At 74.6% G+C, this 225,890-nt stretch carries 214 protein-coding genes, 5 tRNA genes, 1 other RNA gene and 1 pseudogene (2 of these 221 only partly in view); 145 read left to right on the forward strand and 76 right to left on the reverse strand.

Annotation, left to right across the window (positions count from 1 at the left end):
• On the forward strand, positions 1 to 300 hold the end of the coding sequence (locus AAG589_RS07995) for a YeeE/YedE family protein (RefSeq protein WP_430566714.1). It extends 990 nt beyond the left edge of the window; 300 of the gene's 1,290 nt are visible here — the last part of the coding sequence; its start codon lies beyond the left edge, outside the window; its stop codon occupies positions 298 to 300.
• Between the two features lie 25 nt (positions 301 to 325).
• Here the strand turns inward: AAG589_RS07995 and AAG589_RS08000 are convergent, their stop codons facing one another.
• The gene (locus AAG589_RS08000) at positions 326 to 691 is read right to left on the reverse strand and encodes a DoxX family protein (protein ID WP_430566715.1); all 366 of its coding nucleotides are present in this window, start codon (positions 689 to 691) and stop codon (positions 326 to 328) included.
• A 171-nt stretch (positions 692 to 862) separates the two neighbouring features.
• Between AAG589_RS08000 and AAG589_RS08005 the strand changes: the two genes are divergently transcribed.
• On the forward strand, positions 863 to 1,855 hold the full coding sequence (locus tag AAG589_RS08005) for a hypothetical protein (RefSeq protein ID WP_430566716.1): 993 nt from the start codon (positions 863 to 865) through the stop codon (positions 1,853 to 1,855).
• Positions 1,856 to 1,857: 2 nt separating this feature from the next.
• On the opposite strand, the gene AAG589_RS08010 is transcribed toward AAG589_RS08005, so the two are convergent.
• On the reverse strand, positions 1,858 to 2,337 hold the full coding sequence (locus AAG589_RS08010) for an HNH endonuclease (protein WP_430566717.1): 480 nt from the start codon (positions 2,335 to 2,337) through the stop codon (positions 1,858 to 1,860).
• 145 nt (positions 2,338 to 2,482) lie between these two features.
• Between AAG589_RS08010 and AAG589_RS08015 the strand changes: the two genes are divergently transcribed.
• On the forward strand, positions 2,483 to 3,130 hold the full coding sequence (locus AAG589_RS08015) for a dihydrofolate reductase family protein (RefSeq protein ID WP_430566718.1): 648 nt from the start codon (positions 2,483 to 2,485) through the stop codon (positions 3,128 to 3,130).
• 2 nt (positions 3,131 to 3,132) lie between these two features.
• On the opposite strand, the gene AAG589_RS08020 is transcribed toward AAG589_RS08015, so the two are convergent.
• The 4 genes from AAG589_RS08020 to aceA form a co-directional block, all read right to left on the reverse strand.
• A complete protein-coding gene (locus AAG589_RS08020; protein ID WP_430566719.1) occupies positions 3,133 to 3,555 on the reverse strand; it encodes a hypothetical protein in 423 nt (140 codons plus the stop codon).
• Positions 3,556 to 3,619: 64 nt separating this feature from the next.
• Positions 3,620 to 4,546, reverse strand: a complete 927-nt coding sequence (locus AAG589_RS08025; protein ID WP_430566720.1) for a DinB family protein — start codon at positions 4,544 to 4,546, stop codon at positions 3,620 to 3,622.
• Between the two features lie 110 nt (positions 4,547 to 4,656).
• Entirely contained in the window at positions 4,657 to 6,384 is a 1,728-nt protein-coding gene (gene aceB / locus AAG589_RS08030; protein WP_430566721.1) for a malate synthase A, read from the reverse strand.
• A 64-nt stretch (positions 6,385 to 6,448) separates the two neighbouring features.
• Positions 6,449 to 7,756, reverse strand: coding sequence for an isocitrate lyase (aceA, locus tag AAG589_RS08035; protein ID WP_430566722.1), 1,308 nt, complete (start codon positions 7,754 to 7,756; stop codon positions 6,449 to 6,451).
• Positions 7,757 to 7,906: 150 nt separating this feature from the next.
• Between aceA and AAG589_RS08040 the strand changes: the two genes are divergently transcribed.
• On the forward strand, positions 7,907 to 9,421 hold the full coding sequence (locus AAG589_RS08040; RefSeq protein ID WP_430566723.1) for a helix-turn-helix domain-containing protein: 1,515 nt from the start codon (positions 7,907 to 7,909) through the stop codon (positions 9,419 to 9,421).
• 7 nt (positions 9,422 to 9,428) lie between these two features.
• On the opposite strand, the gene AAG589_RS08045 is transcribed toward AAG589_RS08040, so the two are convergent.
• On the reverse strand, positions 9,429 to 10,109 hold the full coding sequence (locus AAG589_RS08045; protein WP_430566724.1) for a TetR/AcrR family transcriptional regulator: 681 nt from the start codon (positions 10,107 to 10,109) through the stop codon (positions 9,429 to 9,431).
• A gap of 120 nt (positions 10,110 to 10,229) precedes the next feature.
• Here AAG589_RS08045 and AAG589_RS08050 point away from each other — a divergent pair, with 120 nt between their 5' ends.
• Positions 10,230 to 11,654: an MFS transporter gene (locus AAG589_RS08050; RefSeq protein ID WP_430566725.1), complete on the forward strand. Its 1,425-nt coding sequence runs from the start codon at positions 10,230 to 10,232 to the stop codon at positions 11,652 to 11,654.
• Between the two features lie 22 nt (positions 11,655 to 11,676).
• Here AAG589_RS08050 and AAG589_RS08055 read toward each other — a convergent pair whose 3' ends face one another.
• Positions 11,677 to 13,071 (reverse strand): short-chain fatty acid transporter, encoded by a 1,395-nt coding sequence (locus tag AAG589_RS08055; protein ID WP_446719688.1) that lies wholly within the window; start codon positions 13,069 to 13,071, stop codon positions 11,677 to 11,679.
• 212 nt (positions 13,072 to 13,283) lie between these two features.
• On the opposite strand from AAG589_RS08055, the gene AAG589_RS08060 reads away from it, so the two are divergent.
• Positions 13,284 to 14,045 (forward strand): DedA family protein, encoded by a 762-nt coding sequence (locus tag AAG589_RS08060; RefSeq protein WP_430566726.1) that lies wholly within the window; start codon positions 13,284 to 13,286, stop codon positions 14,043 to 14,045.
• On the opposite strand, the gene nhaA is transcribed toward AAG589_RS08060, so the two are convergent.
• Positions 14,011 to 15,354: a Na+/H+ antiporter NhaA gene (gene nhaA, locus AAG589_RS08065; RefSeq protein ID WP_430567170.1), complete on the reverse strand. Its 1,344-nt coding sequence runs from the start codon at positions 15,352 to 15,354 to the stop codon at positions 14,011 to 14,013. The two genes, AAG589_RS08060 and nhaA, sit on opposite strands and share 35 nt — an antisense overlap.
• A gap of 80 nt (positions 15,355 to 15,434) precedes the next feature.
• The gene (locus tag AAG589_RS08070) at positions 15,435 to 16,010 is read right to left on the reverse strand and encodes a DUF1697 domain-containing protein (RefSeq protein WP_430566727.1); all 576 of its coding nucleotides are present in this window, start codon (positions 16,008 to 16,010) and stop codon (positions 15,435 to 15,437) included.
• Positions 16,011 to 16,358: 348 nt separating this feature from the next.
• Between AAG589_RS08070 and AAG589_RS08075 the strand changes: the two genes are divergently transcribed.
• The gene (locus AAG589_RS08075; RefSeq protein ID WP_430567171.1) at positions 16,359 to 17,654 is read left to right on the forward strand and encodes a PhoH family protein; all 1,296 of its coding nucleotides are present in this window, start codon (positions 16,359 to 16,361) and stop codon (positions 17,652 to 17,654) included.
• A gap of 143 nt (positions 17,655 to 17,797) precedes the next feature.
• Here AAG589_RS08075 and AAG589_RS08080 read toward each other — a convergent pair whose 3' ends face one another.
• Positions 17,798 to 19,147 (reverse strand): FUSC family protein, encoded by a 1,350-nt coding sequence (locus tag AAG589_RS08080; RefSeq protein WP_430566728.1) that lies wholly within the window; start codon positions 19,145 to 19,147, stop codon positions 17,798 to 17,800.
• Positions 19,148 to 19,196: 49 nt separating this feature from the next.
• Here AAG589_RS08080 and AAG589_RS08085 point away from each other — a divergent pair, with 49 nt between their 5' ends.
• Entirely contained in the window at positions 19,197 to 19,706 is a 510-nt protein-coding gene (locus AAG589_RS08085; protein ID WP_430566729.1) for a MarR family winged helix-turn-helix transcriptional regulator, read from the forward strand.
• A gap of 206 nt (positions 19,707 to 19,912) precedes the next feature.
• Here the strand turns inward: AAG589_RS08085 and AAG589_RS08090 are convergent, their stop codons facing one another.
• Positions 19,913 to 21,340, reverse strand: coding sequence for a class II fumarate hydratase (locus AAG589_RS08090; protein WP_430566730.1), 1,428 nt, complete (start codon positions 21,338 to 21,340; stop codon positions 19,913 to 19,915).
• Between the two features lie 84 nt (positions 21,341 to 21,424).
• Between AAG589_RS08090 and AAG589_RS08095 the strand changes: the two genes are divergently transcribed.
• Complete coding sequence (locus AAG589_RS08095; RefSeq protein WP_430566731.1) at positions 21,425 to 21,979, forward strand: DUF1697 domain-containing protein; 555 nt, start codon at positions 21,425 to 21,427, stop codon at positions 21,977 to 21,979.
• 35 nt (positions 21,980 to 22,014) lie between these two features.
• Here AAG589_RS08095 and AAG589_RS08100 read toward each other — a convergent pair whose 3' ends face one another.
• Genes AAG589_RS08100 through AAG589_RS08110 form a run of 3 tightly spaced genes read right to left on the reverse strand, consistent with a single transcriptional unit; the run spans position 22,015 to position 23,863 of the window.
• Positions 22,015 to 22,656: a carbonic anhydrase gene (locus AAG589_RS08100; protein WP_430566732.1), complete on the reverse strand. Its 642-nt coding sequence runs from the start codon at positions 22,654 to 22,656 to the stop codon at positions 22,015 to 22,017.
• Positions 22,653 to 23,588 carry a PfkB family carbohydrate kinase gene (locus AAG589_RS08105; RefSeq protein WP_430566733.1) on the reverse strand — a complete coding sequence of 312 codons (936 nt, stop codon included), beginning with the start codon at positions 23,586 to 23,588 and terminating at the stop codon, positions 22,653 to 22,655. The genes AAG589_RS08100 and AAG589_RS08105 overlap by 4 nt, the downstream gene beginning before the upstream one ends.
• A complete protein-coding gene (locus AAG589_RS08110) occupies positions 23,585 to 23,863 on the reverse strand; it encodes an exodeoxyribonuclease VII small subunit (protein ID WP_430566734.1) in 279 nt (92 codons plus the stop codon). The genes AAG589_RS08105 and AAG589_RS08110 overlap by 4 nt, the downstream gene beginning before the upstream one ends.
• A gap of 102 nt (positions 23,864 to 23,965) precedes the next feature.
• Between AAG589_RS08110 and AAG589_RS08115 the strand changes: the two genes are divergently transcribed.
• Complete coding sequence (locus tag AAG589_RS08115) at positions 23,966 to 25,585, forward strand: ABC-F family ATP-binding cassette domain-containing protein (RefSeq protein ID WP_430566735.1); 1,620 nt, start codon at positions 23,966 to 23,968, stop codon at positions 25,583 to 25,585.
• Between the two features lie 75 nt (positions 25,586 to 25,660).
• Here the strand turns inward: AAG589_RS08115 and AAG589_RS08120 are convergent, their stop codons facing one another.
• The gene (locus AAG589_RS08120; RefSeq protein WP_430566736.1) at positions 25,661 to 26,812 is read right to left on the reverse strand and encodes an epoxide hydrolase family protein; all 1,152 of its coding nucleotides are present in this window, start codon (positions 26,810 to 26,812) and stop codon (positions 25,661 to 25,663) included.
• Between the two features lie 61 nt (positions 26,813 to 26,873).
• On the opposite strand from AAG589_RS08120, the gene AAG589_RS08125 reads away from it, so the two are divergent.
• A complete protein-coding gene (locus AAG589_RS08125) occupies positions 26,874 to 27,869 on the forward strand; it encodes a helix-turn-helix transcriptional regulator (RefSeq protein ID WP_430566737.1) in 996 nt (331 codons plus the stop codon).
• Here the strand turns inward: AAG589_RS08125 and xseA are convergent.
• A complete protein-coding gene (gene xseA / locus AAG589_RS08130) occupies positions 27,802 to 29,139 on the reverse strand; it encodes an exodeoxyribonuclease VII large subunit (RefSeq protein ID WP_446719689.1) in 1,338 nt (445 codons plus the stop codon). The genes AAG589_RS08125 and xseA overlap by 68 nt on opposite strands.
• 83 nt (positions 29,140 to 29,222) lie before the next feature.
• On the opposite strand from xseA, the gene AAG589_RS08135 reads away from it, so the two are divergent.
• On the forward strand, positions 29,223 to 30,227 hold the full coding sequence (locus AAG589_RS08135) for a 4-hydroxy-3-methylbut-2-enyl diphosphate reductase (RefSeq protein WP_430566739.1): 1,005 nt from the start codon (positions 29,223 to 29,225) through the stop codon (positions 30,225 to 30,227).
• 73 nt (positions 30,228 to 30,300) lie between these two features.
• On the opposite strand, the gene rmuC is transcribed toward AAG589_RS08135, so the two are convergent.
• The gene (gene rmuC / locus AAG589_RS08140) at positions 30,301 to 31,878 is read right to left on the reverse strand and encodes a DNA recombination protein RmuC (protein WP_430566740.1); all 1,578 of its coding nucleotides are present in this window, start codon (positions 31,876 to 31,878) and stop codon (positions 30,301 to 30,303) included.
• Between the two features lie 130 nt (positions 31,879 to 32,008).
• On the opposite strand from rmuC, the gene AAG589_RS08145 reads away from it, so the two are divergent.
• From AAG589_RS08145 to AAG589_RS08175, 7 genes are all read left to right on the forward strand, one after another.
• Positions 32,009 to 32,833 carry an ABC transporter ATP-binding protein gene (locus AAG589_RS08145; protein WP_446719690.1) on the forward strand — a complete coding sequence of 275 codons (825 nt, stop codon included), beginning with the start codon at positions 32,009 to 32,011 and terminating at the stop codon, positions 32,831 to 32,833.
• Positions 32,803 to 34,404 (forward strand): hypothetical protein, encoded by a 1,602-nt coding sequence (locus tag AAG589_RS08150; protein ID WP_430566741.1) that lies wholly within the window; start codon positions 32,803 to 32,805, stop codon positions 34,402 to 34,404. The genes AAG589_RS08145 and AAG589_RS08150 overlap by 31 nt, the downstream gene beginning before the upstream one ends.
• A gap of 69 nt (positions 34,405 to 34,473) precedes the next feature.
• The gene (locus tag AAG589_RS08155; RefSeq protein WP_446719691.1) at positions 34,474 to 35,523 is read left to right on the forward strand and encodes a GNAT family N-acetyltransferase; all 1,050 of its coding nucleotides are present in this window, start codon (positions 34,474 to 34,476) and stop codon (positions 35,521 to 35,523) included.
• Positions 35,524 to 35,557: 34 nt separating this feature from the next.
• On the forward strand, positions 35,558 to 36,358 hold the full coding sequence (locus tag AAG589_RS08160; protein WP_430566743.1) for a DinB family protein: 801 nt from the start codon (positions 35,558 to 35,560) through the stop codon (positions 36,356 to 36,358).
• Between the two features lie 25 nt (positions 36,359 to 36,383).
• Positions 36,384 to 37,469: a redox-regulated ATPase YchF gene (gene ychF, locus AAG589_RS08165; protein WP_430566744.1), complete on the forward strand. Its 1,086-nt coding sequence runs from the start codon at positions 36,384 to 36,386 to the stop codon at positions 37,467 to 37,469.
• A gap of 226 nt (positions 37,470 to 37,695) precedes the next feature.
• Entirely contained in the window at positions 37,696 to 38,025 is a 330-nt protein-coding gene (locus tag AAG589_RS08170; RefSeq protein WP_430566745.1) for a nucleotidyltransferase family protein, read from the forward strand.
• Positions 38,022 to 38,357 (forward strand): HepT-like ribonuclease domain-containing protein, encoded by a 336-nt coding sequence (locus tag AAG589_RS08175; protein WP_430566746.1) that lies wholly within the window; start codon positions 38,022 to 38,024, stop codon positions 38,355 to 38,357. The genes AAG589_RS08170 and AAG589_RS08175 overlap by 4 nt, the downstream gene beginning before the upstream one ends.
• 101 nt (positions 38,358 to 38,458) lie before the next feature.
• Here AAG589_RS08175 and AAG589_RS08180 read toward each other — a convergent pair whose 3' ends face one another.
• Together AAG589_RS08180 and AAG589_RS08185 are read right to left on the reverse strand one after the other, a co-directional pair.
• Positions 38,459 to 38,869, reverse strand: coding sequence for a hypothetical protein (locus tag AAG589_RS08180; RefSeq protein WP_430566747.1), 411 nt, complete (start codon positions 38,867 to 38,869; stop codon positions 38,459 to 38,461).
• Between the two features lie 391 nt (positions 38,870 to 39,260).
• Complete coding sequence (locus tag AAG589_RS08185; protein WP_430566748.1) at positions 39,261 to 40,076, reverse strand: helix-turn-helix domain-containing protein; 816 nt, start codon at positions 40,074 to 40,076, stop codon at positions 39,261 to 39,263.
• Positions 40,077 to 40,214: 138 nt separating this feature from the next.
• Here AAG589_RS08185 and AAG589_RS08190 point away from each other — a divergent pair, with 138 nt between their 5' ends.
• Entirely contained in the window at positions 40,215 to 40,946 is a 732-nt protein-coding gene (locus AAG589_RS08190) for an SDR family oxidoreductase (protein WP_430566749.1), read from the forward strand.
• A gap of 130 nt (positions 40,947 to 41,076) precedes the next feature.
• Here the strand turns inward: AAG589_RS08190 and AAG589_RS08195 are convergent, their stop codons facing one another.
• A complete protein-coding gene (locus AAG589_RS08195; RefSeq protein ID WP_430566750.1) occupies positions 41,077 to 41,316 on the reverse strand; it encodes a hypothetical protein in 240 nt (79 codons plus the stop codon).
• A 54-nt stretch (positions 41,317 to 41,370) separates the two neighbouring features.
• On the opposite strand from AAG589_RS08195, the gene AAG589_RS08200 reads away from it, so the two are divergent.
• Positions 41,371 to 41,583 carry a hypothetical protein gene (locus AAG589_RS08200; protein ID WP_430566751.1) on the forward strand — a complete coding sequence of 71 codons (213 nt, stop codon included), beginning with the start codon at positions 41,371 to 41,373 and terminating at the stop codon, positions 41,581 to 41,583.
• Positions 41,584 to 41,622: 39 nt separating this feature from the next.
• On the opposite strand, the gene AAG589_RS08205 is transcribed toward AAG589_RS08200, so the two are convergent.
• The 4 genes from AAG589_RS08205 to AAG589_RS08220 form a co-directional block, all read right to left on the reverse strand.
• A complete protein-coding gene (locus AAG589_RS08205) occupies positions 41,623 to 42,495 on the reverse strand; it encodes an SDR family oxidoreductase (RefSeq protein ID WP_430566752.1) in 873 nt (290 codons plus the stop codon).
• Positions 42,492 to 43,133: a TetR/AcrR family transcriptional regulator gene (locus tag AAG589_RS08210; protein WP_430566753.1), complete on the reverse strand. Its 642-nt coding sequence runs from the start codon at positions 43,131 to 43,133 to the stop codon at positions 42,492 to 42,494. Before AAG589_RS08210 ends, AAG589_RS08205 begins: the two co-directional genes overlap by 4 nt.
• A gap of 45 nt (positions 43,134 to 43,178) precedes the next feature.
• Positions 43,179 to 44,366 carry a N(5)-(carboxyethyl)ornithine synthase gene (locus AAG589_RS08215; RefSeq protein WP_430566754.1) on the reverse strand — a complete coding sequence of 396 codons (1,188 nt, stop codon included), beginning with the start codon at positions 44,364 to 44,366 and terminating at the stop codon, positions 43,179 to 43,181.
• Between the two features lie 79 nt (positions 44,367 to 44,445).
• The gene (locus AAG589_RS08220; protein ID WP_430566755.1) at positions 44,446 to 45,030 is read right to left on the reverse strand and encodes an ArsR/SmtB family transcription factor; all 585 of its coding nucleotides are present in this window, start codon (positions 45,028 to 45,030) and stop codon (positions 44,446 to 44,448) included.
• A 58-nt stretch (positions 45,031 to 45,088) separates the two neighbouring features.
• On the opposite strand from AAG589_RS08220, the gene AAG589_RS08225 reads away from it, so the two are divergent.
• The 5 genes from AAG589_RS08225 to AAG589_RS08245 all read left to right on the forward strand — a co-directional run bounded on the left by AAG589_RS08225 (position 45,089) and on the right by AAG589_RS08245 (position 48,442).
• On the forward strand, positions 45,089 to 45,676 hold the full coding sequence (locus AAG589_RS08225) for a dienelactone hydrolase family protein (RefSeq protein ID WP_430566756.1): 588 nt from the start codon (positions 45,089 to 45,091) through the stop codon (positions 45,674 to 45,676).
• Between the two features lie 485 nt (positions 45,677 to 46,161).
• Positions 46,162 to 46,581: a globin domain-containing protein gene (locus AAG589_RS08230; protein WP_430566757.1), complete on the forward strand. Its 420-nt coding sequence runs from the start codon at positions 46,162 to 46,164 to the stop codon at positions 46,579 to 46,581.
• Between the two features lie 34 nt (positions 46,582 to 46,615).
• Positions 46,616 to 47,071 (forward strand): SRPBCC family protein, encoded by a 456-nt coding sequence (locus AAG589_RS08235; RefSeq protein WP_430566758.1) that lies wholly within the window; start codon positions 46,616 to 46,618, stop codon positions 47,069 to 47,071.
• 191 nt (positions 47,072 to 47,262) lie between these two features.
• On the forward strand, positions 47,263 to 48,024 hold the full coding sequence (locus AAG589_RS08240) for a phosphatase PAP2 family protein (protein ID WP_430566759.1): 762 nt from the start codon (positions 47,263 to 47,265) through the stop codon (positions 48,022 to 48,024).
• A gap of 70 nt (positions 48,025 to 48,094) precedes the next feature.
• Positions 48,095 to 48,442, forward strand: a complete 348-nt coding sequence (locus AAG589_RS08245) for a hypothetical protein (RefSeq protein WP_430566760.1) — start codon at positions 48,095 to 48,097, stop codon at positions 48,440 to 48,442.
• Positions 48,443 to 48,481: 39 nt separating this feature from the next.
• Here the strand turns inward: AAG589_RS08245 and AAG589_RS08250 are convergent, their stop codons facing one another.
• Positions 48,482 to 49,171: a LysE family translocator gene (locus tag AAG589_RS08250; protein ID WP_430566761.1), complete on the reverse strand. Its 690-nt coding sequence runs from the start codon at positions 49,169 to 49,171 to the stop codon at positions 48,482 to 48,484.
• A gap of 89 nt (positions 49,172 to 49,260) precedes the next feature.
• Here AAG589_RS08250 and AAG589_RS08255 point away from each other — a divergent pair, with 89 nt between their 5' ends.
• From AAG589_RS08255 to AAG589_RS08345, 19 genes are all read left to right on the forward strand, one after another.
• Positions 49,261 to 49,692, forward strand: coding sequence for a GNAT family N-acetyltransferase (locus tag AAG589_RS08255; protein WP_430566762.1), 432 nt, complete (start codon positions 49,261 to 49,263; stop codon positions 49,690 to 49,692).
• Positions 49,693 to 49,795: 103 nt separating this feature from the next.
• A complete protein-coding gene (locus tag AAG589_RS08260; protein WP_430566763.1) occupies positions 49,796 to 50,605 on the forward strand; it encodes a GNAT family N-acetyltransferase in 810 nt (269 codons plus the stop codon).
• Positions 50,606 to 50,615: 10 nt separating this feature from the next.
• The gene (locus AAG589_RS08265) at positions 50,616 to 50,831 is read left to right on the forward strand and encodes a hypothetical protein (protein WP_430566764.1); all 216 of its coding nucleotides are present in this window, start codon (positions 50,616 to 50,618) and stop codon (positions 50,829 to 50,831) included.
• Positions 50,832 to 50,917: 86 nt separating this feature from the next.
• Entirely contained in the window at positions 50,918 to 53,794 is a 2,877-nt protein-coding gene (locus AAG589_RS08270; RefSeq protein WP_430566765.1) for an FtsX-like permease family protein, read from the forward strand.
• Positions 53,794 to 56,532 (forward strand): FtsX-like permease family protein, encoded by a 2,739-nt coding sequence (locus tag AAG589_RS08275; protein WP_430566766.1) that lies wholly within the window; start codon positions 53,794 to 53,796, stop codon positions 56,530 to 56,532. The genes AAG589_RS08270 and AAG589_RS08275 overlap by 1 nt, the downstream gene beginning before the upstream one ends.
• The gene (locus tag AAG589_RS08280; RefSeq protein ID WP_430566767.1) at positions 56,529 to 57,467 is read left to right on the forward strand and encodes an ABC transporter ATP-binding protein; all 939 of its coding nucleotides are present in this window, start codon (positions 56,529 to 56,531) and stop codon (positions 57,465 to 57,467) included. The genes AAG589_RS08275 and AAG589_RS08280 overlap by 4 nt, the downstream gene beginning before the upstream one ends.
• Positions 57,464 to 58,189 carry an ABC transporter ATP-binding protein gene (locus tag AAG589_RS08285; protein ID WP_430566768.1) on the forward strand — a complete coding sequence of 242 codons (726 nt, stop codon included), beginning with the start codon at positions 57,464 to 57,466 and terminating at the stop codon, positions 58,187 to 58,189. The genes AAG589_RS08280 and AAG589_RS08285 overlap by 4 nt, the downstream gene beginning before the upstream one ends.
• A 211-nt stretch (positions 58,190 to 58,400) precedes the next feature.
• On the forward strand, positions 58,401 to 60,080 hold the full coding sequence (locus tag AAG589_RS08290; RefSeq protein ID WP_430566769.1) for a peptide ABC transporter substrate-binding protein: 1,680 nt from the start codon (positions 58,401 to 58,403) through the stop codon (positions 60,078 to 60,080).
• Between the two features lie 200 nt (positions 60,081 to 60,280).
• A complete protein-coding gene (locus tag AAG589_RS08295) occupies positions 60,281 to 61,207 on the forward strand; it encodes an ABC transporter permease (RefSeq protein WP_430566770.1) in 927 nt (308 codons plus the stop codon).
• A complete protein-coding gene (locus AAG589_RS08300; RefSeq protein WP_430566771.1) occupies positions 61,200 to 62,177 on the forward strand; it encodes an ABC transporter permease in 978 nt (325 codons plus the stop codon). Before AAG589_RS08295 ends, AAG589_RS08300 begins: the two co-directional genes overlap by 8 nt.
• Positions 62,174 to 63,955, forward strand: a complete 1,782-nt coding sequence (locus AAG589_RS08305) for an ABC transporter ATP-binding protein (protein ID WP_430566772.1) — start codon at positions 62,174 to 62,176, stop codon at positions 63,953 to 63,955. Before AAG589_RS08300 ends, AAG589_RS08305 begins: the two co-directional genes overlap by 4 nt.
• A 106-nt stretch (positions 63,956 to 64,061) precedes the next feature.
• The gene (locus AAG589_RS08310) at positions 64,062 to 65,795 is read left to right on the forward strand and encodes a BCCT family transporter (protein WP_430566773.1); all 1,734 of its coding nucleotides are present in this window, start codon (positions 64,062 to 64,064) and stop codon (positions 65,793 to 65,795) included.
• 57 nt (positions 65,796 to 65,852) lie between these two features.
• On the forward strand, positions 65,853 to 67,763 hold the full coding sequence (gene typA, locus AAG589_RS08315) for a translational GTPase TypA (protein WP_430566774.1): 1,911 nt from the start codon (positions 65,853 to 65,855) through the stop codon (positions 67,761 to 67,763).
• Between the two features lie 10 nt (positions 67,764 to 67,773).
• A complete protein-coding gene (locus AAG589_RS08320) occupies positions 67,774 to 68,853 on the forward strand; it encodes a PIG-L family deacetylase (RefSeq protein WP_430566775.1) in 1,080 nt (359 codons plus the stop codon).
• Positions 68,850 to 69,266 (forward strand): DUF6113 family protein, encoded by a 417-nt coding sequence (locus tag AAG589_RS08325; RefSeq protein WP_430566776.1) that lies wholly within the window; start codon positions 68,850 to 68,852, stop codon positions 69,264 to 69,266. The genes AAG589_RS08320 and AAG589_RS08325 overlap by 4 nt, the downstream gene beginning before the upstream one ends.
• Before the next feature lie 210 nt (positions 69,267 to 69,476).
• Complete coding sequence (locus AAG589_RS08330) at positions 69,477 to 71,699, forward strand: VanW family protein (protein ID WP_430566777.1); 2,223 nt, start codon at positions 69,477 to 69,479, stop codon at positions 71,697 to 71,699.
• Positions 71,699 to 72,601: a hypothetical protein gene (locus AAG589_RS08335; RefSeq protein WP_430566778.1), complete on the forward strand. Its 903-nt coding sequence runs from the start codon at positions 71,699 to 71,701 to the stop codon at positions 72,599 to 72,601. The genes AAG589_RS08330 and AAG589_RS08335 overlap by 1 nt, the downstream gene beginning before the upstream one ends.
• Before the next feature lie 21 nt (positions 72,602 to 72,622).
• Complete coding sequence (locus AAG589_RS08340) at positions 72,623 to 73,600, forward strand: prephenate dehydratase (protein ID WP_430566779.1); 978 nt, start codon at positions 72,623 to 72,625, stop codon at positions 73,598 to 73,600.
• The gene (locus AAG589_RS08345) at positions 73,597 to 74,625 is read left to right on the forward strand and encodes a prephenate dehydrogenase (RefSeq protein ID WP_430566780.1); all 1,029 of its coding nucleotides are present in this window, start codon (positions 73,597 to 73,599) and stop codon (positions 74,623 to 74,625) included. Before AAG589_RS08340 ends, AAG589_RS08345 begins: the two co-directional genes overlap by 4 nt.
• Positions 74,626 to 74,653: 28 nt before the next feature.
• Here the strand turns inward: AAG589_RS08345 and AAG589_RS08350 are convergent, their stop codons facing one another.
• The gene (locus tag AAG589_RS08350) at positions 74,654 to 74,959 is read right to left on the reverse strand and encodes a putative acetyltransferase (protein ID WP_430566781.1); all 306 of its coding nucleotides are present in this window, start codon (positions 74,957 to 74,959) and stop codon (positions 74,654 to 74,656) included.
• A gap of 134 nt (positions 74,960 to 75,093) precedes the next feature.
• Here AAG589_RS08350 and fdxA point away from each other — a divergent pair, with 134 nt between their 5' ends.
• The 3 genes from fdxA to AAG589_RS08365 all read left to right on the forward strand — a co-directional run bounded on the left by fdxA (position 75,094) and on the right by AAG589_RS08365 (position 78,078).
• Entirely contained in the window at positions 75,094 to 75,411 is a 318-nt protein-coding gene (gene fdxA / locus AAG589_RS08355; RefSeq protein WP_079573027.1) for a ferredoxin, read from the forward strand.
• A complete protein-coding gene (dapC, locus tag AAG589_RS08360) occupies positions 75,411 to 76,562 on the forward strand; it encodes a succinyldiaminopimelate transaminase (RefSeq protein WP_430566782.1) in 1,152 nt (383 codons plus the stop codon). Before fdxA ends, dapC begins: the two co-directional genes overlap by 1 nt.
• Before the next feature lie 193 nt (positions 76,563 to 76,755).
• Positions 76,756 to 78,078: a citrate synthase gene (locus tag AAG589_RS08365; RefSeq protein WP_430566783.1), complete on the forward strand. Its 1,323-nt coding sequence runs from the start codon at positions 76,756 to 76,758 to the stop codon at positions 78,076 to 78,078.
• Positions 78,079 to 78,147: 69 nt separating this feature from the next.
• On the opposite strand, the gene AAG589_RS08370 is transcribed toward AAG589_RS08365, so the two are convergent.
• Positions 78,148 to 79,056 (reverse strand): hypothetical protein, encoded by a 909-nt coding sequence (locus tag AAG589_RS08370; RefSeq protein ID WP_430566784.1) that lies wholly within the window; start codon positions 79,054 to 79,056, stop codon positions 78,148 to 78,150.
• 2 nt (positions 79,057 to 79,058) lie between these two features.
• Positions 79,059 to 80,027, reverse strand: coding sequence for a 2,3,4,5-tetrahydropyridine-2,6-dicarboxylate N-succinyltransferase (gene dapD, locus AAG589_RS08375; RefSeq protein WP_430566785.1), 969 nt, complete (start codon positions 80,025 to 80,027; stop codon positions 79,059 to 79,061).
• 31 nt (positions 80,028 to 80,058) lie between these two features.
• Between dapD and dapE the strand changes: the two genes are divergently transcribed.
• The 4 genes from dapE to AAG589_RS08395 all read left to right on the forward strand — a co-directional run bounded on the left by dapE (position 80,059) and on the right by AAG589_RS08395 (position 83,470).
• Positions 80,059 to 81,297 carry a succinyl-diaminopimelate desuccinylase gene (dapE, locus tag AAG589_RS08380; protein WP_446719716.1) on the forward strand — a complete coding sequence of 413 codons (1,239 nt, stop codon included), beginning with the start codon at positions 80,059 to 80,061 and terminating at the stop codon, positions 81,295 to 81,297.
• Positions 81,294 to 82,154 carry an LOG family protein gene (locus AAG589_RS08385; RefSeq protein WP_430566786.1) on the forward strand — a complete coding sequence of 287 codons (861 nt, stop codon included), beginning with the start codon at positions 81,294 to 81,296 and terminating at the stop codon, positions 82,152 to 82,154. The genes dapE and AAG589_RS08385 overlap by 4 nt, the downstream gene beginning before the upstream one ends.
• The gene (gene folP, locus AAG589_RS08390; RefSeq protein WP_430566787.1) at positions 82,151 to 83,119 is read left to right on the forward strand and encodes a dihydropteroate synthase; all 969 of its coding nucleotides are present in this window, start codon (positions 82,151 to 82,153) and stop codon (positions 83,117 to 83,119) included. The genes AAG589_RS08385 and folP overlap by 4 nt, the downstream gene beginning before the upstream one ends.
• A 183-nt stretch (positions 83,120 to 83,302) precedes the next feature.
• Positions 83,303 to 83,470 (forward strand): DUF3117 domain-containing protein, encoded by a 168-nt coding sequence (locus AAG589_RS08395; protein WP_079573043.1) that lies wholly within the window; start codon positions 83,303 to 83,305, stop codon positions 83,468 to 83,470.
• A 112-nt stretch (positions 83,471 to 83,582) separates the two neighbouring features.
• Here AAG589_RS08395 and AAG589_RS08400 read toward each other — a convergent pair whose 3' ends face one another.
• The gene (locus tag AAG589_RS08400; protein ID WP_430567174.1) at positions 83,583 to 84,233 is read right to left on the reverse strand and encodes an O-methyltransferase; all 651 of its coding nucleotides are present in this window, start codon (positions 84,231 to 84,233) and stop codon (positions 83,583 to 83,585) included.
• A gap of 113 nt (positions 84,234 to 84,346) precedes the next feature.
• On the opposite strand from AAG589_RS08400, the gene sigE reads away from it, so the two are divergent.
• The 7 genes from sigE to AAG589_RS08435 all read left to right on the forward strand — a co-directional run bounded on the left by sigE (position 84,347) and on the right by AAG589_RS08435 (position 90,553).
• A complete protein-coding gene (gene sigE, locus AAG589_RS08405; RefSeq protein WP_430566788.1) occupies positions 84,347 to 84,973 on the forward strand; it encodes an RNA polymerase sigma factor SigE in 627 nt (208 codons plus the stop codon).
• Positions 84,970 to 86,010: an anti-sigma factor family protein gene (locus AAG589_RS08410; protein WP_430566789.1), complete on the forward strand. Its 1,041-nt coding sequence runs from the start codon at positions 84,970 to 84,972 to the stop codon at positions 86,008 to 86,010. Before sigE ends, AAG589_RS08410 begins: the two co-directional genes overlap by 4 nt.
• The gene (locus tag AAG589_RS08415) at positions 86,007 to 87,377 is read left to right on the forward strand and encodes a S1C family serine protease (protein WP_430566790.1); all 1,371 of its coding nucleotides are present in this window, start codon (positions 86,007 to 86,009) and stop codon (positions 87,375 to 87,377) included. The genes AAG589_RS08410 and AAG589_RS08415 overlap by 4 nt, the downstream gene beginning before the upstream one ends.
• A gap of 9 nt (positions 87,378 to 87,386) precedes the next feature.
• Positions 87,387 to 87,776: a Sec-independent protein translocase TatB gene (locus tag AAG589_RS08420; RefSeq protein WP_430566791.1), complete on the forward strand. Its 390-nt coding sequence runs from the start codon at positions 87,387 to 87,389 to the stop codon at positions 87,774 to 87,776.
• 74 nt (positions 87,777 to 87,850) lie between these two features.
• Positions 87,851 to 88,918, forward strand: a complete 1,068-nt coding sequence (gene trpS, locus AAG589_RS08425) for a tryptophan--tRNA ligase (RefSeq protein WP_430566792.1) — start codon at positions 87,851 to 87,853, stop codon at positions 88,916 to 88,918.
• A complete protein-coding gene (locus AAG589_RS08430; protein ID WP_430566793.1) occupies positions 88,915 to 89,469 on the forward strand; it encodes a 2'-5' RNA ligase family protein in 555 nt (184 codons plus the stop codon). Before trpS ends, AAG589_RS08430 begins: the two co-directional genes overlap by 4 nt.
• 10 nt (positions 89,470 to 89,479) lie before the next feature.
• Positions 89,480 to 90,553, forward strand: a complete 1,074-nt coding sequence (locus tag AAG589_RS08435; protein ID WP_430566794.1) for a YihY/virulence factor BrkB family protein — start codon at positions 89,480 to 89,482, stop codon at positions 90,551 to 90,553.
• On the opposite strand, the gene AAG589_RS08440 is transcribed toward AAG589_RS08435, so the two are convergent.
• From AAG589_RS08440 to sdhC, 4 genes are read right to left on the reverse strand one after another with little or no spacing between them, the layout of a single operon-like run.
• Complete coding sequence (locus AAG589_RS08440) at positions 90,537 to 91,313, reverse strand: succinate dehydrogenase iron-sulfur subunit (protein ID WP_430566795.1); 777 nt, start codon at positions 91,311 to 91,313, stop codon at positions 90,537 to 90,539. The genes AAG589_RS08435 and AAG589_RS08440 overlap by 17 nt on opposite strands.
• On the reverse strand, positions 91,313 to 93,148 hold the full coding sequence (gene sdhA / locus AAG589_RS08445) for a succinate dehydrogenase flavoprotein subunit (protein ID WP_430566796.1): 1,836 nt from the start codon (positions 93,146 to 93,148) through the stop codon (positions 91,313 to 91,315). Before sdhA ends, AAG589_RS08440 begins: the two co-directional genes overlap by 1 nt.
• Before the next feature lie 16 nt (positions 93,149 to 93,164).
• Entirely contained in the window at positions 93,165 to 93,641 is a 477-nt protein-coding gene (locus tag AAG589_RS08450) for a succinate dehydrogenase hydrophobic membrane anchor subunit (RefSeq protein WP_430566797.1), read from the reverse strand.
• Entirely contained in the window at positions 93,641 to 94,024 is a 384-nt protein-coding gene (sdhC, locus tag AAG589_RS08455; RefSeq protein WP_380317955.1) for a succinate dehydrogenase, cytochrome b556 subunit, read from the reverse strand. The genes AAG589_RS08450 and sdhC overlap by 1 nt, the downstream gene beginning before the upstream one ends.
• A gap of 179 nt (positions 94,025 to 94,203) precedes the next feature.
• Between sdhC and AAG589_RS08460 the strand changes: the two genes are divergently transcribed.
• The 15 genes from AAG589_RS08460 to AAG589_RS08530 all read left to right on the forward strand — a co-directional run bounded on the left by AAG589_RS08460 (position 94,204) and on the right by AAG589_RS08530 (position 110,142).
• Positions 94,204 to 95,349, forward strand: coding sequence for a mannose-1-phosphate guanylyltransferase (locus tag AAG589_RS08460; RefSeq protein ID WP_430566798.1), 1,146 nt, complete (start codon positions 94,204 to 94,206; stop codon positions 95,347 to 95,349).
• Complete coding sequence (locus AAG589_RS08465) at positions 95,346 to 96,548, forward strand: amidohydrolase (RefSeq protein WP_430566799.1); 1,203 nt, start codon at positions 95,346 to 95,348, stop codon at positions 96,546 to 96,548. The genes AAG589_RS08460 and AAG589_RS08465 overlap by 4 nt, the downstream gene beginning before the upstream one ends.
• Before the next feature lie 181 nt (positions 96,549 to 96,729).
• The gene (locus AAG589_RS08470; protein ID WP_430566800.1) at positions 96,730 to 97,800 is read left to right on the forward strand and encodes a BMP family lipoprotein; all 1,071 of its coding nucleotides are present in this window, start codon (positions 96,730 to 96,732) and stop codon (positions 97,798 to 97,800) included.
• A gap of 195 nt (positions 97,801 to 97,995) precedes the next feature.
• The gene (locus AAG589_RS08475) at positions 97,996 to 99,540 is read left to right on the forward strand and encodes an ABC transporter ATP-binding protein (protein ID WP_430566801.1); all 1,545 of its coding nucleotides are present in this window, start codon (positions 97,996 to 97,998) and stop codon (positions 99,538 to 99,540) included.
• The gene (locus AAG589_RS08480) at positions 99,537 to 100,931 is read left to right on the forward strand and encodes an ABC transporter permease (protein WP_430566802.1); all 1,395 of its coding nucleotides are present in this window, start codon (positions 99,537 to 99,539) and stop codon (positions 100,929 to 100,931) included. Before AAG589_RS08475 ends, AAG589_RS08480 begins: the two co-directional genes overlap by 4 nt.
• The gene (locus AAG589_RS08485; protein WP_430566803.1) at positions 100,928 to 102,226 is read left to right on the forward strand and encodes an ABC transporter permease; all 1,299 of its coding nucleotides are present in this window, start codon (positions 100,928 to 100,930) and stop codon (positions 102,224 to 102,226) included. Before AAG589_RS08480 ends, AAG589_RS08485 begins: the two co-directional genes overlap by 4 nt.
• Before the next feature lie 2 nt (positions 102,227 to 102,228).
• On the forward strand, positions 102,229 to 102,654 hold the full coding sequence (locus tag AAG589_RS08490) for a cytidine deaminase (protein WP_430566804.1): 426 nt from the start codon (positions 102,229 to 102,231) through the stop codon (positions 102,652 to 102,654).
• Complete coding sequence (locus AAG589_RS08495; RefSeq protein ID WP_430566805.1) at positions 102,651 to 103,955, forward strand: thymidine phosphorylase; 1,305 nt, start codon at positions 102,651 to 102,653, stop codon at positions 103,953 to 103,955. Before AAG589_RS08490 ends, AAG589_RS08495 begins: the two co-directional genes overlap by 4 nt.
• 43 nt (positions 103,956 to 103,998) lie before the next feature.
• On the forward strand, positions 103,999 to 104,835 hold the full coding sequence (locus AAG589_RS08500) for a hypothetical protein (RefSeq protein ID WP_430566806.1): 837 nt from the start codon (positions 103,999 to 104,001) through the stop codon (positions 104,833 to 104,835).
• 74 nt (positions 104,836 to 104,909) lie between these two features.
• On the forward strand, positions 104,910 to 105,164 hold the full coding sequence (locus AAG589_RS08505) for a hypothetical protein (protein ID WP_430566807.1): 255 nt from the start codon (positions 104,910 to 104,912) through the stop codon (positions 105,162 to 105,164).
• Between the two features lie 19 nt (positions 105,165 to 105,183).
• Positions 105,184 to 106,299, forward strand: a complete 1,116-nt coding sequence (locus tag AAG589_RS08510) for an adenosine deaminase (protein ID WP_430566808.1) — start codon at positions 105,184 to 105,186, stop codon at positions 106,297 to 106,299.
• Positions 106,296 to 107,009: a deoxyribose-phosphate aldolase gene (deoC, locus tag AAG589_RS08515; RefSeq protein WP_430566809.1), complete on the forward strand. Its 714-nt coding sequence runs from the start codon at positions 106,296 to 106,298 to the stop codon at positions 107,007 to 107,009. The genes AAG589_RS08510 and deoC overlap by 4 nt, the downstream gene beginning before the upstream one ends.
• Entirely contained in the window at positions 107,006 to 107,680 is a 675-nt protein-coding gene (locus AAG589_RS08520) for an ABC transporter ATP-binding protein (RefSeq protein ID WP_430566810.1), read from the forward strand. The genes deoC and AAG589_RS08520 overlap by 4 nt, the downstream gene beginning before the upstream one ends.
• Positions 107,677 to 109,248, forward strand: a complete 1,572-nt coding sequence (locus AAG589_RS08525) for a hypothetical protein (protein WP_430566811.1) — start codon at positions 107,677 to 107,679, stop codon at positions 109,246 to 109,248. The genes AAG589_RS08520 and AAG589_RS08525 overlap by 4 nt, the downstream gene beginning before the upstream one ends.
• Before the next feature lie 57 nt (positions 109,249 to 109,305).
• A complete protein-coding gene (locus tag AAG589_RS08530; RefSeq protein WP_430566812.1) occupies positions 109,306 to 110,142 on the forward strand; it encodes a siderophore-interacting protein in 837 nt (278 codons plus the stop codon).
• Here the strand turns inward: AAG589_RS08530 and AAG589_RS08535 are convergent.
• Both AAG589_RS08535 and AAG589_RS08540 read right to left on the reverse strand, forming a co-directional pair.
• On the reverse strand, positions 110,129 to 111,997 hold the full coding sequence (locus tag AAG589_RS08535; protein WP_430566813.1) for a phospho-sugar mutase: 1,869 nt from the start codon (positions 111,995 to 111,997) through the stop codon (positions 110,129 to 110,131). The two genes, AAG589_RS08530 and AAG589_RS08535, sit on opposite strands and share 14 nt — an antisense overlap.
• A gap of 28 nt (positions 111,998 to 112,025) precedes the next feature.
• Positions 112,026 to 112,877 (reverse strand): purine-nucleoside phosphorylase, encoded by an 852-nt coding sequence (locus AAG589_RS08540; RefSeq protein WP_430566814.1) that lies wholly within the window; start codon positions 112,875 to 112,877, stop codon positions 112,026 to 112,028.
• A gap of 65 nt (positions 112,878 to 112,942) precedes the next feature.
• Here AAG589_RS08540 and AAG589_RS08545 point away from each other — a divergent pair, with 65 nt between their 5' ends.
• Complete coding sequence (locus AAG589_RS08545) at positions 112,943 to 114,463, forward strand: NAD(P)H-quinone dehydrogenase (RefSeq protein ID WP_430566815.1); 1,521 nt, start codon at positions 112,943 to 112,945, stop codon at positions 114,461 to 114,463.
• Here the strand turns inward: AAG589_RS08545 and AAG589_RS08550 are convergent.
• On the reverse strand, positions 114,453 to 114,974 hold the full coding sequence (locus AAG589_RS08550; RefSeq protein ID WP_430566816.1) for an NUDIX domain-containing protein: 522 nt from the start codon (positions 114,972 to 114,974) through the stop codon (positions 114,453 to 114,455). The two genes, AAG589_RS08545 and AAG589_RS08550, sit on opposite strands and share 11 nt — an antisense overlap.
• A gap of 29 nt (positions 114,975 to 115,003) precedes the next feature.
• Here AAG589_RS08550 and AAG589_RS08555 point away from each other — a divergent pair, with 29 nt between their 5' ends.
• On the forward strand, positions 115,004 to 116,362 hold the full coding sequence (locus AAG589_RS08555; RefSeq protein ID WP_430566817.1) for an MFS transporter: 1,359 nt from the start codon (positions 115,004 to 115,006) through the stop codon (positions 116,360 to 116,362).
• Between the two features lie 153 nt (positions 116,363 to 116,515).
• Here the strand turns inward: AAG589_RS08555 and AAG589_RS08560 are convergent, their stop codons facing one another.
• The 4 genes from AAG589_RS08560 to AAG589_RS08575 form a co-directional block, all read right to left on the reverse strand.
• A complete protein-coding gene (locus tag AAG589_RS08560; protein WP_430566818.1) occupies positions 116,516 to 118,306 on the reverse strand; it encodes an acetyl/propionyl/methylcrotonyl-CoA carboxylase subunit alpha in 1,791 nt (596 codons plus the stop codon).
• A gap of 163 nt (positions 118,307 to 118,469) precedes the next feature.
• Positions 118,470 to 119,129, reverse strand: coding sequence for a Maf family protein (locus AAG589_RS08565; RefSeq protein WP_430567175.1), 660 nt, complete (start codon positions 119,127 to 119,129; stop codon positions 118,470 to 118,472).
• Positions 119,130 to 119,187: 58 nt separating this feature from the next.
• Positions 119,188 to 120,114: an AEC family transporter gene (locus AAG589_RS08570; RefSeq protein WP_430566819.1), complete on the reverse strand. Its 927-nt coding sequence runs from the start codon at positions 120,112 to 120,114 to the stop codon at positions 119,188 to 119,190.
• A 34-nt stretch (positions 120,115 to 120,148) separates the two neighbouring features.
• Positions 120,149 to 121,891: a DUF885 domain-containing protein gene (locus tag AAG589_RS08575; protein WP_430566820.1), complete on the reverse strand. Its 1,743-nt coding sequence runs from the start codon at positions 121,889 to 121,891 to the stop codon at positions 120,149 to 120,151.
• A gap of 71 nt (positions 121,892 to 121,962) precedes the next feature.
• On the opposite strand from AAG589_RS08575, the gene AAG589_RS08580 reads away from it, so the two are divergent.
• Both AAG589_RS08580 and AAG589_RS08585 read left to right on the forward strand, forming a co-directional pair.
• Positions 121,963 to 123,171 carry a glycerate kinase gene (locus AAG589_RS08580; protein WP_430566821.1) on the forward strand — a complete coding sequence of 403 codons (1,209 nt, stop codon included), beginning with the start codon at positions 121,963 to 121,965 and terminating at the stop codon, positions 123,169 to 123,171.
• A gap of 37 nt (positions 123,172 to 123,208) precedes the next feature.
• Entirely contained in the window at positions 123,209 to 124,381 is a 1,173-nt protein-coding gene (locus AAG589_RS08585; protein ID WP_430566822.1) for an epoxide hydrolase family protein, read from the forward strand.
• A gap of 25 nt (positions 124,382 to 124,406) precedes the next feature.
• Here the strand turns inward: AAG589_RS08585 and AAG589_RS08590 are convergent, their stop codons facing one another.
• The 4 genes from AAG589_RS08590 to AAG589_RS08605 all read right to left on the reverse strand — a co-directional run bounded on the left by AAG589_RS08590 (position 124,407) and on the right by AAG589_RS08605 (position 127,541).
• A complete protein-coding gene (locus AAG589_RS08590; RefSeq protein WP_430566823.1) occupies positions 124,407 to 124,979 on the reverse strand; it encodes a hypothetical protein in 573 nt (190 codons plus the stop codon).
• Positions 124,976 to 125,239 (reverse strand): acyl-CoA carboxylase epsilon subunit, encoded by a 264-nt coding sequence (locus tag AAG589_RS08595; protein WP_430566824.1) that lies wholly within the window; start codon positions 125,237 to 125,239, stop codon positions 124,976 to 124,978. The genes AAG589_RS08590 and AAG589_RS08595 overlap by 4 nt, the downstream gene beginning before the upstream one ends.
• Entirely contained in the window at positions 125,236 to 125,829 is a 594-nt protein-coding gene (locus AAG589_RS08600; RefSeq protein ID WP_430566825.1) for a hypothetical protein, read from the reverse strand. The genes AAG589_RS08595 and AAG589_RS08600 overlap by 4 nt, the downstream gene beginning before the upstream one ends.
• 80 nt (positions 125,830 to 125,909) lie before the next feature.
• Entirely contained in the window at positions 125,910 to 127,541 is a 1,632-nt protein-coding gene (locus AAG589_RS08605) for an acyl-CoA carboxylase subunit beta (protein WP_430566826.1), read from the reverse strand.
• 120 nt (positions 127,542 to 127,661) lie between these two features.
• On the opposite strand from AAG589_RS08605, the gene AAG589_RS08610 reads away from it, so the two are divergent.
• Entirely contained in the window at positions 127,662 to 128,507 is an 846-nt protein-coding gene (locus AAG589_RS08610; protein ID WP_430566827.1) for a biotin--[acetyl-CoA-carboxylase] ligase, read from the forward strand.
• Between the two features lie 23 nt (positions 128,508 to 128,530).
• On the opposite strand, the gene AAG589_RS08615 is transcribed toward AAG589_RS08610, so the two are convergent.
• Complete coding sequence (locus AAG589_RS08615) at positions 128,531 to 129,361, reverse strand: LLM class flavin-dependent oxidoreductase (RefSeq protein ID WP_430566828.1); 831 nt, start codon at positions 129,359 to 129,361, stop codon at positions 128,531 to 128,533.
• Positions 129,362 to 129,505: 144 nt separating this feature from the next.
• On the opposite strand from AAG589_RS08615, the gene AAG589_RS08620 reads away from it, so the two are divergent.
• Entirely contained in the window at positions 129,506 to 130,567 is a 1,062-nt protein-coding gene (locus AAG589_RS08620; protein WP_430566829.1) for an adenylate/guanylate cyclase domain-containing protein, read from the forward strand.
• Positions 130,568 to 130,573: 6 nt separating this feature from the next.
• Here AAG589_RS08620 and AAG589_RS08625 read toward each other — a convergent pair whose 3' ends face one another.
• Positions 130,574 to 131,362 (reverse strand): SOS response-associated peptidase, encoded by a 789-nt coding sequence (locus AAG589_RS08625; protein ID WP_430566830.1) that lies wholly within the window; start codon positions 131,360 to 131,362, stop codon positions 130,574 to 130,576.
• 92 nt (positions 131,363 to 131,454) lie between these two features.
• Here AAG589_RS08625 and AAG589_RS08630 point away from each other — a divergent pair, with 92 nt between their 5' ends.
• Positions 131,455 to 132,684: a multidrug effflux MFS transporter gene (locus AAG589_RS08630; RefSeq protein ID WP_430566831.1), complete on the forward strand. Its 1,230-nt coding sequence runs from the start codon at positions 131,455 to 131,457 to the stop codon at positions 132,682 to 132,684.
• An 89-nt stretch (positions 132,685 to 132,773) separates the two neighbouring features.
• Here AAG589_RS08630 and AAG589_RS08635 read toward each other — a convergent pair whose 3' ends face one another.
• Together AAG589_RS08635 and AAG589_RS08640 are read right to left on the reverse strand one after the other, a co-directional pair.
• A complete protein-coding gene (locus AAG589_RS08635; RefSeq protein ID WP_430566832.1) occupies positions 132,774 to 134,120 on the reverse strand; it encodes a permease prefix domain 1-containing protein in 1,347 nt (448 codons plus the stop codon).
• The gene (locus AAG589_RS08640; RefSeq protein ID WP_430566833.1) at positions 134,120 to 134,500 is read right to left on the reverse strand and encodes a PadR family transcriptional regulator; all 381 of its coding nucleotides are present in this window, start codon (positions 134,498 to 134,500) and stop codon (positions 134,120 to 134,122) included. Before AAG589_RS08640 ends, AAG589_RS08635 begins: the two co-directional genes overlap by 1 nt.
• Positions 134,501 to 134,650: 150 nt before the next feature.
• On the opposite strand from AAG589_RS08640, the gene AAG589_RS08645 reads away from it, so the two are divergent.
• Positions 134,651 to 136,945 (forward strand): esterase-like activity of phytase family protein, encoded by a 2,295-nt coding sequence (locus AAG589_RS08645; protein WP_430566834.1) that lies wholly within the window; start codon positions 134,651 to 134,653, stop codon positions 136,943 to 136,945.
• Positions 136,946 to 137,025: 80 nt separating this feature from the next.
• A complete protein-coding gene (locus tag AAG589_RS08650; RefSeq protein ID WP_430566835.1) occupies positions 137,026 to 138,339 on the forward strand; it encodes an LCP family protein in 1,314 nt (437 codons plus the stop codon).
• A 7-nt stretch (positions 138,340 to 138,346) separates the two neighbouring features.
• Here the strand turns inward: AAG589_RS08650 and AAG589_RS08655 are convergent, their stop codons facing one another.
• Positions 138,347 to 139,297, reverse strand: a complete 951-nt coding sequence (locus tag AAG589_RS08655) for a LysR family transcriptional regulator ArgP (protein WP_430566836.1) — start codon at positions 139,295 to 139,297, stop codon at positions 138,347 to 138,349.
• An 85-nt stretch (positions 139,298 to 139,382) separates the two neighbouring features.
• Between AAG589_RS08655 and AAG589_RS08660 the strand changes: the two genes are divergently transcribed.
• Positions 139,383 to 140,012 carry a LysE/ArgO family amino acid transporter gene (locus tag AAG589_RS08660; protein ID WP_430566837.1) on the forward strand — a complete coding sequence of 210 codons (630 nt, stop codon included), beginning with the start codon at positions 139,383 to 139,385 and terminating at the stop codon, positions 140,010 to 140,012.
• 1 nt (position 140,013) lies between these two features.
• Here the strand turns inward: AAG589_RS08660 and AAG589_RS08665 are convergent, their stop codons facing one another.
• The gene (locus AAG589_RS08665) at positions 140,014 to 141,237 is read right to left on the reverse strand and encodes a pyridoxal phosphate-dependent aminotransferase (protein WP_430566838.1); all 1,224 of its coding nucleotides are present in this window, start codon (positions 141,235 to 141,237) and stop codon (positions 140,014 to 140,016) included.
• Positions 141,238 to 141,542: 305 nt separating this feature from the next.
• Here AAG589_RS08665 and AAG589_RS08670 point away from each other — a divergent pair, with 305 nt between their 5' ends.
• Genes AAG589_RS08670 through AAG589_RS08705 form a run of 8 tightly spaced genes read left to right on the forward strand, consistent with a single transcriptional unit; the run spans position 141,543 to position 146,604 of the window.
• On the forward strand, positions 141,543 to 142,766 hold the full coding sequence (locus AAG589_RS08670) for a CpaF family protein (RefSeq protein WP_430567176.1): 1,224 nt from the start codon (positions 141,543 to 141,545) through the stop codon (positions 142,764 to 142,766).
• Positions 142,766 to 143,623, forward strand: a complete 858-nt coding sequence (locus tag AAG589_RS08675) for a type II secretion system F family protein (RefSeq protein ID WP_430566839.1) — start codon at positions 142,766 to 142,768, stop codon at positions 143,621 to 143,623. The genes AAG589_RS08670 and AAG589_RS08675 overlap by 1 nt, the downstream gene beginning before the upstream one ends.
• The gene (locus tag AAG589_RS08680) at positions 143,620 to 144,561 is read left to right on the forward strand and encodes a type II secretion system F family protein (RefSeq protein WP_430566840.1); all 942 of its coding nucleotides are present in this window, start codon (positions 143,620 to 143,622) and stop codon (positions 144,559 to 144,561) included. The genes AAG589_RS08675 and AAG589_RS08680 overlap by 4 nt, the downstream gene beginning before the upstream one ends.
• Before the next feature lie 59 nt (positions 144,562 to 144,620).
• On the forward strand, positions 144,621 to 144,818 hold the full coding sequence (locus AAG589_RS08685) for a hypothetical protein (RefSeq protein WP_430566841.1): 198 nt from the start codon (positions 144,621 to 144,623) through the stop codon (positions 144,816 to 144,818).
• A gap of 1 nt (position 144,819) precedes the next feature.
• Positions 144,820 to 145,224, forward strand: coding sequence for a VOC family protein (locus AAG589_RS08690; protein ID WP_430566842.1), 405 nt, complete (start codon positions 144,820 to 144,822; stop codon positions 145,222 to 145,224).
• On the forward strand, positions 145,221 to 145,628 hold the full coding sequence (locus AAG589_RS08695; protein WP_430566843.1) for a TadE/TadG family type IV pilus assembly protein: 408 nt from the start codon (positions 145,221 to 145,223) through the stop codon (positions 145,626 to 145,628). Before AAG589_RS08690 ends, AAG589_RS08695 begins: the two co-directional genes overlap by 4 nt.
• Positions 145,625 to 146,113: a pilus assembly protein gene (locus AAG589_RS08700; protein ID WP_430566844.1), complete on the forward strand. Its 489-nt coding sequence runs from the start codon at positions 145,625 to 145,627 to the stop codon at positions 146,111 to 146,113. The genes AAG589_RS08695 and AAG589_RS08700 overlap by 4 nt, the downstream gene beginning before the upstream one ends.
• Entirely contained in the window at positions 146,110 to 146,604 is a 495-nt protein-coding gene (locus tag AAG589_RS08705; protein ID WP_430566845.1) for a hypothetical protein, read from the forward strand. Before AAG589_RS08700 ends, AAG589_RS08705 begins: the two co-directional genes overlap by 4 nt.
• Before the next feature lie 16 nt (positions 146,605 to 146,620).
• Here the strand turns inward: AAG589_RS08705 and AAG589_RS08710 are convergent, their stop codons facing one another.
• Positions 146,621 to 147,157, reverse strand: a complete 537-nt coding sequence (locus AAG589_RS08710) for a putative glycolipid-binding domain-containing protein (protein WP_430566846.1) — start codon at positions 147,155 to 147,157, stop codon at positions 146,621 to 146,623.
• 91 nt (positions 147,158 to 147,248) lie between these two features.
• Here AAG589_RS08710 and AAG589_RS08715 point away from each other — a divergent pair, with 91 nt between their 5' ends.
• The 9 genes and pseudogenes from AAG589_RS08715 (at position 147,249) to AAG589_RS08755 (ending at position 156,494) form a co-directional block, all read left to right on the forward strand.
• Positions 147,249 to 147,617, forward strand: coding sequence for an ankyrin repeat domain-containing protein (locus AAG589_RS08715; protein WP_430566847.1), 369 nt, complete (start codon positions 147,249 to 147,251; stop codon positions 147,615 to 147,617).
• A gap of 59 nt (positions 147,618 to 147,676) precedes the next feature.
• Positions 147,677 to 148,792, forward strand: a complete 1,116-nt coding sequence (prfB, locus tag AAG589_RS08720) for a peptide chain release factor 2 (protein ID WP_430566848.1) — start codon at positions 147,677 to 147,679, stop codon at positions 148,790 to 148,792.
• Between the two features lie 192 nt (positions 148,793 to 148,984).
• Positions 148,985 to 149,662: pseudogene (ftsE, locus tag AAG589_RS08725) on the forward strand (cell division ATP-binding protein FtsE); the annotation flags it as partial.
• A 323-nt stretch (positions 149,663 to 149,985) separates the two neighbouring features.
• Positions 149,986 to 150,897, forward strand: coding sequence for a permease-like cell division protein FtsX (ftsX, locus tag AAG589_RS08730; RefSeq protein ID WP_430566850.1), 912 nt, complete (start codon positions 149,986 to 149,988; stop codon positions 150,895 to 150,897).
• A gap of 8 nt (positions 150,898 to 150,905) precedes the next feature.
• Complete coding sequence (locus tag AAG589_RS08735) at positions 150,906 to 152,387, forward strand: peptidoglycan DD-metalloendopeptidase family protein (protein WP_430566851.1); 1,482 nt, start codon at positions 150,906 to 150,908, stop codon at positions 152,385 to 152,387.
• A 102-nt stretch (positions 152,388 to 152,489) separates the two neighbouring features.
• Complete coding sequence (gene smpB / locus AAG589_RS08740) at positions 152,490 to 152,990, forward strand: SsrA-binding protein SmpB (protein WP_430566852.1); 501 nt, start codon at positions 152,490 to 152,492, stop codon at positions 152,988 to 152,990.
• Positions 152,991 to 153,136: 146 nt separating this feature from the next.
• Positions 153,137 to 153,504, forward strand: a transfer-messenger RNA (tmRNA) gene (gene ssrA, locus AAG589_RS08745).
• Between the two features lie 193 nt (positions 153,505 to 153,697).
• On the forward strand, positions 153,698 to 154,744 hold the full coding sequence (locus AAG589_RS08750) for an NAD(P)-dependent alcohol dehydrogenase (protein WP_430566853.1): 1,047 nt from the start codon (positions 153,698 to 153,700) through the stop codon (positions 154,742 to 154,744).
• A 31-nt stretch (positions 154,745 to 154,775) separates the two neighbouring features.
• Positions 154,776 to 156,494 (forward strand): beta-N-acetylhexosaminidase, encoded by a 1,719-nt coding sequence (locus AAG589_RS08755; protein ID WP_430566854.1) that lies wholly within the window; start codon positions 154,776 to 154,778, stop codon positions 156,492 to 156,494.
• 4 nt (positions 156,495 to 156,498) lie between these two features.
• Here the strand turns inward: AAG589_RS08755 and AAG589_RS08760 are convergent, their stop codons facing one another.
• Positions 156,499 to 157,500 (reverse strand): DUF4349 domain-containing protein, encoded by a 1,002-nt coding sequence (locus tag AAG589_RS08760; RefSeq protein ID WP_430566855.1) that lies wholly within the window; start codon positions 157,498 to 157,500, stop codon positions 156,499 to 156,501.
• A gap of 178 nt (positions 157,501 to 157,678) precedes the next feature.
• On the opposite strand from AAG589_RS08760, the gene AAG589_RS08765 reads away from it, so the two are divergent.
• From AAG589_RS08765 to AAG589_RS08805, 9 genes are all read left to right on the forward strand, one after another.
• Positions 157,679 to 158,830, forward strand: a complete 1,152-nt coding sequence (locus AAG589_RS08765; protein ID WP_430566856.1) for an ROK family transcriptional regulator — start codon at positions 157,679 to 157,681, stop codon at positions 158,828 to 158,830.
• Positions 158,831 to 158,915: 85 nt separating this feature from the next.
• The gene (locus AAG589_RS08770; RefSeq protein WP_430566857.1) at positions 158,916 to 160,265 is read left to right on the forward strand and encodes an extracellular solute-binding protein; all 1,350 of its coding nucleotides are present in this window, start codon (positions 158,916 to 158,918) and stop codon (positions 160,263 to 160,265) included.
• A gap of 110 nt (positions 160,266 to 160,375) precedes the next feature.
• Positions 160,376 to 161,305 carry a carbohydrate ABC transporter permease gene (locus AAG589_RS08775; RefSeq protein ID WP_430566858.1) on the forward strand — a complete coding sequence of 310 codons (930 nt, stop codon included), beginning with the start codon at positions 160,376 to 160,378 and terminating at the stop codon, positions 161,303 to 161,305.
• On the forward strand, positions 161,302 to 162,243 hold the full coding sequence (locus tag AAG589_RS08780; RefSeq protein ID WP_446719692.1) for a carbohydrate ABC transporter permease: 942 nt from the start codon (positions 161,302 to 161,304) through the stop codon (positions 162,241 to 162,243). The genes AAG589_RS08775 and AAG589_RS08780 overlap by 4 nt, the downstream gene beginning before the upstream one ends.
• Position 162,244: 1 nt before the next feature.
• Positions 162,245 to 163,252, forward strand: coding sequence for an ROK family protein (locus AAG589_RS08785; RefSeq protein WP_430566859.1), 1,008 nt, complete (start codon positions 162,245 to 162,247; stop codon positions 163,250 to 163,252).
• Positions 163,249 to 164,580 carry an extracellular solute-binding protein gene (locus tag AAG589_RS08790; RefSeq protein ID WP_430566860.1) on the forward strand — a complete coding sequence of 444 codons (1,332 nt, stop codon included), beginning with the start codon at positions 163,249 to 163,251 and terminating at the stop codon, positions 164,578 to 164,580. The genes AAG589_RS08785 and AAG589_RS08790 overlap by 4 nt, the downstream gene beginning before the upstream one ends.
• A 66-nt stretch (positions 164,581 to 164,646) precedes the next feature.
• Complete coding sequence (nagB, locus tag AAG589_RS08795) at positions 164,647 to 165,429, forward strand: glucosamine-6-phosphate deaminase (RefSeq protein ID WP_430566861.1); 783 nt, start codon at positions 164,647 to 164,649, stop codon at positions 165,427 to 165,429.
• Between the two features lie 74 nt (positions 165,430 to 165,503).
• Positions 165,504 to 165,821, forward strand: a complete 318-nt coding sequence (locus tag AAG589_RS08800) for a DUF3039 domain-containing protein (RefSeq protein ID WP_430566862.1) — start codon at positions 165,504 to 165,506, stop codon at positions 165,819 to 165,821.
• Between the two features lie 71 nt (positions 165,822 to 165,892).
• The gene (locus AAG589_RS08805; protein ID WP_446719717.1) at positions 165,893 to 167,674 is read left to right on the forward strand and encodes a DEAD/DEAH box helicase; all 1,782 of its coding nucleotides are present in this window, start codon (positions 165,893 to 165,895) and stop codon (positions 167,672 to 167,674) included.
• Positions 167,675 to 167,688: 14 nt separating this feature from the next.
• Here the strand turns inward: AAG589_RS08805 and AAG589_RS08810 are convergent, their stop codons facing one another.
• Together AAG589_RS08810 and AAG589_RS08815 are read right to left on the reverse strand one after the other, a co-directional pair.
• Positions 167,689 to 168,570 carry an alpha/beta fold hydrolase gene (locus AAG589_RS08810; RefSeq protein ID WP_430566864.1) on the reverse strand — a complete coding sequence of 294 codons (882 nt, stop codon included), beginning with the start codon at positions 168,568 to 168,570 and terminating at the stop codon, positions 167,689 to 167,691.
• A gap of 53 nt (positions 168,571 to 168,623) precedes the next feature.
• Positions 168,624 to 170,060, reverse strand: coding sequence for a nicotinate phosphoribosyltransferase (locus AAG589_RS08815; protein WP_430566865.1), 1,437 nt, complete (start codon positions 170,058 to 170,060; stop codon positions 168,624 to 168,626).
• A 146-nt stretch (positions 170,061 to 170,206) separates the two neighbouring features.
• Here AAG589_RS08815 and clpS point away from each other — a divergent pair, with 146 nt between their 5' ends.
• The 5 genes from clpS (at position 170,207) to AAG589_RS08840 (ending at position 173,322) form a co-directional block, all read left to right on the forward strand.
• Complete coding sequence (gene clpS / locus AAG589_RS08820; protein ID WP_430567178.1) at positions 170,207 to 170,500, forward strand: ATP-dependent Clp protease adapter ClpS; 294 nt, start codon at positions 170,207 to 170,209, stop codon at positions 170,498 to 170,500.
• Positions 170,497 to 171,183 (forward strand): DUF2017 family protein, encoded by a 687-nt coding sequence (locus AAG589_RS08825; protein WP_430566866.1) that lies wholly within the window; start codon positions 170,497 to 170,499, stop codon positions 171,181 to 171,183. The genes clpS and AAG589_RS08825 overlap by 4 nt, the downstream gene beginning before the upstream one ends.
• Positions 171,184 to 171,287: 104 nt before the next feature.
• A complete protein-coding gene (murI, locus tag AAG589_RS08830; protein WP_430566867.1) occupies positions 171,288 to 172,091 on the forward strand; it encodes a glutamate racemase in 804 nt (267 codons plus the stop codon).
• Positions 172,088 to 172,894, forward strand: coding sequence for an MBL fold metallo-hydrolase (locus tag AAG589_RS08835; RefSeq protein WP_430566868.1), 807 nt, complete (start codon positions 172,088 to 172,090; stop codon positions 172,892 to 172,894). The genes murI and AAG589_RS08835 overlap by 4 nt, the downstream gene beginning before the upstream one ends.
• A gap of 17 nt (positions 172,895 to 172,911) precedes the next feature.
• On the forward strand, positions 172,912 to 173,322 hold the full coding sequence (locus AAG589_RS08840; RefSeq protein WP_430566869.1) for a DUF3054 domain-containing protein: 411 nt from the start codon (positions 172,912 to 172,914) through the stop codon (positions 173,320 to 173,322).
• A gap of 67 nt (positions 173,323 to 173,389) precedes the next feature.
• Here the strand turns inward: AAG589_RS08840 and rdgB are convergent, their stop codons facing one another.
• Both rdgB and rph read right to left on the reverse strand, forming a co-directional pair.
• Entirely contained in the window at positions 173,390 to 174,055 is a 666-nt protein-coding gene (gene rdgB, locus AAG589_RS08845; RefSeq protein WP_430566870.1) for an RdgB/HAM1 family non-canonical purine NTP pyrophosphatase, read from the reverse strand.
• On the reverse strand, positions 174,052 to 174,810 hold the full coding sequence (gene rph / locus AAG589_RS08850; protein WP_430566871.1) for a ribonuclease PH: 759 nt from the start codon (positions 174,808 to 174,810) through the stop codon (positions 174,052 to 174,054). Before rph ends, rdgB begins: the two co-directional genes overlap by 4 nt.
• A gap of 54 nt (positions 174,811 to 174,864) precedes the next feature.
• Between rph and AAG589_RS08855 the strand changes: the two genes are divergently transcribed.
• Together AAG589_RS08855 and AAG589_RS08860 are read left to right on the forward strand one after the other, a co-directional pair.
• Positions 174,865 to 176,598 carry an ATP-binding cassette domain-containing protein gene (locus AAG589_RS08855; RefSeq protein WP_430566872.1) on the forward strand — a complete coding sequence of 578 codons (1,734 nt, stop codon included), beginning with the start codon at positions 174,865 to 174,867 and terminating at the stop codon, positions 176,596 to 176,598.
• Between the two features lie 70 nt (positions 176,599 to 176,668).
• Entirely contained in the window at positions 176,669 to 177,676 is a 1,008-nt protein-coding gene (locus AAG589_RS08860; protein WP_430566873.1) for a ketopantoate reductase family protein, read from the forward strand.
• Here the strand turns inward: AAG589_RS08860 and AAG589_RS08865 are convergent.
• Together AAG589_RS08865 and AAG589_RS08870 are read right to left on the reverse strand one after the other, a co-directional pair.
• Entirely contained in the window at positions 177,661 to 178,218 is a 558-nt protein-coding gene (locus tag AAG589_RS08865) for a dihydrofolate reductase family protein (RefSeq protein WP_430566874.1), read from the reverse strand. The two genes, AAG589_RS08860 and AAG589_RS08865, sit on opposite strands and share 16 nt — an antisense overlap.
• A 96-nt stretch (positions 178,219 to 178,314) precedes the next feature.
• Positions 178,315 to 178,887, reverse strand: a complete 573-nt coding sequence (locus AAG589_RS08870) for an NUDIX hydrolase family protein (protein ID WP_430566875.1) — start codon at positions 178,885 to 178,887, stop codon at positions 178,315 to 178,317.
• A gap of 111 nt (positions 178,888 to 178,998) precedes the next feature.
• On the opposite strand from AAG589_RS08870, the gene trxA reads away from it, so the two are divergent.
• Positions 178,999 to 179,376, forward strand: a complete 378-nt coding sequence (trxA, locus tag AAG589_RS08875) for a thioredoxin (protein WP_430566876.1) — start codon at positions 178,999 to 179,001, stop codon at positions 179,374 to 179,376.
• Between the two features lie 86 nt (positions 179,377 to 179,462).
• Positions 179,463 to 179,545, forward strand: a tRNA-Leu gene (locus tag AAG589_RS08880).
• An 18-nt stretch (positions 179,546 to 179,563) separates the two neighbouring features.
• Here the strand turns inward: AAG589_RS08880 and AAG589_RS08885 are convergent.
• A complete protein-coding gene (locus AAG589_RS08885; protein ID WP_430566877.1) occupies positions 179,564 to 180,304 on the reverse strand; it encodes a DUF402 domain-containing protein in 741 nt (246 codons plus the stop codon).
• 150 nt (positions 180,305 to 180,454) lie between these two features.
• Here AAG589_RS08885 and AAG589_RS08890 point away from each other — a divergent pair, with 150 nt between their 5' ends.
• Complete coding sequence (locus AAG589_RS08890; RefSeq protein WP_430566878.1) at positions 180,455 to 181,705, forward strand: ATP-binding protein; 1,251 nt, start codon at positions 180,455 to 180,457, stop codon at positions 181,703 to 181,705.
• A gap of 11 nt (positions 181,706 to 181,716) precedes the next feature.
• Here the strand turns inward: AAG589_RS08890 and AAG589_RS08895 are convergent, their stop codons facing one another.
• Positions 181,717 to 182,223: a peroxiredoxin gene (locus AAG589_RS08895; protein WP_430566879.1), complete on the reverse strand. Its 507-nt coding sequence runs from the start codon at positions 182,221 to 182,223 to the stop codon at positions 181,717 to 181,719.
• A gap of 166 nt (positions 182,224 to 182,389) precedes the next feature.
• On the opposite strand from AAG589_RS08895, the gene AAG589_RS08900 reads away from it, so the two are divergent.
• The 10 genes from AAG589_RS08900 (at position 182,390) to AAG589_RS08945 (ending at position 193,156) form a co-directional block, all read left to right on the forward strand.
• The gene (locus AAG589_RS08900) at positions 182,390 to 182,686 is read left to right on the forward strand and encodes a GroES family chaperonin (RefSeq protein WP_430567179.1); all 297 of its coding nucleotides are present in this window, start codon (positions 182,390 to 182,392) and stop codon (positions 182,684 to 182,686) included.
• 42 nt (positions 182,687 to 182,728) lie between these two features.
• Positions 182,729 to 183,931 (forward strand): acyl-CoA dehydrogenase family protein, encoded by a 1,203-nt coding sequence (locus AAG589_RS08905; protein WP_430566880.1) that lies wholly within the window; start codon positions 182,729 to 182,731, stop codon positions 183,929 to 183,931.
• Between the two features lie 81 nt (positions 183,932 to 184,012).
• Positions 184,013 to 184,088: transfer RNA gene (locus tag AAG589_RS08910), tRNA-Lys, on the forward strand.
• 97 nt (positions 184,089 to 184,185) lie between these two features.
• Positions 184,186 to 184,261 (forward strand) — tRNA-Lys (locus AAG589_RS08915).
• Positions 184,262 to 184,463: 202 nt separating this feature from the next.
• Positions 184,464 to 188,429 carry a metallophosphoesterase gene (locus tag AAG589_RS08920; RefSeq protein WP_430566881.1) on the forward strand — a complete coding sequence of 1,322 codons (3,966 nt, stop codon included), beginning with the start codon at positions 184,464 to 184,466 and terminating at the stop codon, positions 188,427 to 188,429.
• Positions 188,426 to 189,703 (forward strand): HupE/UreJ family protein, encoded by a 1,278-nt coding sequence (locus AAG589_RS08925; RefSeq protein ID WP_430566882.1) that lies wholly within the window; start codon positions 188,426 to 188,428, stop codon positions 189,701 to 189,703. The genes AAG589_RS08920 and AAG589_RS08925 overlap by 4 nt, the downstream gene beginning before the upstream one ends.
• Positions 189,704 to 189,720: 17 nt before the next feature.
• A complete protein-coding gene (locus tag AAG589_RS08930) occupies positions 189,721 to 190,149 on the forward strand; it encodes a pilus assembly protein CpaE (protein WP_430566883.1) in 429 nt (142 codons plus the stop codon).
• 34 nt (positions 190,150 to 190,183) lie between these two features.
• A complete protein-coding gene (trmB, locus tag AAG589_RS08935; protein WP_430566884.1) occupies positions 190,184 to 190,963 on the forward strand; it encodes a tRNA (guanosine(46)-N7)-methyltransferase TrmB in 780 nt (259 codons plus the stop codon).
• Between the two features lie 187 nt (positions 190,964 to 191,150).
• On the forward strand, positions 191,151 to 191,498 hold the full coding sequence (locus tag AAG589_RS08940; protein ID WP_430566885.1) for a DUF485 domain-containing protein: 348 nt from the start codon (positions 191,151 to 191,153) through the stop codon (positions 191,496 to 191,498).
• A 47-nt stretch (positions 191,499 to 191,545) separates the two neighbouring features.
• Positions 191,546 to 193,156 (forward strand): solute symporter family protein, encoded by a 1,611-nt coding sequence (locus AAG589_RS08945; protein ID WP_430567180.1) that lies wholly within the window; start codon positions 191,546 to 191,548, stop codon positions 193,154 to 193,156.
• 94 nt (positions 193,157 to 193,250) lie between these two features.
• Here AAG589_RS08945 and AAG589_RS08950 read toward each other — a convergent pair whose 3' ends face one another.
• The 3 genes from AAG589_RS08950 to AAG589_RS08960 form a co-directional block, all read right to left on the reverse strand.
• Positions 193,251 to 194,297 carry a glycine betaine ABC transporter substrate-binding protein gene (locus AAG589_RS08950; protein WP_430566886.1) on the reverse strand — a complete coding sequence of 349 codons (1,047 nt, stop codon included), beginning with the start codon at positions 194,295 to 194,297 and terminating at the stop codon, positions 193,251 to 193,253.
• Positions 194,298 to 194,442: 145 nt separating this feature from the next.
• Positions 194,443 to 195,141 carry an ABC transporter permease gene (locus AAG589_RS08955; protein WP_430566887.1) on the reverse strand — a complete coding sequence of 233 codons (699 nt, stop codon included), beginning with the start codon at positions 195,139 to 195,141 and terminating at the stop codon, positions 194,443 to 194,445.
• Positions 195,138 to 195,818 (reverse strand): ABC transporter permease, encoded by a 681-nt coding sequence (locus AAG589_RS08960; RefSeq protein ID WP_430566888.1) that lies wholly within the window; start codon positions 195,816 to 195,818, stop codon positions 195,138 to 195,140. The genes AAG589_RS08955 and AAG589_RS08960 overlap by 4 nt, the downstream gene beginning before the upstream one ends.
• Before the next feature lie 96 nt (positions 195,819 to 195,914).
• Here AAG589_RS08960 and AAG589_RS08965 point away from each other — a divergent pair, with 96 nt between their 5' ends.
• Together AAG589_RS08965 and AAG589_RS08970 are read left to right on the forward strand one after the other, a co-directional pair.
• Complete coding sequence (locus AAG589_RS08965; RefSeq protein WP_430566889.1) at positions 195,915 to 196,985, forward strand: ABC transporter ATP-binding protein; 1,071 nt, start codon at positions 195,915 to 195,917, stop codon at positions 196,983 to 196,985.
• Positions 196,986 to 196,994: 9 nt separating this feature from the next.
• On the forward strand, positions 196,995 to 197,900 hold the full coding sequence (locus AAG589_RS08970; RefSeq protein WP_430566890.1) for an ATP-grasp domain-containing protein: 906 nt from the start codon (positions 196,995 to 196,997) through the stop codon (positions 197,898 to 197,900).
• 21 nt (positions 197,901 to 197,921) lie between these two features.
• Here the strand turns inward: AAG589_RS08970 and AAG589_RS08975 are convergent, their stop codons facing one another.
• The 5 genes from AAG589_RS08975 to AAG589_RS08995 form a co-directional block, all read right to left on the reverse strand.
• The gene (locus AAG589_RS08975; protein ID WP_430566891.1) at positions 197,922 to 199,205 is read right to left on the reverse strand and encodes an MFS transporter; all 1,284 of its coding nucleotides are present in this window, start codon (positions 199,203 to 199,205) and stop codon (positions 197,922 to 197,924) included.
• Positions 199,206 to 199,447: 242 nt separating this feature from the next.
• A tRNA-His gene (locus AAG589_RS08980) sits at positions 199,448 to 199,523 on the reverse strand.
• Between the two features lie 70 nt (positions 199,524 to 199,593).
• On the reverse strand, positions 199,594 to 200,232 hold the full coding sequence (gene orn / locus AAG589_RS08985; protein ID WP_430566892.1) for an oligoribonuclease: 639 nt from the start codon (positions 200,230 to 200,232) through the stop codon (positions 199,594 to 199,596).
• A 156-nt stretch (positions 200,233 to 200,388) separates the two neighbouring features.
• Positions 200,389 to 200,568 (reverse strand): hypothetical protein, encoded by a 180-nt coding sequence (locus AAG589_RS08990; protein WP_430566893.1) that lies wholly within the window; start codon positions 200,566 to 200,568, stop codon positions 200,389 to 200,391.
• Positions 200,569 to 200,739: 171 nt separating this feature from the next.
• A tRNA-Arg gene (locus AAG589_RS08995) sits at positions 200,740 to 200,816 on the reverse strand.
• Between the two features lie 100 nt (positions 200,817 to 200,916).
• Between AAG589_RS08995 and AAG589_RS09000 the strand changes: the two genes are divergently transcribed.
• Complete coding sequence (locus AAG589_RS09000; protein ID WP_430566894.1) at positions 200,917 to 201,345, forward strand: group I intron-associated PD-(D/E)XK endonuclease; 429 nt, start codon at positions 200,917 to 200,919, stop codon at positions 201,343 to 201,345.
• 10 nt (positions 201,346 to 201,355) lie between these two features.
• Here the strand turns inward: AAG589_RS09000 and AAG589_RS09005 are convergent, their stop codons facing one another.
• Positions 201,356 to 201,511, reverse strand: a complete 156-nt coding sequence (locus AAG589_RS09005; protein ID WP_430566895.1) for a winged helix-turn-helix transcriptional regulator — start codon at positions 201,509 to 201,511, stop codon at positions 201,356 to 201,358.
• An 86-nt stretch (positions 201,512 to 201,597) separates the two neighbouring features.
• Between AAG589_RS09005 and AAG589_RS09010 the strand changes: the two genes are divergently transcribed.
• The 8 genes from AAG589_RS09010 to AAG589_RS09045 all read left to right on the forward strand — a co-directional run bounded on the left by AAG589_RS09010 (position 201,598) and on the right by AAG589_RS09045 (position 212,581).
• Positions 201,598 to 203,262 carry a GTPase gene (locus AAG589_RS09010; RefSeq protein ID WP_430566896.1) on the forward strand — a complete coding sequence of 555 codons (1,665 nt, stop codon included), beginning with the start codon at positions 201,598 to 201,600 and terminating at the stop codon, positions 203,260 to 203,262.
• Positions 203,259 to 204,848 carry a GTPase gene (locus AAG589_RS09015; RefSeq protein WP_430566897.1) on the forward strand — a complete coding sequence of 530 codons (1,590 nt, stop codon included), beginning with the start codon at positions 203,259 to 203,261 and terminating at the stop codon, positions 204,846 to 204,848. Before AAG589_RS09010 ends, AAG589_RS09015 begins: the two co-directional genes overlap by 4 nt.
• 49 nt (positions 204,849 to 204,897) lie before the next feature.
• A complete protein-coding gene (locus AAG589_RS09020) occupies positions 204,898 to 205,377 on the forward strand; it encodes a single-stranded DNA-binding protein (protein WP_430566898.1) in 480 nt (159 codons plus the stop codon).
• A gap of 127 nt (positions 205,378 to 205,504) precedes the next feature.
• Positions 205,505 to 207,187 (forward strand): energy-dependent translational throttle protein EttA, encoded by a 1,683-nt coding sequence (gene ettA, locus AAG589_RS09025; RefSeq protein WP_430566899.1) that lies wholly within the window; start codon positions 205,505 to 205,507, stop codon positions 207,185 to 207,187.
• A gap of 108 nt (positions 207,188 to 207,295) precedes the next feature.
• Positions 207,296 to 208,249, forward strand: coding sequence for an aminoglycoside phosphotransferase family protein (locus tag AAG589_RS09030; protein WP_430566900.1), 954 nt, complete (start codon positions 207,296 to 207,298; stop codon positions 208,247 to 208,249).
• A gap of 70 nt (positions 208,250 to 208,319) precedes the next feature.
• The gene (locus AAG589_RS09035; RefSeq protein ID WP_430566901.1) at positions 208,320 to 210,302 is read left to right on the forward strand and encodes a dynamin family protein; all 1,983 of its coding nucleotides are present in this window, start codon (positions 208,320 to 208,322) and stop codon (positions 210,300 to 210,302) included.
• The gene (locus AAG589_RS09040) at positions 210,299 to 212,035 is read left to right on the forward strand and encodes a GTPase (protein WP_430566902.1); all 1,737 of its coding nucleotides are present in this window, start codon (positions 210,299 to 210,301) and stop codon (positions 212,033 to 212,035) included. The genes AAG589_RS09035 and AAG589_RS09040 overlap by 4 nt, the downstream gene beginning before the upstream one ends.
• A gap of 42 nt (positions 212,036 to 212,077) precedes the next feature.
• Positions 212,078 to 212,581 carry an acyl-CoA thioesterase gene (locus AAG589_RS09045; RefSeq protein WP_430566903.1) on the forward strand — a complete coding sequence of 168 codons (504 nt, stop codon included), beginning with the start codon at positions 212,078 to 212,080 and terminating at the stop codon, positions 212,579 to 212,581.
• Positions 212,582 to 212,677: 96 nt separating this feature from the next.
• Here AAG589_RS09045 and AAG589_RS09050 read toward each other — a convergent pair whose 3' ends face one another.
• Both AAG589_RS09050 and AAG589_RS09055 read right to left on the reverse strand, forming a co-directional pair.
• Positions 212,678 to 214,096, reverse strand: coding sequence for a glycoside hydrolase family 6 protein (locus AAG589_RS09050; protein WP_430566904.1), 1,419 nt, complete (start codon positions 214,094 to 214,096; stop codon positions 212,678 to 212,680).
• Between the two features lie 134 nt (positions 214,097 to 214,230).
• On the reverse strand, positions 214,231 to 215,370 hold the full coding sequence (locus tag AAG589_RS09055; RefSeq protein WP_430566905.1) for a LacI family DNA-binding transcriptional regulator: 1,140 nt from the start codon (positions 215,368 to 215,370) through the stop codon (positions 214,231 to 214,233).
• 80 nt (positions 215,371 to 215,450) lie between these two features.
• On the opposite strand from AAG589_RS09055, the gene AAG589_RS09060 reads away from it, so the two are divergent.
• Both AAG589_RS09060 and AAG589_RS09065 read left to right on the forward strand, forming a co-directional pair.
• Positions 215,451 to 218,219, forward strand: coding sequence for a substrate-binding domain-containing protein (locus AAG589_RS09060; protein WP_430566906.1), 2,769 nt, complete (start codon positions 215,451 to 215,453; stop codon positions 218,217 to 218,219).
• Positions 218,220 to 218,353: 134 nt separating this feature from the next.
• Positions 218,354 to 220,528: a glycoside hydrolase family 48 protein gene (locus tag AAG589_RS09065; RefSeq protein WP_430566907.1), complete on the forward strand. Its 2,175-nt coding sequence runs from the start codon at positions 218,354 to 218,356 to the stop codon at positions 220,526 to 220,528.
• Between the two features lie 87 nt (positions 220,529 to 220,615).
• On the opposite strand, the gene AAG589_RS09070 is transcribed toward AAG589_RS09065, so the two are convergent.
• The 3 genes from AAG589_RS09070 to AAG589_RS09080 are packed head-to-tail and all read right to left on the reverse strand — an operon-like array spanning position 220,616 to position 223,019.
• Positions 220,616 to 221,593 (reverse strand): DNA topoisomerase IB, encoded by a 978-nt coding sequence (locus AAG589_RS09070; protein ID WP_430566908.1) that lies wholly within the window; start codon positions 221,591 to 221,593, stop codon positions 220,616 to 220,618.
• A 57-nt stretch (positions 221,594 to 221,650) separates the two neighbouring features.
• Positions 221,651 to 222,574: an acyl-CoA thioesterase gene (locus AAG589_RS09075; protein WP_430566909.1), complete on the reverse strand. Its 924-nt coding sequence runs from the start codon at positions 222,572 to 222,574 to the stop codon at positions 221,651 to 221,653.
• A 49-nt stretch (positions 222,575 to 222,623) separates the two neighbouring features.
• Positions 222,624 to 223,019 (reverse strand): globin, encoded by a 396-nt coding sequence (locus tag AAG589_RS09080; RefSeq protein ID WP_430566910.1) that lies wholly within the window; start codon positions 223,017 to 223,019, stop codon positions 222,624 to 222,626.
• Between the two features lie 104 nt (positions 223,020 to 223,123).
• Between AAG589_RS09080 and AAG589_RS09085 the strand changes: the two genes are divergently transcribed.
• On the forward strand, positions 223,124 to 223,372 hold the full coding sequence (locus tag AAG589_RS09085) for a glucose PTS transporter subunit EIIB (protein ID WP_380326463.1): 249 nt from the start codon (positions 223,124 to 223,126) through the stop codon (positions 223,370 to 223,372).
• Position 223,373: 1 nt separating this feature from the next.
• Here AAG589_RS09085 and AAG589_RS09090 read toward each other — a convergent pair whose 3' ends face one another.
• Positions 223,374 to 224,432 carry a mechanosensitive ion channel family protein gene (locus AAG589_RS09090; protein WP_430566911.1) on the reverse strand — a complete coding sequence of 353 codons (1,059 nt, stop codon included), beginning with the start codon at positions 224,430 to 224,432 and terminating at the stop codon, positions 223,374 to 223,376.
• Positions 224,433 to 224,653: 221 nt separating this feature from the next.
• Here AAG589_RS09090 and malQ point away from each other — a divergent pair, with 221 nt between their 5' ends.
• Positions 224,654 to 225,890, forward strand: partial view of a 4-alpha-glucanotransferase gene (gene malQ / locus AAG589_RS09095; protein ID WP_446719718.1) — the 5' portion only. It continues 956 nt past the right edge of the window; the window shows 1,237 of its 2,193 coding nt (coding positions 1-1,237); the start codon lies at positions 224,654 to 224,656; its stop codon lies beyond the right edge, outside the window.

A 225,890-nucleotide genomic window follows, 5' to 3' on the forward strand; every position in this document is an offset into this window, starting at 1 on the left:
ACGGACATCGGCATCATCGTGGGTGCGGCGCTCGCCGCGTCGGCCGCCGGCGTGTGGAAGCTGCACACCCGGGTGCCCGCCCGGCTGGCGCTCGGCGCGGTGCTGGGCGGCATCGCCATGGGCATCGGCGCACGCATCGCGGGCGGCTGCAACATCGGTGCCTACCTCGCCGGCATCGCCTCCGGCTCGGCGCACGGCTGGATCTGGGGCGCGGTCGCGCTCCTCGGCACCTGGGTGGGGCTCCGCCTGCGGCCCCTGTTCGGTCTCGGGGTCCCCGCGCCGCGCGACAGCGTCTGCTGAGAGCCGGGCACCACCGGGGTCCCGCCTACCAGCCGGCGAACCGCCCGACAGCCACGAACGCGGCCGCGAGCAGCAGGAGCACGTTGACCCACAGCTGCGCCAGCTCGCGCCGGCGGACGTGCACCGAGATCGCCAGCACCTGCAGCACCACCAGGCAGGTCGCGGCCGTCGGCGTGAGCCAGGGCTGGACGCCGGTAGCCAGCGGCAGCACCAGGCCGAGAGCGCCGGCGATCTCCGCCAGGCCGATGAGGCGCACCACGAGCACCGGGAAGTCCTCCACCCATCCCATGGCGGAGCGGAGCCGCTCGCGGCTGCGGGTCAGCTTGACGAAGCCCACCGCCAGGTAGAGCAGGGCCAGCAGCCCGGCGGCGACCCACAGTCCGATGTTCATCCGGTGCCTCCTCGCGGCAACACTCGTCGGCGGGGCGGCGGCGATGCCTGTGTCGTGCACGGTGCGGAGCGGCGACGCCGTCGTGCCTGCTGGGAACCTAGCGCGGGGACGACGCGACGGGAACGACCACGCCCGTGGTGTCGGAGGGTCGGCGCCCGATATGTTCTCCCGGTGACCCGAGAGACCCTCCCCTCCCTGTCGGCGCTGCCCGCGTGGCTCGTGCCGTCCGTGTACCTGCACTGGTCGGCCGACTGGCTGACCGAGTCCGTCGCCATCGCGACCCGCTCGCCGGAGCACCGGCTGCCGGGTGGCCCCGACGGCCCGCAGCGGGGGGACGTGGTCGTCACGGTGCTCGGCGACGCCGGCGTGGTCGCCGCCGTCGAGCTCATGGGCGCCAGCGACGGCGAGAGCTGGGTGAGCGACGACCTGTTCGGCCCGGACCGGCCCATCGTCTGGGCCGACCTGTTCGAGGGCGCGGACGCCTACACCGGCTCGTCCGGCTGGCTCCCGCCCGAGCACGCGCGGCTCGTGCTCGACGGCGTCGCCGAGCAGTTCAAGGGCGGCCCCGTGCACACGCTGGACCCGGGCGACTGCGGCGCCGGCGCCACCGCCCCCGACGTGCACGCGCTGCGCATCCTGGGGCACCGCGCCGTGACCGGCTGGGCGATGCGCCGCGAGGAGCGGTGCGCCACCTGCGAACGGTTCGTCGACGTGCACCGCATGCAGGCCCACGACGACGGCGCCGTCCGGCTCGGCACCACGACGGCCGGCGGGCGCACGCTCGAGCAGCTCGTCCGCGACGTGCACCTGCTGTGCGGGCAGTGCCATGACCTGCTGCACGCCCACACCGTGGCGTCGCAGCGCGCGAGGATGCGCCCGCAGTGCCCCGGCTGCGGCGCCCGCGGCAAGACGAAGCGGATCGTGTGGGGCATGACGTTCCAGGACGACGTGATGAACGCCGAGCCCGACGTCGTGTACGGCGGCTTCGAGGTGCCCGTGCCCACGCCCGAGTGGTACTGCACCGAGTGCCACGCGAACTTCGCGAGCAGCGTCATCGCGTCCCGCGCCCTCACCCCCGCCGACCCGGGCGGCGCGAACGCGCTGCCCGCCACCGGGTCGCTCACGGTGGTGCCGGACCTGCCGGAGGACGAGCCCGCGGCCTGACCTCAGGCCGCGGCCGTCGCGGCGGCGCGCCGTCTCCGGCGCACGAGCCCGTGCTCCGCGGGCGGGACGAACGGCGCGAGCAGCAGCGGCATGCCGGCCTCCAGCGGCGTGCGGTCGGCCTTGCGCCCGTTGCACGGCTCGCACGCCGCGACGAGGTTGAGCCACGACGAGTCGCCGCCGCGGGAGCGGGGGATCACGTGGTCGACCGTTTCCGCCGGCCCGCCGCAGTAGGCGCACGCGCCGTCGCGGCGCTTCACGCCGTCCTTGGTGACTGCGGGCCGGCCCGCGCTGCGGTAGCGCCAGCGCATCGCGACGTACCGCACCAGCCGCAGCACGCGGGGCATCGGGTACGGGCCGAAGCGGTGGCCCTCCACCGCCTCCTCGACCACCGCGACCTCGCGGACCAGCATCGTGATGGCGTGCTTGACCGACACACGGTGCAGGGGCTCGTAGCCCGCGTTGAGCACCAGGACGTCGGCCACGGCTCCGCTCCCTCCAGCCCGTCTGTCCAGCGGTCCGGTAGCGTGTGTGAATCCGGTCACAGCATGCTGCCGAGGTGAAAGTATGCCGCCGAGGCGCGGAAGTCCAGGGCAAAGGCCGACCGGACGGGCGATGACGGAGGATCCCATGCGGCTCAGCGTCAACATCTTCACCTCGCTCGACGGGGTCGTGCAGGGCCCGGGCGGGCCCGAGGAGGACACCCGCGGCGGCTTCACCGAAGGCGGCTGGTTCGTCCCGTTCACCACCGACCCGGTCTTCGGCCAGGTTGTGGACGGCTGGTTCGCCGAGGTCGACGCCTTCCTGCTCGGCCGCACCACCTACGACATGTTCTGGGCGTCCTGGGGGCAGGTCACCGACCCGGACGACGCGCTCGCCGCCCGCATCGACGCCGGCCCGCGCTACGTCGTGTCCTCGACCCTGACCGACCCCGAGTGGGCCGGGACCACCGTGATCGACCCCGCCGACCTCCCCGGCGCGGTGCGGGCGCTCAAGGACGGCCCGGACGGCGAGCTCCAGGTGCACGGCAGCGCACGCCTGGCCAGCACCCTGCACGACCTGGGGCTCGTCGACGTCTGGCGCCTCGTCGTCGCGCCCGTCGTGGTCGGCTCCGGAACACGCCTGTTCGACGACGGCGCCGCGCCCTCCGGCTTCGACGTCACGCGGTCGCGGGTCGGCGACAGCGGGCTGGTGTTCCTGGAGCTCGAGCCGCGGCCGCTGCAGCACGGCACGGCGGACGTCGTCGACGGCGCGCAGTCGGTCCGGACGGAGGACTGAGCTCACGCGTCGTCGAGCGCCAGCGGCCGTACCTGGCCGCCGGCGGCGACGAAGAACCCGCGCAGCCGCACGCCCTGGGCGTCGGCCTGCTCGCGCAGGTCGCAGTTCCAGGCGCGGTCGTCGGCCGTGAGCGTGGCGTCGCCGGGGCGCTCGAGGACGACGACGGCGCAGCCGCCGGGCGCCTCGTCGTCCACGACGCTGCGCAGCACGGTGCCCAGCCCGACGAGGGCGGCGGGGTCCGGTCGGCGGGGCACGTCGTCGATGGGCAGGGCGAGGCCGAGCAACCGGTCGTCGGCGTCGAGCCAGGTGACGGTGAGGGTGCGCCGTCGCGGGTGGGTGCCTCCGGCGAGGAAGTGGGCGAGCTCCAGCAGCTCGGCGTCGTCGGCGACCTGGTCGCCCGGGCGGAACGGGGTGATGGTGTCCATGCACCGTCACCCTGCCGCACCGGGGCGACCGCCCGTCGGGGTTATCCACAGGCCCGGCGGGCGGTCAGGTCGCCAGGAGCTCTGCCAGCTCGACTCGACCCAGGAAGTCCGCCCAGCCGGCCGGCGTCGTCCCGAAGCGCTCGTCGACGGCGGCGCGGTCCGCGCCGTGGTCGAGCAGCAGCCGCGCGTCGTCCAAGGAGCCGCCGGACGCCGCGAAGTGCAGCGCCGTCGCGCCGTCGTCGGCCGGGACCGTGACCGGGAAGCCGCGCGCCACGAGCGACCGTACCGCCTCCCAGCGGCCGAGGCCGGCCAGCTCGACGAGCAGCGTCGGGTGCCGGTCGGGCAGGTCGCCCAGTCCGCCGTCGAGCCGCAGCATCCGCTCGAGGTCGGCCGCGGTTCCCCCGAGGGCCACCGCGACGACAGGGTCGCGGCGCAGGCGCTGCGCGCCGTAGAGGTCGCGCAGCAGGCAGATCTCGGCCCCGTGCGCCATCGCCTCACGGTTGAGGTGCACCACGAGCGCGGCGAGCGAGTCCTGTGCGTACGGCCCGCCGCGCGGCCCGAGCGGCGCGGTGAGCGCGTCGTCGTCGAGCCGCGAGAGATTGTCGCGCCACAGCTCGTAGCCCTCGCGCAGCAGGTCGAGGCCGCCCGCGGCCGTGAGGGGCAACGGCTCCGGCCAGTGCCGGTCGTCGAACATGTCGGCGTCGGCGGGTGCGGGAGTGGGGCCGAAGAACGCCCGGCCTCGCTTGCCCCAGACGTCGCGCCCCAGGTGCGCGGCGCGCCAGGCGATGGTCGTCACCGGTGGCACGGGCGGGTCCACCGGCGTCTGCTCGAGCCGGACGGTGCCGTCGTCGTCGGGTCGCAGGCTCCACGCGCCGTCGACCGGCTCCCAGAGGTACTCGTCGTCGGCCAGCCCCTGCAGCCGTGGCCACAGGTGCGCGTCCCAGTAGAACTCGACCTGGCCCAGCAGCAGCTCGCGCACCGTCGTCGTCATCCCCCGATCGTGCCTGAGGCGACGCCGAACAGGCGGTTGACACCGTTATCGCGGCCGACGGGCCGCGATAACGGTGTCAACCGCCTGTTCGGCGATGGACCGGGGCGAGCTCAGCCGGCCAGGTAGCGGGCGTACGCGCCGGTGGTGAGGAACGGCGGGAACTCCTCGCCCAGCGCCACCTCGCGGAACAGGGCCGCGGCGTCGTCGAATCGGTCGCCGGCGGACCGCGGGAGGCCGCGCAGGACGTCGCGCAGCACGGCCTCGCAGCGCACGCGGGTGATGGGCAGGCCGTCGTCCGTCGTCGTGCCGGACGCGACCCACTGCCACACCTGCGACCGGGAGATCTCGGCCGTGGCCGCGTCCTCCATGAGGTGGTCGATCGCCGCCGCGCCGGTGCCGCGCAGCCACGACTCGATGTACCGCAGCCCCACGGACACGTTGGTCCGCAGCCCGGCCGCCGTGACGGTCGCGCCCCCGCGTCGCGCCGACGCGACGTCGAGCAGCTCCGCCTGGCCCACCTCGACGTCGTCGCGCCGGCGGTCGACCTGGTTCTCGCGCTCGCCGAGCACCTCGTCGAACGCGCCGCGCGCCACCTCGACCAGGTCGGGGTGCGCCACCCAGGTGCCGTCGAAGCCGTCGTGGGCCTCGCGCGTCTTGTCGGCCCACACCTGCTCGACGGCGCGCTCGGTCACCTCGGGGGAGCGCCGGTCGGGGATGAAGGCGCTCATGCCGCCGATGGCGTGCGCCCCGCGCTTGTGGCACGTGGCGACCAGCAGCTCCGTGTACGCCCGCATGAACGGCGCCGTCATCGTCACCTGCCCGCGGTCGGGCAGCACGTACGACGACCCCCTCTTCCGGAAGCACTTGATGACGCTGAACAGGTAGTCCCACCGCCCGGCGTTGAGCCCGGCGCAGTGGTCGCGCAGCTCGTAGAGGATCTCCTCCATCTCGAACGCGGCCGGCAGCGTCTCGATGAGGACGGTCGCGCGGATGGTGCCGTGGGGGAGACCCAGCGCCTCCTGCGCCGCCTCGAAGACCTCGTTCCACAGCCGCGCCTCGCGGTAGCCCTCCAGCTTGGGCAGGTAGAAGTACGGCCCGCGCCCCCGGGAGACCAGCTCGTGGGCGTTGTGGAACAGATACAGCCCGAAGTCGACCAGCGACCCCGACGCCGGCTGCGTCGACCCGTCCGGCCCGGTGTACGCCAGGTGCGACTCGAACAGGTGCCAGCCGCGCGGGCGGAAGACGATCGTCGGCAGCTCCGTCAGGTCGGTGGAGCGCAGCGCGTACTCCTTGCCCGCCGGGCCGGTGAACGTCAGCGTGCCGCGGATCGCGTCGTGCAGGGCAAGCTGACCCTCCACCACGTTGCGCCACGTCGGGGACTGCGCGTCCTCGGCGTCGGCCAGCCAGCACCGGGCGCCCGAGTTCAGCGCGTTGATCGTCATCTTCGGGTCCGTCGGGCCCGTGATCTCGACCCTCCGGTCGGCGAGGCCCGGCGCCCCGGCCGCGCCCGCCACCCGCCACGACGGGTCGTCGCGCACCGGCCGGGTGGCGGGGTGGAAGTCGGGGTCCTCGCCGTCCGCGACGCGCCGCATACGGCGCTGCCGCTCGAGCAGCAGGCCGGTGCGGTCGTCGGCGAACCGGTCGTGCAGCATCGCCAGGAATGCCAGCGCCTCCGGCGTGAGGATCTCCTCGTCGCGCGGCCCGAGCGGGGCGGTGACGGTGAGGTGGCCCTCCGCGAGCGACGTGCCGCCCCACACGAACGGGTCGGTCGCGGTGTCGGCGAGCGGCGTGTCGACGGCGGGCACGGGAGCGGTGGTCGGGGACGTGAGCGCGGTCATGGCGTGCCTCCGGTCTGTCGGGGCTGGTCAGGGCGAGCGGGGGAGGGTCAGAGCTGCAGCTCTCTCAGAACTGCGCCGTCTCGGTGGAGCCGGCGAGCGCGAGGGTGGCGGCGTCGGGGTTGAGCGCCGTCGACACGCGGTCGAAGTAGCCGGTGCCGACCTCGCGCTGGTGCTTGGTCGCGGTGTAGCCGCGCTCCTCGGCGGCGAACTCGGCCTCCTGCAGCCGCACGTAGGCGGACATCTGCTCGCGGGCGTAGCCGTGGGCCAGGTCGAACATCGAGTAGTTGAGAGCGTGGAAGCCGGCCAGGGTGATGAACTGGAAGCGGAAGCCCATGGCGCCCAGCTCGCGCTGGAACTTCGCGATCGTGGCGTCGTCGAGGTGCTTCTTCCAGTTGAACGACGGCGAGCAGTTGTACGCCAGCATCTGGTCCGGGAAGTCGGCCTTGACCGCCTCCGCGAACGTCCGGGCGAGCTCGAGGTCGGGCGTGCCGGTCTCCATCCAGATGAGGTCGGCGTACGGGGCGTAGGCCTTGGCCCGGGCGATGCAGGGCTCGACGCCGTTGCGGACCTCGTAGAACCCTTCGCCCGTGCGGCCGCCGGTGAGGAACTCCCGGTCGCGCTCGTCGACGTCGGACGTGATGAGCGTGGCGGCCTCGGCGTCCGTGCGGGCGATGACGACGCTCGGCACGTCGGAGACGTCGGCCGCGAGCCGCGCCGCGTTGAGGGTGCGCACGTGCTGCTGGGTGGGGACCAGCACCTTGCCGCCCAGGTGGCCGCACTTCTTCTCGCTCGCGAGCTGGTCCTCCCAGTGCACGCCCGCGGCGCCGGACGCGATCATCGACCGCATCAGCTCGTACGCGTTGAGGGGGCCGCCGAACCCGGCCTCGGCGTCCGCCACGATCGGGGCGAGCCAGTCGCGAGTCGGGGCGCCGTTCTCGGAGACGTCGATCTGGTCCGCGCGCAGCAGGGCGTTGTTGATGCGGCGCACGACGGCCGGCACGGAGTTGGCCGGGTAGAGCGACTGGTCGGGGTAGGTCTGGCCCGCGAGGTTCGCGTCGCCGGCCACCTGCCAGCCCGACAGGTAGATGGCCTGGAGCCCGGCCTTGACCTGCTGCACCGCCTGGTTGCCGGTCAGCGCGCCGAGCGCGTTGATGAAGTCCTCCTCGTGGAGCTGGCGCCACAGCCGCTCGGCGCCGCGCCGGGCCAGGGTGAACTCTTCGCCGACCGACCCGCGCAGCGCGACGACGTCCTCGGCGGTGTAGGTGCGCTCGACCCCCGCCCAACGGGGGTCGGACGCCCACCGCTCGGCCAGCTCGGCCGCGGTCTGCGTCTGGTCGCCGGTGGAGGTGCGGGGCTCGAGGGTGGCGGTCATGTCGTGCCTCTTTCGTCTCTCGGTGGTTCGGCGCGTGCTGCCGATGACGACGACCCTCGCGCGTCACGCCACCCCGCGGCCAGAGAATCTGAGGAGAAGATGCGACGTTCTTCTCCTGGACGAAAGGTGTGTCCCGTGTCACCCTCGAACATGGCCATCTCGACCGACACCGGGCCCGTTACCCGGGACGACGCGACCCTGACGACCGGCATCCCGATCGAGCGCGAGGCGGACGCCCTGACGATCGGGCGCCGCATCCGGCACCTGCGCACCCGCCGCGGCATGACCCTGGAACAGCTCGGAGCAGCCATCGGACGGGCGCCGTCGCAGGTCTCGATGCTGGAGAACGGCAAGCGCGAGCCCACCATCGCGCGCCTGCAGGCCGTGGCCCGCGCGCTCGGCGCGACCGTCGAGGACCTGCTCTCCGCCGAGCCGCCGTCGCACCGCGACGCCCTGGAGATCGAGCTGGAGCGCGTGCAAAGGGGCTCGCTCTTCTCCGCGCTCGGGGTGCACCCCGTGAAGGTGGGCAAGTCGCTGCCGACCGACGCGCTCGAGGCGATCGTCGGGCTGCAGCGCGAGCTGGAGCGCCTGCACTCCGAGCGTGCGCTCACCCCGGAGGAGGCGCGCCGCGCCAACACCGAGCTGCGCGCCGACATGCGGGCGCAGGACAACTACTTCCCCGACCTGGAGATCGTCGCGCGCGGCCTGCTCGACGACGTCGGGCACGGCCGCGGCCCCCTGCCGCAGCGGGCGGTGGGGGAGCTGGCCGCTCACCTCGGCTTCTCGATCCACTACGAGCCGGACCTGCCGCAGTCCACGCGCGCCGTCATCGACCAGCGGCACCGGCGCGTGTACCTGCCGAGCAACGGGATCCGGGGCCGGTCGGAGGCGCGCTCGGCGGTGCTCCAGGCCCTCGCCTCGCACGTGCTGGAGCATGCCGAGCCGCGCGACTACCGCGAGTTCCTGCGCCAGCGCGTCGAGGCCAACTACCTGTGCGCGGCGCTGCTGGTGCCCGAGCGCGAGGCGGTCAAGCAGCTGCGCGAGGCCAAGGAGCGGCGCTCGATCTCGCTGGAGGACCTCCGCGACGCGTTCGCCGTGTCCTACGAGACGGTGGCGCACCGCTTCACGAACCTCGCGACCCGGCACCTGGGCATCCCGGTGCACTTCATGAAGGTGCACGAGTCGGGGTCGATCCACAAGGCGTACGAGAACGACGGCGTGCGGTTCCCGGCCGACCCGCTGGGCACCGTCGAGGGGCAGCACGTGTGCCGGCACTGGACGGCGCGCGTGGTCTTCGGCATCGCCGACCGGCTCAGCCCGTACTACCAGTACACGGATACCCCGACCGGCACGTACTGGTGCACGTCGCGCGTTCAGGACACGCCCGACGGGCGGTTCTCCGTGAGCGTCGGCGTGCCGTACGCGCAGGTCAAATGGTTCCTGGGCCGGGAGACGACGGCGCGCAGCACGTCGCGCTGCCCCGACGAGGCCTGCTGCCGGCGGCCCGCGGCCCCGCTCGCCCGCCGCTGGGACGGGCACGCGTTCCCCAGCGCCCGCCCGCACGCGTCGATGCTGGCGGCGATGCCGTCCGGCGCGTTCCCCGGGGTCGACACGACCGAGGTCTACGAGTTCCTGGAGCGGCACGCGCCGAGCGCCGACGGCTGATACCGCGTCAGTCGTGCCAGGCGCCGACCCAGTCGTCCCAGCGGGGGCCGTCGCCGAGCCCGGCGTCGTCGCGCGCCCGGGCGCGGAGCCCGGCCAGGACGACGCCCAGGTAGCGCAGGTGCAGGGCGTCCGCCTCGGCGCGGGGGAACGGGAGCGCCGGGCGCAGGTGCAGCAGGAGCTGCATGACGTCGGCGGTCGTGAACCCGGCCGGCAGGAGGCCTGCGGCGCGGTCGTAGGCGACCAGCCGCTCGAGCCCGACCCGCAGGTCGCGCGTCGCGGCGGCCAGGTCGGCGGGCAGCGGCCCGCCCGTGCCCGGCGGGCGCAGCAGCGGGCCCGTGGCGCCGGTGATCTGGCGGGCGAGGAACGTCCCGACGGCGCCGTCGTCCGCGGTCGAGGCGTGGGACCCGTGCTCGTCCGCCACCTCGGCCGCCAGGCGCGCCGCCTCGCGGACGGCCTGCACGTGGAGCGCCTCGACCAGCGCCTCCTTGGTGGGGTAGCGGCGGTACACCGACCCGACGCCGACGCCGGCGTGCCGCGCGACGTCGGCCATGGACGCGCCGTGCCCCTGGGCGGAGAAGACCTCGCGGGCCGCGGCCAGCACGGCCGAGTCGTTGGCGCGTGCCTCCCGCTTCCGGCCGGGCAGCGGGCGGTCGACGCGCTGGTCGGCCGGGTCGGCGGGGGAGGGCATGGGCACACGGTAGCCCGCGCCGCGATGCTAGGGTGAATCGGAACGGCGATTCCGTTCCGATTCGATCCCGGCCGGCGCGACGAGGCGCAGCCACCCTCACCACAGAGAGCGAGCACGCCCGTGCCTCCGACCAGCCCGGCGCCCGACGGCGCCCCCGGCCGCCCGACCGACGCCACCGTCGTCCGACACCCGGGCCGCGTGATCTTCGCGCTGAGCGCCGCCGTGCTGGCGTTCTCGCTGATGCAGACGCTCGTGGTCCCGGCGCTGCCGACCCTCGGCCGGGAGCTCGGCGCCACCGCGCAGGGCACCGGCTGGATCCTCACCGCCTTCCTGCTCGCCGGCGCGGTCCTCGCGCCCGTCGTCGGCAACCTCGGGGACCGGTTCGGCCACCGCCGCGTGCTGCTCGGCACGATCGTCGTGTTCGCCGCGGCGACGCTCGCCGCCGCGGCAGCCCCCACCCTCGGCGTGCTGCTCGCGGCGCGCGTCGTGCAGGGCGTGAGCACCGCGACGTTCCCGCTCGCGCTCGCCCTCGCCCGGTCGGTCCTGAGCGGGCCGCGGCTCGCGGTCGCCTTCGGCTGGATCCCCGGCATGATCGGGCTCGGCGCGGGCGCCGCGCTCGTGGTGGGCGGCGTGGTCGTCGACGCCCTGGGCTGGCGCTGGCTCTTCGTGCTGGGCGCCGTGCTGATCCTCGGCTCGGGCGCGCTGGTGGCCGCGTGGGTGCCGCGCGGCGGCGCGCCGGCCGTCCAGCGCCGGACCGACTGGGCCGGCATCGCGCTGCTCGCGGGCGGGCTCGTGGGCGTGCTGCTCGCCGTCTCCCAGGGCGGCACGTGGGGGTGGGGCTCGGCGCGGACGGTCCTCGTCGGCGTGGCCGGCCTGGTGCTCCTCGCCGTGCTGGTGCTCGTCGAGCGGCGCACGGCCGCGCCGGTGGTCGACGTGCGCACGTTCCGGCACGGGCCGATCGTGCTCGTCAGCCTGCTCACCGTCGCCGTGGGCTTCGTGCCCTACGTCTGCTACGTCGCCTTGCCGCTGCTCATGCAGGCGCCCGCGGGCACCGGGTACGGCCACGGGATGAGCGTGACCGTCTCCGGCCTGGCGATGCTGCCCAGCGCCGTGCTGGTCTTCCTCGGTGGCCGCGCGACGCCCGCGCTCGTGCGGCGCGTCGGCCCCGGCGGCACCGGCGCCCTCGCGGCGGCGGTGATGGCGGTCGGCGGCGTCGGCCTGGCGCTGTGGCCCGCGACGCCGTGGGCGGTCGTGGTGGCGTTCTCCGTGCTGGGCCTCGGCAACGGCATCGGCTACGCCATCTGCGCCCAGCTCGTCGTCACCTGGTCCCCGCCCACGGAGACGGGCGCCGCCACCGGCCTCAACAGCGTGGTGCGCACCGTCGGCTCCGCGGCGGCCGCGCCGGTGGTCACCGCCCTCCTCGCGGCCGGCACCACCGACCCCGCCGGCGCCTACTCCGCCGCGTTCTGGGTGGCGACGGCGGTCAGCGTCCTCGGCGTGCTGGTCGCGCTCGTGCTGGTGGCGCGCTCCCGACGGGCGGCCTGAGCCCCAGCACGTCTCGACCGGCTCAGCCGGCGCCGACGATCAGGAGCGTGGCGGCGAAGACGATCCCCGACGCGACGAGCGTGACGGTCGTGTAGCCGAGGATGTCGCGGACCTTGAGGCCGGCGATGGCGAGCAGGGGCAAGGCCCAGAACGGTTGGATCATGTTGGTCCACTGGTCGCCGTAGGCGATGGCCATGATGGCGACGGCGGGGTTCACGCCCAGGTCGTTCGCGGCGTCGAGCAGGATGGGTGCCTGCACGGCGAACTGCCCGCCGCCGGAGGGCACGAAGAAGTTCACCACGCCGGCCGAGAGCAGCGACAGCACGCCGAAGGTGCCCGGCGTCGAGATGCTCACGAACCAGTCGGACAGCACGGCGACCAGCCCGGTGGTCGTCATCATGCCGAGGATGCCCGCGTACAGGGGGAACTGGAGCAGGATGTCGCCCACGTTCGTCGCAGCCGCCTTGACGAGCGCCATGATCTCGAAGGGGTTGCGCACCAGCAGCATGATCAGGGCGAGGAACGTCCAGTTGACGATGTCGAGGGTGGGCGTGCCGCCGCGGGAGAAGTACACGACCAGGTAGGCGACGACGGCCACGCCCACGAGCGTGGTGAGCCACCGCGAGGCGTCGAGCCGGTCGGCGGGGGTCTCGACGTCGTCGTCCACCTCGACGGGCTTCTCCCGCGCGTCCACCGACAGCTCCACGACCCGGTCGCCGCCGCGCGGGGCGACGAGCGCGAGCGCGCCGGCCACGACGACGATCGTGGCCACCGCGGCGATCATGTTCCAGGTCGAGAACGTCGTCTCGCCCACGGGGACGGTCGCGCCGAGCTGCGTCGCGATGAACGAGCCCTCGGTGGCGGCGGTGAGCGGCCCGGACCCCGTGTAGCCCATGTGCCAGACGACGAAGCCGGAGAATCCGGCGGCGACGAGCAGCGGGAAGTGGAGGCGCAGGCCCTTCGCGCGCGCCTGGGCCGCGACCTCGCGCGCGAGGATGCCGCCGACGACGAGGCCGAGGCCCCACTGCACCAGCGACGCGACGGCCGCCACCACGAAGACGAAGACGTACGCCTGCAGGGCGGTCCGCGGCACCGCGCCGAGCCGCGCGAGCAGCCGACGCACGGGGCGCGTGTTGGCGAGCATGTGTCCCAGCAGCAGGATGAGCGCCATCTGGGTCATGAACGCCAGCAGGCCCGCCAGGCCGTCGCCCCACGCGACGAGGACGTCGACGGGGCCGGCGTCCGTGAGCGCCAGCGTGAGGACCGCGACCACCGCCGTGAGGAGGATCGCGAACACGAGCGCGCTGGGGATGAACCGTTCGACCAGCGAGTTGAGCGGCCGCATGACTCGGGCGAACGGGTTCCGTGACGGCGGGGGCGTCCCCGGCGACGTCGTCGTGGCCTGGGAGTGGCTCATGAGAACCTCCGTGAAAGTCGTCGTCGACCTCGGGGCGCGCCGTCGCGCCCTGTCGCACCATGCCGCAGGGGCGGCGCGCGGTCCAGCCGCCGTCCCCGTCCGTCGAGGATCACCGTCGCCGGGCGGCCTGACGCGCCTCAGGGTTGCCCCAGGGTCGAACCGGGGGCACACCCCATGGTGGCGGGCGGGCCCGACGCCGGAGGGTGGGAGGCATGATCGACGCGATCGCCTCGCTCTGGGGGCAGCTGGAGAGCACGTTGTTCGCGCTCGTGTCCTCCGCCTGGGCGTTCCCCGCCCTGTTCGGGGCGACCGCGGCCGACGGCTTCTTCCCGCCCGTGCCCGGCGAGACCGTGATCATCATGCTGGCGGTGGGCGCCGAGACGGGGCAGGGCGTGAACCTCGCGCTCGTGGTGCTCGTCGCGGCCCTCGGCGCCTGGTGCGGCGACCAGCTGGCCTACGCCCTCGGCCGCGCGCTGGGCACATCCCGCGTCCCGTTCCTGCGCGGCCCGCGCGGGCAGCGCGCCGTCGCGTGGGCGGCCCGATCCTTCGAGCGGCGCGGGGCGTCCGTCGTGCTCGGGGCGCGCTTCGTGCCGGTGGGGCGGATGGCGGTCAACGTCACCGCGGGCGCGGTCGGGTTCTCCCGACGCCGCTTCATGGGCCTGTCGGCCGTCGCGTCCCTCGCCTGGGCCGGCTGGTCGGTGCTCATCGGCGTCGTGGCGGCGCAGTCGCTCGGCGACCGTCCGCTGCTCGCCGTCGCCGTCGGGATCGTCGTGGGCACGGTGCTCGGCGTCGTCGTCGACCGGGTGCTCACGGCCTGGGGCGCGCGGGGCGCCAGGGCCGTGCCGGCGCCGGTCGTGGGCGCGGCGATCACGCCGGAGCCCGCGCTCGCCTGCGCCGCGGTGGGCCCGGGCCTGCCGGCGCGCGGCCCGGGCCCCGGCCTCAGTGCTCCCGGCGGTCCTTCTCGTCCCCGATGAAGTCGGAGACGAGGTCGTCCTGACCGTCGAGGTTCATGTCCGCGGTGCGCGCCTTGCGGGCGTCCCACCGCAGGGTCAGCGCACCCAGCACGGCCGCGATCACCGAGCCCAGCAGGATGGCCGCCTTGGCCCCCTCCGTGTGCTCGGACGCGTGCCCGAACGACAGCTCGGACACCAGGAGCGCGACCGTGAAGCCGATGCCCGCGAGGAACGCGACCGGGAGCAGGTCGCGCACCCCGATGCCCTGCGCGAGGCGCAGGGGGGTCAGCTTGGTGACCAGCGCCGTCGTGCCGAGCACGCCGACGAGCTTGCCCACCACGAGCCCGATCGTGATCGCGGGCACCACCGGCTGGGTCATGATCTCGCCCACGCCGCCGCCGTCGACCAGGTCCACCCCGGCGGCGAAGAAGGCGAAGACCGGCAGCGCGACGCCCTGGGACCAGGGCTTGACGGCGTGCTCGTAGCGGTGGGTGCGGGGCTCCGCCTCGCCGTGCGTGGGGCGCGCCGCGACGGTGAAGCCCATGAGCACGCCCGCCACCGTGGCGTGCACGCCCGACGCGTGCATGAACGACCACGCGACGACGAACAGCGGCACCAGCAGCCACCACCGCGGGGTGCGGGAGCGGACGTGCCAGCCGAACAGGGCGATGGCGACGAGCGAGGCGCCGAGGTAGGCGAAGTTGAGGTTCTCCGTGTAGAAGACGGCGATCACGACGATCGCGAGGAGGTCGTCCACCACGGCGAGCGTGAGCAGGAACGTCCGCACGGCCGTGGGCAGCCCCTTGCCGAAGACGGCGAGCACGCCGAGCGCGAACGCGATGTCGGTGGCCGTGGGGATGGCCCACCCGTTCAGCGCGCCCGGCTCCCCGAGCGCCACGACGACGACCGAGTAGATGACGGCCGGGACGACCATGCCGCCGACCGCGGCCAGCATGGGCACCCCCGCCTCCTTCGGGCTGCGCAGGCTGCCGGCCACGAACTCGTGCTTGAGCTCGACGCCGACGACGAAGAAGAAGATCGCCAGGAGCCCGTCGGCCGCCCAGGAGGCGACGGACAGGTCCAGGTGGATGTGCAGCGGCCCGAGGTAGGCGAAGCCGAGGACCTTGTCGGACAGGGCGAAGTACCAGTCGCGCCACGGGGCGTTCGCGCAGATCAGGGCCAGGACGGCGGCGCCGATGAGGAGGGCGCCGCCGGTGGTCTCGCGGGAGGCCCAGCGGCGCAGGCGCTCGCCGGCGGACGGGGCGGTGGTCTCGGGAGTCAGGGTCGTGCTCCTGTCGGTCGTGGGGTCGTTCGTCGTCCGGCGTCGCAGCCGGTGCCACCGACCAGACTTCCCGGCTCACCCGCGGGCCAGCCTAACGTCCGGACGCCGGTGCCGGGCACCGGCGTCCGTCAGGTCGCCTCGCGGGCCATCGCGACCAGCCTGGTCAGGGTGTTCCAGTTCCGCGCGGTGGTCCAGGTGCCCGCGGCCCTGTCGACCAGCGCAGGGGTGAGCGTCGACCGGCCGATGCCCGCCACGTAGTCCACGTACAGCACGCCGTCGACGACGGCGCACCGCTCCGGCCGCCCCTCGGCGAGCCGCGCCAGGCCGTCGGCGTCGACGGGCACGGGGGAGACGTGCACCTGCACGTGGGAAGGGTGGTCGGCGACCGCCTCGGGGAACGGGTCGGCGGCGAGGATCGTGGCCGCCCGCTGGGCAGGCAGCGCCACGGCGCGCAGGTCGCCGCCGAGCTGCGCGGCCAGCGCCGCCGTGACGCGCTCCGCGACGTCGGCGTCGGCGGCCGTCCCCACGGCGACCAGGTTGCCGCTGTTGGCATAGGTGCGGGCGCCGGTGAGGCCCGCCGTCGCGGCGGCCTCGCGCAGGTCGGCGGAGCTCACGCGGCGGGAGCCGCCGACGTTCACGCCGCGCAGCAGCACGACCCAGGCGGCGCGGTCGTCGTCGGCGGGATGCGGAGGCGTCGGGGTCACGGCTCCATGGTGCTCGCCCTTCCCGCGCGCGTCGCGGCGGGGTCCACCGCGTGAACGCCGGGTGACAACTTCCCGACCCGCCGCCGCGGGGGTGGTGGCGTGAATCACAGCGTCGTAGTTTGTCGGCAGGGACGGTGTCCAGCCGTCCTCCGGGAGGCCAGCCGATGGGGTTCACGCTCCGTGCGGGAGGGCCGGCTCCGGCCCGGCGCCGCACGGCGCCCCCGGGACGGCCACCCGCCCACCAGGAGGGAGCTCGCCGTGGCCCGAACCGCACCCGTCCCTGAGCGCGACAGCGTCGACGCCGTCGACACCGCCGGCGCAGCCGGCACCACCCCGCGCACGTTCGTCGTGGACACGTCTGTGCTGTTGTCCGACCCGCGGGCGATCCAGCGCTTCGCCGAGCACGACGTCGTCCTGCCGGTCGTCGTCATCACCGAGCTGGAGGCCAAGCGGCACCACGCCGAGCTCGGCTACTTCGCCCGCAGCGCGCTGCGGATGCTCGACGAGCTGCGGCTGAAGCACGGCCGCCTCGACGCCCCGATCCCCGTGGGCGAGGCGGGCGGCACGCTGCGCGTCGAGCTCAATCACACCGACCCCCAGGTGCTGCCCGCCGGCTTCCGGCTCGGCGACAACGACACCCGGATCCTGTCGGTCGCGGCCAACCTCGCGGCCGAGGGCTGCGACGTCACCGTGGTCTCCAAGGACCTGCCGATGCGGGTCAAGGCGTCCGCCGTCGGCCTGCGCGCGGAGGAGTACCGCCACGAGCTTGCCGTCGACTCCGGGTGGACCGGGATGCGCGAGATCGACGTCGCCGACGAGCAGGTGGGCACCCTGTACGAGGGCGGTGAGGTGGAGCTGGCCGCCCTCGACCCCGCGGTCGTGGAGGCCGCGTCGCCGTTGCTGTGCCACACCGGGCTGGTGATCCACTCGCCCGGCGGCTCCGCGCTGGGGCGCGTCACCCCCGACAAGACGGTCCGCCTCGTGCGCGGCGACCAGGACGTCTTCGGCGTGCACGGCCGGTCCGCGGAGCAGCGCGTCGCCATCGACCTGCTGCTCGACCCGGACGTCGGGATCCTGTCGCTCGGCGGTCGGGCCGGCACCGGCAAGTCGGCGCTGGCGCTGTGCGCGGGGCTGGAGGCCGTGCTCGAGCGCCGGCAGCACCGCAAGGTGATCGTGTTCCGGCCCCTGTACGCCGTGGGCGGTCAGGAGCTGGGCTACCTGCCCGGGTCCGAGTCCGAGAAGATGAACCCCTGGGCCCAGGCCGTGTACGACACGCTCGGCGCGCTCGTCTCGCCCGACGTCGTCGACGAGGTGATCGACCGCGAGATGCTCGAGGTCCTGCCCCTCACGCACATCCGGGGGCGGTCGCTGCACGACGCGTTCGTCATCGTCGACGAGGCCCAGTCCCTGGAGCGCAACGTGCTCCTCACGGTGCTGTCGCGCATCGGGCAGGACTCGCGCGTCGTCCTCACCCACGACGTCGCGCAGCGCGACAACCTGCGGGTGGGCCGGCACGACGGCGTCGCGGCGGTGATCGAGGCGATGAAGGGCCACCCGCTGTTCGCGCACGTGACTCTCACGCGCTCGGAACGGTCGCCCGTCGCGGCGCTGGTCACCGAGATGCTGGAGTCGCTGGAGATCTGACGCCTCGCTGGTCGAGCCTGTCGAGACCCGGCTTTCGGGTTTCGACGGGCTCGACCAGCGGGGTGCCGGGTCTCGGCAGGCTCAACCAGCGGGGTGCCGGGTCTCGACGGGCTCAACCAGCGGGGTGCCGGGTCTCGACGGGCTCAACCAGCGGCGGTGCGGCGGCGCGGGTGCACCAGCACGACGGCGAGCACGCCGACCACGGCGCCGAGCACGGTGTCGAGGGCGCGCGACGCGGCGATCCCGGCGGGGTCGACCGCCCCGCCCAGGGACGTCATCAGCAGCGCCATCGGGGTGATGGTGAGCATCGCCAGCCCGTAGTGGCGCCCGACGACGACCTCGGTGACGACCTGCAGCACCACGACGACGGCGCAGGTCGCGGCGAAGGACAGGTGCGCCTCGAGCAGGGGCCAGGCGAGCAGGGCGCCGAGCACGGTGCCGCCCCCGCGCTGCAGGGCGCGGACCACGGCGTGCCGCGTGCTCGCGCCCTGCAGCGTGGCGGTGGCCCCGAGCTGTGCCCAGGCCGGGTGGCTGAGCCCCGCGGCGAGGGTGGCGCCGCCGGCGACGACGCTCGCCAGCACGACGCGCACCCCGGCGAGGCGCCAGCCGGGGACGCGCCAGCCGGAACGGACGTCGTCGCGCAGGCGGCGTCGCGGCGGCAGGGCGTCGGCGGGCGCCGTCGCGCCGCTCGGCTCGGCGGCAGGCGGTCCGTCCAGCGCGGCGGCGACCGCGGCCAGCTCGGCGGCCAGCACCCGGGCGGTGTCGCGGGTGCGCCGGTGCGACAGGTCGTCGGCCAGGGCGTCGCGGGCCCGGTCGATCGCCGCGCGGGCGGACGCCGCGGCGTCCGCGGCCTCGGGGCCGGCGTCGAGCGCCCTGCGCACCGCGTCGGCGGCCCGGCGCACGGCCAGGCGGGCGGGCGCGCTCGGGCGCACGAGGTAGCCGCTCATCCCGATGAGCCACGCGACGACGGCGCCGAGCGCGAACGCGACGCCGCGCTCCGCGACGTCGGACCAGGCCAGGGGCCCGACCATGCCGCCGGCCGCGGCGAAGACGACGATGCTCGCCCCCGGGGGCCCGGTGCGGACCAGGGTGCACAGCGCCGTCGCCAGGCCCGCGACCAGCGCCACCACGGCGAGGACGACGAGCACCGGGGCGCCCGCGGCGGTGAGGGAGGCCGTGAGCGCGAAGGCGACGACGAACACGGCGGCCACGGCGGCCAGCAGCGACGCGCGGCGCCGGTACGGCTCGTATCGGCCGTACAGGATGACCAGCGCCCCCAGGGAGGCGAAGGCCGCCAGGTCGGTGCGGCCGACGGCGGCGCTCAGCGCGAGGACGACGGCCGCCGCGGCGCCGACCCGCAGCGCCGCGGCGATCGTGGCGTCGGCGGGGTTGACCCGGAGCGCGGCCCGCAGGTGGGCGGGGTCGAGCACGTCGCGGGCGGTGGTCAGCACGGGGGAGGGCACGGGGGACGGCGCGGGAGAGGAGGGAGGCATTGCCGACCATGATAGTTCACGGGTAAATCATCATGGAAGAAACGCGGGTGTGACCTCTATCCTGTTCGCCGTGGACTACATCGAGCGCGTGCGCGCCCAGTGGGCCGAGCGGCTGCCGCACGTCGACACGTCGCCGGCGGACGTCGGCGCCCGGGTGCGGCGGATCGCGGCGCTCCTCGAGGCCGAGCTCGCCGACGACCTGGCCGCCCGCGACCTCACCCGCGCGGAGCTCGACGTCCTCACCGCCCTGCGCCGGACCGGGCGTCCGCTGCGGGCCGGCGAGATCACCACGATGACGGGGTCGCCCGGGGCGTCGATCACCAAGCGGCTCGACCGCCTCGAGCGGGCCGGGCTGGTCGAGCGCGCGGTGCACGAGCGCGACAAGCGCGGGGTGCTGGTGGCGCTGACCACCGAGGGGGAGGAGCTCGTCGACGAGCTGTTCCCGCGCCAGGTCGAGCACGAGCGGGCGGCGCTGGAGGACCTGTCCGAGGCGGAGCGTGCCGAGCTCGGCCGGCTGCTCGCCGTCGTCCTGCGCCGGCTGGACCCGCGGGACTACTGAGGCTCGCCCGGTCTGGTCGCGCAGTCGTCGTGCGCGGGGAGGCGCCGCAGTCTCAGGTGGAACCCCCCAGCCCCGCGCCCCGAGGAGCGCCTCCCCGCGTACGCCGACAGTAACAGGTGAGGTTAGCCTTACCAACCCCCGTCGAACGGTGGTTGAGCCTGTCGAAACCACGAACCGGGTTTCGACAGGCTCAACCAGCGAGAACGTCAGGCCTGCGGGGGCTTCGTCATCTTCAGCACGTCGAGGGCGGAGTCGAGCTGCTCCTCCGTGACCTCGCCGCGCTCCACGAAGCCGAGGTCGATCACGGCCTCGCGCACGGTGATGCCCTGCTTGACCGAGTGCTTCGCCACCTTCGCGGCGGCCTCATAGCCGATCACGCGGTTGAGCGGCGTGACGATCGACGGCGAGGACTCCGCGAACGCGCGGGCCCGGTCCACGTTGGCGGTGATGCCGGAGACCGTCTTGTCGGCGAGCACGCGCGACGCGTTGCCCAGCAGCCGGATCGACTCCAGCACGCCCTGCGCGATGACGGGGATCTGCACGTTGAGCTCGAACGAGCCGCTCGCGCCGGCCCACGCGACCGTGGCGTCGTTGCCGACCACGCGGGCGGCCACCATGAGCACGGCCTCGGGGATCACCGGGTTGACCTTGCCCGGCATGATCGAGGAGCCCGGCTGCAGGTCGGGGATCGCGATCTCGCCCAGCCCGGTGTTCGGGCCCGAGCCCATCCAGCGCAGGTCGTTGCAGATCTTCGTGAGCGACACGGCGATGGTGCGCAGCGCGCCGGACAGCTCGACGAGGCCGTCGCGCGCCGACTGCGCCTCGAAGTGGTCGCGCGCCTCGGTCAGCGGCAGGCCCGTGTCCTCGCGCAGCAGCTCGATGACGCGCTGCGGGAAGCCGGCGGGCGTGTTGATGCCGGTGCCGACGGCAGTGCCGCCCAGCGGCACCTCGGCCGCGCGGGGCAGCGCCGCCTCGACGCGCTCGATGCCGTACCGGATCGCCGCGGCGTAGCCGCCGAACTCCTGGCCGAGCGTCACCGGGGTGGCGTCCATGAGGTGCGTGCGGCCCGACTTCACGACCGAGGCGAACTCCTCGGCCTTCGCGCCCAGCGCGTCGGCCAGGTGCGTCAGGCCCGGGATCAGGTCGTGGATCGCGCCGGCCGTCGCGGCGACGTGCACGGAGGTGGGGAAGACGTCGTTGGACGACTGCGAGGCGTTGACGTGGTCGTTCGGGTGCACGTCCTTGCCCAGCGAGCGGGTGGCCAGCGTGGCCAGCACCTCGTTGGTGTTCATGTTCGACGACGTGCCCGAGCCGGTCTGGAAGACGTCGATCGGGAAGTGCGCGTCGTGGGTGCCGGACGCGACCTCGTCGGCCGCGGCGACGATCGCGTCGGCGACGTCCTGCTCGAGCACGCCGAGCTCGGCGTTCGCGCGCGCGGCGGCCTTCTTGATGCGGGCCAGGGCCTCGATGTGCCCGCGCTCGAGCGTGGTGCCGGAGATCGGGAAGTTCTCCACGGCCCGCTGCGTCTGCGCGCGGTACAGCGCGTGCGCGGGGACGCGCACCTCGCCCATCGTGTCGTGCTCGATGCGGAACTCGGGCTCGCCGGTGCCCGGGACGGCGGTGTCGGAAGTCATGCCCTCTATCGTGCCGCACCCGCGCGGGGGCTCCGTCGTGAGGCGGGTCACTCCGGTGTCGGTGCCGTGGGCGAGGATCGCGGGATGGCCTTCTCCCACGTGGTGCTCTACCGCGCGATGAACCTCGGGCACCGCGGCAGCCCCGTGCGCGCCGACCTCGAGCGCGCCCTGCTCGACGCCGGCGCCGCGGAGGTGCGGTCGTTCCAGACGAACGGCACGGTGCTGCTCGACGTCGGGCCGAGCGCCGGCGCGGCGGAGGTCGTGGCCCGGGCCGCGGCGCCGCTGCTCGCCGAGCGGTCCGGGTACGCCGGCGCGGCGCTGGTGCGCCCGCTCGGGGACCTCGCCGAGGCGGTCGACGGCGACCCGTTCGCGCTCACCCGCGACGAGCGGACGTACCGCGAGACCCTGACCTTCGTCGACGGCGGCGAGCCGCTCCCCGTCGCCCTGCCCTGGACCGACCCGCGCGACCTGCTCGACCTGGTGGCCGCACGACCGGGCGTGGTGCTCGCCGTGGTGCGCGGCGGGCCCGGGACGGGCGGGGACCCGGGCTCCGTCGTCGAACGGATGACCGGCGGCGTCACGACGACCCGCACCCTCGGCACCGTGCGGCGGCTGCTCACCGCAGCATCCGCGGGTTGAGCCTGTCGAAACCTCGGTCCCGGGATTCGACAGGATCAATCAGCGGTCGGCTGCTCGCCGACCTCGCCGTCGACCGCCACGAGGCGGGCGCTGCCGTCGTCGAGGTCGTAGACGACGCCGACGACGGCCAGCCGGCCCTCGTCGATGGCGGTGCCGATCGCGGCGGAGTAGCCGCGCAGCAGCGCGACGGTGTGCTTGACGTGCTCGGTGCGCAGCACGTCGGGGTCGATCGGCCCGGACACGCCCTGGCGGCTGGTGAGCTCCGCGACCGACGGGATGACCTTGTCGACCACGGCGCGCACGAAGCCGGGCGGCTGCTCGCCGGTGGCGAGCGTGTGCGCGGTGGCCGCGACGGCGCCGCAGGAGTCGTGGCCCAGCACCACGACCAGCGGCGTCTTGAGCACCTCCGTGCCGTACTCAATGGAGCCGAGCACGGTGGTGTCGACCACGTGGCCCGCCGTGCGCACGACGAAGACGTCGCCGAGGCCCTGGTCGAAGATGATCTCGGCGGCCACGCGGGAGTCCGAGCAGCCGAAGATCACGGTGTGCGGGTGCTGCACCGTGCGCAGCTCCCGGCGCCGCACGGCGTCCTGGTCGGGGTGCTCGGGCGCGTCCTGGACGAACCGGCCGTTGCCGGCACGCAGCCGGGACCAGGCCTCGGCGGGGGTGAGGGTCATGCCTGCTCCTTCGATCGGCGGTCGAGCTCGTGCGCCCACGGCGGGTTGGCCCCGGCGCGCGAGACGGTGACGGCGGCGACGGCGGCGCAGCCCGCCAGCAGGGACTGCGTCTCGGCGGTGGTGATCGCGCGCAGGGCGTCCCGCCGGTCCGCGCCCAGCAGCCCCGCCGACCACAGCCCGTCGAGCAGGGCGCCCATGAACGAGTCGCCCGCGCCGACGGTGTCGACGACGTCGACCCGCGGCGCGGTGACGGTCGCCTCGCCGGCGGCCGTGACGGCCGCCGCCCCGGAGCCGCCGAGGGTCACGACGACGAGCGCCGGCCCCGTGGCCTGCCAGGTCCGCGCCACGTCCAGCGGCTCGCGGCCGGGGTACAGCCACGCGAGGTCCTCGTCGCTCACCTTCACCACGTCGGACAGCGCCACGATCTCCTCGACGCGCGGGCGCACGACGTCGGCGTCGCCCATGATCGCGGGGCGCGCGTTGGGGTCGTAGGTGACGGTCGCGGTGTCGCGGGCCGCGGCCAGGAGGCGGCGCACGTCGGCGTCCCCGGGCGGCAGCATCGCGGCGATGGAACCGGTGTGCACGGCGAGCGTGTCGTCGGCGGCGCCCGCGCCGGCGGGCACCTGCCACTCGAGGTCGAACTCGTAGGTCGCGGCGCCGGTCCCGTCGAGGGTCGCCTGGGCGACGCTCGTGCGCGCCGCGCCGTCGCTGCCGGGGGCGAGCGCCACGCGGGACTCGGCGAGCCAGGACCGCACGTCGGCGCCGCGCGCGTCGGACCCGAGCCACGTGGCGAGCCGCACGTCGCGGCCGAGGCGGCCGAGCGTCAGCGCGACGTTGGCCAGGCTGCCGCCGGGGTGCTCCTCGCTGGACCCATCGGGCCGGTGCACGACGTCCACCAGCGCCTCGCCGACCGCGAGGACGTGGGCGCTCACGCGTCCGCCCCCTCGTCCTCGGGCGAGGCCCCGCCGGGCGTCCCGGCGGAGGCGGCCTGCGCGGCCGCGAGCCGCTCCCGCGCGCCGTCGAGCCACTGCTGGCAGCGGGCCGCCAGCGCCTCGCCGCGCTCCCAGAGGGCGAGGGAGGACTCGAGCGGCTCGCTGCCGGCCTCGAGGCGGGAGACGACCTGGACGAGCTCGTCGCGCGCCTCCTCGTAGGTCAGCGCGGAGACGTCGGCGGGCAGGTCGGGGGCACCGGAGTTCGCATCGGTCACGGGGGACAGTCAACAACACCCTGCCGACAGGTCGCCGACGGCGTCCGCGCTGCGGGCGGAAATGCCTTGCGGGCCGGCCGGCGGTCGGGCAGCGTGCCGGGCATGGGTCATCTGGAGGTGGCGCACGTCGAGCACGTGCTGCCGGACGGGCGCACGCTGCTCGACGACGTCTCGTTCCGCGTCCCCGAGGGCAGCGCCACCGCGCTCGTCGGGCCGAACGGCTCCGGGAAGACCACGCTGCTGCGCCTCCTGGCGGGCGACCTGACGCCGCAGGCCGGCGCCGTCACCGTGACGGGCGGGCTGGGCGTCATGCGGCAGTTCGTCGGGTCCGTGCGAGACGAGACGACCGTGCGCGACCTGCTGGTCGACGTCGCGCCGCCCCGGGTGCGGGACGCCGCGCGGGCCGTCGACGCCGCGGAGCTCGCGATCATGGAGGTCGACGACGAGCCGGCGCAGATGGCCTACGCGCAGGCGCTGGCCGACTGGGCCGAGGCGCAGGGCTACGAGGCCGAGACGCTCTGGGACGTGTGCACCGTCGCGGCGCTCGGCGTCCCGTACGAGCAGGCGCGGTGGCGCGAGGTGCGCACCCTGTCCGGCGGCGAGCAGAAGCGGCTGGTCCTGGAGGCGCTGCTGCGCGGGCCGGACGAGGTGCTGCTGCTCGACGAGCCGGACAACTACCTCGACGTGCCCGGCAAGCGCTGGCTCGAGGACCAGCTGCGCGCCACCCGCAAGACCGTGCTGTTCGTCTCGCACGACCGTGAGCTGCTCGCGCGCGTCGCCGACCGCATCGTCTCGCTCGAGCCCGCGCCGTCCGGCGCCGACGCGTGGGTGCACGGCGGCGGCTTCGCCACGTTCCACGAGGCCCGCCGCGAGCGGTTCGCGCGGTTCGAGGAGCTGCGCCGGCGCTGGGACGAGAAGCACGCCCAGCTCGTGCGGCTCGTGCGCGAGCTGCGGCAGGCGGCGGCCAACAGCGACGCGATGGCCTCGCGCTACCGGGCCGCGCAGACGCGGCTGCAGAAGTTCGAGGAGGCCGGCCCGCCGCCCGAGCCGCCGCGCGAGCAGGACATCCGGATGCGCCTGCGCGGCGGCCGGACCGGCGTGCGCGCGCTCACCTGCGAGGGTCTGGGCCTCACCGGGCTCATGCAGCCGTTCGACCTCGAGGTCTTCTACGGCGAGCGCGTGGCCGTGCTCGGGTCCAACGGGTCGGGCAAGTCGCACTTCCTGCGCCTCCTCGGCGGGGACGACGTCGCGCACACCGGCGAGTGGCGGCTCGGGGCGCGGGTCGTGCCGGGCGTCTTCGCGCAGACGCACGCCCACCCGGAGCTGTTCGGGCGCACGCTCACGCAGATCCTCTGGGACGACCACGCCCGCGACCGCGGGGCGGCGATGTCCGTGCTGCGCCGCTACGAGCTGACCATCGCGGCGGACCGCGCCTTCGACCGGCTGTCCGGCGGCCAGCAGGCGCGCTTCCAGATCCTGCTGCTCGAGCTCGCCGGCTGCACCGCGCTGCTGCTGGACGAGCCCACGGACAACCTCGACCTCGCCAGTGCCGAGGCGCTGCAGGAGGGCCTCGAGGCCTTCGACGGCACCGTCCTCGCCGTGACGCACGACCGCTGGTTCGCGCGCTCGTTCGACCGGTTCCTCGTGTTCGGCGAGGACGGCACCGTGCGTGAGACTCCCGAGCCCGTCTGGGACGAGGGGCGCGTCGTCCGCGCGCGCTGACGCCGATCGGGATCGCCGGTCGAGCGTGTCGGAACCCCGACCTCACCGGGTCTCGACAGGCTCGACCGGCGGAGGTCACGACCGGCCGTCGAAGAAGGCCCGCAGGTCGTCGGCCAGCAGCTGCGGCTCTTCCATCGCGGGGAAGTGGCCGCCCTCGGCGTGCTCCACCCACCGGTCGATCGAGCCCCAGCCGTTGAACACCTTCGCCATGAGCGGGTGCGTGTCGAACACCGACCACGCGGAGGGGACGTCGGAGGCCGAGAGCCAGTCGAGCCCGGAGTGCGACGCCTCGTAGTAGAGCTGGGCGCTGGACGCCCCGCTGCGCGTGAACCAGTACAGCGACACGTTCGTGAGCAGCTGGTCCCGGTCGACGGCCTCGTCCGGCGTGCGCGACGCGGGGTTGGTCCACGTCTGGAACTTCTCGGCGATCCACGCGAGCTGCCCGACGGGGGAGTCGGTCAGGGCGGCGCCGATCGTGTCGGGGCGGTGGTTCTGCATCTCGAAGTAGCCGTGCTCGGCGGCGTCGCGCGCGCGGACGGCCGCGATCTCGGCGAGCTCGTCGTCCGTGAGCGTGTCGGGCGCGGGGTACGCGTCGCCGACCATGCCGAGCGAGCGGCCGTCGCTCCCGACGTGGGTGCCGATCACGCGCTGCGGGTACAGCGCGGCCAGGCGGCCCGCCGTGCCCGCCCCGATGTCCGTGCCGTGCACCGCGAACCGCTCGTGCCCGAGCCGGGTCATGATCTCGGCGTACGCCTCCGTGGTGCGGGCGACCTCCCAGCCGGTGCCGGACAGCGGCGTCGAGAACCCGAACCCGGGCAGCGACGGGACGACGACGTGGAACGCGTCGGCGAGCAGCGGGATCAGGCGCTGGTACTCGACGAACGACCCGGGCCACCCGTGGCACAGGAGCAGCGGCGTCGCGTCCGGGTTCGCGGAGCGGGCGCGGACGACGTGGAACGTCTGGCCGTCGACGACGGTCGTGACCTGCTCGTACGTGTTCAGGGCGGCCTCCTGCGCGCGCCAGTCGAAGCCGTCGCGCCAGTACTCGGCGAGCTCGCGCAGGTAGGGCAGGGGGATGCCGCGGCTGAAGTCCGCGCGGTCGTCGCGGCCGGGCACGGCATGGGGCCAGCGGGTGCGCGCGAGCCGGTCGCGCAGGTCGTCGAGGTCGGCCTGGGGCACGTCGACGCGGAAGGGGGCGAGGGCGGTGTCTGCGGTCTGCGTGGTCATGGCTCCACGCTCGCAGCAATCGCGGAAGACTCACTTCCGCGATCGGTGAGATGCTCCGAGAATGCTCGAGACCTCGGCCCGGCTCCTCCAGCTCCTGTCCCTGCTGCAGCTGCGGCGCGACTGGACCAGCGGCGACCTCGCCGAGCGGCTCGGGGTGAGCACCCGCACCGTGCGCACCGACGTCGGCAAGCTGCGCTCCCTCGGATATCCGGTCGAGGCCCGGCCCGGCGTCGCCGGCGGGTACCGCCTCGCCGCCGGGACCGCGATGCCCCCGCTGGTGCTCGACGACGACGAGGCGGTCGCCGTCGCGATCGGGCTCGCTGCGGCGGCGCGCGGGGCGCTCGGCGCCGAGGAGACGGCCCTCACCGCGCTCGCGAAGCTCGAGCAGGTCATGCCCGCGCACCTGCGGCGTCGGGTCGAGGCCGTCCGGGAGGCGACGAGCGTCGTGCCGGGCGGGGACCCGGCGCCGGACCTCGAGGTGCTCGGCGGAGTCGCCGCCGCGATCCGCTCGGGCGAGCGGCTCCGGTTCCGGTACGCCGCCCACGACGGCGCCGAGTCCTCCCGGCACACGGAGCCGCACCGCCTGGTGCGCTGGGGCTCGCGCTGGTACCTGCTGGCCTGGGACCTCGACCGCGTGGACTGGCGCGTCTTCCGCGTCGACCGGATCGCCCTGCGCCCGCCCACCGGCGCCCGGTTCCGGCCCCGTGTCATCCCGGAGGACGCCGTGCTGCGGCACGTCGTGGCGCGCGTGGGCCGGGCGACCTGGCGGTACCGCGCGACGATCCTCGTGCACGCGGCGCCGGAGGACGTCGTGGCGAAGGTCGACTCCCCGCTGGAGGTCGAGGCCGGGGGCCCCGACGTGAGCCGTCTCGAGGTCGGCAGCGACGACCCCGACCGGCTGGCCCTCTGGATCGCGCAGCTCGGGTGGGACGTCGAGGTGCTCGAGGGGCCCGAGCTGGCCGCGGCGTTCGACCGGCTGGCGGCCCGGTTCAGGCGGGCGGCACGGGGGACGCCGGAGCAGGAGCCGGAGCCGGCGTCGGCGCCGACGTCGCGGTGACGGCGGCGTCCAGGGCGCCCGCGGCGACGCGGACGTGCACGGCGTCGCCGGGGGAGACGTCGTCGCTCGCGCGCACGACGTGCCCGTCGGTGCGCTGCACGACGGCGTACCCGCGCTCCAGGGTGGCCTGGGGGGAGAGCGCCCGGACCTGGGCCGCGAGGCGACCGACCTCGCCCGACGCGCGCAGCAGGGCGGCGTCCAGGCAGTGGCGGGCGTGCCGCACGTGCTGGGCGATCTCGCGCTCGCGGGCGTCGACCGTCGTCTGCGGGCGGGCCAGCACGGGGCGCGACCGCAGCGCGTCCAGGCCGTGCTGCTCCTGCTCGACGCGGCCCGCCACGGCCGCCCGCATCCGCCGGCGCGCCTGGTCGAGGCGCAGCCGCTCCTCGGCGACGTCGGGCACGACCTGCTTCGCGGCGTCGGTCGGGGTCGACGCACGGTGGTCGGCGACGAGGTCGAGCAGCGGGGCGTCCGTCTCGTGCCCGATGGCGCTGACCAGCGGCGTCGCGCAGGCGGACGCCGCCCGCACGAGGGCCTCGTTGCTGAACGGCAGCAGGTCCTCCACCGAGCCGCCGCCGCGGGCCACGACGATCACCTCGACCTCGGGCCGGGCGTCGAGGTCGGCGAGGGCGGCGCTCACCTCGCGCACGGCGTCGACGCCCTGCACCGCGACCTCGCGGATCTCGAACCGCACCTGCGGCCAGCGGGCGCGGGCATTCACCACGACGTCGTGCTCCGCCTTCGACTCGCGCCCGCACACCATACCGACGACGGCGGGCAGGAACGGCAGCGGGCGCTTGCGCTCGACGTCGAACAGGCCCTCGGCGGCGAGCACGCGCCGGAGCTGGTCGATGCGGGCGAGGAGCTCGCCGACGCCCACCTGGCGGATCGCCGTCGCGCGCATCGACAGGCGGCCCGTCTTGACCCAGAAGTCCGGCTTGGCCTGCACCACGACGTGGTCGCCCACCTCGGGCTTGTGGTGCAGGCCCTCGTAGATCCGCGACAGCAGGTGCACGGGCAGCGAGGCCTCGGCGTCGGTGTCGCGCAGCGTGACGAACTGCATGCCCGCGCGCGGGCGGTAGGTGTGCTCCACGACCTGGCCCTCGACCCAGACCGTCGACATCCGCGCGACGTAGTCCCGGATCTTCGCGGACAGCAGGCGCACCGGCCACGGGCGGTCCGCCGTCGTGTCGCGGGCGAGCTCGGGCAGGGGCTGCGGCTGGGCTGCTGGCTGGGATTCCTGCTGGGACGTGTCCGACACGCCGTCCAGCATGCCGCACGCCCCCGACGGGCCCCTCGACCGGTCGTCAGGAGCCCGTCACAGGACGTCCACACCGGCGCACCTAGACTGGCGGCGTGACTGCGACCGCCCCGGCTCCGACCAGCCCGACCACCACCAAGCGCGTGCTCCTGGCCGCACCGCGCGGCTACTGCGCGGGCGTGGACCGTGCGGTGGTGGCGGTGGAGAAGGCGCTCGAGACGTACGGCGCGCCCGTGTACGTGCGCAAGGAGATCGTGCACAACAAGCACGTCGTGGAGACGCTGCGCGACCGCGGCGCGATCTTCGTCAACGAGACCGACGAGGTGCCCGAGGGCGCCCGGCTCGTGTTCTCCGCGCACGGCGTCTCGCCGGCCGTCCGCGAGTCGGCCGCGGCCCGCGGCCTCGACACGATCGACGCGACCTGCCCCCTCGTGACCAAGGTGCACAAGGAGGCCGTGCGGTTCGCGAAGGCGGACCGGACGATCCTGCTCATCGGCCACGACGGCCACGAGGAGGTCGAGGGCACCGCGGGCGAGGCTCCGGAGCACACCATCGTCGTGAACTCGCCCGAGGAGGCGGACCGGGTCGAGGTGCCCGACCCCGACAACGTCGTGTGGCTGTCGCAGACCACGCTGTCGGTGGACGAGACCATGGAGACGGTCCGGCGTCTGCGCGAGCGGTTCCCGAAGCTGGCCGACCCGCCCAGCGACGACATCTGCTACGCCACCCAGAACCGCCAGGTCGCCGTCAAGAAGCTCGCCCCGGAGTGCGACCTCGTCATCGTGGTGGGTTCGGCCAACTCGTCGAACTCCGTGCGCCTGGTCGAGGTGGCCCTGGACGCCGGGGCGCGCAGCGCCTACCGCGTGGACCGGGCGGCCGAGCTCCAGGACTCCTGGTTCGACGGCGTCGGCACGGTCGGGGTGACCTCCGGAGCGTCGGTGCCCGAGGTGCTCGTGCAGGACGTGCTGCGTCAGCTGGCCGACCGCGGCTACGGCGAGGCCGAGGAGGTGCGCACGGCGACCGAGGACCTCGTGTTCTCGCTCCCGCGCGAGCTCCGTCCGCCGCGCGACGCCCGGCAGCTCCCGGTCCAGCCCGCCTGAGCGCGGCCCGGGGTTTCGACAGGCTCAACCAGCGGCGACAGGGTCTCGACAGGCTCAACCAGCGAAGGAGCGCTCAGCCGGCGGCGGACTCGTCGTTCTCGGCAAGCTCGGAGGCGCGCTCGAGGTCGCGCTGGGCGGCGTCCACGAGCGTCTCGACGGAGTCGTCCCGCTCGCCGTCGGCCGACAGGGTGCCCAGGTCGACGACGAACCCCTCCTCGACGGCCAGCAGCTCGGGCTTCGTCACGGCGCGCGTCGTGTCCTCGACGGCCTTGAGCGGCTCGATCGCCTGGCCGGCGTCCACGACCTTGAGCTCGACCATCCGCCGGGCCTGCGGCAGCACGCGCGTCTCCAGCGACCCGACGAACGCGTTGTAGTGCTTGGTCGCGGAGGTCATCGACTGCCCGAGCTTGGTGATGCTCTTCGTCATCGTGACGATGCGGGCGTACAGCTCCTTGCCGGTCTGCAGCACCTTCTGGGCGTCCTCGGCGATGGCGTCCTGCTGCCACGCGTACGCCACGGTGCGCAGCATCGCGACGAGCGTCATCGGGGTGGCGACGAGCACCCGCTTGCGGATCGCCGTCTCGAGCAGGTCGGGCTGGCGCTCGACGGCCGCGGCCAGGATGGGCTCGGCCGGGACGAACAGCACGACGAACTCGGGCGCGGCGTCGAACTGCGACCAGTAGGCCTTGCCCGCCAGCACGTCCACGTGCTTGGCGAGGTCCTTGGCGTGCGCGTCGAGCTCCTTGTCGCCCTCGGCGGAGCCCTCCGCCTGCTGGGCGCGCAGGTACGCGCTGAGCGGGACCTTGGCGTCGACCACGATGTTCTTGCCGCCCGCCAGGCTCACGACGAGGTCCGGGATCAGCGTCTCGCCCTCGGCCGTGGTGCGGTGCACCTGGGCCTCGAAGTCGACGTGGTCCATCATCCCGGCGGCCTCGACGACGCGCTTGAGCTGCAGCTCGCCCCACACCCCGCGGGTCTGGTTGGAGCGCAGGGCCGAGACGAGGTCGCTGGTGCCGACCCGCAGCTGGGCGTTCATCGTCTCGAGCTGGCGCAGCTGCTCGGTGAGGGCCGTGTGGCCCTGCAGGCGCGCCTGCTCGGCCGTGTCGACGCGGGCGTTCACCTTGTCGAGGGTCTTGCTCATCGGGTCGAGCAGGGCGCGGATCGCCTGCTCCCGCTGGGCGAGCGTCTCGTCGTTCTTCTGCGTGCTGCGGCGCAGCCGCTCGTCCGCGAGGTCCAGGAACTGCTTCTGGTTCGCCGCGAGGACGTCGTTCGCCAGGGTGCGGAACCGCTGCGACGCGGCCTCCTGGTCGCCCTTCGCCTCGGCGAGCTGCCGCTCGAGGTCCTCGCGCACCTGGGTGAGCAGGCGGTCGGCCTGCTGCCGCGCCTCCGTCACGCGGCGGTCGGCCTCCTCGCGGGCCTGCTCGCGCTGCTCGGCCAGCCGGCGGTCGCTCTCCTGCGCCGCCTGCCCGAGGCGGCTGCGCAGCTCCGCGGCGTCGCGACGCAGGACCTCGAGCTCGCCGTGCTCCTGGACCCGCTGCAGCTCGTCGGACCTGCCCGCCTTCGCGGCGCGGGTCGCGTGCCACAGCCAGCCCACCAGCACTCCCACGCCCAGGGCGCCGAGGATGAGGATCACTGCGAGGCTCGTCGTCATGCGCCACACGGTGTCACGGGGCACCGACACGGCGGAGCACCCGGGCGGCGCGTCGCTGACCAGGGCGACCACGGGCGCGACGGCGTCCGACGGCTGTTCGCCGACCTGCCGCGCGCACTACGGTGGGGCCGTGAGCGACCAGACCGGGCCGCCGCCCGCCACCCCCGCCCCCGTCCCGCCGCCCGACCTCGCCGCGGCGCTGAGCCTGCGCGGGCTGTGGAAGCGGTTCGGCCAGAAGATCGCCGTCGCCGGCGTGGACCTCGACGTCCCGACCGGCTCCTTCTTCGGCCTCGTCGGCCCCAACGGCGCGGGCAAGACGACGTCCCTGTCGATGGCGACCGGCCTGCTGCGCCCGGACTTCGGCACCGTGCACGTGCACGGCACCGACCTGTGGGCGCAGCCCGAGCGGGCCAAGGCCGAGCTCGGCGTCCTGCCCGACGGCGTCCGCCTCTTCGACCGGCTGACCGGAGCGCAGCTGCTCACGTACGCGGGCCTGCTGCGCGGGCTGGACCGGGACACCGTCGCGGAGCGCACCGAGGACCTGCTGCAGGCGATGGACCTGGTCGGCGACCGCGACACGTTCGTCGTCGACTACTCCGCGGGCATGACGAAGAAGATCGGCCTGGCGTCGGCGATGATCCACGCGCCGCGCGTGCTCGTGCTGGACGAGCCGTTCGAGGCGGTCGACCCCGTCAGCGCCGCCAACATCCGCGACATCCTGCACGGCTACGTGGACGACGGCGGCACGGTGGTCGTGTCGAGCCACGTGATGGACCTGGTGCAGCGGATGTGCTCGCACGTCGCGATCATCGCCGGCGGGCACGTGCTGGCGGCCGGGACGGTGTCGGACGTGCGGGGTGAGCAGAGCCTCGAGGACCGGTTCGTGGACCTCGTCGGCGGCCGTCGGGAGTCGGAGGGACTGGCGTGGTTGCGCAGCTCGTCCGCCTCAAGCTGACCCTCCTGGCCAACACGTTCCGCCGGAGCGTGTGGCAGACGATCGGCCTGGTGGTCGGGTCCCTGTACGGGCTCGGCGTGCTGGTCCTGGTGGTCGCGGCGGCGATCGTGGGCGGCACCGCCGACCCGGCCCTGACGGGGCACGTGGTCACCGTGGCCGGAGCGCTGGTGGTCCTCGCCTGGTGGGTGGTGCCCGTCTTCGCGTTCGGCGTCGACGCGACCCTCGACCCGCGGCGCTTCGTCACCTTCGCCATCCCGCGGCGCACGCTGCTGGCCGGGCTCGCGCTCGCGGGGCTCGTCTCGATCCCGGCGGCGGTGACGACGCTCGGCGCGCTGGGCGTCTCCCTCGCCTGGTGGCGGCAGCCTGCCGCGCTCCTGGCCGCGCTCGTCGGCGGCGTCCTCGCGACCGCGCTGTGCCTCGTGGGGTCGCGCGCGGCGACGACGGCGCTCGCGCCGCTCCTCGACTCTCGCCGGTACCGCGAGGTGGTGGCGATCGCGGCGGTGGTGCCCCTGGTGCTGGTCGGCCCGGCGTTCGGCTGGCTCGCGGACGGGGTCGAGGTCGCCGCGGGCGGCTCCGACGCGGACGCGCTGGGCGCCGCGGTCGCGACGCTGGCCCAGGTGGTCGGCTGGACGCCGCTGGGCGCGCCGTGGGCGCTCGCGTCGGCGGTGCACGACGGCGCGTGGGCGCTGCTCGTGGCCCGGCTCGCGATCAGCCTGGGCACGCTCGCGCTCGCCTGGGTGGTCTGGGACCGTGCGCTGGCCCGCGAGCTGGTCACGCCGCACGGCGGCGGCTCGTCGTCCGCGGCGGCGAAGGGCCTGGGCTGGTTCGGCCGGCTGCCGGCCACGCCGCTCGGGGCCGTGGCCGCTCGGACCGCGACCTACTGGGTGCGCGACCCCCGGTACGCGGCGTCGATCGCGATGGTGCCGCTGCTGCCGCTGGTGCTGCTCGCCGTGGGGATGACGAACGGCGCGGGCGGCGGGCTCCTGCTGGTCATGGCCCCGCTCGCGGCGTGGCTGCTCGGCTTCGGCATCTCGAACGACGTCGGCTATGACAACACGGCGTTCGCGCTGCACGTCGCGACCGGCACGCCCGGGCGCGTGGACCGGTGGGGGCGCGTGCTCCCGGTGCTGGCCGGCGGGGCGCCGCTGTGCGTGGCGTTCGCCCTCGTCGGGTGCGCCGTCGCCGGGCGGTGGGACGCGCTGCCCGCGCTGCTGGGCCTCACCGCCGGCACGCTGGGGGCGTCGCTGGGGATCTCGAGCGCGGTCTCCGCGCGGCTGGTCTATCCGGTGCCGAAGCCGGGGGAGAGCCCGTTCAAGTCCCCGCAGGGCGCCACGATGGCGACGATGGTCGCCCAGATGGCGACCATGGGGATCACCCTGGCCGTGAGCCTGCCCACCCTCGCGCTCGCGCTGACGGCGATCCTGCTGCCGCAGGCGGCGCTCGGCTGGGCGGCGCTCGGCGTCGGGCTGGTCACGGGTGTGCTCGTGCTGCTCCTGGGCGTGCGGTGGGGCGCCCGGACCTACGACCGGCGGCTGCCGGAGCTGCTGCAACAGGTCATGGCCTTCGGCTGACGCCCGCGCGGGGGCGCGTCGGCCTTCGTGACGGGGTGGTCATGGGCCTCCCAAGGACGCTTTGCGACAATGGGGCGCGTGACCTCCGCGAACCCCGAGCACCTGCCCCTGCCTGACGGCTGGACGGCGTCCACCCCCGACCTGTCCGACCTGCCGCGCCTCGGCGAGCTGCGGGGGGCGGCGGCCGCGCCGTTCACCGGGTCGTCGGTCGTGAACCAGGAGGCCCTGGCCGCCGAGGTGGCGGGCCCGGTGTCGTGGACGCGCCGGCAGCTCGTGGCGCGCGACCCCGACGGCGTCGTGCGCGCCTGGGCGTGGGCGCACGACCGCGCCGCGGGGCGCGTCGTCGTGGGCGTCGACGTCGACCGCGGGGCGCCGGCCGCGGACGAGCTGGCGGCCGCGGGGTACGCGTGGGCGGCGCGGCAGGGCCGGGAGCTCGCGGCCCAGCGCGGGGTGAGCCGCACCCAGCTCGACGCGGGCGCGTTCGCGGGCGACGCCACCCAGCAGGCCTGGCTCGCGGCGGCGGGGTACGTGAAGGCCCGCTCGTGGCTGCAGATGTCCCGGCCGGTCGTGGCGGAGGAGGCCCTGCGCGGCGTCCTGCCCGACCCGCGTCCCGGCGTGACGGTGCGGCGGGTCGCGACGCACGAGGACGGCCTGCCCGTCGCCGAGGACCTGCAGACCGTGCACCGCGTGCTCGAGAGCGCGTTCGAGGACCACTTCAACTCCTACCGCGAGAGCTTCGGTGAGTTCCTGGTGCGTCTGCGCTCCGACCCCGGCCACCGGTGGGACCACTGGTGGCTGGCGTTCGTCACCGACCCCGAGCACCCGGACGCGGCCCCCGAGCCGATGGGCGCGCTCGTCGGCGCCGTCCTGCCCTCGGGCCCGTCCGGCAAGGAGGGCAGCTACATCGAGTACCTGGGCGCCGACCGCCGGGCACGCGGGCGCGGCGTCGCGACGGCGCTGCTGTTCGCCGTCGTGCGCGACGCCGCGGCGCGGGGGCGGGACCGCGTGGGGCTCGAGGTCGACGCCGACAGCCCGACGGGCGCCGCGTCGCTCTACGAGAGCTGGGGCTGGCGCACCCGCTACGTCACCGAGTCGTGGCACCAGGACGTCGACGTCTGACGGTCGTGTCGGGGGCGCGCCCTACGGTCGACGGATGACAAGGGCTGAGGCACGGTTCGGGCCCGACGACGAGCTCCGGGGAGCACGGTTCGTCGAGGCCGACATGACGGGCGCCACGTTCCGCCTGGTGCAGCTCGACGGCGTGCGCGTGGAGCAGAGCTTCCTGCCCGGGGCGGTGATGCGCGGCGTCGACCTCACCGGCGCCGACATCGACGGCGAGATCACCGGTCTGCGGGTCAACGGGGTGGAGGTCGCGCCGCTCGTCGAAGCGGAGCTGGACCGTCGGTACCCGGGGCGCGCGCAGGCACGGTCGGCGGACCTCGCCGAGCAGCGCGCGTCGCTGGACGCGGCGCTGCGCGCCTGGGACGCGCACCTCGCGCGGGCCGCCGCCCTGGCGCCGGGCGCCGTCCACGAGTCCGTCGACGGCGAGTGGTCCACGGCGCAGACGCTGCGGCACCTGGTGTTCGCCATCGACGGCTGGATCCGGTACGGGCTGCGGGGGATCGACGACCCGTTCTGGTACGCCGGGCTGCCCTTCACGGAGTACGAGCCGGGGGTGGCCGCCCTCGGCGTGGACCTCGCCGCGACGCCGTCGCTGGAGGAGACCCTCGCGGCCCACGCGGACCGCATCGCCGAGGTGTACGCGACCTACGACGACCTCGAGGGAACCGACGTCGAGGCCGACGCCCCGCGGCTCCCGCCGTGGGCGCCGGAGGGGTTCACCCGCGCGGTGCACCAGAGCCTCGGCGTCGTCGCCCGCGAGCACTGGGCGCACCTCCAGTTTGTCGAGCGGGACCTGACGACGCTCGAGGAGCGTGCCCGGGCGGCCCGCTGATCCTCGCCACGTAGACTCTCCCGACGTGGCACTCACCATCGGCATCGTCGGCCTGCCCAACGTCGGCAAGTCCACGCTCTTCAACGCCCTGACCCGCAACCAGGTGCTCGCGGCGAACTACCCGTTCGCGACGATCGAGCCCAACGTCGGCGTGGTCCCGCTCCCGGACCCGCGCCTGGACACGCTGGCGGAGATCTTCTCCTCCGAGCGCACGCTGCCGGCGACGGTGTCGTTCGTCGACATCGCGGGCATCGTCAAGGGCGCGTCCGAGGGTGAGGGGCTGGGCAACAAGTTCCTCGCGAACATCCGCGAGGCGGACGCGATCTGCCAGGTCACGCGCGTGTTCGACGACGGCGACGTGGTCCGCGTCGAGGGCTCGGTGGACGCCGAGGGCGACATCGAGACCATCTCCACCGAGCTGATCCTCGCCGACCTCCAGACGCTGGAGAAGGCGCTGCCGCGGATGGAGAAGGAGGTCAAGATCAAGAAGGGCGACGCCGCCCTCTTCGAGGCCGCCACGACCGCGCAGAAGATCCTCGAGTCCGGCACGACGCTCTTCCAGGGCGCGAAGGGCGCGGGCCTCGACCTCGCCGACGTCGCGTCGCTGCAGCTGCTCACGGCCAAGCCGTTCATCTACGTCTTCAACACCGACGAGGCCGGTCTTGCGGACACGGGGATGCAGCAGCGCCTGCGCGACCTCGTCGCCCCCGCGGACGCCGTCTTCCTCGACGCGAAGTTCGAGTCCGAGCTCGTCGAGCTCGAGCCGGAGGACGCCAAGGAGATGCTCGCCGACTCCGGCCAGGAGGAGGCGGGCCTCGACCAGCTCGCCCGCGTCGGCTTCCACACCCTCGGCCTGCAGACGTACCTCACGGCCGGCCCCAAGGAGTCCCGCGCCTGGACGATCCGCAAGGGCTGGACCGCCCCGCAGGCCGCCGGCGTCATCCACACCGACTTCGAGCGCGGCTTCATCAAGGCCGAGGTCATCTCGTTCGACGACCTCGTCGAGGCCGGCTCCGTCCAGGCCGCCCGATCCGCCGGCAAGGCGCGCGTCGAGGGCAAGGACTACGTCATGCAGGACGGCGACGTCGTCGAGTTCCGGTTCAACGTCTGATCACGGGAGGCCTTGTGGATGGCCGACGCACCAGACGATGTCTTGCATTCTGTGCGACGCCGGCTGCAATGATCACCTTTCGTCACGACGGCGATGCTCGTCGCGCTCTCGACGAACTGACTGCCGACGGTGCGTCTGTGTCGCGCGCTGTTCGCGATGCTCTCGTCGAGGCGGCCGTGCGAGAAGCAGCCGTGCTTGTCCGCACCGTCGCCGGTATCCTGCATGCATGCCTGAGAACGCCATGACGCCTGAGACGCTCGCCCTGCGCGAGCTCCTGGAGGCGCACGGTGATGAGTTCCAGGTGCTCCTGGACCGGTACGGCGCGAGCAGACCCAAGCTTTTCGGCTCCGTCGCGCGCGGGACCGCTCGCGCCGGGTCGGATATCGACATTCTCGTCGAGATGGACCCGGCCGATGGGAACCTGCTCATGCGCGCCTCTGGGCTCATGGAAGAGACCAGGGCGCTCTTCGGTCGCGAGGACATCGACGTGTTCCCCGTGCAGCTGCTCAAGCGCCCGATCTCGGCGTCGGCCCTCGCAGATGCGGTCGCGCTTTGAGCCGTGACACGGACCAGCGGATCGCCGACATCCTAGAGGCCATCGCTCGCTGCCGACGGTATGTCGGTGCTCTTGACGACGACGGGGGACTCGTCGACATGGCCGAGGATGCCATCGAGCGGAATCTCCAGATCATCGGCGAAGCGGCGAACCATCTGCCCGCGGAGGTCACCGACTCCCACCCGGAGATCGCCTGGCCGCAGATCCGCGGTTTTCGCAACGTCCTCGTCCACCAGTACTTCGGAGTCGAGGTCGACGTAGTCCGTGAGGTCGTAGGGACCTACCTGCCGCCGCTGGCTGTGGCACTCCGTAGCCACATCACCGTCGACTGATCTCGCCTCGACCGGGTCGTCGGCGTACTCGCCGCTCCCGACTGAACTTCGCTTCTCCGCTCGACGCCCAGGCCGTCGGTGACGGCCTGGGCGGAGTCGGTCTACGCCGTGCGCCGGTAGTCGATGGTCAGCAGCATCTCGTCGCCGACATCGCGCAGCACGGCCTCGTCGACAGCTGCGATGCCGATGCCCAGGGTGCGGGCCGGTGTGCTGGTCACGTAGTCCGGACTCCATGCACGCAGGACGGCGATGCGGCTGAGGTGGGGAGCGTGGTCGGGCAGGTCACGGAGCCACCCGAGCCAGTCCTCGGCCGTCGCCTCGTCCTCGTGCTGCTCTTCGGCACCTCGGCCGATCAGGGAGTCGCAGTCGCACATCCGCCGGTGCAGGGTGAACACCTTCGACGTCGGCCGGATGTGACGGGACATGATCGCGACCCCGTGGACCGTCGGGGCGGCGCCGATCCGCTCGGCGGTGAACTGCTGGAATCCAACCGTGAAGGCGGCGGCGTTCACCGCCCAGAGGTTGATCGAGCACATGGGGTCACTCTGCCAGGGCGTGATGACACGGCGGGTTCGCGTCCTCGGCACGCAGAGCGTCGCGCGCGCCGAGAAGCGCGGCGACGACCGCTTCGGGCGAGTCTTCCATGATGATGTGGGTTGGGGAGGACCTGGTCCCGCAGTTCGTGAACACGGTCGACGATCCGGGGAAGACGCGTTCGGAAGACGGAGTGCCGGACTGGGCGACCCTGGTGCGGTGGGCCGAGGAGGCAGGGGCTCTGACGGCCGCGGAGACGGCGTCGCTCCAGCCACCGGAACACGAGCGTCGCCGCGGCCGTGTTCGTCGCCGCCTGCGCGACGTACGTGCGGCGTCGAAGGTGATCTCCCACCCGGTCACGTCATCCCGTCACCGCCCCGGCGCGGCGGCCGCGGACCCCAGGAGCGCGAGCCTCTGGGCGGAGTCGTCGTCGGCCGCGTAGTACACGACGAGGGTCAGGCCGTCGACGGGCAGCTTGTCGCGGTGCAGCGTGAGGTCGCCGACCGTCGGGTGACGCACCTCGGCGGTGCCGCCGGACAGCTCGCGCACGTCGTGGCGCGCCCACAGCTCACGGAACCGCGCGGAGGCGAGCGACAGCTCGCCGACGAGCTCGCGGATGCGCGGGTCGTCCTCCTGCCCGCGGACCGATCCGCGGAACGCGGCGACGAAGCCCCGAACCTGGCGCTCCCAGTCCGCGTGGAAGTCGCGCTCGGCCGGGTCGAGCAGCAGCGACCTCAGCCGGTTCTCACCCGGGCTGAGGCGCGGCGACAGCGCGCGGGCGAGGTCGTTCGACGCGAGCACGTCGTACGCCCGTCCCTCGACGAACGCCGGCACGCCGATCGAGGACAGCAGCATGCGCAGCCGCTGCGGCACGCGTTCTGCTCGGCGGGGCGCGCGGCGCGACGCCGTGGGCTGCGCGAGCTCCCGCAGGTACCGCGTCTCGACGTCGTCGAGCTGCAGCACGCGAGCGAGCGCCGAGACCACCTGCTCCGACGGGTGCGTGTCGCGGCCGCGCTCGAGCCGCAGGTAGTAGTCGGCGCTGATCCCGGCGAGCATGGCGAGCTCCTCGCGCCGCAGGCCCGGCACGCGGCGGCGGCCGTCCGCGGGGATCCCCGCCTGCTCCGGCGTGACGAGGTCGCGCCGCGCCCGCAGGTAGTCGCCGAGGCGGTTGTCGTCGGCACCCATGCCTTCACGGTACGGCGGGGGAGGGCGCGGAGGGGGTGCCCTGCGACTCCCCTGGATCCGCTCGGCACTCCCTCCGCGCCGGCTCCGGTCCCACGCTGGTTCCCGGCCCCGAAGGCCGGGGTACGGAAGGGATGCACCATGAACATCGACGGACGCACCGCGTTCATCGTCGGCGGCACCGCCGGCATCGGCGCCGCGCTCGCGGACAGGCTGCGCGACGCCGGCAGCACCGTCGTCGTCGGCGGCCGCAGCGCCGACGGACCGGGCCAGACCCGCATCGACGTCTCCGACCCGAGGTCGATCGTCCGGGCCCGCGACGAGGTCCTCGCCGCGCACCCCGACCTCGACCTCGTCGTGACGATGGCCGGCGTCATGCCGATCGAGGATCTGCGCGACCCCGCGCACTCGCCCGTGGCGGAGCGGGCTGTCGCCGTCAACCTGCTCGGCACCGTCCGGGTGATCGACGCGTTCACCCCGCACCTCCTCGAACGGGGATCGGGCGACATCGTCACGGTCTCGTCGGGCATCGGCTTCATGCCGTTCCCCGCGATGCCGACCTACGGCGCGACGAAGGCCGGCGTGCACGCCTACACCGAGGCGCTCCGCGCACAGCTCGCCGGGACGGGCATCGGGGTCACCGAGCTCGTCCCGCCGGCCGTCGCGAACGCCGGGCAGGAGAAGATCAACCCCGCCGCGCTCCCGATGGGCGCGTTCCTCGACGAGGTCATCGGGCTCCTCACGCAGGAGCCGACGCCGAACGAGGTCGTCGTCGAGGCCGCACAGCACCTGCGCTGGGCCGAACGCGACGGGAGCTACGCCGAGCAGCTCGAGCGCCGCTCCGCCACGTCAGCCGCGCTGCTCGGCCGCTGACCCGCACGCCCGCCGGCGTGAGCGGGCCGGGGATGGTGCCGACGAACCCAGCGGGAACCGGGGCCCGGCTTCGTCCTGACGGAGCGCGGTCGTCGCCGCACAGCGGAGCAGGTGCTCCGGGAGTGGCCCCCTAGCGTGGGTCCCACAGGTCCGCGCGACGCCGCCGCAGGTGTGCCTGCACCCCGACGATCGTCTGCGGATCGAAGAGCCCGGGGTCCTCGGCCAGGCGTTCGGCACCTGCGACGACGCCGTCCTCGTCGAGCTCTCGTCCGCGACCCGTGCGCACGGGGCCGGGAGCGTCGTCGAGCTGAGCCTCGATGTGGCCGAGGGACCCGCCGGCGCCGTCGTGAGCGATCCCGTCCTGCGGCACGTGAGCTCCTCGCTACCCGCGTACGCCCGGTGCCACCTTGCGTGGCTGAGGGCGGTGACCGAGAGCTGGGAGACCCACCTCGCCCCCTGGCCGGACCCGCAGGCGGCTCGCGAGGGCGTCGCCGCGCGCTTCGCGGCGACGGTGGACGACCTCGACGCGGCGTCGCCGTTCTGGGACGACCTGGCGTTCCAGATCGAGGAGCTGGGGGTGCCGACGTCGGCGACCTACGAGCAGCTGGTCGGTCGCGAGGGCCTGCCTCTGGCCTGAGCGCCGCGCGCGTCCGTCACGACGATGTCGCCCGGCGTCTCACCGGCTGAGGGTGGCGTAGTAGTCGCGCAGGGTGTGCGTGCCGTGCGGTTCGCCGACGGAGTCCGTCTGCATGCCCTCCAGGAAGAAGCGCGTCAGCGACCCCGCTCGCGGACTGACCCGGTCGGACGCCCAGACGGCCGCCGACGCCGCGCGCCGAGGGACGGAGACGTACCGCGGCGTCTTGCCGAGCGCGTCGAAGGCGATCCGCACGACGTCCCGGTACGTGAGCACCTCGGGGCCGCCGACGTCCCACGACCCCGGCCCGTCGGCGAGCCGGGAGACGCAGAACTCCGCGAGGTCGGCGCCGTGGATGGGGGAGAGGCGGACGTCGCCGTCGCCCAGCCCGAACGCCATGCCCCGTCGCGCGAGGTCGTAGATCTCGGTGAGGTCCGAGAAGTAGCCGGAGGGGTTGACGATCTGGGGCGCGACGTGCGACCTCGCCAGGGCCTCCATGAAGGCGTGCTTGGCCCGGCTCACCCCCGACGTGCCGGACGCGGCGTTCATGACGCCGACGTAGAGGAACGAGTCCACGCCCACCTGTTCCGCCAGCTCGAGGTAGCGGAGGTTCTGGCGGAAGTCGACGTCCCAGGGGTCCGCCTTCTGCCGGGTCACGCCGAGGGCGGAGACCACGCGGTCCACGCCCGCCATGACGTCCGCGCCGAGGTCCGCCGCGCCCTTCGGGGCGACCACCCACTCGTCCACGAGCGCGCCGAGTCCCGGAGCGCCGTGGGCCCCGGGCGCCGCCGCACGACCCCGGTCGCGGACGACGGCGCGGACGACGTAGCCGTCGCCGTGCAGGCGCTCGGCGAGGTGCCTGCCGACGTAGCCGGTCGCTCCGACGAGGAGGGCGCGCTCGGGGGAGTCGTTCATGGTGTGCCCTTTCGGTGAGGGTGGGTGGACGCGTGCGGGTCGGGGGGCGCGACAGCGTCGGTGAGGTCGCGGAAGGCGGTGAGAGCCTCGGTCAGCGGGGCGTTCTCGTCGAGCCCTCGGTGCAGGAGCAGGCCGTCGATCAGTGCGGCGACCAGCGCGGCGAACCCGAGGCGCCGGTCCTCCGGCCAGTCGGGCCTGCGCGCGCCGAACCAGTCGGCGATGGCGGCGCGCGCCCCGGCGAGGCTGTCGCGGAACGCGGCTCCCAGCTCGGGGTCCTGGCCCGCCCCGGCGACCAGCTGGACCGCCAGGCGGACGAGCCGGTCGTCCGCGGCCAGCCGCTCAATACCGGTGCGGATCGCGTCGAGCCCCTCGTCGAGGTCGGACGAACGGAGGAACAGGTCGACGAGCGGTCCGACGGCGGCCTCGCTCGCCCGCTGGGCGACCGCGGTCCGCAGGCCGGGCAGGCCCCCGAAGTGGTAGTGGATGAGCCCGGCGTTGGTCTCGCTGCGCGCGGCCACGGCGCGCGTGGTGACAGCGGCCCAGCCACCCTCGGCGAGGAGCGAGAGCCCGGCGTCGACGAGGCGCGCGCGCGTCTGCTGGCCTCGAGGCGATCTTGCTCGGGCGACTAAATTAGGCACTTGGCTAAGTTAGCAGACGCCCGGCGTCGACCGCCGCGCCGGTGTCTAGGCGATCAGCGCGTGAGGGTAGGCCGGCCCGCGCCCCTGGAAGCTCAGGATGCTCGGGTTGACGACCTCGCCGTCGCGGATCTCGATCGCGCGGGACACGGTGAGGCTCGCGTCCCACGCCGCCGGGCCCTCCATGACCGTGCGCAGGAACGGCAGGACCGCCTCGCTGATCTCCCACGTGGCCGAGTTCCACAGGTACGACGGGCTGTGGTCGACGGCGTAGTAGTTCACCCCGCGGCCCACCGTGAACATCGGCTCGTCGAACGTGGTCGGCTTCGCCCACTCGAAGCCCATCCCCGCGTCGCACGACACGTCGACGATCAGGCTGCCCGGCGCGAACCCGGCGAGGTCGTCGGCCCGCAGGTAGGTCAGCGGCGCGGCGACGTCCTGCAGCGTGCAGTTGACGACGATGTCGTGCGACGCCAGGAACTCCGGCAGCAGCACGTCGCCGTCGTCGGTGGGGACGGTGCTGAGGTGGGTGGGGCCGTCGTCGGTGTGCAGCTGGGTGATGTGGGCCGTGTGGATCGGTGAGCCGACGGCCGCGGCGCCGCGCTGCGTGAGGACCTGGATGTCGTGGATCCCGTGTGCCTTGAGCGCCGTGACGGCGCCCCGCGCGGTCGCGCCGAAGCCGATGACCACCGCGCTGCGCCGCGGCCCGTAGTCGCCGGTGGAGCCGACGAGGCTCATGGCGTGCAGCACCGAGCAGTAACCGGCGAGCTCGTTGTTCTTGTGGAACACGTGGAGGCTGAAGTCGCCCCGGCGGGTCCAGTGGTTCATCGACTCGAAGGCGATGAGCGTGAGTCGACGGTCGATCGCCGTCTGCGTCATCGCGGCGTCCTGCACGCAGTGCGGCCACCCCCACAGGACGCGGCCGGCGGGGATCGCGGCGACGTCCGCCGCCTGCGGCTTGGGCAGGAGCAGGACGTCCGCGGACGCGATCACGTCGGACCGTTCCGCGACCCTGCCGACGCGCGACTCGACGTACCCGGGCGCCAGCTGGAAGTCGGCGCCATAGCCTCGCTCGACGATCATCCGGGCGCGCACGTCCGCGTCGACCCGGTCCAGGTGGTGAGGGTGGAGCGGCAGCCGTCGCTCGTTCTCCATCGAGGAGCCGGCGAGCAGCCCGAGGGTGAGCAGGCCCGTCGTGGTGGGGACGGCAGGTGTGGGTGAGGTGGCGCCGGGCATCCGGACTCCCATCATCGGGGAACCGGGGTCAGCTCCTGATTCGACTGTACGCTGCGCCGGGCCGGCGACGGACGACGGGTCAGCGGACGTCCTCCGACGGCGGGAGGCGCGGGTAGTCCGCCACCGGGTAGACGCCAACGGCGAACCCGTGCACGACGTCGCCACGGCGGGGGAGGGCGTCGAACTCCTCCACGAGGGCCGCCATGCGCTCCCAGAACTCCCGCTTCTGCGCCTCGTCGATCCGCGCGTGCCGCAGGAAGCCCCACAGCTCTCCGTCGAGGAACGCGGGCCGGGACTCGCGGGCCGCCACCTCGAAGTCGTTGAAGTCCAGCGGCCTGCCGCCGTCGTCGGCCCCGTCGGCAGAGCCTTCGAGGGAGACGTGGAACAGCCGCGCGGTGCGCCCGTAGAAGGCCTCCTCGACGGCGCGGACCCGGCGCGTCCTGACGACGCGCAGGAGGCCGGCGTCGGCGAGCACCTTGACGTGGTGGGCGACCGTGCTCTTGGGGCGACCCACCGCGCCGGCGAGCTCGGTGACGCTCGCCGCACGCTCGTGGAGCAGGCCGAGGATCGTGGTGCGGAGCGGGTTGCCCAGGGCGCGGACCTGGTCGGGACTGGTCAGCGCGATCCGGTCCGCGAGCTCGTAGTCGGGGGTCTTGCCGTCCATGGTCGACGATACTAACGTTCTGGAACGTTCGAAGTTTCTGGTTCATTGTGGAGACGTCATGGCCGAGATCATCCTGTTCCACCATTCCCAGGGCCTGACGCCGGGGATCCGGGCCTTCGCCGACGAGCTCGCCGCGTCGGGGCACGTCGTGCACGTGCCCGACCTGTTCGACGGCCGGACCTTCGACGACGTCGAGACCGGTGTCGCCCACGCCCAGGAGCTCGGGTTCGACACGGTGCTGGCCCGGGGCGCCGCCGCCGCGGACGACCTCCCCGCGGATCTCGTCTACGCGGGCTTCTCGATGGGCGTCATGCCGGCGCAGAGGCTCGCCCAGACGCGGCCGGGCGCCGTCGGCGCGCTCTTCCTCGATGCGTGCCTCCCCGTCGAGGAGTTCGGCGCCTGGCCGGAGGGGCTGCCGGTCCAGATCCACGGCGGCCTGGACGACGAGTGGTTCGCGGAGGACCTGGAGTCCGCTCGTGCGCTGGCGGACTCGACCCCGACGGCGGAGCTCTTCCTCTACTCGGGCACGGCGCACCTGTTCGCCGACTCCTCGCTCTCTGGCCACGACGCGCAGGCCGCCGGCCTCGTCCTGCAGCGCGCCCTGGCGTTCCTCGGCGCGCTCGGCCGAGAGGCGGATCGGGCGTGATGAGCGGGTGTGATCGTCATGCCGCGACCGTGGCGAAGCCCCGACCGCCGTCGCCACCGAGGTCGGGCCGGGTCGCCACCTGGTGCGACCACAGCCACCCCGCGCGACGATCAAGGTCGATGCGTAGCTCGCACTCCACCACCGAAGGAGAGACGTCGTGAGCGGCCCAGAGAAATCCCCTCCCACCGAACCGGCGAGCCCCGGCAATCCCGCCCGTCCGGGCGCACGTCGCTCCGACGATCCCCTCGAGGAGCCCAAGAGTCCCGGCCCGCCGGCTCATGAAGAGACGTCGACGCCGTCGCCCGACTCGCTCGAGGAGCCCAAGAGCCCCGGCCCGCCTGCTCATGAAGAGACGTCGACGCCGTCGCCCGATCCCCTCGACGAGCCCAAGAGCCCCGGCCCGCCGCCGGGCTCGATCCCCGGAGACCCGGACTAGAGGTACTCGGCCCGAGGCCTGCGCGTGAAATCGTTCGATACTGGACGGCATGACCCTCTACGACGACGTCGGGGGCTTCGACGTCCTGCTCGCGGTGTGCCGCCGGTGGAACGCGCTGTGCCTGGCGGACCCTGTCGCGGCGCACCCGTTCTCGCACGGCACACTGCACCCGCAGCACGACGAACGCCTCGCCGCCTACCTGACGGAGGCGCTCGGCGGCCCGCGGCTGTACACGGGCGGCTACGGGGACGAGACGAAGGTGCAGCGGATGCACGCAGGCAACGGGGAGCACGCGGACCTCGACGAGGCGTGCGTCCGGCTCTTCCGTCAGGCGCTGGACGACGTCGGCGTGCCCGCGGCGGCGGGCGCGCGCGTCGGTGACTACTTCGAGCGGCGGACCGTCGCCATGCGCGCCTACGGCGGCAGCCGCGACGGCGTGCCCCCCGGGCTGCCCCTCCCACGCGTGTGACGGCGACCGGGCGCGCCGGGCCTACGATCGCCCGGTGCCGACGATCGTGCTGACCACCGAGATCCCGGCGTCCGCCCAGGCGTGCTTCGACGCCAGCCTGTCGGTGGACGCGCACACGGCGTCGATGCGCCGGTCGGGGGAGCGAGCGGTGGCGGGTGTGACGTCGGGCGTCATGGGCCCGGGTGACACGGTGACGTGGCGCGCGCGACACTTCGGCGTCCCGTTCCGCATGACGTCACGCATCAGCGCCCACGACACGCCGCACCGTTTCGTCGACGAGCAGGTGGCCGGCCCGTTCCGCCGCTGGTGGCACGAGCACCGGTTCGAGGAGGTGCCCGGCGGCACCCGGATGACGGACACGGTCGAGTACACGTCGCCCGCGGGGGTGCTGGGTCGGCTGGTGGACCGGGTCGTGCTCACCGGGTACCTGACCCGGCTGCTGCGCACCCGCAACCGGTGGCTCACCGAGGCGCTCGCACCGCGCGACTGACCGCGACGCGCCCGGTGTCGGGAACGTGCGGGACGCCACACCCGTGCGCCGGGTGACCACCCCTACCGGGTATCGGTGCAGGTCAACCGGCTGGGGCGGCGCCCCTGAGGCGTGGGCCGGTCCCGCCGAGACGATCGTTCGGGGTGGACGCGACAGGCGATGCCCAGGTGGGCTGCTTACGCTGGTCCGCGATGTTGCTCCAGGCTCCCACCGCGCCCGCGCGCGCCCTCGACGGCTCGCGCCCGCGCACCCGGGCGGGGCGCGGCGGCCGGCCCGACGAACAGCTCGCGCGCCTCACGTCGGCGCCGGCGCTCCTGGCGGGACTGGTCGTCGTGACGCTGCTGGCGGCGGGTCCGCTGCAGGGGATGGACGAGGCCGCGCACGGGCACTGGGCGCAGAAGCTCACCCCCGGCCTGCAGCCCTTCATCCAGCACGTGCTCGACCCGATCGCCGGCCAGGCGGTCTGCCTGCCCGTCCTCCTGGCCGTGGCGGCCACCCTGTCGTGGCGGCACCGCACGTGGCGCCCGCTGTGGTGCGCGGCCATGGCCGAGCTCGCGTTCTACGGGGGAGTGGGCCTGCTCAAGGTGGTGCTGGCGCGGCCGGCGCCCACCACCGACGACGCCGACCTGTTCGGCGGCGGCCTGCGCCAGCTCGGCTGGAGCGGCATCAGCTTCCCGTCGGGGCACGCCGCCGAGGCGGTGCTGATCTACGGCACGGCGGTCTACCTCGTCGGGCGCTGGACCAACGCGTCCGCGCGCACGATGACGATCCTGCGGCTCGGCGTCGGGCTCGTCTCGCTCAACGCGGTGGCCGTCTCCTACTACCTCGGCTGGCACTGGATCAGCGACCTGGTGGGCGGGCTCCTCGTCGGCGGCCTGCTGCTGCGCCTCCTGGTCGAGGCGGACCGCCGCGGCTGGCGGTTCCGCCGCGCCGTCGTCGCCCGGCACCTCTGACCCCGAGCACTCAGCGCCCCCGCTGCCCGCCGCCTTGCGCGCCGCAGACCTCGCTGGGAACCTCGGCGAGATGACGATCCCACCCTCCGTGCCCCCGACGCGTGGCCGCCACGTCGCCGCGTTCGTCGGTGGCCTCCTCGTGGGCAACAGCGCCCCGCACCTGGCGTCGGCCGCGACGGGGCGGGAGCACCTCACCCCGCTGGCGGGCCGCGAGTCGTCCCCGCTGGTCAACCTGGCGTGGGGTGCGGCCAACCTCGCCGGCGGGCTCGCGCTCCTGCGGGCGGCGGCAGGCCCGGGCCGGCGCTGGGACCGGCGGCTCGTGGCGTTCGAGGCGGGCGTCGTGACGTTCGCGGTCTGGATGGCCGCGAGCGAGGGTCTGACGGGGCTGAACTCAGCGCCGCCGAGCCCACGTCCCTGAGCTCGTGTCTCGACCCGGCGTCGGTCGCAGCCACCGCGGTCATACGACGACCGCGGCGCCGGCGAGCGCCAGGTAGATCCCGCCGGCGGCGCGGCTCAGCCGCCGTCGGGCACGCTCGGACGCGCGCAGCCGCCACGACATCCGGTCGGCGAGCAGCGCGTACGAGGAGTCGACGAGCGCCGCGAGGCCGACGAAGGCGCCGCCGAGAAGGGCCAGCTGCGGCGCGACGGCGCCACGGGCCGGGTCGGCGAACTGGGGGAGGAAGGCCAGGAAGAACAGCGCCGTCTTGGGGTTGAGGACGTCGACCAGGACGCCGTCGGCGAAGAGCCGCCAGCGTCGCGGCGCCGTCGGGGCGGCGTCCTCGCCGGTGGCGTCGCCCGCGGACACGGCCCGCGCCCGAGCGGCGTGCAGCTCGCGCACGCCGAGCCACACCAGGTAGGCGGCGCCGCTCCACCGCACCGCGTCGAACAGCGCGGGCGACCGCGCCAGCAACGCGGCGAGCCCGGCCGCCGCGGCCACCACGTGCAGCGCGGCTCCCGTCTCCAGGCCGGCCATCGAGTACAGGCCGGCCCGCCGGCCGTGGGCGCTGGCGCGCGCGACGACGTACACGACCGAGGGGCCCGGGACGGCCAGCGTCGCGAGGGACGCACCCAGGAAGCCGAGCAGCGCGGGAGCGCTCGGCAGCAGCGCCGTGACGGCCTGCGCCGCCTGCATCGTCTGCGCGGTCATGGTGGGAAGGGAGGGGTCCCGACGGTTGTCCGTGACATCCGTCCGTCGTCCGCGTGGCTGCGAGCTCCGCCTCCGGCGAGGATGACGGGATGGCGGACTGGACGGTCACCCAGGTCACGGACCCGGCCGAGCTCGTCGCGGCCTCGCACCTCTTCGACCACCCGGTCTCGCCGGACGGCGCGGAGGACACGCTGGGACGCCCGGGCCACGTCGTGCTGCTGGCGCGCTCGGCCGACGGGCGCGACGTCGGGTTCGTGTCGGGGGTCGAGATGCGGCACCCGGACAAGGACGCGGAGCTGTTCCTGTACGAGCTGGCCGTGGACGACGGGTGGCGCCGGCAGGGGGTGGCGACGGCCCTGCTCGCCGCGCTGCGCGAGGTCGCCCTGGCGCGCGGGTGCCGCGGGATGTGGACCGGCACGGAGGCGGACAACGCCGCGGCGCTCGCCACCTACCGCGCGGCGGGCGCCGAGATCGACGACGGGTCCGTCTTCGTGGTCTGGGACGACCTGGCCGCCGGCTGACGACGCCCGCCCCCACGGGCGCACCGGAGCAAGGACGTGACGGGTCGGTACGCCACGGTGAAAACCGTTGCCCCGCGTGCCGCGCTCTGGAAGGGTGTCCGCCGTGAACTCACCTGCCGCCGACGTCGACGTCGCGGGCCTCCTCGCCGCCTACGACGACCAGCTCCGCACCGACGCCGAGACGCCGGGCGCCGTCGCCGTGACGCGCCTCGGGCCGCTGCGGCTCGTCGCCTTCGCCGGCGGGCGGGGCTTCGTCACCTACCGCGACCTCGGCGGCGCCGACGCCGCGACGGTCCGCGGGCTCGTCGCCGCGGCGCTCGCGCACTTCCGCGACGACGAGGCGATCTCGAGCGCCGAGTGGAAGACGCGCGGGCACGACGTCGCGCCGGGCCTGCACGAGGCCCTGGTCGACCACGGGTTCGTACCCCAGGAGCCCGAGTCGATCATGATCGGCGATGCGCGGCTCCTCGTCGCGGACGTCCCGCTGCCGGACGGCGTGTCCCTGCGCCGGATCACCGCGGAGGCGGACGTGCGCGCGATGTCCGCGATGGCCGACGAGGTCTTCGGGGACGACCCGGCCACGTCCGGGCACGCCGAGCAGATCTTGCGGCGCCAGGAGCGCGACCCCGACATGGAGCTGTGGGTCGCGGAGGCGGGCGGCGAGGTGATCAGCGCGGGCCGCCTCGAGCCCGTCGCCGGGACCGAGTTCGCCGGGCTGTGGGGCGGCTCGACCCGGCCCGAGTGGCGGGGCCGCGGGATCTACCGCGCGCTGACCGCGGCGCGCGCCCGGTCCGCCGTCGAGCGCGGCAAGGTCTACCTGCACAGCGACTCGACGGAGTTCTCGCGCCCCATCCTGGAGCGTTCCGGCCTGGTCAAGGTGTCCACCACGACGCCGTACGAGTGGCGGCGCTGAGGGCGGCGACGTGGGCCTCGAGGACGACCCGTTCGAGCACCGGGTCACGAAGGACGGCACGGTGCTGGTGACCCGCGGCGGGCGGCCGGTCGCCACCCTCGCCGGGGCGCGCGCCGCCCGGCTGGCCGCGCTGCTCGGCCACGACCCCGCCACCGACCAGGAGCTCCTGGCCCGCGCGACCGGGAACTACCGGCGCGGCAACGAGAAGCGGGGGCACCGCCCGTGACGACGCCGTGACGACGCCATGACGACGCTGACGACGCTGACGACGCTGACGACGCTGACGACGCTGACGACGCTCGGCCGGCGCCGATGAGCCGCGCCCGGCTGCTGGTGCGCCGCGCGGGCGCGCACCGCGGGCTGCTGGTGCTCGTGGCGCTGCTGGTCGCCACGCTCGCGGCGGCGCTGGGCACCGCCGTCGGGACGGTCCGCGTCGGCGAGACGCGCGTCGTCCAGGACGGGCTGACCCGCGGCGGGGCACCGGGCGTGGTCCAGGTGACCACCCGCCTCGCACCTCCCGAGGACGCCGCCGCGCAGGACGCGGCGCTGCGGCGCGACGTCGACGCGCTGTTCGCGGGCACGACCTACGACCTCGACCGCGAGGAGGTGCCCGACGCCGACTCGGACGACCCGTTCGTGCGCTGGACGCTGACGCCGGACGTCGCCGCCACCGACGTCGCGGACCTGAGCGTCCTCGCCGACGGCTCCGACGCGCTCCTGGAGGCCGTGCTCGCCGACGACGCCGTCGCGGTGCGCGGCGCGACGGTGACCGGGGACCTGGGGGAGCGGGCGGAGGCCGCCGACGCGGCGGCCGGGGCCGCGGCGGCCGTGGCCCTCGTCCCGATGCTGGTGCTGGCCCTGGCGGGCGTGGTCGCGGTGGCCCAGGTGGCCCGCCTGCTCGCCGCCACGCGCGCGGGCGAGGTGCGCCTGCTGGTCTCGCGCGGGACGTCGCCCGCCCAGCTCACGGCGGCCGGGGCGGCGGAGGCGGGGCTGGTCGTCGGGGCCGGCGCCCTGGCCGGCGCCGCCGCCGCGGGCGGGGTGCTCGTCGCGCAGGGCGCCGCCGGGCGCGTCCTGGCCGACGCCCTGGTGCCGTCGGCCGTCGCGACGGCGCTGGGCGCCCTGCTCGTGCTGGTCGCGGTCGGCGGCGCCCAGGCCCGGGCGGTCGCCGCGGCGCGGGTCGCGGACACGTCGGGCCGGGCGCGGCGGGCGGCCACGTGGGGGACCGTCGTGCTGGTGCTCGCGGCGGCCGGTGTCACGACGTGGCTGCTGCGCCGCTACGGCTCCCCCCTCGTCCCGACGCCCGACGGCGGGCAGACCGACCCGTCGGCCGCGGCGGCGCCCGCCCTCGTGCTCGCCGCCGCGGCGGCCGGCGCCGTCGCGCTGCTCGGTCCGGTGTCGCGTGCCTGGGCGGCGGTCGCGGCGCGCGGGCCGGGCACGCGCGTGCTCGCCGCGCGGCAGGTGGCGCGGCGGCTGGCGGTCGCCGCGGTGCCCGTGGTCCTGGTGGTGGTCGCCGCGGGGAGCGTGGTGCTCGCGTCGGCGTACGCCGGGACCGGGCAGCACCTGCGGGCGGCGGCCGCCGGCGTCGCGGCCGGCAGCGACGTGCGGGTCGTCGTCGACGGCGCGTCACCCGGGCCGGTCGCGGCGTACGAGGAGCTCCCGGGGGCGGCGGCCGCCGCCCCGGTGCGGGTGGTGGAGGGCGACGTGGACGGCGAGACCGTGACGACCACCGGGATCCCCACCGAGCGGATCGCCTCCGTGGCGCTCGTCCCGGGCGGCCAGGGGGAGGCCGAGGAGATCGCCGGGGCGCTGCGGGGTCCCGGACCGTACGCCGGCAGCCCGAGGCTGCCGGTCGGCACGAGCGGCCTCGTCCTGGACGTCTCCGGAGGCCTCGCCGACGCGGGCACCGAGGAGGGGGCCGGCGCCGACCTGGCGACCGTCCCGCTCACCGTCTGGCTCGCGGACGCCGACGGGCAGCTCGCCGCGGTCGCCACGACGCCGGTCGCCCCCGATGGGGACACCGCGCACGGCGTCGTCGAGCTCCGGGGCGACGTGCCGCCCGCGCCCCCCGCGGCCGAGGGCGCGCCGGGCGCCTGGACCGTCGCCGGGTTCGAGGCGCAGCCGCCGGGCGCAGACGGCGGAGCCATGACGCTGCGGCTCTCCGTGGACGAGGCCGTCGCGACGGCCGACGGCGGCGCCACCTCGGCGGTCGACCTCGGGAGCGTCGGCTGGTCGCCCGCGGGCGGCGACCCGGCCGCGAGCCCAAGCATCCCGAGCCCAGGCACCCCGAGCCCCGACACCCCGAGCCCCGACGCCCCGGGTGCCGGGCCGACCCTGGTCGCCACGGTCGACCAGGCCCGCCCGCCGGCGATCCGGGTCGTCCCGGCCGCCCGGCGCGACGACGTCCCGGCCGTGCTCTCCCGGGACCTGGCCGGGCGGCTGGACGTCACGACCGGCGGGGTCACGGAGCTCCCCCTCGACACCGGCCGCCTGCCCGTGCGCGTCGTCGGCGTGGTCGACGTCGTGCCCGGCTCCCTGTACCCCGCCGCGGCCATGGTCGGGCTCGGCGAGCTGCAGGCGGCCTCGCTGCGCACGGGTCGCCCCGTCCCCGCGGCCGAGGAGACCTGGGTGCGCGCCGTCCCGGGTGCGGACCGGGGCGACGTCGACCGGCTCGCCGCAGCTGCCCAGGGCCTGGCGGCGCGGGCGGGCGCCGAGTCGCAGGTCGCGACGTCGACCGGGGCCCAGGGCGCCGATGCCGCCGCGCCGGTACGGCGGGCGTTCGCCGTCGCGGCACTCGCGGCCGTGCTGCTCGCCCTGGTCGGGGTGGGCGCGGTGAGCCTCGCCTCCGTGCGGGAGCGGCGCGGCGAGGTCGCGGTGCTCCGCGCCGTCGGCGTGCCGCCCCGGGCACAGGGGGCGAGCCGGGCGGTGGAGCTGGTCGTCGTGACGGCCGCGGCGCTGGTCGTGGGGGTCCTGGCCGGGTGGGCGCTGGCGGCGGCGACGGTGCCCGGCCTCGCGGCGGCCACGCTCACCGGGTTCGCGGTGGTCCCGACGCCGACCACGGAGCTCGCGCCGTGGTCGGCGCTCGTGCCCGGCCTCCTGCTCGTCGCGGGGCTGGCGGCGGTCGCGCTCGCGGTGCGGGCCGTGGTCGCCGCCCAGGCCCGCGACGGCGGCTACCGGGAGGAGGTGCGCTGATGCTGTGGCTGCTGCTGCGCCGGCACCTGCGCACCGCGTGGGGGAGCGCGCTCGTCCTGGCGATCGTGACCGTTCTCGCGGCGGGCGTCGCCACGGCCGCCACCCGGGCGATCGGCGAGATGCGCTCGGAGCAGGTCACCTACGCCACCGAGCAGCTGTCGCCCCAGCGCCGGGACATCAGCTCCCGGGCGTCGCTGGTACCCGGCGGGGGCGTGTCGGACACCGACGTGCTCGGCACCGAGCCCGCGGCCGCCCCGGCGGTCCCGCCGGAGCCCGCGTGGGACGAGTACCTCGCCGGCCTGGAGCGCGTGCGCGCCGACCTGCCGGCGCCGCTGCGCGGCGTCGTCGGCGAGCCGTCGTTCGCCGTCTCCTCGCGGGAGACGACGACCGAGCAGGTGCCGGGCTCCGGGATCGAGCAGCCGAAGGTCGTGATGCGGGCGTCGGCGCGCATGACCCAGGACCTGCGGCTGGTGGAGGGCGAGTGGCCCGCGGCGACGCCGGTGCTCAGCACCTACAACGGCCCCGAGGGCAGCGAGCCGGTGCAGGTGGTCGTGTCCCGCTCGGCCGCCCGGACGCTCGGGTGGGAGCTCGGCGGCACCTACGACGTCGACGTGTGGAAGTTCCCGCCGCTGCGGGTCGTCGGCCTCACCGCACCGGTCGACCCCGACGCGACCACCTGGTACCACCAGCCGTTCGCCCGCGACGCCCAGGTGAGCACGACCCCAGGCGGCGCGACCGTCGCGACGGCGGCCGTGTACGTCGACCCGGCGATGATCTTCCCCCTCACCTTCCGGGAGGCGCAGACCGAGCTCTGGTACCCGGTGACCGTCGAGGGCATCGGGTCCGACGACGTCGCCGCCCTGGCCGACCAGGTCCGCGGGCTCACGCACGCCACGCTCGAGGTGCGGCCGGACGACCCGGTCACGCTCCAGGCGCGCACCGGCCTGTCGGACGTGCTCGACGCGCTGATGCGCGAGCGCGTGACGACCGACGCGCTCCTCGCCGTGCTGGTCGTGGGGCCGCTCGGGGCGCTCGGGGCGGTCATGGTGCTGGCGGCGCGGCTCGTCGTGGAGCGCCGTCGCTCGGCGCTCGCCGTGCTGCTCGCCCGCGGCGCGACCGGGGCCCGGCTGCGCCTGCTGACGGCGGCCGAGGGGCTCGCGGTCAGCGTGCCGGCGGCCGCTCTCGGCGTGCTGCTGGGCCTGCTGGTCCGGCCCGGTGCCGTGACCGGGACCCAGCTGCTGTGGGCCGCGGCGGCGGCGCTGGCCCCCGCCGTGGCGGCCGCCGCCGTGACGGTGCCGCGCTCCCTGCGCGCCGAGCGGCGCGACCTCGCCGCGGGCACGGGCGGGCGCTGGCGCCGGACGGCGGAGCTCGCGGTGGTCGGCGTCGCGGCGCTGGCGGCCTTCCTCCTCGCACGCCGGGGCGTCGTCGGGGGTGCAGGCGACGGTGGGGTCGACCCGCTGGTCGCGGCGACGCCGCTGCTGGTGGCCGTCGCGGCGGCGCTGGTCGCGGTGCGGGTGGTCCCGGTCCTGGCCCGCGGCCTCGAGCGGCTGCTGTCCCGGCGCCGCGACCTCGTGCCGTTCCTGGGCGCCGCGCGGGCGACCCGTGCCCCCGCCGGCGGGGTCGTGCCGGCGCTCGCCCTGGTGCTCGCGGTCTCCGTCGGCGCGACCTCCGCCGTGCTGCTGTCCACCGTGGACGCCGGCGTCGCGCGCCAGGCGCACGTCCGGCTCGGCGCCGACCTGCGGGTCTCGGGGCCCGCGCTGTCCGAGCAGGACGTGGCGGCCCTGCGCGCCGTGGACGGCGTCGCGGCCGTCGCGACCACGGCCCGGGTGACCGAGACGGGCCACCTGACCTGGCCCGACGGGCACACGCGCTCGGTGCAGGTGCTGGCCGTGGACGGCGCGGCGCTCGCCGCGGTGCAGGAGGACGTGCCCGACGCGCCGGCCGGCGTCGCGGCGCTGGACCGCCCGGCCGCCGACGGCGCCCTGCCGCTCCTGGCGCTGCGGGTCCCCGGCGTCGCGGCGGGAACCTCCGGGCTCGTCCTCGACCTGCAGGACGAGACCGTCGACGTCGCGGTGGCGGGGGCGGCGGACCAGGTGCCCGGGGTGAGTGACGCGCCGTCGACGATCGTGCTCGACTCCGGGGTCCTCGCGGGGCCGCTCGACATGCCGACCGAGCCGCACACGGCCCTGGTCGCGCTGGACGACGGCGCGGACCCGGCACGGGTCGCCGCGGCCGTGCGCGCCGCGGTGCCGGGCGCCGACGTCGACGACCGCACGTCGGCGGCCGCCGCGCTGCTCGAGTCTCCGGCCGCGGAGGGGATCGCGGCCGGCGCGCGGGTCTCGGTCGCGCTGGCGGGGGTGCTGGTGGCGCTCACCGTCGCGCTCACCCTGGTGCTGGCGGCCCCGGACCGCGACCGCCTGCTCGCCGTGCTGCGGTCGATGGGGCTGCGACGCTCCGAGTCGCGGGGCCTGGTGGCGTGGGAGGTGGCGCCGTGGGCGCTCGCCGCGCTGGTCGTCGGGGCGCTGGTGGGGACGGCTGTCCCCGCGCTGCTGCGGTCCCGGGTGGACCTCACCTCGCTGACCGGCGGCGGCCCGCAGCCGGCGCTCACGGTCGACCCCGTGCTCGTGGTCGTGGGGGTGCTCGGGTTCGGCGCGACGGTCGCGGCGGGCGCCGCCGTGGCCGTCGTCGCCGGGCGTCGCGGCAGGACAGCGGAACGACTGAGAGAGGCGGCGGAATGAACGAGGACGGCACAGGGGCGGCGGACGAGATCCGCTGCCGTGGGCTGGTGCGCATCTTCGCCACGGACGGCATCGAGGTGCAGGCGCTCCAGGGGCTCGACCTCACCGTGGACCGCGGCGAGCTGGTGGCGGTCGTGGGGGCGTCCGGCTCGGGCAAGTCGACGCTGCTCAACATCCTGTCCGGCATGGACCTGCCGACGGCGGGCTCGGCCGTGGTCGCGGGCACGGACCTGCTGGCGATGTCGCGGCGCGACCGCGTGCGCTACCAGCGCGCCACCGTCGGGTTCGTGTGGCAGCAGACCGGCCGGAACCTGCTGCCCTACCTGACGGCGGCCGAGAACGTCCGGGTGCCGCTCGAGATCGCGCGCTCGGGCTCGCGGGCGGGGCGGGCCGCCCGCGTGACGGAGCTGCTCGAGCTGCTCGAGGTCGGGCACGTGGCCGACCGCCTGCCGACGCAGATGTCGGGCGGGCAGCAGCAGCGGGTCGCGATCGCGGTCGCCGTGGCGGGCTCGCCGCGGGTGCTGCTGGCGGACGAGCCCACCGGCGAGCTCGACGAGGCGACCAGCGTGGAGGTGCTCGAGGCGCTCCGCGGCGTGAACGCCGCCACCGGCGTCACGACGCTGATCGTCACGCACGACCCGGCCGTGTCGGAGCACGTCGCGCGGACGGTGCAGATCCGCGACGGCCGCACGTCCACGGAGGTGCTGCGCCGCACGGAGGTCGACGAGCACGGCGCGCAGCGGCACGTCGCGGAGGAGTTCGCCGTGCTGGACCGCGTGGGGCGCCTGCAGCTGCCGCAGGACTTCGTCAGCGCCCTGGACCTGCGCGACCGCGTGCGGCTGGCGCTGGAGCCCGACCGCGTCGAGGTCCGGCCCGACGGGCGGCGCGCGCGGCCGGACGGACAGGCGCACGGACGACCGGGGGAGGGGCGATGAGCACCACGACGACGGCGGTGCTGCGCGCGGTGGGCGTCTCGCGCGTCTACGGCAGCGGCGCGGGGCAGGTGCGGGCGCTCGAGGACGTGTCCGTCGAGGTGGGCGCCGGCGAGCTCGTCGTGGTCGTCGGGCCGTCCGGCTCGGGCAAGTCCACGCTGCTGCACCTGCTCGGCGGTCTCGATCGGCCGACGACGGGCACGGTGCACCTCGGCGCCGACCCGGCCGTGGACGGCGGCCCGGGCGCCGTCGAGCGAGAGCTGGGCGGGCTCGGCGAGGACGAGCTGCACGCGGTGCGCCGCACGGAGATCGGGTTCGTGTTCCAGTCGTTCGGGCTGGTCCCGGTGCTGTCGGCGGCCGAGAACGTCGAGGTACCCCTGCGCCTGGCGCGGCTCGACGCCGCCGAGCGGGCGGCCCGGGTCGCCGAGGCCCTCGAGGCCGTCGGGCTCGCGGACCACGCCGAGCAGCGCCCGTACGAGCTGTCGGGGGGCCAGCAGCAGCGCGTGGGCGTGGCGCGCGCGCTGGTCGCCCGGCCGCGGGTGCTGCTCGCCGACGAGCCGACGGGCCAGCTCGACTCGGCCACCGCGGCGCGCGTCATGGCGCTGCTGCGCGACCTGGTGCACTCGCGGGGCGTGGCCGCCGTCGTCGCGACCCACGACCCGGAGCTGGTGGCCATGGCCGACCGCGTGCTGGTGGTGCGAGACGGCCGGTTGGTGACGGTATGACGGCCGGGGGGCCCGGGCGCCGGTGGTGTCCCGGAGGTTGCGCCCAGATACCGGATTGGTCACGGTTCCGGGTGCAAAGGGGGCGAAGGGTATGTCCGGGCCCTGAACGGTGACTAGGCTCACCCGCGCACAGTGCAGTGCGCGGGCACACGCGCCTGCACCTCACCGAGGGGTGATCCCCGCCGGTGAGCGACCCAACTCAGGAGGACACGTGACACCTCGACGACGACTTGCAGGCATCGGGGCCTTCACCCTCGCCTCGGCCCTGCTGCTGTCCGCGTGCGGTGGCGGCTCGGGCGACAACCCGGAGGCGTCGGGCGACGGCTCGAGCAGCGGGATCATCACCGTGCAGAACGGCGAGCCGCAGAACCCGCTCATCCCCACGATGACGAACGAGACCAACGGCTCGATCGCGATCTCGAACATCTTCGCCGGCCTGGTCTACTACGACGCCGACGGCAAGACGCACAACGACATGGCGGAGTCCATCGACTCCGACGACAACCAGACGTTCACGATCACCATCAAGGACGGCTGGAAGTTCACCGACGGCACGCCCGTGACGGCGCAGAGCTACGTCGACGCCTGGAACTACGGCGCGTACGGCCCCAACGCCCAGAACCTCAGCTACTTCTTCGAGCCCATCGAGGGCTTCGCGGACGTGAACCTCACCGAGGACCAGCTGGACAAGGACGGCAACCCGAAGAAGGGCGCGAAGCCCGCCTCGGAGACGATGAGCGGCCTCAAGGTCGTCAGCGACACCGAGTTCACGGTCAAGCTCAGCCAGCCCGAGTCGGACTTCCCGATCCGCCTGGGCTACTCGGCGTTCATGCCGCTCCCGGAGGCCTTCTTCGACGACCCGGACGCGTTCGCCGACAAGCCGATCGGCAACGGCCCGTACAAGGTCGAGAACTGGACGCACAACGAGGTCATCGAGCTGCGCCCGAACGAGGACTACCAGGGTGAGCGCAAGGCGCAGAACGGTGGCGCCGACCTGGTCGCCTACACCGAGGAGGACACGGCCTACAACGACCTCCTGGGCGGTCAGCTCGACATCGTGAAGAACGTGCCGTCGTCGGCCTTCGCGAACTTCGAGCAGGACCTGGGCGACCGCGCGATCAACCAGCCGGCGGCCGTCATCCAGGTCGTGAACATCCCGGAGTACGTCAAGGAGTTCCAGGGCGACGCCGGCGTGCTGCGCCGCAAGGCCATCTCCATGGCGATCGACCGCGACCAGATCACCGAGACGATCTACAACGGCACCCGCACGCCGGCGAAGGACTTCACGTCGCCGGTCATCGACGGCTGGTCCGACAAGGTCCCGGGCAACGAGGTGCTCGAGTACAACCCCGACGAGGCCAAGAAGCTCTGGGCCCAGGCCGAGTCCGAGGACCCGGTGGGCGCCGACTTCACGCTGCAGATCGCCTCGAACGCCGACTCCGACCACCAGACCTGGGTGGACGCCGTCTGCAACAACGTGCGCAGCACGCTCGGCATCGGGTGCGAGTTCGACCCGTACGCCACGTTCGACGAGTTCCTCGACGCGCGTGACAACGAGCAGATCAAGGGCCTCTTCCGCGGTGGCTGGCAGGCCGACTACCCGGCGCTGAGCAACTTCCTCGGGCCGATCTACGGCACGGGCGCGGGCTCGAACGACATGGGCTACTCGAACAAGGAGTTCGACGCCAAGCTGAAGGAGGGCAACGGCGCGACCGACCCCAAGGCGGCGATCAAGGCCTACCAGGAGGCGCAGACCATCCTCTTCGGTGACATGCCGGGCATCCCGCTGTGGTACCAGAACGCGACCGGTGGCTACGGCGAGGACGTCGACAACGTCACGTTCGGCTGGGACAGCGACCCGATCCTGTACCAGATCACGAAGCAGGGCTGACGCCCGATTCGGTGATAGCCGGCCGCGTCCGGTAGGTTCGCGGCCGGCTATCCATGTGCGGAGGGCGGGGTGCGCCACGGAGGCGCACCCTGCCCCCGTTCCTGTCCTGGCCGCCTATCGTGGCAACCGTCCTGGCAACGAGGCCCGTAACTTGAACCCGTGGCCCTGGGAACCCCGGGGCGAACGAGGAGACAACACACATGCTCTGGTATCTCGGACGCAGGCTCCTACAGGTGATCCCTGTGTTCCTGGGGGCGACGCTCCTGCTCTACGCACTCGTGTTCCTGCGCCCGGGTGACCCGGTCGCCGGCCTGGGCGGTGAGCGCGGCCTCCCCGAGGCCGTGCAGGCCCAGATCCGCGAGCAGTACAACCTGAACGAACCGTTCATCGTGCAGTACCTGCTCTTCCTCAAGGGCGTCTTCACCCTGGACTTCGGCATCGACTTCCGCGGCCAGGAGATCATCCACGTCATCGGCGCGGCGCTGCCGGTCACCTTCCAGCTCGCGATCATGGCGCTCGTCATCGAGGCCGTGTTCGGCGTCCTCTTCGGCCTCTTCGCCGGCATGCGCAAGGGCGGCTGGTTCGACGGCACCGTGCTGGTGCTCAGCCTGCTCGTCATCTCCGTGCCGACCTTCGTCATCGGCTTCGTGCTGCAGTTCGTCATGGGCGTCAAGCTCGGCTGGTTCCCCGTGACGGTCGGTCGAGACCCGAACTTCTACAGCCTGCTGCTACCGGCGATCGTGCTGGCGGCGACGTCGTTCGCGTACGTGATACGCCTGACCCGCACGTCGGTCGCGGAGAACCTCAGCGCCGACTACGTCCGCACGGCGCGGGCCAAGGGTCTGCGCCGCTCGCAGGTCACGGGCCGCCACGTGCTGCGCAACTCGCTCATCCCCGTCGTCACGTTCCTGGGCGCCGACCTCGGCAACCTCATGGGCGGCGCCATCGTGACGGAGGGCATCTTCAACATCAACGGCGTCGGGGGGACGCTCTACCAGGCGATCATCCGCGGCGAGAACGTCACCGTCGTCTCGCTCACGACCGTGCTGGTCATCGTCTACATCCTGGCGAACCTGCTCGTCGACCTCCTCTACGCCGCCCTCGACCCGAGGATCCGTTATGCCTGAGAACCGTTACGAGACCGTGCCCGGTGGGCGGCGACCGCGCCCCGGGCAGGAGCACTTCGCCGCCGAGGTCGACGAGGGCGGCCTGGGCGCCGTCGACGCGGTCAAGGTGGACGCGGCGCCGGCCAGCCTGTGGCGCGAGGCGTGGCGCCAGATGCGCCGCCGCCCGATGTTCTGGGTCGCGGCCGCGATCATCCTGCTCGTCGTCCTGGTGGCGGCGTTCCCCAGCTGGTTCACGTCCGTGCACCCGCGCTTCGACTGCGAGCTGGCCAAGTCGCTCGCCGGCCCGGAGCCCGGTCACCCGTTCGGGTACGACAAGCAGGGCTGCGACATCTACGCGCGCACCATCTACGGCGCCCGCGCGTCGGTCCTCGTCGGCGTGATGTCGACGGCGATGGTCGTGGTGATCGGCACCATCATGGGCGCCGTCGCCGGCTACTTCTCCGGCTGGTTCGACGTCATCCTGTCGCGCCTCACCGACATCTTCTTCGCGATCCCGCTGGTGCTGGCCGCCATCGTCATCATGTCGATCACCACCAACCGGACCAGCTTCACGGTCGCCCTCGTGCTCGCGTCCTTCGGCTGGACGTCGATCGCCCGCATCACCCGCGGCACCGTGATGTCCGTGAAGAACAACGAGTTCGTCACCGCCGCCCAGTCCCTCGGCATGGGGCGCGGCAAGATCCTGCTGCGGCACGTGCTGCCGAACTCGGCCGCACCGATCATCGTGTACGCCACGGTCGCGCTGGGCACGTTCATCGTCGCCGAGGCGACCCTGAGCTTCCTCGGCATCGGCCTGCCGCCCAGCACCGTGTCGTGGGGCGGGGACATCTCGCAGGCCCAGCGGGCGATCCGCCAGGCCCCGGAGATCCTCTTCTACCCGGCCGCGGGCCTGGCCGTCACGGTGCTGGGCTTCATCATGATGGGCGACGTCGTGCGCGACGCCCTCGACCCGAAGGCACGGAAGCGATGACGACACAGTTCCCAGTGACCAACGGCAACCAGCCCGTCGGTGAGGGCGCCGGACGCAGCTACGAGGCGGGCACCGACAAGCCGCTCCTCGAGATCAGCGACCTCCAGGTGTCGTTCTCGACCTCCGAGGGCGTGGTGCACGCCGTCCGCGGCGCCGACATCACCGTGTACCCCGGCCAGTCGGTCGCGATCGTCGGCGAGTCCGGCTCGGGCAAGTCGACCACCGCGCACGCCGTGATCGACCTGCTGCCCGGCACCGGCAAGGTGACCGGCGGCAGCATCAAGTTCGACGGCCGCGAGATCGTGGGCCTGCCCCGCACGGAGATCGAGGCGATGCGCGGCCGGGACATCGGCCTCGTGCCGCAGGACCCGATGTCCAACCTCAACCCGGTGTGGCGCATCGGCACCCAGATCGAGGAGGCCCTCAAGGCCAACGGCTTCGAGGGGGGCAAGCGCGAGCGCAAGGAGCGCGTCGCCGGCCTGCTCCAGGAGGCCGGCCTGCCGGACGCCGAGCGTCGCGCGCGCCAGTTCCCGCACGAGTTCTCCGGCGGCATGCGCCAGCGCTCGCTCATCGCGATCGGGCTCGCCTCGCGGCCGAAGCTGCTCATCGCGGACGAGCCGACGTCGGCCCTCGACGTCACGGTGCAGCGGCAGATCCTCGACCACCTCGAGGTGCTCACGCAGGAGCTCGGTACCGCCGTCCTGTTCATCACCCACGACCTGGGCCTGGCCGCCGAGCGCGCCGAGCACCTCGTGGTGATGTTCAAGGGCCGCGTCGTCGAGTCCGGCCCCGCCCGGCAGATCCTCGCGAACCCGCAGCACCCGTACACCAAGCGCCTCGTCGCCTCCGCGCCGTCGCTCGCCTCGCGCCGCATCCAGGTGGCGCACGAGCAGGGCCAGGAGTCCGACGAGCTGCTGGCGCCCGACCTCGAGGCGACGGTGCCCCTGCGCCCGGCGGGCAAGGCGGCGCAGGGCGACATCATCGTGGCGAAGAACCTCACGAAGGTCTTCACCATCCGCGGGGGTCGCCCGGGGTCGTCGACGGACTTCAAGGCCGTCGACGACGTGAGCTTCACGCTCAAGCGCGGGCACACGCTGGCGCTGGTGGGGGAGTCGGGCTCCGGCAAGTCCACGGCGGCCAACATGGTGCTCGGCCTGCTCGACCCGACGTCGGGCGTGGTGGAGTTCGACGGCGTGGACATCGCGAAGCAGTCGCCCAAGGAGGCCTTCGCGTTCCGCCGGCGCATCCAGCCGGTGTTCCAGAACCCGTACGGCTCGCTGGACCCGACGTTCTCCATCTTCCGGTCGATCGAGGAGCCGCTGGCGCTCCACAAGGTCGGCGGCAAGAAGGAGCGCGAGAAGCGGGTGCGCGAGCTCCTCGACATGGTGGCGCTGCCCCAGTCGGCGATGCGGCGCTTCCCGAACGAGCTGTCTGGCGGCCAGCGGCAGCGCATCGCCATCGCGCGGGCGCTCGCGCTGCGCCCCGAGGTCGTCGTGCTCGACGAGGCCGTGTCGGCCCTCGACGTGCTCGTCCAGGCCCAGATCCTGGAGCTCCTCGGGAACCTGCAGGACGAGCTGGGGCTGTCGTACCTGTTCATCACGCACGACCTCGCGGTGGTGCGGCAGATCGCCGACTCGGTGGTCGTGATGCAGACGGGCAAGGTCGTCGAGCAGGCCAGCACGGACGAGGTCTTCGACAACCCGCGCCAGCAGTACACGCGCGACCTGCTCGCCGCCATCCCCGGCGCCGGGCTGGAGGGCGCGGCGATCGCGGGCTGACGCCCGAGACGTCCCGACGAGGGGCCGGCGCACGACCTGGTCGTGCGCCGGCCCCTCGTCGTCCCACCGCTTGCCGACGGCCGGGCGCGGCGTCAGGGTGAGGGGCATGGCACGGGCATCGACGCTGGCCCGCGGGGTCTTCTATCCGGCAGCAGGCATCATCCTCGTCTTCGTCCTGCTCGCCGTGTTCTTCACGGACGCGACGGACGCCGTGATGAGCACGCTCCAGGGCGAGGTGATCGGCGCCTTCGGCTGGTACTACGTGCTCCTCGTCGCGGCCTTCGTCATCTTCGCGATCTGGATGGGGCTGAGCCGCTTCGGCGACATCGTGCTTGGCCCGGACGACGACCCGCCGGACTTCAAGCTGCCCGTGTGGTTCTCGATGCTGTTCGCCACCGGCATGGGCATCGGGCTCGTCTACTACGGCGTCTCGGAGCCGCTGTCCCACTTCGTCAGCCCCAAGCCGGGCGTGACCGGCGACGACGCCACCCTCGCGCAGGCGGCGATCTCCCAGACCTACGTGCACTGGGGCTTCCACGCCTGGGCGATCTACGTGGTGGCGGGGCTGGCGCTGGCGTACGCGATCCACCGCAAGGGCCGCCCCGTGTCGATCCGGTGGGCCCTGGAGCCGGTGCTCGGCGACCGGGTCAAGGGCTGGCTGGGCAACGCCATCGACGTGGTCGCGATCATCGGCACCGTCTTCGGCGTCGCGACGTCCCTCGGCCTGGGCGTGCTGCAGGTGGCGCACGGGCTGGGCTACCTCGACGTCGTGGAGCCGAGCACGGGCCTCGAGATCGGCCTCATCGCCGCCATCACGGCGCTGGCGGCGATGTCCGTCGCGTCGGGGCTGTCCAAGGGCATCAAGTGGCTGTCCAACGGGAACATGGTGCTCGCGGGCATCGTGCTCGCCGTCGTGCTGGTGCTCGGCCCCACGCTGTTCATCCTGCGCAGCTGGGTGCAGTCCTTCGGGTACTACTTCGCGAACGTGATCCAGATGACGTTCGACACCCTGGCGTTCCGGGGCGACGAGGGCCTGGCCTGGGAGTCGAGCTGGACGATCTTCTACTGGGGCTGGTGGATCTCCTGGGCGCCGTTCGTGGGCGTCTTCATCGCGCGCATCTCCCGCGGGCGGACGGTGCGGGAGTTCGTGCTCGGCACCTTGGCGGTGCCGATGGCCGTCGCGACGATCTGGTTCAGCGTCTTCGGGGGAGCGGGCCTGCACCAGGAGATGACGCAGCCCGGCAGCATGCTGGACCCGGCGACCGGCGAGGTGAACACCGACACCGCGATGTTCCAGCTCTTCGCGACCCTGCCGGGCAGCGGCACCTGGCTCGCCGTCGCGGGCATCGTGCTGGTGGTGATCTTCTTCGTCACGTCGTCCGACTCGGGCTCGTTCGTCGTCGACATGCTCGCGAACGGCGGCGACCCCAACCCGCCGCTGTGGAGCCGGCTGTTCTGGGCCATCCTCGAGGGCCTCGTCGCGGCGGCGCTGCTGCTGGCGGGCGGGCTCAGCGCGCTGCAGACGGCGGCGATCCTCATCGCCCTGCCCTTCTCCGTGGTGCTCATCGGCATGGCCGTGTCCATCGTCAAGGAGCTCAGCGTGGAGCACCGGCAGATCGTGCGCGCCGAGCGTCGCGCGGCCCGGGAGAAGCTCACGGAGCACGTCACCCAGGAGGTGGCGACCACCCTGGCCGGCCGGTGGGAGAACGTCCTGCCGCCGGCGCCGGGCGCGCTGCGGCTGCGCGTGCCGCGCCGCCGGGACCCCAAGGGGGCGCACGGTTCCGGGCCCGGGGCGGGGTCCGCGAGGGACGATGACGAGGGGCCTGGACCGGGCGGGTAAGATAGCGGCGGCCCGATTGACGGGTCGCCTCCCCACCCCAGGAAATGAGACCCGTAGATGTCTGTGCGCTCCGACCTGCGCAACGTGGCGATCGTCGCCCACGTCGACCACGGCAAGACGACCCTCGTGGACGCCATGCTGCGCCAGGCAGGCGCCTTCTCCGCCCATCAGCACGTGGACGACCGCGTGATGGACTCCGGTGACCTGGAGCGCGAGAAGGGCATCACCATCCTCGCGAAGAACACCGCGGTCCGGTACGCCGGCCCGTCGGCGGCGGCGGCGGGCGAGCCCGGCGGCATCACCATCAACGTGATCGACACCCCGGGCCACGCCGACTTCGGCGGCGAGGTGGAGCGCGGCCTGTCGATGGTGGACGGCGTCGTCCTGCTCGTCGACGCGTCCGAGGGCCCGCTGCCCCAGACCCGCTTCGTGCTGCGCAAGGCGCTCGCCGCGAAGCTGCCGGTGATCGTCGTCGTGAACAAGGTGGACCGCCCCGACGCCCGCATCACCGAGGTCGTGGGGGAGACCACCGACCTGCTGCTCGGCCTCGCGAGCGACCTGTCCGACGAGGTCCCCGACCTCGACCTGGACGCCATCCTCGACGTGCCCGTCGTGTACGCGTCGGCCAAGGCCGGCCGCGCGTCGATCGACCAGCCCGCCGACGGCGCGCTGCCCGCGAACGAGGACCTCGAGCCGCTGTTCGCCACCGTCCTCGAGAAGATCCCGGCGCCGACGTACGACGCCGACATGCCGCTGCAGGCGCACGTCACCAACCTCGACGCCTCGCCGTTCCTCGGCCGCCTCGCGCTGCTGCGCATCTTCAACGGCACCCTGCGCAAGGGCCAGACGGTCGCGTGGGCCCGCCACGACGGCACCCTGTCAAGCGTGCGGATCACCGAGCTCCTGGAGACCAAGGCGCTCGACCGCGTGCCCACCGAGTCCGCCGGGCCGGGCGAGATCGTCGCCGTGGCCGGCATCGCCGACATCATGATCGGCGAGACCCTCACCGACGTCGACGACCCGCGCCCGCTGCCGCTCATCACGGTGGACGACCCGGCGATCTCGATGACCATCGGCATCAACACCTCGCCGCTGGCGGGCAAGGGCGGCAAGGGCCACAAGGTCACGGCGCGCCAGGTCAAGGACCGCCTCGACGCCGAGCTCATCGGCAACGTGTCGCTCAAGGTGCTCCCGACCGAGCGCCCCGACGCGTGGGAGGTGCAGGGCCGCGGCGAGCTGGCCCTGGCGATCCTCGTCGAGCAGATGCGCCGCGAGGGCTTCGAGCTCACGGTCGGCAAGCCGCAGGTCGTCACCAAGCAGATCGACGGCAAGCGGCACGAGCCGATGGAGCGCATGACCATCGACGTGCCCGAGGAGTACCTCGGCGCCGTCACGCAGCTCCTCGCCCAGCGCAAGGGCCGCATGGAGACCATGAGCAACCACGGCACCGGCTGGGTCCGCATGGAGTTCATGGTCCCGGCGCGCGGGCTCATCGGCTTCCGCACGCAGTTCCTCACGGAGACGCGCGGCACCGGCATCGCCGCCTCGATCTCCGAGGGCTTCGAGCCCTGGCACGGGGCGATCGAGTCGCGCAACACCGGCTCCCTGGTGGCCGACCGCGCGGGCAAGGTGACGCCGTTCGCCATGATCAACCTGCAGGAGCGCGGCTCGTTCTTCGTCGACCCCACGCAGGAGGTCTACGAGGGCATGATCGTCGGCGAGAACTCCCGCAACGAGGACATGGACGTCAACATCACCAAGGAGAAGAAGCTGACGAACATGCGGTCCTCGACCGCCGACAACTTCGAGAACCTCATCCCGCCGCGCCACCTCACGCTCGAGGAGTCCCTCGAGTTCGCGCGCGAGGACGAGTGCGTCGAGGTGACCCCGGAGGTCGTGCGGATCCGCAAGGTCGAGCTCGACGCCACGGCGCGCGCCCGGGCGACGGCGCGGGCCAAGCGGGCCTGACCGCGTCCCGGTGACCGGCCCGGCCGCGCCCGGCCCCGCCGTGCACGTGCAGGTGCCCGCGGGCGACGGCGGGCTGCTCGCGGTGCACGCGCACCCCGACGACGAGACGCTCGCGACCGGCGCGCTGCTCGCGTCGTGGGCCGCCGCGGGGCGGCCGGTCGCCGTGGTCACCTGCACGCGCGGCGAGCGCGGCGAGGTCATCGACACGCCGTCGCACCCCACCGGGCTGGCGCGGCTCGAGGGCGCCGGCGGCGCGCTCGCGGCGCACCGCGAGACGGAGCTGGTGGCGGCGCTGGCCGCGCTCGGCGGCGGGCCGGGCGTCGTCGCGCACGCCTTCCTCGACGCCGTGGACGTGCCGGACACCCGGCCCACCGGGGTCCGCCCCGCGTCCGACACGCGATTCGAGGACTCCGGCATGACGTGGGTCGCGCCGGGGGTGGCCGGGCCGGCGGACGACGCGCCCGCGACGGCGTTCGCGCGCGTCGCGCTCGACGACGCCGCCGCGCGGCTGGCGGCCGTGCTGCGCGACCGCCGCCCGGCCGTCGTGGCGACGTACGAGGAGCGCGGCGGGTACGGGCACCCGGACCACGTGCGGGCGCACGACGTCGCGGTGCGCGCGCTCGCCCTCGCGGCGGACCCGGACGCCCCCGTGCCGGGCGAGCCCTGGGGCCGGGCCGCGCTGTGGCGGGCGGTGACGCCGTCCGCCGCGCTGCGGTCGGCGCGCCGGGAGCTGGCGGCCGCCCCGGCGGCCGCCGACCTCGCCGCTCGCACCGGGCTGACGTTCCCCGACCCGGACGAGGACCTTCCTCCCCTCGCGCACCACGACGGGGAGCTGGCCGACGGCGTCGCGCGGGCGGTCGACGTCGCGCCGGTGCTCGACCGCGTGCTCGGGGCCATGCGCGCGCACGCCACCCAGGTGCAGCACGCCACGCCGGCGTCGCAGGAAGGGGCCGGCGCGGGCCTGCTCGGCTGGTACGCGCTGAGCAACGGCGTGCTCGCCCCGGTCCTGGCGCACGAGCACTACCTGGTCTCCCGACCTGCACGTTCGGGCGTCGCGGCGCGCCGGGCGCCGGTAGGCTCGCCGCGATGAGCACGCCCGAGCACGCGACCCCCACCCCGCCCCCCGTCGCCGCGGGCGCCGGCCGGTGGTGGCGGTCCGCCGCCCGCGCGGTCCTCGCCCTGGCGCTGGGCGCCGTCATCGGGGTGCTGGGGACCGTCGCGCACCGCACGCAGTGGCACGACCTCCCGGTCGGCATCGTCCTGGCGCTCGCGATCACGCTGTCCACGGCCGTGCTGTGCCGCGCGTGGGCCGGGCTGGGCCCGCTGCTCGCCGCCGGCGCCGGATGGGTGGTGGCGGTGCAGGTGCTCGCCGTCGCCGGCCCGGGCGGCGACGTGCTGGTCCCCGCCCAGCCGGTCGGTCTGGTGTGGACCTACGGCGGCCTCGCGATGTTCCTCGTGGGGGCCTTCCTGCCACGGTCGTGGTTCTCCGACCGTCGGGCCTGACGGCGGGCTCGTGCGCGACTGTGAGCGTCCCGTGCGCGCCGTCCCGCCCGGCGTGACGAACCTGTGCGGACCGCCGTCCGATTTGGCACTTTCACCCGGACTTGCGCCGGGTCGGCGAGTGCCGCCCGAGTAGGATCCCCCAGGCGGGTCAGCCCCGCGTCACCTGTCCTCCCGGGGCGTCGCCCCGCACCCCACCCTGACGGAGCATGCATGGGTCACCCGACCGAGCGCGAGCCGGACCCCGCCGAGTCTGCCCCCGCCGAGCCTGCGCGCCCCGAGACCGAGCGCGAGCCGGAGACCGAGGCCGAGCCCCGGACCGAGACGCCGGCCGCCGCCCCGGCTGAGCCGGCGACCCCCGCGGAGGCTCCGGCTGCGGAGCCGGCCGCCACGGAGGCTCCCGCCGCCCAGCAGCCGGACGACGACGAGGACGACACGCCGTACGAGCCGCGGGTGCGGCTGTACGAGCAGCGCGTCATCGCCACGGTGCCCGCGCCGGCGTCGGGCCCGCCGACGCAGGCGGTGCCCGCGGTGGCGGCCCCGGTCCCCATGGCGACGCCCTCGGCCGGCCCGGTCGCCCCCGTGGTCCCGCCCGCTCCGGACGGCCCGGCCTCCCCGGGCGACGCCGTCCCGCCGCCCGCGGACCCGGGCTCGCCGCTCGACGGCCTGGCGGGCGACGGCGCCCCCAGCCGCGCGCCGAAGGTCGCGCTGTGGGCCGGCGTCGGGCTCGTCGTGGTCGCCGGGCTGTACGCGGGCGCGCAGTGGGCCGTCGCCGGGACCGTCCCGAAGGGGACGAGCGTCGCCGGCGTCGAGATCGGCGGCATGGACGCCGGACCCGCGGTCGCCGCCCTCGACGACGGCCTGGGCCCGCGCGCGGCCGAGCCGGTCGAGGTGCAGGCGGGCGAGGCCTCGAGCACGATCGACCCGGCCGAGGCCGGGCTGTCGTTCGACGCGCAGGCGACCGTCGACGGGCTGACCGGGTTCTCCCTGAACCCCGCCCACCTGTGGGAGCACCTGGTCGGCGGCGACGCGGTGGCGCCCGTCGTCGACGTCTCCCGGCCGACCCTCACCGAGTCGATCTCCGGCCTGGAGGACTCCCTCAAGGTCGAGCCCGTGGACGGGACGGTGGGCTTCAAGGGCGCGAAGGCCGTGGCCACGGACGCGGTCGAGGGGTCCAGCGTCGTCGTGGACCACGCGGTGGACGCGGTCGCCGACGCCTGGCTCGTCACCTCGGGGCCGGTGGACCTGCCCACCGAGGTCGTCGAGCCCGCGATCACGCAGGCGGAGACGGACACCGCCCTGGAGCAGGCGCAGCAGGTGGTGAGCGGCCCCGTCACGGTCGACGTCGGGAAGCAGACCGCGGAGCTCACGCCGAGGGCGCTCGCCAAGGCGACGTCGTTCAAGAACGCCGACGGCGAGCTGAAGCCCCGGTTCGACGGCGAGAAGCTGGTCTCGGACGTGGTGGACGACACCGACGACCTGCTCACCGAGCCGGACGACGCGCACTTCGTGTTCTCCGGCGGCAAGCCCGTCGTGGAGGGCGGCGAGCAGGGCACGACCCTGGACCCCGACGACACGGCGTCCGCCGTCGGGAAGGCCGCGCTGTCCGCGGACGACCGTTCGACCGAGCTGAAGCTCGTCGAGCGCGAGCCGGAGCACACCAAGGAGGCCCTCGAGGGGATGGGGGTCAAGGAGGTCGTCTCGTCGTTCTCGACCCCGCTGACCAGCGAGCCGATCCGCACCCGCAACCTCGAGCGCGGCGCCGAGATCGTCACCGGCACACTCGTGGCGCCGGGCGAGACCTTCTCGCTGCTCGACACCCTGTCGCCCATCGACGAGTCGAACGGGTTCGTCGCGGCGGGCGTCGTGAGCAACGGCGTGCACACCGACGCCGTGGGCGGGGGCCTGTCGCAGATGGCCACCACCACGTACAACGCCGGGTTCCTCGCGGGGTACGACGACGCCGGCCACCAGCCGCACAGCTACTGGTTCAGCCGGTACCCGGCGGGGCGCGAGGCGACCATCTACGTGGGCGCCATCGACATGAAGTTCACCAACGACACCCCGTACGGCGCGGTCATGCAGTCGTGGGTCTCGGGCGGCGAGCTGCACGTGCAGATCTGGTCGACCAAGTACTACAGGGTCGAGAAGCAGGCGGGCGACAAGCGGAACGTCGTGCCGGCCACGCCGGTGCACAAGTCCGGCGCGGGCTGCGTGCCCTACCCGGGCGGCAACGACGGGTTCACGATCACGAACTACCGCCAGGTCTTCCACGACGGCAAGCAGGTCAAGGACGAGTCGAAGACCTGGACCTACAAGCCGGACAACCCGGTGGTCTGCGACCAGCCGAAGGCCGACCGCGACGCCGACCGCGAGGCCAAGGACGACGGCGCGAAGGACGGCGCCGGCGACGACGGGAAGGCGAAGGACGACTGATGCTCGGACGCTCGGAACGCGAGTCCCCGGCGCACGCCGCGCTGGCGGCGCACGACGCGGGCTGGTCGGGGGTCGCCCCGGGCTCGCCGGTGGCCACGGCCGTGCCGGACGAGTCGGTGGAGCTGCTGGACCTCGGCACGACGTCGGACACGCTCGCCACGGTGGCGACGATCGACGACCTGGCCGCGGTGGTGCACCTGGGTCACCCGGAGCAGCCGTCGCCCGCGCTCGAGGAGGCGCTGCTCGCCGGCGACCCGTCGCTCATCCTCACGGCCGCGGTCGCGGTCGCGCCGCAGTGGGTGTGGGCGGCGCCGGCGGGCGCCTCGGGCGGCCAGGTGGTCATCGACGAGGCGGGGATGCGCGACTGCCAGGACCTGCTGCGCGGCATGGGCGTCAGCCCCCGGCTCGTGCCGACGCGGACGTCGGTCGACGAGCGGGTGGCGCTGGCCGGCCCGTCGGGCTCGGTCGTGGTGGAGCGCTCGCGCGTGCCCGCCGGCTGGGTCGAGGTGCCGGGCAGCGAGCGGCTCGCCGGCCGCCCGCCCGTCTGGTACGGGCTGCTGGAGGCGCGCGACGCGTGGCCGCGGTTCGAGGCCCCCGCGCAGGTCTGGCTCGCCGTCGGGCCGTCGGACGACCACCGGGGGTCGCTGCAGCACACCCTGGCCGTGCTGTCGGCGGCGGGGGTGGACCTGCAGCACCTGCGCAGCCACCTGTCGGCCCGCGGGCCGCACGTCTTCTTCACGTCGTTCGGGTGCGCGTCCGTCGACGTCCTGGACGGGCTGGTCGCCGAGCTCGACGGCCGCGGGGTGGCGCACCGCACGCTGGCGGTGCTGCCCGGCGAGGGCTTCGTGCCCGGCCCGGTGCCGCTGGCGCCGCGATGGGCCGAGAGCCCGGCCGGGGCGTGACGAGGGGGTAGGGGCGAAGGCATGAAGATCGCGTACCTCGGGCCCGAGGGCACGTTCACCGACGAGGCGGTCCGCCGCTGGGCCGGCGCGCGGACGGGCGGCCACGACGTCACCCAGCAGCCGCTGCCCGCGGTCCGGGACGTGCACGACGCCGTCGCGTCGGGCGCCGCGGAGCGCGGGGTGGTGGCGCTCGAGAGCTCCGTCGAGGGGTACGTCGTGCCGACGCTCGACGCGCTCCTGGGCAGCCCGGACGTGGTCGCCGTGGACGAGGTGGTGCTCGGCATCTCGTTCGACGCGTTCGTCCGTCCCGGGCACGCCGACCCCTCGGGGCTGCGCGAGGCGACGGCGCACCCGCACGGCCTCGCGCAGTGCACGCGGTTCGTCGCGGAGCGCGGCCTGCTGCCCGTGCCGGCGTCGTCGAACGCCGCGGCGTGCCGCGACCTCGCGGACCACCAGGTCGCGTTCGGGCCGCGGCTGTGCGGCGAGCTCTACGGGCTGGAGACCCTCGCGACCGGCGTGGAGGACTTCGCCGGCGCCCGCACGCGGTTCCTCGTGCTGTGCCGCCGGGACGCCGCGGCCGCCGCGTGGGCGCCGCTGCGCGCGGCGGGGGACGATTCCGGCCCCGATGCCGGCCCCGAGGCGTGGCGCACGATGCTCGCGGTGACCCCGGTCGTCACGGGGCCGGGCGTGCTGGCGCGCGTCACGGCGGAGTTCGCCGAGCGCGGCGTGAACATGTCGAGCCTCGTGGAGCGGCCGCTGAAGGTGCGCGAGAGCCAGTACGTGTTCGTCGTCACGCTCGACGGCGCCCCGTGGCAGCCGCAGGTCCGCGACCTGTTCGCCGCCCTGCTCGGCGCCGGGGACTCGCTCAAGGTGCTCGGCGCGTTCCCGGTGGCGCCCGGCGGGCCCGGGCTGGACGGCGTGCTGCCCGACCACGTGCCCACGGGCAGCGTGCTGGCCTCGGACGACGACGCCACGGTCGCGCAGGGCCTGCTGTGGTGACCCCCGCGCCCGGGGGCGGCGAGGGCCCGGTCGCCGTCGTCGGCCTGGGCCTCGTCGGCGGCTCGCTCGCGCGGCTGCTCGCCGCGCGGGGCGTGGACGTCGTCGCGACCGACACCGACGCCGGCACGCGCGCCGACGCCCGCGCCGTCGGGCTGCGCGTCGCCGACGACCTCACGGACCTGTGCGCCGCCGACCCCGCCCTGGTCGTCCTCGCCGTCCCGCTGCGCGCCGTGCGCACGACGCTCGCCGAGCTGGCGCCCCTGGTGGCCGGCGGCGACGCGACGCTGACCGACGTCGGCTCGGTCAAGGGTCCGGTCCGCGCGGCGGCCCTCGCCGCGGGGCTCGCCGACCGGTACGTCGGGGCGCACCCGATGGCCGGCACCGAGCACAGCGGCTTCGCCGCGTCGGACGCCGGGCTGCTCGACGGCGCGCCGTGGGCGGTCACCGTGGCGGAGCCCCGGGCGGCCGCCGCCGACGAGCCGCGCCGGCTCGCGCAGGTGCTGCGCCTGGTCACGGGCCCGCTGGCCGGCACGGCCGCGGTGGTCACCGACGACCGCCACGACGAGGCGGCGGCCCTGGTGAGCCACGTGCCGCACGTGCTGGCCACCCAGCTCCTCAACGCGGTGGCCGGCGCCCCGGTGCGCGACCTCGCGCTGGGGCTCGCCGCCGGCAGCTTCCGCGACGGCACCCGGGTCGCCCTCACCGACCCGGCCCGCACGGAGGCGATGGTCACCGAGAACGCCGCGTGGGTGGCCCCTGCGCTGCGCAAGGCGGTGCGCGACCTCGAGGTCGTCATCGGTGCGCTGGAGACGAACGGCTCGCTGCACGACGTCTTCCACGCCGCCGACGACGTCCGCGAGCTCCGCGCGGCGGGGGGGCGCCGCCACGCCGGGCCCCAGGAGGCGCTGCCCGTCGGCGACGGCTGGACGGCCCGCGTGGTCGACGAGCTCGTCGCGCGCTGCACGGCGGGCGCCGTCGTCGTGGGCGTCGACGACGCCGCGGTCCGGGTGCGCGCGCCGCGCTGAGCGTGCCCGCCGGACCGTCCGTCCGGGCTCAGGCGTCGTCGGGCCGCCCGCGCCGCGGGCGCCGTGGCGGGATCGGCTTCACGGCCTCGACGTCGGCGGCGGCGACGGCCACCTCCGGCAGGCCGGGGGAGCGGTCGGGCCGCACGCGCAGCCCGTCGGCCCCGACGGCCGTGAGAATCCCCACGACGTCCGTCCACCGGGCGCCGCTGTCGGCGGCCTCGTCGTCGGACAGGCGGCGGCGCACGACGACGCGCACGCCCGCCGGCACGCGGAGCCACGCCGGCCCTCCGGCGGGCGGGGGTACGGCAGGTGGGACGGCTGACGGCGAAGGCACCACGTCAGCGATACTAGAGTTGGCCGCGCGGGCCCAGCGCCCGCCGGTACCACCGCAGTAGCACCGTAGAAGCATCGAGACCCCGCAGCCCGGCCGCCGGGCCCGCGACCTCGTCACCTGGAAGGTAGCCCGCAGTGACCTACGTGATCGCTCAGCCGTGCGTCGACGTCAAGGACAAGGCGTGCATCGAGGAGTGTCCCGTGGACTGCATCTACGAGGGCTCGCGGTCGCTGTACATCCACCCGGACGAGTGCGTGGACTGCGGCGCCTGCGAGCCGGTGTGCCCGGTGGAGGCCATCTACTACGAGGACGACGTCCCCGAGCAGTGGAAGGACTACTACCGCGCCAACGTGGAGTTCTTCGACGACCTCGGCTCCCCGGGCGGCGCCGCGAAGATGGGGCTCATCGAGAAGGACGACCCCATGATCAGCGCGCTGCCGCCCCAGGCCTGATGGGGTTCGCCGACCTCAGCGCCCTGCCCTACCCCTGGGACACGCTCGAGGACGTGCGGGCCACCGCCCGCGCCCACCCCGGCGGCGTCGTCGACCTGTCGATCGGCACGCCGGTCGACCCGACGCCGCAGGTCGTGCGCGACGCGCTCGCGGGCGCCTCGGACGCCCACGGCTACCCGCTGACGCACGGGACGCCCGCGCTCCGGGAGGCCGTGGCGGGCTGGTTCGCGCGCCGCCGCGGCGTGCCCGGGCTCGACCCCGCCGGGGTGCTGCCCACGGTCGGCTCCAAGGAGCTCGTGGGGCTGCTGCCGTCGCTGCTGCACCTGGGCCCCGGCGACGTCGTGGTGCACCCGGCCGTCGCGTACCCGACCTACGACGTCGGGGCGCGCCTGGCCGGGGCCACGCCGCTGGCCACGGACGACGTCGAGGACTGGGCCGGCCGCCGCGACGTGCGCCTGGTGTGGGTGAACTCGCCCGGCAACCCGACCGGCGAGGTCGCGGACGTCGCGCACCTGCGCCGCGTGGTGGAGGCGGCGCGGGAGATCGGCGCCGTCGTCGTGGGCGACGAGTGCTACGCCGAGCTGCCCTGGGCCGACGCCTGGGTGGGCGACGACGGCGTCTCGCGGGTGCCGAGCCTGCTCGACCCGCGGGTCACCGGGGGCAGCCCCGAGGGCGTGCTCGTGGCCTACTCCCTGTCGAAGCAGTCGAACGTCGCCGGGTACCGCGCGGCGTTCGTGGCGGGCGACCCGGCTCTGGTCTCCGGCCTGCTGGCCACCCGCAAGCACCTCGGCATGATCGTGCCCGCGCCCGTCCAGGCCGCCATGACGGCCGCGCTGGGTGACGACGCCCACGTCGCGGCGCAGCGCGAGGTCTACCGCCGGCGCCGGGTCGCGCTCCTCGGCGCGCTCGAGGCGGCGGGTTTCGTCGTGGACGGCTCCGAGGCCGGCCTGTACCTGTGGGCGCGCCCGGCGGACGGGACGCCGCAGGCGGGAGCCACGTCGCGCGACCTCGCGGGGTGGTTCGCCCGCCGCGGCATCCTGGTCGGGCCGGGGGAGTTCTACGGCGACGCGGGCCGACGGCACGTGCGCGTCGCGCTCACGGCTCCCGACGATCTCGTGGCCGAGGGTGTGACACGCATCACCACTGCGTGACGAGCGGGATGGCTGCGGCTGGGCGAGGGATTGGATCACCTTGGTGTTCGGGGGTAGGTTCGACCGCAGGCCGAGGTAGCCCTGGAGGATGCCACGGCCGGCGTGCCCCGGGCCGCCCCCGTCCCAGAGTCACGAGTCACGCGCCCACCGGTCCCGTCGTCGGGAGTCGGCAGGCCCGTCACGGAAGGAAGACATGACGTCCACCACGCCTGCCGCAGGCACCACGGGCGACTCCGCCTCGGTCGAGCTCGTCGTCGACGGCACCGCCCGACAGCTGCCCGTCGTCCCGGCCACGGAGGGCAACGACGGCATCGTCGTGTCGTCCCTGCTGAAGGACACCGGGCTGGTCACGGTCGACCCCGGGTTCACCAACACCGCGTCGTGCCAGTCGGAGATCACCTACATCGACGGCGACCAGGGCATCCTGCGCTACCGCGGGTACCCGATCGAGCAGCTGGCCGACTCGTCCACCTTCCTCGAGGTGGCCTACCTGCTGATCCACGGCGAGCTGCCCTCGCCGGCCGAGCTGTCGGCGTTCGAGGAGCGGGTCAACCGCCACACGCTGGTGCCGGAGGGCTTCCGCGCCTTCCTGTCGTCGTTCCCGCGCGGCGGCCACCCGATGTCGATCCTGGCCTCGGCGGTCAACGCGCTCGCGACGTACTACCCCGAGTCGCTGGACCCGCACGACCCGGAGGCGGTCGAGCTCGCCACCGTGCTGATCCTCGCGAAGATCCGCACCATCACGTCGTACCTGCACCGCGCCACGCGCGACGAGCCGCTCATGTACCCGGACTACGCCCGCGGCTACGTGGACGACTTCCTGCGCATGACCTTCTCGCGGCCCTACGAGCAGTGGGAGTCCGACCCGGTGCTCGTGTCCGCCATGGACAAGCTGCTCATCCTGCACGCGGACCACGAGCAGAACTGCTCCACCTCCACCGTGCGCATCGTCGGATCGTCGAACGCGACGCTGTACGCGTCGGTCGCCGCCGGCATCAACGCGCTTTCCGGCCCGTCGCACGGCGGCGCCAACGAGGCCGTGCTCACGATGCTCGAGAGCATCCGCAGCGGCGACGACTCCGTCGAGACCTTCATGAAGAAGGTCAAGAACAAGGAGGCCGGCGTCCGGCTCATGGGCTTCGGGCACCGCGTGTACAAGAGCTACGACCCGCGGGCCGCGATCGTCAAGAAGCACGCGGACGCGGTGCTCGACAGCCTGGGCGCCAAGGACGAGCTGCTCGACATCGCCCGCGGGCTCGAGGAGATCGCGCTCAACGACGACTACTTCGTCGAGCGCAAGCTCTACCCGAACGTGGACTTCTACACCGGGCTCATCTACAAGGCCATGGGCTTCTCCCCGGCCATGTTCACGCCGCTGTTCGCGCTGGGTCGCATGCCCGGCTGGATCGCCCAGTGGCGCGAGATGATGAACGACCCGCAGACCAAGATCGGCCGCCCGCGCCAGGTCTACACCGGGCCGACCGAGCGTGACTACGTGCCGCTCGAGCAGCGCTGAGGCCTCCGGCCCTCACCGCGGCACCCCTCCGCAGCACCGACGCCGACCGTCGGCCCGCGGCCAGGACGATCACTGCAGGACGATCGTGACCTGGCCGTCGGGCCGGCGGTCGGCGTCGTCGTCCACGACCGACCACGTGCCGTCCTCGCGGGTCCACGCCCGGTCCCCGGCGCGAACCTCCTGCGCCCCCGTGACGGAGGCGGTCGCGACCGCCCAGTGGGCCACGGCCCAGGTGGCGAGGTCGCCGTCGAGGGGCACGGCGGACGCGTCCACGACGACGGCGTTCGCGTCCTCCTGAGACGTGTCGGGCCGCAGGGCGTCGGCGGGCAGGCCGAGGTCGCGGGCCGCGCGGTCGGCGAGCAGGTCCCTCGCGGCGGCGCCGGACGGGGCCTCGTCGTCCTCGGTGGGCGGCAGGTCGCAGGTGATGGCCCCCGGGGAGTGGCCGGTCAGCGCGGACGCCCAGGCCCGGGACCGCGTCTCGTGCTGGGCGTACGCCTCCGGGAACGCGGAGCGCTGCACCGCCTGCGCGGCGGCGGTGACCTCCAGGTCCTGGTAGCCGTCGACCTTCACGAGGTGGTCGTAGAACTTCCCCGTCGAGTAGACCGGGTCCATGATCTCGTCGACCGTGCCCCAGCCCTGGGACGGGCGCTGCTGGAACAGCCCCACGGAGTCCCGGTCGCCGTAGTCGATGTTGACCAGCCGCGACTCCTGCAGCGCGGTCGCGAGCCCGATGGTCGCCGCGCGCCCGGGCAGGCCGCGCTGCACGGACGTCCCGACGATCAGCGCGGCGTTGTCCGACTGGACCGGCGTGAGGTACCACGAGGTGCCGTCCAGCTCGGCCGCGCACCGCTGCACCGAGGGCGTGTCGACCCGGTCGAGGAACCACACGACGCCGGCCGTGGTGCCGGCGCCGACGACGAGGACCGCGGCGAGGGCCGCGCCGGTCGCCCGTCGCCGTCGGCGTCGACGTCCGGACATCGTCAGTTGGCGTGCAGCGCGGCGTTGAGCTCGACGCCCACGCCGCCCCGCTCCAGCACCTCGACCGCGCCGGTGCGCGAGTTGCGGCGGAACAGGAGGTTGTCGCGACCGGCGAGGTCGCGGGCCTTGGCCACCAGCGGGTCGCCGTCGGCGCCCATCTCGCCGAGCACGGTGACCTTGGTGCCTGCGGTGAGGTAGAGGCCGGCCTCGACGACGCAGTCGTCGCCGAGCGGGATGCCGAGGCCCGCGTTGGCGCCCAGCAGCGACCGCTCGCCCACGCTGATGACCTCCTTGCCGCCGCCCGACAGGGTGCCCATGATCGACGCGCCGCCGCCGACGTCGGACCCGTCGCCCACGACGACCCCGGCGGAGATGCGGCCCTCGACCATGGAGGCGCCGAGCGTGCCGGCGTTGAAGTTCACGAAGCCCTCGTGCATGACGGTGGTGCCGGACGCGAGGTGGGCGCCGAGGCGCACGCGGTCGGCGTCGGCGATCCGCACGCCCGCGGGCACGACGTAGTCGACCATGCGCGGGAACTTGTCGATCCCGTACACGGTGACGGCGCGGCCGGTGTCGGCGCGCAGGCGCAGGCGCGTGGCCTCGAAGCCCTCCACGGCGCACGGGCCGTGCGACGTCCACACCACGTTGGTCAGGACGCCGAAGAGGCCGTCCAGGTTGACGCCGTGGGGCTGGACCAGCCGGTGCGACAGCAGGTGCAGGCGCAGGTAGGCGTCGGCGGTGTCCTGCGGGGCGGCGTCGAGGTCGATCACGGTGCGCACGACCACGACGTCCACGCGGCGGGCGTCGTCCCGCTCGGTGAGGGCGTCGAGCTCGGCCGGGATGTCGACGTCGGCCTGGGGCGGCGCGCCCAGCACGGGCGCGGGGTACCAGACGTCGAGGGTGGTGCCGGCGTCGGCGACCGTGGCGAGACCGAGGCCCCAGGCGGGGCGGGAGGAGGCAGGCGTCGTCATGCGGACCAGCGTAGTCGGCGCGTCTGCCACGATGGTGCGCGTGACCACGGACCGCACAGCGCCTTCTCGCGACCCTCACCTCGACGATCGCCCCGCCGCGCGCCTCGACGCGTTGCTGGACACCCTGCTCGACCCGGGGACGGTCGCCTCGTCGGACCTCGTGGACCTGCTGGCCGCGATCTGCGACGTCCCGTCGGTCTCGGGGGACGAGGCCGCGCTCGCGGACGCCGTCGAGCGGGTGCTGCGCGCCCAGCCGCACCTCGACGTGCTGCGCGACGGCGACTCCCTGGTCGCCCGCACCCACCAGGGCCGCGACCGGCGCGTGGTGCTCGCCGGCCACCTGGACACGGTGCCGCTGACCGACCCGCCGAACCTGCCGACCCGCCTCGAGACGGCCGCGGACGGCACCGTCGAGATGTGGGGCCGCGGCACCGTGGACATGAAGGGCGGCGTGGCGATCATGCTCGCGCTGGCCGTCGAGCTGGGCCGCCCCGGCCGCGAGCCCGCCCACGACCTCACCTACGTCTTCTACGACCACGAGGAGGTCGAGGCGTCGCTGAGCGGCCTCGGCCGCCTGGTACGGCACCACCCCGAGTCGCTGACGGGGGACTTCGCGATCCTCGGCGAGTCGAGCAACAACGGCATCGAGGGCGGCTGCAACGGGACCCTGCGGGTCGAGGTCCGCACCCACGGCGTCGCGGCGCACTCGGCGCGCGCCTGGGCCGGCCAGAACGCGATCCACGCGGCCGCCCCCGTGCTCGCGCGCCTCGCGGCCTACGAGGCGCGGGAGGTCGAGGTGGACGGGCTCGTGTACCGCGAGAGTCTCGGCGCGGTCGGCATCCGGGGCGGCATCGCGGGCAACGTCGTGCCCGACGCCTGCACCGTGACCGTCAACTACCGCTTCGCGCCGTCGTGGGGCGTCGCCGAGGCCGAGGCGCACGTGCGCGACCTCTTCGAGGGCTTCGAGGTGGTCGTCACCGACGCCGCGCAGGGCGCGCGGCCCGGCCTGGACGACCCGCTGGTGGCGGACTTCGCGGCCGCGGTGCAGGCCGCGACGGGCACCGAGCCGACACCGAAGTACGGCTGGACCGACGTCGCGCGGTTCGCCGAGCTCGGCATCCCGGCCGTGAACTTCGGCCCGGGCGACCCGGTGCTGGCGCACAAGGACGACGAGCGCCTGCCCGTCGCCCGGCTCGCGGCCGGCCGCGACGCCCTGCGCGCCTGGCTGCTCGGCGCGCCGGCCGGTGGCGTGGATAGTCTCGAGGCATGACGCGAGCGACGACGACCCCCGGCGGCCACGGACCGGGCCGCGGCGACGACGGGGTGCCCGAGAAGGGCAGCGGGTACCGCAAGGGCCCGGTGCTGCTGCGGGGCAAGGAGATCCCGGCCCAGACCACCGACCAGCGGCTCCTCGCCGGCGGCGGCGACCCCGACTGGGTGCACTCCGACCCCTGGCGCGTGATGCGGATCCAGTCGGAGTTCGTCGAGGGCTTCGGCGCCCTCGCGGAGGTGGGGCCCGCGGTGTCGGTCTTCGGCTCCGCCCGGACGTCCCCCGACCACCCGGACTACGCGCTCGCCGTCGAGGTGGGCCGGCTGCTCGCCGAGGCCGGGTACGCGGTCATCACCGGCGGCGGCCCCGGCATCATGGAGGCGGCGAACGCCGGCGCGCACAAGGCGGGCGGCACCTCGATCGGGCTCGGCATCGAGCTGCCCTTCGAGCAGGGCATGAACGAGTTCGTGAACCTGGGCGTGAACTTCCGCTACTTCTTCGCCCGCAAGACCATGTTCGTCAAGTACGCGCAGGGCTTCGTCGTGCTGCCCGGCGGCTTCGGCACCTTCGACGAGCTGTTCGAGGCCCTCACGCTCGTGCAGACCCACAAGGTGACGGAGTTCCCGCTCGTCCTCGTCGGCACCGACTACTGGGGCGGGCTGCTGGACTGGGTGCGCACCGCGGTCGCCGACCGGGGGATGGTGGGCGCCGCCGACGTCGACCTCATGCACCTCACCGACTCGCCGGCGGAGGCCGTCGAGTACGTCGTCGAGCGCGGCCGCGCCCTCGCTGCGTCGGAGCGCGAGGCGCTGGACGAGCTCGTGGAGGGCCAGCAGGACGCGGCCGACGGCTCGTGACCGACCCCGCCCCGACCCCGTCCGGCGTGCCGGCGGCGGGGACGTCGCTGGTGCTGCGCGGGCGCGAGGTCGGACGCGGCCCGGACGGGGTGCTGCGCCCCGTCGTGATGGCGATCGTCAACCGCACCACCGACTCGTTCTACGCCCCGGCGCGCCGCCCCGACGACGCCGCGGCGCTGGACGCGGCGCACCGGGCGTGGGCCGACGGTGCGCAGATCCTCGACGTCGGCGGCGTGCGCGCCGGCGTCGGGCCGGAGGTCGACGAGGCGGAGGAGATCCGGCGGGTGGCGCCGTTCGTCGCGCGGGTGCGCGAGGAGCTGCCCGACCTGCTGGTGTCCGTGGACACGTGGCGGGCCGGCGTCGCCCGGGAGGTCGTCGCCGCGGGGGCGGACCTCGTCAACGACACGTGGGCGGGCCACGACCCCGCGCTCGTCGAGGTGGCCGGCGCGGCCGGCGTCGGGGTGGTGTGCTCGCACACGGGCGGGGCGGTGCCGCGCACCGACCCGTACCGGGTGGAGTACCCGCCCCTCGACCAGACCGGGCCCGGCGTCGGCGCCGACCCGCGGGACGGCGTCCTGGACGACGTGGTCGCGACGCTGCGCGCGGCTGCCGCGCGGGCCGTCGCGTGCGGGGTCCCGCCGCGGTCGGTGCTGGTGGACCCGACGCACGACTTCGGCAAGAACACCTGGCACTCGGTGCACCTGCTGCGCCGCACCGCCGCGCTCGCAGGGCTCGGGCACCCGCTGCTCATGGCGCTGAGCCGCAAGGACTTCGTCGGCGAGACGTTGGGCCTGCCCCCCGACGAACGGCTCGAGGGCACCCTCGCCGCGACCGCCCTCGCCGCGTGGCAGGGCGCGAGCGTGTTCCGCGCGCACGACGTCCTCGCCACCCGGCGCGTGCTCGACCTGGTCGCGGCGGTCCGCGACGAGGCCCCGCCGCGCGCGGCGCTGCGGGGCCTCGCCTGAGACCGCGTGACCTGGCCCGGCGGGGCGGGGTCTCGGCAGGCGACCGCTGACGTCCGGGGTGTGGAAGTCGGGGGTGGGTTCTGAACTAGAATGGGGGAGCGCGCCTCGGCCCGCTCCCGCCGACCGGCGGGCCGCGGGCAGGGGTCAGGCCGAGGAACCGGACAACGGAATGGAGAGCCACAGATGGCTGCGATGAAGCCGCGGACGGGCGACGGGCCGCTGGAGGTCACCAAGGAAGGACGCGGCATCGTCATGCGGGTCCCGCTCGAGGGTGGCGGCCGTCTGGTCGTGGAGCTGAACGCCACCGAGGCGACCGAGCTGGGCGAGGCACTCCAGGCCGTCGTCTCCTGACGACGGACGACGCAGGACATGCGACGAGCGCGGGGCAGGCGCCCCGCGCTCGACGCGTGTCCGGCCCGTGTCGAGCTCGGCTGAGGATCGGGCTCGGCTCAGGTCCTGCCGGTCAGCGCCGCACCGCCAGCAGCAGCCCGTCCCCGGACGGCGCCAGGGCGGACAGCACCCGGTCGTCGGAGCGCAGCGAGCGCCCGACGTCGCGCACCACCGTCGTCACCTCGTCGCGCCGCGCCGGGTCGGGCACGCGCCCGCCGTGCAGCGCGCCGTCCACGGCGAGGACGCCGCCGGGCCGCAGCAGCCGCAGCCCGGCCTCGACGTACTCCGGGTAGGAGTGCGGCTCCGCGCCGACGAGCACGAGGTCGTACGCGCCGTCGGTGAGCCGCGGCAGGACGTCGGCGGGCCGGCCGGGGATGGTCCGGGTGCGGGCGGGGGCGATGCCCGCCTCGGCGAAGCCGCGCTTCGCGGCACGCTGGTGCTCGAGCTCGGCGTCGATCGTCGTCAGAACACCGTCGGCGGGCATGCCGCGCAGCAGCCAGAGCGCCGCGACGCCGGTCCCCGTGCCGACCTCGACGACGGCCCGCGCGCCGAGCGCCGCGGCCACGACCTGCAGCAGCGCGCCCGTCCCGGGGGAGGCGGCGTGGCAGCCGAGCTCGGCCGCGCGCTCGCGGGCGCGCAGCAGCGCCTCGTCCTCGGGGACGAAGGACTCGCTGTAGGCCCAGGCTGCGGTGCGCCCGCTGCGGGCGTCGACGTCGGTGGTGATGGCGGTCCTCCACGGCGGGGTCGCCGGCGGACGGCCGGCGCGGGTGATGCTGCCGTGATCGTACGCGGGAACGCCGGGCGGTGCCCGGACGTTGCCGTGGGACGATGGGAATGATGACGACCGACCACGCACCCGTGCCGCACGCGCCCGAGGCCTCCGTCGAGGAGGCCGCGAGCACGCCCGCTGCTGCGTGGACGCCCCCGACGTGGGACGAGATCGTGCGCGAGCACTCGGCGCGCGTGTACCGCCTGGCCTACCGGCTCAGCGGCAACCGGCAGGACGCCGAGGACCTCACCCAGGAGACGTTCCTGCGGGTCTTCCGGTCGCTCTCCAGCTACACGCCGGGCACGTTCGAGGGGTGGCTGCACCGCATCACGACGAACCTGTTCCTCGACCAGGTCCGCCGCAAGAAGCGCATCCGCATGGAGGCGATGGGCGACGACGCCGCCCGCGTGGCGGCCCCCGAGGACCACGGCCGCCCGGAGCGCGGCTTCGAGCACGCCAACCTCGACCACGACGTCCAGGCCGCGCTCGACGCGCTGCGGCCCGAGTACCGTGCCGCCGTCGTGCTCTGCGACATCGAGGGCCTCAGCTACGAGGAGATCGCCGTCACGCTGGGCATCAAGCTCGGCACGGTGCGCTCCCGCATCCACCGCGCCCGTGCGCAGCTCCGCGACGCGCTGGAGCACCGGCGCGCGGAGGTGACCCCGCGGGCCGCGAGCGGTGGGGCGGCGTCGTGACGGGCTACGCCGGGTCCGGTCACCTCGGCGCCTGGGTGAGCGACCTCGCCGACGGCCAGCTCGACGCGGCGGCGACCGAGCGGGCGCTCGCGCACGTCGCGGGCTGCCCGCGCTGCGCGGCCGAGCTCGACGCCGCGCGGGACGCGCACCGCGCCCTCGCCGCCGCCTGCGACGTCGCCCCGGACCCCGAGCTCACCAACCGGCTGCTCGCGCTGTCGGCCTCCATCCCGTCGGCGACGGGCGACCCGCTGCGCGACCGCGGTCGCGCCGCCGGCTGGGAGCGCCCGCAGGCGTGGGAGCCGACGCTGTCGGGCGACCTGGGCGCCCGGCGCCGGCACCGGACCCGTCGGCTGGTCGCCGCCGGGGCGGGGGGCGTCGGGGTGCTCGGGGTCGCGCTGTTCGTCCTGGGGCAGGCGCCCGTGGTGAGCCCGGACCCGTCGCGCGTCGCGGCGCTCACCCTGCTGGCGGACGCCGAGCCTGGCGGTCACGACGCGGCCGCGGGGCGCGCGGCCACCGCCGACGCCCTCGCCTGGCTGGGCGAGCACGGCTGGTCCGCGCCCGCCGCGCTGCCCGACGGGTACGCGGTCACCGCGCTCCGTACCGACGGCTGCGCGGGCGTGGAGGGGACGGACGCCGCCGTGGAGCTGGACCTGTCCGGGCCGGACGGCACCGCCGTCGCGTGCCTGCGCCAGGGCCGGCTCGCCGACCTGGGTGCGACGGTCGCCGAGCCCGCCGGCGGGACGGGCGACGGGTCGACGGGCGGCTTCGCCGTCCGCGGCCACGACGTGCGCGTGCTCTCGGCCGACCCGTGGCACGTCGCCTGGCAGTCGGGCGACACGGTGGTCGACGTGGCCACCGACGTCGACGCGGAGTCGCTCGCCGAGCTCGTCGCGGCGTTCCCGGGGTCCGCCGAGGGCGACGACGCCGGGGTGCTGCACGAGATCACCCGCGGCTGGAGCATGATGACCGGGACGATGTCCGACGTGATGTCCGACGTGATGTCCGGATCGATGACAGGAGCCCTCTGGCGCCGATGACCGAACCGTCCGAGCCTGCCGACGACCTGTTCGCGCCGCCCGAGCCGCCTGCTCGCGTGCCCGAGCCCGACCCGTACGTGCCCCCGCCCGCGGCGGCGCTGTTCCCCGCGACCGTGTCCGCGCCCACGGAGCCGAGGGAGCCGGAGGCCGGCCCGGCCGCCGCGACGGACGGGCCGCCCGAGGCGGCGGCCGCGACGCCTGCGGCCACCGTGCCCGCCAGGACCGCGCGATCGCGCCGTCCGGCGACGGCGGCGGTCGTGGCGCTCGCGCTGGTCGCGGGCGCCGTGGGCGGCTTCGCGGGGGACCGTGTGTCGGACGCTCTCGACGGCGGGCGGCCCGCGGACGCGGCGCTGCCGACGTCCGACGGGCAGGGCGCGGACCGGGGCGCGGCCACGGGGGCGTCCGCCGGCGCGGACCGGCCGGACGGCTCGGTCGCCGCGCTCGCGGCCGACGTGCTGCCCAGCGTCGTCTCGATCCAGGTGCAGGGCGCGGACGGCGCGACGAGCGGCTCGGGCTTCGTGCTGCGCGAGGACGGCTACATCCTCACGAACAACCACGTGGTCGCCCCCGCCGCGGCCTCCGGGGGGTCGGCCGTGGTCGTCTTCTCCGACGGCCGCGAGCGGGACGCGGAGGTGGTGGGCCGGACGGCGGACTACGACCTGGCGGTCGTGAAGGTCGACGCCGACGGGCTCGAGCCGCTGGTCCTCGGCGACTCCGACGCGGTGGTGGTCGGCGACCCGGTGCTCGCGGTCGGCGCCCCGCTGGGCCTGGACTCCACCGTGACGACCGGCATCGTCAGCGCGCTGCACCGCCCGGTGCAGGCCGGCGACGAGACCGGGGGAGGGTCGGTGACGGCGTTCATCGACGCGATCCAGACCGACGCCGCGATCAACCCGGGCAACTCGGGCGGGCCGCTGATCGACTCCGACGGCGAGGTGGTCGGTATCAACTCGGCCATCGCGCAGCCGCCGGGCGCCATGTCCGCCACCGGCAGCATCGGCCTCGGCTTCGCGATCCCGGCGTCCCAGGCGCGGCACACCGCCGAGCAGCTCATCGAGTCGGGGCACGCGACCTACCCGGTCATCGGGGCGCTGCTCGACACGACGTACACGGGGGAGGGCGTGCAGGTCTCGACCGCTCCCCAGCAGGGTCAGCCCGCGGTGACCCCCGACGGGCCGGCCGACCGGGCCGGCATCCGCCCGGGCGACGTCATCCTGGAGATCGACGGGCGGCCGGTGACCGTGAGCGACGCCCTCATCGTGGCGATCCGCGCCCGCGAGCCCGGGGACGCGGTGACGCTGCGCGTGCGGACGGACGGCGAGGAACGGGACGTCCGGGTGGTGCTGCAGGAGCGCGCGAGCGAATAGGCTGTCCGCGTGTTCGACATCAACGGCGGTGAGCTCATCATCATCGTGGTGCTCGCCGTCCTGCTCATCGGGCCCGAGCGCCTCCCCGGGTATGCCGCCCAGCTGGCCTCGCTCGTGAAGCGCGGCAAGCGTCTGCTGCAGGACACCAAGGCGCGCGTGGACACCGAGCTCGGGCCGGAGTTCAAGGACGTCGACTGGTCGAAGCTCGACCCGCGCCAGTACGACCCGCGCCGCATCGTGCGCGAGGCGCTGATGGACGACGACGAGCCCGCGCCCGCCGGGCCGACCGCCGCTGCGGCGGGGAGCGCCGCGGGAGGCGCCACCGCGGCCGCGTCCACGCGCACGTCCGACGCCCCGCGCGCCGCGGTGCCCGCGCCGTTCGACGACGAGGCGACGTAGGCGAGGGGACGGGCCTTCTGCCCGGCGCCGGACCGGTTTCCGAGCGGCCGGGCCGACCTGCCACAATGGACGCCATGCCCGATGTCGCCACCTCACCGTCCCTCCAGCGCGGAGCGTCCGCGCCGGGACTGCCCCGCATCTTCTCCGGCATGCAGCCGACCGACGGGTCGCTGCACCTCGGGAACTACCTGGGAGCGCTCGCCCAGTGGGTGGCGCTCCAGGAGGGGCACGAGGCGCTGTACTGCGTCGTCGACCTGCACGCCCTGACGGTGAACCCGGACCCGGCGGCGCTGCGCGAGCGCACCCGCCGCACCGCCGCCCAGTACCTGGCCGGCGGCATCGACCCGGAGCGGTCGATCCTGTTCGTCCAGTCGCACGTGGCCGAGCACGCGGAGCTCGCGTGGCTGCTCAGCTGCCAGACCGGTTTCGGCGAGGCCGGGCGCATGACGCAGTTCAAGGACAAGTCCGCCAAGCAGGGCTCCGAGGGCACCACCGTGGGCCTCTTCACCTACCCGGTGCTCATGGCCGCCGACATCCTCCTGTACGACACGGCGCTCGTGCCGGTCGGCGAGGACCAGCGCCAGCACCTGGAGCTCACCCGCGACCTCGCCGAGCGGCTGAACTCGCGCTTCGGCGAGGGCACCGCCGTCGTCCCCGAGGCGCACATCGTCAAGGCCGTGGCGAAGATCCAGGACCTCCAGGAGCCGACGGCGAAGATGAGCAAGTCGAACGCCGGCGGCAAGGGCGTCGTCTGGCTGCTCGAGGACCCGAAGAAGGCCGTCAAGGCGATCAAGGCCGCCGTCACGGACGCGGACGAGAGCTACGGCGTCCGCTACGACCCCGCGGCCAAGCCGGGGATCTCCAACCTGCTGACGATCTTCTCCGCCGTCACGGGCCGCGGCGTCGACGAGATCGCCGCCGAGTACGACGGCCGCGGCTACGGCTACCTCAAGGTGGACCTGGCCGACGCCGTCGTCGCCTTCCTCGAGCCGTTCCAGGCGCGGGCGCAGACGTACCTGTCCGACCCGGCCCAGCTCGACAAGGTGCTCGCCGACGGCGCCCAGCGCGCGCGGGAGATCGCGCGACCCGTCCTCGACCGGGTCTACGACCGGTTCGGCCTGCTGCCCCGAGGCGCACGGTGAACCTCCCCGACCGCGGCCCGGCCCAGGTGCGGATCGGCGTCGCCATCGCCGTGCCCGAGCCGTTCGGCACCCAGCTCCAGGACGCCCGGGCCCGGCTGGGCGACCCGCTGGCGCACGCCATCCCCCCGCACATCACGGTGATCGGGCCCACCGTGGTGGACGAGTCCGTGCTGGACGCCGTGATCGAGCACCTGGAGAAGGTCGCGTCCGAGACCGCGCCGTTCCGGGTGCACCTGCGCGGGGCCGGCACCTTCCGCCCGATCTCGCCCGTGGTGTTCGTCGCACTCGCCGAGGGCATCGCCGAGTGCGAGCAGCTCGAGACCGCCGCCCGCTCGGGCGTGCTGGCCCAGGAGCTGCGGTTCAACTACCACCCGCACGTCACCGTCGCGCACGAGGTCTCCGAGGCCGACCTGGACCGCGCCTTCGTGGAGATGGCCGACTTCGACGGCGTCTTCGAGGTGGACCGGCTGTGGCAGTACGAGCACGGCGACGACGGCGTGTGGCGCCCGCAGCGGTCGTTCCGGCTCGCGGGGGAGCACCCCGCTCCCTAGGGTCACCGGTGTGAACGACCGACTCGAGCATGTCAGGGAGCGGTCCCTGACCGTCTACGAGTGGTTCAAGAGCCTGCGGCCCGTGCGGTCCTGGTACTGGTACGTCGACCGCCGCGGCGCCCTCCTGTGCGGCGGCATCGCCTACACGGCGATCTTCTCGCTCTTCGCCGCGCTCACGATCGGCTTCACGGTCTTCTCGCGCACGCTCTCCGGGCGGCCGGAGCTGCAGGACGAGGTCTTCAAGCAGATCAACACGTGGCTCCCGGGACTCGTGGGAGAGGGCGACAAGTACGTCATCCAGCCGTCCCAGCTGGTGCTGCCCAGCGTGATCACGTGGTACAGCGTGACGGCCACCGTGGTGTTCCTCTGGACCGCCATCGGGTTCATGCGCGCCCTGCGGATCTCAGTACGGTCGATGTTCGACCAGCCCGTCGTGGGTGTCAGCCCCGTGCTGTCGAGGATCTGGGAGCTGCTCGGCTTCGTCATCCTCGGCGGGATGATCGTGGCGTCCGCCGCGGCAAGCATCGTCTCGCAGGCCGTGAGCGGCAGGGTCGAGGCCCTGTTCGGCGGGTCCGTCGTGGTGGCCCAGATCACCGCGATCGGCACGGCTGTCGTCGGGATCCTGCTCGACGCGCTCCTGGTGTACCTGATCGTGCGCGTCGTCGCCCGGGTCCGACCACGCCGGACGCGGGACTTCGCGCTCGGTTGCCTCGCCGCCGGGGTGGTCGCGGGCGCGCTGCGCTGGCTGGGCACGTCGGTCGTGGCGGCGGGTGCCGAGCGCAACGCCCTGCTCGCGGCGTTCGCGGGCCTCGTGACCGTGCTGGTGCTGGTGAACTTCGTCGCCCGCGTGCTGCTGCTGGTGTGCGCGTGGGTCTACGACCCGCCGCGGCTGGACGAGATCGCGCACGCCGAGGCCGAGGTGGCTGCCATGCGGGACGCCGCGGAGATCGAGCGCGTGGTGCGCCGCGGCCAGGGGTCCGGAAAGCCGTGGAGCCCCGTCGTACGCGGGGTACGACGGGGCTCCTGGGCGCTGCGGGAGTCGAGCGTCCGCAGGGTGGGGCGAGGGGTCAGAACGCGCGCGTGATCATCGCGCGCTTGACCTCCTGGATCGCCTTGGTGACCTCGATGCCGCGCGGGCAGGCCTCGGTGCAGTTGAAGGTCGTGCGGCAGCGCCACACGCCCTCCTTGTCGTTGAGGATCTCCAGGCGCTGCGTGGCGCCCTCGTCGCGGCTGTCGAAGATGAACCGGTGCGCGTTGACGATCGCGGCCGGACCGAAGTACTGCCCGTCGGTCCAGAACACGGGGCAGGACGACGTGCACGCGGCGCACAGGATGCACTTGGTGGTGTCGTCGAAGCGCTCACGGTCCTCGGCGGACTGCAGGCGCTCGCGCGTCGGCTCGTTCCCCGAGGTGATGAGGAACGGCATGATCTCGCGGTAGGAGGCGAAGAACGGCTCCATGTCGACCACGAGGTCCTTGACGACGGGCAGGCCCTTGATCGGCTCGACCGTGATCGGCTTGTCCGGGTTGACGTCCTTGAGGAGCGTCTTGCAGGCGAGCCGGTTGCGGCCGTTGATCCGCATGGCGTCGGAGCCGCAGACTCCATGAGCACACGAGCGGCGGAAGGTCAGGCTCCCGTCCTGCTCCCACTTGATCATGTGCAGCGCGTCGAGCACGCGGTCGGTGCCGTGCACCTGGACGGTGAAGTCGTCCCAGGTCGACTCCTCGCCGTGCTCCGACTCGGGGTTGTACCGCCGGATGCGGAGCGTGACCTCGAAGCTGGGGACGGCGCCGGCCTTCGGCTCGGCCGCCGGGGTCGCGGGGTTCTCGAGAACAGCAGTCATCAGTACTTCCGCTCCATGGGCTCGTACCGGGTCTGGATGACGGGCTTGGACCCCAGGACGACCTTGTAGTCCCCGAAGTCCTCGACGTGGTCGAAGTAGCCCGGGACGTGGCCGTCGCCGGCGTCGGGGGCCGACGTCGGACGGCGGTACGCCATCGTGTGCAGCATGTAGTTCGCGTCGTCGCGGTCCGGGTAGTCCTCCCGGTAGTGACCGCCGCGCGACTCCTTGCGGTTGAGGGCGGCGACGACCGTCACCTCGGCGATGTCCAGCAGGAAGCCGAGCTCGATCGCCTCGAGCAGGTCCGTGTTGAACAGCTTGCCCTTGTCCTGGACGGAGACGTTCCGGTACCGCTTCTGCAGCTCCCGGATCTCGGCGAGCGCCTCGTTGAGGGAGTCGCCGGTGCGGAACACCTGGGCGTTCGCGTCCATCGTCTCCTGGAGCGCCTTGCGGACGTCCGCCACGCGCTCGCCGTCGGGGCGGTCGCGCATCTCGGCGAGCTGCGCCTCGACGCGGGCGGTCGGGTTCTCGGGCAGCTCCTTGTGCTGGGCGACCGTCTTGGCGTACGCCGCGGCCGCGCGGCCGGCACGCTTGCCGAAGACGTTGATGTCGAGCAGCGAGTTGGTGCCGAGGCGGTTGGAGCCGTGCACCGACACGCACGCGACCTCGCCGGCCGCGTAGAGGCCCTTGACGACGGTGTGGCTGTCGCGCAGCACCTCGCCCTGCACGTTGGTGGGCACGCCGCCCATCGCGTAGTGCGCCGTCGGGTAGACGGGGACGGGCTCGGTGTACGGCTCGACGCCCAGGTACGTGCGCGCGAACTCGGTGATGTCCGGGAGCTTCGCGTCGATGTGCGCGGGCTCCAGGTGCGTCAGATCGAGCAGCACGTAGTCCTTGTTCGGGCCGGCGCCGCGGCCCTCGCGCACCTCGTTGGCCATCGAGCGGGCGACGATGTCGCGCGGCGCGAGGTCCTTGATGGTGGGGGCGTAGCGCTCCATGAAGCGCTCGCCCTCGGAGTTGCGCAGGATGCCGCCCTCGCCGCGCGCCGCCTCCGACAGGAGGATGCCGAGGCCCGCGAGGCCCGTCGGGTGGAACTGGAAGAACTCCATGTCCTCGAGCGGCAGGCCGCGGCGGTACGCCAGCGCCATGCCGTCGCCCGTGAGGGTGTGGGCGTTCGACGTCGTCTTGAAGATCTTGCCCGCGCCGCCGGTGGCGAAGATGATCGCCTTCGCCTGGAACACGTGGATCTCGCCGCTGGCCAGGTCGTAGGCCACGACGCCGGTCGCGTTGACCTCGGCGCCGTCCTCGAGCTGCTCGGTGGTGAGGTCGTGGTCCGTGAGCAGGTCCAGCACGTAGAACTCGTTGTAGAACTCGACGTTCTGCTTCACGCAGTTCTGGTACAGCGTCTGCAGGATCATGTGGCCGGTGCGGTCCGCGGCGTAGCAGGCGCGGCGCACCGCGGCCTGGCCGTGCTCGCGGGTGTGGCCGCCGAACCGGCGCTGGTCGATCCGGCCCTCGGGCGTGCGGTTGAACGGCAGGCCCATCTTCTCCAGGTCGAGGACCGAGTCGATGGCCTCCTTCGCGAGGATCTCCGCCGCGTCCTGGTCGACCAGGTAGTCACCGCCCTTGACGGTGTCGAACGTGTGCCACTCCCAGTTGTCCTCCTCGACGTTCGCGAGGGCCGCCGCCATGCCGCCCTGGGCGGCGCCGGTGTGGGAGCGGGTGGGGTAGAGCTTCGAGATGACGGCGGTGCGGGCCTCGCCGGAGGCCTCGAGCGCCGCCCGCATGCCGGCGCCGCCTGCGCCGACGATGACGACGTCGTACTGATGTGTCTGCATCGGGGGGTGCCAGTCCTTAGTTCGGGAAGCAGATCGACGGCAGGAGCTCGGCCGGGGCGTCCGGCGGGCAGGGGTTGAACGTGAAGATCACGAGGGTGCCGAGCACGACCACGATCGTGAACGCCAGGTACAGCAGCGCCTTGAGCACGCCGCGGGTGGAGTCCTTCTGGGCGTAGTCGTTGATGATCGTGCGCACGCCGTTGGTCCCGTGGATCATCGCGAGCCACAGCATCAGCAGGTCCCAGACCTGCCAGAAGGGGCTGGACCACTTGCCGCCGACGAAGGCGAAGTCGATCGCGTGCACGCCGTCGCCCACCATGAGGTTGACGAACAGGTGCCCGAAGACGAGCACGAGCAGCACCACGCCGGACGCCCGCATGAACACCCAGCTGTACAGCTCGTAGTTGCCGCGGGTGGTCTTGCGACGCGCGTACGGGGACCGCGGGGCGGCGATCGCGGACGGGGTCTGGGACCCGGTCTGTGTCGTGGCCATCAGTGCCCACCTCCGAAGACGTTCATCAGGTGCCGCGGCAGGAACCCGGCCATGGTCACGACGAACAGGCCGACGACGATCCAGAGCATGGCCTTCTGGTACTTCGGGCCCTTGGCCCAGAAGTCGACCAGGATCACGCGGATGCCGTTGAACGCGTGGAAGACGATCGCGGCGACGAGGCCGGCCTCCCCGAGTCCCATGATCGGCGTCTGGTACGTCCCGATGACGGCGTTGTAGGCCTCGGGCGACACCCGGACGAGAGCCGTGTCCAGGATGTGCACGAGGAGGAAGAAGAAGATGAGCACGCCGGTCACGCGATGCGCGACCCAGGACCACATGCCTTCACGGCCGCGGTAGAGCGTGCCAGCAGGTGCTGTAGGCACGGGGGGAGCCTCCGTTGGCGGATTCTGTGTGGATTCCGTTCACGGTCACTGTAGTGACATCCGGTCGTCTCACGGCACACGAGGTCCGGCAAACCGGGACGCTCCGGTGTCTTTCGTGACCTATTCCACAGGGTTGACGTCGCGGACGGCCCGGCCGTCAGCACGCTTATGCTGACCGGATGAGCGCGGACACGAGCACGGGGGCGACCCCCACCCGTCCACCCGTCCCCGGGTTCTACGCCGTGGTCCCCGCCGGGGGTGCCGGCACCCGCCTGTGGCCGCTGTCGCGCGCGGGGGCGCCGAAGTTCCTCCACGACCTCACGGGCGCGGGCCGCACGCTGCTGCAGGGCACGGTCGACCGCCTGCGGCCGCTCGCCGGCGGCGGGGTCGTGCTCGTCACCGGCGAGGCGCACGTCGCGGCCGCGCGGGAGCAGCTGCCCGAGCTGGCCGAGGACGCCGTGCTCGCCGAGCCGTCCCCGCGCGACTCGATGGCCGCCATCGGGCTGGCCGCGGCCGTGCTGGAGCGGCGGCACGGGGACGTCGTCGTGGGCTCGTTCGCCGCGGACCAGGTGGTGTCCGGCGCGGCGTCGTTCGACGCCGCGGTGCGGGAGGCCGTCGCGGCGGCCCGCGCCGGCTACGTCGCGACCATCGGCATCGCGGCGTCCCGCCCGTCCGTGGCGTTCGGCTACGTGCGCAGCGGCGACCCGCTGGGCGTCGAGGGTGCGCCGAGCGCCCTGCACGCGCGCGGGTTCACGGAGAAGCCCGACGCCGCGACCGCCCGCGAGTACGTGGCGTCCGGCGAGTACCGCTGGAACGCCGGCATCTTCGTGGCCCGCAGCTCCGTCCTCCTGGGCCACCTGGCGACGCACCGCCCCGCCCTGCACGACGGGCTGCGGGAGATCGCGGCCGCGTGGGACACCCCGGACCGCGCCGCGGTCGTCGCCCGGGTGTGGCCGGGCCTGGAGAAGATCGCGATCGACCACGCCGTCGCGGAGCCCGTCGCGGCGACCGGCGGCGTCGCCGTCGTGCCCGGCACGTTCGGCTGGGACGACGTGGGCGACTTCAACTCGCTCGCCGCGCTCCTGCCCTCGGACGACGAGGGCGGGTCCAAGGTGCTGGGCGACCCGGCCGACGTGGTGCGGGTCCAGTCCGCGGGGTCGGTCGTCGTGCCCGGCGGCGACCGGGTGGTCGCGCTGCTCGGCATCGACGACGTCGTCGTGGTCGACACCCCCGACGCGCTGCTGGTCACCACCCGTGCCCGCGCGCAGCAGGTCAAGGACATGGTCGACGCGATGCGCACGCACGGCCGCGAGGACGTCCTGTGAGCGCCCCCGGCACCGGCGACGCCGCCGGCGCGCGGCTGGACGAGATCGTCGCGGGGCTCGAGGCCGAGCTGGTCGAGATCCGCCGCGACGTGCACGCGCACCCCGAGCTCGGCCGCGAGGAGGTGCGCACCACCGCGCTCGTGGCCGACCGGCTGCGCGCCGCCGGGCTGGAGCCGAGGCTGCTGGAGGGCACCGGCCTGGTCTGCGACGTCGGCCCGGACCGGTCGCCCGACGGGCTCGGCCGGGTGGCGCTGCGCGCGGACATCGACGCGCTGCCGCTCGACGACTCGTGCGGGCTGCCGTTCCGCTCCGTCGTGGCGGGCGTGGCCCACGCGTGCGGCCACGACGTCCACACCACTGTCGTGCTGGGCGCGGGCCTGGCGCTCGCGGCCCTGCACGACGAGGGGCTGCTCGAGCGCGGGGCCCGGCTGGTCTTCCAGCCCGCCGAGGAGGTGATGCCCGGTGGCGCGCACGACGTCATCGCCCAGGGCGTGCTCGACGGCGTCGACCGCATCGCCGCCGTGCACTGCGAGCCCAAGCTGGACGTGGGGCAGATCGGCACCCGCATCGGCCCGATCACCTCCGCGTCGGACACCGTGACGGTGACCCTGTCGTCGTCCGGCGGGCACACCTCGCGCCCGCACCTGACGGGCGACGTCGTGTACGCGCTGGGGCAGGTCATCACGCAGGTGCCCGCGGTGCTCGGCCGCCGGCTGGACCCGCGCTCCGGCGTCAACCTCACCTGGGGCGCGGTGCACGCGGGCAACGCGCACAACGCGATCCCCGCGACGGGCACGGTGGGCGGCACGCTGCGCTGCCTCGACGTGCGCGCGTGGGAGCGGGCCGGGCAGGTGCTGCACGACGCCGTGGAGCAGGTCGTCGCGCCCTACGAGGTGGACGTGACCGTGCGGCACGCGCGCGGCGTGCCGCCGGTGGACAACGACGCGGCCGTGACGGGCGCGCTCGAGGCGGCCGGCGCGGCCGTGCTGGGCCCCGACGGCGTGGTGCTCACCGAGCAGTCGCTCGGGGGCGAGGACTTCGCCTGGTACCTCACCAAGGTGCCGGGGGCGATGGCCCGCCTGGGCACCGGGACCCCGGGGGAGCGGCGCTACGACATCCACCAGGGCGACCTCGTCGTCGACGAGCGGGCGATCGCCGTGGGTGCCCGGTTGCTGGGACGTTTCGCGTTGCAGCCGTGAGACGCCGGAAAGTTGCCGGCATGTTCCGTCGTGTTCCGGCGAGGGACGCGTCGATACCGCTTCGGTAACGACTCCTGCGGGTTCGTCTCCTGCGGTTCTCGGTCGGGGCCCCGGTGGCTAGGCTTCCGTCGGTGACGGGCCGGACGACCCCGGCCCGACGAACGATCGACAGGAGCGACAGGTGAAGAGAGCGATCCAGCTCACCGCCCTCGCCGGCGTCGCCGCGCTCGCGCTGGCGGCCTGTGCGGAGGCCCCCGAGGAGTCCGGCGGCGACAGCAGCGCCGCCACCGCGGTGGAGGGCTTCAAGCCGTGCATCGTCTCGGACCAGGGTGGGTTCGACGACAAGAGCTTCAACCAGCTCAGCTTCGAGGGGGCGCAGAAGGCCGCGGACGAGTTCGGCGCGGAGCTGACCCCCGTCCAGTCGCAGACCGAGACCGACTACCAGCCGAACATGGAGTCGCTGGTCGGCCAGGACTGCTCGCCGATCATCGCGGTGGGCTTCAACCTGTCGGCAGCGACCGAGGAGGCGGCCACCGCCAACCCGGACACCGACTTCATCCTCGTCGACCAGTCGGCCAAGGCGGAGAACATCAAGCCGCTGCTCTACGACACGGCGCAGGCGGCCTTCCTGGCCGGCTACCTCTCCGCGGGCTACTCGGAGACGGGCAAGGTGGGGACGTTCGGCGGCCAGGCGATCGCGACCGTCACCATCTTCATGGACGGCTTCAAGCAGGGCGTCGAGTACTACAACGAGGTCAAGGGCAAGGACGTCCAGGTCATCGGCTACTCGGGCGGCGACAAGGGCTCGTTCACCGGCAAGTTCGAGGCCAACGAGACGGCGAAGACGACGGCGCAGAACATCCTCGACCAGGGCGTCGACGTGATCCTGCCGGTCGGCGGGCCGATCTACCAGTCCGCGATCGCCGCGATCCAGGACTCGGGCAAGGACGTCGCCCTCATCGGCGTCGACGCGGACCTCTACGAGTCCGACCCGTCCACGCAGCCGTACGTGCTGACGTCGATCCTCAAGAAGATGGACGTGTCCACGTACGAGGCCGTGGCGTCCGCCGCCAAGGGCGACTTCGACGCGTCCGACTACATCGGCACCCTCGAGAACGAGGGGGTGGGCATCGCGCCGCTGCACAACTTCGAGGACAAGGTCGACCCCGCCCTCATGGACGAGGTGACCGCGCTCCAGGACAAGATCATCTCGGGTGAGGTCACGGTCGAGTCGAAGATCGACGAGGAGTGACGCCGACCCGGTGACGGACCCCGTCCCAGGTCATCGACGGTGGCGCGGCCCCGGGCCGCGCCACCGTCTGCACTCTGCGGGGTGCGGCGGTCGGCGCCTCGCCGGCGGGCGGCGACGACGCCGTCCCGGTGAGAGGCTGGCCGCGGTGCGACCTCGACGACACCTCGACCACCCGCGACCGATGGAAGGCAGAGCATGAGGCTCGAGCTGCGCGGCATCACGAAACGCTTCGGCGCCCTCGTGGCGAACGACCACATCGACCTGGTCGTCGAGCCGGGCGAGATCCACTGCTTGCTGGGCGAGAACGGCGCCGGCAAGTCCACCCTGATGAACGTGCTCTACGGCCTGTACCAGGCCGACGAGGGGCAGATCCTGCTGGACGACGAGGTCCAGGCCTTCGACGGCCCCGGCGACGCGATGGCCGCCGGGATCGGCATGGTGCACCAGCACTTCATGCTCGTGCCGGTGTTCTCCGTCGCCGAGAACGTCATGCTCGGGCACGAGACCACGCGGGCCGCGGGCGTGCTCGACCTGGACAGCGCCCGGACCAAGGTCACCGAGATCGCGGACCGGTTCGGGTTCCAGGTCGACCCGGACGCCCTGGTCGAGGACCTTCCCGTGGGCGTGCAGCAGCGGGTCGAGATCATCAAGGCGCTCTCGCGCGACGCCGACGTGCTGGTCTTCGACGAGCCGACGGCCGTGCTGACCCCCCAGGAGACCGACGAGCTCATGGGGATCATGCGGCAGCTGCGCGACGAGGGCGCGGCGATCGTCTTCATCACCCACAAGCTGCGCGAGGTGCGCGCCGTCGCCGACCGCATCACCGTGGTGCGGCACGGCAAGGTCGTCGGCGAGGCGAGCCCGGGCGCGACCGACGCCGAGCTGGCGTCGCTCATGGTGGGCCGTGCCGTCGAGCTGACAGTGCGCAAGGACGCGCCGCGCACCACCGACAACGAGCTCGCCGTCACGGACCTGCGGGTCACGGGGGCCGACGGCCAGGTGCTGGTGGACGACGTGAGCTTCACGGTCCGCGGCGGCGAGGTGCTCGTCGTCGCCGGCGTGCAGGGCAACGGCCAGACCGAGCTGACCGAGGCGCTGGTGGGCCTCCAGGAGCAGGTGACGGGCAGCGTGCGGCTCGACGGCACGGAGCTGGTGGGCCGCTCGGTGCGCCGGATCCTGCAGGCGGGCGTCGGGTTCGTGCCCGAGGACCGCAACGAGGACGGCCTGGTCGGCGAGTTCACCATCGCGGAGAACCTGGTGCTCGACCGCACGGACGGGCCGCCGTTCGTGCGGCGCGGGGCCCTGCAGCTCGCCGCGCGCGACGAGTTCGCGCGGGAGAAGGTCGCGGAGTACGACGTCCGCACCCAGGGCATCGAGACGCGGGTGGGCCGGCTGTCGGGCGGCAACCAGCAGAAGGTCGTGCTGGCGCGGGAGCTCTCCCGCGAGCTGCGCCTGCTGGTCGCGGCGCAGCCGACCCGCGGCGTCGACGTCGGATCGATCGAGTTCATCCACAAGCGCGTCGTCGAGACGCGCGACTCCGGGATCCCGGTGGTCGTGGTGTCCACGGAGCTCGACGAGGCCGTGGCCCTGGCCGACCGGATCATGGTGATGTACCGCGGCCGCGTGGTCGGCATCGTGCCGGCGGACACCCCGCGCGACGTGCTCGGCCTGATGATGGCCGGCGTCGCCCCGGAGGGCGGCTCGCCGGCCGGACCCCAGAGCGAAGGAGACGCGGCGTGAGCGGCGACAAGCCCGAGCGCGAGCCCGACAGCCCGCTCGACGAGGCCCTCGAGACGGTCGACCCGACCGCGGAGCCGGGCCTCGCGGAGGAGCTGGAGCAGGAGGCGGCGCGCGAGCAGGCGGCCGTCGTGGAGGAGTCGGGCCAGCGGTGGCGCGACGCGGTGCGCCGCGCGACGTCGGGCGGCTGGGCCGTCGCCCTCGGCGCGATCGTGCTCGCCGTGCTGGCCGGTTCGATCCTCATCGTCGTCACGGACGAGGCCGTGCAGGCGGCGGCGCCGTACTTCTTCTCGCGCCCGTCGGACACGCTCGCAGCGATCGGGCAGGCGGTGGGCGGCGCCTACTCGGCGCTCTTCCAGGGCGCGGTGTACAACTTCGGCGCCGACTCGTTCGCGCAGGGGATCAAGCCGCTGACGCAGACGCTCGCCAACGCCACGCCGCTCATCGCGGCCGGCCTGGGCGTCGCCCTGGCCTTCCGGGCCGGGCTGTTCAACATCGGCGGCCAGGGGCAGATGCTCGTGGCAGCCACCGCGGCAGGCTGGATCGGCTTCGCCGTCACGGGCCTGCCGTTCCCGCTGCACCTCCTGGTGTGCCTGGTGGCGGGCGTCGCCGCCGGCGCGCTCTGGGCCGGCATCGCCGGCCTGCTCAAGGCCCGCACCGGCGCCCACGAGGTGATCGTCACGATCATGCTCAACTACGTGGCGCTCTACCTGCTGTCGTACCTGCTGTCCACGCCGGGCCTCATGCAGGCCCCCGGCTCCGCGTACCCGAAGACGCCGCCGATGCAGGACTCGGCCGTCCTGCCGCCGCTGCTGGGCAGCGAGTACAACCTCGACTGGGGCTTCGTGCTCGCGCTGCTCGCCGTCGTCGGCGTGTGGTGGCTGCTCAACCGGTCGAGCACGGGCTTCGCCTTCCGCGCCGTCGGGGAGAACCCCAAGGCCGCGCGGGTGGCCGGCATCGACGTGCCGCGCACCACGGTGCTGGTCATGCTCGTGGCGGGCGGTCTCGTGGGCCTCGCGGGCGCCCAGCAGGTGCTCGGCACGGTGACCTCCGGCTTCAGCACCGACATCGACGCCGGCATCGGCTTCGACGCCATCACCGTGGCCCTGCTGGGCGGCTCGTCGCCGTGGGGCGTGCTCGGCGCGGGCATCCTGTTCGGCGCCTTCAAGGCCGGCGGCTCGGCGATGCAGGCCGCCGAGGGCATCCCGATCGAGATCGTCCTGGTCGTGCAGTCGTTGATCGTGCTGTTCATCGCGGCGCCGCCGCTCGTGCGGGCGGTCTTCCGCCTGCCCCAGCCCGAGCGGACGCCGCGTCGTCGTGAGGGCCGTCGTGAGGGCCGACGTGACCGCCGACGTGCGGCAGGCGCGCAGGGCGCCGGGGAGGGACAGGCATGACCGCCACGACCGTCGACCAGCCCGGGGCCGCGGCCCCGGCCTCCGCGCCGCGCGCCGTCGCCCCGGTGACGTGGAAGGCCGTGATCGGCCTCGGCGTCGTCCTCGCCCTGTACGCGCTGATGCTGCTCCTGGCGCCGCACGAGGGGTCGGCCCGGTTCGCGCTCTCGACCAGCACGGACTTCGTGGTGCTGTCCACGCTCGTCGTGCCGGCCATGGCCACCGCCTGGGTGTGCGCCGTGATCGGGCTGGCCGTCGTGGCCCTCGCCGTCGTCCGCACCCGGTCGGGGCGGCGCGTGCCCGTCTGGGCGATCGCCGTCTTCGCGGCCGCGCTCCTCGTCGGGTTCCTCGCCTGGGCGGGGGCGGGCAGCCCGCGCGACATCTCGGTGGTCGGCCTGCTCGGCGGCGCCATCGGGCTGTCGGTGCCGCTCGTCTACGGCGCCCTCGGCGGGGTCATCGGCGAGCGGGCGGGCGTGGTCAACATCGCGATCGAGGGGCAGCTGCTGGCCGGCGCCTTCGTCGCCGCGATCGTCGCGTCCCTGACGAAGAACCCGTGGGCGGGCCTGGTCGCGGCCGTGCTGGCGAGCGCCCTCGTCGCCCTGGTGCTGGCGCTGTTCACCATCACCTACCACGTCAACCAGGTGATCGTCGGCGTGGTGCTCAACGTGCTGGTCATCGGCCTGACGAGCTTCTTCTACTCCGAGGTGCTGGTCCCGAACGCCGACACGCTCAACTCGACCGTCCGCTTCCCCCGCCTGCCGATCCCCGGGCTGGAGAGCATCCCGGTGATCGGGCCGGTCCTGTTCAACCAGACCATCGTCGTCTACCTCATGTACCTCGCGGTGCCCGCGGTCTCGTACGCGCTGTTCCGCACCAGGTGGGGCCTGCGGGTGCGCGCCGTGGGCGAGCACCCCAAGGCGGCGGACACGGTGGGCATCGACGTGCTGCGCACGCGCTACCGCGCCGTGCTGATCGGCGGCGCCGTGGTCGGGCTCGGGGGCGCGTTCTACACGGTCGTCTCCATCAACCAGTTCGGGCGCGAGATGACGGCCGGCGCGGGCTTCATCGCCCTGGCGGCGGTCATCTTCGGCAAGTGGGACCCGCTGCGCGCCGCGCTGGCCGGCCTGCTGTTCGGCTTCGCCACCAACCTGCAGAACGTGCTGTCGGTCGTGGGCTCGCCGGTGCCGAGCCAGTTCATGCTCATGCTCCCGTACGTGGTGACGCTGCTGGCCGTGGCCGGGCTGGTCGGCCGGTCGCGGGCGCCGGCCGCGTCCGGGACGCCCTACATCAAGGAGTAGCGATGGCGAGCACGGATGGGCCGACCGTCGACTGGGAGGCGCTGCGCGCCGCGGCGCGGGACGTCGTCGAGCGGGCGTACGTGCCGTACTCCGGCTTCCCGGTGGGGGCCGCCGCCCTCGTGGACGACGGGCGCGTCGTGGTGGGCTGCAACGTCGAGAACGCCGCCTACGGGGTGACGCTCTGCGCGGAGTGCTCGCTCGTGTCGGCCCTGGTCACGGGCGGCGGCGGGCGGCTGGTCGCGTTCACCTGCGTGGACGGGGCGGGGCGGACGCTCATGCCGTGCGGGCGGTGCCGGCAGCTGCTGTGGGAGCACGGCGGCCCGGACCTGCTGGTCGAGTCGGTGCGGGGCGTCGTGCCCATGACCGAGGTGCTGCCGGACGCGTTCGGCGCGCCGGACCTGGACCGCTACCGGGGGAGCGAGGCATGACCGTGCCGGGCAGCGAGCCGTTCGACGCCGTCGACGTCATCCGCACCAAGCGCGACGGGCTCCCGCTCGAGGCCGCGCAGATCGACTGGGTCGTGGACGCCTACACCCGGGGCGCCGTGGCCGAGGAGCAGATGTCGGCCCTCGCGATGGCGATCCTGCTGCGCGGCATGACGCGGCCCGAGGTGGCCCGCTGGACGGGCGCGATGATCGCGTCCGGCGAGCGGATGGACTTCTCCGGCCTGTCGCGCCCCACCGCGGACAAGCACTCCACGGGCGGGGTCGGCGACAAGATCACGCTGCCGCTCGCGCCGTTGGTGGCGTCGTTCGGGGTGGCCGTGCCGCAGCTCTCGGGCCGCGGCCTGGGCCACACGGGCGGCACCCTCGACAAGCTCGAGTCCGTCCCCGGCTGGCGCGCGTCGCTGAGCAACGCCGAGCTCATGGACCAGCTCGAGGACGTGGGCGCGGTGGTCTGCGCCGCCGGCGCCGGCCTGGCGCCGGCGGACAAGAAGCTCTACGCGCTGCGCGATGTCACCGGCACGGTCGAGTCGGTGCCGCTCATCGCGAGCTCGATCATGAGCAAGAAGATCGCGGAGGGCACCGGCGCGCTCGTGCTCGACGTCAAGGTGGGCTCCGGCGCGTTCATGAAGGACCTGGACGCCGCGCGGGAGCTCGCGCGCACGATGGTCGACCTCGGCACCGACGCGGGCGTGCGCACGGTCGCGCTGCTCACGGACATGCAGGTGCCGCTCGGGCGCACGGCGGGCAACGCGCTCGAGGTGCGCGAGTCGATGGAGGTGCTGGACGGCGGCGGCCCGGCGGACGTCGTCGACCTCACCGTGGCGCTGGCCGTGGAGATGCTCGCGGGCGCGGGCCGCCCGGTGCCCGAGTCCGAGGTGCGCGCGGCGCTGGCCGACGGGCGCGCCAAGGCGGTCTGGCGCCGGATGATCGCGGCCCAGGGCGGCGACCCGGACGCGCCACTGCCTCGGGCGCGCGAGCGGCAGGACGTGCTCGCGGACCGCTCCGGGGTGCTCACCGGGCTCGACGCGTACGCCGTGGGCATCGCGGCCTGGCGGCTCGGTGCGGGACGCTCGCGCCGGGAGGACCCGGTGCAGGCCGGGGCGGGCGTCGAGCTGCACGCGAGGCCCGGCGACGAGGTCGCCGCGGGCCAGCCGCTGCTCACCCTGCACACCGACACGCCGGAGCGCTTCGACCGCGCCCGGGCCGCGCTGGACGGGCAGTGGTCGGTCGACGACGCGGGGGCCCCCGGCGGGCGGCCGCTCGTGCTCGACCGGGTCAGCTGAGCGGGCCGGCCGGGTGGTGCGTGCGGCGCGGACGGGCGAGGCGGTGGCGCGGACGCTGCGCCTGACGGACGCGCTCGCTGCCGCGGGGGCGTTCGCCGGCCCGCCGCCGGTGCCGCCGCCCGCGGGGCGGTTCGCGCGGCCCGCGACGCCGGACGACCTGCTGCCCGCGCTCGACGCGCTCGACGGTTCGGTGCGGGCGCAGGTGCTCGACCCGCTCGGCCGGGACGTGCCGATGCCTGCCCTGGGACGTCCGCGCACCCTGACGCTCCCCGCCGCGGGCGGCGTGGTCGCCCCGGCCAGGCAGGCCGACGAGCGCACGTGCGGGGCGGCGGTGCTGGCCATGCTGGCGCTCGCGGGGGACCCACGGCGCGCGCTCGAGCTGAGCCGCCGCCCGCCCGGCGCCGCCGCGACGTTCGCCGCGTGGCAGCGCGCGCTGCACGACCGCGCCACCCGGGGGCCCGGAGGCGCGCGGCTGTGGCCCGCCGCCCTCGGCACGCCGCCGTGGGGCGCGGCGGCCGTGGCGCGGTACGGGCGGGTGCGCTACACCCACCGCGTGGTGGGCGGCCGCTCGGCCGCCCGGGTGCTGGTCGCCGCCGCGGAGTCGGCGGCCGCGGGCGTCCCCGTCCCCCTGTACACGGGCGGCGACCTCGCCCACGGCGCGTCGACGGCGGTGCCGCGGCACGTCGTCCTGCTGACGGCCGTCCGGGGCGGCGTCGCGACGATCTACGAGCCGTCGGCGGCGCGGCTGCACGCGGTGCAGCTCTCGGGGCTCGTGGCGGCGGGCGGGGCCGGTGACGGGGAGCCGCGCCTGGTCGCCCCCGCGCTCGGCGGCTGGCCGCACGTCGTGTGGGCGCTGCTGCCTCGCGACGCGCGGGGCTGACGGGCTCCCCTGGCGCGCCGTCGGGTCGGGGGCCACGATGGGAGCGCACCGCCGTCGAGCGAAGGGAGAGCCCCATGAGCACCGTCCCGGACGACGCCTGGCGAGACGCCGGGCTGGAGGACCCCGACGACACCACGAGCCTGGTCGAGGACGCCCTGACGGACGACGCGGCGGCCCCCGACGCCCAGGCGGGCGAGCGCCGGGCGGAGGAGTACCAGCCGCGGCACGCCCGTCCCGACCTGGACGGCGAGGCCGCGGAGGCGGACGTCGTCGAGCAGAGCCAGGAGGTGCCGGAGCCGGACGAGCCCGGCGCCGACGACGCGGGCTGACGGCCGGTAGGTTGGCCCCATGACGCAAGCCCTCGTCGACGTGATCCCTGCCCTGCCCAAGGTGCTCCTGCACGACCATCTCGACGGGGGCCTGCGACCGCAGACCGTGCTCGAGCTCGCCGCCGAGGTGGGACACGAGCTCCCGGCGTCGGACGCCGACGCGCTCGGCACCTGGTTCGTCGAGGCGGCCGACTCCGGCTCGCTGGTGCGGTACCTGGAGACCTTCGACCACACGATCGCCGTCATGCAGACGGCCGACGCGCTGGCCCGCGTCGCGCGCGAGGCGGTCCTGGACCTGGCCGCGGACGGCGTCGTGTACGCCGAGCAGCGCTGGGCGCCCGAGCAGCACCTCGGCCGTGGCCTGACCCTCCCCGAGACGGTCGAGGCCGTGCAGGCCGGCATCGACGAGGGCATCCGCGAGGCGGCGTCGCGCGGGCAGATCATCCGCGTCGGGCAGCTCGTCACCGCGATGCGCCACACGGACGGGTGGCAAGAGATCGCCGAGCTCGCGGTCGCGCACCGCGACCGCGGCGTGGTGGGCTTCGACATCGCCGGTCCCGAGGACGGCTTCCCGCCGTCGCGGCACGCGGAGATCTGGCGCTACCTGGCCGAGCAGGACTTCCCGACCACCATCCACGCGGGGGAGGCGGCCGGGCCGGCGTCGATCGCCGAGGCCGTGCACCTCGGGCAGGCCGACCGCCTCGGGCACGGCGTGCGGATCGTCGAGGACATCACGTTCCACGAGGGCTTCGACGACGACGGCGAGCGCCGCGCCGAGCTCGGCCGGCTGGCGCACTGGGTGCGCGACCACCAGATCGCGCTCGAGGTGGCGCCCGTCTCCAACCTGCAGACGGGGGCCACGACGGCGACGTCCGTCGCGGACCACCCGATCACCCGCCTCAAGGAGCTGGACTTCGCGGTCACGCTCAACACGGACAACCGGCTCATGTCCCGCACGTCCATGAGCAACGAGATGACGAGGCTCGTCACCGAGGCGGGCTGGACGATCGACGACCTGGCGGACGTCACGCTGACCGCCGCGTGGAGCGCGTTCATGCACCACGACGAGCGCCGCGCCCTCGTCGACGACGTCATCCTGCCGGGGTACCAGCAGGTCGAGGGAGCGCAGCGATGACCGACCGGAGCCTGCCTGCCGACCCGATCGCGCTCGCGGGGTACGTGGACCACACGCTGCTCAAGCCGGAGGCGACCACCGCCGACGTCACCGCCCTGGTCGAGGAGGGCGCCCGGCTCGGGGTGTTCTCGGTCTGCATCTCGCCGACGTTCGTCGCGCACGCGGCACGCGTCGCCGCCGGGCGCCTCGCCGTGGCGACGGTGTGCGGCTTCCCCTCGGGCAAGCACGTCAGCGCGGTCAAGGCGGCGGAGGCCGCCCGGTCCGTGGCCGACGGCGCCGACGAGGTGGACATGGTGATCGACGTCGGCGCGGCCAAGGAGGGCGCGTTCGACGCCGTCCGGGCCGACGTCGCGGCCGTGCGCGCCGCCGTCCCCGACGGGCACCTGCTCAAGGTGATCATCGAGTCCGCGACGCTGACCGACGACGAGATCGTCGCCGTCTGCCGGGCCGCGCAGGGCGCGGGCGCCGACTTCGTCAAGACGTCGACCGGGTTCCACCCCGCGGGCGGCGCGTCCGTGCACGCCGTGGAGCTCATGGCCGCCACCGTGGGCGACGCGCTGGGGGTCAAGGCCTCGGGCGGGATCCGCACGCTGGACGACGCGCTCGCGATGATCGGCGCCGGGGCCACGCGGCTGGGGCTCTCCGGGACCGCGGGCGTGCTCGCGGGCTTCTCCGGCGGGCGGGCGCCCGCCGGGGGCAGCGGCTATTGAGCGGCCGGGCGGCCGCTGAGCCGCTCGTCGACGTCCGCGAGGCGTCCCGCACGCACGGGACGGTGCAGGTCCTCGCGCCCACCTCGCTGAGGCTCGGGCCCGGCGAGGCGGCCGCCGTCGTCGGGGCCAACGGCAGCGGGAAGTCCACGCTGCTGCGGCTGGTCGCCGGCAAGGACGAGCCCACCTCGGGCGAGGTGCGCGTGCTCGGCCTCCCCGCGGGCAGGGCGCGGCTGCGGCGGCGCGAGGACGTGGCGCTGCTGCTCGGCGGCCTGTCCGCGTACCCGGACCTCACCGTGGCCGAGCACCTGCGGCTCGTCGCGTCCGCGTGGGCCGGGCGGCATCCCGGTCCGGACGTCGAGGCGGCGCTCGCGGCGGCCGAGCTCGACCGGGTGCGCGACCAGCTCCCCGGGGAGCTGTCGTCGGGGGAGGGGCAGATGTTCGCCCTGGCGACGACGCTCTACCGGCCGGCCCGCCTCGTGCTCCTCGACGAGCCGGAGCAGCGGCTCGACGCCCGCTGGCGCGCGGTCGCCCGGCGCCTCCTCGCCGGCGCCCTCGACGCCGGCCGGGCCCTGCTCGTCGCCACGCACGACCCCGACCTGCGCGCCGACCTCGCCCGACGGGGCCAGGAGGTCGAGCTCGCGGCGCCGGGTCCGCAGCGACGGGCGTCGTGACCGGCGCCCCGGGGCTCGCGGCCGGGCACGTGGACGACGGCAGCCGCGTGCCCTACCCGCGCTGGCGGCGGTGGGTCGCGTCGCAGCGGCGCCGGACGCTCGTCGCGCGGGCGGCGGAGTCCGGCGGCGACCCGCACGACCGGGTGTACCTCGGGTACGGGGTGGTGCTGCTCGCCCTGGTCTACGGCCCGATCCTGTGGAGCGCGCTCGCGCAGGCCGTCGCCGCGGTGCCGTCGCTCGGGGTGGACGGCGGGACGGGCGGCCGGGCGACCGTGCTCGTCGCGGGGACGGCGCTGGCGCTCGGCGTCGCCGCCCTGGCCGGCCTCGCCGCGGCCCGGGCGGGGGGCCCGCTGTGGACCAGCCCCGCCGAGGCGGCCTTCGCGCTGTCCGGCCAGTTCCGCCCGCGCGACGTCCTGCGCCGCCGCGCCCTCCTGCTCGCGGCGGGTGCCGCGGCGCTGGGCGCGTTCGCCGCGACCGCTGCCGCCGCGGGGCTCGCGGGCGGCCCGGCCGCCGCCGAGCCGGGGGCGCTGCTCGTCGCGGGCGCCGGCGCCGCGCTGCTGGCGCAGGTGCCGCTGGCGGTGGGGGCGGGGGCGCAGGCGCCGGGGCGGCGGCGCGCCGCGGTCGGCGTCACCGTGCTGCTGCTGGCCGTCGGCGTCGTGGCGGCCCTGGCCGCGCGGGCGCCCGCGGCGCTCGAGGCGCCGGGACCCGCTCCGACCGGGACAGGAGCCGCCCTCGCGGGCGCGGCGCTGGCCGCCGTCGTCGGCCTGGCGTCGGCCTGGCTGGTCGTGCGCGTGCTGCCGGACGAGCTGGACGTCGACCGCGCGGCCGCGGGCCAGGCGCGCACCGTGACGGCCGGGCGGGGCCTCGTCGGCGGCGACTCCGGGGCGGTGTCGGACGTGCTCGGGCCGCGGGCGTACGCCGGCCGTGCGGCGCGGCTGCCCGCCCGGCTGCTGCGCCGCGCGCCCCTGGTGGCGAGGGACCTGCTCGGGCAGCGCCGTCGCCCCGCCGCCGCCGCGGCGTCGCTCGTGGCCGGGATCGCCGGGGCCCTGCTGGTACGCGTCGGCGCGGACGGCGGCCCGGCGCTCGCGACGGCGGCCGGTGCGCTGGTGCTCTACGCCGCGGCGCGCACCTGGTCGGGCGGCCTGCACGCGTTCGCGGCCCAGCCGTCGCCCGGCGCGCTGCTGCCCGGCACCGCGGGGCGCGCCGTCGCCGGGCACGCGGTGGTGCCCGCCGCGGCCGGGCTGCTGGTCGCCGTGGCGGGCGCCGCGGGGGCCGGGGCGGACGCGCTCGTCGCGGTGCTCGTCGTGACCGGGCTGGCGCTCGGCGCGCAGGTCTGGGTGGCCGGGGCGACGGCGGCGCCGCCCGGGCTGTTCACGCCGATGATGACCCCGAACGGCGACATGTCGATGCTCGTGCTGGGCGCGTGGTACCTGCGCGGGTGGCTCGTGGTGGCCGGGGCCGCGTGGGTGCTGCACCGCGCGGACCACGGTGCGGCGGCGTCGGTGGCCGTGCTGGTGCTTGCCGCGGGCCTCGCGGCGGCCGGGGTGCGGCGGTTCGCCCGGGCCTGACGGGTGAGCGACGTCACAGCCGGACGTGAGCGGCAGAGAAGTTAGGCTCGCCTCACCATGACCGACACGCAGCCCCAGGCCCCCGCCGGCCCGCCCGCCCGCAAGCGCACCCCTCGGCACGCGACCGTCACGGCCGTCCGCCGGATCACCCCGCACCTGGTGCGGGTCACGATCGCCGGCCCGGAGCTCACGGCGCTCGAGCCCACCGGCCACACCGACACCTACGTCAAGCTGGTGCTCGGCGAGCTGGCCGACGGGCGCCCCCTGCTGCGCGCCTACACGGTGCGCGCGCGCCGGGACGCGGACGTCGCCGGCTCGGGCGAGGTCGAGTGGGACCTCGACCTCGTGGTGCACGGCGACGAGGGCGTGGGCGGCCCGTGGGCGACGGGGGTCCGGCCGGGCGAGGAGGTCACCTTCCTGGGCCCGGGCGCCGGCTACGCGCCGGACCCGGAGGCGCCCTGGCACCTGCTCGTGGGCGACGACGCCGCGCTCCCCGCGATCGCCGCGTCGCTCGAGGCGCTCCCGGTCGGCGCCGTCGCGCACGCGGTCGTCGAGGTGCCCGGCCCCGAGGACGAGCAGCCGCTGGCGACCGCCGCCGACCTCGCGATCACGTGGGTGCACCGGGGCGGCGGGGCCGGCCTCGCCGACGCCGTGCGCGCCGCGCACGCCGCCGGGTCGTTCCCGGCGGGCGCGCCGCACGTCTTCCTGCACGGCGAGGCGGGCATGGTGCGCGACCTGCGCCGCTGGGTCCGCGCCGAGCTCGGCGTGCCGCGCGAGCTGCTGTCGGCGTCCGGCTACTGGCGCCGCGGCAGCGACGACGAGCACTGGCGCGCGCACAAGCGCGACTGGGCCGCCGCCGTCGAGCAGGACGACGCCGCCCTCACCGCGGGGTGAGCCCGAGCGCCGACCCCAGGTCGTCCTTGATCCGGTCGAGCTTCCGGTGCGCGGCGACGCGCAGCCGGCCGACGTCGATCGCCGACGCGTCGGGGGCCACGGGCTCCACGACCTCGAGGTAGCACTTCACCTTCGGCTCGGTGCCGCTGGGGCGGACGACGACGCGCGTGTCGTCGGCGCCGAGCAGCACGATGCCGTCGGTGGGCGGCAGCCCGTCGACCCCGTCGGACAGGTCGAGCACCTCGGCGACACCCGCCCCCGCCAGCGTGCGCGGCGGCGCCGTGCGCAGGCGCGCCATCGTCGCCGGGATGCGGTCCAGGTCGTCGAACCGTACGGAGAGCTGGTCGGTGACGAACAGGCCGTTCTCGCGGGCGACGTCGTCGAGGGCGTCCACCAGGGTGCGGCCGGCGGCCTTCTCCCGGGCGGCGAGCAGCGCCACGAGCACCGCGGTGCTGAGCCCGTCCTTGTCGCGCACGTGCGCCGGGTCGACGCAGTAGCCGAGCGCCTCCTCGTACCCGAACACCAGCCCCGGCGTGCGGGAGATCCACTTGAAGCCCGTGAGGGTGGTCGCGTGCCCGACGCCGTAGCGGACCGCGATCGAGGAGAGCGCCCGCGACGACACGACCGAGGAGGCCACGACCGGGCCCACGCCGGAGCCGTCGGGCGCGGGGACCTCGCCGCGCGCGATGCGGCGCACCGCCTCGCGGCCCAGGAGAGCGCCCACCTCGTCGCCGTGCAGCATGCGCCACCCGTGCGAGCGGGCGGTCTCCGCGCCCTGGTGCGTGCCGTGGCTCGGGTCGTACACGGCGACCGCGCACCGGTCGGCGTCGGGGTCGTTCGCGATGACGACGTCGGCGTGGGCCTCCGCGAGCGCGACCGCCATGTCGATGGCCCCGGGCTCCTCCGGGTTGGGGAACCGGACCGTGGGGAACGCCGGGTCGGGGTCGAGCTGCTCCTCCACGGGCAGCACCCGCGTGAACCCGGCGTCGGCCAGCACGCGGGCGAGCACGCGCCCGCCGACGCCGTGCAGGGAGGTCGTGACGATGCGCAGGGCCGCCCGCTCCTGCGGCCCGGTGGACGTGCCGGCGCGCTCGGCCAGGTCGTGCACCGACGCGACGTACGCGTCCACCACCTCGCGCCCCAGGACCCGCCAGCCGGACTCGACCCGCGGGACGCCCGACGGCGGTCCCGCGGCGGCGATGGCCTCGGCGATGCGGGTGTCGTGGGGCGGCACGATCTGCGCCCCCTGCCCGGTGTCCGTCACGACCCGCCCGCCCAGGTAGACCTTGTAGCCGTTGTCCTGCGCCGGGTTGTGGCTGGCGGTGACCATGACGCCCGCGTCGGCGTCCAGGTGGCGCACCGCGAACGCGAGCACCGGCGTCGGCAGGGCCGAGGGCAGCAGCAGCACCTCGTGGCCCGCGGCGGTGAGCACGGCGGCGGTGTCCGTCGCGAACGTCGACGACCGGTCGCGGGCGTCGTAGCCGACCACGACGCGCCCCGCCACCCCGGGGCCCAGCACGGACGTGAGGTAGGTGCCGAGCCCGGAGGCCGCGGTCGTGACGACGGCGCGGTTCATCCGGTTCGGGCCGGGCGCCATCGCGCCGCGCAGGCCCGCGGTGCCGAACTGGAGCGTGCCCGCGAACCGGTCGCGGAGCAGCCCGACGGCGTGCTCCCGCGTGCTCGGGCGCTCGGACGAGGTCTGCTGCGCGAGCCGGGCCAGCTCCGCCTTGTCGTCGTCGTCGACGTCGTAGCGGATCCAGCGCTCGACCGCGTCGAGCAGCGTGGCCAGGTCGGGCGTCGCCGCGGCCGGCTCGTAGGCGGGGTCGTCGGTGTCCAGGCTCGTTCCTGAGCTCATCATTGACCTCCTCGTTGCGGTGCTCGGCTCACAGTGCGGTGACGATGCGGGCGAGCAGCTCGCTGATGCGCGGGCCGGCGGCCTGGCCGGCCTCCAGCACCTCCTCGTGCGACAGCGGCTGCGGGCTGATGCCCGCGGCGAGGTTCGTCACGAGGGAGACGCCGAGCACCTCCATGCCCGCGTGCCGGGCGGCGATGGCCTCCAGCGTGGTCGACATGCCGACCAGGTCCGCGCCCATGAGGCCCGCCATCTTCACCTCGGCCGGGGTCTCGTAGTGCGGCCCGCGGAACTGCGCGTACACGCCCTCGGGCAGGTCGGGGTCCACCGACCGGGCGATCTCGCGCAGGCGCGGCGAGTACAGGTCGGTGAGGTCGACGAACGTCGCGCCCTCGAGCGGGGACGCGGCGGTGAGGTTGATGTGGTCGCGGATGAGCACCGGCTGGCCGGGCCGCCACGCGATGTGCAGGCCCCCGCAGCCGTTGGTGAGCACGACCGTCTCGCAGCCGGTGGCGGCGGCGGTGCGGACCCCGTGGGCGACCCGGCGCACGCCCTTGCCCTCGTAGAGGTGGGTGCGGCCGCCGATGACGAGCGCGTGCCGCACCGAGCCGTCGGGCCGCTCGACCCGGACCGAGCGGGTGGTCGCGGCGTGCCCCACCACGGCCGGCTTCGCGAACCCGGGGATCTCGTGCGTGGGGATCTCCGCCACGACGTCGCCGACCAGCTCGGCGGCGCCGCCCCAGCCGGACCCGAGCACCAGGGCCACGTCGTGGCCGGGCACCCCCGTGGCCTCGGCGATGTGGTCGGCCGCGGCGCGGGCGACGTCGAACGGGTCGGTGGTCGGGTCGTCGAGGTCCCCGACGCTGCGGCTCGTGGTGCTCATGGTCCCGAGGGTAGTCCGGGGCCGGGACCGCCGCCGCGCCGGCGCAGGGCTGACACAATGTCCCCGTGCCCTCCGTGAACACCCCTTCCCCGGACACCGCGCCGGCCGCCACCGACAGCCCGGCCTCCACCGTCGCCCCCACCCCCGGCGTCCCCGAGACCGACCCGCGCACCCCCCACGTCGTCGTCGTCGGCGGCGGCCCCGGCGGCTACGAGGCCGCCCTCGTGGCCCGCCGGCTCGGCGCCCGCGTCACCGTCGTCGAGCGGCAGGGCCTGGGCGGCGCCGCGGTCCTCACCGACGTCGTGCCCTCCAAGACGCTCATCGCCACCGCCGAGTGGTTCACCACGGCCGAGCAGGGCCCCGAGCTGGGCGTGCGCGGCGCGGCGCCCGCGGGCGAGCGCCGCGACCTGGTCGACCTCGAGGCCGTGAACGCCCGGGTGCTCGCGCTCGCCGACGCGCAGTCGCGCGACATCCACGCGCGCCTCGAGCGCGAGGGCGTCGAGATCGTCGCCGGCACCGGCCGGCTCGACGGGCCGTCGCGGGTCGTCGTCGACGCAGGTCCCGGCACGGGCGCGGGCAGCACGTCGCTCGACGCCGACACCGTGCTCCTCGCCATGGGCGCGACGCCCCGCACGCTGCCCACCGCCGTCCCCGACGGCGAGCGGATCCTCACGTGGACGCAGCTCTACGGCCTCACCGAGCTGCCCGAGAGGCTGATCGTCGTCGGGTCCGGCGTCACCGGCGCCGAGTTCGCGGGCGCCTACCAGGCCCTCGGCTCGCAGGTCGTGCTGGTCTCGTCGCGCGACCGGGTGCTGCCCGGCGAGGACATGGACGCGGCCGAGCTGCTCGAGGGCGTCTTCCGAGCCCGCGGCATGACCGTCATGTCGCGCTCGCGGGCGGCGTCCGCCGTGCGCACCGAGGACGGCGTCGCGGTCACGCTCACCGACGGCCGCGTGGTCGAGGGCTCGCACGTGCTCATCGCCGTCGGCGGGGTCCCGTCCACCGCCGGCATGGGGCTGGAGGAGGCGGGCGTCCGCCTGTCGGCGAGCGGGCACGTCGAGGTGGACCGCGTGTCGCGCACCTCCGTGCCCGGGGTGTACGCCGCAGGCGACTGCACCGGCGTGCTGCCCCTCGCGTCCGTCGCGGCCATGCAGGGACGCATCGCGATGTCGCACGCGCTGGGCGACGCCGTCGCGCCGCTCAAGCCGGGCCGCGTCGCCGCCAACATCTTCACCGCCCCGGAGATCGCCACCGTCGGGCTCAGCGAGGCGACGCTCCGCGAGCGCGGCTACCGGTACGTCACGACGACCCTGCCGCTCGCGCGCAACCCGCGCGCCAAGATGCTGGGCATGCGCGACGGCTTCGTGAAGCTCTTCGCCCACCCCGACGCCGGCGTCGTGCTCGGCGGCGTCGTCGTGGCGCCGCGGGCGAGCGAGCTGATCTTCCCGATCACCCTCGCGGTCGCGCACCGGCTCACCGTGGACGACGTCGCGGACTCCTTCACCGTCTACCCGTCGCTGTCCGGGTCGGTCGCCGAGGCCGCGCGCGTGCTGCACGGCCAGTCGGGGGAGGGGCTCAGCGCCTGACGTCGTCGAGCCGGGCGCGCAGCAGGGGCCACGCCGTCGCGAACGCGGGCAGCAGCGGGAGCCCGGCCACCTCGTCGACCGGGACCCACCGCACCTCGAGGCTCTCCGGGTCGGCCGCGGCGGGCGAGACGTCGGCGCCCGGCACGACGTCCGCGAGCACGGTCGTGTAGGCCCACGGGCCGTGGTCGAGGACGTGCGTGCCGAGCACGTGCACCGCACGCGGCTCGACGGCGGCCTCCTCGAGGCTCTCCCGCAGCGCCCCGTCGACCGGCGTCTCGCCCGGCGCCAGCGCGCCGCCCGGCACGCCCCACGTGCCGCCCTGGTCCGACCAGACGGCGCGGTGCTGCAGGACGACGTCGGTGACGGGGCCGGTGGTGGGGGAGGACGCCCGCCGCGCGAGCAGCAGCCCGGCCGCCCCGTGCAGGCCCCAGTGGCGGTGGTCGCCGCACGTCACCCAGCCGTCCCCGGGGTGCCGGTGGAGCGTCTCGCGCGGGGGAAAAGGGCTGGGCACGCCGTCAGGCTACAGGCGACGATGGCACGGTGAGCGCGCACGGCACCGATGAGTTCCCCGACCCCGCGGCGTCATCCAGCACCATGAACGACGACAGGGACGACGACATGCCCGGCTGGAAGCGGAACGTCGCGATCTTCCTCACCGGCCAGACGATCTCGCTGCTCGGGTCGATGCTGGTGCAGTTCGCCGTGATGTGGCACCTGACGATCGTCACGCAGTCGGGGTCGGTGCTGATGCTCAGCATCGTGTTCGGCATGCTGCCGCAGGCGTTCGTGTCGATCTTCGGCGGGGTGTGGGCCGACCGGCACTCCCGCAAGCTGCTGATCATCGGCGCGGACAGCGCGATCGCGACCATCACGCTCGCGCTGGCGCTGCTCATGCTGTCCGGCGTCGACGACCTGTGGCTGATCTACGTGGCGCTGGCCGTGCGCTCCACGTTCGCCGGGATCCAGACGCCCGCGGTGAACGCGATGGTGCCGCAGATAGTGCCCGCGCCGCAGCTCATCCGCGTCAACGGGATCAACCAGTCCATCCAGTCCGGGATGATGCTGCTCGCCCCCGTGGTCGCCGCGGCGATCTACGCGAGCTTCGACATCGTCGCGGTGTTCTTCGTGGACGTCGTCACGGCCCTGGTCGGCGTGGGGATGCTGCTGCTGGTCACCGTGCCGCGGCTGGTGCGGCGCGACGAGGCCGGGACCGCCGCGGACGACGTCGTGCCGGAGAAACCGAGCTACTTCGGCGACCTGGCCGCCGGCGTCCGCTACGTCCGCGGGCACGGCGCCGTGAAGTGGCTCATGACGATCTTCGCCACCACGATGGTCCTCATCGGCGCGCCGTCCTACCTCACGCCGCTCATGGTGACCCGGACGTTCGGCGAGGAGGTCTGGAAGCTCACCACCAACGAGGTGTTCTGGGCGGCCGGCATGCTCGCGGGCGGGCTGGCGATGGCGGTGGTGGGGACGCGCGTGACGAACCGCGTCCTGCTCATCGTCGGGAGCACCCTCGCGGCCGGCGTCTTCACCGTCGGTCTGGGCCTGTCCACCCACCTGTGGGTGTTCTTCGGCCTCGGGCTGCTCGTGGGAACCACGTTCACGCTCATGTCCGCCCCGAGCATGGCCATCCTGCAGGAGACCGTGGAGCCCGAGATGCAGGGCCGCGTGTTCGGCTTCGTCGGCATCGTCATGACGGTCGCGATGCCGCTGAGCATGGTCGTGTTCGGGCCGCTCGCCGACCGCTACTCCGTGCAGGTGCTGCTCGTCGTCGCCGGGACGCTGCTCGTGGCCTTCGTCGCGGCGGTGCTGTCCGTCCCGTCCGCGCGGCGCTCGCTCGCCGCCATCGCCCGTCCCGCCGAGCCCGTCGACGCGGTCCCCGAGACCACGAGGTAGTCCGAGGGCTGCCGAGGTAGTTCAGCTCCCCGCGAGGTAGTTCGAATCCTGCTGAGGTAGTTCGGGCTGGGCCCGTGCCGAACTACCTCGCGGGGAGCTGAACTACCTCGGCACGATCTGGACTACCTCGGCAGGGTTCGGACTACCTCGGCGTCAGTCGACGATCTCGCAGATGGCGGCGCCGGCGGTGACGCCGTCGCCGGGGGCGGCGGACAGCGACCGCACGGTGCCGGCCTTGTGCGCCAGCAGCGGCTGCTCCATCTTCATGGCCTCGAGCACGACGACGAGGTCGCCCTCGGCCACCTGGGCGCCGTCCTCGACGGCGACCTTGACGATCGTGCCCTGCATCGGCGAGGCGAGGGTCGCGCCGCTCGCGGCCGACGACGAGCGGCCGTTGCCGCGGCGGGCGGGACGGCGGGCGGCGTTCGCGCGGCGGGCGCGACCGGCGGCCACGCCGAGCCCGGCGGGCAGCACGACCTCGAGGCGGCGGCCGCCGACCTCGACGACGACGCGCTCGGCCAGCTCCTCGGACGGCTCCTCGGCGTCGGGCGCGGGGGCCGGCGCGGCGGGGGCGAGCCTGCCGAGCTCGTCCGCGAAGTCCGTCTCGATCCAGCGGGTGTGCACCCGGAACTCCGTGCCGTCGGACGGGACGAAGTCCTCCGCCTCCATCACCGCGCGGTGGAACGGCACGACCGTGGGGATGCCAGCGACCTCGAGCTCGCGCAGCGCGCGCCGGGCCCGCTGCGCCGCCTGCTCGCGCGTCGCGCCGGTGACGATCAGCTTGGCGATCATCGAGTCGAACGCGCCCGAGATCGTGTCGCCCTCCACCACGCCGGTGTCGACGCGCACGCCCGGGCCCGACGGCCAGCGCAGCGTGGTCACCGTGCCGGGGGAGGGCAGGAAGCCCGCGGCCGGGTCCTCGCCGTTGATGCGGAACTCGAACGAGTGGCCGCGCGGCGTGGTCGAGTCGTAGTCGAGCGGCTCGCCGGCCGCGATGCGCAGCTGCTCACGGACCAGGTCGATGCCGGTGACCTCCTCGGTGACCGGGTGCTCCACCTGGAGGCGGGTGTTGACCTCGAGGAACGACAGGGTGCCGTCCGTCCCGACGAGGAACTCGCAGGTGCCGGCGCCCACGTAGCCGGCCTCCGCGAGGATGGCCCGCGACGCGCGGTCGAGCTCGGCCTCCTGCTCCGGGGTGAGGAACGGCGCGGGGGCCTCCTCGACCAGCTTCTGGTGGCGGCGCTGCAGGGAGCAGTCACGCGTGGAGACCACGACGACGTTGCCGTGCGTGTCCGCCAGGCACTGCGTCTCGACGTGCCGCGGCCGGTCGAGGTACCGCTCGACGAAGCACTCGCCGCGGCCGAAGGCGGCGACGGCCTCGCGCACCGCGGACTCGTACAGCTCGTCGATCTCGTCGGCGGCGCGGGCCACCTTGAGGCCGCGGCCGCCGCCGCCGAACGCCGCCTTGATGGCGATGGGCAGCCCGTGCTCCGCGGCGAAGGCGTGCACCTCGTCCGCGCCCTGGACCGGGTCGGCGGTGCCGGGCACCAGCGGGGCGCCGGCGGCCTGCGCGATGTGCCGCGCGCTCACCTTGTCGCCGAGGGACTCGATCGCCGCGGGGGGCGGGCCGATCCACACCAGGCCCGCGTCGAGCACGGCCTGCGCGAACTGCGCGTTCTCCGACAGGAAGCCGTAGCCGGGGTGCACCGCGTCCGCGCCGGAGCGGCGCGCGACGTCGAGCAGCTTCTCGACGTCGAGGTAGGTGTCGGCGGCGCGCTGGCCCTGCAGCGCGAACGCCTCGTCGGCGAGCCGGACGTGCAGCGCGTCCCGGTCGGAGTCGGCGTAGACGGCGACGGAGGAGATCCCGGCGTCGGTGCAGGCACGGGCGATGCGGACGGCGATCTCGCCGCGGTTCGCGACGAGGACCTTGCTGATGGTGGGCACGGCTCACGGTAACGCGTGCGCCGCCGTGCTCCGGCACCCGCGCGACGCCCGCGAGGAAGTCTGTGCCCGGTACCAACGACGATCCGGGCCGTTTGGAGGATCCCACATGGACCCGGCGGCAACGGGGTGTCGGAGGGTGTCCCTGTTGGTGGTTTCGGCAGCCTCAGCGGGGGTCGCGGAGCGAGCGCCAGGGCACGTCCAGCTCGCCCAGCAGCTCCCGCAGCAGCGGCAGGCTCAGCCCGACGACGCCGTGGTGGTCGCCCTCGATCCGGTCCACGTACGGGCCGCCGAGCCCGTCGATCGTGAACGCGCCCGCCACGTGCAGCGGCTCCCCGGTCGCGACATAGGCGTCGATCTCGTCGTCGTCGACGTCGGCGAAGTGCACGGTGGTGGACGACGTCGCGCCGAGCGTGCCGCCCGTGCCGCCGTCCTCGGCGTCGCGGAGGTCCACGAGCCAGTGGCCGGTGTGCAGCACGGCCGCGCGGCCGCGCATCGCGCGCCAGCGGCGCCGGGCGTCCTCCGCGTCGGCGGGCTTGCCCAGCACCTCGTCGTCCAGCTCGAGCATCGAGTCGCAGCCGAGCACGAGGGCGGACGCCTCGTCCTCGGCGTCGTCCTCGAGGCGGGCGCTCACGGCCTCCGCCTTCGCCTGGGCCAGCACCAGCACGGCGTCCGCCGGCTCGAGGTCGTCGCCGAATCCGGCGCGCGCGGCGTCGAGCACGGCGGGCTCGTCGACGTCGGACACGACGACCCGGGGCGTGACGCCGGCCGCGGCGAGCGTGGCGAGGCGGGCGGGGGACTGCGAGGCGAGGACGAGGCGGGTGATCGCGGGCACGCACGCACCCTACCGACCGGACCTCCTGGACCAGGCGCCGGGAGGGAGGTCAGCCCGTGTGCAGCAGCAGGCTCGACACCAGCAGGACCACCGGCGAGGCGACGGTCGTGGCCAGGATCGTGTCGCGGGCGAGCAGCTCGCCCGTCCGGAAGCGCGCGGCGTAGTTGTACACGTTCTGCGCCACCGGCAGCGCGGCGAGCGTCACCGCCGTGGCGACCGCGGCGGCGTCGAGCCCGAACGCGTAGCGGGCGAGGACGAACGCCACCGCCGGCATGACCACCGCCTTGAGCAGGGACGCCACCACGACCGCCGACCGGCCGCCGGGCTGCTGGAACGGACGCGAGCCGTGCAGCGACATCCCGAAGGCGAGCAGGATCATCGGCACGGCCGCGCCGCCCAGGATCTCAAGCGGCGCGAGCACCGGCGCCGGGACGCTCCACCCCGTCAGCGAGACGACGGCGCCCGCGAGCGAGCCGAGGATGATCGGGTTGCGCACCGGCTGGGCCAGCACGAACCGCACCGACACCCGCCCCGACGTCTGGGCGTCCAGCACCAGCAGGGTCACGGGGGCGAGGATCAGCAGCTGCAGCAGGATCACGGGCACGACGGCGGCGGGGTCGCCCAGCACGTAGACCGCCACGGGCAGCCCGATGTTGTTGGCGTTCACATAGCCGGCGGAGACGGCGCCGATCGTCGCCTCCCCGGCGGGCCGGCGCAGCCACACGAGGTTGACGACGACGAACACCGCGGCCACGGCCACGGCGGAGATCGCCTGCACCAGCAGGGGCGCCTGGAAGAGCTCGCCGACGTCGGCGTCCGCGATGACCGTGAACAGCAGCGCGGGGCTGGCGACGAAGAACCCGATGCGATTGAGCGCCGTCTGCGCGTCGGGGCCGCCGAGGCGCAGGCGCGCCGCGACGTAGCCGACCGCGATGACGACGCCGATGATCGCGAAGCCGGTGAGGATGCCTTCCATGCTGGACCAGGTGCCGGGTGGGGAGCGCGCCGCGTCAGCGGGCGTCGCGCAGCGCGCCGGTCAGCACGTCGAGGCCGACCGACCCGAGGCTCAGCGCCCGGGCGTGGAACGCCCGCAGGTCGAACTCCTCGCCGCGGTCCTGCGCCGCCGTCCGGGCGTCGTCGCGCGCCTGCTCCCACAACCGCTGGCCCACCTTGTACGACGGCGCCTGCCCGGGCCAGCCGAGGTAGCGGTTGAGCTCGAAGCGCACGAACGACTCCGGCATGTTGACGTTGGCCAGCAGGAACGGCCACGCCTTGTCCGCGTCCCAGGTGCCGCCGCCCCACCGCTCCGGCGCCCGCTTGCCGAGGTGCACGCCGATGTCGAGCACCACGCGGGCGGCGCGCATCCGCTGCGCGTCGAGCATGCCGAACCGGTCGCCGGGGTCGTCCAGGTGGCCGAGGTCGGCCATGAGCCGCTCGGCGTACAGGGCCCAGCCCTCGCCGTGCCCGGAGACCCAGCACATGAGGCGGCGCCACGAGTTGAGCGTGTCGCGCGCGACGACGGCGGCCGCGCACTGCAGGTGATGCCCGGGCACGCCCTCGTGGTAGACGGTCGTCTTCTCGCGCCAGGTGTTGAACTCCGTGACGTCGGCGGGCACCGACCACCACATGCGACCCGGGCGGGAGAAGTCGTCGCTCGGCGGCGTGTAGTAGATGCCGCCGGTCTGGGTGGGGGCGATGCGGCACTCGATCGTGCGGACCGGGCCCTCGATGTCGAAGTGCGTGCCGGCGAGGTCCTCGATGGCGGCGTCGGCCGTCTCCTGCATCCAGCGGCGTAGGGCGTCCGTGCCGTGCAGGGTGCGGGCCGGGTCGGCGTCGAGCGCCGCGACGGCGTCCTCGACGCTCGCGCCCGGGCCGGCGATCTGCCGGGCCACGGCCTCCTGCTCGGCCACGATGCGGGCGAGCTCGTCGAGGCCCCACTCGTACGTCTCGTCGAGGTCCACCTCCGCGCCCAGGAACTCGCGCGAGAAGCGCGCGTACCGCTCGCGGCCCACGGCGTCCCGCTCCGGCGCCTGCGGCGCGAGGTCGCGCTCGAGGAACTCGGCCAGGCGGGCGTACGCGCCGCGGGCCGCCGTCGCGCCCCGCTCCAGCTCGGCGCGCACCAGGCTGCACGCGGACGAGTCGTCCAGGACGGCGGCGGCGTCGTCGCCGCGCACCAGCCCGTCGAAGAACGACCCGTGCCCGTCGAGGCCGGCGAGCTCGCGCGCCTGGGAGACGCCCTCGCGCACCTGCCGGATCGCGGCGACCTGCCCGCGCCGCGCCGCCTCCGTGAGCGACGCGACGTACCCGTCGATCGCGTCCGGGACCGCGTTCAGCCGGGCGGCGACGTTCTCCCACGCCTCGACGGAGCCCGTCGGCATGAGGTCGAAGACGTCGCGCAGCTGCTGCACGGGCGACTCGATGTTGTTCAGGCTCGAGAGCGGCTCGCCGGCGTCGTGCAGCTCGAGCGCCAGGCCCACCCGCTCGCGCATGGCGGCCAGCGTGACGCGGTCGACGTCGTCGAGCCGGCCGCCGGCGCGCTCCGCCGCGTCCAGCTCACGCAGGACGGCGCGGTCGGACTCCGCGCGCGCCTCGTGGCCGGCCGGGGACAGGTCGGTCATGCGGTGGTCGTGACCGGGCACCCCGATCGCCGTGGCGAGCAGCGGGTCGAGCTCGGCGGAGCGGGCGACATACGCGTCGGCGACGGCGTCGACCGCGGACGGGGTGCGGGGCGGGGTGGGGGTGCTCGAGGTCACAGGCCGCACCCTATCGACACCGCCCGAGACGGCGCGCTGCCTTTCCGCCGCGCCGGGTACCGTCTGTGCTCGTGCACGACGACGTGAAGAACGCGGACGCGACGACCACCCCGGCCCCCGACCCTCGGCCCCTGAGCGTCGTGGTCGCCCCCGACTCGTTCAAGGGCAGCGCCACCGCGACGCAGGTGGCCGAGGCGCTCGCGGCGGGGGCCCGCGAGGCGCTGGGCGACGCCGCCGCGGTGCGGGCCGTGCCGTTCGCCGACGGCGGCGAGGGCACGCTCGACGCGATCCTCGGGGCCTGGGGCGAGGCTCCGCGCACCTGCGCCACGACCGACGCGCTCGGCCGGCCCACGACGGCGCGGTACGGCGTCTCGCCCGACGGCCGCACCCTCGCGGTCGAGGCCGCGGAGGCCTACGGCCTGCCGAAGGTGTCCGACGTCGCCCTGCGCCCGCTGGACGCGACCAGCCACGGAGTCGGCACGGTCGTCCTCGCCGCGCTCGACGACGCGCCGGACGCCGAGGAGGTCGTCCTCTTCGTCGGTGGTTCCGCCACGACCGACGGGGGCGCCGGCGTGCTCGCGGCGCTCGGCGCCGCGCTGCTCGACGCCGACGGGGCGCCGGTGGCGCCCGGCGGTGGCGGCCTGCGCTCCCTCGCACGGATCGACCTCGCCGGCCTCGACCCCCGCGCCCGGGCGCTGCGGTGGCGCATCGCCTGCGACGTGGACAACCCGCTGCTCGGGCCACGCGGGGCGGCCGCCGTGTTCGGCCCGCAGAAGGGCGCCACGCCGCAGGACGTGGCGGTGCTCGACGACGGCCTCGCCCACCTCGCCGACGCCCTCGCCGCCGCGACCGGTCACGACGCCCGCGACCTGCCCGGCGCCGGTGCCTCCGGCGGGCTGCCCGTGGGGCTGTCCGCCGCGCTGGGCGCCGAGCTGGTGCCGGGCGGGGAGCTGGTCGCCGAGGCGGTCGGGCTGGCCGAGGCGCTGGACGGGGCCGACCTCGTGCTCACCGGGGAGGGGCGCCTCGACGAGCAGTCGCTGCACGGCAAGGTCGTGGACACCGTGGTGCGGCTGGTGGCCGGGCGCGCGGCGGTCGTCGTCGTGGCGGGCGGGGTGGAGCTCACGCCCGCGCAGGTCGCGGACGCCGGGATCGCCGCGGCGTTCTCCCTCGCGCCGGGACCGCGCACCCTCGCCGAGCTCTCCCGCGACGCCGTCGTGGAGCTGGAGCGCACCGCCGCGCACGCGTGCCGGCTGTTCGCCGCCGGCCGGGCGCGGGGGTGACGGCCTGATGACCGGTCGGCAACGCTCAGGAGGGCCCGTGCCCGGTTCGACGGGCGAGGTGCAGGCGTTCGACGCCCGCGCCTCGGACGCCGACCTCGCCGACCTGCGGGCGCGGCTGGCCGCGGCGCGGCTGCCGGAGGCCGAGACGGTCCGCCGCCCCGCGCCGGACCCGCGGCGCTGGGACCAGGGGGTGCCGCTCGCGGACCTCGTCGCCGTCGTCGAGCACTGGCGCACCGGGTACGACTGGCGGTCGTTCGAGGAGCGCCTGCGCCGGATCGGCCAGTTCCGCACGACCGTCGACGGCCTCGGCATCCACTTCCTGCACCGCCGGTCGGCGCGCGCCGACGCCACGCCGCTGATCCTCACGCACGGCTGGCCCGGCAGCGTCCGGGAGTTCACCGACCTCGTCGAGGAGCTGGCCGACCCGCCGGACGCGGGCGCGCCGGCGTTCCATGTCGTGGCGCCGTCGCTGCCCGGCTTCGGCCACAGCGACCGCCCGGCCACGACCGGCTGGGGGACCGAGCGGATCGCGGCCGCGTGGGTAGAGCTCATGGGGCGGCTCGGCTACGCGACGTTCCTCGCCCACGGCGGCGACTGGGGCGGCAACATCACGACCGTGCTCGCCGGCAGGTTCCCGGAGCACGTGCTCGGCATCCACACGACGTTCGCGGACGCCCCGCCCGGGCTCTCGACGGACGGGCTGAGCGACGTCGAGCGGCGCTGGGTCGCCGAGACCCGCGCGTTCTACGACGGCCCGCGCGGCGCGTACGCGAAGCAGCAGGCGGCTCGCCCGCAGACGATCGGCTACGCGCTCGTCGACTCGCCGGTCGGCCTCCTCGCCTGGATCCTCGACAAGTTCGCCGAGTGGTCGGACACGGAGGACAGCCCGTTCGAGCGGATCGGCGTGGACGCCGTGCTGGACGACGTCACCCTCTACTGGCTCACGCGCACGGGCGCGTCGGCCGCCCGCATCTACGCCGAGAGCCACGCGTCGATGGACCCCGGGCTCCGCGTCGACGTGCCGGCGGCGATCACCATGTATCCGCGCGACATCGAGAAGATCCCGCGCCCGTGGGCGCAGGAGCGGTACCGGCGGATCGTGCGGTGGCGGGAGCCCGACGCCGGGGGACACTTCCCGTCCCTGGAGGTCCCCGAGCACTTCGTCCAGGACCTGCGGGACGGCCTCGCGGCGGTGCTGGCCGCCCGCTGACCCCCGCCCGCGCCGCGGTCCGCCCTCAGCGCCTGCGCGTGCGGCGGCGGACGGCGTCGGCCCAGTCGCGGTGGTAGCGCACCACGACCGTCTCGGTGCCCGGCGCCCACCAGACGCCCACCGGGTCGCCGTCGCGCGGCGGCGGGAGCTCGTCCTCCGTGTCGCGCCGCACCAGCAGCGAGTAGGCCTGGTCGGCGACGCCGTCGTCGGCGGGGTACGACACGAGCCCGCTGAGCAGCAGGCCGGAGCTGGTGCGTCGTTCGTTCACGGTGACGGTCCCGGTGACGGACCGCGCCCCGGCGGCGAACGCCTCGGCGTCGCGGCCCTCCGTCGCCCGGCGCTGGTCGTCCCGGTAGCGCACCAGGGCGGCGACCGCGGTGACCATCAGGCCGGCGAGCATGCCCATGAACAGCCAGAGCTCGAGCTCGCCGGACGGGTTCTCCACGGTGCGCCGCGCCACGTACAGGCCCGCCGTCACCACGAGGGCCGGCGCCCACAGCCAGCGGCGCAACCAGCCCGGCCGCGGGGGAGCGGGCAGCTCCTCCAGCGGTGCGTCGACGTCGTCGGCGCCCTCGACCTGCTGGAAGACGACGCTCACGAGTGCAGGCTCCAGCGCCACGCGTCGGCGTTGTGGCGGCCCCAGCGGCCGCCGAAGTTCTTCGCGGTCACCCCCGCGCCGTTGCCGCGCACCGTGCGGGCGCGGTTGGTCCACTCGTCGACGGGCGCCTCGTCGTCGGGCAGGCCGGTCGCCGACGCCACCGCCGCGAGACCGGCGACCAGCGCGGCGACCTCGACGTCGTCGGGCCGGCCGCGCACCACGCGCACGCTGTGCTCGGTGCTGTGCTCGGCACGGCTCATCGCGCACCTCCCAGCGGGTCGTCGCCGTCGGTGTCGTCCTCGTCGGCAGCCTCGTCCTCGAGCTCGTCGTCGAGGTCGTCGTCGCCGAACTCCACCGCGGCGCCGCGCGACGTCGCCCACTCGGCGACCTCGTAGCCGCCGTCGAACAGGCGCTGGGCGACGTCGGCGCCCGACTCGTCCAGCAGCTCGACGACGCCGTCCAGCGTGCCGGGGGAGCCCGGCGCCGGGTCGGCCACCACGAACCCGAGGTAGAACACCTCGGCCGGGACGGCGCCCTCCGGGGCGTCGTGCGCGTGCTCGGGCTCCTCGTCGTCGCCCTCCCACACGGAGCTCGTGAGGTCGGGGTGCATGCCCAGGCCGTCGTGCAGCGCGTCGAAGACGGCGGCGTTGAGCTGGCCCACCCGGTTCTCCAGGGCGAGCACGCGCGGGTCCTCGTCCGCCTCGGCGGCGCCGAACTCGGCGCGCACGCCGACCGCGGTCTGCACGTACTCGTGCAGCGCGGCCGCGAGCGCGTCGACGGCGCGGTGCATCGGGTCGGGGTCGACCGACCCCAGGGGGGCGGGTCCGTGCGTGGCGTCCTCGTGGCTCATCGGGTCATTGTCTCTTTCGGTCCCTGAGCTTGTCGAAGGGCGGCGGAACGGGTATCGACAAGCTCAACCAGCGGTGACGGTCACAGCGGGATGTTGCCGTGCTTCTTGGGCGGCAGGCTCGCGCGCTTGGTGCGCAGGGCGCGCAGGGCGCGGACCACCTGGACCCGCGTCTCGGACGGCCGGATGACGGCGTCCACGTAGCCGCGCTCGGCTGCGTCCCACGGGTTGACGATCGCCTCGGTGTACTCGTCCGTGAGGCGCTGCCGCTCCGCCTCGACGTCGCCGCCGGACTCCGCGACCTCCTTGAGCGCCGAGCGCTGCAGGATGTTCACGGCGCCGGACGCGCCCATGACGGCGACCTGCGCGGTCGGCCAGGCGAGGTTGACGTCGGCGCCGAGCTGCTTGGAGCCCATGACGATGTACGCGCCGCCGTACGCCTTGCGGGTGATGACGGTGACCAGCGGCACGGTCGCCTCGGCGTAGGCGTAGATGAGCTTGGCGCCGCGGCGGATGATGCCCTGGTGCTCCTGGCCGACGCCCGGCAGGAAGCCCGGCACGTCGACGAACGTCAGCACCGGCAGGTTGAACGCGTCGCAGGTGCGCACGAACCGCGCCGCCTTCTCGGCGGCGTCGATGTCGAGCGTGCCGGCCATGGACAGCGGTTGGTTGGCGATGATGCCCACCGACTGCCCCTCGACGTGCCCGAAGCCGATCAGCACGTTCTGCGCGAACAGCGGCTGCACCTCGAGGAACGACTCCGGGTCGAGGACGGCCTCCACCACGGCGCGCATGTCGTACGGCTGGTTGTCGCTGTCCGGGACGATGACGTCGAGCGCCTCGTCGTCCTCGGTGACCTCCAGCGGCGTCTCGTCCTCGGGCGGGAACGACGGCGCGTCGCCCAGGTTGTTCTGCGGCAGGTAGCCGATCAGGTGGCGCACGTAGTCGATCGCGTCGTCCTCGTCCGCGCCCAGGTAGTGGGCCACGCCCGACGTCGCGTTGTGCGTGCGGCCGCCGCCGAGGGTCTCGAAGTCGACGTCCTCGCCCGTCACCGTGCGGATCACGTCCGGGCCGGTGATGAACATGTTGGAGGTGCCGTCGGCCATGACGATGAAGTCCGTCAGGGCGGGGGAGTAGACCGCGCCGCCCGCGCTGGGGCCGAGGATGAGCGAGATCTGCGGGATCACGCCGGAGGCCGCGACGTTGCGCCGGAACATCTCCGCGAACTGCGTCAGCGCGGCCACGCCCTCCTGGATGCGCGCGCCGCCGCCGTCCGAGATGCCGATGATCGGCACGCCCGTGCGCAGCGCGAGGTCCTGCACCTTGGCGATCTTCTCGCCGTGCACCTCGCCGAGCGAGCCGCCGAAGACCGTGAAGTCCTGGCTGAACACGCACACCTGGCGGCCGTCGATCGTGCCGTGCCCGGTCACGACGCCGTCGCCCGCGACGCGCCGCTTGTCGAGGCCGAAGTTGCGGCTGCGGTGCATGGCCAGGGCGTCGAGCTCGACGAAGCTGCCCTCGTCCAGCAGCGCCTCGATGCGCTCGCGGGCCGTCTTCTTGCCGCGCGGGTGCTGCCGCGCCTTCGCCTTCTCCTCGGCGTCGGCCCCGGCCTCGGCCCGGCGGCGCCCCAGGTCGGCGAGCTTGGCGGCGGTGCCGGCCGGGGCGGTCGAATCGGTGTCGGTCGAAGGGCCGGTCGAGGAGGTGGCGTCGTTCACCCGACCGACCCTAGTTGGTGGGTTGCCACGCATCGATGCGCGACAGGCTGCGGCCCGCCCGGATTCTTTGGAGGGACCCCACAAAGGGTCGGCGGCGGTGAGATGCGGGACGATCGGGGCGTGAGCCGTGACCCCCTCGACCTGACCGCCCTGCGCCGCGACCTGCTCGCGCCGGCCGGCCCCCTCGCCCGCCTCGACGTCGTCGAGGAGTCAGGATCCACTAACGTCGACCTGGTCGACGCCGTGCGCCGGGCGCCGCGGGAGTGGCCCGCACCCGCGGCGCTCGTCGCCGAGCACCAGACGGCCGGGCGCGGCCGGGCCGGCCGGGCGTGGGAGACGCCGGCCCGCGCCGCGCTCACCGTGTCGACCCTGCTGCGGCCGCGGGTGCCGGCCGCCGCCCTGGGGTGGGTGCCGCTGGTGGCCGGGCTCGCCGTCGCCCGCGCCCTGGACGCGTCGGGCGTCGAGGCACGCCTCAAGTGGCCGAACGACGTGCTCCTGCCCGCGGCCGAGGCCGTGCCCGGGTTCGGCGCGTTCCGGAAGGTGGCCGGGCTCCTCGCGGAGGTCGTTCCCGGGCAGCACGTGCCGCCGGCCGTCGTCGTCGGCGTGGGGCTCAACGTCGCGCAGGCCGCGGACGAGCTGCCCGTGCCCACCGCGACGTCGCTGGCGCTCGCGGGCGTGGACGCGGACCGGGGCGCGCTGCTCGCGGCGGTGGTCCGAGAGCTGGTCGCGGCCGTCGGGCGGCTCGCGGCCGCGGGCGGCGACGCCGGGGCGGCGGGCCTGGCCGCCGAGTACGCGGCGCGCTCGGCGACGCTCGGCACGCGGGTGCGCGTGGAGCTGGCGGGCGGGGCGACGGTCGTCGAGGGGCAGGCCGTGCGGGTCGCCGACGACGGGTCGCTCGTCGTCGCGGCCCCCGACGGCGAGCGCGTCGTCACCGCGGGCGACGTGCACCACCTGCGCACGGCCTGACCGCTGCTCCCCGCGGGCGGCGGTCAGCGGCCGGCGAGCTCGGCGACGACGGGCGCGAGGCGGTCGGCCGCGTCCGCGCCGACGACGACGTAGGAGAAGCCGCCCTCCTCCCGTCGCCGCAGGATCTCCTCGGTGGCTGCTCCCGGGTCGGCGGGAAGCTGCAGCAGCGAGTCCGCCGCGCGCAGCGCGTCGGTGTCGGTGTCGGGCGGCGCCATGAACGGGGAGACGGTGTCGCCGACCACGGCCGCGTGGAACGCCAGCTCGAGGTCGGGGCGTTCCCGGAGATCCGCCGCGACCCGCATCGTCGTGGCCCGCGTGTCGTCGGGCATGATCGCGACCGTGGCCGTGTCGGCCAGCTCGACCGCGACGGCTCGGGCCGTCGGGCCTCGCACCGCCATCACCACCGGGGTGCGCCCGGCCGAGCCGTCGAGCTCGCGGAGCAGCGCGACCGTCTCGCCGATGCGCGCCAGCCGCTGGCGCGCAGGCAGGACGGGCATGCCGAGCTCGCGCAGCTCGTCCTCGATCCCCGGCCTCCCCGCTCCGATGCCCAGCTCGAACCGCCCCTCGGTCAGCACCGACAGGCTGTGCGCCTCCCACGCCAGGTTCCGGGCCGGGCGCAGCGGAGCGGCATACACCCACGTGCCGACCCGCAGGTCGGTCAGCGTCGCCGCGACGGCCAGGGTGGGGCCGGGGGCGGGCTGCCACTGCTGGACGTCGGGCATCAGCAGGGTCGAGTACCCCTGGTCGGCGATCCGGCGCGCCTGGTCCCGCCACGCGGCCAGGTCGGGCCCGACGGGGGCGACGACGCCGAAGCGGAAGGCACGTGCCGTGCCGGTCCTGTGGTTGCGGGGCATCGTCACGGTCCTCTCGTGCAGCGGGCAGGTCGTCTTCAGGTCGTGCTCGTCGACCGCCGGCAGGACCGGAACTCATCGGTCCCGCCCGTCGGCGTGACCACGGCTCCCAGCCGGGGCACAGCGTGCGCTGACTACAGTGGGGGCGTGACGAGCGACACCACGACGGGACCCGGACTGCCGACGGACGACGACGCCCGGCGGCCGGGAGACACGGCGGCCCGGCTGGACGAGGAGATCCTCGGCGGCCCGCGCCGGTACACGCTGTCGGACCTCGTGGAGGGCACCGGCCTGTCGCAGGAGTTCATCGAGAACTACTGGCGCTGGCTGGGGCTGCCCGTCACCCACCCCACCGAGGTGGGGTTCACCGACGCGGACATGCAGGCGCTGCGCGAGATCGGCGAGCTCGTGGACGCCGAGCGGCTGGACGAGCAGGCCCAGATGACGCTCATCCGCTCCCTCGGGCACACGACGGACCGGCTGGCGCTGTGGCAGGTGGAGGCGTTCGTCGAGCACTTCAGCCGCCGCGACGGCCTGGACGACGTCAGCGCGCGGCTCGCCGCCATCGACCGCGTGCCGGACCTCACCTCGCAGCTGTCGCGCCAGCTCGAGCACGCCTGGCGGCGCCAGCTGGCCGCGCTCACCGGGCGGCTGGCCACCGAGTTCGGGGGCGCGCGCCGCGGCACCCAGGAGGCCCACGACGACGAGCTGCCGCTGCCGCGCGCCGTCGGCTTCGCCGACATCGTGTCGTTCACCAAGCGCACGGCCGGTCTGGGGTCGCAGGAGCTGTCGGAGTTCGTGCAGCTCTTCGAGTCCCGCGCCCGCGACGTCATCACCGAGGCCGGCGGGCGCGTGGTCAAGACCATCGGCGACGCGGTGCTGTTCGTGGCCGACGACGTGACGACGGGCGCCGAGGTGGCGCTAGGGCTGGCCGCGCCGCACGCGACGGAGACGGAGATCCCCGTGCGCGTCGGGTTCGTGTGGGGGCGGGTGCTGTCGCGGTTCGGCGACGTGTTCGGCTCCGACGTGAACCTCGCCTCCCGCATCACCGAGCTCGCCGAGCCGGCCTCCGTGCTGGTGGATCCGCACACCGCGTCCCTGCTCGCGTCGTCGTCCCGCTACGCGCTGACCGCGCAGCCTCCGCAGGAGGTGCAGGGCATCGGCGAGATCACGCCGGTGCGGCTGCAGCGCGCGTACACCGGCGCCTGACGGCGGTCACCCCCGGCCCGCGGTGACCACGTCCGGGTCCCGCGGGTCGGGGTCGACGTCGAGGAGGGACGGCCGGTTGTTCTGCACCGACCCCACGGCGTCGCCCACCGGGCGGGTGGCCATCTCGACCTGCGGGCCCGTGACGACGCCCATCGCCTGCTCGGCCCCGACCGCGGGGTCGAGCCAGGCGTCCCACGACGCGCGCGGCAGCACCACGGGCATGCGGTCGTGGATGCGCTCGAGGTCGGCCGACGCCGCCGTGGTGATCACCGTCGCCGAGACGAGCCAGCGGTCGGGGTCGTCGTCGGCCTTCGACCGGTCGCGCCAGAACTCGTAGAGCCCGGCGAGCGCCGCGACGCCGCCGTCGTCCGGGTGGATCCAGTAGGGCTGCTTGGGCACCTTCGCCCGGGCGGACGCCCCCGGCGGCAGCTCGAGCTTGCGCCACTCGTAGTAGCCGTCGGCCGGGAGCAGGCAGCGGCGGACGCCGAGCGGCTTGGCGAACGCGGGCTTGTCCAGCAGCGTCTCGGTGCGGGCATTGATCATGCGCGCGCCGACCGACGGGTCCTTGGCCCACGACGGGACCAGTCCCCAGCGCGCCAGCCGCAGCATGCGAGTGATCTCGCCGGTCTGGCCGCTCTCGAGCCGCCGCGGTCGCTCGACGACGATGCGCACCGGGTCGGTCGGGGCGACGTTCCACGACGGGGGCAGGAGGCGCGCGTCCTCCGCGATCTCGGCGACGGCGAGGTCGTCGGCGATGTCCTGGGCGTCGCGGAAGGACGCGTAGCGGCCGCACATGGGTCCATCGTGACGCATCCCACCGACAGTCGGGTGGCCGGCGCCGGGGATCGACCTGGGCGCGGTCGTAACGATTCGATAGGATGGCGGCCATGCCCGACGCCTCCGCGAGACTTCCGCGCGCCCGCTCTCCGTACCGTTGGGTCATCATGCTCGGCGCGCTCGCGGCGCTGCCCGCGTTCACCGTCGACATGTACCTGCCGTCGCTGCCCGAGGTGGCGACGGACCTCGGCTCCTCCGCCTCGTTCGCGCAGCTGTCCGTCTCGGTGATGCTCATCGGCGGCGCCCTGGGCCAGCTCACCATCGGGCCGCTGTCGGACCGGTTCGGGCGGCGCACCCCGCTCATGTGGGGCCTGGCGCTGCACGTCGTGACGTCGGTGCTGTGCGCGTTCGCGCCGAACATGACGATCCTCGTCGGCCTGCGCCTGCTGCAGGGCTTCTTCAACGCCGCCTGCGGCGTCGCGGCGATGGCGGTGGTGCGCGACCGGTTCGTGGGGGCCGAGGCCGCGCGCATCCTGTCCCGGCTGATGCTCGTCATCGGCGTCGCGCCCATGCTGGCGCCGACCTTCGGCTCCGCGGTCGCGGCGGCGGCCGGCTGGCGCTGGGTGTTCGGGTTCCTCGCGCTCGCGGGCGTCGCGATGGGCCTCGTCGTGTGGCGGCTCATGCCGGAGACGCTGCCGGCCGAGCGCCGGCAGGCCGGCGGCGCGCGCAGCGTGTTCGCGGGTTACCGCACGCTGATCAGGGACAAGCAGTTCATGGCGCTCGCCGTCATCCCCGGCCTCGGGCAGGCGGTGCTGATGAGCTACGTCGTGGGGTCGCCGTTCATCTTCCAGCAGGGCTACGGGCTGAGCCACGCGCAGTTCTCCGTGCTGTTCGCCGTCAACGGTCTCGGGCTCGTGCTGTCCGCCCAGGTGAACGCGGCGCTGGTGCGTCGGGTGGCGCCCATCAGGCTGCTGCGCGCCGCCCTCGCGATCCAGGGCGTCGTCGCGGTCGGGCTGCTGGTGGTCGCCCTCACCGGCGGCGGCGGACTGATCGGGCTGCTCGCGATGCTCTGGCTCGTGCTCGCGTTCCAGGGGCTCATCCCCGCCAACGCGTCGGCGATCGCGCTGTCCCGGCACGGCGAGCGCGCCGGCACCGCCGCCGCGGTCATCGGCGCCGTGCAGTCCGGCGTCGCGGGCGTCGTCTCGCCCCTGGTGGGCGTGCTCGGCGGCGACGCCGTCGCGATGTCCTGGGTGATGCTCGCCGCGCTGGCGTGCGCGCTCGCCGTGCTCGGGTTCGCCACGCCCGCCTACCGCAAGGACGGCTGGGTCAAGCTGGCCTGACCCGACTCTCGTCGTGCCGAACATGCGGTGGCGCGCGTTCTGAGCGCTCAGAACGCGCGCCACCGCATGTTCGGCAGGGGCGAGGCGCTTCAGGCGAAGCCGAAGACCGGGCCGAAGGCGACCACGACCAGCGCCGCCCACACGGCGTACACCGGCAGGAAGCGGGTCTGCCAGCGGACCAGCGCGCCGAACGGCCGCCGCTCGCGCAGGAAGCCGAGCAGCAGCAGGCCGGACCGGGCCAGGTGCACCAGCAGGAGCAGGTTGAGGCCGAGGGCGGCCACCTTGTTGGGGCTGAAGCCGAACTCGGCGATGCGGGTGAGCATCGCGGTGAGCGCGACGGCGTCCACGGCGAGCGCGGCAGTGACGAGCACCAGCTGCAACCCGTCGAACCAGCCCGGGCGGGCGAGCGAGTCGCGGGCCGAGACGGAGTAGAGCAGCAGGCAGAGCACCAGGACGAGGATCGCGTCCATGAGGATGAGCAGGTCGCGGTCCGCGGCGGCGAGGTCGCCCGCGGTGAGCAGCACGACCAGCGTCACCAGCAGCATCACCGTGGTCAGCGGGGTGAAGACGCGGGTCAGCACCGGGGCGATGTTCTCCACCACGTCCTGCTTCGCCTCGACCAGCCAGGCGCCCACCACCACGGCGCCGGGCACCGCGAACGGCATGATCCACTCCATCGCGGGCTCGATGTCCACGCCCACGAGGCTCAGCGTGGCGGCGGTGAGGCCGAGCAGCACCCCGCCGCCGATCGCGAGCAGCGTGACGTACACGACCAGCTCGCCGGTGAAGCGTGCGAAGTCCATCCGCGGGTCCTGGTCCCGCCACCGGCCGCCCACGTACACCACGCCGACCAGCGCCCACAGCACGACGGGGGCGTGCAGGGCGGCGAGCACCACCGTCGAGCCGTCCTCGACGTAGGGGTACACGTTGAGCACGACGGCGAGCAGCGCGTAGGGCACCAGCAGCGCGGCGACCACGCGCCAGGCGACCCGGCGCTTCCAGACGAAGTACGCGGCCAGGAACGGCGCCGTCATCAGCGGGACGTTGCGCAGCAGCACCGAGTCGGCGTCGAAGGCGGCGAGCGCGACCTTCATCGCGATCCCCGCGCCCACGGCGAGCGCGAGGACGACGGCGAGCTCGCGCCAGGCGGGGCCGGACTCCGGCGCGGTGTCCTCGGGCACCAGCACGAGCTGCTTCCACAGCCGCTCCGAGTGCTCGCGGGCGAACTCGCGGGAGACGGCGTCGAGATTGCCCATCCGCCGCACCGCGACGAGGAACGCCTCGTCGTCGTCGAGCCCGGTGGCGACGAGGTCGTCCACGCGGCCGCGCAGGTGGTCGGTCATCTCGTCCACGTCGGCGGCCGAGACGGCGCGGTGCCGCTGCACGTACGAGCGCCACTGGTCGATCTGCGCCTCGAGGCGCTCCCGGTCGCCCATCAGGCCCAGCCCTCCGCGACGGCGGGGCGGGCGGGGGCCTGCGCGGCCTGCTGGGCAGACTTCCAGACCTGCTGCAGCACGTCGGCGACGACGGACCACTGCTCCTGGCGCTCGGCCAGGGCCGCACGACCGGCGGGCGTCAGCGCGTAGTGCTTGCGCCGGCGGCCGGCCTCCGACGTGCCCCACGTCGCGACGACCAGACCCAGGCGCTCGAGCCGGTGCAGCAGGGGGTAGAGCATCCCGTCGGTCCACTGCATCCGTCCGCCCGAGAGCTCCGTGACCCGTTTGAGGATGGCGTACCCGTACGACTCGCCCTCGGCGAGGATGCCGAGCACGAGCGGGGTGGCGGTCGCCGCCACCAGGTCCTTGTCGAAGCGCACCTCGGGCTCCTATGTCTAGATCTGCTAGGGGTGTTGAACCTAGCAGATCTAGGGGTCACGCGGGACGGTGTCCCGGATCGTCATCCAGCGGACGGCCAGGATTCACCCGGGGTTCGGGTCGCCGTCGTGCCGCGTCGGTGGGATCGGCCCATGACTCGATCACCGCTCCATGCCCGCCTCCTGGGCGCCGCCGCGGCCGGGACGGCCCTGGCGGTCGTGCTCACCAGCGGCGCCGCCGTCGCGGGCGGCCACCCCGGGGACGACGGCGCCCACGGGAACACCGGCCGCGAGAGGCCAGGTCACGGCACGACGCACCTCGTCCCGACCCTCGAGGGTCGCGCGACGCTGTCCGCGGACTTCCTCGCCGAGGGCCCGCCGTCGGGCGCGCAGGCGTCCGCCGCCAACGGCCGGCAGGGCCCCTGGGACGGGCAGGTGATCCCCGGCTTCTCGGCGATGGTCGACAACGGCGACGGCACGTTCTGGGCGCAGCCCGACAACGGGTTCGGCAGCCAGGGCAACTCCGCGGACTTCCTGCTGCGCAGCTACCTCGTGAAGCCCGACTGGGACACGGGGCGCCGGGGCTCCGGCTCGGGCGAGATCGAGGTGCTCGACCACGTCTCCTACAACGACGCGAACCACGTGCTGGACTTCGACATCGTGCGCGGCGACACGGACGAGAGGCTGCTCACCGGCGCGGACTTCGACGTCGAGTCCGTGGTGCGCGCCGACGACGGCACGCTGTGGGTGGGCGAGGAGTTCGGCCCGTTCCTGCTGCACTTCGACTCGGGCGGGACCCTGCTCGAGAAGCCGTACCCGCTGCCGGGCGGCCTGCGATCGCCGCAGAACCCCTACCTCGCCGACGGCGAGGTACCCACGGTCCGCTCGAGCCGAGGCTTCGAGGCGATGGCGGGTGTCCAGGGCGGGCGCTACCTGTACCCGGTGCTCGAGGGCGCGCTCGTCGACGACACCGACCAGCGCCGCCGGGTGATCCACGAGTTCGACACCCGCCGCGGCCGGTACACCGGCCGCACCTGGGACTACCAGGCCGACCAGGAGGCGAACGTGCTGGGCGACGCCTTCGCCGTCGGCCGGGACTCGTTCTGGATCGTGGAGCGGGACGACTTCGAGGGGCCCGCGTCGGTCACCAAGCGGGTCTACGAGATCGACCTGAGCGAGACGGACCGGGACGGGTACGTCCGCAAGGAGCTCGTGCTCGACGCGCTGCGCGTCGAGAACCCCCGCGGGATCGACGCGGGGGAGGGGTACGGCCTGGGCGAGACGTACGCGCTGCCGGTGCAGTCGTTCGAGACGGTGCTGCGGCTGCGCGACGGCCGCATCCTCATCGGCAACGACAACAACTACCCCGGCAACGCGGCCCGCACCCCCGGCACGCCCGACGACACCGAGATGGTCGTGATCGACCTGGAGAAGCGGCGCACCCGGGACGACGGCGTCACCGTCGTCGGGCACCGCGGCGCGTCCGGAGACCGGCCCGAGCACACCCTCGCCGCCTACGAGCAGGCGATCGTGCAGTGCGCGGACGTCATCGAGCCCGACGTCGTGCCGACCAAGGACGGCGTGCTGGTGGCCCGGCACGAGAACGAGATCGGCGGCACGACCGACGTCGCCGAGCACCCGGAGTTCGCCGACCGCCGCACGACGAAGACGATCGACGGGAAGCGGGTCACGGGCTGGTTCACCGAGGACTTCACGCTCGCCGAGCTGCGCACGCTGCGCGCGACCGAGCGGCTGCCCGAGCTGCGCCCGGACAACACGGCCTACGACGGGCTCTACCAGGTGCCCACCCTCGACGAGGTGCTCGACCTCGCCCGCCGCTCGGAGACCTGCGACGGCGAGCCCGTCGGTGTGGCGCCGGAGACCAAGCACCCGACCTACTTCGACTCCGTCGGCCTCTCGCTGGAGGCGCCGCTGGTGGCCGAGCTCCGCGCGAACGGCCTCGACTCGCGGCGCGCGCCCGTCGTCGTCCAGTCGTTCGAGACCGCCAACCTGCGCGAGCTCGACCGGCGGACCGACGTGCGCCTCGCGCTCAACGTCTCCGCGAGCGGCGCGCCGTACGACCTGGTGGCGTCCGGCGACCCGCGCACCTACGCCGACCTGGTGACCCCGCGCGGGCTGCGCGACGTCGCCCGGTACGCGGACGTCGTGAGCCTGGAGAAGGACGTCGTCGTCCCGCGCACCGCCGAGGGGACGCTCGGCAGGCCCACCTCCGTGGTCCGCGACGCGCACCGCGCCGGGCTGGACGCGTACGCCTGGACGTTCCGCGCCGAGAACCAGTTCCTGCCGGCCGAGCACCGCTCGTCGGCCGACCCCGCCGCGCGCGGCGACCTGGCGGCCGAGCTCGACACGTTCCTCGACACGGGTCTGGACGGGGTGTTCTCCGACCAGCCCGGCCTCGCGGTCGCCGCGGTCGCGGCCCGAGGATGACCGGTCGCGCGGGGGGTGAACCTGCCCGGTCGCAGGGCACCCCTCGCGCGAACGTGCTGCTCAGGGCCTAGGCTCGCGCTGTGCGGACCCTGCCACGGCACGCGACCAGCCTCGCCTCGCACCGGGTCGTCCGCACGATCGCCCTCGTCGTCACCGCGGTGGTGGCGTTCGTGGCGGCCGGCGCGGTCGCGTCGTTCGTCGACCTGCGCTCGCAGATCGGCGTGTCCGACGTCGACGACCTGCTCGCCGGCGACGACCGCCCGCCCGAGGTGGCGGCCGAGCGGGACCCCAGCGACCCGTTCGCGGGCAAGGACCTCAACATCCTGGTCATGGGCACGGACTTCCGCGACGAGGCCAACGCCGAGATCGCCGGCGAGGGGGACGAGTTCCACTCGGACACCACGCTGCTGGTGCACCTGTCGGGGGACCGCAGCCGGATCGAGGCCGTCTCCATCCCGCGCGACTCCCTCGTGGACATCCCCGCCTGCAAGCTCCCCGGCGGCGGCGAGACCGCGCCGCAGTCGAACGCCATGTTCAACTCCTCGTTCTCCCTGGGTGGCGGGCCCGACAAGGACGTGACGGGCGCGGCCGCCTGCACCATCCGCACCGTGGAGAAGCTCACCGGGGTGCGCATCTCCGACCACGTCGTGGTGCAGATGACGGGCGTGATCGGCGTCGTCGACGCCATCGGCGGCGTGACGATGTGCCTGCCCGAGCCCGTGAAGGGCAAGCGGGTGGACCTCGACCTGCCCGAGGGGAAGCAGAAGCTGGACGGGTACACCGCGATCAACTTCCTGCGCGCCCGCAAGGGCGAGGGCATGGGGCTGGAGATCGGCAGCGACCTCAAGCGCATCGAGCGGCAGCAGGCCTTCTTCGACGCCGCCATGCGGGAGATCCTGTCGCAGAACGTCATCACCGACTCGCCCCGCCTGTACCGCATGGTGCGCGAGATCCTCGGCTCCATCTCGACCGACCCCGAGCTCGCGAGCCCGACGGCGCTCGCCGGCCTCGCGTGGAGCATCCGCGACATCGACCCGTCCCAGATCGTGTTCACCTCGGTGCCCGTCGTCGAGGCCCCGGGGGACCCCAACCGCGTCGTGTGGACGTCGGAGGCCGACACGATCTGGGAGCGGATCCGTGCCGACGAGGCGCCGCCGGGGACCGCGCCGGCCCAGAAGGCGGGCGGCTCGAAGGGCGACGGCGGCACGGGCTCCGCCTCCCCGGACGCCACCCCCGACGCCACCCCGGACGACGCGACGGCGGTCGACGACGACGTGGCGTCGCCCGGCAGCACGGACGGGCAGGACGGCGGCACCCGCGGCGGCAAGGACGGCGGGGGCGCCTCGCCCGACCCGTCGCCCAGCCCGTCCGTGCTGCCGGGCGTCTGCGCCTGACCCGAGGTCAGCGCTGGGGGAGAGCGCGGCGGGCCTCCTGCTGCAGGGCCCCGGCGACCCGGTCCAGCACCGTCGAGCGCAGCTTCCACTGCTGCAGATAGATGGGGACGTCGACGACGGCGGCGTCGTCGAGCAGCACGACCTCGGCGCCGGCGTCGCCCGGCCCCCCGTCGAGCATGCCGAACCGCGCCCCCGGGCCGGGCAGCGGGCCCCACATGCCCCACCCCAGCCCGCGGCGGATCGCGTCGACGTACTCGGGGGTGCTCGGGACGTGGTGGCGAGGAGGATCGGGCACGGCGGTGCCCGCCGCGGCGGCGCGCTCGCGCAGCCAGCCGTCCTGGAGGTCGTCGGCGCGATTGAACACGAGCATCGGGGCGCGGCCGAGCGCCTCCACCGTGGGGCCGTCCGGGAACCACCGCTCGACCACCGCGCGGGTGGCCGCGGGGCGGTAGCGGGTGACGCCGAGGAACGTGGAGGCGCACCCCTGCACGGCCTCGCGCTGCGAGGTGATCGCGGCCATGACGGCGCCCGCCGGCAGGAGGTCCACCGTACGGTCCTGGTCGTCGCGGTAGAGGTCGAAGCAGACGCCCTCGACGCGCGCCAGCGCCGGCATCACCCAGGTCGCGAGCGAGTCCGCGTTCACGGCGATCGGTACGGTGACCGGCCGCGGCGCGGGGCCGGTGCCGTCGTCGTCGGCGTCCCGGGGGCCGAGCTCGCGGCTCGCCTCCGCGCCGAGCAGCTCGACCTGGCGGGCCAGGCGCAGCAGCGTGCGGCCGGGCTCCGTCGGCGCGACGGGCCGCGCGCGACGCACCAGCACCGACCCGGCCGCGTTCTCGAGCGCGCGGACGCGCTGGCTGACCGCCGACGGCGTGACGTGCAGCGCGCGGGCCGCGGCCTCGAACGAGCCCTCGGCGACGACGGCGGCGAGCGCCTCGAGCTGGCGGGAGTCCCATCGCATGACGCCCACGGTAGATGAAGCGATGCTTGATCGGATGAAGAAACCGTAGATGGACTTCATGTCGCGGCAGGCCTAGCGTCGACGCGTGCTCACCCTCCTCGCCGGCCTCGGTTTCGGCCTGTCCCTCATCGTCGCCATCGGCGCGCAGAACGCCTTCGTGCTGCGCCAGGGCGTGCGCCGCGAGCACGTGGGGCTCGTCGTCGCCGTGTGCGCCGCGTCGGACGTCGTGCTGTACCTGGCAGGCACCGCCGGGCTCGGCGCGCTGGTCGTGAGCCACCCCGCCGTCGTCGAGGTGGCGCGCTGGGCCGGGGCCGCCGTCGTGCTCGGGTACGGCGCGCTCGCCGCGCGCCGGGCGTGGCGCGGCGACGAGGCGGGGCTGGCGGCCGCCTCCGACGGGGCCGTCGCCGACGCCGGGCGGCGCGCGCGGCCCGTGCTGCTCACGGCCCTCGCGCTCACCTGGCTCAACCCGCACGTGTACCTCGACACGGTCGTGCTGCAGGGGTCGCTCGCCGCGTCCCACGGCGACGCGGCCTGGCTGTTCACCGCCGGCGCGATCGTCTCCAGCGTCCTGTGGTTCGTCGGGCTCGGCTACGGCGCCCGGCTGCTGGCGCCGGTGCTCGCCCGGCCCGGCGCCTGGCGCGTCGTGGACGGCGTCGTCGCCGCGATCATGCTGGTCGTCGCCGTGAGCCTGGTGCTGCCCGCCCTGGCGACCTGAGCTACCTCGCCAGGCGGCGGAGGCGGTCGACCGCGTCGCGCAGCACGTCCTCGCGCTTGACGAACGTGAAGCGCACGCGCGAGGCCAGCGCGGCGGCCGTCGTCGAGCCCGGGCGGCAGAACGCGGAGACGGGGACGCCGACGACGCCCGCGAGCTCGGGCAGGCGGCGGCACAGCTCGTGCCCGTCGGCGGCGCCGAGCCGCTCGAGCAGGTGCGCGCCGTCCGCCACGACGAAGTACGTGCCCTGCGGCACGACGACGTCGAACCCCGCGGCGGTCAGGCCCTCGCACAGCAGGTCCCGCCGGGAGGCCAGCGACGCCGCGAGCGCGCGCGGCGCGTCGTCGTCGGCGAGCGCCCGCGCGATGGCCGGCTGGAACGGCGCACCCGAGGTGTAGGTGAGGAACTGCTTCACCGTGCGCACCGCCGTGACCAGCTCGGCGGGGCCGTGCACCCAGCCGACCTTCCAGCCGGTGAGGCTGAACGTCTTGCCGCTGGACGAGACCGTGAGGGTGCGCTCCGCCATCCCAGGCAGGGTCGCGATCGGCACGTGCGTGGCGTCGTCGAAGGTGAGGTGCTCGTAGACCTCGTCGGTGAGCACGACGACGTCGGCCTCGCGCGCGACGGCGGCGACCTGCTCCAGCTCGGCGCGGCTGAGCACCGTGCCCGTGGGGTTGTGCGGGGTGTTCAGGACGATGAGTCGGGTGCGCTCCGTGACGGCCGCGCGCAGGGCGGCCGCGTCGAGCCGGAAGCCCTCGGCCGTGAGCGGCACGGGCACGTGCGTCGCCCCGGCCAGGGCGATGCTCGCGGCGTGCGAGTCGTAGAACGGCTCGAGCGTGACGACCTCGTCGCCCGGCCCGGCGAGGGCGAGGATCGACGCGGCCAGCGCCTCCGTCGCCCCGGTGGTGACCAGCACCTCGCCGTCCGGGTCGACGTCGAGCCCGTAGCGGCGCTTCTGGTGGTCGGCGATCGCGCGCCGCAGCTCCGGCACGCCGTCACCGGGCGGGTACTGGTTGCGGCCGGCGTCGATGGCGTCCTTCGCCGCGTCACGGATGAACGCCGGGCCGTCCACGTCGGGGAAACCCTGCCCCAGGTTGATCGCGCCCGTCCGCGCGGCGAGCGCCGTCATCTCCGCGAAGATCGTCTGCGCGATCGCGCCGTCCGCGCCGAGCAGTCCCGTCGCGCGGGCGACGTCGATCCAGCGGCCGGGCGGGGGAGAGATCGGCATGCGCCGACCCTAGCCCCCGCGCCCGTCGGGGCGGCAAGGCGGGCCGCGCGGGCCCGCGGTCGGCGCGGTGCTCACGATGCGAGACGGTCGCGGGGCGGGAACCTGCTCGAGGGATCTCGGCATTTCGGCAGGTCATGCGCCGTCCGTGCCGCCGGCGACGTGCCGGGTGCCGCGGTTGTCCACAGGGCCGACCCGGGCGATTGCCCGGGTCCCCTACTCTGGTGCCGCTTTCGCCGCCCACGGGGCTCCGACGAGAGGACAGATCAGTGTCGATCGACACGACGGCGCCCGCCGATGCCGCCGCCATGCTCGAGCACGAGGTGCGCGAGCTGGTGCGCCGGCGTGCCCTCGATCCCGTCCGGGACCGCGCCGGGCTGGAGCGGCTCGTCGCGGAGGCCTCCGCCGACTACGCCGACCGTGCCACCCGCGGCCTCGTCCCGGCGCTCGCCGACTCGCAGGGCGCCGCGCGCGCCGTCGTCGACGCGCTCGGCGGCCTGGGCCCGCTGCAGCGCTACCTCGACGACCCCGAGGTCGAGGAGATCTGGATCAACTCGCCCGCCAAGGTGTTCGTCGCACGGCGCGGCGTGCCCGAGCTCACGACGACGATCCTCTCCGCCGCGCAGGTGCGCGACCTCGTGGAACGGATGCTCAAGGCGTCCGGCCGCCGGCTCGACCTGAGCAGCCCGTTCGTGGACGCGTCGCTGCCGGGCGGCGAGCGGCTGCACGTCGTGATCCCCGACGTCACCCGCGACCACATGGCCGTCAACATCCGCAAGCACCTGGTGCGGGCGGACCACCTCGACCACCTGGTGCGGCTGGGCTCCCTCACCGCCCACGCGGCCGCCTTCCTCGACGCGGCGGTGCGCGCGGGCCTGAACGTGCTCGTCTCGGGCGCCACCCAGGCGGGCAAGACGACGATGCTCAACGCGCTCGCCGGCTCGATCCCCGCCGGGCAGCGGGTGATCTCCTGCGAGGAGGTGTTCGAGGTGCGCTTCGCCGCCCGTGATCACGTGGCCATGCAGTGCCGCCAGCCAAGCCTCGAGGGCACCGGCGAGATCCCGCTGCGCCGCCTGGTCAAGGAGGCGCTGCGGATGCGGCCGGACCGGATCGTCATCGGCGAGGTGCGCGAGGCGGAGAGCTTCGACATGCTCGTCGCGCTCAACGCCGGGATCCCGGGCATGTGCACCGTGCACGCGAACTCGGCGCGCGAGGCGGTCACGAAGATGTGCACGCTGCCGCTCCTCGCGGGCGAGAACGTCTCGGACCGCTTCGTGGTGCCGACCGTCGCGTCGGCGATCGACCTGGTCGTGCACCTCGACGTGGCCGCGGACGGCGCCCGGCAGGTCCGGGAGGTGGTGGCGGTGACGGGCCGGGTGGAGGGCGACCGGGTCGAGACCGCCGGCGTGTTCCACCGCCTGCCCGCCGAGCAGGGCGGTGACCTGGTGCGGGGCGACGGCTTCCCGCCGGGCGAGGAGCGCTTCGCGCGCGTCGGCGTCGACGTGCGCGCGCTGCTGGCCGGGGGACGCTGATGGGTGTCGTCGTCGGGCTGCTGCTCGGGGCGGGCCTGGCGTGCGTGTGGCTGTCGTGCTGGGAGGCGCCGGCGCGCCCGCGGCGCCGTGCGGGGCGGTCCGCGACCGTCCAGGACCTGCTCGTCCAGGCCGGCGCCCCCTCGGTGACCCCGGCGGCGCTGTGGTGGCTCAGCGCGGTCGCGGGAGTCGTCGTGCTGCTCGCCGGCCTGGCGCTCACGGGCTCACCTGCCATCGCCGCCTGCTTCGCGCTGATGGCGGCCGCGGCCCCCGAGCTGCTGGTGCGGGTCCGCGCGCGCAAGCGTCGTCGTGACCTGCGGGAGGTCTGGCCGGAGGTCGTCGACCACCTGGCGTCGGGCGTGCGTGCGGGGCTGTCGCTGCCCGAGGCCGTGGCCCAGCTGAGCGAGCGCGGCCCGGCCGAGCTCCGCGAGCCGTTCGCCCGGTTCGCGGCGGACTACCGCGCGACCGGGCGCTTCGGGGAGTGCCTCGACCTGCTCAAGGCGCGGCTCGCGGACCCGGTGGCCGACCGGATCGTGGAGGCGTTGCGGCTCACGCGCGAGGTGGGTGGTACCGACCTGGGGCGCCTGCTGCGGACGCTCTCGTCGTTCCTGCGCGAGGACGCGCGGACCCGGGGCGAGCTCGAGGCGCGGCAGTCGTGGACGGTCAACGGCGCCCGGCTCGCGGCCGCCGGGCCCTGGGTGGTGCTGGCGTTCCTCGCGACCCGCCCGGAGACGGCGCAGGCGTACAACTCTGCCGCGGGGGTCGCGGTCCTCGCGGCGGGCGCGGCCATGTCGGCGCTCGCCTACTGGCTGATGCGGCGGATCGGCCGGCTGCCCGAGGAAGGGCGGGTGCTGCGATGACCGTGCCCGGTGTCTCCGGCGTCGGCGCCCTGGTGGGCCTGCTCGGCGGCCTCGGCCTGCTGCTCGTGATCTCGCGCGTCCGCGCCCGTCGCGCGACCCTCGACCAGCGGCTGGCCCCGGCGCTGCGCCCGCGCGACGCCACGTCCGGGCTGCTGCGCGAGCAGCCCACCCACACCCCGTTCCCCGTGGTCGAGCGGCTGCTCGCCCCCTGGATCGCGGACGCCGCGCACTGGTTCGAGCGGCTGGGGTCCTCCCGTGCCGACGTGCGCCGGCGGCTCGACCGTGCGGGCTGGCACGAGAGCGTGGAGTCGTTCCGGGCTCGGCAGGTCGTCGCGACCGCGCTGGGGCTGGCGGCCGGGCTGGTGCTGGCCCTGCTGTTCGCCGCGACGCGCGGGTCCTCGCCCGTGCCGCTGGCGGCGCTCGTCCTGCTGTGCGGCGCCACGGGGTTCGTCCTGTGCGACCAGTGGCTCAGCCGCGCGGTCCACCGTCGCGAGGAGCGGATGCTCGCCGAGTTCCCGACCGTGGCCGAGCTGCTCGCGCTCGCGGTCACGGCCGGCGAGGGGCCGGTGCCCGCGCTCGAGCGGGTCGCCGCCACCGCCCGCGGCGAGCTGTCCGGCGAGATCTCCGCGATGCTCGCCGACGTCCGTGCCGGCGCGCCGATCGCCGCCGCCCTCACGGCGATGGCCGACCGGACCGGCCTGCCGTCGCTCACCCGCTTCGCCGAGGGCGTCGCCGTCGCGCTGGAGCGGGGAACTCCGCTCGCCGACGTGCTGCGCGCGCAGGCGCAGGACGTGCGGGAGTCCGGCCGCCGGGCCCTCATGGAGGCGGGCGGCAAGAAGGAGGTCGCCATGCTGGTGCCGGTCGTCTTCCTCATCCTGCCGATCACCGTCGTCTTCGCCGTCTTCCCGTCCCTCGCCACCCTGCAGATCGGCCTGTGAACGTGCACGCCGACCTCCGACCCCGCCGCCCGCGCGCGGTGCCACCGAAAGGACCGACCATGCACGACGAGACGCACGACGACACCGCGCATCTGCCGGAGCGCCCTGAGGCCGACGACCCGGAACGTGGGGACGTGCCCGGCTGGGTGCTCGTGACCCTCATGACGGCCGGACTGGTCGTCGCGCTGTGGGCGATCGCGGGGCCGCTGCTCGAAGACACGTTCACGCGGGCGATCACGAGCGTCACGGGCCCCTGACGTGGCGATCGGCCGGCTGCACCACCTGGTGATCGACTGCCCGGACCCACGTGGCCTCGCGGAGTTCTGGTCGGCCGTGCTCGGCCAGGACGTCACGTACGCCGACGACGACTTCGTCGTGGTCGCTCCCAGCGACCGGCACTCCGGCCTCGCGTTCCAGCGGGCCCCCGACCATCGCGCGCCCGACTGGGGTGACCCCGCACGGCCGCAGCAGATGCACCTGGACGTCATGGTCGACGACGTGGCCGACGCCCACGCGCGCGTGCTCGCGCTGGGGGCCCGCCGGCTCACCGCGGCCGCGCCGGCCGCGGGCGCGGGCGACGTGTACGCGGACCCTGCCGGGCACCCGTTCTGCCTCGTCCCGCGACCCGGCTGGGCGCCGCCGGTCGAGGAGGGACGGGCGTGACGAGATCCGCCGCACCTGTCCCGGCCGCGCGGCGGGACGGCGAGGCCGGCTCCGCCGTGGCGGAGTTCGTCATGGTGTCCGCCCTGGTGCTCGCGCTTTTCCTCGCCGTGGTGCAGGTCGCGCTGGCGATGCACGTGCGCGCGCTCGCGATCGACGCCGCCGCCGAGGGTGCCCGGGTGGCCGCCCGTGCGGACCGGGACCTGGCGAGCGGCATGACCCGGACGCAGGAGCTGCTGACCGCCGCGCTCGGGTCCCGGTACGCCGACGACGTCTCCGTGGGCAGGACCGTGCGGGGCGGCCTCGACGTCGTGGAGGTGACGGTCCAGGTGCCGCTGCCGGTGGTCGGGCTCATCGGGCCGGGCGGGGTGCTGACCCTCCAGGGGCACGCGCTGGAGGAGGCGTGAGCGCACGACCGGCGACGCGGCCGGCGCGCAGGCCGCGGGCGGAACCCGAGCGGCCCGACCCCGAGGCCGGTGCCGCGCTGGTGGAGTTCCTCGGCACGGCGGTGCTGCTGCTGGTGCCGCTGGTGTACCTGGTGCTCACGGTCGCCCAGGTGCAGGCCGGGGCGTTCGCGGTCGAGGGCGCGGCGCGGGAGGCGGGCCGCGCGATGGTGACGGCCGACTCCTCGCAGGCCGGGGCGCAGCGTGCGCGGGAGGCCGCCGGCATCGCCTTCGCGGACCAGGGCTTCGCCGTCGCCGACGGCTCCGTGTCGCTGGAGTGCTCGGCGGACCCGTGCCTCACGCCCGGGGCGACGGTGGGCGTGCGGACCCGGCTGGCGGTGCCGCTGCCGTTCGTCCCGACCGCGCTGCGCGGCTGGGTGCCGCTGGAGATCCCGGTCACCGCGACGCACGTCGCGACGGTCGACGAGTACGGGCAGGCGCGGTCGTGACCCGGCGGCGCCCGGAGCGGGGCCACCACGCCGGTGGTGCCCCCGATCCCGAGGCCGGGCGGATCATGCTGCTCACCGCCGGCGTGGTGGCGCTGGCGCTGATGCTCGTGGGGATGGTGGCATCCGCCACCGCCGTGCACCTCGACCGCAAGCAGCTGTACGACCTGGCCGACGCGGTCGCCGCCGACGCGGCGGACGCGATGCCCCCGGAGCGGTTCTACGACGGCACGGCGGCCACGTCGCAGGGCGAGGCGGTGCTCACGCTCACCGACGCCGACGTCGAGGAGTCGGTGCGCGGCTACCTCGCGGCGCACCCCGGCGAGGCGGCCGGCCTCGACCGTCTTCGTCTGGTGGAGGCGTCCTCGCCCGACGGCCGGACGGCGCGCGTGGGGCTCGCCGCGACGTCCCGCCCGCCGCTGCTGCGGTGGTTCACAGACTCGTTCGGCGGCGGGTTCACCGTCACGGCGACGTCGTCCGCCCGGGCCGGCTGACGCCGTGCGCGGCGGCTCAGCCGCCGTCGGTGACGCGGGAGAACAGCCCGGGATAGTCGACGACGACGCCGTCGGCGTCGACGGAGATCTCGCGGTGGAAGTCGCCGTCGCGGGACTCGTACACGTACCGGCCCGTGTCCACCCGGGTGTACCGCTGCGGGTCGGGCGAGACCTCGAACGTCTCCCCGTCGACGTACGCCGTGACGATGTCGGCCGCCGCCCCGACCGCCAGCCCGAGGCGGCGGATCGGCAGGGTGTTGGTGAACGGGCTGAACGACAGGTCCACGTCGACGGCCTCGGCCAGGTCGGGCCGCGCGGCTCCGTCCACCCGCCAGACGTCGTCGTCCTCGCGGCTCAGGTCGAGCTGGCGCCCGTCCGACGACCGCAGCCGCAGCGCCCGGAACCGCCACGCGGTGTCGAGCTCCATGGCGTACTCGAGCCGCACGGGCCCGAGGTCGACGACGGACCGGGCGCGCAGGCGGTCGTCGCGGGGGAGCAGGTCGAGGTGCTCGACGCCGCCGGCGGGAAGCCCGCGCCACCGGTACGTCGTCATGATCGACCGCCTCCCCGCGCTCCGTGCACCGCCTGGTCCTTGGGTCCAGCATCGACCCGGCACGTCGCCCCCGCCCGGTAGATTCGCGCGCATGACCGACGACAAGCTGCCCGTCGACCTGGACCAGATGTTCGACCTCGCCCGCGCGGGCGCCGACCTGCTCCTCGAGTTCGTCGACGCCGGGGTCCCGGCCGACCATGCCGACGCGGCGGGGAACACCCTGCTCATGCTCGCGGCGTACCACGGCCACGCCGGGCTGGTCCGCGGTCTCGCGGAGCGCGGCGCCGACGTCGACCGGGTCAACGCGCGCGGGCAGTCCCCGCTGGCGGGAGCCGTCTTCAAGGGCTCGGACGACGTGATCGCGGCCCTCCTCGCCGCGGGCGCCGACCCCGATGCCGGCACGCCCAGCGCGCGCGACACGGCGCAGATGTTCGGCCGCACCCTGCCCGAGCGGGGCTGACGGGGCGCCGGCACGCCGCCGGGCAGGGGAGCGCCGCGCGGCGGGTAACCTTGAGGATCGTGGCCACCATCGACTTTCCCGCAGAGATCAAGGCGCTGCGCGCCACCCTCGAGTCCATCGAGGCCGTGAGCGACCCCACCGTGCTGCAGGCGAAGATCGACGACCTCACCGAGCAGGCGTCGGCGCCCGACCTGTGGGACGACCCCGAGGCCGCGCAGAAGGTCACCTCCGCGCTGTCCACCGCCCAGAACGAGCTGCAGCGGGTCGAGAAGCTCGCCAGCCGCATCGACGACGTCGAGACGCTCGTCGAGATGGGCCAGGAGATGGACGACGAGGACACCCTCGTCGAGGCCGAGACCGAGGTGGCCGCGATCCGCAAGGACCTGGACGCGCTCGAGGTGCGCACGCTGCTGTCCGGCGAGTACGACGCGCGCGACGCGGTCGTGACGATCCGCGCGGGCGCCGGCGGCGTCGACGCCGCGGACTTCGCCGAGATGCTCATGCGCATGTACCTGCGCTGGGCCGAGCGGCACGGCTACCCGACGAAGGTCATGGACACCTCCTACGCGGAGGAGGCCGGGCTGAAGTCGGCGACCTTCGAGGTGAACGCGCCCTACGCCTTCGGCAACCTGTCGGTCGAGGCCGGCACGCACCGCCTGGTCCGGATCTCGCCGTTCGACAACCAGGGCCGCCGCCAGACGTCGTTCGCGGCGGTCGAGGTGGTGCCGCTCATCGAGCAGACCGACTCGATCGAGATCCCCGAGTCCGACCTGAAGATCGACGTCTTCCGCTCCTCCGGCCCGGGCGGGCAGTCCGTCAACACCACGGACTCCGCCGTGCGCATGACCCACCTCCCGACGGGCACGGTCGTGTCGATGCAGAACGAGAAGTCGCAGATCCAGAACCGCGCCGCGGCGCTGCGCGTCATGCAGTCCCGCCTGCTGCTGATCCGGCAGCAGGAGGAGGCGGCGAAGAAGAAGGAGCTCGCCGGCGACATCAAGGCGAGCTGGGGCGACCAGATGCGCTCCTACGTGCTGCAGCCGTACCAGATGGTCAAGGACCTGCGCACCGAGCACGAGTCCGGGAACACGCAGGCCGTGTTCGACGGCGCCATCGACGACTTCATCGAGGCCGGGATCCGCTGGCGCCGGTCGGGCGGCGCCGACGCCGCCTGACGTCCGGCCCTCCGCGACCTCGCGGACGGGTGCCCCGGGCGACCGTCCCGACCCGCGACACACCGGCGTGTCCTTCGCGCCACCCTCCCCGCCGGGTGCGACTCTCGGGAATCGGGCGGCCCCGCCCAGGTACGGCGTGACCTCGTGCCTGCTCCGCGGCCGCACGGTCGACTGGCAGGGGAGAGGCACGTCGTGATCCGGTTCGAGAACGTCTCGAAGGTCTACGCCCGAGGGGCGCGGCCCGCGCTCGACGACGTCTCCGTCGACGTCTCACGCGGGGAGTTCGTCTTCCTCGTGGGCGCGTCCGGCTCGGGCAAGAGCACGTTCCTGCGGCTGGTGCTGCGCGAGGAGCGGCCCACGGGCGGCACCGTATACGTGGCCGGCCGTGACCTGTCCCGGCTGTCGAGCTGGAAGGTGCCGTCCCTGCGGCGCAGCATCGGCGTCGTCTTCCAGGACTTCCGCCTGCTGCCCGGCAAGACGGTCTACGAGAACGTGGCGTTCGCCCTGCAGGTGATCGGCAAGCCGCGGCACACGATCCGCACCACGGTGCCCGAGGTGCTGGAGATGGTGGGCCTGGACGGCAAGGAGAAGCGGCTGCCGCACGAGCTCTCCGGCGGCGAGCAGCAGCGCGTCGCGATCGCGCGGGCCTTCGTGAACCGGCCGCAGATCCTGCTGGCCGACGAGCCGACGGGCAACCTCGACCCGACCACCTCGCTCGGCATCATGCGGTTGCTCGACCGGATCAACCGCACCGGCACCACGGTGGTCATGGCCACGCACGACGACGAGATCGTCAACGAGATGCGCAAGCGTGTCGTCGAGCTGTCGACCGGCTCGGTGGTGCGCGACGAGGTCGACGCGGTCTACGGCGAGCGGGAGTCGATCCTGCCGCAGGTGGGCCAGACGCCGGTGCTCGACGCCCCCGGGCGGGGCGCGAGGGCGGTGCAGCGCGTGCAGGTCACGCCCGAGCCGGCGGACCTCGAGGCGGAGCGGGCCGCCGAGGCGGCGGCCGCGCGGGCGGCGGCGCAGGACCCGGAGGCGGTGTCGACGACGGAACCCGAGACGGCACCGGCGCCCACTCCGGCGCCCGCACGGGCTCCGGCGCCGGCGACGGCGGGCACGTCCGCGGACGAGGTGGTGCAGCAGGTGCTGCGCGAGCACGAGCGCGTGCGCGCGGGACGGGAGGCCTGAGGGTGCGGCTCCAGTTCGTCCTCACCGAGGTGCTGCAGGGGCTGCGGCGCAACCTGTCGATGGTGATCTCGGTGGTCCTCGTGACCTTCGTGTCCCTCACCTTCGTCGGCTCCGCGGCGCTGCTGCAGACGCAGGTCACCAAGCTCAAGGGGGACTGGTACGACCTCGTCGAGGTCTCCGTCTTCCTCTGCCCGGACGGCTCCACCGCGCCCACGTGCGCCGACGGCGAGGCCACCGACGAGCAGATCGACGCGCTCGAGAAGGTGATCGACACCGAGCTGTCCGACGTCGTCGCCACGACCTACTTCGAGAGCAAGGCGGACGCGTTCGAGGCCTTCACGAAGCAGTACCCGGACGGGTACCAGGGCACGCAGCTCACCGAGGACGACATGCAGGCGTCGTTCCGGCTCAAGCTGGTCGATCCCGAGCAGTACCAGGTGGTCGACGACGTGCTCGAGGGACGCTCAGGCGTCGAGGTCGTGGAGGACCAGCGCGAGGTGTTCGAGCCGCTGTTCCTCGCGCTGGGCCGTGCGTCGCTGCTGGCCGCGGGGCTCGCGGGCGTGATGCTGCTCGCGGCGGTGCTGCTCATCACGACGACCATCCGGCTCTCGGCGGTGTCGCGACGCCGCGAGACCGGCATCATGCGCCTGGTCGGCGCCTCGAACCTGTTCGTGCAGCTGCCGTTCATGCTGGAGGGCGCGATCGCCGCGCTGGTGGGCGCGCTGCTCGCCGTGGGCGGGCTCTGGCTCGCCGTGCAGTACCTGGTCACGGACTGGCTGCAGGACTCCGTCGACTGGGTGGCGTACGTGGACGTGGGCGACGTCCTGCTCATCGCGCCGCTGCTCATCGGCATCGCCGTGCTCCTGGCGGTGGTGTCGTCCGTGGTGACGCTCAACCGGTACACGAGGGTGTGAGATCGCAGATGACCCGACAGACGACGAGCCCCGGCGCGGCCCGAGGGGTCCCACGACGCGTGCTGGGCGGCCTGGTGGCCGCCGTGCTGGTGCTGGGCGGGGCGACGACGTCGGCGACGGTGACCGCAGGCGTGACGGCGCGCACGGCGGCAGCGGACGACATCGACGACCAGCGGGCCGCCGCGGAGGCGAAGCAGCGTGCGAAGGAGCGCGAGCGCGACGGCCTGCAGGAGGAGCTCGAGGACACCAACGCCAAGTACCGCCAGGCGGTGCTGGACCTCAACGAGGTCGAGGGCAAGCTCCCGGTGGCCCAGGCGGAGCTCGCGGCCGCGGAGGCACGGCTCGAGGAGGCGCGCCGCAAGGCGGCGATCCTCGCGCAGCGGCTGGCCGACGCCGAGGCCGAGGAGGCTGCGGTCTCCGAGGAGATCGACGCGGGCAAGGGCAAGGTCGAGGCGGCGCGCGCGGACGTCGTGCAGATGGCGCGGCAGGCGTACCGCAACGGCGACGACACGAGCACCCTCGGGATCGTCACCGGCGCCCAGTCCACCGAGGACTTCCTCGAGGAGTTCGCGGTCTCGTCGTCGGCCGCGCGCAGCCAGGCGCGCACCCTGACCGACCTGCAGGACGCCGAGGCGGTGGCCCGCAACCAGCAGGCGCGTCTGGACGCCATCCGGTCGGCGATCGCGGAGCTCAAGCGCGAGGCCGACGCCAACGTCGTCGCGGCGGAGAAGGCGCAGCAGGAGGCGGCGGACCGCAAGGCGGAGGTCGAGCGGCTCATCAGCCAGCAGCGCAAGCTCAAGGCGTCGATCGAGGCGCAGAAGGCGAACGCCCTCGAGGAGCTCAAGGCCAATGAGCAGGCCCAGGCGAGCCTCGAGACGCAGATCAAGGACATCATCAAGAAGCAGAAGGCCCGCGACGCGCGGATCGCCGAGGAGCGCCGCAAGGCGGAGGAGGCCGCGCGCAAGAAGGCCGCCGCCGAGCGCCGCAGCAACAACAGCGGCGGGGGCGGCGGCTCCAGCAGCGGTGGCGGCTCCGGCGGAGGCGGCGGTGGCGGTGGCGGCGGAGGCGGCAGCTCGTCCACGTCCGGCCCGTTCCTGGGCTGGCCGACCAACTACCACGTCGTCACCAGCTCGTACGGGATGCGCTTCCACCCGACGCTGCACTACTGGCGGCTCCACGCCGGCACGGACATCCGCACCTACTGCGGCACCCCGATCTACGCGGCCCAGAGCGGCTACGTCGAGCAGGCGCACTACACGTCCGGCGGCGGCAACAACGTGCTCATCAACCACGGCACGTACAAGGGCGACAACGTGATGTCCCGCTACCTGCACATGACGCGCTACGTCGTGGGCCCCGGCCAGAGCGTGAACAAGGGACAGATCATCGGCTACTCGGGCTCGACGGGGACGTCGGCGGCGTGCCACCTGCACTTCGAGGTGTACGTCAACGGCAGCACCACGGACCCGATGGGCGGCTGGCTGAACTGACGTCCCGCCGCGCGTTCGCAGCGCGCGGAAAAGTCCTGGCGGTGCCGCCACGCTCCCGTATCCTGGGTGGTCGCGAGTCCGCGCACCCGGGAGGAGGAGACCGTGTCCAACAAGGCCAAGGGCGCCAAGAAGAAGCAGGGCGACCCGCGCACGATCGTGGCGAACAACAAGAAGGCCCGCCACGACTACGTGATCGAGGACGTGGTCGAGGCCGGGATCGTGCTGTCCGGCACCGAGGTCAAGGCGCTGCGCATGGGGCGTGCCTCGCTGCTCGACGGGTACGCGGCGATCGACCACGGCGAGGCGTGGCTCGAGAACGTGCACATCCCCGAGTACTTCCAGGGCACGTGGAACAACCACGCCCCGCGGCGCAAGCGCAAGCTGCTGCTGCACCGCGAGGAGATCGACCGGCTCGGCGTGAAGTCGCGGGAGAAGGGGCACACCCTGGTCCCGCTGAGCCTGTACTTCCTGGACGGTCGCGCGAAGGTGGAGATCGCCCTGGCGCGCGGCAAGAAGGAGTACGACAAGCGGCAGACGCTGCGCGAGCAGCAGGACATGCGGGAGGCGCAGCGCGCCATCCGGCACCAGGAGCTGCTGAGCTGAGCAGGCCTCCGGTACCGGTCCGTCCGGGGAGATCGCCCGCGGAAATAAGGGCGCGCCCGCGGTGGTTGATCCACTAGGATGGACGACGTCGGCGCGGGTCTCCCGTGGCCGACGAGGGTCGGCAGACCCGGTTTGACAAATGCATAGGGGCTGATCGGTTTCGACGGTGGTCGTGCTTCGAGGAGAAGCGGGCCGAGGATGCAGGCTCATCTCGTGAACGCTTGCCTGCAAACCTATAGGTGCCGATAACAAGCGCACCGACTTCGCCCTCGCCGCCTGAGCGAGCTCCGAAGTCCGTGAGCCCGGGATCGCTCTCGACCCGGTAGCTCACGTCATCTAGAGAGCCACTGCTCGCCGCCCTCGTCACCGGGGCGGCGGGGACACTTAGGTGACTGGGCCCGTCCGCACCTTGTCTGCGTGAGTGCGGGGGCCGAGAAAATCACAGCAGACTGCGCCCGGAGAAGTCCTCGAAAAGCGCCACCGGACCCGGGTTCGATTCCCGGCAGCTCCACCCTGACGACGAAGGCCCCGCCGGCCACGAGCCGGCGGGGCCTTCGTCGTGCCCGGACGGCGCGCCGAGCGGGTGGCGCACGCCACGTCGGTCTCGTGCCCGGAGCACGTATCGGTCGAGCGTACTGTTGAAAGTCGAACGATTCGCCGTGGGGCGGACCGTTCTCACGCCAGTCGTCGAAGAGAGAGGCATCGCCGTGCGCGCCGTCGTGTTCGAGAAGTTCCAGACGTTCCCCGAGCTGAAGGAGATCGATCGACCGACGCCGGGACCGGGCGAGGTCCTCCTCAAGGTGGCGGGGTCGGGCGCGTGCCACTCCGACGTGAGCATGTACCGCGAGTTCACGGCCGGGGCGCCGGGCGCCCAGAACCCCCCGTTCGTGCTGGGGCACGAGGTGTCGGGCTGGGTCGAGGAGCTCGGCCAGGGCGTCGACGGCGTGCAGGTGGGAGACGCCTACCTCGTCTACGGGCCCATCGGCTGCGGCCGCTGCGCGGCGTGCTCCCGCGGGCAGGACACCTACTGCGAGAACGCGGCGAGCATGCCGTACCTCGCCACCGGCATCGGTCGCGACGGCGGCATGGCGGAGTACGTGCGCGTCCCGGTGCGCAACCTCGTCCCGCTCGGCGACGCCGACCCCGTGGCCGCCGCGCCCCTGAGCGACGCGGGCCTCACGCCGTACCACGCGATCAAGCTGGCGCTGCCGAACCTGGCGGGCGGCGGCAAGTTCGCCCTCGTCATCGGGCTGGGCGGGCTCGGCCAGGTCGCGGTGCAGATCCTCACCGCGCTCACCGGGGCCACCGTGATCGCCACGGACACCAAGCCCGAGGCGATGGAGCGGGCGGCCGCGAGCGGTGCCGTGACGGTGCCGGGCGGCGAGGGGCAGGTCGAGGCGATCCGCGAGATCACCGGCGGCAAGGGTGTCGACGCCGCGTTCGACTTCGTGGGCGCGACCCCGACGATCCGCACCGCGCAGGCGTCGATGGCCCGCCAGGGCCGGCTCACCGTGGTCGGGATCGCGGGCGGCACCGCCGAGTGGTCGTTCTTCGCCAACCCCTACGAGGCCACGATCACGAACACCTACTGGGGCACGATCGAGGACCTCCACGAGGTCGTGGCGATGTACCGCGCGGGGCAGATCACGCCGCAGGTGCAGCGCTACTCGCTCGACCAGGCGCTGGACGCGTACCGCGACCTGGAGGCCGGCACGGTGTCCGGGCGCGCCGTCGTCGTGCCGCACTCCGCCTGAGGCCCGCCGCAGGCGTCACTAGGGTGGCGCCATGCCGTACGCCGCCGCCGTCGTCCCCGCCCCCACGACCCTGCGCGCCGAGGGGGCGGTGCTGGCCCTGCGCGACGGCGCGCGGGTCGCGGCCGACCCGGCCCTGCGCGACGCCGCCCGGTGGTGGCGGCGGGCGAGCGAGGACGCCTTCGGCCTCGACCTGGTGCCCGTGGGCCCGGCCGTCGCCGGCGCGGACGTGACGTTCGACGTCGACAGCACGCTCCCGGCAGGCGGTTACCGGCTGGACGTCGCCGACGGCGAAGCCCGCGCCGTCGTGCGGGTCGCCGCGGGCGACGCGGCGGGCGCGCACGCGGCCGCGCAGACGCTGCGCCAGCTCGCCGGTCCGCAGGCGTTCCGGCGGGCCGGCGACGCCCCGCTCGCGCTGCCGGTCGTGACGATCGAGGACGCACCCCGGTTCGGTTGGCGCGGCGTGCTGCTCGACGTCGCCCGGCACTTCCTGCCGAAGGCGGACGTGCTGCGGTTCGTCGACCTCGCCGCGGCCCACCACCTCAACGTGCTGCAGCTGCACCTCACCGACGACCAGGGGTGGCGGCTCGAGGTGGAGCGGTACCCGCGCCTCACGGAGGTCGGGTCGTGGCGGCGCGAGTCCGGCGTCGGGACGTGGCGGGCCGAGCGCTACGACGGCCGCCCCCACGGCGGGTACTACACGCGCGACGACCTGCGGGAGATCGTGGCCTACGCGCGGGAGCGCGGCGTGACCGTGGTGCCCGAGATCGGCTCGCCCGGCCATGTGCAGGCGCTGCTCACCGCCTACCCGGAGCTGGCCGCGCGCCCCGGCGCCCACGAGGTGCGCACCACCTGGGGCATCAGCGAGGACGTGATCGACCCGTCGGACGCCGCGGTCGCCTTCTTCGCGGGCGTCCTGGACGAGGTGTGCGAGGTGTTCGACTCGCCGTTCGTCTCGCTCGGCGGCGACGAGGTCCCCACGACGGCGTGGCGGGAGCGCCCCGACATCGTGGCGCGCGCCGCCGCGCTCGGCCTGGTCGGCCCGGACGGCGAGGGCGACGTGGCGCGGCTGCACGGCTGGTTCCTCGCGCGGCTCGCCGACCACCTGCGCGCGAAGGGGCGCCGCGCCGTCGTCTGGGACGAGGCCTTCGGCCCCGACCTGCCGCGCGACGTCGTCGTGACGTGCTGGCGCGGGCACACCGTCGCCGCGGACGCCCTCGCCGCGGGGCACGACGTCGTGATGGCGCCCGAGCAGGAGGTGTACCTCGACCACCGGGCGGCGGAGGGCGACGACGAGCCCGTGCCGGTGGGCTTCGCGCGCACGGTCGCCGACGTGCGGGCGTTCGAGCCGCTGCCGGCGGCGCTGCTCCAGGTGCGGCCCGAGCTGGCCGGCGACCTGCCGGGCACGGTGCTCGGCGCCCAGGCGCAGCTCTGGAGCGAGCATCTCGACTCGGTGCGCCGCGTCGACTACGCCGCCTTCCCGCGGCTCGTCGCGTTCGCGGAGGCGGTCTGGAACCCGGCCGCGCCGGGGTTCGACGACCGTCTGCGCGACGGGCACCTCGCCCGGCTCGACGCCGCGGGCGTCGAGTACCGCCCGCTCGACGGGCCGCGGCCCTGGCAGCGGAGGCCCGGCGTGGCGGGCTGGCCGCGCGACCTCGATGCCGAGCGCGCGGCCGCCGGCTGGGCGGGGATGGGTGGCTGGGTCGAGGGGCGCGACGGCGCGGAGCCGGGGGAGCGAGCGGGAGCGGGCTGACCGGTCAGCGGCCGGCGGGCACCGGCTCGGGGGTTTCGTCGGGCGCGCCCGGGCGCGGGGCGTCCGGGTCGTCGGTGCCGTCGTCTCCGGGGCCGTCCGACGCCTCGCCGTCGGCCCCGGCCTCCGGCCGCGTGCGGCGGCGCAGCCAGCGGTAGCCGAGGTAGCCGAGCCCGCCCAGCGCCAGCCACGGGAGGAGCACGCCGAGCACGAGGACGACCGTCTGGACCGTCGTGACGAGGGCACCCCACCCCGACGCGAGCCCGCCGAGGAAGCCGCCGCGCGACTGGGCCGCGGCCACCGGTTCGGGGACGATCTGGACGTCGAGCGTCGACATCGCCACCTGGTCGGACAGGCGCTGGCGCTGCGCGGTGAGCGCGTCGAGGTCGGCCTGGCGGTCGGAGAGCTCCTGCTCGACCTGGAGCAGGTCCTCCGTACTGCCGGCGGTCTTCATCAGGTCACGGAGCCGGTCGGTGGACGTGGTCAGCGCGCCGATGCGGGCGTCGAGGTCCTGCCCCTCGCCCGTGACGTCCGTGCTCTGCACGTCGACGGTCTCGACGGTGCCGAGCGTGTCGAGCGCCTCGACGGCGCCGGTCATCCGGTCGGCGGGGACCCGCACGGTCAGCGACGCCGACCCGGGGGAGTCGTCCGTGGCGGCGGTCTCGGAGCGGCTCTCGACGCGGCCGCCGGCCTGCTCGACCAGCCGCGCGAGGCGGGTGGCCGCGGCGGTGGGGTCGTCGGCGACGACGGTCGCGCTGCCGGTGGTGACGATCTCCCGTGCCTCGGCGGCGCCGGGCTCCTCGCCGCCCTCCGCGAGCGAGGCGCCGGACGCCGCGTCGCCGGCGTCCTCGGCGGCGCCGGCGCTGTCGGCCTCGACCTCCGACGACGACCCGCCGCCGGAGGCGTCGCCGTCCCCCGAGCAACCCGTCACCGCGAGCACGAGGGCCGCCGCCAGGGCCGCGAGGAGGGGCGCACGGCGGGTCCGGTCGCGGCGCAGGGTGGCAGGCATGGCTCAGAGCGTAGGGCGCGGTGGCCCGGCGCCACGGCCCGCCCCCTCGATCGTGACCCGACCGTGCCGAGACCGTGACCTTGGGCGAGGCGGCCCTGCGTCACGATCCGGTCACGCCTGCGATCCAGGGGCCCGGAGCGGATTGACACGAGCTAGTTAAGACGCTGTACTAACAAACATGTCCACGCCGACGACGCGCACAGCACGACGAGGTCTGGGTGCCGGCCTGCGAGCCACCTCCAAGGTGCTCCCCGAGCACGCCCGGGCGCACAACCGATCCCTGGTGCTCCAGCACCTGTTCCACGAGGGGCCGACGTCCCGGGCCGACCTGGCCCGGGCCACGTCCCTGACCCGCGTGACCATTTCCGACCTCGTGAACGTCCTCCTCGCCGAGGGGCTCGTCGAGGAGCTGGGCGTGCAGCCCGGCCGCAGGGTCGGCAAGCCCGCGATCCTCGTGGGGATGCGCACCGACGCCTACCAGATCGTGGCGGTCGACCTGTCGGACGACGCGGTCATGCGCGGCGCGGTCATGACCCTCACGGGCGAGGCCGTCGTGCGCCGCTCCCTGCCCGTGGACGGGCACGTCGGCGACGCGCTCGTGGACCTGCTCACGCGCTTCGCGCGCACCCTGATCGCCGCGGCCACGCGACCCGTCATCGGCGTGGGGGTCGGTTCCCCCGGCGTCGTGGACGACTCCGGGCGCGTCGTCGAGGCGCCCAACCGGCAGTGGACCGACCTGCCCCTGGCCGCGATCCTCACCGACCGGCTGGCCCTGCCCGTGCACGTGGCCAACGACGCGAACTCCGCCGCCCTCGGCGAGTACACGTACGGCGGCGCCGCGGACTCCATGCTCGTGCTCACGATCGGGCAGGGCGTGGGCGCCGGCGTGATGGTCGACGGCTCCCGGGTGCACGGCGCGGCCGACGCCGCGGGCGAGCTCGGGCACGTCACCGTCGTGGACGACGGCGAGCTCTGCGCCTGCGGCCGCCGCGGCTGCCTCGAGACCGTGCTCGCCGCCCCGGCCCTGCGCCGCGCCGTCGCCGGGCTCGACCCGGCCGCCGCCGACGAGGCGCTCGCCGGCGTGGGCCGCACCCTCGGCGTCGCGCTCGCGCCCGTCGTGGGCGCCCTCAACCTCGGCGAGGTGCTGCTCAGCGGTCCCGCCGACCTGCTCGACGGTGCGCTGCGCACCGCCGCCCTGCAGACCCTGACGGACCGCACGATGCCGGCCACGGCCGCCGGGCTGCGGTTGCGGATGGCCACGCTCGACGAGGACGTCGTCCTCGCCGGCGCGGCCGTCCTGGTGCTGGCCGCGCAGCTCGGGGTCTCCTGACCCCGGCGAGCCACCGCCCCCGGCAGCGCCGTCCCCCGCGCCGCGCTGCTCAGATCGACCCTGGACTGATCGAGAGGAATCCCCAGTGAAGAGGACCCGTGTCGTCGCCACCGGCGTGGCGACGAGCCTGACCCTGGCGCTCGCGCTCGCCGCGTGCGCCCCCGCCGACGACGAGACCAGCGGTGAGACCGGCGGCACGCCCGAGGCCGGCGACATCACCCTGTGGCTCGCGGGCGCGGACACCAACGACGAGCTGCGCCAGTACCTCAAGGACACGTTCGCCGAGGAGAACCCCGGCTCGACGCTGACGATCGAGGAGCAGGACTGGACCGACCTCGTCACCAAGCTCACGACCGCGCTCCCCGACGCCGCCAACACCCCGGACGTCGTCGAGATCGGCAACACGCAGGCCCCGACGTTCACCTACGCCGGCGCTTTCCGCGAGATCTCGCCGGAGCTGTACGACGAGCTGGGCGGCGACAAGCTGCTCCAGTCGTTCGTCGAGGCCGGCTCGATCGACGAGACCAGGTACGCGCTGCCGTACTACTACGGCTCGCGCTACATGTTCTACCGCAAGGACATCTGGCAGAAGGCCGGCCTCGAGGTGCCCAAGACGCTCGAGGAGTTCGGCGACTCGGTCAAGAAGCTCACCTCCAAGAAGCAGTCCGGGTTCGCGATGGGCGGCCAGGACTGGCGCAACGGCATCTCCTGGGTCTTCGCGAACGGCGGCGAGCTCGCCGTCAAGGACGGCGACCAGTGGACCTCCACGCTGTCCGACCCGAACACGGTCAAGGGCCTCGAGCAGTGGCAGGACGTGTTCGAGAACGCGTCGAACCTCCCGGCGACCGCCAAGGACGAGGCGTACTGGGACTTCATCAACGACGGCACCGACGGCGAGGCGCCCGAGGGCGCGACGATCATGGCGCCGGGCTGGGCCCGCTGGTCCATCGGTGACATGACCAAGGGCGACGACGGCAAGGAGGTGCGCGACGGCATGGCGGACGACAAGAAGTTCGACATCTTCGCGCTGCCGGGCGTCGACGGCGGCGTGGCCCCGGTGTTCGCCGGCGGCTCGAACGTCGCGGTGTCGGCCAAGTCGCAGCACCCGGAGCTCGCGGAGAACCTGCTGCGGATCATCTACTCCGACGAGTACCAGACCATGCTCGCCAAGGCGGGCCTGGGCCCGGCGAACACCGACTTCAACAAGCTCATGACGGTCGACGCCGACGGCAACCCGGACAAGTTCGGCGAGGTCACCGTCGAGACCGCCGAGGCGTCGAAGCTCACCCCCGCCGCACCCGGCTGGGCAGCCGTGGAGGGTGCCTCGGTCTACGAGGAGCTCTTCCAGAAGATCGCCGAGGGCGGTGACGTGACGGCACTCGCCAAGCAGTACGACGAGAAGCTCACGCCGATGCTCAACGGCCAGGCGGGCTGACCCCCCCTTCAGCCCCCACCCCCGACGGGCGGGGCGGTGCCACGACGCTGGTCCCCCTGCCGGCCCCACCGCCCCGCCCGTCACCCACGACCCCCGGGAAGGAGGACCGCATGACCACCGCGACACCCGCGTCCGCCATCGCGATCCGCCGTCGGCGCCAGCCGGCCACCCCCTACCTCCTGCTGATCCCCGCGGTGCTGGTCCTGCTCGTCGGCCTCGGGTACCCCGTGTACTGGCAGGTCGTGACCTCGCTGCAGCAGTTCGGGATGATGCAGCAGTTCGGCGCGCCGCCCACCTTCGCCGGGCTGGACAACTACGCGCGGATCTTCTCCGACGACCGGCTGTGGACGGTCGTGGGACGCTCCATCCTGTTCTGCCTGGTGAACGCGTTCCTCACGGTGGCCATCGGCCTCGGCCTGGCGCTGCTCATGAAGGCCGTGCACGCCGCCGTGCGCATCACGATGCAGGTCGTGCTGCTGCTGGCCTGGGCGACCCCGCTCGTGGCCGCCGTGACCGTCTTCCGGTGGCTCTTCGACTACCGCTCCGGCGTCGTCAACTGGCTGCTCGTGCAGATCGGCCTCGACCAGTACCAGGGCTACGCCTGGCTCGCGCAGCCGCTGACGTTCTTCGTCGTCGCGACCCTGGTCATCGTGTGGATGTCGGTGCCGTTCGTGGCGATGTCGCTGTACGCCGGCCTCACGCAGGTCTCCGAGGAGGTCCTCGAGGCCGCCCGCCTGGACGGCGCCCGGCCCGCGCAGATCCTGCGCCACATCCTGCTGCCGCTGGTGCGGCCGGTGCTCGCCATCGTGCTGCTGCTGCAGATCATCTGGGACCTGCGCGTGTTCGCGCAGATCCGCCTGCTCCAGGACGCCGGTGCGCCGATCTCCGAGACGAACCTGCTGGGCAACTTCATCTACGAGCTCGGCATCGGCAGCCAGGACTTCTCCGGCGCCGCCGCCGTCTCGATCTTCGTCCTGCTGCTCACGGTGCTGCTCGCCGCGCCGTACGTGCGCAGCCTCATGAAGGAGGACGCCGCGTGAGCGCCGCGACCGAGACCGGAACCGGGACGGCGGCGCCCGCCGCCGCGCCCGCCGTGCGCGACGCCGGCACGACGGTGCGCCGCCCCCGCCCGCGGGTCGGCAAGATCCTGCTCGGCGTCCTGGGCGTGGCCCTGTCCCTCGTCTGGGTCTTCCCCGTCTACTGGATGCTGCTGTCGGCCGTCACGCCGGCCGCGCGGCTCAAGGCGACCACGCCGAGCTTCCTGCCCACGCACTTCACGCTCGCCAACTTCGGCAGCGTCCTGTCGGGCTCCGGCTTCGGCGGCGCGCTGCGGATGAGCCTGATGATCACGGGTGTGACGATCGTGTTCGTCCTGGCGTTCGCGTTCCTCGCGGCGCTCGCCATCAGCCGGTGGCGCTTCCGCGGCCGCACGAGCTTCGTCCTGGCGGTGCTGTTCATCCAGATGCTGCCCGCCGAGGGCCTGTTCATCGCGCAGTACAAGATGCTCTCGACGGTGGGGGAGAGCACGCCCGTGCTCGGCCTCAACTCGGTGCTCGGCATCTCGATCCTCTACACGGCGATGCTGGTGCCGTTCACGATCTGGATGCTGCGCGGCTTCGTCGCCGGCATCCCCGCCGAGCTCGAGGAGGCGGCCATGGTCGACGGCCTCTCCCGGACCAAGGCGTTCCTGCGGATCACGTTCCCGCTGCTCGCGCCGGGCCTCGTCGCCTCGGGGGTGTACGCGTTCCTCCAGGCGTGGAACGAGTTCACGACGGCGCTGGTGATCCTGCCCGCCGAGGACCGGCAGACGCTCCCGATCTGGCTGCGCAGCTTCCTGTCCGCGTCGGCCAACCGCGGCATCGACTGGGGCGAGGTCATGGCGGCCTCGACGCTCATCGCGGTGCCGGTGATCGTCTTCTTCCTGTTCGTGCAGGGCAGGATGACCTCCGGCCTCGTGTCCGGGGCGGTGAAGGGCTGACGTGGACGGCGCCACCCCCCTGAACCCCACCGGGCCGACGGGCCCCACGGTCGGGCTCGACATCGGCGGGACCAAGACCCTCGCCGTCCTGCTCGACCCCGCCGGCGCCGTCGTGGCGCAGGCGCGGCTGGCCACGGAGCGCGGCCCGGCCGGCGTGGTCGCGGGCGCGGCCCGCGCGGTGCGCGGAGTCGCCCGGCAGGCCGGGGTCCACGTCACCGACGTCGCGGGCGTCGGCGTGGGCATGCCGGGCCTGGTCGACCCGGCCGCCGGGACGGTCCGGCACGCGGTGAACGTGGGCGTCGACGCCGCTCCGCTGGCGCTCGCGCGGCTGCTGGGCGACGAGCTCGGCGGCCTCCCCGTGGGCCTGGAGAACGACCTCAACGTGGCGGCGCTGGGCGCCGCGCACCTGGAGGCCGCGGCGGCGGGCACCTCCCGCGCGCGGGTCGACCTCGCGTTCCTCGCGCTCGGCACCGGGCTCGCGGCGGGCCTCGTGCTCGACGGCGAGCTGCGGCGCGGCTTCGGTGGCGCGGCGGGCGAGATCGGGCACGTGCCGGTCGACCCGGCGGGCCCCGTGTGCCCCTGCGGGCAGCGCGGCTGCCTCGAGCTGTACGCGTCGGGCACCGCCGTCGCCCGGCTGTGGCCCACGAGCTCCGGCCGCCCCGCGCCGGTGGAGCTGTTCGAGGCGGCGGAGCGCGGCGTCCCGGCCGCGCTGGAGGCGCGCGACGTCTACGCGTCGGCCGTCGCCGCGGCCGTGCGCATGCTGGTCCTCACGGTCGACGTGCAGCACGTCGTGCTGGGCGGCGGCGTCGCCCAGCTCGGCGAGCCGCTGCTCGACGCCGTGCGCGCCGCGCTGGTGCGCGAGTCGCGGGACTCCGGCTTCCTCGGCTCGCTGCACCTGGCCGACCGCGTCCGGCTCGCGCCGGGCCGCGTGCCCGTGGGCGCCGTCGGCGCCGCCGTCGTGGGCCGGTCCGTCGCCGGCCGCGCCCCGCTGAACGGGGTGGCGTCGTGACGCTGCGGCGGTCCGGCGCCCTCGCCGGCGTGGTGACCGCGGGTCTGCTCTCGGTCGTGCTGGCCGGCTGCTCCGCGCTGGGCACCGGGGCGGAGACCGCGGCGCCGGACAAGGACCTCACGATGTGGCTGGTCGGCGAGGACACCACGCCCGAGCTCCGCGAGTACCTCGTGACGACGTTCGAGAACGAGCACCCGGGCGCTACCCTCACGATCGAGCAGCAGGAGTGGGGCGACCTCGTCGCGGACCTCACCGAGGCCCTGAAGGACCCGGCCACCACGCCGGACGTCGTCGAGATCGGCAACACGCAGTCCCCGACGTTCACCACCACGGGCGCGTTCCGCGAGATCTCGCCGGAGCTGTACGAGGAGCTGGGCGGCGAGAAGCTGCTGCCGTCGTTCGTCGAGGCGGGGTCGGTCGACGGCCGCCGCTACGCGCTGCCGTACTACTTCGGCTCGCGGTACGTCTTCTACCGCAAGGACCTGTGGGAGGCCGCCGGGCTCGAGAAGCCGGCGACGCTGGCCGAGTTCGGCGAGTCGGTCCGGGCGCTCACCGACGACGACCACGCCGGCTTCGCGATGGGCGGCCAGGACTGGCGCAACGGCATCTCCTGGGTGTTCGCCGCCGGAGGCGAGCTCGCCGTCAAGGAGGGCGAGCGCTGGGTCTCGACCCTGGCCGACCCGAGGACCGTCGAGGGCCTCGAGATGTGGCAGGACGTCTACGAGCACGCGTCCTACCTGCCGTCCACGGAGAAGGACGTCGAGTACTGGGACTTCCTCAACGACGGCGTCGAGGAGGCACCGCCCGCCGCCGCCACGATCATGGCGCCCGCGTGGGCCAGGTGGTCGATCGGCCACCTCGTGCGCAACGAGGAGGGCGAGCTGGTGCGCGACGGGATGAAGGACGCCGACACGTTCGGCATCTTCGCCCTGCCGGGGGTGGACGGCGGCCTGGCCCCCGTCTTCGCCGGCGGCTCGAACATCGCGGTCTCAGCCACCTCGCCGAGCCCGGACCTGGCCGAGGACGTGCTGCGCGTCGTCTTCTCCGACGAGTACCAGGAGAAGCTCGCCGCGGCCGGGCTCGGGCCGGCGAACGCGGACGCCCAGGAGCTCATGAAGGGCGACAGGTTCGGCCGGCTCATGGTGCGCACGGCCGCCGCGTCGAAGCTCACGCCCCCGGCGCCCGGCTGGGCCTCGATCGAGGACGCCGGGGTGTACGAGGACCTGTTCGGCCGCATCGCCGACGGCGGCGACGTCGCGACCCTCGCGAAGGAGTTCGACGCGCGCCTCACCCCGATGCTCAACGCGCCGGCCGCGCCCGAGGACTGACCCGACCCGCACCACCCCACGACGACGGGATGATGTGATCCCGGAACCGAGAGACTGGAGCCCCGCATGGAAGTCGTGATCGCCCCCGCCGAGGAGCTGGCCGTGCTCGCGGCCGACGCGATCGAGGCGCTGCTGCGCCGCAACCCGGCCACGGTGCTGGGGCTGGCGACGGGGTCGAGCCCGTTGAAGGTGTACGACGAGCTCGCCCGCCGCCACCGCGAGGAGGGGCTGTCGTTCGCCCGGGCCCGCGGCTTCATGCTGGACGAGTACGTGGGCCTGGACGCGGGGCACCCGCAGCGGTACCGGAACGTGATCGAGACGGAGATCGCCTCGCGCGTCGGGTGGCCCGCCGACCAGGTGCACGGCCCGGACGGCCTGGCCGAGGACATCCCGGCGGCGTGCGCGGCCTACGAGCAGGCGATCACGGACGCGGGCGGCGTGGACCTGCAGATCCTGGGGATCGGCACGGACGGGCACATCGCGTTCAACGAGCCGGGCTCGTCGCTCGCGTCGCGGACGCGGATCAAGACGCTGACCGCCCAGACCCGGGTGGACAACGCGCGGTTCTTCGACGACGACGTGGAGCAGGTGCCCACGCACTGCCTCACGCAGGGGCTGGGCACGATCATGCAGGCGCGCCACCTGGTGCTGCTGGCCACGGGCCGGCAGAAGGCCGAGGCGGTGCACCAGCTGGTCGAGGGGCCGATCTCCGCGATGTGGCCGGGCACCGTGATGCAGCTGCACCCGCACGCGACGGTGCTGGTCGACGACGCGGCGGCCTCCCGGCTGCAGCTCGGCGACTACTACCGCCAGACGTTCGCCTCCAAGCCGGACTGGCAGGGTCTGTGATCCCTGCCCGGATCCGCGGCACGGGGGTCGGCGGGGCCGCGGTACGTCAGGGGGTCCGTCGTAGACTGCCGGGCATGAGCGATCCCCTCTCCACCCCGCCCGCCGACCCCTCGCAGGACACCGGGGCCGGCACCAGCGTGCTGGAGCGCCCCGACACCCGCGAGCAGGCCGCGGAGCCGGGCGACCACGAGCGCTTCGCGCACTACGTGCGCAAGGAGAAGATCATGGAGTCCGCCCTGTCGGGCAAGCCCGTGATCGCGCTCTGCGGCAAGGTGTGGGTGCCGGGCCGCGACCCGTCGAAGTTCCCCGTGTGCCCGATCTGCAAGGAGATCTACGACGGCCTGCGCGACCCGCAGGACGGCGAGGGCGGCGAGGGCGACTCCGGCAAGTGAGCGCGCAGCCGCTTCCCGAGCCCGAGTCCACCCCTGACCTCTTCGCCGCCGCGGCGGAGCCGGCCAAGCCGCTGCCGCAGTCGCCGTCGTCGACGGCGGCGTCGCACCTCAGCCCGGCGTTCCCGCGCCGCGCCCCGTGGGGCACCGCGTCCAACCTGCGCGCCTGGCAGGCCGAGGCGCTGGAGCTGTACCGGCGGCGCGACCCGCGGGACTTCCTCGCCGTCGCCACGCCGGGCGCCGGCAAGACGACGTTCGCGCTGCGCGTGGCCACCGAGCTGCTCGAGGCGGGGATCGTGCGGCGCGTGACCGTCGTCGCGCCCACCGAGCACCTCAAGCACCAGTGGGCGGACGCGGCCGCGCGCGTCGGCATCCGGATCGACCCGTCGTTCAAGAACAGCCAGGGCCGGCACGGCTCGCACTACGACGGGGTCGCCCTCACGTACGCCCAGGTCGCGGCCAAGCCGGCGCTGCACCGCGCCCGCACGGAGGCCGCGCGGACGCTCGTCATCCTCGACGAGGTGCACCACGGCGGCGACGCCCTGAGCTGGGGCGACGCCGTCCGCGAGGCGTTCGAGGACGCCTCCCGGCGCCTCGCCCTCACGGGCACGCCGTTCCGGTCGGACACGGCCCCGATCCCGTTCGTCACGTACGAGGAGGACCGCGAGGGCATCCGCCGGTCCAAGGCGGACTACACGTACGGCTACGGCGACGCGCTGCGCGACCACGTCGTGCGACCCGTGCTGTTCATGACCTACTCCGGGAACATGCGCTGGCGCACCAAGGCCGGCGACGAGGTCAGCGCCCGGCTCGGCGAGGCGATGACCAAGGACATGCACGCGCAGGCGTGGCGCACGGCGCTGGACCCGAACGGCGAGTGGATCCCGTCGGTGCTCGCCGGGGCGGACAAGCGGCTCACCGAGGTGCGCCGCACCGTGCCGGACGCCGGCGGGCTGGTCATCGCGTCCGACCAGACCGACGCCCGCGCCTACGCCGGCCACCTGGCCCGGCTGACCGGTCAGAGCCCGACCGTCGTGCTGTCCGACGACGACGGGGCGAGCGCCCGCATCGACGAGTTCGCCCAGGGCGACTCGCGGTGGATGGTCGCGGTCCGCATGGTGTCCGAGGGCGTGGACGTGCCGCGGCTCGCCGTCGGCGTGTACGCCACCAGCACCTCCACGCCGCTGTTCTTCGCGCAGGCGGTCGGCCGGTTCGTGCGTGCCCGCAAGCGCGGCGAGACGGCGTCGGTCTTCCTGCCGAGCGTGCCGCTGCTGCTCGAGCTGGCCAACGGCATGGAGCTCGAGCGCGACCACGCGCTCGACCGGCCGAAGACGGCCGAGGAGCAGGGGATCGAGTACGACCCCGAGGCGGCGCTCCTCGCAGCGGCGAACAAGGAGGAGAAGGCGTCCGGGGAGCTCCTCGGCTCCTTCGAGGCGCTCGAGGCGCAGGCCTCGTTCGACCGTGTGCTGTTCGACGGCGGCGAGTTCGGCACCGGCGCGGACGTCGGTTCGGCGGAGGAGCTGGACTTCCTCGGCCTGCCGGGCCTGCTCGAGGCGGACCAGGTGACCACGCTGTTGCGCCAGCGGCAGGCCGAGCAGGTCCGCGGGCGGGGGCGCCCCACGGCGTCCGAGGCCGCGCTCGAGCAGTCGGAGGCAGAGCACCGCCGGGCGGCCGACCTGCGCAAGGAGCTGTCCAAGCTGGTGTCGGCGTGGGCCCGCAAGAGCAGCACGCCGCACGGCTCCGTGCACAACGAGCTGCGCCGCCGCTGCGGCGGCCCCGAGGTGCCGCTGGCCACCGCGGACCAGCTCGCCGCGCGCGTCGAGATGGTGCGGGGCTGGTTCGTCGGCAAGCGGTAGCGGCGCCGGGCGGCTCAGGCCCCGACGAGGTCGGCCACGGCGTCGGCGACCTCGGCGGGCCGCTCCTCCGGGAGGAAGTGACCGCACGGCAGCATCCGCGTGCGCAGGTCGGGAGCCCATGACGACCAGACCTCCCGGGGATCGAACGGCAGGACGGCGTCCCCGGGGTCCTGCCACGCGGCGAGCACCGGCATGGCCAGCGTCCGTCCGGCCTGGCGGTCGGCCTCGTCCCGGCCGGTGTCGATGAAGGCGCTGGCCCGGTAGTCGTCGCAGACGGCGTGGATCGCCTCGGGCCGGCGGGCCGCGGCCAGGTAGGCGCTCCGTACGTCCGCGGGGATCGCGTCGGGCTCCTTGACCCAGGTGTCGAGGAAGTGGCCGAAGAAGGCGTCGGGGTCGGCGCCGACGAGCCGTTCCGGGAGGTCGGTCGGCTGGGCCAGCAGGTACAGGTGGAAGGCGAACACTCCGGCGGTCCCGTGCAGCGCGGCCCAGTTGTCGACGGTCGGGATCACGTCCAGCACCCCGAGCCGGGTCACGACCTCGGGGTGGTCCAGGGCCGCCCGGAACGCGACCAGGGCACCGCGGTCGTGGCCCACCGCCGCGAAGCGGTGGTGCCCGAGCGCACGCATGACCGCGACCAGGTGGCCGGCGACCAGCGACTTGTCGAACCCTGCCGGCCCGTCGCCGAGGCGCTCGCTCTCGCCGTAGCCGGGCAGGTCCGGGCAGACCACGGCGAACCGCTCCGCCAGCCGTGGGGCCACGGAGCGCCACGCCTGCCGGGTCTGCGGGAAGCCGTGCAGCAGCAGGACGGGCGGGCCGTCGCCCCCGACGTCGGCGACGGTGCGGCGCCCGCCCACGGTCGTCGTGCGCGTCTCGAACCCGGGGATGACGTGTCCCATACGGCGACCGTGGCACGGGCCACCGACACCGTCACCCGTCCCGGCTGGGCCCGTCAGCGCAGGACGAGGTCCACCGTGGGGATCGCGGGATCGCCGGCGGAGAGCCGTCGACCGCCGCGGGGCAGCTCCGCGCGGGCCTGCAGGTGGTGCCGGGCCGCGTTCTGCACGCCGTAGGCGCCCACCCAGCGGGAGTCGACGGCACCGTCCACGACCAGCGGGACGAGCAGGCCGCGCAGGTCCGGGCGCTCGCCGTCGGCGTCCGTGTCGGACCGGCCGTCGCCGTCCTCGGGGGACCAGGCCACGACCAGGTCGTCGGGGCCGGTGACGAGGACCTCCTCGACGGCGCGGCCGTCGGGGCCGTAGCGGCGGGCGGCGCCCTTGCGCCCGCCCTGGCTGGTCTTGTGCGCGGAGGCCTTCGCGACCGGCTGCAGCACGCCGGACGGGTCGGCGCGGGCGACGAGCTTGTAGACCATGCCGCAGGTGGGCGCGCCCGACCCGGTGACGAGGGACGTGCCCACGCCGTAGACGTCCACGGGCATCGCCGCGAGCCCGGCGATCGCGTGCTCGTCGAGGTCGGACGTCACGACGATCTTCGTGTCCGTGGCGCCCAGCTCGTCGAGCTGGCGCCGGACCTCGACCGCGAGCACGCCCAGGTCGCCCGAGTCGAGGCGGACCGCGCCGAGCGACGTGCCGGCCGCGGCGATCGCGTTCTCGACGCCGCGCCGCACGTCGTACGTGTCGACCAGCAGCGTGGTCCCGGTCCCGAGCGACGCGACCTGGGAGTCGAACGCCGAGCGCTCGTCGTCGTGCAGCAGCGTGAACGCGTGCGCGGCCGTGCCGATCGTGTCGACCCCGTACCGCATGCCGGCCTCGAGGTTCGACGTGCCCGCGAAACCGCCGACGACGGCGGCGCGCGCGGCCGCGACGGCGGCCTGCTCGTGCGCCCGCCGCGAGCCCATCTCGAGCACGGGGCGGTCCACGGCGGCGCTCGTCATCCGGGACGCCGCGGAGGCGATCGCGGAGTCGTAGTTGAGGATCGACAGGATCAGCGTCTCGAGCAGCACGGCCTCGGCGAAGGTGCCCTCGACCTGCAGCACCGGCGAGCCGGGGAAGAAGATCTCGCCCTCCGCGTACCCCTGGATCGTGCCGGTGAAGCGGTAGCCCCGTAGGAAGTCGAGGGTCCGGTCGTCCACGACGCCGGCGCGTTCCAGGTACGCCAGCTCGGCGTCGCCGAAGCGGAAGTGCGCGAGCGCCTCGAGGATGCGGCCCGTGCCCGCGAGGACCCCGTAGCGCCGTCCTGCCGGCAGTCGTCGCGTGAACACCTCGAAGACGCAGTGCCGGTGCGCCGTGCCGTCGGCGAGCGCCGCCTGCAGCATCGTCAGTTCGTACCGGTCGGTCAGCAGGGCGACCGACGGACGGACGGACGGGAGCGGGGCAGCCGGGACGGGGTGCAGCGACGGGGCGGCGCCGCCCCGGGGCTCGTCGGTCATGGGGACACGGTAGGGCGCACGCGCTGGTCCGGCAGGGTGAAGCCCGCCAGGCGGACGGTCGACGACCGCCCGTCGGCTGTGCCTACGCTGGGCGGGTGAACGGGCAGACGACGACGATCTCCGCCGCGGTGTCCGCGGCGACCGAGGTGGAGCGCGAGACGCAGGCGGACGCCACGACGGCCGTCGCGGACCCGTGGGTGACGATCGTGTGGAACGACCCCGTGAACCTCATGTCGTACGTGAGCTACGTCTTCGAGAGCTACTTCGGGTACCCGCCCGCGAAGGCTCAGAAGCTGATGATGCAGGTGCACCACGACGGGCGCGCCGTCGTGTCGTCGGGACCGCGCGAGCGCATGGAGGTGGACGTGCAGGCGATGCACGGGTTCGGGCTGTGGGCCACGCTGCGGCAGTCGGGCGCGTCGGAGGGTGGCGCGGCATGACGCCGTTCCGGTCGGCCCCGGCGGGCTACGTCGCGCGGTGGGACGACGTCGAGCGGGAGGTGCTCGGCCGCGTCGCGCGCGACGTCGCCGAGCTGGTGCAGGCCGAGTCCGGCCTGGAGCCCGGCATCGAGGTCGGCGACGGCGTCGCGTTCACGGGCGTGGCGCGCGTGCCGCAGGACCCGGCCGTGCAGCGCCTGCTGCCCGACGCGCACGACAAGGACGCCGACGTCGCCGCCGAGTTCCGGCACCTGACGCAGACGGATCTCGCGGCCGGGAAGGTGGCCCGGCTCGTCGCGTTCGCCGAGGCGATCGACTCGCCGGACGAGCTGCCGGACGACCCGCGGGACGGCGCGGAGATCGTCGTGCCGCGCGAGTCCGCGCAGGAGTTCGCGGGCGCGCTGACGGACGTCCGGCTGGTCCTGGCGGAGCGGCTGGGGCTGGTCGACGACGCGGACGTCGAGACCCTGCACGACGAGGTCCTCGCGGGGCTCGAGGCCGACGACGAGGACGACGAGGACGAGGACGACGACGTTCCGGACGAGTACGCCGGTTGGGAGCGCGTGGGGCTGACCGGCCGGGAGCGGCGGTACTGGGGCGGCGTGTTCGTCGCGGCCGGGTTCGCCCAGGAGTCGCTGGTCGACGAGATGCTCGCGGACCTCCGTGCGGGGCGCGCGGGCGGCTAGCGCGGGCGTCGTCGCAGGCCGGGGCGCTGCTGTGGCGGGCGCCACGCCGTGTCGCCGCTCACTCTCCGGGGTGCTGACGGTCCGTCGCGACTAGGCTGCCTCGCGTGAACGACGCCCCCATCGGGATCTTCGACAGCGGCGTCGGCGGGCTGACCGTCGCGCGCTCCATCCTCGACCAGCTGCCCCACGAGCAGGTGCTCTACCTGGGGGACACGGCCAACAGCCCGTACGGGCCGAAGCCGCTCGCCGCCGTGCGCGCGATGGCGCTCGCGGTGATGGACCGGCTCGTCGACGAGGGCGTGAAGATGCTGGTCATCGCCTGCAACTCGGCCACCGCGGTGGCGCTGCCGGACGCCCGCGAGCGGTACACCGTGCGGCGTGGCATCCCCGTCGTCGAGGTGATCCGGCCCGCCGCCCGCCGCGCGGTGCTCACGTCGAAGACGGGGCGCATCGGCGTCATCGGCACGAAGACCACCATCGACTCGCGCGCGTACGACGACGCCTTCCACGTCACGCCGGGGCTGGAGATCACCACCCAGGCGTGCCCGGACTTCGTGCCGCTCGTGGAGCGCGGGCAGACGTCCGGCCCCGAGGTGCTCGAGGTGGCCCACCGCTACCTCGACCCGGTGAAGGCGGCCGGCGTCGACACCCTCGTCCTCGGGTGCACGCACTACCCGCTGCTGGCGGGCGCGGTCTCGTACGTGATGGGCGAGGACGTGACCCTCGTGTCCAGCGCCGAGGAGACGGCCAAGGACGTCTACCGCAACCTCGTCGAGCACGGCCTGGAGCGCTCCGTCGACGCGCCGCCGCCCGTGCACCGCTTCCTCGCCACGGGGGCGCCCGAGCCGTTCGAGCAGCTCGCGCGCCGGTTCCTGGGGCCGGAGGTGACCCTGGTGGAGGCCGCATGAGGCTCGTCACCGTGGGGGTCTCGGGGTCGTTCCCCGGGCCGGGGTCGCCCGCGTCCGCCTACCTGCTGCAGGCGCACGACGGCGAGCGGGACTGGAACGTGGTGCTCGACCTCGGCAACGGGGCGCTGGGTGCCCTGCAGCGGCACGTCGACCCGCTCGACCTGGACGCCGTCGCGCTGTCCCACCTGCACCCCGACCACTGCGCGGACCTGTCCGGGCTGTACGTGTACCTGCGCTACCACCCCGAGCGGGGCGGCGTCCGCACCGGCGTCGAGCGACGGCTGCCCGTGCTCGGGCCCGCCGGCACGACGGAGCGGGCCGCGGCGATGTACGGCCTGGGCCCGGGCGAGTCGATGGCGGGCGAGTACGACGTCCGCCGCTGGGAGCCCGGCACGCCCGTGCGCGTGGGCCCGTTCGAGCTGGAGCCCTTCGCGGTGTACCACCCGGTCGAGGCGTACGGCATCCGCGTGACCGGACCGTCGTCGGTGCGGCCGGGGGAGCGGGCCACGCTCGTCTACTCGGGCGACACCGACGCGTGCGACGGGCTGGTCGAGGGGGCGCGCGGCGCCGACCTGTTCCTGTGCGAGGCGGCGTTCCAGGAGGGGCGCGACGCCGGCATCGAGCGCGGCATCCACCTCACCGGCCGGCGGGCGGGCGAGGCCGCCGCGGCCGCGGGGGTGCGGAGCCTGCTCCTCACGCACCTGCCGGTCTGGACGTCGCCCGACACCGCCCTCGAGGAGGCCCGCTCGGCGTACGACGGCCCCGTCGCGGTGGCGACCGCCGGCGGGGAGCACGAGCTGTGACGGGTAGCCTCGGGCCTGTGAGCTCCCCTTCCTCGTCGGCCGCCCCGACGCCCCGGCCCGCGAACCTGCCCGCGTGGCCCGCCGTCGTCTGCGACGTCGTGTGCGTGCTGGTGTTCACGGTCGTGGGCACGCTCAGCCACGCGACGGCGGGTGTCGGTCACGTCGCCCTCGTGGCCGTGCCGTCCCTCGTCGGGCTCGCCGTCGGCTGGCTGGCGACGCGCGCCTGGCGCGCACCCGCGCAGGTGTGGCCCACCGGCGTCGCGGTCTGGTTCGCCACGGTGGTGCTGGGCCTCGTGCTGCGGCCGGTGCTGGGCATCGGCGGCGTCGAGGTGTCGTTCGCGATCGTCACCGCCGTCTTCCTCGGCGTGACCATGCTGGGTTGGCGCGCCCTCGCGTCGCTCGCCGCCCGCCGTCGCGCCTCGTCCTGACGTGTTGTGGGTGGGATTCTGGCCCCGATTCGCGCCGAATCAGGGCCAAAATCCCACCCACAGCACGTCAGAGGGCTTCGGCGATCGCGGGGGCGAGGGCGCGGAACGCCTTGCCGCGGTGGCTGATGGCGTTCTTCTCCGCGGGCTCGAGCTCCGAGGACGTCCGCGTGCCGGGCGTGCCGTCGGGGTCCGGCTCCTGCTCGGCGGGCACGTGGATCGGGTCGTAGCCGAAGCCGTTGTCCCCGCGCGGCGCGCGCACGAGCGTGCCGGGCATCTCGCCGAGGCACACTTCCTCGCGGCCGTCGGGGGTGACCAGCGCCGCGGCGCACACGAACGCCGCGGCCCGGTGCTCGTCGCGCACGTCGGACAGCTGGGCGAGCAGCAGCTCGAGGTTCGCCTCGTCGTCGCCGTGCCGCCCCGCCCAGCGGGCGGAGAAGATGCCGGGCGCGCCGCCCATGACGTCCACGCTCAGGCCGGAGTCGTCCGCGACGGCGGGCAGGCCCGTGGCGGTGGCCAGTGCCCGCGCCTTGATCAGCGCGTTCTCGACGAACGACACGCCGTCCTCGACCGGCTCCGGCGCGCCCAGGTCGCCCGCCGTCACGACGGCGTCGTCGGGCAGCGCGTCCAGCCCCGGCTGCTCGCGCAGGATGGCGCGCAGCTCGACCAGCTTCTTGCGGTTGTGCGTGGCCAGCACGAGGCGGGCACCAGCCGGGACCGTGACGGGCACGCTCACAGCTCCTGCGCCAGCGCGGCGCGCTGGGTCTCGGTGAGCTCGGCCGTGCCGGCGACGGCGAGGTCGAGCAGGGCGTCGAGCTCGGCGCGGTCGAACGGCGCGTGCTCGGCGGTGCCCTGCACCTCGACGAACGTGCCCGAGCCCGTCGTCACGACGTTCATGTCCGTCTCGGCCCGCACGTCCTCGACGTAGGGCAGGTCGAGCATCGGCGTGCCGTCGATGATGCCGACGCTGACCGCCGCGACCGAGTCGGTGAGCACCTGCTTGCCGCCCGTGACGTGGCCGTGGCGGGTGCCCCACGCGACGGCGTCGGCGAGCGCCACGTACGCGCCGGTGATCGCGGCGGTGCGTGTGCCCCCGTCGGCCTGCAGGACGTCGCAGTCGAGGACGATCGTGTTCTCGCCGAGCGCGGTCACGTCGACGACGGCGCGCAGCGCGCGGCCGATGAGGCGCGAGATCTCGTGGGTGCGGCCGCCGATCTTGCCCTTGACGGACTCGCGCTGGCTGCGCTCGTTGGTGGCGCGGGGGAGCATCGCGTACTCCGCGGTCACCCAGCCCTCGCCGGAGCCCTTCTTCCAGCGCGGCACGCCCTCGGTGAACGACGCCGTGCACAGCACGCGGGTGTTGCCGAACTCCACCAGCACGGAGCCCTCGGCGTTCTGGGTCCAGCCGCGGGTGATCGTGACGGGGCGGAGCTGGTCGGGCGTGCGGCCGTCGGCGCGCAGCACGGCGCCCGGGGAAGCAGGGGAAGTCATGTCGCCACCCTAGACGAGCCCGCTCCCGGGCCGCCGAACTCCTAGGATCGACGAGTGCAGCTCACCGCCACGGACCTCGCGTTCGCCTACCCCGGCCGCCCCGTCCTCGACGGGGTGAGCCTCCGCGTGTCCGACGGCACACGCCTGGGCGTGGTCGGCGAGAACGGCTCCGGCAAGTCGACGCTGCTGCACCTGCTGGCCGGCGACCTCACGCCGTCCCGCGGCGAGCTCCGCCGCAAGGGGACCGTCGCGCTCGTGGAGCAGGAGCTGACGACGACGCCGGGGGAGACGGTGGGCGACCTGGTGCGCGGCACGCTCGCCGGGCTGCGCGCGCTCGCCGCCGAGATCGAGAAGGAGGCCGCGGGGTTCGAGTCCCCGGGGTCCCCGGACGCCCGCGCAGCGAAGCGAGCAGGCGTGCGGGGTGGGGGTCACGAGACGGGCGACCTGCGACGCCTGTCCGGGCTGCTCGCCCGCGCCGAGCACCTGGCGGCGTGGGACGCCGACCGGCGGGTCGACGTCGCGCTCACCCGGTTGGGCGCGGTGCGCGACCCCGACCGCCGGCTCGACACCCTGTCCGTGGGCCAGCGGTACCGCGTGCGACTCGCGTGCCGGCTCGCGGAGCGCGCCGACCTGCTGCTCCTGGACGAGCCCACCAACCACCTCGACGACTCCGCGATCGAGTTCCTCACCGGCGAGCTGGTCGCCTGGGGCGGCGGGATCGTGGTCGTGACGCACGACCGCGAGCTGCTCGACGACGTCGCGACCGCCATCCTCGACCTGGACCCGTCGATGGACGGCAAGCCGGTGCTGTACGGGCAGCCGGGCTACCTCGCGTACCGGTTCGCCAAGAACCAGGCGCTGCACCGGTGGCGGCAGCGGTACCGCGCGGAGCAGGAGCGCGCCCGCGTGCTCGCCGACCGGCTGGACGCGTCGTACGAGGGCCTGTCCGACGAGTGGCGCCCGCCCAAGGGCTCGCAGAAGCACCGCCGCGCCACGCGCGCCCGCATCCACGTCAAGGCCGCCGACCGGCTGATCGAGAAGCTCGAGGCCGAGGCCGTCGAGGTGCCGGTGCCGCCCGCGCGGCTCACGTTCCCGGACCTGCCCGCGATGTCGCCGGGCTGGGACCCCGGCGACCCGCTCGTCGAGCTCCGGTCGCCGCGGGTGGTGGCGGACGACGGCGACCGGGCGGGCGCGGTCCGCGTGGACCTGCCCGGCACGCGTGTCGCGGTGCCGCCGTCGGGCCGGCTGCTGGTCGTCGGGCCGAACGGGTCCGGCAAGTCGACGCTGCTCGCGGCGCTCGCGGGCCGGGTGGCGCTGTCCCGCGGCACCCGGTCGGTCACGCCCGGGGCGCGGCTGGGGGTCGTCCTCCAGGAGGCGGCGTCCGGCCCCGCGGCGGGCGCGACGGCGGGCGCGACGGCGGGCAAGGCGGCGCAGACGGGCTTCGACGCCTACGCGGCCGAGGCGCTGGGGCTGCTGGAGCGGGGCGAGCTGGACCCGGAGCACGTCGTGCCCGTGGCGGCGCTGGGGCTGCTGAGCGAGGAGGACCTCGAGCGGCCGCTCGCGGAGCTGTCGGCCGGGCAGCGGCGCCGGTTCGAGCTCGCGCGGGCGCTGCTGCACGCGCCGCACCTGCTGCTGCTCGACGAGCCGACCAACCACCTGTCCGTGGACCTCGTGGACGAGCTGACGCGCGCCCTGGTCGCCACCCCCGCCGCCGTCGTCGTCGCCACGCACGACCGACGCATGCGTGCCGACCTGGCGGACTGGCCGGTGCTCGACCTCGGCTCCTGACACGCGGTCGGCGCCCGGCGCGCTCTCGCATAGCCTGCCTGTCATCCGTGACAGCGACGAAAGGGCGACGATGCCGCACGGCGACCAGGAGAACGACCGGACGCCCGACCGGCTGCGCGTGCTCGTGCAGGGTGCCGGCGGGATCGGGCTGTACGCCGCCGCCCGGCTCGCGCAGGCGGGCCACGACGTGACGCTCAAGGGTCGCGCGGCCACGGTCGACGCCCTGCGCGACGGCGACCTGCGCGTCGTGCGCGACGGCGTCGCCACCGCCGTGGCCGGCGTCCGCGCCGTCGACGCCGTGCCGGACCGGGCACCGCACGAGGCGCCGATCGACCTCGTCGTCGTCGCGACCAAGTCGTGGCAGGTGGGCGACGCCGCGCGCGAGCTCGCGCCGGCCGTCGGCGACGGCACCCGGGTGCTCACCACGCAGAACGGCGTCGACGCGCCCGCCCGCCTGGCCGCGCACGTGCCGGCGGAGGCGGTGCTGGCGGGGACGGTCGTCGTCATCGCGCGTCGGCTGGGGCCTGCGGAGGTCGAGGTCGTGGGCAGCGAGGCGACCGTCACCGTCGGCTCCGCGGAGCGTACCGAGCCCGACGCCGCAGACCGCCGCGTGCTCGCCGCCCTCGAGGGCGCGGGGATCGGCGCCCGGTGGACCGACGACGTCACCAGCGCGCTCTGGAAGAAGCTCGCGCTCATCGCCTCGTACGGCGGCGTCGGGGCGCTCGCGGGCGCGACCGTCGGCGAGACCCGCTCCACCCCCGCGACGCGCGACCTGGTGGAGGCCGCGATGCGGGAGGTCCTTGCCGTGGGCAACGCCGAGGGGGCCCGCCTCGGCGAGGCCGACGTCGCCGACCTCCTGCGCTCGTACGAGTCGGGCTTCGCTCCCGGCACCACCGCCTCGATGCAGCGCGACCTCGCCGAGGGCCGGCCGTCGGAGCTCGCGGACCAGAGCGGGGCCGTCGTCGCGCACGCCGACGCGGCCGGCATCGACGTCCCCGTGCACCGGACGATCTACGCGTCCCAGCTGCCGCGCGAGAACGCCGCACGGAGGGCGTCACCGGCTCAGCGCGTCCGGTAGCGCGCGTAGATCAGCCCGTTGGCGAAGGAGCGCTGCTCGACCAGGTCGAGATCGAGGCGCACGTCGTCGGGGAAGAACCGGGTGCCGCCGCCCACGACGCTCGTGGTGACGAACAGGTGGTACTCGTCCACCAGGCCGGCCCGGATGGCCTGCGCGGCGAGGTTCGGCCCGTCGACGGTGAGGTCGTGGTCGGACTCGGCCTTGAGCCGGCGGACCGCCGCAGGGTCGAACGAGCGCTCGATCCGGGTCCGGGCGCTGGACACCGACTCGAGCGTGGTGGAGTACACGATCTTGTCGGTCGCCTGCCACTCGCGGGCGTACTGCGCGATGTGCGCGGGCAGGTCGGGGTCGGCGTCCGCGGTCTCCCAGAAGACCATCGTCTCGTACATCCGCCGGCCGTAGAGGTAGGTGCCGACGTCGCGGAAGACGTCGCTGACGAACGTGTGCACCTCCGGGTCCTCGGCCGCCGCGCCGAGGTCGCCGTCGGCCGCCTTCGCGTAGCCGTCGAGCGAGGTGATCATCGAGTAGACGAGCCGTCCCATGCGAGTCCTCCGGTCCCCGGCGCCCGCGCGGCGTCGTGCCGGGTGAGACCAGCGCGGGGCGGGGAACTCATCGCCCGCCCGGCGGCGACCGTCGACCTACGCCAGGCGGCCGACCCAGGCCATCGCCTGCTTCACGATGGTGCCCTGGCCGTGGATCATCTCCGCCTGCACGGTGTCGCTGCAGGCCTCCTCGGGGGTGAGCCACGCGAGGTCGAGCGCGTCCTGCTGCGGCCGGCAGTCGCCCGTCACCGGCACGACGTACGCGAGCGAGACGGCGTGCTGGCGGGGGTCGTGGTACGGCGTGATGCCGGGGGTGGGGAAGTACTCCGCCACCGTGAACGGCTGCGGCGACGCCGGGACCTGCGGCAGCGCGACCGGGCCGAGGTCCTTCTCGATGTGCCGCAGCAGGGCGTCGCGCACCCGCTCGTGGTACAGCACGCGGCCGGACACGAGCGCGCGCGTCATCGTGCCGAGCGGCGTGACGCGCAGCAGCAGCCCGACGGCGACGACGTCGCCGGAGTCGTCCACGCGCACCGGGACGGCGTCGACGTAGACGAGGGGGAGCTGCGCGCGCACGGCCGCGAGGTCCTCCGGCGTGAGCCAGCCCGCGGGCTGCGACTCCTCGGGGTAGAACTCGTCGTCGGGGGGAAACTCGGCCGTGTCCGTCACACGTCGTTTCTACCAGCCCGCCCCGGCCGCGGGCGCGGGGGCTGGCCGGGGCGGGAATACTGGGGGCGGCGCCGATGCTGTGCCGAGGAGACCCCCACCGGAAGGACACCCATGGCCACCGTCGAGCTCACCGACGACACGTTCGAGAAGACCGTCACCGACAACGACATCGTGCTGGTCGACTTCTGGGCCGAGTGGTGCGGCCCGTGCAAGCAGTTCGCGCCCGTCTTCGAGGCCTCGTCCGAGGAGAACGCGGACGTCGTGCACGCGAAGATCGACACCGAGGCCCACCAGCGCATCGCCGCCGCCGCGGGCGTGACGGCCATCCCGACCCTCATGGCGTTCCGCGAGGGCGTGCTGGTCTTCAACCAGGCCGGCGCCCTGCCCGGCCCCGCGCTCAAGCAGGTCGTGGAGGCCGTCAAGGGCCTCGACATGGACGACGTGCGCGCCCAGATCGCCGCCGCGAACAACGGTTCGCCGCAGGCCTGATCGCCGCACCGTCAGCACGACGCGCGACGGCCGCCCCGGGGTGTCCCGGGGCGGCCGTCGTGCGTCGCTAGACTGGCGCGCGCTCGGCCGGAGTGATGGAACTGGCAGACATGCGGCGTTTAGATCGCCGTGCCCTCAGGGCGTGCGGGTTCGACCCCCGTCTCCGGCACGCCACGTGAGGTCCCGGTCAGCCATGTTGACCGGGACCTTTCGCCGTCCGCCGGGTGGCGCGATCAGAGGCATAGCCGGTCCCAGTGCTCCGGGAGGGCACGGGTCCCCACCGCGGGTCGGGCCGCCAGGCGTCCCAGTCGGCGTCGAACGGCCAGAGCGCGTCGGTGGCGCGGTCCATCAGCCGTGCTCCGACCTGCTGGACGTGGGCCGCCTGCGCGGCGGACACCGATCCCTGCTCGACCATCCAGTCGAGCTCGTCCTGGTCCTTGTAGCGCACCGACCAGGGTCCCTCGACCGGACGACCGCGCCCCACGACGTCGAGAGCCCAGTCCTGCGTGTCGAAGCCGAGGCGGGACCGCCGCCACGGCGACTCGAGGTTCCCGTACCACGTGTCGCCCCAGCGGTCGCCGTCGTGCCACCGCCACACGGACCACCGGTCGCCGCGACGATGGACGCGGACGACGGCCTCGCCCGTCCAGACGCGCTCGTCGTACGTGCCGTCCCACGCGCTCGGGAGGATGACGCGGCCTGACGGTCCAGACCCCTGGCCCGCTCGGGTCCGCATCCCCGACCCCGGGGCGGTGGCCACCACGACGACGTCGTCGGTGTCGAGCACCACGGTGCCGGCGACGGCGAAGCCCACGGCCATCCCGACGTGGCCCCCGTAGTCGCGCACGCTCCGCAGTACCACCGAATCCCCGCGCCGGAACGGCGGCGCCTGGTGCGACTCCTGGAACGGAACCTCGTCATCAAGCATGGTCACAGGCTAGGGGCCCGGACGGTCGCGCCCCGGTGCCGATGGAACACGGCAGGTTCCGAGGGAGGGCTGCGGCACAATCCGACTTTCATCGTCGGCAGATTCCGAGAAACGCTGGCGGCAGATTCCGATACCCACTACGGTCGAGGGGTGGACAACCTGATCGAACGACGCCTGTCCCCCGTCGTTCGGGCGCGCTCGTCGGACACTCCGGTGCTGCTCCTCGAGGGCCCGCGAGGGGTGGGCAAGTCAACTCTGCTGCACGGGCTGGCGGTGGAGTCGGGGGCGGTTGTGATCGACCTCGACCAGGAGGATTACCTCCAGCTCGTACAGAACAGCCCGTCGGCGGTGGTCGGCGGCGACATACCGGTGCTCATCGACGAGTACCAGAAGGTTCCGTCCCTGTTGGACGCGGTCAAGGCGCGCCTGAACCGCGATACGACACCCGGCATGTTCGTGCTTGCCGGCTCGACGAGCTACGAATCACTGCCTCGAGGAACGCAAGCTCTGACGGGTCGGCTGCAGAGGCTCTCGGTCGCCCCGCTGACACAGACCGAGATCGACGCGACCGGCAACCATCTCATCGCGCAGGCGTTCGACGGGAAGGTCGAGCACCGCGTGCGGGCCGCTACCGCGTCGCGCGAGGAGTACGTCCAGCGCGTGATGCGTGGTGGGATGCCGCTCGCGCTCGCGCAGACTACCGACGCCGCCCGGTCGCGCTGGTTCGAGGCGCACGTGCGCCAGTCGATCGAACGGGATGCGGGCGCACTGCGACGGATCGGCAGGCGATCGGACCTCCGTGACGTGCTCATGCGAACGGCCGGCCAGACAGCTGGAGTCCTCAAGGTCTCGCGGGTAGCCAGCGACGTGGCTCCGTCGTGGGACACCACAGCTGCCTACATCGAGCTCCTCGAGTCGCTGTTCCTCATCCAACGGCTTCCCGCATGGGGCGTGACGGTCCTGCCCCGGAGCATCGAGTCACCCAAGATTCACGTCGTCGACTCGGGGATCGGAGCGCACCTGCTGCGATTGAGCGCGGCGAAGATGAAGCGCCTGGATCCGGCCGCACTGACGGAGTTCGGCCACCTGCTCGAATCGTTCGTCGTCCAGGAGGCGATCCGGCAGACGACCTGGATGGACGAACCCGTCTCGGCCGGCTATTGGCGGACCAGAGACGACCTGGAGGTCGACCTGGTGCTGGAGCGCCATGACGGCACGATCGTCGCTGTCGAGGTGAAGGCGGGTGACCACATCAAGCGAAGCCAGCTGTCGCCGCTCGTCGCTCTGCGTGACCGCTTGGGTTCATCATTCGCCGCCGGGATCGCGTTCTACACGGGCGGAACCGGGTACGAGATAGACGACCGGATCCACGTGCTGCCGGTGGAACGCCTCTGGACGTGACCCCCGTCGCCTCAGTCGAGGCCCAGCGTCTTGCGCACCCGCGCCACGTGCCCGGTGGCCTTGACGTTGTACTGCGCGACGGCGACCTTGCCCTCCGGGTCCACGACGACCGTGGAGCGGATGACCCCCACGTACGTCTTGCCGTAGTTCTTCTTCTCGCCCCACGCGCCCCAGGCCTCGAGCGCCTCGTGGTCGGTGTCGGACAGGAGCGGGAACGTCAGGGCGTCGCGCTCGGCGAACGTGGCGAGCTTGTCCACGCCGTCGGGCGAGACGCCGACGACGGCGTACCCGGCGCCCTGCAGCGACGCGAGGGAGTCGCGGAAGTCGCAGGCCTCGGTGGTGCAGCCCGGCGTCATGGCGGCGGGGTAGAAGTACACGACGATGCCCTGGCGGCCCGGCTCGGCGAGCGCGTCGGCGAGCGAGAACGTGCCGGTGGTGTGGCCCGTGCCGGAGGGGTCGGGCAGGACGGCGGGCAGCTCGAGGGCGGGGGCGGCGTCGCCGACGGCGAGACGGGTCACGGGTGCTCCTTGGTGTCGTGGTCGTGCGGGGCGCGGCGACAGGGCTCGCGGGAGGGTCGCGGCCGCGCGCTCGGCGTCGAGCCTAGACGCCCGCGTCGTCTAGCGTTGTCCCGTGACCGACCGCGCGCCCCGCTCCACGCCCGCCAGCTCGCCCCTGCCCATCCGCATGCTGCACGACCGCCTGCTGGTGCAGCCGGAGGTGGACTCGGCCGAGCGGCAGTCGACGGCGGGGCTCGTCATCCCCGCGACCGCGGCCGGCGCCAAGCGGCTCGCGTGGGCCGTGGTGGTGGCGAAGGGCGAGCACGTGCGCCAGGTCGCCGTGGGAGACCGGGTCCTGTACGACCCGGAGGACCGGGCCGAGGTGGACCTCGGCGGCACCGACTACGTGCTGCTGCGCGAGCGCGACGTGCACGGCGTGACGGAGACCGAGGACGAGGGCGGCGCGACCGGCCTGTACCTGTGACGCCGCCCTGACGGCACCGCCCGCCGTCGTTACGGTGGGGCCATGACCGGCGACGACGCCCGACCCGACCCGCTCGACCTGCTGGCGCTCGACGACGAGCTGAGCGCGGCCGAGCGGGAGACCCGGGACCGGGTGCGCGCGCTGGTGGACGAGCACGTCCGCCCGCACGTCGCGCGCTGGTTCGCGGACGCGACGTTCCCGCTCGACCTGGTGCCCCGCCTCGCGGAGGCGGGCCTGCTCGGCATGCACCTGCACGGCCACGGCTGCGCGGGGCGGTCAGCCGTCGAGTACGGCCTCGCGATGGCCGAGCTCGAGGCGGGCGACTCCGGGATCCGCACGTTCGTCTCCGTCCAGGGCTCGCTGGCGATGTCCGCGATCGCGAAGCACGGCTCGGCCGCCCAGCAGGAGCGTTGGCTGCCCGGGATGGCGGCGGGCGAGCTCATCGGCTGCTTCGCCCTCACCGAGCCCGCCGCCGGCTCCGACCCGGCGGCGATGACGACCACGGCGACGCGCGTCGGCGACGAGTGGGTGCTGTCGGGGCGCAAGCGGTGGATCGGCCTGGCCTCCGTGGCCGACGTCGCGGTGGTGTGGGCGCGGGCGTCGGACCCGGCCGACGCCGACGACCGGCCGCGGGTCCGCGGGTTCCTCGTCCCGACGTCGACGCCCGGCTTCACCGCGACCCCCATCGAGCCGAAGCTCTCGCTGCGGGCGTCCGTCCAGTGCGACGTCGCGCTCGACGACGTGCGCCTGCCCGCCGACGCGATCCTGCCGCACCACCCGGGCCTGGCCGGGCCGTTCGCCTGCCTCGCGGAGGCCCGTTACGGCATCGCGTGGGGCGCGGCCGGCGCGGCGCGCGACTGCCTCGACGCCGCGCTGCGGCACGCGGGGGAGCGGGTCCAGTTCGGCCGCCCGCTCGCCGCCTTCCAGCTCACCCAGGCGAAGCTCGTGGACATGGCCCTGGAGGTGTCCCGGGCGCAGCTGCTGGCGTTGCGGCTGGGGCGGCTCAAGGACGCCGGACGGCTGGAGCCGCACATGATCTCGGCCGGCAAGCTCGCGAACGTGCGGTCGGCGATCGACGTCGCCCGGACCGCGCGCACCGTGCTCGGCGGCGACGGCATCACGCTGGAGCACTCGCCCATGCGGCACGCCGCCAACCTCGAGGCGGTCCGCACGTACGAGGGCACCGACGAGGTGCACACCCTGATCCTCGGCCGGCACCTGACGGGCCACCAGGCGTTCCGGTGACCTGTCGCGCAGGTCACAGGCCCGACGGGCCGGGACGGTTTCCCGGCAGGCGCGGACGGCTGGTAATGTTTCACCCCGCCAGCGCCATTAGCTCAATTGGCAGAGCAGCTGACTCTTAATCAGCGGGTTCGGGGTTCGAGTCCCTGATGGCGCACCAGCACGAGGTCCCCGTACCGCGGGGACCTCGTCGCGTGAGGACCCTTCCGGTGCGATCCTGCGGGCGTCCTCTGACCAAGCGTGACATGCGTGACCATGCGCCATTAGCTCAATTGGCAGAGCAGCTGACTCTTAATCAGCGGGTTCGGGGTTCGAGTCCCTGATGGCGCACCAGCAAGCCCCGTCCGGCAGTGCCGGGCGGGGCTTCGTCGTGCCGTGAGCAGGTGGCGTCCAGTGGTCGTCCAGAGTTCTCCCGGTCGCCTCCGGCGCGCACCGGGGAGTTCACCCGCCGCGGCCACGCTCTGGTTCCGGGTGAGCCCGGGCTGCCTGGCGGGAGCGCCCTTCCCTCATCGACGACAGGAAGGACGGCACGCTGATGCGGCCGAACCCCTCAGGACGCCTGCGCGCGTCCACCCTCGCCGCCTGCGTGGTGGCGACGGCGCTGGCGCTCCCCGCCGCCGGCGTCGTGCCCGCCGCGGCGGCTCCCGCGGCCCCGGACCCGGCGGCGCCGGCGACCGCCGACGCGCGGTTCCCCGGGTTCCCGGGCTGGCCGGAGGACGCTCCCGCGGCCAAGGAGCGCGGGAAGAAGCCGGGCAAGCCCGGGACCGCGCCCACGCTGACGCCGAAGGACGGCGCCCACCTCGAGGGCGCGGTGCGGTTCGCGGCCGACCCGACCACCGCGGGCGACCCCGTCGGCCGGATCACCGTGGACGGCACGGACGTCCCCGGCCTCGAGACGACGGCGGGCACCTCCGCGCTGACCTTCGACGTCGGGAGCAACTCCGCCGACGTGGCGTTCGGCAACTACCTCGTGGTCAACGGCCACCGCGTCGACCAGGAGCGCACCTGGGTGTCCGAGCGGGTCACGGTCCCGGTCCCGAACGGGTGGCTCGTGCCGGGCACCAACACCGTGGAGATCCACGCGAGCGGCCAGGACTCGTCCTGCGGCGTGAACTTCGACGACTTCGTCGTCTCCGAGGTGCAGCTCGAGCTGCTCGGCGAGACCGCGGCGGACGCCGGCAACGCCTTCTCCTACTCGATGGGCGACGGGTCCTGCGGCAGCAACACCTCGTACCTCAGGACGGCGACCGTGACGTTCGAGCTCGACGAGGCGCCGGGCGCCACCACGGGGCTCGCCGCCGACGTCGACACGACGACGCTCGCGAACGGCACCCACGACGTCGTCGCGACGACCCGCTCGGGAGCGACGGCCACGCACACCGTGCGGGTGAACAACGCACCGGTGGGCGCGCCCGCGCTGTCCCCGGAGGACGGCACCCTGACGCGGGGCGTGCAGACCGTCACGGCGTCCGCCCCGGCCGACGGCGAGGGCGGCACCGCGTCGCTGACCGTCGACGGCGAGCCGGCCGCCGGGCCCGCGACGCTGGGCGAGGGGGTGTCGGTGTTCTCGTTCGACGTCGGCACGAACTCGATCGAGACGCGCTACCAGAACCACCTGGTCGTCAACGGCACCCGGCTCGACCTGCGCGGCGACGGCGGCCGCGACCTCGTGTCCGAGCGGGTCCAGGTGGGCGTCCCGAACCGCCTGCTGCACCCCGGCGAGAACACGATCGCGCTGGTGGCGGGTGACGTGTCGTCGTCGTGCGGGGCGAACCTCGACGACTTCACCGCGTCGGACCTCGCGCTGAGCCTCGCCGACGGCACCGTGACGCCGCCGGCCGACCTGCGGGCCTCGTACGCGATGGGCGACGGGAGCTGCGGCTCGTCCAGCACCGCGCTGCCGAAGGTCGAGCTGACGTGGACGATCGACGCGCCCGGCGTGACGGCCTTCCCGGCCCTCGGGCACGGCGAGGCCACCGTCTCGTTCGTCGTCGGCTCCAACTCGCTCGACGGCTCCGCGACCAACGCGCTGCGGATCAACGGCATCGAGCGGCGCATCGACCAGACCATCGTCGGCGGCCGCGGCGAGATCACGTTCCCGAACGAGTGGCTCCTGCCCGGCTGGAACGAGGTCGACGTCGTCACCGGCGCCTTCGAGAACGACTGCAACCTCGACGACTTCACCATCTCCGACGTCGTGCTGACGCCGGCGTCGGGGACGGCGGCGCAGCAGGACGCGGCGCCGTCGTACGCGCTCGGCGACGGCACCTGCGGCTCCAACCTCAACGCGTTCCGCCAGGTCGACCTGCACTTCCTCGTCGACGCCCCCGCGCGCGGCCTGCGCGCGGACCTCGACACCGCGGACCTCGAGGACGGCGAGCACGAGCTGGCCGCGACCTCCACGACCGGCGAGGTCGCGACCCGCCTCCTCGAGACGGACAACTCCGCCCCGCGCGTCGCGTCGTCCGCCCCGGCCGACGGCGCGCGGATCACGTCCGCCGTCCCGCTCGCGGTGGAGCTCGACGACCCGCACGGCGTCGTCGGCGACGCGCAGGTCACGCTCGACGGCGAGGCCGTCGCGCTCGGCACCCCCGTCGGCCCCGGCCTGACCGCGGGCGAGCACACCCTCGAGGTGGCGACCGCGGACTCCCTCGGCAACGCGGCGACGCGCGAGATCACGTTCACGAGCGCCGGGGTGCCCGACGTCCCGACCGGCCTCGCCCCGGCCCGCGGGGCGACGGACGTCGACTCCCCGGTGACGCTCTCCGCCCGGGTCGCCGGCCCGGACGACGGCCGGGTCACCGCGACGTTCGCGCAGGCGGACGTGCTGCTGCCCGGCGAGGTCCGCCAGGGCACCGCCGACGCCGTGCCGACGGAGCTGAACCCCCGCGGGGCGAAGAAGGCGTCCGCGAAGGGCCTGGCCGCGGGCGACGGCACGACCCTCGCCTCGCCGCAGGCGGACGCCGTCGCCTATCAGCGCTTCGACGTGCGGGTGAAGAGCCGCGAGGAGCACCCGGTCGTGCGCTGGAGCGGCACCGCCGACCCGGCGCGCGAGGTGTCGCTGCTGGTGTGGGACACGACGGCGAAGGCGTGGGACACGCTCGCCGCGTCGCGCGGCTCGGCCGAGGGGGACACCGTGCTCACGGCGCCGGCCGGACCCGAGCACCGCGACCGCGGCGTCGTGCACGTCATGGTCGCGGCCTCTGACCCGTTCGCGGACGACATCGAGCCCGGGCCCGAGGGCTTCGCCGACCCGGCCGACTACGACTTCTCGATCGCGCACATGACGGACACCCAGTACCTGTCCGAGGGCGCCGTCGAGCAGGAGACCGCGCAGGAGCGGGAGATCTGGGAGTCCGCGTACGCCGGCGTGACCGACTGGATCGCCGCGAACGCCGACGAGCGCAAGATCGCGTTCGTCTCGCACACCGGCGACCTCATCGAGAACAACATCCGGGAGCCGAAGGACGACGCCATGAAGGAGCAGGTGACCGGCGAGTTCGAGGTCTCCTCGCGCCACCAGGCGACCATCGACGGCATCCCCAACTCCGCCGTCGCCGGCAACCACGACAACTGGTCCGGGGCGGACGGCGGCGCCGACACGTACAACGAGTACTTCGGCCCCGACCGGTACGAGGCCGCGGCCGAGTCCTGGGAGAACGCCGAGTACGGCTCCTGGCGCGAGGGCGACAACTCCAACCACTACGTCCTGTTCTCCGCGGGCGGGCTGGACTTCGTCGCCGTCGGCATGGGATACGGCGTCACCCGTGAGGAGGCCGAGTGGGCCGACGGGATCTTCGAGCGGTACTCCGACCGCAACGGCATCCTCATGACCCACGCGTACCTCGCGGCCAGCACGCAGAAGGACGGCCGGAACGCGGGCTTCGCCACGCCGGACGGCTCGCCGCTGTACAGGTACGTCGTCGAGCCGAACGACAACGTGTTCCTCGTGCTGGCCGGGCACGTGCACGGCGTCACGACCAACGTCAAGCCGAAGGTCGGGCAGATCGCGGACGGCGTCGTCGAGCTGCTCGCGGACTACCAGGCGTTCACCGTGCCCGCCCAGCGGGTGGGCCTCGGCTCGATCGGGGGCTACGACCCGTCCGAGCGGCTGCGGTTCGGCGCGTCGTACTTCCGCCTGCTGCAGTTCGACGTCGACCGCGCCGAGATGAGCGTCGACACCTACTCGCCGTTCCTCGACGACTTCGGGGCCGACGAGTGGGACCCGGACGCCCGCTACGACTCCACCGCCGACAACGCCGTGCTCCCGGTGGACCTCACCACGCGGAAGACGTCGCTGGTCACGGACTCGCTGGCCGTCTACGCGCCGACCCGGGTGATCGGGACGAGGACCGTCGCGTCGGGGGACGTCGCGTCGGTCCGCTGGGACCGGCTGAAGCGGGACACGCAGTACGCGTGGGTCGTCACGGCCACCACGCGCGGCGGCGGTGTCACCGCCGCCGAGCCGGCCTTCTTCACCACCCGGGGCGGCAAGCGGTGACGTCCACCTCCCCGGCCAGGACGGCGTCGCGTCGCGGCGCCGTCCTGGCGGCCCTCGGGTTCGCCGCCACCGTGCTCGCCGTCGTGCTCGCCGTCGTGGGCCCGGCCGGCCCCGCCGCCGCGCACGACGCCACGACCGACGCGTACGCGCGGGCCACGGCGGGCGACGGCGCCGACGTGCACGTCGCGCTCGACCTCGAGTACGACCTGCTCATGAAGTCCGCATGGCTCACGGCCGAGGCCTACGAGGCTCGCGGCCAGGCGGCGCAGGAGGCGCAGCTCGCCGAGCACGCCGACGAGGTGGCCGCCTACGTCGCCGAGCGGTTCCAGGTGGCGGCGGGCGACGACCTCTGCACCCCGGCGCTCGCGGCCGACCCGACGGTCGGCGACCGCGGCGGCACGCCCTACGCGACGGTCGTGCTCGACTACGCCTGCCCTGCCGGCGAGGACGGGCCCGACGACGAGACCGCGGCGACCCACACGCTGTTCAGCGCGCTCTTCCCGGACACCGAGTCGTTCGTGCACTCCACCGAGACGATGGTCGCGTACGACCTCGACGAGGAGCAGGGCTCCGCCGTGCTGACGCCGTCGGAGCCCACCGTCACCACGGGCGAGCACCGCACCGCCCGTCGGCTGGGCGCGTTCTTCGTGCTCGGGGCCGAGCACCTGCTGCTCGGCCCGGACCACCTGCTCTTCCTGCTCGCGCTCATCGTCGGCTCGCGGCGCCTGCGCGACGTCGTGCTGGTGGCGACGGCGTTCACCGTGGCGCACTCCGTGACGTTCCTGCTCGCCGCGACCGGCGCGGTGAGCGCGCCGGGTGCCGTGGTCGAGCCGGTCATCGCGCTCTCGATCGCCGCCGTCGCCGCGGGACACCTCTGGGCCGCGCGGCCCGGCGCGCCGCCGCGGCTCGACGCGCTGGTCGACGTCGCGACGGAGCCACGGCAGCAGGTCTGGCGACGATGGCACGACCTGACGCGGTCCGACGTCACGCGGCTCGCCGTCGTGTTCGCGTTCGGCCTCGTGCACGGGCTGGGCTTCGCCGGCGCCCTGGGGCTCGACGAGCCCTGGTCGTGGGGGCTGCTCGGCTCGCTGCTCGTGTTCAACGTCGGCATCGAGGCGGTGCAGCTCGGCATCATCGCCGTGGTCTTCCCGCTGCTCGTGCTGCTGCGACGGCGCGCGCCGCACGCGGCACGGTGGGTGACGGCCCTCCTCGCCGCCGCGGTCGCCGTCGTCGGGCTCGTCTGGTTCGTGCAGCGGGTGCTCGGGCTCGGGTGAGGGGCCAGGATGGGTCGATGATCTCCACCGAGCTCGCGGCCCGGCTGCGCGACGCGGGGCTGGTGTGGCGGCCCGCCGACGGCGACCGGTTCCGCATCGACGCCCTCGAACCGACCGCCGACGTCTTCACCGTCAGCACGATGACGATCGAGGCGCACGACTACCCGACCGGCACGATCCTCGGGTTCAACGGCACCACCGAGTGGGCGCTCGACTCCGTGGCCGTCGAGGACGCGCTGTGGCTGCCGCGCGAGGACCAGCTGCGCGAGCTGCTGCGCTCCACCTTCCGGGGGCTCACCCGCACCACCGCCCAGGGCCCCCACGGCGAGGAGGAGGCCTACGAGGTCGAGGTGGAGCTGCTCGGCGAGCCACGGACCTTCACGGACGCCGACCCGGCCGAGGCGTACGGCGCGGCGCTGCTCGCGCTCGTGGAGCTCAGCTCCTGACCTCGGCGCGCGGCGAGCCGCTTACCCTTGAGCCGTGCCTGATCCCGTGACGTCCGAGCCCGTCGACCCGCGCTACCGGCGCCAGCCCGTGAGCTTCGTGCGGCGCAGCGCGCGCCTGACCACGGCGCAGCGCAAGGCGTGGGACACGCGTCGCGACCGGTACCTCGTGGACGTGCCGCGCGACGTCGCCGTGACGTCGGTCGACCCCGCCTGGCGGTTCGACCCCCCGCAGGTCTTCGGGCGCTCCGCCCCGCTGGTCGTGGAGATCGGGTCGGGCCAGGGCGAGGCGATCGTCGCCGCCGCGGCCGCGCACCCCGAGCGCGACCACCTCGCCGTCGAGGTGTACACGCCCGGGCTGGCGCAGACCATCGTCCGCGCCGGGCACGCGGGCGTCGACCCCGGGCGCGACGGCGGCGCCCCCGGCAACGAGCTCGACAACCTGCGCCTGGTGCAGGCCGACGCGGCGGAGCTGCTGGCCACCGCGCTGCCGGAGGCGTCCGTCGACGAGCTCTGGGTCTTCTTCCCCGACCCGTGGCACAAGTCGCGCCACCAGAAGCGTCGGCTCGTCACGCCGGCGTTCGCCGCGCTCGCCGCCCGGGTCGTGCGTCCCGGCGGCGTCTGGCGGCTCGCGACCGACTGGGCGCACTACGCCGACCAGATGCTCGACGTGCTCGAGGCCTCCGACGACTTCCGCAACGCCCACGGGCCGGGGGAGCGCGCGCCGCGGTTCGAGGGGCGCGTGCTCACCAGCTTCGAGAAGAAGGGGTCCGCCGCCGGCCGGGGCGCGGCGGACCTGGAGTACGTGCGCGTCTGAGCCTCGCGTGCGCCGGCCTCGCTCGCCGCCCTGCTCGCCGATCTGTACCGACCTCCGGCACCGACCCGGGACGCGCCCGGGAAGTGACTTGCGCCACAGCGCCTGGCTCTAGCAGGGTGTGGGCACGCGAAACGTTCTCGAACGGGGCAGCGTGGCCCCGTCGATCGCCTGAGCCAACGGAGGCATCATGAGCGACCTGTCCACCGCGGGGCCGCCACCCGGAGAGACCGAGTACCAACGGGTGCAGAGGTCGGACGAGTTCCAGGGGCTGCGGCGCGCCTTCCGGAACTTCGTGTTCCCGATGACGGCGCTGTTCCTCGTCTGGTACTTCGTCTACGTCCTGCTCGCCAACTACGCCCACGACTTCATGAGCATCCGGCTGGGCGACAGCAACATCACCGTGGGCCTGCTGTTCGGGCTCGGCCAGTTCGTCTCCACGTTCGTCATCACGATGCTCTACGCCCGCTGGGCGAACAGGAAGTTCGACGCGCGGGCCGACGCGCTGCGCCGTGAGATCGAGGAGGGCGAGCTGTGAGCGGCATCCTGACCGAGTCCGTCGCGGGGGCCACCGGAGCGCCGGTCGTGTCCGCGGCCGAGGCCACCGACGTCGGCAACCCCTGGGTGAACATCGGCATCTTCGCCGCGTTCGTCCTGGTCACGCTCGTGATCGTGTTCCGGGCGTCGCGGCAGAACAAGTCCGCCGCCGACTTCTACGCCGGCGGGCGCAACTTCACCGGCCCGCAGAACGGCACCGCGATCGCCGGCGACTACCTGTCCGCCGCGTCCTTCCTCGGCATCTGCGGCGCCATCGCGATCAACGGGTACGACGGCTTCCTGTACTCGATCGGCTTCCTCGTGGCCTGGCTCGTCGCGCTGCTCCTCGTCGCGGAGCTGCTGCGCAACACCGGCAAGTTCACGATGGCCGACGTGCTCTCCTTCCGGCTGCGCCAGCGCCCCGTCCGGATGGCGGCGGCCCTCGCGACCCTGCTCGTGGTCTTCTTCTACCTGCTCGCCCAGATGGCCGGCGCCGGCGGCCTCGTCGCGCTGCTGCTGGGCGTGGACAGCCGAGCCGGCCAGAGCCTCGTCATCGCCGTCGTCGGCGCGCTGATGATCCTCTACGTGCTGGTGGGCGGCATGAAGGGCACCACCTGGGTGCAGATCATCAAGGCCGTGCTCCTCATCGCGGGCGCCGCCATCATGACCGTCTGGGTGCTGGCCCAGTTCGGCTTCAACCTCTCCGACCTGCTCGGCGGCGCGGTCCAGGCCGCCGGCGAGGGCGGCGAGTCGCTGCTCGAGCCGGGCAAGCAGTACGGCATCGACGGCACGTCGAAGCTCAGCTTCCTGTCGCTGGCCCTGGCCCTGGTGCTCGGGACGGCGGGCCTGCCGCACGTGCTCATGCGCTTCTACACCGTGCCGACGGCCAAGGAGGCCCGGCGCTCGGTGGTCTGGGCCATCTGGCTCATCGGCATCTTCTACCTGTTCACGCTGGTGCTCGGCTACGGTGCGGGCGCCCTCGTCGGGCCGGAGACGATCAACAACGCCCCGGGCGGCGTGAACTCGGCCGCGCCGCTGCTGGCCTTCGCCCTCGGCGGCGAGATCCTGCTCGGCCTCATCTCCGCGGTCGCCTTCGCCACGATCCTCGCCGTGGTGGCCGGGCTCACGATCACGGCCGCGGCGAGCTTCTCGCACGACATCTACGCCAACGTCATCAAGAAGGGGAAGGTCAAGCCCGACTCCGAGGTGCGGATCGCCCGCTGGACCGTGGTCGTGATCGGCATCATCGCCATCGTGGGCGGCATCTTCGCCCAGAACCAGAACGTCGCGTTCCTCGTGGCGCTCGCGTTCGCGGTGGCGGCGTCGGCCAACCTGCCGACGATCGTGTTCTCGCTCTTCTGGAAGCGGTTCAACACCGCGGGCGCCCTGTGGAGCATCTACGGCGGCCTGATCTCCTGCATCGTGCTCATCGTCCTGTCGCCCACGGTGTCCGGGGACGAGAAGGCGATGTTCCCGGGCGCGGACTTCGCGGTCTTCCCGCTGACCAACCCGGGCCTCGTGTCCATCCCGCTGGGCTTCCTGCTCGGGATCGTCGGCACCCTCCTGTCCAAGGAGAAGCCGCACCCGGAGAAGTTCGCCGAGATGGAGGTCCGTTCCCTCACCGGCGCGGGCGCCGAGAAGGCGACCGCCAAGCACTGACCGCCTGCCTCGCTGGTTGAGCTTGTCGAAGCCCGGCACCCGTTGGTTGAGCTTGTCGAAACCCTCACCGGGTTTCGACAAGCTCAACCAGCGTTCAGCCGGCGGCGGACGTGGACAGGGAGCCGTCGGAGCTGAACACCAGGCCGAGGGTGATCTCGCCCTTCTGCAGCGCCGCCTTGGTGAGCGGCCCGCCGGCGTCCAGGGACCGGAACTCGGAGAACGTCAGGCCGTACGTCTTCTCGAGGCCCGGCTGGCAGAACGGCCGCTCCGTGCACTCCGGCCCGGCGCCGAGCACCAGCCCGCCGCAGGCCGCGGCGAGGTCGCTGAGCGTGGTCAGGTCGTGCTCGGCCGCGAAGTCCTTCGTGACGGCGAACGCGTTCTGGTCCTGCGCGGGGGACGGCGTGCCGAACGCGAGGCCCGCCGCGTCGCCGAGCTCGGTGAGCGCGGCCACGGTCGAGTCCAGGTCGCCGCTGGCCTTCGGCTCCGCGTCCGCCCCGTTGGCGTCCTTGTTGAGGAACTCGGTGAGCGTGCCCACGTACTCGGGCACCATCTGGACCTGCTCGCCCTTCAGCAGCGCGGGCAGGTAGGTCTCGCGGTTGCCGATGGTCGTGACGGTGGCGTCGTAGCCGGCGCTCTCGAGCACGTCCGCGTAGATGTTGCCGAGCGTGGCGCTCTCGGCGAAGTCCGCCGCGCCGATCGCGACCTTCACGCCCTTGCCGGCCGAGGCGTCGTCGGCGGCCAGGCCGGCGTCCTCGACGAACTGGGCGGCGACGTCCTCCGACGTCTTGCGCTCGATGTCGACCGCCTTGTTCAGCCCGATCAGCGTGTCGGTGTCGAGCGCGGCCGACACGGTGTCGAGGAGCGGGATCAGGTCGGGCGCCTGGGACGCGAGGTCGGCGTTGACGGCCGGGATGATGTTGTCCACCGTCTGCAGCTTCTTGTCGTCCTCGAGCACCACGAGCTCGTCGCCCGGGACGGCCTCGCAGGTCGCGGCCGCGGGGCTGCCCGAGGCGGCGGACGTGGATCCGCCACCCCCGGCCGAGCCGGGGTCGCCGCAGGCCGCGAGCAGGCCGCCGACGCCGACGACGGCGGCCAGCGCGGCCGTCGTGCGTCGCAGGGTGGTCGTGGGGTGGGGGGTCATCGTGCTCTCCGTCCGTGGGAGGGGACCGGCAGGGGTGGTGCGGGTGGAGACGAGGGCGATCCGCCCCATTCGACCGCGGCGGCCGGGGCGAGGCAACCGGTTTGTGGTGGATCGACGCCGTGGTGGGCCGGCGTCGTGAGAGTGCTCACCGCCGGGCGGCGGCGCGCAGGGGAGCGGGGGTGACGAGGCGCTGCACGACGGCGAACACGCCGTCGAGCACGAGGGCCAGGGCGGCGACCAGCACGCCGCCGGCGAGCACCTGCCCGTAGCGCTGGGTGCCCATCCCGAGCGCGATGATCTGGCCGAGGCCGCCGCCGCCGGCGAGCGCGGCGAGGGGCACGGTGGCGCTGACCTGCACGACGGCGGTCCGCAGGCCCGCCGCGACCAGGGCCGTGGCCAGCGGGAGCTCCACCCGGGTGAGCACCTGCCGGCCCGGCATGCCGAGGCCGATCGCGGCGTCGCGCGCCGAGGGGTCCGCGCCGCGCACGCCCTCGTACGTGTTGACGAGCAGCACGGGGAGGGCGAACACGGCGGCGGCCACCACGGTGGCGCCGTCGCCGAAGAGCCCCGCGGTCGCCAGGAGCAGGATGATGCCGAGGGTGGGCACGGCGCGGCTGGCGTTGGTGAGCCACACGGTGACGCCGCCGCCGCGCCGGCCGTGGCCGAGCCACGCGCCGACCGGCAGCGCGACCACCGTGGCGATGAGCACCGCCGAGGCCGTGAGCAGCAGGTGCTCCCGGCCCAGCTCGAGGATCCCGCCCGGTCCCGTCCAGCTCAGGGGGTCGTTGAGGTAGGTGACGGCCTGCTCGACGACCCCCGGTGAGGAGCTCGCGGTCGTGGTCATGCGGACCTCCCGCGCAGCCAGGGGGTGAGCGCGCGGCCGGCGGCCCACAGCACCAGGTCGAGCACCAGGGCGAGCAGCACGCAGGCGATCGTCGCCGTGAGGATCTCGGCCCGGTAGAAGTTGTTGCGGAAGCCCTGGAACATCAGCTGGCCCAGCCCGCCGTAGCCGACCACGACCCCCACCGTGACCAGGGCGACGGTGGTGACGGTGGCGAGCCGCAGCCCCGCCACGATGCTCGGCAGCGCGTTCGGCAGCCGCACCCGCGCCAGCACCTGCAGCGGGCCGTGCCCGACGCCGCGCGCGGCGTCGACGGCGGCCGGGTCCACGCCGTCGAGCCCCGTCACGGTGTTGCGCAGGATGACGAGCAACGCGTAGAGCACGAGGCCGAGCAGCACCGGTTGTCGGCCGATGCCCATGATCGGCGCCAGGATCGCGAAGAGCGCGAGCGACGGCACCGTGTAGACGACCGCGGCCGTGCCCAGGAGAGGCCCCGCGAGCCAGCGCACCCGCGAGGCCAGGAGCCCCAGCGGGACCGCGATCACGGCCGCGATGGCGACCGCCTCGATCGTCAGCAGCGCGTGCTCGGTGGTGCGGGCCCACAGCACGTCGGCGTTGTCGGTCACGTACGACCAGGAGAACCACGGGTTGTCCGCAGCGGTGGCGACGGCGGTGACCATGGGCTCGACCGTAGCGGCAGCCCCCGACGCCGGGCCCGGCAGCGCCTCGGCGCGCCGCGGGCCGGCGTGCGGGAGGCCCTCGATAGCCTCGCAGCCATGCCCACCTCCGCCAGCGCGCCCTCCCGGACGCCCGCCCGGCTGTCCGCCGGCATCGAGCTCGACGCCGTACGCAAGGCCTACCCGGACGGCACGGTCGCGGTCGAGGGGCTGAGCCTCACCGTCGAGCCCGGGGAGGTGCTCGCCCTCGTCGGCCCCTCGGGCTGCGGGAAGTCGACCACGCTGCGGATGATCAACCGGCTCGTCGAGCTCACGTCGGGGCGGATCCTGGTGGACGGCGAGGACGTCACGCACGTCGACCCCGTCGCGCTGCGTCGCCGCACCGGGTACGTCATCCAGGACGTCGGGCTGCTGCCGCACCGCACGGTCGAGGCCAACGTCGCCACCGTGCCGCGGCTGCTGGGCTGGGACCGGCAGCGCGTGCGCGACCGCGTGGCCGAGGTGCTCGCCCTCGTCGGGCTCCCTGCGGAACAGTACGGCCGGCGCTACCCGCACCAGCTCTCGGGCGGGGAGCGGCAGCGCGTCGGCGTGGCCCGCGCGCTCGCCACCGACCCGCCCGTGCTCCTCATGGACGAGCCGTTCGGCGCGGTCGACCCCGAGCGCCGCCGCGACCTGCAGAACCAGGTGTCGCGCATCCTCGCCGAGGTCGGCTCCACGGTCGTGCTCGTCACGCACGACGTCGACGAGGCCGTGCGCCTCGGCGACCGCGTGGCGGTGCTCTCCCGCGGCGGGCACCTCGAGCAGGTCGCGTCGCCCCTGACCGTCCTCGCGCACCCCGCGACGGACCGCGTGCGGGACTTCGTCGGCGCCGGCGCGCACCAGCGGATGCTCGCGCTCGCGGCCGTCCGGCGCGACGACCTCGAGGACGCGTCCCTGGTCGTGCAGCCGGCGCCGCCGGCCGTGCCGCTCGGCGCGAGCCTGGCGGACGCGTTCGAGGCCGTGGCGGCGCTGCCGACGTCGTCGCAGGGGCGCGTGCCGGTGACCGACGCCGACGGCGCCGTGATCGGGTCGCTCACCGCGGCCGGGATCCTCGGCGGGCTGCGCCGGGCCGCGGACGCCGCGGCGCCCGCGGCAGACGGCGCGGCGGGCGCGGCGACCTCCGCCGACTAGGCTCGGCGGGTGACCACGACGCGCATCGGCCTCGCCACCTGCTCCGCCCTGCCCCGCCTCGACAGCGACGACCGCCCGCTGCTCGCGGCGCTCACCGAGCGCGGCGTGGTGGCCGAGGCCGTCGTGTGGGACGACCCGGACGTGGACTGGTCGGTCTACGACCTCGTCGTCGTACGCTCGACCTGGGACTACTCGCCCCGCCGCGACGAGTTCCTCGCCTGGGCCGAGCGGGTCCCGCGCCTCGAGAACCCCGCCCGCGTGCTGGCCTGGAACACCGACAAGGGCTACCTGCGCACCCTCGAGGAGGCGGGTGTGCCCGTCATCCCGACGATCTGGCTGGACCCGGACCGGCACCTGTCGAAGCGTGCGGTGCACACGCGGATGCCGGCCTTCGGCGACTTCGTGGTCAAGCCCGTGGTCAGCGCGGGCGCGCAGGACACGGGCCGCTACCAGCCGGTGTCGGCGCAGTCGCGGGCGCTCGCGATCACGCACGCCGTGGACCTGCTCGACGGCGGTCGCGCCGTGATGATCCAGCCCTACGTCACCTCCGTGGACACGTCGGGCGAGACCGGCCTCGTCTTCGTGGACGGCGAGCTGCGGCACGCGGTGCGCAAGCACGCGCTGCTCACCGGGCCCGCGGAGGCCGGCGACGCGCTCTACGCGGCCGAGCAGATGGAACCCGCGGTCGCGACGGCCGAGCAGGTCGACGTCGCGGAGAAGGCGCTCGCGGTCGCGCGCGAGCAGGTCGGCGGCGAGCAGCCGTTCCTCTACGCCCGCGTGGACCTCGTGACCGGCGACGACGGCACGCCCATGGTCATCGAGCTCGAACTCACCGAGCCGTCGCTGTGGATGCAGCACTCCGGCACCGCGGCGACCCTGGACGCGTTCGCCGACGCGATCGTCGCCCGGGCCTGAGCCGGGGCAGGGGGCCGGGACTCACGGGCTGGCCTCGCCGTCGTCGGCCCGGCCGATCCGCAGCAGGGCCGGCACGGCGACCATGAGCACGACGAGGCATACGACGAGCGCGAGGCTCGCCCCGAGCGCGGTGCGCGGCACCCCGACGCGCTCGGCGACCGCGCCGATCACGAGGGTCGCGGCGGGCATGACGCCGATGACGAGCTCCTGCAGCCCGAGGGCCCGGCCGTGCACGGCCGGCTCCGTGACCATCAGCAGCAGCGTGGTCTGCAGCACCCCGAACGCCGCGCTGGCCAGCCCGATGACGGCCATGAGCACGAACGCGGGCGCCGGCGTCGTGGCCAGCGAGAAGGCGGCCCAGGCCAGCCCCCACACCGTCGTCCCGAGCACGAACAGCGCGCCCTTGAACCGGAAGTCGCCCAGGGCTGCGATCGCGAGCGAGCCGACCAGGCCGCCCACGCCGGCGCAGGTGAGCAGCGCGCCGAGCCCCGCGGCGTCGAGCCCGAACGACTCGGCGGCGAAGACGGGCATGAACGACTGGAACACCGGCCACAGGAAGACGTTGGCGGCCAGGGTGACCAGCAGGACGGCGACGGCGAGCCGGTTGCCGGCGACGGCGCGGAAGCCGCCCGCCACCATGGCGAGCACCGACGCGGATGCGTGACCGCCCGGTCCGGTGCGGGTGCGCAGGCGTCGCAGCGGCAGCACGAGCAGCAGCGACGCCACGTACCAGGCGGTCGAGACCCACAGCGCGGCGGGGGCGCCGATCGCCGCGATCATCGCGCCGCCGAGCGCCGGCCCGATGACCTGGGTCATGTTCATCGCCATGGAGTTGAGCGCGTTCGCGTTCGAGAGGTTCTCACGGCCCACCAGGTCGAGCACCAGGGACATCCTCGCGGGCTGGGACGGCGACTGGGCGATGCCGATGGCGAACCCGCCCGCGACCAGCGCCCAGTAGGGGAGCAGGTCGGCGGTCGCGAGGGCGGCGACCACGGCCACGGCGCCCGCGGCCCAGGTGCAGGCGACGAGCAGCAGCCGGATGCGGTCGTAGCGGTCGGCGAGCGCCCCCGCGACCGGTCCCAGCAGCATGGGTGCCAGGCGCGCCGCGGTGTAGACGGCGACGAGGAGCTCCGACCCGGTGAGCTCGAAGGCGAGCCAGCCGAGCACCAGGGTCTGCGTCCAGACCCCGCCGAAGAAGAACAGGTTGGACGCCCACAGCAGCTGGAAGGGGCGGTTGCCCCGCAGGGAGGAGAAGGCGGCGGTGGCCGCGCTCCTCGGTCGGACGGGGGCGGCCTGTCGTGCCACGGCGGCGGTGTCTCCTTCGGTTCGCGGGGGACCGCGTCCCGCGGCCGGGACCGATGGTATACCGGAACGTCGAGGGTCAAGGGCGCGAGGCGCGGGTCCGTCCAGCACGGCGACCACGCCGTCCTGCTGCTCGCGGCTCCGGTCGTCGCGCGCGAGTCGACGCCGGCGCCCGGCCGCGCCCCTCGCCGGAGACGACGAGAGGCCCCGTAGCGTCCGACCGGACGCTACGGGGCCTCTCGTGATGGGGTGGCTAACCGGGCTTGAACCGGCGACCTCCTGGACCACAACCAGGCGCTCTACCGACTGAGCTATAGCCACCACGGCCCGCGACTGCGACGGATGCCGAAGCACCGGGCCGTCGAAAAGTGTACATGCTCCGCGAGGTCGCTCAGGCCTCCGCGCGGTGGCGGGTGACGGAGGTCTCCCTGACGCGCTCGGCGACGGCCCGTGCCGTCTTCGTGTCCGGCCCGGGCTGGGGCACGAACAGGGCCTCGCGGTAGTACCGCAGCTCGTCGATGCTCTCGAGGATGTCCGCGAGCGCCCGGTGGCCGCCGTCCTTCTTGGGGGAGGCGAAGTAGACGCGCGGGTACCAGCGGCGGGCGAGCTCCTTGATCGACGACACGTCGACGATCCGGTAGTGCAGGTGGCCGACGAGCTCGGGCATGTCCCGGTCGAGGAACATCTTGTCCGTGCCGACGGAGTTGCCCGCCAGGGGGGCCTTGCCCGGGTCGGGCACCCACTCGCGCACGTACTCGAGCACGGCCTGTTCGGCGTCGGCGAGCGTCATGCCGCCGGAGAACTCCTCGATGAGGCCGGACGTGGTGTGCATGTCGCGGACGAAGTCGTTCATCTGCTCGAGGGCCGCGGCGGGCGGCGCGATGACGACGTCCACCCCCTCGCCGAGCACGTTGAGCTCGGAGTCGGTGACCACGGCGGCGACCTCGACCAGCGCGTCCGCGCGCAGGTCCAGGCCGGTCATCTCGCAGTCGATCCACACGATGCGTTCGTTCGGGTTCGCGGGGCTCACGGGGTCAGCCTACGGTCCGAACGCCCCGCAGCAGGGTGGCGGCATGACGAGGGCCCCGCTGCTCCGGACGGTTCGATCGGAACGGTCCGGGCCGCGGGGCCCTCGTGGCGGTGTCGTCGCCGGGTCGATACCCGGCGGGCGCTCGCCCGGCGGGTGTCATGCGGTCAGCCGGTCGAACAGCATCCGGGAGAGACCGGTGCGCTGACGACTGGCGTGCGGCTGCCGGCGCTGCTTGCGCTGCTCCTGCAGTCGGCGGACGGTGCGTGCGCGCTCGGCCTCCTCGAGGCGTTCGCGCTGGATGACCTGCACGAGAAGCAGGTTCTCCGGGGGAAACATGGTGATGGTGTCCTTCGTGACGTGGGGTCGTCGGTCCGGGCCAGGGACCACCCGTGCGACCGGTGTAGGACCGGCCGCGCGTCACCGCGGTGCATGCATGAGTCTGCCGGGAAGTCGTCGTCCGGCGCACGGCTTTTTCCCAGGTGGAGCGCCGTCGCTCCACCGAGGAGATGGTGCCCCCGGCAGGATTCGAACCCGCGACCCGGTCATTAGAAGTGACCCGCTCTGTCCAGCTGAGCTACGGAGGCAAGCGACGAGAGTTTAGCCCAGTCGATCCTGGTCACGACCGAGTCGGGACGGTGGTCGGAGGACTGGAGCGATGGAACACCCATCTACTAGTGTGACGGCATGGCGTCGCACCACACCAAGGACAAGGGCGATCTTGGCGTGGCGAAGGCGCACGCGAACCTCGTCGGTCAGGGATTCGTGGTGCTCTTTCCGGCAACCGAGCACGCTCCGTTCGATCTCGTCGCCTATGCGGACGGCGCGTTCTGCCGACTCCAGGTGAAGTACCGCGCGGCGCGTGCTGGCGCTGTCACCGTCCACTTTCGATCCGTCTGGAACGACCGTCAGGGCACTCACGCCAAGCCAACGGACAAGACCGCGATCGACGTCGTCTGCATCTACTGCCCCGACACCGACCAGTGCTATTACGTCCGTCCTGGTGATCACGGCGCGTCGGTCACCCTGCGGATCACGCCGAGCAGGAACGGCCAGCGCAACGGTGTGCTCGATGCCGCCATGTTCCGAGACCTTGCCGACCACGTGCGCCGGTGACCCTGATCGGTCAGGGTCGGGGCATGGCCGCCGCGTCGGCGTGGTCGACCAGCTCGCGGCCTTCGCGCCGGATGCGCTCGGAGCCCCATCGCCCGGGCGGGGCGAGCGTCTCGTTGAGTGCCCGCCCGTGCTCGGTCAGGGAGTACTCGACGCGCTGGGTGACCAACTTCTCGCTCGCGCCGCACGCAGGGATCGGCCCGCCGTGCGGCGCGCGCGTTTGGCACTGAACCCACCAGCGGGAAGGATGTGCCCGTGACACCTTCCCTGGAGACCCGTGCCTCGCGCCGCGCCGCGAGCAGGAAGGACGCCGGGGCGGGCGAGGAGATCGGCGTCACCGTGCACGACGTCGCCCGCGACCTGCGCCGTGACGTCGCGGCGGTCGAGCTACCGCTCCCGATCGACGGCGCCGAGGAGGCTGCCGCTTCCCGCGACCGGCTGCTCGCCCAGCTGGACGAGCACCTCCTTCCGCGGCTGAAGGAGCTGTCCTCGCCGGCCGTCGTCGTCGTGGCGGGGTCGACCGGCGCGGGCAAGTCCACGCTGTACAACTCGCTGCTCGGGGAGACGGTCTCCGAGGCGGGCGTGCTGAGGCCCACGACGCGCGAGCCGGTCCTGGCCCACCACCCGGCGGACGCCGACGTCATGTCGCCGGGGCCCGTCACGGAGCTGTCGCGCGTGGTGCAGCACGAGGGCGTGCCGCGCGGGACGGCGCTGCTGGACGCGCCCGACCTCGACTCGTTCGTCCAGCAGAACCGCTCGACCGCGCAGCAGCTGCTCGAGGCCGCCGACCTGTGGCTCTTCGTCACCACCGCCGCGCGCTACGGCGACGCGCTGCCGTGGCAGGCCCTGGCCCGCGCCACCGAGCGGGGGGCGTCGGTGGCGATGGTGCTCAACCGGGTGCCGAAGGAGACGCTGACGACGGTGCGCGGCGACCTGCTGCAGCGCCTGCGCGAGCACGGCATGACCGACGTCCCGCTGTTCGTGATCCCGGACGTGGGCCCGCACGAGGGGATGCTCGACCCGTCCGTCGTGCAGCCGGTGCGGCGCTGGCTGACCATGCTCGCGGGCCCGGACCGCTCGCGGGCCGTCGTCGTGCGCACGCTCAAGGGCGCGCTGGGCGCCCTGCCGGGGTGGGTCACCTCGCTGGCGGACGCGATCGACGCGCAGCAGGAGGCCGTGCACGTCCTGCGCCGCCGGGTCACCGAGGAGATCCCCGCGGCGGAGCAGCTCGCCCGCGACGCGGTCGCCGCCGGCGTCGTCGCCGGGGCGTCCGTGGAGGCGCGCTGGCGCGAGCTGTCCGGCACCGTGGGCGTCGACCGGGTCAAGGTGCGCGGCGACCGGGCGCGCAGCACGCGGCGCGCCGGCCGCGCCCGCGAGGCCGCGCTCGAGGGCCTGCGGTCCGACGTCGTCGACGCCGCCACGCGCACCCTGGCGGCGTCGGGGGCCCGGGTCGAGGAGCGGCTGCGCGCCGTCCTCGCCGGCCCGGGAGCGCCCGCCGGTGGCGAGGCCGTCGCCCCCGACGGCGCGGCGCGCACCGCGGCCCGCGAGGCCGAGGTGCCGGGCCGGGTGGCGCAGTGGGTCGAGCGGGCCGACGCCCTGGTGGCCGAGCTCGCCGGGGACGGCGCGTCCGCCGCGCGCGTCGAGGCCGCCGTCAAGGCGTTCGGCTCGCGGGGCCTCGCGACGCTGTTCCTCGCGTCCGCCGCGGGCAGCGGCGACGCCGACCGCCTGCTGAGCCGCGTCCTGGGGGACCTGGCCGCCGCACCCGTCGCCACCCTGCGCGACGACCTCGGCGACCGCGCGGCCGCCGTCGTCGACGCCGAGGTGCAGGCCGTGCTGGACGACCTCGGCCCGTCCGAACCCGCCGACGACGCGGCCGCCGGCCTGCGCGTGCGGCTCGCCGAGCTCAGGAGGCTGACATGACCGAGAGCCCGTCCCACGACGCGACGCTGCGCGCCCGCACCGAGGACCTCGCGCAGGCGCTCGAGATCGCCGGCCCGCGCCTCGACGACGCGACGTCGCAGCGCGTCTCGGCCGCGGTCGAGGGGGTGCGGGAGCGCCTCGCGCTCGGCGTGGACCACACGGTCGTGGCGTTCGCCGGGGGCACGGGCTCGGGCAAGTCCAGCCTGTTCAACAAGGTGTCCCGGCTGAGCTTCGCCGACGTCGGCGTGAAGCGGCCGACGACGGCACGCGTCACGGCGTGCTCGTGGTCGGACGACGCGGAGGCCCTCCTCGACTGGGTCGGCGTCGACCGCGAGCGCCGCATCACCCAGGGCGGGGAGCTCGACGGCCAGGACGAGGAGAAGCTCGCCGGGCTGGTGCTGCTCGACCTGCCCGACCACGACTCCGTCGAGCCGGCGCACCGCGAGGTCGTGGACCGGGTGCTGCCGCTGGTCGACCTGCTGGTGTGGGTGGTGGACCCGCAGAAGTATGCGGACGACGCGCTGCACTCAGGCTACCTGCGCGACTCGGTGGGCTCGGAGTCGTCGATGGTGGTGCTGCTCAACCAGGTGGACACCGTCCCGGACGCGCAGCGGGAGAACCTGCTGGCCGACCTGTCCCGCCTGCTCGAGGACGACGGCCTGACCGGCGTGTACGTGCAGGGGGTGTCCGCGAAGACGGGCGAGGGCGTCGACCACGTCCGCGGGCTGCTGGAGGAGGCGTGCGCGCGGCGGTCGGTCGCGGCCGGGCGCGCGGCCGCCGAGCTGGACGCCGCGGCGCGGCTGCTGCTGGCCCAGACCCCGGCCGAGGTGCCGTGGCAGATGGGCCCGGCCGTCGAGCGGGAGCTGGACGCGCTGGTCGCCGCGACGGGCCTGGACGCGGTCGCGAGCCAGGTCGGCAACGCGGTGCGCAACGGCTACGGCCGCCCCGAGGTGCCGCCGCCGGACCGGGACGCGGTCGCGCTGTCGCGGGCCCGCTGGCTCACCCGCGCGGGCGCGTCGTTGCGCCCCGGGTGGCAGCGGTCGCTCGCTTCCTCGGTGGCGGGGGCGGACCAGCTGCGCACGTCGGTGGCGGGCGCGCTGCGCGGCATCGCGCTCGACACGCGCGGGCCCGGGTCTGCCCGGGTGCTGCGCCGCACGTCCTGGGTGCTCGGCGCGCTCGCGGTCCTCGCGGCGGTCGTGGGGGTGCTCGCCCTCACCGGCGTGCTGGACCTCGCCGCGCCCTGGCCGGCGGTGGTGCTCGCCCTGGCCGGCGTGGCGGCCGTGGCCGCCGTGGTGGTGGCGTTCGCGGGGACGGCGTCGCGGCGCGCCCTGGCGCGCAAGCGCGAGCAGGCCGTGGCGTCCGCCGGGCGGGCCGCGCTCGAGCGGGTGCTCTCCGAGGGCCTCGGCGAGCCGACGCAGAAGCTGCTCCTCGAGCACCGTCGCGTGCGTGAGCTCGCGCAGTCGGCGACCGAGCTGCCGACGTCGCAGCCGCTCACGGGGTCCCTGAGGCTGCCCACAGGGTCGGAGCTGACGTCGTCGTCCACAGCGACCGCGAAGGCGGGGGCGCACCGGGCCTCGGGCGACTGATCCTGGGCGCACCGCCGGCGGCCGCCGGCGGCGAGCCCAGGAGGAGCGCATGAACGAGGTCAGCATCACGGTGGGCGGGTTCGTCGGGACGAAGCCGACCCTGCACCGGTCCGACGGCGGCGTCGAGTGGACCACCTTCCGCGTGGCGAGCACCCGCCGGGTGCGCGACGCGCGCAGCGGCGAGTGGTCGGACGGCAAGACGCTGTGGTTCACGGTGAAGTCCTTCCGCGCCGGCGCCCGCCACGTGGCGGAGTCGCTGGCGCAGGGGGACCCCGTGGTCGTCACCGGCCGGATGTCCACCGAGGAGTGGACGGACAAGGAGGGCAAGGACCGCTGGCAGCTCGTCATCGAGGCGCAGGCGGTCGGCCCGGACGTCACCCGCGGGCTGGCGCGCTTCACGCGCGTCGTCGACCGGACCGACTCCCCGGAGGCGGTGGACCCGTGGGCCGGCGCCACGCCGGGGTCGGAGCCGGACGACGACGCCGGGCCGGACCGTGAGGACGCCCGCCCGGTGCCGGTCGGCGTGTGAGGGCCGGGTTCGCGTAGGCTGGTGGACCGGCCGCCATGCCGGTCCTCCAGCGTGCCCGCTGGAGCCTCGAACTTCTCGGACCCGACCCGTCGGGTCTCCGCGCGATCGAACGGTGGAAGCAGAGCCAGTGGCTGAGTTCATCTACTCCATGTACAAGGCGCGCAAGGCGCACGGCGACAAGGTCATCCTCGACGACGTCTCGCTGAACTTCCTGCCCGGCGCCAAGATCGGCGTCGTCGGCCCCAACGGCGCCGGGAAGTCGACGATCCTCAAGATCATGGCGGGCCTCGAGCAGCCGTCGAACGGCGAGGCGCGCCTCTCCCCGGGGTACACGGTCGGCATCCTCATGCAGGAGCCGCCGCTCAACGAGGACAAGACGGTGCTCGGCAACGTCGAGGAGGCGGTCGGCCCGCTCAAGGCGAAGATCGACCGCTTCAACGAGATCTCCGCGCTCATGGCGGAGCCGGACGCCGACTTCGACACCCTGCTCGCCGAGATGGGCACGCTGCAGGAGGACATCGACGCCGCCGACGCGTGGGACCTCGACTCCCAGCTCGAGCAGGCGATGGACGCCCTGCGCTGCCCGCCGCCGGACGCCGACGTCAAGGTGCTCTCCGGTGGTGAGCGCCGCCGCGTCGCGCTGTGCAAGCTGCTGCTGGAGAAGCCGGACCTGCTGCTGCTCGACGAGCCCACCAACCACCTCGACGCCGAGTCGGTGCTGTGGCTCGAGCAGCACCTGGCCACGTACCCGGGCGCCGTCCTCGCCGTCACCCACGACCGGTACTTCCTCGACCACGTCGCGGAGTGGATCTGCGAGGTCGACCGCGGCCGCCTCTACCCCTACGAGGGCAACTACTCCACCTACCTGGAGAAGAAGCAGGCGCGCCTCGAGGTGCAGGGCAAGAAGGACGCGAAGCTCGCCAAGCGCCTCAAGGACGAGCTCGACTGGGTGCGCTCCAACGCGAAGGGCCGCCAGACCAAGTCGAAGGCGCGCCTGGCCCGCTACGAGGAGATGGCCGCGGAGGCGGAGCGGACGCGGAAGCTCGACTTCGAGGAGATCCAGATCCCCGCGGGCCCGCGCCTGGGCAACGTGGTCCTCGAGGCCAGCAACCTGCGCAAGGGCTTCGACGGGCGCCAGCTCATCGACGGCCTGAGCTTCACGCTGCCGCGCAACGGCATCGTCGGCGTCATCGGCCCGAACGGCGTCGGCAAGACCACGCTGTTCAAGACGATCGTGGGCCTGGAGCCGCTCGACGGCGGCGACCTCAAGGTCGGCGACACCGTCAAGATCTCCTACGTCGACCAGTCCCGCGGCGGCATCGACCCGAAGAAGACGCTGTGGGAGGTCGTCTCCGACGGGCTCGACTTCATCAAGGTCGGCAACGTGGAGATCCCGTCGCGCGCCTACGTGGCGTCGTTCGGCTTCAAGGGCCCGGACCAGCAGAAGCCCGCGGGCGTGCTGTCCGGCGGCGAGCGCAACCGCCTCAACCTGGCGCTGACCCTCAAGCAGGGCGGCAACCTGCTCCTGCTCGACGAGCCGACGAACGACCTGGACGTCGAGACCCTCGGCTCGCTGGAGAACGCGCTGCTCGAGTTCCCTGGCTGCGCCGTCGTGGTCTCCCACGACCGGTGGTTCCTCGACCGCGTCGCGACGCACATCCTCGCGTACGAGGGCACGGAGGAGGACCCGGCGAACTGGTACTGGTTCGAGGGCAACTTCGCCTCGTACGAGGAGAACAAGGTCGAGCGCCTGGGCGCCGACGCGGCGCGCCCGCACCGCGTCACGTACCGCAAGCTCACGCGCGACTGAGCGCGGTCTCCACGCACGCACGACGCCCCGGCACCCTCGCGGTGCCGGGGGCGTCGTGCCTCCGGCAAATGCCTGGGAACAGGAGCGCCCGTCGGCGATACTCCTGCGATGACCGCGACGACCACCCGCACCCGCCCCACCTGGCCCGACCTGCCCGCGTCGGTGCGCGGCGCGATCGAGGACCGGATCGGTGCGGCCGTCACGGGCTGGACGAGCCACGACGGCGGCTACTCCCAGGGGTTGGCGTCCACGTTGCGCACCGACCGCGGCGCGGTGTTCGTCAAGGCGGTGTCGACGGAGCACGAGTTCACCGTCCGCCTGTACCGCCAGGAGGCGGAGCGTGCGGCGGTGCTCGACGGGAGCGCGCCCGCGCCGCACCTGCACTGGATGACCGAGGCGGCCGCCGACGGGCACGAGTGGGTGGCCCTGGCCTTCGACGCCGTCGCCGGGCGCGCGCCCGTGCCGCCGTGGCGGGAGGACGAGCTGCGTGCGGTGCTCGACCTCGCCGTCGAGGTGGGGGAGCATCAGGTCGCGGCGGGGGTGCTCCCCGACGCCGGGTCCGAGCTGCCCGCCCGGCTCGTCGGCCGGCTCGCGGCGGAACGGCCGGCGGGACTCGCGTCGTACGACCCGTGGCTCGCCGAGCACCTGGACCGGCTCGCGACGCTCGAGCTCGAGGCGCCGGCGGCCGTGGCCGGCGACCGCCTCGTCCACGGCGACCTGCGCGGCGACAACGCGGTGCTCGTCGAGCGTGGGCGGGGCGGGCTGCGCGCGCTCGCCGTCGACTGGGCGTACGCAGCACGGGGCGCGGCGTTCTGCGACCTGGTGGGCATGCTGCCCGCGGTGCAGGTCGAGGGCGGGCCGACACCGGAGGAGGCGCTGCGCCTGCGCCCGCTGCCGGCGGGTACGGACGAGGATGGCGTCACCGCCTACCTCGTCGCCGAGACCGGATACTTCGTGCACTCATCGCTGCAGCCGCCGGTCCCGGGCATCCCGCACCTGCGGGCGTTCCAGCGCGCCCAGGGCGAGGTCTGCGTGGCGTGGCTGCGTCGTCGTCTGGCCTGACGCGCCCGGCGTGCGGCTGCTCGCGCACGCCTGCTCTGCGCGGATCGTCCCTGATGGGCAGACTGGGCACATGACCGACCCGGACACGACTCCCGCCCCCGACCCGCGGGACGGGGCGGCGGCCCGGGAGCTGGTCGACGCGCTCGAGACGCTGCGCGCCCGGCTCGGAGCGCTGCGCCTGCCGTTGGAGACCCCCGGGGTGGCGGGCGCGCGGACGGACCTCCATCAGGCCGTCGACCAGCTCGACGACTACCTGCTGCCGCGGCTGCGGGCCGAGCGCGCGCCGCTCCTCGTCGTCGTCGGCGGGTCCACGGGGGCGGGGAAGTCCACCCTGGTCAACTCGCTGCTGGGGGAGCCGGTGTCCGCGCCGGGCGTGCTGCGCCCCACGACTCGCGCGCCCGTCCTGGTGCACCACCCCCTCGACGCGCGCTGGTTCACCACCGACCGGGTGCTGCCCGGCCTGGCCCGGGTGTCGTCGTCGGGCGGCCCCGGGGACCCGGGGCGCGCGGGGTCGGCTGAGGGCGTCGCGGCGCTGCGGCTGGTGGCGAGCGAGGCGCTGCCGCAGGGACTCGCGCTGCTGGACGCCCCCGACATCGACTCCGTCGAGATGGCCAACCGCGAGATGTCCGCCCAGCTGCTGGGAGCGGCGGACCTGTGGCTGTTCGTCACGACGGCGGCGCGGTACGCCGACGCCGTGCCGTGGGACCTGCTGGGCCAGGCAGCCCGCCGTCGGGCGCAGGTGGCCATCGTGCTCGACCGCGTCGACCTGGGCGCGGAGGTCGTGGCCGAGGACCTGCGCCGCATGACGGCGGAGCACGGGCTGGAGGACGCGCGCGTGTTCGTGCTCGGCGAGGCCGCCGAGCAGGGGCCCGGCGCGCTGATGGACGGGCTGCTGCCCGAGGCGGCGGTCGCGGAGATCGCGACGTGGCTGTCGGGCCTGGGCGGCGACCCCGAGGCGCGGGCGCGGGTCATCGCCGCCACGCGCGACGGCGTGGTGGACGACCTCGTGCGCCGAGCCGTCGCCCTGGCGGAGACCGCGGACGGGCAGGAGGTGGCCGACGCGCGGCTGCGCGACGCCGTCCGCAGGTACCACGCCGAGGCGCTGGAGCAGGTGGAGACCGCGACGTCCGACGGCGCGCTGCTGCGCGGCGAGGTGCTGGCCCGCTGGCAGGACTTCGTCGGGACGGGCGAGTTCTTCCGGTCCGTCGAGGCGGGCGTCGGGCGGGTGCGGGACGCCGTCGTGCGGTTCTTCCGCGGCCGGCCGAAGGAGGCGCCGCAGGTCGAGCAGGCGATCGCGCACGGGCTCGAGTCGGTCATCCTCGACGCGGCGGAGCAGGCCGCCGAGCGCACGTTCGCGGCCTGGCGGGGAGACGGCGCGGGCGCGGCGCTGCTGGACGGCCTCGACCTGGCGCGTGTCCCAGGGGCCCTGCGCACCGAGGTGGCGGAGCAGATCCGCGGCTGGCAGGAGGACGTGCTGTCGCTCGTGCGCGAGCAGGGCGAGTCGCGGCGCGGCACGGCCCGCGCGGTCTCGTTCGGCGTCAACGCGCTCGGCGTCAGCCTCATGGTGATCGTCTTCGCCTCGACCGCCGGGCTGACCGGCGCGGAGATCGGCATCGCGGGCGGCACGGCGATCGTCGCGCAGAAGCTGCTCGAGGCGGTGTTCGGCGACGAGGCCGTGCGCCGGCTGGCGGCGCAGGCCAAGGAACGCCTGAACGGGCGCGTCGACGCGGTGCTGCGCGGGCAGGCCGCCCGGTACACCGCGCAGCTCGACGCGCTCGGCACCCAGGACACGGGGGCCGGCGGCGTCCGGGACGCGGCCCACCGCGTGGCGGAGGCGGCCAGGTCCGAGCGGGCGGCGCGGGCCGTCCCGCACGAGGGTACGACCCGCCCGTGGAGCGGCGGGCTGCTGCGCGGCGCGGGCACGTTCCGCCCGCCCGAGGCGCCCGCCGGCCCCGAGGACACGCCCGCGCCCGACGAGGGCGCACCGGAGCGTCGGGGCGGTTGGTGGTCGCGCCGCAGGTCCCGCACCCGGCGCGAGGAGGGGGAGCGGTGAGCAGGATCGACCTCGCGGACCGGACCGCGGCGCTCGAGACGGCGGTGGTGGCGGCGAGCGGCCGCCTCGACCGCGAGCTGCTCGACGACGCGCGCGCGGTCGTGAAGCGGGCCCGCGAGCGCGGCGGGCTCTCCGCGGAGCACACCGTCGTGGCGCTCGCGGGCGCCACCGGGTCGGGCAAGTCGAGCGTGCTCAACGCCGTCGCGGGCTCCGAGATCGCCACCGTCGGGGTGCGGCGACCCACGACGTCGCACCCGGTGGCCGCGGTGTGGGGCGACGGCGCCGGCCCTCTGCTCGACTGGCTCGAGGTCAGGCGGCGCCAGGAGATGCGCACGGCGGCGGACGACGACCCCGACGACGACGCCGGGGCGCCGCGCCCGGCGCGCCGCGGGCTCGCCCGGCTGCGGGGGCGGCGGGCGCCCGCGGGCATCACGACCGGGCTCGTGCTGCTCGACCTGCCGGACCACGACTCGGTGGTCGTCGAGCACCGGGTGCGGGCCGAGCGGCTGGTGGAGCGGGCCGACCTGCTGGTGTGGGTCGTGGACCCGCAGAAGTACGCGGACGCGGTGCTGCACGAGCGCTACCTGCGCCCGCTGGCCGGTCGCTCCGAGGTGGTCGTGGTGGTGCTCAACCAGGCCGACCGGCTCACCGACGCCGAGACCGACGCGATGCTGGCCGACCTGCGCCGGCTGGTCGCCGCCGACGGGCTCGACGGCGCCCGCGTGCTCGCCGTCTCCGCCCGGACCGGACGGGGGATGGACCAGCTCAAGGGCCTGCTGGCGGAGGCGGCGGCGCGCCGGGAGGCCGCGACCGCCCGGCTCGCCGCGGACGCCCGCGCCGCCGCCCAGCGGATCGCGGACGCGTGCGGGTCGAGCCCGGCGTCGCGGACGGGGGAGCGCGCCGCCGGGGGGCTCGTGGACGCGCTGGAGGCCGCCGCGGGGGTGCCCACGGTCGCCGACGCGGTGGCGTCCGCGCACCGGCGGGACGCGCACCTCGCCACGGGCTGGCCGGTCACCCGGTGGGTGTCGCGGCTGCGGCGGGACCCGTTGCGGCGGCTCGGCCTGCGGCGGGGCGCCGACGGGACGGCGGCCGACGGATCCGGGCCCGGTCCCGACCGGCCCGACCTGGTGCGCAGCTCGCTCCCGGCGACGCGCCCCGCCGTGCGCGCGGCGTCGGCGTCGGCGGTGCGCCGGTACGTCGACGAGGTGACCGACGGCGCCCCGGACCCGTGGGTGCTGGTGGCGCGGGCCAGGGCGCAGGACGCCATCGACCGGCTGCCCGGGGACCTCGACCAGGCGGTGGTCGGCACGCGCCTCGAGGCGGCGCGCCGGCCGCGGTGGTGGGCCGTGGCGGGCACGGTGCAGTGGCTGCTGCTCGCGGCCGCCGTCGTGGGGCTGCTGTGGCTGGCCGCCGCTGCGGTGGTGGAGTACTTCCGGCTGCCCCCGCTGATCCTGCCGGTGCTGACCGTGGACCTGACGGACTCCGGAGGGGGCGTCCTCGAGGTGCCGTGGCCCACCCTGCTGGCGATCGGCGGGCTGCTCGCGGGCCTGCTGCTCGCGCTCGTCGCGCGGGCCTTCGCCGCGTGGGGCGCGCGGCGCCGTCGTGCCCGCGTGCGCCGTCGGCTGCGCGAGTCCGTCTCGGGCGTGGCGGACCGGCTGGTGCGCGTGCCGGTGGGCGACGAGCTCGCGGCGCTGGCCCGCTGCCGGGCCGCGGCGGCGATCGCGGCCGGCTGACCGATTCCCGGGGCACACGTCCGGCGTGCGACGATGCCAGCCATGACCCGTCTGCACGTCCCCGTCCCCCTGCGCTGGTCGGACCTCGATGCCTACCAGCACGTCAACAACGTCGCGATGCTCCGCCTCCTGGAGGACGCGCGCATCACCGCGTTCTGGCGGCACCCGGAGGCCGTGGACGGCGAGGAGTGGCCCACCGCCATCCTCGACACCGGCCCGCACGCGACGTCGCACACCCTGGTGGCCGGGCAGCAGATCGAGTACCTGCGCCCGCTCGCCTTCTCCCGCACCCCGGTGCGGGTGGAGATGTGGATCGGCGCCATCGGGGGCGCGAGCCTGGAGGTCTGCTACGAGGTGCACGACGGCGTCCCGGGCGGCTTCGACCGCACCGGCCCGGCGTCGGGCGGCAAGGCCTACGTCAAGGCCGTCACGACGATCGTCGTCGTCGACGCCGCGACCGGCGCCCCGCGCCGCATCGCCGACCACGAGCGCGCGGCCTGGGAGCCGTACCTCGACGAACCGGTGACCTTCCGCCGCCGCGGCTGACCACCCCACGCACCGCGCCGAGGTAGTCCGACGACGATCGGACTACCTCGGCACGATGCGGACTACCTCGGCACGGTTCGGACTACCTCGGCCCTCCTAGTCGCCGATCGCCGGGTAGGCGTTGGTCACGAGCATCTGGAACTGCGTCTCGAACCACTTGCCGGACAGCGGCGCGTCCGGGAGCGCACCGGTCAGGCGGCCGCCGAGCTTGGGCGAGGCGAACGTCGGGTCGCACATCTGGTCGAAGTGCTTGCCCTCGTCGTTGGGGATCTCCTCGGACGACCCGTCGGACTCGCCCGGGGGCTTGACCCACACGAAGGCGTCGAGGTGCGACTCGGGGTAGCCGGCCGGCGTGGCCTGGGGCCGCTCGCCGAGGCCCGCGCCGTCGGGGTTGCACCACGCGCCGCGGTGGTTGCGACGGTCGACGCGCGACTCGTCGACGTAGGTGTCCAGTGCCGTCGACGTGCTCTCGGCGGTGGGCCGGTCGGGGCCGCCCCAGCCGTTGCGGGAGGTGTCGATGAGCATGCCGATCGACGACGGGAAGCCCTCCGCCACGAGCAGGTCGTACAGGTGCGCGGTCCAGTCCGTCTCGTCGAAGTCGGCGTTCCACTCGTAGAAGCTCGCCGAGCGCACCGGGGTGCTGCCGAGCTGGGTGTCCTCGAGGAAGGGCTCGGCCAGCGGTGTGGAGTTCGCCGTGTTCGTGACGAAGCCGGCCACCGAGTCGAAGCCCGCCTCGGTGCTGCCCACGACGTCCGCGAACAGCTGGGCGGCGGGCTGGGCGTTGTTCGGCCAGCCGAGCCAGCCGGCGTGCGCGGCATCGATGTAGCTGTACACGTTGCCCACGTCGTGCAGGCGGTCCAGCGCGTAGGCGACGCCCTCGCGGTAGTACGGCGCGGCCTGCTGGCACAGCGGCTCGCTGGCGTTGGTCACGAGGTTCGGCAGCGAGTCGGGCTCGATCGTCGCGACGATGCGCAGGTCCTCGTACGCGGGGTCGTCGAGGATCTCGACGATCGCGTCGATGTACTCCGTCTCGTAGCGCTGCATGCCCTCGTCCGTGGCCGGCAGCTCGCCGTTGGAGGCCAGCGCGTAGCAGTCGCGCCCGGGCAGGTCGTAGATGACGACGTTGAACACCAGCGGCGTGTCGCCCTGCTGCTGCGCGAGCGCGGCGTCCAGGTGGGTCCGCAGCCCGGGGCCGTCGGCGTTGCCCTCGATGGCGCTGATCCGGTCCATCCAGACGGCGGTGGGCTCGTTCGCGACGGCGCGCATCGAGTCGCCGAGGGCGCCGCCGGCGCGGTCCGCGGCGGCGGTCACGTTCTCGGACCAGTACGCGTTGACGTACTGGTCGGCGCCCGCGAACGGGTTGTCGACGCGGGGCTCGGCCGCGCCCGCCGAGGTCGCGGCCGTCAGCGGTGCCGCCGCGAGCGCCACGACGGCGGCGGTCGTGGCGGTGGTGCGGCCGCGGTGCCGCCGTCCTCTGGCCGGCGCACCCTTGCGCCGTTCCCAAGCTGATCGCACAGGAGCCTCCTGGATCGTCAGGTGCCCGGGCCGCGGCGGGCCTCGCCCGCCCCGGTCTCCCGGGCGTCGGGCCGTCGGCACCGACGCCTCCCAACCTGGCAACGGGTGCCTGTGCCGGACAGTGCGCGAAACGTTTAGGCGGGGGCGGGGGCCGTGGACCCCCGGATGACGAGCCGCGCGACGGCCCCCGGACCGTCGGGGTCGTCGGCGGACCCGCCCGCGGCGCCGACGGCACCGGCGTCCGCGGCGCTCCCGGCGCCACCGAGCAACGGCCGGACGACGGCGGCCACGTCGGCGCCGAGCTCGCCCCACGGGCGTGAGACGGCGGTCGCCGCGGGGTGCACCAGGCGGCAGGCGGGGGAGTCCTCGAGCACCAGCACCGACAGGTCCCACGGCACGGAGAGGTCGCGCTGGCGGGCGGTCTCGAGCACGGCGAGCAGGGCGACGTCGCCGTCGACGACGACGGCCGTGGGCCGCTGCTCGGTGGCGAGCAGGCGCGCGGCGCCCGCGGCGGCGTCCTCGACGGTGCGGTAGCCGACCCGGTCGGCCCTCGCGCCGGTGCGCGGGCCGGCGCGGCCGTCGTCGGGGGCGTCGAGCGCGTCGAGGAGCCCGGCCGCCGGGTGCTCCTGCGCGTCGCGCGCGAGCAGGGCGACCCGGTCGTGCCCGAGCGTGCGCAGGTAGTGCGCCGTGCGCTGCTCGGCGTCCCCGGCGAACCACGCCCCCGACGGGACGGCCGCCCCTTCTGCGGTGTCGTGCGTCGGCACGCCGGGCACCGGCGGCGCGAGCGCCACCAGCGGCACGCCGTCGCGGTGCGCGGTGCGGACGCGGGGGTCGTCGTGGGCCAGCCCGGTGACGACGAAGGCGGCGTGGCGCCGCTCCGTCCAGGCGTGCTCGAGGTCGCGGACGGCGGTGTCGAGGTCCGGCGCCACGTCCACGACGACGTCGGTGGCGGGCGCGTCGTCGGCCACCCGGAGCGCCGACCGCAGGCCGAGGGCGACGGCGGTGGCCCGCCCTGCGTCCTCGGGACCGACGGCCTGGACCGACACGCTGTGCGGCGCCGAGCGCAGCGAGCGGGCGGCGGCGCTCGGACGCCACCCGAGGTCGGCGGCCGTGCGCAGCACGTGGCGGCGGGTGCGGTCGGACACCCCCGGCCGCCCGTTGAGGGCGTAGGAGACGACGGCGATCGAGACGCCCGCGGCGCGCGCGACGTCGGTGATGGTGGTGCGTCGGGCGCCGACGGCGGGCACGGGCCCGGTGCGGCTGGGCGTGGTCACGCTCCCACACTGTGCCGGGAATCGGTGCAGAATGCACCCGGGAACGTGCACGGTACTCGACGGCGAGGACGGTGGTACGGATGACGACGATCGGTGCTCTGGGAAGGGGCCCCGGCGGGGGCCCGCGGACGATCGGGGTGGTCAGCCCCGTGCTCGGCGGCTACTACTTCGGGCGGGCGCTGGCCGGCGCGGCCCGGGTGCTGCGCTCCGGGCGGCATCGCGTGGTGGCCCTGCAGACGTATCCGGCGGACCTCGACCGGGCCGAGTTCCCGGCCGCCCCCCGCCGGCGCACGCTGGTCGGCGGCGCGCGGTGGGACGGGCTCATCGTCGTGACGAGCGCGCTCGAGGACGAGACGCTGCGCGGGATCCACGACGCCGGCACGCCCCTGGTGCTCGTCGGCGTCGGTCCGGTCGAGGGGGTGGCGGCGCCGAGCCTCGGTCCCGACAACGCCGGTGCCGCGCGGGCCGTGGTGGACCATCTCGTCGCGCACGGGCACCGCCGCATCGGCTTCCTCGGCGCCGCGGACCAGACCGACACGCGCGAGCGGTACGACGCCTACCGCGCGGCTCTGCTCGCGCACGGCATCGAGCCGCGGGCGGAGTGGCTCTACCGCACCCGCGACAACCAGGAGGCGGGCGCGCAGGCCGTCGCGCGGCGGCTGACGGAGGCGGGCGACGGGGCGCTCCCGACGACGGCCACCCTGGCCGCCACGGACCGCAACGCCGTGGGCTTCATGCGCGGGCTGCGGGCCGAGGGGCTGTCCCTCCCCGAGGCGCAGGCGGTGGTGGGCATCGACCACTCCGACCTCGGGGCCCGGACCCGGCCCCGCCTGTCGAGCGTGGACCTGCTGCACGACGCCGTCGGCGAGCAGGCGGCCCGGCTGGTGCTGGCGATGATCGCCGGCGAGCACGTGACGGGGGAGCACCGGCTCGGGCGCTCGGCGCTGGTGCTGCGCGAGTCGTGCGGCTGCGAGGCGGGGGCGCGGGGCCACGTCGTCGTGGCGGGGTCGGGCGGCGCCGGGGGCCAGGACCTCGGGCGGCGGCCCGAGACCCGCCCGGACGCGTCGTCGGACGGCGCCACGACGGGCGCGCCGACCGGTGCCGACCCGGGCCTCGACGACGTCGCGCCCGTGGTGCTCGCGCGCGAGCACGGCCGCGACGCCTGGGTCGCCGCGGTCCGGCAGGTGCTCGCCGCCGCGGCCGAGCGAGGGCTGCACGCCCCGGCGCCGGCGCTGCGCGCGCTGGCCGACGCGACGGCGCGGCTGCGGCCGTCGCCGGACGCGCTCGAGCAGCTGGTGCCCGCCCTGCACGTCGAGGCCGCGCGGACGGTCCGGCGGCACCGGCGCGCGGCCGCGCGCCGGCTCTCCCAGCAGGGCGGCGGGGCGGAGCCCGCGCGGCACGGCCACCGCGCGCTGGGGCCGGCGGCGCGGCGCACCGCGCTGGAGACGACCGTGCGCGACGTCGTCGTGGCGCTCGCCCGCGGCACGGTCGCCGGCACCCTGGGCCGCGCGGGCCGCCTCGAGCGCGAGCTCGCGGAGCAGTACGAGGTGGACCTCGAGCTGATGCGTGCGGACGGCGCCGCGCTGCGCAGCCTCGACTGGCTGCCGCGCGGGCACCGCGGGCTGGCCGCCCTCGCCCTGTGGGTCGACAACGCCGACGTGCCCGGCGGGCGGGCGCTGCAGGTGGTCGGGGCGCGCGGCGGCGCGACCGGTGCGCAGCGGCTCCTCGGGTCGACGTACCCGCCGCCGGAGTTCCCGCCCCCCGAGCTGACCGACCCGTCGTCGCCCACCGTCGTCGTGCCCGTGGGCTTCGGCAGCTCCGACCGGGGCGTGCTCGTGGTGAGCGGCCTCGTCGACACCCGGGCCACGAGCACCCGCGCCCGGTACAACCACTGGGCCGCCATGCTCGGCGTGGCCCTCGACGCGGAGGACACCCTCAGCGCCCTGCAGGCGCAACGGCGCGAGCTCGCGGACGCCGCGGAGCGGGAGCGGGTGCTGGCCCTCGAGGTCGCCGCCGGCCACGAACGGACGGCGCTGGTGTCCATCGCGTCCCACGACGGCACCTGGGACTGGGACGTCGAGGCGGGCCGGGTGCTCTACTCCGACGCGTGGGCCGCGCTGGTCGGGTGCGACCCGGCCGCCGTCGGCGACGACCCGCAGGAGTGGCTGGACCGCGTGCACCCCGACGACGCCCGCCGCGTGCAGTCGGCGGTGGCCGCGCAGCTGTCGGGCTCCCACCAGCCGCTCGACGTCGAGCACCGGATCCGCTCGGCCGACGGGCGGTACGTCACGGTGCGCTGCCGCGCGGTCACGGTGCACGACGCCGGCGGCCGCGCCGCCCGCATGGTGGGGGCGATGGCGGTGGTCTCGGACGTCACCCTGTTCCGCAGCGAGCTGCGCGAGCGGGTGCTCGTCGACCCCGGCACCGGACTCGTGGCGCGCGAGCTGTTCGTCGACCGCCTCGAGCGCGCGATCTCCCGCGCGCGCCGCGTCGGGGCGTACGGCTGGCAGGTGCTCGCCGTCGGGTTCTCCGCGCCGCCGACCGCCCTCGCGCTGCGCCGGCTGCACGGCGAGCTCGACCCGGACGACTGCGCGTACGGGCCCGCGCCGCGCGACGTCGTCGTGCTGCTCGACGGGGTCGACGCGGGTGCGGCCCGCGACCGTGCCGCGCGGCTGCGGTCCGTGCTCGGGGAGCAGACCGTCGTCGAGCACAGCGCCGGGACCGGCGGACCCGAGCCCTCGCTCGAGGCCGTCGACGGCGCCCGCGGCGGCGACGCCATCGAGGTCCTGCGCCGGGCGGGCGACCGGCTGGCGCGCCGTCGCGCGGCCGCGACCGCGCGACGCACGTGAGCGTTCCCTGAAACGTTTCCGGCCGTTGTCGGGCCGGGGAGCCGGGTCGAGCCTCGGGGGGTGCTCGACGCCCCGTCGCCGCCGGCGGACCCGCGGGGCGGGGCGAGCCTCCCGAAGATGAGAGGTGCAGCACGATGCCACCCACGACGCCACGCACACCCCGGCCGCGATCACGCAGCGGCCCGTCCCGCGCGCCACGTCCCCCGGGCGGGCGGCCGAGGCGCGTCGTCGCCGCGGGCGCCGCGCTCGCGGCGCTGGTCGCGCTCGCCGCGGCCGGCCCGTCCGCCGCGGCACCCGGGCCGACGACCGCCTCCGCGCCGGACGCCGCCGCCGAGCGCACCCTGCTGGTCGACGGCGAGTACACCCAGCGGTTCCTGGAGCTCTACGACAAGATCCACGACCCGGCGAGCGGCTACTTCTCGCCGCAGGGCATCCCGTACCACGCGGTCGAGACGCTCATGGTCGAGGCGCCGGACTACGGGCACGAGACCACCAGCGAGGCGTACTCGTTCTGGCTGTGGCTCGAGACGTCGTACGGGCAGGTGACGGGCGACTGGGAGCCGTTCAACCACGCCTGGGACACGCTCGAGCAGTACATGATCCCGACCACGGAGAACCAGCCGACCAACGCGGCCTACGACCCGGCCAAGCCCGCGACGTACGCGCCGGAGTTCGACCACCCGAGCCTGTACCCGTCGCAGCTCGACCCGGGCGTCTCGGTGGGCGCCGACCCGATCGGCGCGGAGCTCGAGTCCACGTACGGCACGCCCGAGGTGTACGGGATGCACTGGCTCGCCGACGTCGACAACGTGTACGGCTTCGGCGCCGCGCCCGGGTCGTCCGAGCTGCTGGGGCCGGAGCACGAGGGCACGTCGTACATCAACACGTTCCAGCGCGGGCCGCAGGAGTCGGTGTGGGAGACGGTGCCGCAGCCGTCCATCGACGACTTCTCCTACGGCGGCGAGAACGGCTACCTCGACCTGTTCACCGGCGACGCGTCGTACGCGACGCAGTGGAAGTACACCAACGCGCCCGACGCCGACGCCCGCGCCGTCGAGGCCGCCTACTGGGCGAACACCTTCGCCACGGAGCAGGGGCAGCCGGAGGCCGTGGCCGACACGGTCGGCAAGGCGTCGAAGATGGGCGACTACCTGCGCTACGCCCTCTTCGACAAGTACTTCAAGACCGCTGGCTGCGAGTCGACGTCGTGCCCCGCGGGCACCGGCCGCGACGGCGCGCACTACCTGCTGTCCTGGTACTACGCGTGGGGCGGCGCGCTCGACACGGCATCGCCCTGGGCCTGGCGCATCGGTTCCAGCCACGCGCACTTCGGGTACCAGAACCCCATGGCGGCGTGGGCGCTGTCGAACGACCCGGACCTCGAGCCCGCGTCGCCGACGGCGTCCGACGACTGGGCCACCAGCCTCGACCGCCAGCTCGAGCTGTTCCAGTGGCTCCAGGCCCCCGAGGGCGGCATCGCCGGCGGCGCGACCAACAGCTGGGACGGGCACTACGCCGAGCGGCCCGACGACGTCGCGACCTTCTACGGCATGGCCTACCAGGAGGCGCCGGTCTACCACGACCCGCCCTCCAACCAGTGGATGGGCATGCAGGGCTGGGGCGTGGAGCGCATCGCCCAGCTGTACGAGGAGACCGGCGACGAACGCGCCGAGGCGATCCTCGACCGGTGGGTGCCGTGGGTGATGGAGCACATCACGGTCACCGACGACTCGTGGCAGGTCCCGGCGAACCTCGCCTGGTCGGGCCAGCCCGACGACTGGGACGCCGCGGACCCCGGCGACAACGCCGGCCTCTCCGTCGAGGTCACCGGGTACGGGCAGGACGTCGGCGTCGCCGGCGCGCTCGCCAGGTCGCTCATGTACTACGCGGCCGGCGGGGAGGGTGAGCAGCACGCGCAGGCCCAGCAGGTCGCGCACGACCTGCTCGACGCGATCTGGACCCAGGACAGCGACCCGCTCGGCGTCGCCACGACCGAGACGCGCGCCGACTACGCCCGGTTCGACGACGTGCTGTCCGCCCCCGACGGCGACGGCGTGTACGTGCCCGAGGGCTGGACCGGCACGATGCCGAACGGCGACACGGTCGAGGCCGGCTCGTCGTTCCTGGACCTGCGGTCGTTCTACGCCGACGACCCGCAGTGGCAGAAGGTGCAGGACCACCTGGACGGCGGGCCCGCGCCCGAGTTCACCTACCACCGGTTCTGGGCGCAGACGGCGGTCGCGACGGCGCTCGCGGACTACGACCGGCTGTTCGGCGAGGGCACCCCGACGGACGACACCGGTCGGTGACCTCCTCGCGGTGGTTCCGGCCGCGCCGAGGTAGTTCCCGCCGTGCCGAGGTGGTGGTCCGGGCCACTACCTCGGCACGGCTCGCCCTCAGCCGAGCAGGTCCAGCACCGCGCGCTCCGCGGCCGAGCGCGTGCGCGTCGGCCCGATGGTCTCGCCGTGCTCCCACAGGTCGACGAGCCGCGGGTCGATGTACGACGCGCGGGCGACCGCCGGGGTGTTGCCGAGCTCCTCGGCGACGTCGCGGACGACGTCGGCGACCACCCGGCGTCGGGCACGCTGCGAGCGCGGCGGCGCGCCGACGTCGGCCAGCGCCCGCGCCGCGAGCACCGTGGCGTGCCAGGTGCGGAAGTCCTTCGGCGTCGCGTCGTCGCCGAGGCGCTCCTTGACGTCGGCCTGCACGTCCGCGCTGGTGACGTCGTGCCAGCCCGCGCCGTCGTCGTCGCGCCACGCCAGCAGGTCGACGCCCCCGCGACGGCGCTTGAGGGTGGTGACGAGCGGGGCCACCGCCGGGTCCTCGACGAGCACGTCGCGCAGCTGCCCCGACTTGGCCGGGTACCGGAAGTGCACGCTGCCGTCGCGCCGCACGGTGGCGTGCTCCTTGCGGATCGTCGCGAGGCCGTAGCTGCCGTGCCGCGTCGCGTAGACCTCCCCGCCGGCGCGGAAGTAGGCGTCGTCGAGCAGCCGGAACGCGAGCGCGAGCACCCTGCGGCGGTCGACGCGCGGCCGGTCGAGGTCGCGCGTCACGCCGGCCCGGGCGGCGGGCAGCCGCCGGCCCACGTCGAGCACGCGGTCGTGCTTGCGGCGGGCCCGCCGCGCCTGCCACTCGTCGTGGTAGAGGTACTGGCCGCGCCCGGCGTCGTCCCGGCCGAACGCCTGCAGGTGGCCGTCGGGGTACCGGCAGATCCACACGTCGGTCCACGCGGGCGGGATCGCGAGGCGGGTGCAGCGCGCGATCTCGTCCTCGTCGTCGAGGGGTGCGCCGTCGACGTCGAAGAACACCCAGCCGTCGCCCTTCGCCCGGCGGGAGTAGCCGGGGGAGGAGGCGGAGACGCGGCGCAGTCGCACGCGCACAGTGTGCGGCGGCGTCGTCGTGCCCGCAGCGCCTCGGCCGGGGGCCCGACGTCAGCCGGGGAGCCGGATCATGCCCTCCTGCGCGATGCTCGCCACGAGGCGTCCCTCCCGGTCGTACACGCGGGCCAGGCCGAGGCCTCGCCCGCCCTGCGCGCCGGGCGACTCCTGGACGTACAGCAGCCAGTCGTCGGCGCGCGCGTCGCGATGGAACCACATGGCGTGGTCGAGGCTCGCCATCGGCACGGTGCCGCCGACGTCGATCCACGAGCTCCCCGCCTGGCGCAGCACCGGCTCGAGCATCACCTGGTCGCACGCGAACGCGAGCAGCGCGCGGTGCAGCAGCCTGTCGTCGGACTCGATCGCGTGCCGGGCCCGCACCCACACCTGCTGCGTCGGCTTCGGGTCGGGGTCGGGGCCCAGGTACAGCGAACCGCCCACGTGCCGCAGGTCGAACGCCGACTCGTGCGACCAGAACTTCGCGGCGGGGTGGTCGATCCCCTCGAGCGCCTCGATCGCCGACGGCACGTCCTCCGGCGCGGGGACCCCCGGCGGTGCGGGCTCCGCCGCCTCGTAGCCCGGCTGGTCGGTCTGGAACGAGACGGTGAGCGACAGGATCGGCTTGCCGTGCTGGATGGCGTGCGACCGGCGGGCGCTGAACGACCGCCCGTCGCGCAGCCGCTCGACGGCGAAGTCGATCGGCGTGTCCAGGGTGCCCTCGCGCAGGAAGTAGGCGTGCAGCGAGTGGGGCAGCCGGTCGTCGTCGACGGTGCGGCCGCACGCGAGCAGGGCCTGCGCCAGCACCTGGCCTCCGTACACGCGGCGGGCCGGGCCGGGCACGCTGTCGCCGCGCCACAGGTCGTCCTCGCCGCGCGGGCCCCAGCCCTCGACCTCGCGCAGGTCGAGCGCCGACAGCAGGCGGTCCAGGGCGTCGGGGATGCCCGCGGGGGCGGTCGTGCTGGGGGCCGTCTCGCTCACACGCACTCCAGGTCGATTCGCAGGTCGATTCGCAGGTCGATTCGCAGGGTCACTCGTCGAACGTGTTGATCATGCTGTACGCGGCCCGCTCGAGGTAGTCCCACAGCTGGGACTCGTGGATCGGCGCCAGGTCCAGCGCGTCGACGGCGGCGCGCATGTGCCGCAGCCAGCGGTCGCGCGCGTCGGGGTTGACCTTGAAGGGCGCGTGCCGCATGCGCAGCCGCGGGTGGCCGCGCTGCTGGCTGTACGTCGTCGGCCCGCCCCAGTACTGCTCGAGGAACAGCGTGAGCCGCACCTTCGCCGGCCCGAGGTCCTCCTCGGGGTACATGGGCCGCAGCACCTCGTCCGTGGCGACGCCCTCGTAGAACACGTCGACGAGGCGCTCGAACGTGGCGTGCCCGCCGACGGCGTCGTAGAACGACGCGGGTGAAGTCTGGTCCGTCACCGGGCCATCCTCCCAGACACCCGCGGTGCCGTTCCTCCCGCTCGGCGGCCCGGAGCGTTACGCTGGTCACGGACCTGCAACGACGCACTCCACGGGAGGCCCCCATGACCATCGCCCCGAACAAGGCCGACGACATCCTCGCGGCGCTCGGCGGCAGCCGCAACGTCGTCGAGCTCGAGCCCTGCATCACCCGGCTGCGGGTCGAGGTGAGCGACCCGGCCCTCGTGGACGAGCCGGGGCTCAAGGCGTCGGGCGCGTTCGGCGTGGTGCGCTCGGGCCGCGTGGTGCAGGTGATCGTGGGCCCGGAGGCTGACGACCTCGCCGCTCAGATGGACCCGCTGCTCGTCTCCTGACTCAGCCCTCGGTCTGCTCGAGCGCGGCCGGCTCGACGTCGGCCGGCGCCACGAGCACGCCCGCTCCGCGCAGCTCCGCCTGGGCGACGCGGCGCAGCTCGCGCGAGACCTCCCACTGGTCGCCCGGCCGGGTCTGCGCGTGGAGCGTGAACGACATGGTGATGTCGTTGACGGCGTCGACGCCGCGCACGGACGGTGCCTCGAGCAGCAGCGGGGACAGCTCCGGGTCGGCCTGCACGGCGTCGGCCGCCCGGCCGAGCGCGGCCCGGACCACGTCGATGTCCGCGTCGACGGGCACGCGCACCTCGGCGACGGCGCGGGACCACTGCTGGGTCATGTTGCCGGCCCGCAGGATCTCCCCGTTGCGCACGTACCAGAGCGTGCCGTCGAACGCGCGCACCTGCGTCACGCGGAGCTGGACCTCCTCGACGGTTCCCGTCGCGCCGGAACCCAGGTCGACGACGTCGCCCACGCCGAACTGGTCCTCGACCAGCAGGAAGACGCCGGAGATGAAGTCCTTCACCAGGCTCTGGGCGCCGAAGCCCAGTGCGATGCCGACTACGCCGGCTGAGGCGAGGAGCGCCCCGACCGGCTGGCCCACCGCCTGCAGGATCATCAGCGCCATGATCGTGCCGACCGTGATGTTGGCCGTCGAGCGCAGCACCGAGCCGACCGTCCGCGCCCGCTGCGCGCGCCGCTGGCTGGCCAGCGGGTTCGCCAGGGCGATCGCGTCCTCGACGAACGGCGTGCGCTGCAGGTAGCGGCGCCAGGCGGGCGAACCCTCGGTCGTGGTGGTCCCGGCTCCGGTGGCGATCCGTTCCGTCACGTGCGCGATCACGCGGCGCAGCAGCACCAGCGCGAGGATGCCGATCGCCAGGATGATCAGTACCTGGAGGGGCCAGCCGGTGAACCACTCCCAGAAGGACTGGCCGGCGTCCGCGGCGGCCTTGATGGTGTCCTCGACGGCGGACTCGGTGTGCGTCCCGCTCGGGCTGGGCGTGGGCGCGGGAGTCACCGCCGTCGGGGCAGCGGTCCGGAGCGTGGAGATCACGGGGGTCACCCGCCCACGGTAGCGAGGGTGCGCGCCGCGACGAAACGTCGACGGCCCCGGCGTCCCGCCGCGTGGGCGGACGGCCTGGTCGGGCAACCGATGGCAGGATCGTCCCCGTGAGCAAGGACCAGCCGACCACCCCGGACGACGCCCGCGACGAGACCCCGGACGACCCGGGGGACGACAGGGACGGCACGTCCGACGACGCGCGCACCGAGGCGCCCGCCGCCGTGGCCGACGCGCCGTCCGCGGCGGACGCCGCCCCCGCCCCGGAGTCCGCCTCCGACGAGCCGAGCGCCGAGCTGCGCGAGCTCGCCGAGGCGTACGGCGTGCTCGGCGAGCACCACGGGTTCGGCGGCGAGAGGGTGACCGCGCCGGCGTCGACGCTGGCGGCGCTGCTGGGCGCGCTGGGCGTGCCGGCGGGCACGCCGCAGCAGGTGACGCACAGCCTGCAGCGTGCGCAGGACGACGAGTGGCGCGCCGTCCTGCCGCCCACGGTCGTGGTGCGCGAGGGCGCCGGGGCCCAGGTGCCGGTGCACGTCACCGACGGCGCGGGCGTGCACGTCTGGCTGGAGCTGGACGGCGCCGAGCCCGCGGCGCGCGAGCACGAGGTCCGCCGCCGTCGCGACCTGGACCAGCTCGACGTCGTCGTCGAGCCGCGCACCGTGGACGGCCGCCAGGTGGGGCGCGCGACGTTCGCGCTGCCCGACGACCTGCCGCTCGGGTGGCACTCGCTGCACGCGCTCACGGAGGGCCACGAGTCCCGCGCCACCGTCGTCGTCACACCCCGCCGGCTCGAGCTGCCCGCGGGGCTGGACGACGACCAGTGGTGGGGCTTCCTCGTGCAGCTGTACTCGGTGCGCTCGCGCACGTCGTGGGGCGTGGGGGACCTCGCCGACCTGGCCGACCTGGCCTGGCTGACGGCGCACCGCGCCGGCGCGGACTTCGTCGGGGTCAACCCGCTGTCCGCGACCGAGCCGGTGACTCCGGTGACGCCGTCGCCGTACCTGCCCACCAGCCGCCGCTTCCTCAGCCCGTTGTACGTGCGGGTCGAGGACATCCCGGAGACGGCGTACCTGTCGGCGGCGGACCGCTCCCTCGTGGAGTGGGCGGCGGACCCGGTGCGCGACCTCGTCGCCGACCCCGGCGCGCTCGACCGCGACGCCGTGTGGGAGGCGAAGAAGGCGGCGCTCGAGGTGGTGTTCACCGCTCCCCGGCGTGCGGCGCGCGAGGCCGCGTACCAGGAGTTCGTCGCCGCGGAGGGCACGGGGCTGCGCGACTTCGCGACCTGGTGCGCGATCGTCGAGCACCTGGGCTCGCGCCCGCGGCCGGACGAGCTGGGCGACCCCGCGTCGCCCGCCGTGGCCGCGCTGCGCGAGCAGCTGGCCGAGCGCGTGGAGTTCTACGTCTGGCTGCAGTGGGTGGCCGACGAGCAGAAGCAGACCGCCCAGCGCGTGGCCCGCGAGG

Source organism: Isoptericola sp. F-RaC21 (assembly GCF_038593535.1).
In the GTDB taxonomy this organism is placed as follows: domain Bacteria; phylum Actinomycetota; class Actinomycetes; order Actinomycetales; family Cellulomonadaceae; genus Isoptericola.

Coding starts and splice junctions, on each gene's coding strand:
- AAG589_RS08000 (WP_430566715.1), bottom strand. CDS start 691: ATGAACATCGGACTGTGGGTCGCCGCCGGGCTGCTGGCCCTGCTCTAC.
- AAG589_RS08015 (WP_430566718.1), top strand. CDS start 2,483: ATGCGGCTCAGCGTCAACATCTTCACCTCGCTCGACGGGGTCGTGCAG.
- AAG589_RS08020 (WP_430566719.1), bottom strand. CDS start 3,555: ATGGACACCATCACCCCGTTCCGCCCGGGCGACCAGGTCGCCGACGAC.
- AAG589_RS08025 (WP_430566720.1), bottom strand. CDS start 4,546: ATGACGACGACGGTGCGCGAGCTGCTGCTGGGCCAGGTCGAGTTCTAC.
- aceB (WP_430566721.1), bottom strand. CDS start 6,384: ATGACCGCGCTCACGTCCCCGACCACCGCTCCCGTGCCCGCCGTCGAC.
- aceA (WP_430566722.1), bottom strand. CDS start 7,756: ATGACCGCCACCCTCGAGCCCCGCACCTCCACCGGCGACCAGACGCAG.
- AAG589_RS08040 (WP_430566723.1), top strand. CDS start 7,907: ATGGCCATCTCGACCGACACCGGGCCCGTTACCCGGGACGACGCGACC.
- AAG589_RS08045 (WP_430566724.1), bottom strand. CDS start 10,109: ATGCCCTCCCCCGCCGACCCGGCCGACCAGCGCGTCGACCGCCCGCTG.
- AAG589_RS08055 (WP_446719688.1), bottom strand. CDS start 13,071: ATGAGCCACTCCCAGGCCACGACGACGTCGCCGGGGACGCCCCCGCCG.
- AAG589_RS08060 (WP_430566726.1), top strand. CDS start 13,284: ATGATCGACGCGATCGCCTCGCTCTGGGGGCAGCTGGAGAGCACGTTG.
- AAG589_RS08080 (WP_430566728.1), bottom strand. CDS start 19,147: ATGCCTCCCTCCTCTCCCGCGCCGTCCCCCGTGCCCTCCCCCGTGCTG.
- AAG589_RS08090 (WP_430566730.1), bottom strand. CDS start 21,340: ATGACTTCCGACACCGCCGTCCCGGGCACCGGCGAGCCCGAGTTCCGC.
- AAG589_RS08095 (WP_430566731.1), top strand. CDS start 21,425: ATGGCCTTCTCCCACGTGGTGCTCTACCGCGCGATGAACCTCGGGCAC.
- AAG589_RS08100 (WP_430566732.1), bottom strand. CDS start 22,656: ATGACCCTCACCCCCGCCGAGGCCTGGTCCCGGCTGCGTGCCGGCAAC.
- AAG589_RS08115 (WP_430566735.1), top strand. CDS start 23,966: ATGGGTCATCTGGAGGTGGCGCACGTCGAGCACGTGCTGCCGGACGGG.
- AAG589_RS08120 (WP_430566736.1), bottom strand. CDS start 26,812: ATGACCACGCAGACCGCAGACACCGCCCTCGCCCCCTTCCGCGTCGAC.
- AAG589_RS08125 (WP_430566737.1), top strand. CDS start 26,874: ATGCTCGAGACCTCGGCCCGGCTCCTCCAGCTCCTGTCCCTGCTGCAG.
- xseA (WP_446719689.1), bottom strand. CDS start 29,139: ATGCTGGACGGCGTGTCGGACACGTCCCAGCAGGAATCCCAGCCAGCA.
- rmuC (WP_430566740.1), bottom strand. CDS start 31,878: ATGACGACGAGCCTCGCAGTGATCCTCATCCTCGGCGCCCTGGGCGTG.
- AAG589_RS08155 (WP_446719691.1), top strand. CDS start 34,474: ATGGGGCGCGTGACCTCCGCGAACCCCGAGCACCTGCCCCTGCCTGAC.
- AAG589_RS08160 (WP_430566743.1), top strand. CDS start 35,558: ATGACAAGGGCTGAGGCACGGTTCGGGCCCGACGACGAGCTCCGGGGA.
- AAG589_RS08170 (WP_430566745.1), top strand. CDS start 37,696: ATGCCTGAGAACGCCATGACGCCTGAGACGCTCGCCCTGCGCGAGCTC.
- AAG589_RS08185 (WP_430566748.1), bottom strand. CDS start 40,076: ATGGGTGCCGACGACAACCGCCTCGGCGACTACCTGCGGGCGCGGCGC.
- AAG589_RS08190 (WP_430566749.1), top strand. CDS start 40,215: ATGAACATCGACGGACGCACCGCGTTCATCGTCGGCGGCACCGCCGGC.
- AAG589_RS08205 (WP_430566752.1), bottom strand. CDS start 42,495: ATGAACGACTCCCCCGAGCGCGCCCTCCTCGTCGGAGCGACCGGCTAC.
- AAG589_RS08215 (WP_430566754.1), bottom strand. CDS start 44,366: ATGCCCGGCGCCACCTCACCCACACCTGCCGTCCCCACCACGACGGGC.
- AAG589_RS08220 (WP_430566755.1), bottom strand. CDS start 45,030: ATGGACGGCAAGACCCCCGACTACGAGCTCGCGGACCGGATCGCGCTG.
- AAG589_RS08225 (WP_430566756.1), top strand. CDS start 45,089: ATGGCCGAGATCATCCTGTTCCACCATTCCCAGGGCCTGACGCCGGGG.
- AAG589_RS08230 (WP_430566757.1), top strand. CDS start 46,162: ATGACCCTCTACGACGACGTCGGGGGCTTCGACGTCCTGCTCGCGGTG.
- AAG589_RS08240 (WP_430566759.1), top strand. CDS start 47,263: ATGTTGCTCCAGGCTCCCACCGCGCCCGCGCGCGCCCTCGACGGCTCG.
- AAG589_RS08245 (WP_430566760.1), top strand. CDS start 48,095: ATGACGATCCCACCCTCCGTGCCCCCGACGCGTGGCCGCCACGTCGCC.
- AAG589_RS08250 (WP_430566761.1), bottom strand. CDS start 49,171: ATGACCGCGCAGACGATGCAGGCGGCGCAGGCCGTCACGGCGCTGCTG.
- AAG589_RS08255 (WP_430566762.1), top strand. CDS start 49,261: ATGGCGGACTGGACGGTCACCCAGGTCACGGACCCGGCCGAGCTCGTC.
- AAG589_RS08270 (WP_430566765.1), top strand. CDS start 50,918: ATGAGCCGCGCCCGGCTGCTGGTGCGCCGCGCGGGCGCGCACCGCGGG.
- AAG589_RS08275 (WP_430566766.1), top strand. CDS start 53,794: ATGCTGTGGCTGCTGCTGCGCCGGCACCTGCGCACCGCGTGGGGGAGC.
- AAG589_RS08280 (WP_430566767.1), top strand. CDS start 56,529: ATGAACGAGGACGGCACAGGGGCGGCGGACGAGATCCGCTGCCGTGGG.
- AAG589_RS08285 (WP_430566768.1), top strand. CDS start 57,464: ATGAGCACCACGACGACGGCGGTGCTGCGCGCGGTGGGCGTCTCGCGC.
- AAG589_RS08295 (WP_430566770.1), top strand. CDS start 60,281: ATGCTCTGGTATCTCGGACGCAGGCTCCTACAGGTGATCCCTGTGTTC.
- AAG589_RS08300 (WP_430566771.1), top strand. CDS start 61,200: ATGCCTGAGAACCGTTACGAGACCGTGCCCGGTGGGCGGCGACCGCGC.
- AAG589_RS08305 (WP_430566772.1), top strand. CDS start 62,174: ATGACGACACAGTTCCCAGTGACCAACGGCAACCAGCCCGTCGGTGAG.
- AAG589_RS08310 (WP_430566773.1), top strand. CDS start 64,062: ATGGCACGGGCATCGACGCTGGCCCGCGGGGTCTTCTATCCGGCAGCA.
- typA (WP_430566774.1), top strand. CDS start 65,853: ATGTCTGTGCGCTCCGACCTGCGCAACGTGGCGATCGTCGCCCACGTC.
- AAG589_RS08325 (WP_430566776.1), top strand. CDS start 68,850: ATGAGCACGCCCGAGCACGCGACCCCCACCCCGCCCCCCGTCGCCGCG.
- AAG589_RS08330 (WP_430566777.1), top strand. CDS start 69,477: ATGGGTCACCCGACCGAGCGCGAGCCGGACCCCGCCGAGTCTGCCCCC.
- AAG589_RS08335 (WP_430566778.1), top strand. CDS start 71,699: ATGCTCGGACGCTCGGAACGCGAGTCCCCGGCGCACGCCGCGCTGGCG.
- AAG589_RS08340 (WP_430566779.1), top strand. CDS start 72,623: ATGAAGATCGCGTACCTCGGGCCCGAGGGCACGTTCACCGACGAGGCG.
- dapC (WP_430566782.1), top strand. CDS start 75,411: ATGGGGTTCGCCGACCTCAGCGCCCTGCCCTACCCCTGGGACACGCTC.
- AAG589_RS08365 (WP_430566783.1), top strand. CDS start 76,756: ATGACGTCCACCACGCCTGCCGCAGGCACCACGGGCGACTCCGCCTCG.
- AAG589_RS08370 (WP_430566784.1), bottom strand. CDS start 79,056: ATGTCCGGACGTCGACGCCGACGGCGACGGGCGACCGGCGCGGCCCTC.
- dapD (WP_430566785.1), bottom strand. CDS start 80,027: ATGACGACGCCTGCCTCCTCCCGCCCCGCCTGGGGCCTCGGTCTCGCC.
- dapE (WP_446719716.1), top strand. CDS start 80,059: ATGGTGCGCGTGACCACGGACCGCACAGCGCCTTCTCGCGACCCTCAC.
- AAG589_RS08385 (WP_430566786.1), top strand. CDS start 81,294: ATGACGCGAGCGACGACGACCCCCGGCGGCCACGGACCGGGCCGCGGC.
- AAG589_RS08395 (WP_079573043.1), top strand. CDS start 83,303: ATGGCTGCGATGAAGCCGCGGACGGGCGACGGGCCGCTGGAGGTCACC.
- sigE (WP_430566788.1), top strand. CDS start 84,347: ATGACGACCGACCACGCACCCGTGCCGCACGCGCCCGAGGCCTCCGTC.
- AAG589_RS08415 (WP_430566790.1), top strand. CDS start 86,007: ATGACCGAACCGTCCGAGCCTGCCGACGACCTGTTCGCGCCGCCCGAG.
- trpS (WP_430566792.1), top strand. CDS start 87,851: ATGCCCGATGTCGCCACCTCACCGTCCCTCCAGCGCGGAGCGTCCGCG.
- AAG589_RS08440 (WP_430566795.1), bottom strand. CDS start 91,313: ATGACTGCTGTTCTCGAGAACCCCGCGACCCCGGCGGCCGAGCCGAAG.
- sdhA (WP_430566796.1), bottom strand. CDS start 93,148: ATGCAGACACATCAGTACGACGTCGTCATCGTCGGCGCAGGCGGCGCC.
- AAG589_RS08450 (WP_430566797.1), bottom strand. CDS start 93,641: ATGGCCACGACACAGACCGGGTCCCAGACCCCGTCCGCGATCGCCGCC.
- AAG589_RS08460 (WP_430566798.1), top strand. CDS start 94,204: ATGAGCGCGGACACGAGCACGGGGGCGACCCCCACCCGTCCACCCGTC.
- AAG589_RS08475 (WP_430566801.1), top strand. CDS start 97,996: ATGAGGCTCGAGCTGCGCGGCATCACGAAACGCTTCGGCGCCCTCGTG.
- AAG589_RS08485 (WP_430566803.1), top strand. CDS start 100,928: ATGACCGCCACGACCGTCGACCAGCCCGGGGCCGCGGCCCCGGCCTCC.
- AAG589_RS08490 (WP_430566804.1), top strand. CDS start 102,229: ATGGCGAGCACGGATGGGCCGACCGTCGACTGGGAGGCGCTGCGCGCC.
- AAG589_RS08495 (WP_430566805.1), top strand. CDS start 102,651: ATGACCGTGCCGGGCAGCGAGCCGTTCGACGCCGTCGACGTCATCCGC.
- AAG589_RS08505 (WP_430566807.1), top strand. CDS start 104,910: ATGAGCACCGTCCCGGACGACGCCTGGCGAGACGCCGGGCTGGAGGAC.
- AAG589_RS08510 (WP_430566808.1), top strand. CDS start 105,184: ATGACGCAAGCCCTCGTCGACGTGATCCCTGCCCTGCCCAAGGTGCTC.
- deoC (WP_430566809.1), top strand. CDS start 106,296: ATGACCGACCGGAGCCTGCCTGCCGACCCGATCGCGCTCGCGGGGTAC.
- AAG589_RS08530 (WP_430566812.1), top strand. CDS start 109,306: ATGACCGACACGCAGCCCCAGGCCCCCGCCGGCCCGCCCGCCCGCAAG.
- AAG589_RS08535 (WP_430566813.1), bottom strand. CDS start 111,997: ATGAGCTCAGGAACGAGCCTGGACACCGACGACCCCGCCTACGAGCCG.
- AAG589_RS08540 (WP_430566814.1), bottom strand. CDS start 112,877: ATGAGCACCACGAGCCGCAGCGTCGGGGACCTCGACGACCCGACCACC.
- AAG589_RS08570 (WP_430566819.1), bottom strand. CDS start 120,114: ATGGAAGGCATCCTCACCGGCTTCGCGATCATCGGCGTCGTCATCGCG.
- AAG589_RS08595 (WP_430566824.1), bottom strand. CDS start 125,239: ATGAGCCGTGCCGAGCACAGCACCGAGCACAGCGTGCGCGTGGTGCGC.
- AAG589_RS08600 (WP_430566825.1), bottom strand. CDS start 125,829: ATGAGCCACGAGGACGCCACGCACGGACCCGCCCCCCTGGGGTCGGTC.
- AAG589_RS08615 (WP_430566828.1), bottom strand. CDS start 129,361: ATGCCCCGCAACCACAGGACCGGCACGGCACGTGCCTTCCGCTTCGGC.
- AAG589_RS08625 (WP_430566830.1), bottom strand. CDS start 131,362: ATGTGCGGCCGCTACGCGTCCTTCCGCGACGCCCAGGACATCGCCGAC.
- AAG589_RS08630 (WP_430566831.1), top strand. CDS start 131,455: ATGCCCGACGCCTCCGCGAGACTTCCGCGCGCCCGCTCTCCGTACCGT.
- AAG589_RS08635 (WP_430566832.1), bottom strand. CDS start 134,120: ATGGGCGACCGGGAGCGCCTCGAGGCGCAGATCGACCAGTGGCGCTCG.
- AAG589_RS08645 (WP_430566834.1), top strand. CDS start 134,651: ATGACTCGATCACCGCTCCATGCCCGCCTCCTGGGCGCCGCCGCGGCC.
- AAG589_RS08655 (WP_430566836.1), bottom strand. CDS start 139,297: ATGCGATGGGACTCCCGCCAGCTCGAGGCGCTCGCCGCCGTCGTCGCC.
- AAG589_RS08665 (WP_430566838.1), bottom strand. CDS start 141,237: ATGCCGATCTCTCCCCCGCCCGGCCGCTGGATCGACGTCGCCCGCGCG.
- AAG589_RS08670 (WP_430567176.1), top strand. CDS start 141,543: ATGCTCGAGCACGAGGTGCGCGAGCTGGTGCGCCGGCGTGCCCTCGAT.
- AAG589_RS08675 (WP_430566839.1), top strand. CDS start 142,766: ATGGGTGTCGTCGTCGGGCTGCTGCTCGGGGCGGGCCTGGCGTGCGTG.
- AAG589_RS08680 (WP_430566840.1), top strand. CDS start 143,620: ATGACCGTGCCCGGTGTCTCCGGCGTCGGCGCCCTGGTGGGCCTGCTC.
- AAG589_RS08685 (WP_430566841.1), top strand. CDS start 144,621: ATGCACGACGAGACGCACGACGACACCGCGCATCTGCCGGAGCGCCCT.
- AAG589_RS08710 (WP_430566846.1), bottom strand. CDS start 147,157: ATGACGACGTACCGGTGGCGCGGGCTTCCCGCCGGCGGCGTCGAGCAC.
- AAG589_RS08715 (WP_430566847.1), top strand. CDS start 147,249: ATGACCGACGACAAGCTGCCCGTCGACCTGGACCAGATGTTCGACCTC.
- AAG589_RS08735 (WP_430566851.1), top strand. CDS start 150,906: ATGACCCGACAGACGACGAGCCCCGGCGCGGCCCGAGGGGTCCCACGA.
- AAG589_RS08755 (WP_430566854.1), top strand. CDS start 154,776: ATGCCGTACGCCGCCGCCGTCGTCCCCGCCCCCACGACCCTGCGCGCC.
- AAG589_RS08760 (WP_430566855.1), bottom strand. CDS start 157,500: ATGCCTGCCACCCTGCGCCGCGACCGGACCCGCCGTGCGCCCCTCCTC.
- AAG589_RS08765 (WP_430566856.1), top strand. CDS start 157,679: ATGTCCACGCCGACGACGCGCACAGCACGACGAGGTCTGGGTGCCGGC.
- AAG589_RS08775 (WP_430566858.1), top strand. CDS start 160,376: ATGACCACCGCGACACCCGCGTCCGCCATCGCGATCCGCCGTCGGCGC.
- nagB (WP_430566861.1), top strand. CDS start 164,647: ATGGAAGTCGTGATCGCCCCCGCCGAGGAGCTGGCCGTGCTCGCGGCC.
- AAG589_RS08800 (WP_430566862.1), top strand. CDS start 165,504: ATGAGCGATCCCCTCTCCACCCCGCCCGCCGACCCCTCGCAGGACACC.
- AAG589_RS08810 (WP_430566864.1), bottom strand. CDS start 168,570: ATGGGACACGTCATCCCCGGGTTCGAGACGCGCACGACGACCGTGGGC.
- AAG589_RS08815 (WP_430566865.1), bottom strand. CDS start 170,060: ATGACCGACGAGCCCCGGGGCGGCGCCGCCCCGTCGCTGCACCCCGTC.
- AAG589_RS08825 (WP_430566866.1), top strand. CDS start 170,497: ATGACGCCGTTCCGGTCGGCCCCGGCGGGCTACGTCGCGCGGTGGGAC.
- AAG589_RS08835 (WP_430566868.1), top strand. CDS start 172,088: ATGAGGCTCGTCACCGTGGGGGTCTCGGGGTCGTTCCCCGGGCCGGGG.
- rph (WP_430566871.1), bottom strand. CDS start 174,810: ATGACTTCCCCTGCTTCCCCGGGCGCCGTGCTGCGCGCCGACGGCCGC.
- AAG589_RS08860 (WP_430566873.1), top strand. CDS start 176,669: ATGCCGCACGGCGACCAGGAGAACGACCGGACGCCCGACCGGCTGCGC.
- AAG589_RS08865 (WP_430566874.1), bottom strand. CDS start 178,218: ATGGGACGGCTCGTCTACTCGATGATCACCTCGCTCGACGGCTACGCG.
- trxA (WP_430566876.1), top strand. CDS start 178,999: ATGGCCACCGTCGAGCTCACCGACGACACGTTCGAGAAGACCGTCACC.
- AAG589_RS08885 (WP_430566877.1), bottom strand. CDS start 180,304: ATGCTTGATGACGAGGTTCCGTTCCAGGAGTCGCACCAGGCGCCGCCG.
- AAG589_RS08900 (WP_430567179.1), top strand. CDS start 182,390: ATGCTGCACGACCGCCTGCTGGTGCAGCCGGAGGTGGACTCGGCCGAG.
- AAG589_RS08905 (WP_430566880.1), top strand. CDS start 182,729: ATGACCGGCGACGACGCCCGACCCGACCCGCTCGACCTGCTGGCGCTC.
- AAG589_RS08920 (WP_430566881.1), top strand. CDS start 184,464: ATGCGGCCGAACCCCTCAGGACGCCTGCGCGCGTCCACCCTCGCCGCC.
- AAG589_RS08930 (WP_430566883.1), top strand. CDS start 189,721: ATGATCTCCACCGAGCTCGCGGCCCGGCTGCGCGACGCGGGGCTGGTG.
- AAG589_RS08940 (WP_430566885.1), top strand. CDS start 191,151: ATGAGCGACCTGTCCACCGCGGGGCCGCCACCCGGAGAGACCGAGTAC.
- AAG589_RS08950 (WP_430566886.1), bottom strand. CDS start 194,297: ATGACCCCCCACCCCACGACCACCCTGCGACGCACGACGGCCGCGCTG.
- AAG589_RS08955 (WP_430566887.1), bottom strand. CDS start 195,141: ATGACCACGACCGCGAGCTCCTCACCGGGGGTCGTCGAGCAGGCCGTC.
- AAG589_RS08960 (WP_430566888.1), bottom strand. CDS start 195,818: ATGGTCACCGCCGTCGCCACCGCTGCGGACAACCCGTGGTTCTCCTGG.
- AAG589_RS08965 (WP_430566889.1), top strand. CDS start 195,915: ATGCCCACCTCCGCCAGCGCGCCCTCCCGGACGCCCGCCCGGCTGTCC.
- AAG589_RS08990 (WP_430566893.1), bottom strand. CDS start 200,568: ATGTTTCCCCCGGAGAACCTGCTTCTCGTGCAGGTCATCCAGCGCGAA.
- AAG589_RS09000 (WP_430566894.1), top strand. CDS start 200,917: ATGGCGTCGCACCACACCAAGGACAAGGGCGATCTTGGCGTGGCGAAG.
- AAG589_RS09015 (WP_430566897.1), top strand. CDS start 203,259: ATGACCGAGAGCCCGTCCCACGACGCGACGCTGCGCGCCCGCACCGAG.
- AAG589_RS09020 (WP_430566898.1), top strand. CDS start 204,898: ATGAACGAGGTCAGCATCACGGTGGGCGGGTTCGTCGGGACGAAGCCG.
- AAG589_RS09030 (WP_430566900.1), top strand. CDS start 207,296: ATGACCGCGACGACCACCCGCACCCGCCCCACCTGGCCCGACCTGCCC.
- AAG589_RS09035 (WP_430566901.1), top strand. CDS start 208,320: ATGACCGACCCGGACACGACTCCCGCCCCCGACCCGCGGGACGGGGCG.
- AAG589_RS09045 (WP_430566903.1), top strand. CDS start 212,078: ATGACCCGTCTGCACGTCCCCGTCCCCCTGCGCTGGTCGGACCTCGAT.
- AAG589_RS09060 (WP_430566906.1), top strand. CDS start 215,451: ATGACGACGATCGGTGCTCTGGGAAGGGGCCCCGGCGGGGGCCCGCGG.
- AAG589_RS09065 (WP_430566907.1), top strand. CDS start 218,354: ATGCCACCCACGACGCCACGCACACCCCGGCCGCGATCACGCAGCGGC.
- AAG589_RS09085 (WP_380326463.1), top strand. CDS start 223,124: ATGACCATCGCCCCGAACAAGGCCGACGACATCCTCGCGGCGCTCGGC.